This window comes from Streptomyces sp. NPDC090994, assembly GCF_044768905.1.
Taxonomy (GTDB): domain Bacteria; phylum Actinomycetota; class Actinomycetes; order Streptomycetales; family Streptomycetaceae; genus Streptomyces.
In genome coordinates this window covers 22,947-250,578 of sequence record NZ_JBIVWS010000009.1, presented here as the reverse complement: position 1 = coordinate 250,578, position 227,632 = coordinate 22,947, and the positions used below count along the sequence as shown (strand labels likewise).

The 227,632-nt window shown below is 72.9% G+C and carries 209 protein-coding genes, 7 tRNA genes, 1 pseudogene and 1 riboswitch; of the genes and pseudogenes, 161 read left to right on the top strand and 56 right to left on the bottom strand.

The features are described from left to right. Positions 1-85: 85 nt before the first annotated feature. From ACIQR3_RS21115 to ACIQR3_RS21105, 3 genes are all read left to right on the top strand, one after another. Positions 86-1,174, top strand: coding sequence for a glycine betaine/L-proline ABC transporter ATP-binding protein (locus tag ACIQR3_RS21115; protein WP_403541008.1), 1,089 nt, complete (start codon positions 86-88; stop codon positions 1,172-1,174). Beyond that, positions 1,167-3,782 carry an ABC transporter permease/substrate binding protein gene (locus ACIQR3_RS21110; RefSeq protein WP_403541007.1) on the top strand — a complete coding sequence of 872 codons (2,616 nt, stop codon included), beginning with the start codon at positions 1,167-1,169 and terminating at the stop codon, positions 3,780-3,782. Before ACIQR3_RS21115 ends, ACIQR3_RS21110 begins: the two co-directional genes overlap by 8 nt. Before the next feature lie 408 nt (positions 3,783-4,190). Beyond that, a complete protein-coding gene (locus ACIQR3_RS21105) occupies positions 4,191-4,760 on the top strand; it encodes a helix-turn-helix domain-containing protein (protein ID WP_215170784.1) in 570 nt (189 codons plus the stop codon). 34 nt (positions 4,761-4,794) lie between these two features. On the opposite strand, the gene ACIQR3_RS21100 is transcribed toward ACIQR3_RS21105, so the two are convergent. Both ACIQR3_RS21100 and ACIQR3_RS21095 read right to left on the bottom strand, forming a co-directional pair. Continuing rightward, positions 4,795-5,757 carry a C4-dicarboxylate ABC transporter gene (locus ACIQR3_RS21100; RefSeq protein WP_403541065.1) on the bottom strand — a complete coding sequence of 321 codons (963 nt, stop codon included), beginning with the start codon at positions 5,755-5,757 and terminating at the stop codon, positions 4,795-4,797. Continuing rightward, entirely contained in the window at positions 5,758-5,910 is a 153-nt protein-coding gene (locus ACIQR3_RS21095; protein ID WP_403541004.1) for a hypothetical protein, read from the bottom strand. Between the two features lie 70 nt (positions 5,911-5,980). Here ACIQR3_RS21095 and ACIQR3_RS21090 point away from each other — a divergent pair, with 70 nt between their 5' ends. After that, a complete protein-coding gene (locus ACIQR3_RS21090) occupies positions 5,981-6,925 on the top strand; it encodes a LysR family transcriptional regulator (RefSeq protein ID WP_403541002.1) in 945 nt (314 codons plus the stop codon). Between the two features lie 607 nt (positions 6,926-7,532). On the opposite strand, the gene ACIQR3_RS21085 is transcribed toward ACIQR3_RS21090, so the two are convergent. Both ACIQR3_RS21085 and ACIQR3_RS21080 read right to left on the bottom strand, forming a co-directional pair. Further along, positions 7,533-8,282 carry a gamma-glutamyl-gamma-aminobutyrate hydrolase family protein gene (locus ACIQR3_RS21085; protein WP_403541000.1) on the bottom strand — a complete coding sequence of 250 codons (750 nt, stop codon included), beginning with the start codon at positions 8,280-8,282 and terminating at the stop codon, positions 7,533-7,535. A gap of 53 nt (positions 8,283-8,335) precedes the next feature. Beyond that, positions 8,336-9,085, bottom strand: coding sequence for a FadR/GntR family transcriptional regulator (locus tag ACIQR3_RS21080; RefSeq protein WP_403540999.1), 750 nt, complete (start codon positions 9,083-9,085; stop codon positions 8,336-8,338). 83 nt (positions 9,086-9,168) lie between these two features. Here ACIQR3_RS21080 and ACIQR3_RS21075 point away from each other — a divergent pair, with 83 nt between their 5' ends. Genes ACIQR3_RS21075 through ACIQR3_RS21065 form a run of 3 tightly spaced genes read left to right on the top strand, consistent with a single transcriptional unit; the run spans position 9,169 to position 12,719 of the window. After that, positions 9,169-10,530: a glutamine synthetase family protein gene (locus tag ACIQR3_RS21075; RefSeq protein WP_403540997.1), complete on the top strand. Its 1,362-nt coding sequence runs from the start codon at positions 9,169-9,171 to the stop codon at positions 10,528-10,530. Between the two features lie 7 nt (positions 10,531-10,537). Continuing rightward, positions 10,538-11,929: an aldehyde dehydrogenase family protein gene (locus ACIQR3_RS21070; protein ID WP_403540996.1), complete on the top strand. Its 1,392-nt coding sequence runs from the start codon at positions 10,538-10,540 to the stop codon at positions 11,927-11,929. A gap of 7 nt (positions 11,930-11,936) precedes the next feature. Next, positions 11,937-12,719 carry a 3-oxoacyl-ACP reductase gene (locus ACIQR3_RS21065; protein WP_403540994.1) on the top strand — a complete coding sequence of 261 codons (783 nt, stop codon included), beginning with the start codon at positions 11,937-11,939 and terminating at the stop codon, positions 12,717-12,719. A 1-nt stretch (position 12,720) separates the two neighbouring features. Here ACIQR3_RS21065 and ACIQR3_RS21060 read toward each other — a convergent pair whose 3' ends face one another. Beyond that, positions 12,721-13,923, bottom strand: a complete 1,203-nt coding sequence (locus ACIQR3_RS21060; RefSeq protein WP_403540991.1) for an amino acid deaminase/aldolase — start codon at positions 13,921-13,923, stop codon at positions 12,721-12,723. Between the two features lie 704 nt (positions 13,924-14,627). On the opposite strand from ACIQR3_RS21060, the gene ACIQR3_RS21055 reads away from it, so the two are divergent. Both ACIQR3_RS21055 and mycP read left to right on the top strand, forming a co-directional pair. Then, the gene (locus ACIQR3_RS21055) at positions 14,628-16,055 is read left to right on the top strand and encodes a hypothetical protein (RefSeq protein WP_403540989.1); all 1,428 of its coding nucleotides are present in this window, start codon (positions 14,628-14,630) and stop codon (positions 16,053-16,055) included. 11 nt (positions 16,056-16,066) lie between these two features. Continuing rightward, positions 16,067-17,239, top strand: coding sequence for a type VII secretion-associated serine protease mycosin (gene mycP, locus ACIQR3_RS21050; RefSeq protein WP_403541063.1), 1,173 nt, complete (start codon positions 16,067-16,069; stop codon positions 17,237-17,239). On the opposite strand, the gene ACIQR3_RS21045 is transcribed toward mycP, so the two are convergent. Further along, a complete protein-coding gene (locus ACIQR3_RS21045; protein ID WP_403540987.1) occupies positions 17,224-18,183 on the bottom strand; it encodes a serine hydrolase in 960 nt (319 codons plus the stop codon). The genes mycP and ACIQR3_RS21045 overlap by 16 nt on opposite strands. A 128-nt stretch (positions 18,184-18,311) precedes the next feature. Between ACIQR3_RS21045 and ACIQR3_RS21040 the strand changes: the two genes are divergently transcribed. Further along, positions 18,312-19,106: an SseB family protein gene (locus ACIQR3_RS21040; protein ID WP_403540984.1), complete on the top strand. Its 795-nt coding sequence runs from the start codon at positions 18,312-18,314 to the stop codon at positions 19,104-19,106. Here the strand turns inward: ACIQR3_RS21040 and ACIQR3_RS21035 are convergent. Beyond that, positions 19,097-19,462 (bottom strand): DUF1844 domain-containing protein, encoded by a 366-nt coding sequence (locus ACIQR3_RS21035; protein WP_403540983.1) that lies wholly within the window; start codon positions 19,460-19,462, stop codon positions 19,097-19,099. The genes ACIQR3_RS21040 and ACIQR3_RS21035 overlap by 10 nt on opposite strands. A 385-nt stretch (positions 19,463-19,847) precedes the next feature. Between ACIQR3_RS21035 and infC the strand changes: the two genes are divergently transcribed. From infC to ACIQR3_RS20985, 10 genes are all read left to right on the top strand, one after another. Further along, positions 19,848-20,501, top strand: a complete 654-nt coding sequence (infC, locus tag ACIQR3_RS21030) for a translation initiation factor IF-3 (RefSeq protein WP_215169806.1) — start codon at positions 19,848-19,850, stop codon at positions 20,499-20,501. Between the two features lie 110 nt (positions 20,502-20,611). Beyond that, complete coding sequence (gene rpmI, locus ACIQR3_RS21025; RefSeq protein WP_003977225.1) at positions 20,612-20,806, top strand: 50S ribosomal protein L35; 195 nt, start codon at positions 20,612-20,614, stop codon at positions 20,804-20,806. Positions 20,807-20,903: 97 nt separating this feature from the next. Further along, positions 20,904-21,287 (top strand): 50S ribosomal protein L20, encoded by a 384-nt coding sequence (gene rplT, locus ACIQR3_RS21020; protein WP_006141703.1) that lies wholly within the window; start codon positions 20,904-20,906, stop codon positions 21,285-21,287. Positions 21,288-21,429: 142 nt separating this feature from the next. After that, the gene (locus ACIQR3_RS21015; protein ID WP_403540982.1) at positions 21,430-22,275 is read left to right on the top strand and encodes a TrmH family RNA methyltransferase; all 846 of its coding nucleotides are present in this window, start codon (positions 21,430-21,432) and stop codon (positions 22,273-22,275) included. A 50-nt stretch (positions 22,276-22,325) separates the two neighbouring features. Then, entirely contained in the window at positions 22,326-23,486 is a 1,161-nt protein-coding gene (locus ACIQR3_RS21010; protein WP_403540980.1) for an ATP-binding protein, read from the top strand. Between the two features lie 138 nt (positions 23,487-23,624). Then, entirely contained in the window at positions 23,625-24,746 is a 1,122-nt protein-coding gene (gene pheS / locus ACIQR3_RS21005; protein WP_403540977.1) for a phenylalanine--tRNA ligase subunit alpha, read from the top strand. Next, the gene (gene pheT / locus ACIQR3_RS21000; protein ID WP_403540975.1) at positions 24,746-27,259 is read left to right on the top strand and encodes a phenylalanine--tRNA ligase subunit beta; all 2,514 of its coding nucleotides are present in this window, start codon (positions 24,746-24,748) and stop codon (positions 27,257-27,259) included. The genes pheS and pheT overlap by 1 nt, the downstream gene beginning before the upstream one ends. Before the next feature lie 255 nt (positions 27,260-27,514). Further along, entirely contained in the window at positions 27,515-28,561 is a 1,047-nt protein-coding gene (locus tag ACIQR3_RS20995; RefSeq protein WP_403540974.1) for a PP2C family protein-serine/threonine phosphatase, read from the top strand. 251 nt (positions 28,562-28,812) lie between these two features. Next, a complete protein-coding gene (locus tag ACIQR3_RS20990) occupies positions 28,813-30,153 on the top strand; it encodes a transcriptional regulator (protein WP_403540972.1) in 1,341 nt (446 codons plus the stop codon). Positions 30,154-30,285: 132 nt separating this feature from the next. Beyond that, positions 30,286-30,831 carry an NUDIX domain-containing protein gene (locus ACIQR3_RS20985; protein ID WP_403540971.1) on the top strand — a complete coding sequence of 182 codons (546 nt, stop codon included), beginning with the start codon at positions 30,286-30,288 and terminating at the stop codon, positions 30,829-30,831. A 29-nt stretch (positions 30,832-30,860) separates the two neighbouring features. On the opposite strand, the gene ACIQR3_RS20980 is transcribed toward ACIQR3_RS20985, so the two are convergent. Both ACIQR3_RS20980 and ACIQR3_RS20975 read right to left on the bottom strand, forming a co-directional pair. After that, positions 30,861-31,118 (bottom strand): hypothetical protein, encoded by a 258-nt coding sequence (locus tag ACIQR3_RS20980; RefSeq protein WP_403540969.1) that lies wholly within the window; start codon positions 31,116-31,118, stop codon positions 30,861-30,863. 206 nt (positions 31,119-31,324) lie between these two features. Continuing rightward, positions 31,325-32,197 (bottom strand): 3-hydroxybutyryl-CoA dehydrogenase, encoded by an 873-nt coding sequence (locus tag ACIQR3_RS20975; RefSeq protein WP_215169740.1) that lies wholly within the window; start codon positions 32,195-32,197, stop codon positions 31,325-31,327. Between the two features lie 170 nt (positions 32,198-32,367). Here ACIQR3_RS20975 and ACIQR3_RS20970 point away from each other — a divergent pair, with 170 nt between their 5' ends. Further along, positions 32,368-33,648 carry a glycoside hydrolase family 10 protein gene (locus ACIQR3_RS20970; RefSeq protein WP_403540966.1) on the top strand — a complete coding sequence of 427 codons (1,281 nt, stop codon included), beginning with the start codon at positions 32,368-32,370 and terminating at the stop codon, positions 33,646-33,648. A gap of 6 nt (positions 33,649-33,654) precedes the next feature. Here the strand turns inward: ACIQR3_RS20970 and ACIQR3_RS20965 are convergent, their stop codons facing one another. Then, entirely contained in the window at positions 33,655-33,849 is a 195-nt protein-coding gene (locus tag ACIQR3_RS20965; RefSeq protein WP_215169742.1) for a DUF1918 domain-containing protein, read from the bottom strand. 79 nt (positions 33,850-33,928) lie between these two features. Further along, positions 33,929-34,849: a DMT family transporter gene (locus tag ACIQR3_RS20960; RefSeq protein WP_403540963.1), complete on the bottom strand. Its 921-nt coding sequence runs from the start codon at positions 34,847-34,849 to the stop codon at positions 33,929-33,931. Between ACIQR3_RS20960 and ACIQR3_RS20955 the strand changes: the two genes are divergently transcribed. The 3 genes from ACIQR3_RS20955 to ACIQR3_RS20945 all read left to right on the top strand — a co-directional run bounded on the left by ACIQR3_RS20955 (position 34,848) and on the right by ACIQR3_RS20945 (position 37,448). After that, entirely contained in the window at positions 34,848-36,320 is a 1,473-nt protein-coding gene (locus ACIQR3_RS20955) for a PLP-dependent aminotransferase family protein (protein ID WP_403540960.1), read from the top strand. The genes ACIQR3_RS20960 and ACIQR3_RS20955 overlap by 2 nt on opposite strands. 40 nt (positions 36,321-36,360) lie before the next feature. Further along, on the top strand, positions 36,361-36,801 hold the full coding sequence (locus tag ACIQR3_RS20950; protein ID WP_403540959.1) for a GNAT family N-acetyltransferase: 441 nt from the start codon (positions 36,361-36,363) through the stop codon (positions 36,799-36,801). Between the two features lie 71 nt (positions 36,802-36,872). Further along, positions 36,873-37,448, top strand: coding sequence for a histidine phosphatase family protein (locus ACIQR3_RS20945; RefSeq protein WP_403540956.1), 576 nt, complete (start codon positions 36,873-36,875; stop codon positions 37,446-37,448). On the opposite strand, the gene ACIQR3_RS20940 is transcribed toward ACIQR3_RS20945, so the two are convergent. Continuing rightward, entirely contained in the window at positions 37,445-37,894 is a 450-nt protein-coding gene (locus tag ACIQR3_RS20940) for a DUF6314 family protein (protein ID WP_403540955.1), read from the bottom strand. The genes ACIQR3_RS20945 and ACIQR3_RS20940 overlap by 4 nt on opposite strands. A 167-nt stretch (positions 37,895-38,061) precedes the next feature. On the opposite strand from ACIQR3_RS20940, the gene ACIQR3_RS20935 reads away from it, so the two are divergent. The 7 genes from ACIQR3_RS20935 (at position 38,062) to ACIQR3_RS20905 (ending at position 45,904) form a co-directional block, all read left to right on the top strand. Beyond that, the gene (locus ACIQR3_RS20935; RefSeq protein WP_403540952.1) at positions 38,062-40,545 is read left to right on the top strand and encodes an alpha-L-arabinofuranosidase C-terminal domain-containing protein; all 2,484 of its coding nucleotides are present in this window, start codon (positions 38,062-38,064) and stop codon (positions 40,543-40,545) included. 57 nt (positions 40,546-40,602) lie between these two features. Then, on the top strand, positions 40,603-40,914 hold the full coding sequence (locus tag ACIQR3_RS20930; RefSeq protein WP_403540949.1) for a hypothetical protein: 312 nt from the start codon (positions 40,603-40,605) through the stop codon (positions 40,912-40,914). A 61-nt stretch (positions 40,915-40,975) separates the two neighbouring features. After that, positions 40,976-42,004 (top strand): N-acetyl-gamma-glutamyl-phosphate reductase, encoded by a 1,029-nt coding sequence (gene argC / locus ACIQR3_RS20925; protein WP_403540947.1) that lies wholly within the window; start codon positions 40,976-40,978, stop codon positions 42,002-42,004. A gap of 88 nt (positions 42,005-42,092) precedes the next feature. Next, entirely contained in the window at positions 42,093-43,247 is a 1,155-nt protein-coding gene (gene argJ, locus ACIQR3_RS20920) for a bifunctional glutamate N-acetyltransferase/amino-acid acetyltransferase ArgJ (protein WP_403540944.1), read from the top strand. Then, positions 43,244-44,155 carry an acetylglutamate kinase gene (argB, locus tag ACIQR3_RS20915; protein WP_403540941.1) on the top strand — a complete coding sequence of 304 codons (912 nt, stop codon included), beginning with the start codon at positions 43,244-43,246 and terminating at the stop codon, positions 44,153-44,155. The genes argJ and argB overlap by 4 nt, the downstream gene beginning before the upstream one ends. Next, positions 44,152-45,351: an acetylornithine transaminase gene (locus ACIQR3_RS20910; protein WP_403540939.1), complete on the top strand. Its 1,200-nt coding sequence runs from the start codon at positions 44,152-44,154 to the stop codon at positions 45,349-45,351. Before argB ends, ACIQR3_RS20910 begins: the two co-directional genes overlap by 4 nt. 7 nt (positions 45,352-45,358) lie before the next feature. After that, complete coding sequence (locus tag ACIQR3_RS20905; protein ID WP_189418791.1) at positions 45,359-45,904, top strand: arginine repressor; 546 nt, start codon at positions 45,359-45,361, stop codon at positions 45,902-45,904. A gap of 27 nt (positions 45,905-45,931) precedes the next feature. On the opposite strand, the gene ACIQR3_RS20900 is transcribed toward ACIQR3_RS20905, so the two are convergent. The 5 genes from ACIQR3_RS20900 to ACIQR3_RS20880 are packed head-to-tail and all read right to left on the bottom strand — an operon-like array spanning position 45,932 to position 49,979. Continuing rightward, positions 45,932-46,669, bottom strand: a complete 738-nt coding sequence (locus ACIQR3_RS20900) for an FAD:protein FMN transferase (RefSeq protein ID WP_403541061.1) — start codon at positions 46,667-46,669, stop codon at positions 45,932-45,934. Between the two features lie 31 nt (positions 46,670-46,700). Continuing rightward, positions 46,701-47,219: an FMN-binding protein gene (locus tag ACIQR3_RS20895; protein WP_403540936.1), complete on the bottom strand. Its 519-nt coding sequence runs from the start codon at positions 47,217-47,219 to the stop codon at positions 46,701-46,703. Positions 47,220-47,252: 33 nt separating this feature from the next. Beyond that, positions 47,253-48,635 (bottom strand): ferric reductase-like transmembrane domain-containing protein, encoded by a 1,383-nt coding sequence (locus ACIQR3_RS20890; RefSeq protein WP_403540934.1) that lies wholly within the window; start codon positions 48,633-48,635, stop codon positions 47,253-47,255. Between the two features lie 60 nt (positions 48,636-48,695). Further along, complete coding sequence (locus ACIQR3_RS20885) at positions 48,696-49,388, bottom strand: L,D-transpeptidase (protein ID WP_403540931.1); 693 nt, start codon at positions 49,386-49,388, stop codon at positions 48,696-48,698. A 3-nt stretch (positions 49,389-49,391) separates the two neighbouring features. Beyond that, positions 49,392-49,979, bottom strand: a complete 588-nt coding sequence (locus tag ACIQR3_RS20880; protein WP_403540930.1) for a pyridoxamine 5'-phosphate oxidase family protein — start codon at positions 49,977-49,979, stop codon at positions 49,392-49,394. Between the two features lie 214 nt (positions 49,980-50,193). On the opposite strand from ACIQR3_RS20880, the gene argH reads away from it, so the two are divergent. The 4 genes from argH to ACIQR3_RS20860 all read left to right on the top strand — a co-directional run bounded on the left by argH (position 50,194) and on the right by ACIQR3_RS20860 (position 55,022). Beyond that, a complete protein-coding gene (gene argH, locus ACIQR3_RS20875) occupies positions 50,194-51,621 on the top strand; it encodes an argininosuccinate lyase (RefSeq protein ID WP_403540927.1) in 1,428 nt (475 codons plus the stop codon). Between the two features lie 123 nt (positions 51,622-51,744). Continuing rightward, positions 51,745-52,698: an aldo/keto reductase gene (locus ACIQR3_RS20870; protein WP_403540925.1), complete on the top strand. Its 954-nt coding sequence runs from the start codon at positions 51,745-51,747 to the stop codon at positions 52,696-52,698. Positions 52,699-52,791: 93 nt separating this feature from the next. Beyond that, a complete protein-coding gene (locus ACIQR3_RS20865; protein WP_403540923.1) occupies positions 52,792-53,343 on the top strand; it encodes a TetR/AcrR family transcriptional regulator in 552 nt (183 codons plus the stop codon). After that, on the top strand, positions 53,340-55,022 hold the full coding sequence (locus ACIQR3_RS20860; protein ID WP_403540922.1) for an MFS transporter: 1,683 nt from the start codon (positions 53,340-53,342) through the stop codon (positions 55,020-55,022). Before ACIQR3_RS20865 ends, ACIQR3_RS20860 begins: the two co-directional genes overlap by 4 nt. A gap of 108 nt (positions 55,023-55,130) precedes the next feature. Here the strand turns inward: ACIQR3_RS20860 and ACIQR3_RS20855 are convergent, their stop codons facing one another. Beyond that, entirely contained in the window at positions 55,131-55,763 is a 633-nt protein-coding gene (locus tag ACIQR3_RS20855; protein ID WP_403541059.1) for a lysophospholipid acyltransferase family protein, read from the bottom strand. Positions 55,764-56,257: 494 nt separating this feature from the next. Here ACIQR3_RS20855 and ACIQR3_RS20850 point away from each other — a divergent pair, with 494 nt between their 5' ends. From ACIQR3_RS20850 to ACIQR3_RS20840, 3 genes are all read left to right on the top strand, one after another. Then, positions 56,258-57,427, top strand: coding sequence for a glycerophosphodiester phosphodiesterase (locus ACIQR3_RS20850; protein WP_403540920.1), 1,170 nt, complete (start codon positions 56,258-56,260; stop codon positions 57,425-57,427). Positions 57,428-57,515: 88 nt separating this feature from the next. Beyond that, complete coding sequence (locus ACIQR3_RS20845) at positions 57,516-58,010, top strand: RNA polymerase sigma factor (protein ID WP_403540919.1); 495 nt, start codon at positions 57,516-57,518, stop codon at positions 58,008-58,010. Positions 58,011-58,067: 57 nt separating this feature from the next. Further along, positions 58,068-58,565 carry a GNAT family N-acetyltransferase gene (locus ACIQR3_RS20840; RefSeq protein WP_403540916.1) on the top strand — a complete coding sequence of 166 codons (498 nt, stop codon included), beginning with the start codon at positions 58,068-58,070 and terminating at the stop codon, positions 58,563-58,565. 25 nt (positions 58,566-58,590) lie between these two features. Here ACIQR3_RS20840 and ACIQR3_RS20835 read toward each other — a convergent pair whose 3' ends face one another. Together ACIQR3_RS20835 and ACIQR3_RS20830 are read right to left on the bottom strand one after the other, a co-directional pair. Further along, positions 58,591-59,007, bottom strand: a complete 417-nt coding sequence (locus tag ACIQR3_RS20835; protein ID WP_215169787.1) for a hypothetical protein — start codon at positions 59,005-59,007, stop codon at positions 58,591-58,593. A gap of 1 nt (position 59,008) precedes the next feature. Then, positions 59,009-59,368, bottom strand: a complete 360-nt coding sequence (locus ACIQR3_RS20830; RefSeq protein WP_403540914.1) for a hypothetical protein — start codon at positions 59,366-59,368, stop codon at positions 59,009-59,011. A gap of 70 nt (positions 59,369-59,438) precedes the next feature. On the opposite strand from ACIQR3_RS20830, the gene ACIQR3_RS20825 reads away from it, so the two are divergent. The 9 genes from ACIQR3_RS20825 to ACIQR3_RS20785 all read left to right on the top strand — a co-directional run bounded on the left by ACIQR3_RS20825 (position 59,439) and on the right by ACIQR3_RS20785 (position 71,882). Beyond that, positions 59,439-60,089, top strand: a complete 651-nt coding sequence (locus ACIQR3_RS20825; protein WP_403540911.1) for an HAD family hydrolase — start codon at positions 59,439-59,441, stop codon at positions 60,087-60,089. Between the two features lie 322 nt (positions 60,090-60,411). Then, positions 60,412-61,500: a methionine ABC transporter ATP-binding protein gene (locus ACIQR3_RS20820; RefSeq protein ID WP_403541057.1), complete on the top strand. Its 1,089-nt coding sequence runs from the start codon at positions 60,412-60,414 to the stop codon at positions 61,498-61,500. Beyond that, entirely contained in the window at positions 61,497-62,234 is a 738-nt protein-coding gene (locus tag ACIQR3_RS20815) for a methionine ABC transporter permease (RefSeq protein WP_403540908.1), read from the top strand. The genes ACIQR3_RS20820 and ACIQR3_RS20815 overlap by 4 nt, the downstream gene beginning before the upstream one ends. 69 nt (positions 62,235-62,303) lie before the next feature. Then, on the top strand, positions 62,304-63,131 hold the full coding sequence (locus ACIQR3_RS20810; RefSeq protein ID WP_403540905.1) for a MetQ/NlpA family ABC transporter substrate-binding protein: 828 nt from the start codon (positions 62,304-62,306) through the stop codon (positions 63,129-63,131). Positions 63,132-63,285: 154 nt separating this feature from the next. Continuing rightward, positions 63,286-63,924, top strand: coding sequence for a GNAT family N-acetyltransferase (locus tag ACIQR3_RS20805; RefSeq protein WP_403540903.1), 639 nt, complete (start codon positions 63,286-63,288; stop codon positions 63,922-63,924). A gap of 86 nt (positions 63,925-64,010) precedes the next feature. Continuing rightward, a complete protein-coding gene (gene cbiE, locus ACIQR3_RS20800; RefSeq protein ID WP_403540900.1) occupies positions 64,011-65,231 on the top strand; it encodes a precorrin-6y C5,15-methyltransferase (decarboxylating) subunit CbiE in 1,221 nt (406 codons plus the stop codon). A 345-nt stretch (positions 65,232-65,576) separates the two neighbouring features. Continuing rightward, positions 65,577-69,665 (top strand): nicotinate-nucleotide--dimethylbenzimidazole phosphoribosyltransferase, encoded by a 4,089-nt coding sequence (gene cobT / locus ACIQR3_RS20795; RefSeq protein ID WP_403540897.1) that lies wholly within the window; start codon positions 65,577-65,579, stop codon positions 69,663-69,665. A gap of 170 nt (positions 69,666-69,835) precedes the next feature. Beyond that, positions 69,836-71,068, top strand: coding sequence for a uroporphyrinogen-III C-methyltransferase (gene cobA / locus ACIQR3_RS20790; RefSeq protein WP_403540896.1), 1,233 nt, complete (start codon positions 69,836-69,838; stop codon positions 71,066-71,068). Position 71,069: 1 nt separating this feature from the next. After that, positions 71,070-71,882 carry a TrmH family RNA methyltransferase gene (locus ACIQR3_RS20785; protein WP_403540892.1) on the top strand — a complete coding sequence of 271 codons (813 nt, stop codon included), beginning with the start codon at positions 71,070-71,072 and terminating at the stop codon, positions 71,880-71,882. Between the two features lie 5 nt (positions 71,883-71,887). Here ACIQR3_RS20785 and ACIQR3_RS20780 read toward each other — a convergent pair whose 3' ends face one another. After that, complete coding sequence (locus ACIQR3_RS20780) at positions 71,888-73,408, bottom strand: serine/threonine-protein kinase (RefSeq protein WP_403541056.1); 1,521 nt, start codon at positions 73,406-73,408, stop codon at positions 71,888-71,890. Between the two features lie 197 nt (positions 73,409-73,605). Between ACIQR3_RS20780 and ACIQR3_RS20775 the strand changes: the two genes are divergently transcribed. The 4 genes from ACIQR3_RS20775 to ACIQR3_RS20760 all read left to right on the top strand — a co-directional run bounded on the left by ACIQR3_RS20775 (position 73,606) and on the right by ACIQR3_RS20760 (position 75,928). Next, positions 73,606-73,854 (top strand): hypothetical protein, encoded by a 249-nt coding sequence (locus ACIQR3_RS20775; protein ID WP_215168669.1) that lies wholly within the window; start codon positions 73,606-73,608, stop codon positions 73,852-73,854. 237 nt (positions 73,855-74,091) lie between these two features. Further along, entirely contained in the window at positions 74,092-74,301 is a 210-nt protein-coding gene (locus tag ACIQR3_RS20770; protein WP_403540890.1) for a hypothetical protein, read from the top strand. A gap of 327 nt (positions 74,302-74,628) precedes the next feature. Further along, complete coding sequence (locus ACIQR3_RS20765) at positions 74,629-75,561, top strand: phosphotransferase (protein WP_403540888.1); 933 nt, start codon at positions 74,629-74,631, stop codon at positions 75,559-75,561. 100 nt (positions 75,562-75,661) lie between these two features. Continuing rightward, on the top strand, positions 75,662-75,928 hold the full coding sequence (locus ACIQR3_RS20760) for a zf-TFIIB domain-containing protein (RefSeq protein WP_403540886.1): 267 nt from the start codon (positions 75,662-75,664) through the stop codon (positions 75,926-75,928). A gap of 66 nt (positions 75,929-75,994) precedes the next feature. Here ACIQR3_RS20760 and ACIQR3_RS20755 read toward each other — a convergent pair. The 5 genes from ACIQR3_RS20755 to ACIQR3_RS20735 all read right to left on the bottom strand — a co-directional run bounded on the left by ACIQR3_RS20755 (position 75,995) and on the right by ACIQR3_RS20735 (position 76,455). After that, positions 75,995-76,069: transfer RNA gene (locus tag ACIQR3_RS20755), tRNA-Val, on the bottom strand. A gap of 21 nt (positions 76,070-76,090) precedes the next feature. Beyond that, positions 76,091-76,162, bottom strand: a tRNA-Val gene (locus ACIQR3_RS20750). A 35-nt stretch (positions 76,163-76,197) separates the two neighbouring features. Continuing rightward, positions 76,198-76,269, bottom strand: a tRNA-Val gene (locus ACIQR3_RS20745). A 1-nt stretch (position 76,270) separates the two neighbouring features. Beyond that, a tRNA-Cys gene (locus ACIQR3_RS20740) sits at positions 76,271-76,344 on the bottom strand. A gap of 38 nt (positions 76,345-76,382) precedes the next feature. Further along, positions 76,383-76,455 (bottom strand) — tRNA-Gly (locus tag ACIQR3_RS20735). 178 nt (positions 76,456-76,633) lie between these two features. Here ACIQR3_RS20735 and ACIQR3_RS20730 point away from each other — a divergent pair. From ACIQR3_RS20730 to ACIQR3_RS20720, 3 genes are all read left to right on the top strand, one after another. Then, positions 76,634-77,680, top strand: a complete 1,047-nt coding sequence (locus ACIQR3_RS20730; RefSeq protein ID WP_403540884.1) for a chorismate-binding protein — start codon at positions 76,634-76,636, stop codon at positions 77,678-77,680. After that, entirely contained in the window at positions 77,677-78,498 is an 822-nt protein-coding gene (locus tag ACIQR3_RS20725; protein ID WP_403540883.1) for an aminotransferase class IV, read from the top strand. The genes ACIQR3_RS20730 and ACIQR3_RS20725 overlap by 4 nt, the downstream gene beginning before the upstream one ends. Positions 78,499-78,562: 64 nt before the next feature. After that, a complete protein-coding gene (locus ACIQR3_RS20720) occupies positions 78,563-79,387 on the top strand; it encodes a GNAT family N-acetyltransferase (RefSeq protein WP_403540881.1) in 825 nt (274 codons plus the stop codon). Between the two features lie 29 nt (positions 79,388-79,416). On the opposite strand, the gene ACIQR3_RS20715 is transcribed toward ACIQR3_RS20720, so the two are convergent. Further along, complete coding sequence (locus tag ACIQR3_RS20715; protein ID WP_403540879.1) at positions 79,417-79,941, bottom strand: DsbA family protein; 525 nt, start codon at positions 79,939-79,941, stop codon at positions 79,417-79,419. A 210-nt stretch (positions 79,942-80,151) separates the two neighbouring features. Here ACIQR3_RS20715 and ACIQR3_RS20710 point away from each other — a divergent pair, with 210 nt between their 5' ends. Beyond that, positions 80,152-80,610: a hypothetical protein gene (locus ACIQR3_RS20710; protein ID WP_403540878.1), complete on the top strand. Its 459-nt coding sequence runs from the start codon at positions 80,152-80,154 to the stop codon at positions 80,608-80,610. Between the two features lie 170 nt (positions 80,611-80,780). After that, positions 80,781-80,993, top strand: coding sequence for a hypothetical protein (locus ACIQR3_RS20705; RefSeq protein ID WP_403541070.1), 213 nt, complete (start codon positions 80,781-80,783; stop codon positions 80,991-80,993). A 96-nt stretch (positions 80,994-81,089) separates the two neighbouring features. On the opposite strand, the gene ACIQR3_RS20700 is transcribed toward ACIQR3_RS20705, so the two are convergent. Beyond that, a complete protein-coding gene (locus ACIQR3_RS20700; protein ID WP_403540876.1) occupies positions 81,090-81,650 on the bottom strand; it encodes a CGNR zinc finger domain-containing protein in 561 nt (186 codons plus the stop codon). Between the two features lie 335 nt (positions 81,651-81,985). Beyond that, complete coding sequence (locus ACIQR3_RS20695; protein ID WP_004002642.1) at positions 81,986-82,399, bottom strand: SsgA family sporulation/cell division regulator; 414 nt, start codon at positions 82,397-82,399, stop codon at positions 81,986-81,988. Between the two features lie 191 nt (positions 82,400-82,590). Here ACIQR3_RS20695 and ACIQR3_RS20690 point away from each other — a divergent pair, with 191 nt between their 5' ends. The 9 genes from ACIQR3_RS20690 (at position 82,591) to ACIQR3_RS20650 (ending at position 90,730) form a co-directional block, all read left to right on the top strand. Continuing rightward, complete coding sequence (locus ACIQR3_RS20690; RefSeq protein WP_403540873.1) at positions 82,591-83,043, top strand: TIGR02611 family protein; 453 nt, start codon at positions 82,591-82,593, stop codon at positions 83,041-83,043. 107 nt (positions 83,044-83,150) lie between these two features. Continuing rightward, positions 83,151-83,222, top strand: a tRNA-Val gene (locus ACIQR3_RS20685). Positions 83,223-83,566: 344 nt separating this feature from the next. Next, positions 83,567-84,868 carry an ABC transporter substrate-binding protein gene (locus tag ACIQR3_RS20680; protein WP_403540870.1) on the top strand — a complete coding sequence of 434 codons (1,302 nt, stop codon included), beginning with the start codon at positions 83,567-83,569 and terminating at the stop codon, positions 84,866-84,868. A gap of 14 nt (positions 84,869-84,882) precedes the next feature. Then, a complete protein-coding gene (locus ACIQR3_RS20675) occupies positions 84,883-85,839 on the top strand; it encodes a carbohydrate ABC transporter permease (RefSeq protein WP_403540867.1) in 957 nt (318 codons plus the stop codon). Then, positions 85,836-86,708, top strand: coding sequence for a carbohydrate ABC transporter permease (locus ACIQR3_RS20670; RefSeq protein WP_403540864.1), 873 nt, complete (start codon positions 85,836-85,838; stop codon positions 86,706-86,708). The genes ACIQR3_RS20675 and ACIQR3_RS20670 overlap by 4 nt, the downstream gene beginning before the upstream one ends. Positions 86,709-86,718: 10 nt before the next feature. Continuing rightward, a complete protein-coding gene (locus ACIQR3_RS20665; RefSeq protein ID WP_403540862.1) occupies positions 86,719-87,312 on the top strand; it encodes a hypothetical protein in 594 nt (197 codons plus the stop codon). Positions 87,313-87,408: 96 nt separating this feature from the next. Continuing rightward, positions 87,409-90,144 carry a Tat pathway signal sequence domain protein gene (locus tag ACIQR3_RS20660; protein ID WP_403540859.1) on the top strand — a complete coding sequence of 912 codons (2,736 nt, stop codon included), beginning with the start codon at positions 87,409-87,411 and terminating at the stop codon, positions 90,142-90,144. A 28-nt stretch (positions 90,145-90,172) separates the two neighbouring features. After that, on the top strand, positions 90,173-90,619 hold the full coding sequence (locus ACIQR3_RS20655) for an SRPBCC family protein (protein ID WP_403540856.1): 447 nt from the start codon (positions 90,173-90,175) through the stop codon (positions 90,617-90,619). A 39-nt stretch (positions 90,620-90,658) separates the two neighbouring features. Beyond that, positions 90,659-90,730, top strand: a tRNA-Val gene (locus ACIQR3_RS20650). Positions 90,731-90,794: 64 nt separating this feature from the next. Here ACIQR3_RS20650 and ACIQR3_RS20645 read toward each other — a convergent pair. Next, positions 90,795-91,520 (bottom strand): 3'-5' exonuclease, encoded by a 726-nt coding sequence (locus ACIQR3_RS20645; RefSeq protein WP_403540853.1) that lies wholly within the window; start codon positions 91,518-91,520, stop codon positions 90,795-90,797. Between the two features lie 170 nt (positions 91,521-91,690). Between ACIQR3_RS20645 and ACIQR3_RS20640 the strand changes: the two genes are divergently transcribed. The 4 genes from ACIQR3_RS20640 (at position 91,691) to ACIQR3_RS20625 (ending at position 96,191) form a co-directional block, all read left to right on the top strand. Then, positions 91,691-92,257, top strand: coding sequence for a DUF4365 domain-containing protein (locus ACIQR3_RS20640; protein ID WP_403540850.1), 567 nt, complete (start codon positions 91,691-91,693; stop codon positions 92,255-92,257). Next, positions 92,254-93,471: a hypothetical protein gene (locus tag ACIQR3_RS20635; RefSeq protein ID WP_403540847.1), complete on the top strand. Its 1,218-nt coding sequence runs from the start codon at positions 92,254-92,256 to the stop codon at positions 93,469-93,471. The genes ACIQR3_RS20640 and ACIQR3_RS20635 overlap by 4 nt, the downstream gene beginning before the upstream one ends. A gap of 102 nt (positions 93,472-93,573) precedes the next feature. Next, positions 93,574-95,553: a threonine--tRNA ligase gene (gene thrS / locus ACIQR3_RS20630; protein ID WP_403540844.1), complete on the top strand. Its 1,980-nt coding sequence runs from the start codon at positions 93,574-93,576 to the stop codon at positions 95,551-95,553. Positions 95,554-95,642: 89 nt separating this feature from the next. Next, the gene (locus ACIQR3_RS20625; RefSeq protein ID WP_215168648.1) at positions 95,643-96,191 is read left to right on the top strand and encodes an HIT domain-containing protein; all 549 of its coding nucleotides are present in this window, start codon (positions 95,643-95,645) and stop codon (positions 96,189-96,191) included. Between the two features lie 3 nt (positions 96,192-96,194). Here ACIQR3_RS20625 and ACIQR3_RS20620 read toward each other — a convergent pair whose 3' ends face one another. Together ACIQR3_RS20620 and ACIQR3_RS20615 are read right to left on the bottom strand one after the other, a co-directional pair. Then, positions 96,195-97,853: a hypothetical protein gene (locus ACIQR3_RS20620; protein ID WP_215168673.1), complete on the bottom strand. Its 1,659-nt coding sequence runs from the start codon at positions 97,851-97,853 to the stop codon at positions 96,195-96,197. Positions 97,854-98,039: 186 nt separating this feature from the next. Continuing rightward, positions 98,040-100,247 carry an elongation factor G-like protein EF-G2 gene (locus ACIQR3_RS20615; protein ID WP_403540841.1) on the bottom strand — a complete coding sequence of 736 codons (2,208 nt, stop codon included), beginning with the start codon at positions 100,245-100,247 and terminating at the stop codon, positions 98,040-98,042. Positions 100,248-100,451: 204 nt separating this feature from the next. Here ACIQR3_RS20615 and pgsA point away from each other — a divergent pair, with 204 nt between their 5' ends. The 15 genes from pgsA to relA all read left to right on the top strand — a co-directional run bounded on the left by pgsA (position 100,452) and on the right by relA (position 115,759). Then, positions 100,452-101,180: a phosphatidylinositol phosphate synthase gene (pgsA, locus tag ACIQR3_RS20610; protein WP_403541052.1), complete on the top strand. Its 729-nt coding sequence runs from the start codon at positions 100,452-100,454 to the stop codon at positions 101,178-101,180. Next, positions 101,177-102,085 (top strand): phosphatidylinositol mannoside acyltransferase, encoded by a 909-nt coding sequence (locus tag ACIQR3_RS20605; protein ID WP_403540838.1) that lies wholly within the window; start codon positions 101,177-101,179, stop codon positions 102,083-102,085. Before pgsA ends, ACIQR3_RS20605 begins: the two co-directional genes overlap by 4 nt. Further along, positions 102,082-103,245: a glycosyltransferase family 4 protein gene (locus ACIQR3_RS20600; protein WP_403540836.1), complete on the top strand. Its 1,164-nt coding sequence runs from the start codon at positions 102,082-102,084 to the stop codon at positions 103,243-103,245. Before ACIQR3_RS20605 ends, ACIQR3_RS20600 begins: the two co-directional genes overlap by 4 nt. Positions 103,246-103,329: 84 nt before the next feature. Continuing rightward, entirely contained in the window at positions 103,330-103,872 is a 543-nt protein-coding gene (locus ACIQR3_RS20595; RefSeq protein ID WP_215168644.1) for a hypothetical protein, read from the top strand. A 113-nt stretch (positions 103,873-103,985) separates the two neighbouring features. Then, positions 103,986-104,897: a pyridoxal 5'-phosphate synthase lyase subunit PdxS gene (gene pdxS, locus ACIQR3_RS20590; RefSeq protein WP_403540833.1), complete on the top strand. Its 912-nt coding sequence runs from the start codon at positions 103,986-103,988 to the stop codon at positions 104,895-104,897. A 5-nt stretch (positions 104,898-104,902) separates the two neighbouring features. Further along, positions 104,903-105,511 (top strand): pyridoxal 5'-phosphate synthase glutaminase subunit PdxT, encoded by a 609-nt coding sequence (pdxT, locus tag ACIQR3_RS20585; protein WP_403540830.1) that lies wholly within the window; start codon positions 104,903-104,905, stop codon positions 105,509-105,511. Positions 105,512-105,560: 49 nt separating this feature from the next. After that, entirely contained in the window at positions 105,561-106,313 is a 753-nt protein-coding gene (locus ACIQR3_RS20580; protein WP_215168641.1) for a YebC/PmpR family DNA-binding transcriptional regulator, read from the top strand. A 108-nt stretch (positions 106,314-106,421) separates the two neighbouring features. Beyond that, positions 106,422-106,961 carry a crossover junction endodeoxyribonuclease RuvC gene (gene ruvC / locus ACIQR3_RS20575; protein ID WP_403540827.1) on the top strand — a complete coding sequence of 180 codons (540 nt, stop codon included), beginning with the start codon at positions 106,422-106,424 and terminating at the stop codon, positions 106,959-106,961. Beyond that, a complete protein-coding gene (ruvA, locus tag ACIQR3_RS20570; RefSeq protein WP_403540825.1) occupies positions 106,958-107,563 on the top strand; it encodes a Holliday junction branch migration protein RuvA in 606 nt (201 codons plus the stop codon). The genes ruvC and ruvA overlap by 4 nt, the downstream gene beginning before the upstream one ends. A gap of 71 nt (positions 107,564-107,634) precedes the next feature. Continuing rightward, on the top strand, positions 107,635-108,717 hold the full coding sequence (ruvB, locus tag ACIQR3_RS20565; protein ID WP_403540822.1) for a Holliday junction branch migration DNA helicase RuvB: 1,083 nt from the start codon (positions 107,635-107,637) through the stop codon (positions 108,715-108,717). Positions 108,718-108,947: 230 nt separating this feature from the next. After that, positions 108,948-109,436 (top strand): preprotein translocase subunit YajC, encoded by a 489-nt coding sequence (gene yajC / locus ACIQR3_RS20560; RefSeq protein ID WP_403540820.1) that lies wholly within the window; start codon positions 108,948-108,950, stop codon positions 109,434-109,436. A gap of 129 nt (positions 109,437-109,565) precedes the next feature. After that, positions 109,566-111,362 carry a protein translocase subunit SecD gene (gene secD, locus ACIQR3_RS20555; protein WP_403540817.1) on the top strand — a complete coding sequence of 599 codons (1,797 nt, stop codon included), beginning with the start codon at positions 109,566-109,568 and terminating at the stop codon, positions 111,360-111,362. A gap of 3 nt (positions 111,363-111,365) precedes the next feature. Then, positions 111,366-112,490, top strand: coding sequence for a protein translocase subunit SecF (secF, locus tag ACIQR3_RS20550; protein WP_403540814.1), 1,125 nt, complete (start codon positions 111,366-111,368; stop codon positions 112,488-112,490). Beyond that, positions 112,487-113,029, top strand: a complete 543-nt coding sequence (locus ACIQR3_RS20545) for an adenine phosphoribosyltransferase (protein WP_403540812.1) — start codon at positions 112,487-112,489, stop codon at positions 113,027-113,029. The genes secF and ACIQR3_RS20545 overlap by 4 nt, the downstream gene beginning before the upstream one ends. Positions 113,030-113,221: 192 nt before the next feature. After that, positions 113,222-115,759: a GTP pyrophosphokinase gene (relA, locus tag ACIQR3_RS20540; protein WP_403540810.1), complete on the top strand. Its 2,538-nt coding sequence runs from the start codon at positions 113,222-113,224 to the stop codon at positions 115,757-115,759. A gap of 116 nt (positions 115,760-115,875) precedes the next feature. Here relA and ACIQR3_RS20535 read toward each other — a convergent pair whose 3' ends face one another. Further along, positions 115,876-117,105: a DUF349 domain-containing protein gene (locus ACIQR3_RS20535; protein WP_403540807.1), complete on the bottom strand. Its 1,230-nt coding sequence runs from the start codon at positions 117,103-117,105 to the stop codon at positions 115,876-115,878. Positions 117,106-117,240: 135 nt separating this feature from the next. Then, entirely contained in the window at positions 117,241-118,059 is an 819-nt protein-coding gene (locus tag ACIQR3_RS20530) for a peptidylprolyl isomerase (protein ID WP_403540804.1), read from the bottom strand. Between the two features lie 180 nt (positions 118,060-118,239). Between ACIQR3_RS20530 and ACIQR3_RS20525 the strand changes: the two genes are divergently transcribed. The 5 genes from ACIQR3_RS20525 (at position 118,240) to rpsD (ending at position 123,705) form a co-directional block, all read left to right on the top strand. Beyond that, positions 118,240-118,947 carry an MBL fold metallo-hydrolase gene (locus ACIQR3_RS20525; RefSeq protein ID WP_403540801.1) on the top strand — a complete coding sequence of 236 codons (708 nt, stop codon included), beginning with the start codon at positions 118,240-118,242 and terminating at the stop codon, positions 118,945-118,947. Between the two features lie 13 nt (positions 118,948-118,960). Continuing rightward, positions 118,961-120,223: a histidine--tRNA ligase gene (hisS, locus tag ACIQR3_RS20520; RefSeq protein ID WP_403540798.1), complete on the top strand. Its 1,263-nt coding sequence runs from the start codon at positions 118,961-118,963 to the stop codon at positions 120,221-120,223. Positions 120,224-120,686: 463 nt separating this feature from the next. Continuing rightward, on the top strand, positions 120,687-121,349 hold the full coding sequence (locus ACIQR3_RS20515) for a vitamin K epoxide reductase family protein (protein WP_403540795.1): 663 nt from the start codon (positions 120,687-120,689) through the stop codon (positions 121,347-121,349). 94 nt (positions 121,350-121,443) lie between these two features. Further along, positions 121,444-122,799: a replication-associated recombination protein A gene (locus tag ACIQR3_RS20510; RefSeq protein ID WP_403540792.1), complete on the top strand. Its 1,356-nt coding sequence runs from the start codon at positions 121,444-121,446 to the stop codon at positions 122,797-122,799. A gap of 291 nt (positions 122,800-123,090) precedes the next feature. Next, positions 123,091-123,705, top strand: a complete 615-nt coding sequence (gene rpsD, locus ACIQR3_RS20505; RefSeq protein ID WP_215168626.1) for a 30S ribosomal protein S4 — start codon at positions 123,091-123,093, stop codon at positions 123,703-123,705. On the opposite strand, the pseudogene ACIQR3_RS20500 reads toward rpsD, so the two are convergent. Then, positions 123,693-125,898: pseudogene (locus ACIQR3_RS20500) on the bottom strand (ATP-binding protein). The gene rpsD and the pseudogene ACIQR3_RS20500 sit on opposite strands and share 13 nt — an antisense overlap. A 201-nt stretch (positions 125,899-126,099) precedes the next feature. On the opposite strand from ACIQR3_RS20500, the gene ACIQR3_RS20495 reads away from it, so the two are divergent. The 13 genes from ACIQR3_RS20495 (at position 126,100) to nusB (ending at position 139,160) form a co-directional block, all read left to right on the top strand. Continuing rightward, positions 126,100-126,543, top strand: a complete 444-nt coding sequence (locus tag ACIQR3_RS20495) for a DUF948 domain-containing protein (RefSeq protein ID WP_215168624.1) — start codon at positions 126,100-126,102, stop codon at positions 126,541-126,543. 7 nt (positions 126,544-126,550) lie between these two features. Next, positions 126,551-126,913, top strand: a complete 363-nt coding sequence (locus ACIQR3_RS20490) for a hypothetical protein (protein ID WP_403540788.1) — start codon at positions 126,551-126,553, stop codon at positions 126,911-126,913. Beyond that, on the top strand, positions 126,913-129,585 hold the full coding sequence (gene alaS, locus ACIQR3_RS20485) for an alanine--tRNA ligase (RefSeq protein ID WP_403540785.1): 2,673 nt from the start codon (positions 126,913-126,915) through the stop codon (positions 129,583-129,585). The genes ACIQR3_RS20490 and alaS overlap by 1 nt, the downstream gene beginning before the upstream one ends. After that, positions 129,585-130,049: a Holliday junction resolvase RuvX gene (ruvX, locus tag ACIQR3_RS20480; protein WP_403540782.1), complete on the top strand. Its 465-nt coding sequence runs from the start codon at positions 129,585-129,587 to the stop codon at positions 130,047-130,049. The genes alaS and ruvX overlap by 1 nt, the downstream gene beginning before the upstream one ends. Positions 130,050-130,172: 123 nt before the next feature. Next, positions 130,173-131,915: an endolytic transglycosylase MltG gene (mltG, locus tag ACIQR3_RS20475; protein WP_403540779.1), complete on the top strand. Its 1,743-nt coding sequence runs from the start codon at positions 130,173-130,175 to the stop codon at positions 131,913-131,915. After that, complete coding sequence (locus ACIQR3_RS20470; RefSeq protein WP_403540777.1) at positions 131,896-132,735, top strand: shikimate dehydrogenase; 840 nt, start codon at positions 131,896-131,898, stop codon at positions 132,733-132,735. The genes mltG and ACIQR3_RS20470 overlap by 20 nt, the downstream gene beginning before the upstream one ends. A gap of 142 nt (positions 132,736-132,877) precedes the next feature. After that, positions 132,878-134,062 (top strand): chorismate synthase, encoded by a 1,185-nt coding sequence (aroC, locus tag ACIQR3_RS20465; RefSeq protein ID WP_403540774.1) that lies wholly within the window; start codon positions 132,878-132,880, stop codon positions 134,060-134,062. After that, positions 134,059-134,574 (top strand): shikimate kinase, encoded by a 516-nt coding sequence (locus tag ACIQR3_RS20460; RefSeq protein WP_215167932.1) that lies wholly within the window; start codon positions 134,059-134,061, stop codon positions 134,572-134,574. The genes aroC and ACIQR3_RS20460 overlap by 4 nt, the downstream gene beginning before the upstream one ends. Then, positions 134,571-135,665 carry a 3-dehydroquinate synthase gene (gene aroB / locus ACIQR3_RS20455; RefSeq protein ID WP_403540771.1) on the top strand — a complete coding sequence of 365 codons (1,095 nt, stop codon included), beginning with the start codon at positions 134,571-134,573 and terminating at the stop codon, positions 135,663-135,665. Before ACIQR3_RS20460 ends, aroB begins: the two co-directional genes overlap by 4 nt. 244 nt (positions 135,666-135,909) lie before the next feature. Further along, on the top strand, positions 135,910-136,800 hold the full coding sequence (locus tag ACIQR3_RS20450; RefSeq protein WP_403540768.1) for a Pro-rich N-terminal domain-containing protein: 891 nt from the start codon (positions 135,910-135,912) through the stop codon (positions 136,798-136,800). A 190-nt stretch (positions 136,801-136,990) separates the two neighbouring features. After that, positions 136,991-138,097 (top strand): aminopeptidase P family protein, encoded by a 1,107-nt coding sequence (locus ACIQR3_RS20445; protein ID WP_403540767.1) that lies wholly within the window; start codon positions 136,991-136,993, stop codon positions 138,095-138,097. A gap of 65 nt (positions 138,098-138,162) precedes the next feature. Continuing rightward, positions 138,163-138,729, top strand: a complete 567-nt coding sequence (gene efp, locus ACIQR3_RS20440; protein ID WP_215167936.1) for an elongation factor P — start codon at positions 138,163-138,165, stop codon at positions 138,727-138,729. Between the two features lie 2 nt (positions 138,730-138,731). Continuing rightward, the gene (gene nusB, locus ACIQR3_RS20435) at positions 138,732-139,160 is read left to right on the top strand and encodes a transcription antitermination factor NusB (RefSeq protein WP_215167937.1); all 429 of its coding nucleotides are present in this window, start codon (positions 138,732-138,734) and stop codon (positions 139,158-139,160) included. Between the two features lie 196 nt (positions 139,161-139,356). On the opposite strand, the gene bldD is transcribed toward nusB, so the two are convergent. Continuing rightward, positions 139,357-139,860 carry a transcriptional regulator BldD gene (gene bldD / locus ACIQR3_RS20430; RefSeq protein WP_190206437.1) on the bottom strand — a complete coding sequence of 168 codons (504 nt, stop codon included), beginning with the start codon at positions 139,858-139,860 and terminating at the stop codon, positions 139,357-139,359. A gap of 308 nt (positions 139,861-140,168) precedes the next feature. Between bldD and pyrR the strand changes: the two genes are divergently transcribed. From pyrR to ACIQR3_RS20360, 14 genes are all read left to right on the top strand, one after another. Beyond that, positions 140,169-140,744, top strand: coding sequence for a bifunctional pyr operon transcriptional regulator/uracil phosphoribosyltransferase PyrR (gene pyrR / locus ACIQR3_RS20425; protein ID WP_403540763.1), 576 nt, complete (start codon positions 140,169-140,171; stop codon positions 140,742-140,744). 90 nt (positions 140,745-140,834) lie between these two features. Further along, positions 140,835-141,806, top strand: a complete 972-nt coding sequence (locus ACIQR3_RS20420; RefSeq protein ID WP_403540761.1) for an aspartate carbamoyltransferase catalytic subunit — start codon at positions 140,835-140,837, stop codon at positions 141,804-141,806. A gap of 5 nt (positions 141,807-141,811) precedes the next feature. After that, positions 141,812-143,098 (top strand): dihydroorotase, encoded by a 1,287-nt coding sequence (locus ACIQR3_RS20415; protein WP_403540759.1) that lies wholly within the window; start codon positions 141,812-141,814, stop codon positions 143,096-143,098. Then, on the top strand, positions 143,095-143,670 hold the full coding sequence (locus tag ACIQR3_RS20410; RefSeq protein WP_403540757.1) for a hypothetical protein: 576 nt from the start codon (positions 143,095-143,097) through the stop codon (positions 143,668-143,670). Before ACIQR3_RS20415 ends, ACIQR3_RS20410 begins: the two co-directional genes overlap by 4 nt. After that, on the top strand, positions 143,667-144,809 hold the full coding sequence (gene carA, locus ACIQR3_RS20405; protein WP_403540755.1) for a glutamine-hydrolyzing carbamoyl-phosphate synthase small subunit: 1,143 nt from the start codon (positions 143,667-143,669) through the stop codon (positions 144,807-144,809). Before ACIQR3_RS20410 ends, carA begins: the two co-directional genes overlap by 4 nt. Beyond that, positions 144,802-148,110 (top strand): carbamoyl-phosphate synthase large subunit, encoded by a 3,309-nt coding sequence (gene carB / locus ACIQR3_RS20400; RefSeq protein WP_403540752.1) that lies wholly within the window; start codon positions 144,802-144,804, stop codon positions 148,108-148,110. The genes carA and carB overlap by 8 nt, the downstream gene beginning before the upstream one ends. Positions 148,111-148,181: 71 nt before the next feature. Further along, positions 148,182-149,288, top strand: coding sequence for a quinone-dependent dihydroorotate dehydrogenase (locus tag ACIQR3_RS20395; protein WP_403540749.1), 1,107 nt, complete (start codon positions 148,182-148,184; stop codon positions 149,286-149,288). After that, positions 149,285-150,124, top strand: a complete 840-nt coding sequence (pyrF, locus tag ACIQR3_RS20390) for an orotidine-5'-phosphate decarboxylase (protein WP_403540747.1) — start codon at positions 149,285-149,287, stop codon at positions 150,122-150,124. Before ACIQR3_RS20395 ends, pyrF begins: the two co-directional genes overlap by 4 nt. Before the next feature lie 285 nt (positions 150,125-150,409). Beyond that, positions 150,410-150,733 carry an integration host factor gene (locus tag ACIQR3_RS20385; RefSeq protein WP_190206445.1) on the top strand — a complete coding sequence of 108 codons (324 nt, stop codon included), beginning with the start codon at positions 150,410-150,412 and terminating at the stop codon, positions 150,731-150,733. A 37-nt stretch (positions 150,734-150,770) separates the two neighbouring features. After that, positions 150,771-151,364, top strand: a complete 594-nt coding sequence (gmk, locus tag ACIQR3_RS20380; protein ID WP_403540745.1) for a guanylate kinase — start codon at positions 150,771-150,773, stop codon at positions 151,362-151,364. Between the two features lie 62 nt (positions 151,365-151,426). Further along, positions 151,427-151,699, top strand: a complete 273-nt coding sequence (rpoZ, locus tag ACIQR3_RS20375; RefSeq protein WP_003988945.1) for a DNA-directed RNA polymerase subunit omega — start codon at positions 151,427-151,429, stop codon at positions 151,697-151,699. 107 nt (positions 151,700-151,806) lie between these two features. Further along, on the top strand, positions 151,807-153,009 hold the full coding sequence (gene coaBC / locus ACIQR3_RS20370; RefSeq protein ID WP_403541050.1) for a bifunctional phosphopantothenoylcysteine decarboxylase/phosphopantothenate--cysteine ligase CoaBC: 1,203 nt from the start codon (positions 151,807-151,809) through the stop codon (positions 153,007-153,009). 240 nt (positions 153,010-153,249) lie between these two features. Continuing rightward, positions 153,250-154,458: a methionine adenosyltransferase gene (gene metK / locus ACIQR3_RS20365; protein ID WP_403540742.1), complete on the top strand. Its 1,209-nt coding sequence runs from the start codon at positions 153,250-153,252 to the stop codon at positions 154,456-154,458. Between the two features lie 150 nt (positions 154,459-154,608). Further along, positions 154,609-156,768 (top strand): primosomal protein N', encoded by a 2,160-nt coding sequence (locus ACIQR3_RS20360; protein WP_403540741.1) that lies wholly within the window; start codon positions 154,609-154,611, stop codon positions 156,766-156,768. A gap of 83 nt (positions 156,769-156,851) precedes the next feature. Here ACIQR3_RS20360 and ACIQR3_RS20355 read toward each other — a convergent pair whose 3' ends face one another. Beyond that, a complete protein-coding gene (locus tag ACIQR3_RS20355) occupies positions 156,852-157,397 on the bottom strand; it encodes a hypothetical protein (RefSeq protein ID WP_403540738.1) in 546 nt (181 codons plus the stop codon). Between the two features lie 314 nt (positions 157,398-157,711). Here ACIQR3_RS20355 and fmt point away from each other — a divergent pair, with 314 nt between their 5' ends. The 7 genes from fmt (at position 157,712) to ACIQR3_RS20320 (ending at position 164,973) form a co-directional block, all read left to right on the top strand. Beyond that, positions 157,712-158,644: a methionyl-tRNA formyltransferase gene (gene fmt, locus ACIQR3_RS20350; RefSeq protein WP_403540736.1), complete on the top strand. Its 933-nt coding sequence runs from the start codon at positions 157,712-157,714 to the stop codon at positions 158,642-158,644. 79 nt (positions 158,645-158,723) lie between these two features. Further along, complete coding sequence (locus ACIQR3_RS20345) at positions 158,724-160,142, top strand: RsmB/NOP family class I SAM-dependent RNA methyltransferase (RefSeq protein ID WP_403540733.1); 1,419 nt, start codon at positions 158,724-158,726, stop codon at positions 160,140-160,142. Between the two features lie 415 nt (positions 160,143-160,557). Then, positions 160,558-161,244, top strand: a complete 687-nt coding sequence (rpe, locus tag ACIQR3_RS20340; RefSeq protein ID WP_403540731.1) for a ribulose-phosphate 3-epimerase — start codon at positions 160,558-160,560, stop codon at positions 161,242-161,244. Positions 161,245-161,389: 145 nt separating this feature from the next. Next, the gene (locus tag ACIQR3_RS20335; RefSeq protein ID WP_215167954.1) at positions 161,390-162,433 is read left to right on the top strand and encodes a sugar-binding transcriptional regulator; all 1,044 of its coding nucleotides are present in this window, start codon (positions 161,390-161,392) and stop codon (positions 162,431-162,433) included. 28 nt (positions 162,434-162,461) lie between these two features. Then, positions 162,462-162,818 (top strand): barstar family protein, encoded by a 357-nt coding sequence (locus ACIQR3_RS20330; RefSeq protein WP_403540729.1) that lies wholly within the window; start codon positions 162,462-162,464, stop codon positions 162,816-162,818. Between the two features lie 239 nt (positions 162,819-163,057). Continuing rightward, the gene (locus ACIQR3_RS20325; protein ID WP_403541048.1) at positions 163,058-164,500 is read left to right on the top strand and encodes a GuaB1 family IMP dehydrogenase-related protein; all 1,443 of its coding nucleotides are present in this window, start codon (positions 163,058-163,060) and stop codon (positions 164,498-164,500) included. Between the two features lie 20 nt (positions 164,501-164,520). Further along, positions 164,521-164,973 (top strand): Lrp/AsnC family transcriptional regulator, encoded by a 453-nt coding sequence (locus tag ACIQR3_RS20320; protein WP_215167956.1) that lies wholly within the window; start codon positions 164,521-164,523, stop codon positions 164,971-164,973. On the opposite strand, the gene secD (ACIQR3_RS20315) is transcribed toward ACIQR3_RS20320, so the two are convergent. From secD (ACIQR3_RS20315) to ACIQR3_RS20300, 4 genes are all read right to left on the bottom strand, one after another. Further along, entirely contained in the window at positions 164,962-167,322 is a 2,361-nt protein-coding gene (gene secD, locus ACIQR3_RS20315) for a protein translocase subunit SecD (protein WP_403540727.1), read from the bottom strand. The two genes, ACIQR3_RS20320 and secD (ACIQR3_RS20315), sit on opposite strands and share 12 nt — an antisense overlap. Positions 167,323-167,400: 78 nt before the next feature. Further along, complete coding sequence (locus ACIQR3_RS20310) at positions 167,401-167,919, bottom strand: hypothetical protein (RefSeq protein ID WP_403540724.1); 519 nt, start codon at positions 167,917-167,919, stop codon at positions 167,401-167,403. 47 nt (positions 167,920-167,966) lie between these two features. Continuing rightward, positions 167,967-168,677 carry a response regulator gene (locus tag ACIQR3_RS20305; RefSeq protein WP_403540723.1) on the bottom strand — a complete coding sequence of 237 codons (711 nt, stop codon included), beginning with the start codon at positions 168,675-168,677 and terminating at the stop codon, positions 167,967-167,969. A gap of 2 nt (positions 168,678-168,679) precedes the next feature. Then, positions 168,680-169,672 (bottom strand): sensor histidine kinase, encoded by a 993-nt coding sequence (locus tag ACIQR3_RS20300; protein WP_403541046.1) that lies wholly within the window; start codon positions 169,670-169,672, stop codon positions 168,680-168,682. A 295-nt stretch (positions 169,673-169,967) separates the two neighbouring features. On the opposite strand from ACIQR3_RS20300, the gene ACIQR3_RS20295 reads away from it, so the two are divergent. The 6 genes from ACIQR3_RS20295 to ACIQR3_RS20270 all read left to right on the top strand — a co-directional run bounded on the left by ACIQR3_RS20295 (position 169,968) and on the right by ACIQR3_RS20270 (position 175,713). Further along, positions 169,968-170,297: a TraR/DksA family transcriptional regulator gene (locus tag ACIQR3_RS20295; protein ID WP_403540720.1), complete on the top strand. Its 330-nt coding sequence runs from the start codon at positions 169,968-169,970 to the stop codon at positions 170,295-170,297. Positions 170,298-170,369: 72 nt separating this feature from the next. After that, positions 170,370-170,684, top strand: a complete 315-nt coding sequence (locus tag ACIQR3_RS20290; RefSeq protein ID WP_403540718.1) for a TraR/DksA family transcriptional regulator — start codon at positions 170,370-170,372, stop codon at positions 170,682-170,684. Continuing rightward, a complete protein-coding gene (locus ACIQR3_RS20285) occupies positions 170,681-171,526 on the top strand; it encodes a rod shape-determining protein (protein WP_403540716.1) in 846 nt (281 codons plus the stop codon). The genes ACIQR3_RS20290 and ACIQR3_RS20285 overlap by 4 nt, the downstream gene beginning before the upstream one ends. A 227-nt stretch (positions 171,527-171,753) precedes the next feature. After that, positions 171,754-173,004 (top strand): MFS transporter, encoded by a 1,251-nt coding sequence (locus tag ACIQR3_RS20280; protein WP_403540714.1) that lies wholly within the window; start codon positions 171,754-171,756, stop codon positions 173,002-173,004. Positions 173,005-173,127: 123 nt separating this feature from the next. Further along, entirely contained in the window at positions 173,128-173,916 is a 789-nt protein-coding gene (locus ACIQR3_RS20275) for a carbon-nitrogen hydrolase family protein (RefSeq protein ID WP_403540713.1), read from the top strand. A gap of 99 nt (positions 173,917-174,015) precedes the next feature. Next, a complete protein-coding gene (locus ACIQR3_RS20270; RefSeq protein ID WP_403540711.1) occupies positions 174,016-175,713 on the top strand; it encodes a flavin monoamine oxidase family protein in 1,698 nt (565 codons plus the stop codon). Between the two features lie 12 nt (positions 175,714-175,725). Here ACIQR3_RS20270 and ACIQR3_RS20265 read toward each other — a convergent pair whose 3' ends face one another. Continuing rightward, a complete protein-coding gene (locus tag ACIQR3_RS20265) occupies positions 175,726-176,421 on the bottom strand; it encodes a DUF5995 family protein (protein WP_215167964.1) in 696 nt (231 codons plus the stop codon). Between the two features lie 174 nt (positions 176,422-176,595). Here ACIQR3_RS20265 and ACIQR3_RS20260 point away from each other — a divergent pair, with 174 nt between their 5' ends. From ACIQR3_RS20260 to ACIQR3_RS20235, 6 genes are all read left to right on the top strand, one after another. Then, a complete protein-coding gene (locus tag ACIQR3_RS20260) occupies positions 176,596-177,747 on the top strand; it encodes a glycoside hydrolase family 6 protein (protein ID WP_403541043.1) in 1,152 nt (383 codons plus the stop codon). Positions 177,748-177,947: 200 nt separating this feature from the next. Then, a complete protein-coding gene (locus tag ACIQR3_RS20255) occupies positions 177,948-179,348 on the top strand; it encodes a uracil-xanthine permease family protein (RefSeq protein ID WP_403540709.1) in 1,401 nt (466 codons plus the stop codon). Between the two features lie 323 nt (positions 179,349-179,671). Beyond that, positions 179,672-181,279: an alpha/beta hydrolase gene (locus ACIQR3_RS20250; protein ID WP_403540707.1), complete on the top strand. Its 1,608-nt coding sequence runs from the start codon at positions 179,672-179,674 to the stop codon at positions 181,277-181,279. Between the two features lie 163 nt (positions 181,280-181,442). Continuing rightward, entirely contained in the window at positions 181,443-182,369 is a 927-nt protein-coding gene (locus tag ACIQR3_RS20245; protein ID WP_403540706.1) for an MBL fold metallo-hydrolase, read from the top strand. Positions 182,370-182,484: 115 nt separating this feature from the next. Further along, entirely contained in the window at positions 182,485-183,426 is a 942-nt protein-coding gene (locus ACIQR3_RS20240) for an AraC family transcriptional regulator (protein WP_403540703.1), read from the top strand. A 142-nt stretch (positions 183,427-183,568) separates the two neighbouring features. Next, positions 183,569-184,033 carry an acyl-CoA thioesterase gene (locus ACIQR3_RS20235; RefSeq protein WP_403540700.1) on the top strand — a complete coding sequence of 155 codons (465 nt, stop codon included), beginning with the start codon at positions 183,569-183,571 and terminating at the stop codon, positions 184,031-184,033. On the opposite strand, the gene ACIQR3_RS20230 is transcribed toward ACIQR3_RS20235, so the two are convergent. Further along, positions 183,993-185,204: an MFS transporter gene (locus tag ACIQR3_RS20230; RefSeq protein WP_403540698.1), complete on the bottom strand. Its 1,212-nt coding sequence runs from the start codon at positions 185,202-185,204 to the stop codon at positions 183,993-183,995. The two genes, ACIQR3_RS20235 and ACIQR3_RS20230, sit on opposite strands and share 41 nt — an antisense overlap. A gap of 168 nt (positions 185,205-185,372) precedes the next feature. Here ACIQR3_RS20230 and ACIQR3_RS20225 point away from each other — a divergent pair, with 168 nt between their 5' ends. Next, entirely contained in the window at positions 185,373-186,695 is a 1,323-nt protein-coding gene (locus ACIQR3_RS20225) for an ROK family transcriptional regulator (RefSeq protein WP_403540696.1), read from the top strand. Positions 186,696-186,842: 147 nt separating this feature from the next. Here the strand turns inward: ACIQR3_RS20225 and ACIQR3_RS20220 are convergent, their stop codons facing one another. Next, complete coding sequence (locus ACIQR3_RS20220; RefSeq protein WP_403540694.1) at positions 186,843-187,280, bottom strand: hypothetical protein; 438 nt, start codon at positions 187,278-187,280, stop codon at positions 186,843-186,845. A 281-nt stretch (positions 187,281-187,561) separates the two neighbouring features. Beyond that, positions 187,562-187,692: riboswitch (FMN riboswitch) on the top strand. A 157-nt stretch (positions 187,693-187,849) separates the two neighbouring features. On the opposite strand from ACIQR3_RS20220, the gene ACIQR3_RS20215 reads away from it, so the two are divergent. The 9 genes from ACIQR3_RS20215 (at position 187,850) to ACIQR3_RS20175 (ending at position 195,492) form a co-directional block, all read left to right on the top strand. Further along, positions 187,850-188,452 (top strand): riboflavin synthase, encoded by a 603-nt coding sequence (locus ACIQR3_RS20215; protein WP_403540691.1) that lies wholly within the window; start codon positions 187,850-187,852, stop codon positions 188,450-188,452. Further along, positions 188,449-189,093, top strand: a complete 645-nt coding sequence (locus ACIQR3_RS20210; RefSeq protein ID WP_403540688.1) for a nicotinamide riboside transporter PnuC — start codon at positions 188,449-188,451, stop codon at positions 189,091-189,093. The genes ACIQR3_RS20215 and ACIQR3_RS20210 overlap by 4 nt, the downstream gene beginning before the upstream one ends. Then, on the top strand, positions 189,090-190,379 hold the full coding sequence (locus ACIQR3_RS20205) for a bifunctional 3,4-dihydroxy-2-butanone-4-phosphate synthase/GTP cyclohydrolase II (RefSeq protein ID WP_403540685.1): 1,290 nt from the start codon (positions 189,090-189,092) through the stop codon (positions 190,377-190,379). The genes ACIQR3_RS20210 and ACIQR3_RS20205 overlap by 4 nt, the downstream gene beginning before the upstream one ends. 62 nt (positions 190,380-190,441) lie before the next feature. Beyond that, the gene (gene ribH / locus ACIQR3_RS20200; protein ID WP_403540682.1) at positions 190,442-190,948 is read left to right on the top strand and encodes a 6,7-dimethyl-8-ribityllumazine synthase; all 507 of its coding nucleotides are present in this window, start codon (positions 190,442-190,444) and stop codon (positions 190,946-190,948) included. Between the two features lie 13 nt (positions 190,949-190,961). Next, complete coding sequence (locus tag ACIQR3_RS20195) at positions 190,962-191,234, top strand: phosphoribosyl-ATP diphosphatase (RefSeq protein WP_004990764.1); 273 nt, start codon at positions 190,962-190,964, stop codon at positions 191,232-191,234. A gap of 41 nt (positions 191,235-191,275) precedes the next feature. After that, a complete protein-coding gene (gene hisG, locus ACIQR3_RS20190) occupies positions 191,276-192,133 on the top strand; it encodes an ATP phosphoribosyltransferase (RefSeq protein WP_403540679.1) in 858 nt (285 codons plus the stop codon). Between the two features lie 19 nt (positions 192,134-192,152). Beyond that, positions 192,153-192,635 carry a PH domain-containing protein gene (locus ACIQR3_RS20185; RefSeq protein ID WP_403540677.1) on the top strand — a complete coding sequence of 161 codons (483 nt, stop codon included), beginning with the start codon at positions 192,153-192,155 and terminating at the stop codon, positions 192,633-192,635. A 269-nt stretch (positions 192,636-192,904) separates the two neighbouring features. Continuing rightward, entirely contained in the window at positions 192,905-194,305 is a 1,401-nt protein-coding gene (locus ACIQR3_RS20180; RefSeq protein WP_403540675.1) for a hemolysin family protein, read from the top strand. Continuing rightward, positions 194,302-195,492, top strand: coding sequence for a hemolysin family protein (locus ACIQR3_RS20175; RefSeq protein ID WP_403540672.1), 1,191 nt, complete (start codon positions 194,302-194,304; stop codon positions 195,490-195,492). The genes ACIQR3_RS20180 and ACIQR3_RS20175 overlap by 4 nt, the downstream gene beginning before the upstream one ends. 10 nt (positions 195,493-195,502) lie before the next feature. On the opposite strand, the gene ACIQR3_RS20170 is transcribed toward ACIQR3_RS20175, so the two are convergent. Together ACIQR3_RS20170 and ACIQR3_RS20165 are read right to left on the bottom strand one after the other, a co-directional pair. After that, complete coding sequence (locus tag ACIQR3_RS20170; RefSeq protein ID WP_403540670.1) at positions 195,503-197,374, bottom strand: AAA family ATPase; 1,872 nt, start codon at positions 197,372-197,374, stop codon at positions 195,503-195,505. Between the two features lie 457 nt (positions 197,375-197,831). Next, positions 197,832-198,482, bottom strand: a complete 651-nt coding sequence (locus tag ACIQR3_RS20165; RefSeq protein WP_403540667.1) for a uridine kinase — start codon at positions 198,480-198,482, stop codon at positions 197,832-197,834. A 166-nt stretch (positions 198,483-198,648) separates the two neighbouring features. On the opposite strand from ACIQR3_RS20165, the gene ACIQR3_RS20160 reads away from it, so the two are divergent. From ACIQR3_RS20160 to ACIQR3_RS20150, 3 genes are all read left to right on the top strand, one after another. After that, complete coding sequence (locus ACIQR3_RS20160) at positions 198,649-200,028, top strand: peptidase C39 family protein (protein ID WP_403540665.1); 1,380 nt, start codon at positions 198,649-198,651, stop codon at positions 200,026-200,028. A 141-nt stretch (positions 200,029-200,169) separates the two neighbouring features. Then, the gene (locus ACIQR3_RS20155; RefSeq protein ID WP_215167983.1) at positions 200,170-200,310 is read left to right on the top strand and encodes an SCO1431 family membrane protein; all 141 of its coding nucleotides are present in this window, start codon (positions 200,170-200,172) and stop codon (positions 200,308-200,310) included. 64 nt (positions 200,311-200,374) lie between these two features. Then, the gene (locus tag ACIQR3_RS20150) at positions 200,375-201,097 is read left to right on the top strand and encodes a TetR/AcrR family transcriptional regulator (protein ID WP_403540661.1); all 723 of its coding nucleotides are present in this window, start codon (positions 200,375-200,377) and stop codon (positions 201,095-201,097) included. 10 nt (positions 201,098-201,107) lie between these two features. On the opposite strand, the gene ACIQR3_RS20145 is transcribed toward ACIQR3_RS20150, so the two are convergent. After that, a complete protein-coding gene (locus ACIQR3_RS20145; RefSeq protein WP_403540660.1) occupies positions 201,108-202,337 on the bottom strand; it encodes a glycoside hydrolase family 18 protein in 1,230 nt (409 codons plus the stop codon). 351 nt (positions 202,338-202,688) lie between these two features. Between ACIQR3_RS20145 and ACIQR3_RS20140 the strand changes: the two genes are divergently transcribed. Beyond that, positions 202,689-203,861 (top strand): acyl-CoA dehydrogenase family protein, encoded by a 1,173-nt coding sequence (locus ACIQR3_RS20140; RefSeq protein WP_403540658.1) that lies wholly within the window; start codon positions 202,689-202,691, stop codon positions 203,859-203,861. A gap of 358 nt (positions 203,862-204,219) precedes the next feature. Here ACIQR3_RS20140 and ACIQR3_RS20135 read toward each other — a convergent pair whose 3' ends face one another. Beyond that, entirely contained in the window at positions 204,220-204,657 is a 438-nt protein-coding gene (locus ACIQR3_RS20135; protein WP_403540656.1) for a hypothetical protein, read from the bottom strand. A 225-nt stretch (positions 204,658-204,882) separates the two neighbouring features. On the opposite strand from ACIQR3_RS20135, the gene ACIQR3_RS20130 reads away from it, so the two are divergent. From ACIQR3_RS20130 to fxsA, 4 genes are all read left to right on the top strand, one after another. Continuing rightward, entirely contained in the window at positions 204,883-205,323 is a 441-nt protein-coding gene (locus ACIQR3_RS20130) for an Lrp/AsnC family transcriptional regulator (RefSeq protein ID WP_004002750.1), read from the top strand. A gap of 47 nt (positions 205,324-205,370) precedes the next feature. Further along, positions 205,371-206,975: an amidohydrolase gene (locus tag ACIQR3_RS20125; protein WP_403540653.1), complete on the top strand. Its 1,605-nt coding sequence runs from the start codon at positions 205,371-205,373 to the stop codon at positions 206,973-206,975. 599 nt (positions 206,976-207,574) lie between these two features. After that, positions 207,575-208,432 carry a polyprenol monophosphomannose synthase gene (locus tag ACIQR3_RS20120; RefSeq protein ID WP_403540652.1) on the top strand — a complete coding sequence of 286 codons (858 nt, stop codon included), beginning with the start codon at positions 207,575-207,577 and terminating at the stop codon, positions 208,430-208,432. Between the two features lie 46 nt (positions 208,433-208,478). Next, positions 208,479-209,057 carry an FxsA family membrane protein gene (fxsA, locus tag ACIQR3_RS20115; RefSeq protein ID WP_403540650.1) on the top strand — a complete coding sequence of 193 codons (579 nt, stop codon included), beginning with the start codon at positions 208,479-208,481 and terminating at the stop codon, positions 209,055-209,057. Between the two features lie 151 nt (positions 209,058-209,208). On the opposite strand, the gene ACIQR3_RS20110 is transcribed toward fxsA, so the two are convergent. From ACIQR3_RS20110 to ACIQR3_RS20095, 4 genes are all read right to left on the bottom strand, one after another. Then, the gene (locus ACIQR3_RS20110; protein WP_003977404.1) at positions 209,209-209,583 is read right to left on the bottom strand and encodes an RNA polymerase-binding protein RbpA; all 375 of its coding nucleotides are present in this window, start codon (positions 209,581-209,583) and stop codon (positions 209,209-209,211) included. A 280-nt stretch (positions 209,584-209,863) separates the two neighbouring features. Beyond that, positions 209,864-211,210 carry an MFS transporter gene (locus tag ACIQR3_RS20105; protein WP_403540648.1) on the bottom strand — a complete coding sequence of 449 codons (1,347 nt, stop codon included), beginning with the start codon at positions 211,208-211,210 and terminating at the stop codon, positions 209,864-209,866. Positions 211,211-211,261: 51 nt separating this feature from the next. After that, positions 211,262-212,029, bottom strand: coding sequence for a glycerophosphodiester phosphodiesterase (locus tag ACIQR3_RS20100; RefSeq protein WP_403540645.1), 768 nt, complete (start codon positions 212,027-212,029; stop codon positions 211,262-211,264). Further along, on the bottom strand, positions 212,026-212,691 hold the full coding sequence (locus ACIQR3_RS20095) for a YitT family protein (protein WP_403540642.1): 666 nt from the start codon (positions 212,689-212,691) through the stop codon (positions 212,026-212,028). Before ACIQR3_RS20095 ends, ACIQR3_RS20100 begins: the two co-directional genes overlap by 4 nt. A gap of 101 nt (positions 212,692-212,792) precedes the next feature. Here ACIQR3_RS20095 and ACIQR3_RS20090 point away from each other — a divergent pair, with 101 nt between their 5' ends. After that, positions 212,793-214,292 carry a PLP-dependent aminotransferase family protein gene (locus ACIQR3_RS20090; protein WP_403540640.1) on the top strand — a complete coding sequence of 500 codons (1,500 nt, stop codon included), beginning with the start codon at positions 212,793-212,795 and terminating at the stop codon, positions 214,290-214,292. A 107-nt stretch (positions 214,293-214,399) separates the two neighbouring features. On the opposite strand, the gene ACIQR3_RS20085 is transcribed toward ACIQR3_RS20090, so the two are convergent. Both ACIQR3_RS20085 and ACIQR3_RS20080 read right to left on the bottom strand, forming a co-directional pair. Beyond that, complete coding sequence (locus ACIQR3_RS20085; protein ID WP_403540638.1) at positions 214,400-216,160, bottom strand: hypothetical protein; 1,761 nt, start codon at positions 216,158-216,160, stop codon at positions 214,400-214,402. A gap of 37 nt (positions 216,161-216,197) precedes the next feature. Continuing rightward, positions 216,198-216,392: a hypothetical protein gene (locus ACIQR3_RS20080; RefSeq protein ID WP_403540636.1), complete on the bottom strand. Its 195-nt coding sequence runs from the start codon at positions 216,390-216,392 to the stop codon at positions 216,198-216,200. A 278-nt stretch (positions 216,393-216,670) separates the two neighbouring features. Here ACIQR3_RS20080 and ACIQR3_RS20075 point away from each other — a divergent pair, with 278 nt between their 5' ends. The 5 genes from ACIQR3_RS20075 (at position 216,671) to ACIQR3_RS20055 (ending at position 222,287) form a co-directional block, all read left to right on the top strand. Beyond that, complete coding sequence (locus ACIQR3_RS20075; protein WP_403540633.1) at positions 216,671-217,063, top strand: ankyrin repeat domain-containing protein; 393 nt, start codon at positions 216,671-216,673, stop codon at positions 217,061-217,063. A 298-nt stretch (positions 217,064-217,361) separates the two neighbouring features. Beyond that, positions 217,362-218,780: a HEAT repeat domain-containing protein gene (locus ACIQR3_RS20070; RefSeq protein WP_403540631.1), complete on the top strand. Its 1,419-nt coding sequence runs from the start codon at positions 217,362-217,364 to the stop codon at positions 218,778-218,780. A gap of 362 nt (positions 218,781-219,142) precedes the next feature. Further along, positions 219,143-220,273, top strand: coding sequence for a glycosyltransferase family 4 protein (locus ACIQR3_RS20065; RefSeq protein WP_403540628.1), 1,131 nt, complete (start codon positions 219,143-219,145; stop codon positions 220,271-220,273). Next, on the top strand, positions 220,270-221,433 hold the full coding sequence (locus ACIQR3_RS20060) for a glycosyltransferase (RefSeq protein WP_403540625.1): 1,164 nt from the start codon (positions 220,270-220,272) through the stop codon (positions 221,431-221,433). Before ACIQR3_RS20065 ends, ACIQR3_RS20060 begins: the two co-directional genes overlap by 4 nt. Further along, complete coding sequence (locus tag ACIQR3_RS20055) at positions 221,430-222,287, top strand: SGNH/GDSL hydrolase family protein (protein ID WP_403540622.1); 858 nt, start codon at positions 221,430-221,432, stop codon at positions 222,285-222,287. Before ACIQR3_RS20060 ends, ACIQR3_RS20055 begins: the two co-directional genes overlap by 4 nt. 220 nt (positions 222,288-222,507) lie before the next feature. Here the strand turns inward: ACIQR3_RS20055 and ACIQR3_RS20050 are convergent, their stop codons facing one another. Both ACIQR3_RS20050 and ACIQR3_RS20045 read right to left on the bottom strand, forming a co-directional pair. Beyond that, positions 222,508-223,341, bottom strand: coding sequence for a putative hydro-lyase (locus ACIQR3_RS20050; protein WP_403540619.1), 834 nt, complete (start codon positions 223,339-223,341; stop codon positions 222,508-222,510). Then, positions 223,338-224,660, bottom strand: coding sequence for an MFS transporter (locus ACIQR3_RS20045; RefSeq protein WP_403540616.1), 1,323 nt, complete (start codon positions 224,658-224,660; stop codon positions 223,338-223,340). Before ACIQR3_RS20045 ends, ACIQR3_RS20050 begins: the two co-directional genes overlap by 4 nt. Before the next feature lie 128 nt (positions 224,661-224,788). Between ACIQR3_RS20045 and ACIQR3_RS20040 the strand changes: the two genes are divergently transcribed. Then, the gene (locus ACIQR3_RS20040) at positions 224,789-225,484 is read left to right on the top strand and encodes a GntR family transcriptional regulator (RefSeq protein ID WP_403540614.1); all 696 of its coding nucleotides are present in this window, start codon (positions 224,789-224,791) and stop codon (positions 225,482-225,484) included. Between the two features lie 178 nt (positions 225,485-225,662). Continuing rightward, entirely contained in the window at positions 225,663-227,192 is a 1,530-nt protein-coding gene (locus tag ACIQR3_RS20035) for a hypothetical protein (RefSeq protein WP_403540612.1), read from the top strand. Positions 227,193-227,632: the final 440 nt, after the last annotated feature.

Here is a 227,632-nt window from a genome sequence, read left to right as displayed (position 1 = left end):
GCGCAGCCGAACCCAAGCTGGTTGAAAAAAGCAACTGTTAGCCAGTCTTCGGATTCCGTCCCTGTCCCCGAGGCAAGAGGTAAGCGTGTCAGCCAGGCTTGAGGCCGAGCACCTTTACAAGGTGTTCGGCAGAAAACCCGACCAGGCAGTCGAACGACTGCGCCAGGGAGCGGAACGGGAGGAACTGCGCGCCGACGGCACCACGGCAGCCGTCATCGACGCGTCCTTCACCGTCGAACCGGGCGAGATCTTCGTCGTCATGGGCCTGTCCGGGTCCGGCAAGTCCACGCTGCTGCGCATGCTCAACGGTCTGCTGGAGCCGACCGGCGGACACGTCCGCTTCGGCGGCGACGACCTGACGGAGCTGGGCGACAAGAGGCTGCGCGAGGTCCGCTCCAAGAAGATCAGCATGGTCTTCCAGCACTTCGCGCTCTTCCCGCACCGCAGTGTCCGCGACAACGCCGCCTACGGTCTGGAAGTGCAGGGCGTGCCCCGCGCCGAGCGCGAACGCCGCGCCGACGAGGCGCTCGCCCTGTGCGGCCTGGCCGGCTGGGAGAAGTCCTGGCCCGACGAGCTGTCCGGCGGTATGCAGCAGCGCGTGGGCCTGGCCCGCGCGCTCGCCACCGACGCCGACCTGCTGCTGATGGACGAGTCCTTCAGCGCCCTGGACCCGCTGATCCGGCGCGACATGCAGGACCAGCTCCTCGAACTCCAGAAGACGCTGAAGAAGACCATCGTCTTCATCACCCACGACCTCAACGAGGCCATGCGCCTGGGCGACCGCATCGCCGTGATGCGCGACGGCCGCATCGTGCAGATCGGCACCGCGCAGGACATCCTCATCCGCCCCGCCAACGACTACGTCGCCTCCTTCACCCAGGACGTCGACCGTTCCCGGGTGCTCACCGCCGGCGCGGTCATGGAGACGGAGACGCGCGGCGACGAGGCCGACTGCGGCTGCGAGACCGCCACGCCCGACACGCCGTTCACCGACCTGTGCGCGATCAGCGCGCGGGTGCCGCACCCGGTGGCCGTGCTGAACGGCGACGGAGTGCTCGTCGGCGTCGTGCCGCGGCAGCGCCTCATCGGCTTCCTCGGGGACGAGGAGGCCGACCCCGGGGTCTGCGACTCCCCGCGGGACAAGGGCGGCGAGAAGGTGATGGCCAGTGCCTAGGATCCCGCTCGGTACCTGGGTCAACGACGCGGTCGACTGGCTGCTCGACCACGTGGCCTGGCTCTTCGACTTCTTCAAGACCGTCTTCACCGGCACCTACGACGGCATCGACGCTGTTCTCCAGGCGCCCGAGCCGCTGCTGCTCGCCGGAATCTTCGCGGTGATCGCGTTCTGGCTGCGCGGCACGCTCGCCGGTGTCCTCACGTTCGTCGGGTTCGCGTTCATCGACTCCCTCGAACTGTGGGAGAACGCGATGATCACCCTGTCGCTGGTGCTCGTCGCCACCATCATCGCGCTGGTCGTCGCCGTGCCCGTGGGCATCTGGGCGGCCCGCTCGGACCGGGTCAGCGCGGTCGTGCGGCCGGTCCTCGACTTCATGCAGACGCTGCCCGCGATGATCTACCTCATCCCGGCGATCCTGTTCTTCGGCACCGGCGCCTCCGCGGGCATCGTCGCCACCCTGATCTTCGCGCTCGCCCCCGGCGTGCGCATGACCGAGCTGGGCATCCGGCAGGTCGACAAGGAACTGGTCGAGGCGGCCGAGGCGTTCGGCACCACCCCCCGCAACACCCTGCTGCGCGTCCAGCTCCCCCTCGCCCTGCCGACGGTGATGGCGGGCGTCAACCAGGTCATCATGCTGGGGCTGTCGATGGCCGCGATCGCCGGCATGGTCGGCACCGGCGGCCTCGGCGGCGACGTCAACGAGGCCATCGGCCAGCTCAACGTCGGCCTCGGCTCCGAGGCCGGGGTCGCCATCGTGATCCTGGCGATCTACCTCGACCGCATGACCAGCGCCCTGGGCACCCAGGTCTCCCCGCTGGGCCGGCGCGCCGCCGCCCGGGCCCGCGCGCTGCACGGCCTGAAGATCTGGTCCTACCGGCCCCGCCCGCAGGTCGCCGTCGTCGGCGTCGTGATCCTGGCCCTGGTGGCCGGCGGCATGGGCATGTTCGGCGGCTCCGGCGACTCCGAGGCCGTGGCGGACGGCAAGAACGTCGGCCAGGGCAAGAAGGTCACCCTCGGCTACGTCCCCTGGGACGAGGGCGTCGCCTCCACCTTCCTGTGGAAGGAGATCCTGGAGGAGCGCGGCTACCAGGTGGAGGCCCAGCAGTTCGACGCCGGGCCGCTCTACACCTCCCTCGCGCAGGGCGACATCGACATCGTCACCAACGCCTGGCTGCCGACCACCCACGCGCAGTACTGGAAGAAGTACGGCAGCAAGCTCGACGACCTCGGCGCCTGGTACGACAAGACGTCGCTGGAGCTGACCGTCCCGGCGTACATGGAGGACATCGACACCCTCGCCGACCTCAAGGGCAAGGGCGACCTCTTCGGCGGAGAGATCACCGGCATCGAGTCCAGCGCCGGTGAGACGGCCATGCTGAAGAGCACGGTCCTCAAGGCGTACGGCCTGGACAAGGAGTACAAGGTCGTCGACAGCTCCACCCCGGCGATGCTGGCCGAGCTGAAGCGGGCCATCAGCAAGAAGGAGCCGATCGTGGTTCCGCTGTGGTCGCCGCACTGGGCGTACAACGACTACGACCTCAAGAAGCTGAAGGACCCGAAGGGCGCCTGGGGCCAGGGCGACGGCGTGCACACGCTCTCCCGCAAGGGCTTCGCCGGCGACGACCCGACGGTCGCCGGGTGGCTGAAGGACTTCAAGCTGACGGAGGACCAGCTCACCAGCCTCGAAGCCGAGATCAACAAGTCCGGCAAGGGCAAGCAGCAGGACGCCGTGAAGACCTGGCTGAAGGACAACCCCGGCCTGGTCGACGAGCTGGCCCCGGTCGCGTCCGGCGCCGGCTCCACCCCGGCGGAGGCCGAGCGCGCGCTGGACGTGGCCTGGTTCCCGTGGGAGGAGGACGTGGCCATCACGTACCTCTGGAAGAACGTCCTGGAGAAGCGCGGGTACCAGATCAACACCAAGCAGATGGACGTCGGCCCGGTCTACACCGGTCTGGCCTCCGGTGACCTGGACCTCAACTTCGACGCGTGGCTGCCGCACGCCCAGGCCAACTTCTGGGAGAAGAGCAAGGACGACCTCACCGACCTGGGCACCTGGTACGAACCGACCTCGCTGGAGGTCGCGGTGCCCAGTTACGTGAAGGACGTCGAGTCCATGGCGGACCTCAAGGGCAAGGCCGACCTCTTCGACGGGAAGATCATCGGCATCGAGCCGGGCACCGGTGAGATGAACCTGCTCAAGAACGACGTCCTGCCCGGCTACGGACTGGACGACGAGTACGAGGTCGTCGACGGCTCCACCCCGGCGATGCTGGCCGAGCTGAAGCGGGCCATCGCGAAGGAGGAGCCCGTCGCGGTCGTCCTGTGGTCGCCGCACTGGGCGTACAGCGACTACGAGCTGACCAAGCTCAAGGACCCGAAGAAGCTCTGGGGCGAGAACAACACGATCCACACGATCGCCAGCAAGGAGTTCCCCGAGCAGTACCCGCAGCTCACGGAGTGGATCAAGAACTTCAGGATGAGCGAGGACGAGCTCGGCAGCCTGGAGAGCGAGATCAAGGACCGGGGCCAGGGCCACGAGGAGGAAGCGGTGGCCGCCTGGATCAAGGAGAACCCCGAGGTCGCGGAGCGGATGACCGCCGCGTAACCGCCACCGCGACCGCCACCGGAAGGGGCGGGCCGCCCACGCGCCGACCGGCGCGGGCGGCCCGCCCCTTCCGGCCGTCCCGGACCCCGGGGCGGTGACACGGTAAGGATTCGGACAACCACGGAGAGCTGCACGACCGCCCGAGCCGCACCCCCGGCCGGGTCCGGGGCGGGGGATACGGGGCGGAACCCCGCCGGCAGGACGGGGAGAGCGGCGCGTACCGGGGACCCGGTTCCTGGCGCGAACCGATGGGTCCCTGCCACCCGGACGTGACATCGATGTGACGGCCGCATGAAACGGTTTGCCGAACATGCGTAGGGTGCAGAGAACTCATCAAAGGGACCGCGCCCGGGAAACGGCACCGGGGCGGCACGATGGACGCGACGGGTGAAGGAGGGAGCCGGAGCGATGGGCGACCACAAAGAGCAGCCCCTTCGGGTGGGCGCGGCCGTCCGGCGGCGGCGCCGCGCGCTGGACCTCACTCTCGCCGTCGTGGCCGAGCGCAGCGGCCTGTCGGTGCCCTTCCTCAGCCAGATCGAGAACGACCGGGCCCGGCCCAGCACCGCCTCCCTGGAGAAGGTCGCCGACGCGCTGCGCACCACCGCCGTGGAACTGCTCGCCGCCGCCGACCCGGCGTGCAGCGTGGACGTGGTCCGGGCCGAGGACGGGGAGCCGGAGTCCGGGCCCCGGGTGCGCTCGCTGGTGCGCGGACACCACCAGATGCACGCCTCGGAGTTCACCGGCGACCACGACGCCGGCCGGGAACTGCAGTACCGCAACGACCAGTTGATGTACGTCGCCGAGGGCGCCGTCGAGATCGAGGCGGAGGGCCGCGCCTACCGGCTGGGCCGCGGCGACACGCTGTACCTCACCGGAGGGGTCCGGCACCGCTGGCGGGCCACGGTCCCCGACACCCGGCTGCTGGTCGTGGCGGTCGCGGAGCACATCGAGGCGGTACGGGGCCGGTCGCGCCGGTGAGCGGCCCGGCGCCCGTGGCGGTGCCGCGGTGGTGTCACCGGGGCGCCGCGAGCAGCCTGCCGCCGGCCGCCCCGCGCGCCGTCCCCACGGCCGCCACGGCCCAGGCGGCGACCAGGACCCCGTACAGGAGCAGGGCGAGACCCTCGTAGACGGCGAGACCGGTGTGCCGGGCAAGCGCCGTGGCGCCGGTGACGCAGGTGCCGACCGGGAAGGTGAACGACCACCACGTCATCGAGAACCGCAGGCCGTGCCGCCGGGCCCGGACCACGTGCGCCACGGCCAGGGCCAGCCACAGCAGGGCGAAGCCCATGACCGGGACGCCGTAGAGGACGGCCAGTGCGGTGAAGCCCTCGGCACAGGAGGCGGGGACGACGCCGGGGGCGACGTCCGCGAAGTTGCCGACGGCGGTGGTGGACTGGCCCAGCGGGCCCAGGACCAGGAACAGGGTCGGGGTCAGGGCGGGCGGCAGCGGGTCGCCGGTGAGCAGCCGGGCGAAAACCAGCGGCAGCGTCAGCAGGGTCGCGAGCAAGCTCGCCCCGAACAGCGCCAGACAGCCCAGGAGCAGGGTCTCGCGCGGCTGCCCGGCCGGCAGGTGCGCCACCAGCGCCGGCCCCAGCGCGGCCGACACCATCGGCGCGACCAGCGGCAGCAGCCACGCGGGGGCGGCCTGCCCCGGCGCGATCTCGTGGCGTACGGCCATCAGGTACGGGACGACGACGGCCGCCGCCAGCCCGACGGCCGTACCGGCGGTGAACAGCACGGCGTCCAGCGCCACCGCCGCCGGTACGCCGATCCAGTCCCGGCCGACGGTCAGCGCGCCGCCGCCCACCGACAGCAGCGCCATCGCCAGGCAGCCGTAGAACGGGGCCGCCGCCGGGTCGAGGAGGTGGGCGCGGGCCTGGTCGGAGTGGTGGCGCCAGTGCAGGGCCCGAGCGGCGAGCAGGGCCACCAGCAGGAACAGGGAGACCGCCCAGACGGCGGCGCAGGCGGCGCGCAGTCACGGCGGCTGCCGGGGGAGCCCGGCCCCGGCGGAGGCGACGACGGCGGTGCCCATGACGCAGGCGTACCAGTTGGGGCCGAGGTGGCGCAGGGCCGGGAGCCGGGGAGCGGGCGCGACGGGCCGGGGATGCGGGCGGACTGCGGTGACCATGTCCCCACGGTCGTGCCGCGGGACCGCGCTGACCAGGGAGCATGTTCCTATGAGGGCATAAGCTGGAGTTATGAGCGGTACGGAGAATCAGGGTTCCGGCGACGTGTCCGGGCCGACGCGCGCGGCGCTGCTGGCACACCGGGTGCCGGACCTGGGCGCCCTGGAACTGCTGCTGGCGGTGGCCCGGCTGGGCAGCCTCGGCGGGGCGGCGCGGGAGCTGGGCATCAGCCAGCCGGCGGCCAGCAGCCGCGTCCGGTCGATGGAGCGCCAGCTGGGCGTCGCCCTGGTGGACCGGTCGCCGCGCGGCTCCCGGCTCACCGACGCCGGCGCGCTGGTCACCGACTGGGCGCGGCGGATCGTGGAGGCGGCGGAGGCGTTCGACGCGGGGGCGCAGGCGCTGCGGGACCGGCGGGACTCGCGGCTGCGGGTGGCGGCGAGCATGACCATCGCGGAGTACCTGCTGCCCGGCTGGCTGGTCGCGCTGCGCGCGCAGCGCCCGGACACGGCGGTGTCGCTGCTCGCCGGGAACTCCTCGGTGGTGGCGCGGCGGCTGCTGGCCGGCGAGGTCGACCTGGGGTTCGTGGAGGGGGTGAGTGTCCCGGCCGGGCTGGACTCGGCGGTCATCGCCCACGACCGGCTGATCGTGGTCACCGCACCGGGGCACCCCTGGGCACGCCGCCGCCGTCCGCTGGCCGCCCGCGAGCTGGCCGTGACGCCGCTGATCCTGCGGGAGAAGGGGTCGGGTACCCGGCAGGTGCTGGACGCCGCGCTGGGCGGACTGGCCCCTCCGCTGATCGAGCTGTCGTCGACCACCGCGGTGAAGGCTGCCGCGGTCGGCGGCGCCGGTCCGGCGGTCCTCAGCGAACTGGCCCTGGGCGAGGAACTGGCGATGCGGCGCCTGGTCCGGGTCCCGGTCGAGGACGTCTCCCTCGCCCGCGACCTGCGGGCGGTGTGGCCGACGGGGCACCGGCCGACGGGGCCGGCCAGGCAGTTGCTGTCGTTGACGCGGGGGTGAGGGTGGGGGCGTGGCCGCGGCCACGTGCGCGGAGGCAGGGGCGGCGTTCCTGTACGCCGACGACGGTCCGGCCGACGGGCGTCTGGCGGTCGGGTGTTCAGCTGTCGGGTACTGGCCTCGGGTACTGGCCGTCGGGTACTGGCCTTGGGTACTGGCCGTCGGGAACTGGGCTGACTGGCATCGACGCCCGACGCCCGACGCCCGACGCCCGACGCCCGACGACGGACGCCCGACGACGGACGACCGACGACGGACGACCGACGACGGACGACGGACGCCCGACGACGGACGCCCGACGACGGACGCCCGACGACCGACGACGGACGACGGACGACCGACGACCGACGACGGACGACCGGCGACCGACGAGCGCATCGGCGTGATCGGCCCGTGCGCCGGGTCTGGGCGTCGGCCGGGGGCCCGTGAAGGCACCGGGCCGTGCGGCTGGGGGCGCCGAGCGCGGGTGGGTCGTGGCCTGCCGGCCGCGTGCTGTCGCCGGGTGGTGTCTGGGGCGTCACCGCCCGCTGGCGGTCCGCAGCTGCCGGATGGTCTCTGGCGCGTCACGGCCTGCCGGCCGCGCGCCGCGCCGGGCGCCCCCCCCGGCACCTCACCCCCCACCCACCGCCCCCGCCTGCCGGACGGCCTCCCGCCCGCCATCCCCCGCCCCCCGCTGCCCGGCGGCCTCCACCAGGGCCCGCATCACCCGTACGTCCTCGCCCATCTCCGGATGCCACTGCACCCCCAGCACCCACCCGTCGGCGGCGGGCAGCTCCACCGCCTCCACCGTGCCGTCGGCGGCGTGCGCCGACGGGATCAGGCCCGCGCCGAGCCGGTCCACCGCCTGGTGGTGGTACGTCGGCACGGACATCGTCTCCGGCACGATGCCGGCGTACCGCGTGCCGGGCACCGGTTCCACCGGGTGGCCGCCGAACACGCCCACCACCTCGGCGTGCCCGTCGAGGTGCTGGACGAGCGTGCCGCCGAGGGCCACGTTCAGCAGCTGCATGCCGCGGCAGATGCCCAGCAGCGGCAGGCGGGCGGCGAGGGCCGCCTCGATCAGGGCCAGCTCCCAGGCGTCCCGGGCCCGGGCGGGCGGGCCGGTGCGCGGCTGGCGCTCGGCGCCGTAGCGGACCGGCTCCACGTCCGGGCCGCCCGCGATCACCAGGCCGTCCAGCCGGGCCACGGCCGCCGCGGCATGCTCCGGCGCGTCCGGCGGCAGCATCGCCGCCAGGCCGCCCGCCCGCCGCACCAGCCGCGGATACCCGGCCGGCAGCAAGGCCGCCGCCATCTCCCACACTCCCCAGCGCACCTGCTGCTCCAGGTACGTGCTGACACCGATCAGCGGCCTGTCCGGCATCCGCCCTCCCGTCAATGGATCCGTATCGAACCTTTGCGCGACGCTCGCGGCGCTCACGCCAGGAACCCCCGCAGCAGCGCCGCCGTCCCCGCGCAGTGCTCCCGCATCACCGCCCGCGCCCCGTCCGCGTCCCCGTCCAGCACCGCCGTCACCAGCGCGGTGTGCTGCTGCTGCGAGTGCTCCAGGTTGCGCACCAGCAGCGGGATGCAGTCCAGCAGCCCGTTCACGCTCGCCCGCACCGCCGCGTACTGCCCGGCCAGCGACGGCGACCCGGACAGCTCGGCCAGGGTGAGGTGGAGCAGCGTGTCCACCCGGCGGTACTCGGCCAGCGGCGCGTCGTGCGTGCGGGCCAGCGCCGCCCGCAGCCGCTCCGCCCGCTCCCCGGCCAGCCCGTGCGCCGCGCACAGCCCGGCCGCGCCCACCTCCAGCACCTCCCGGAAGCGCAGCACGTCCTCGATGTCGACCTCGGCGACCCGGCGCCGCAGCTCGTCCTCGCCGCCGGTGTCCGGACGGGGCAGCACGAACGTCCCGCCGTACCGCCCCCGCCGCGCCTCCACCAGCCCCTGGTCGTGAAGGACCCGCAGCACCTCGCGCAGCGTCACCCGGCTGATCCCGAGCCGCTCCGCCAGCTCCCGCTCGGGCGGCAGCCGCCCGCCCGCCGGCACCAGCCCCAGCCGCACCACCTGGAGGATCTGCTCCAGCGCCTCCTCGAAGCCGTTGCCCGCGCGCACCGGCCGGAGCACCGCGGCCAGCCGGTCCGCCACCGCGCCCCCGGCGCCGGACCCGCTCCCCTCCTCCGGCATACGGCCGTGCCCCCTTCCCAACCAATGGTCCTGCGCAATACCTTATGGCTCCCGGCCCGACAAGGAAGTCCGAGGAGCCCTCCGTGGCAGACCGCACACCCCCGCTCGGTGTCGAGGAACTGCACGCCCTCGTCGCCGGCGGCGAGATCGACACTGTCGTCCTGGCCTTCCCGGACATGCAGGGACGGCTCCAGGGCAAGCGGTTCGCCGCCCGCTTCTTCCTCGACGAGGTACTGCGCCACGGCACCGAGGGCTGCACCTACCTCCTCGCCGTCGACGCCGAGATGAACACCGTCGACGGCTACGCCATGTCCTCCTGGGACCGCGGCTACGGCGACTTCGCCCTGCGCCCGGACCTGACCACCCTGCGCCGCATCCCCTGGCACCCCGGCACCGCGTTCGTCCACGCCGACCTCGCCTGGGAGGACGGCTCCCCGGTGGTGGCCGCCCCGCGCCAGATCCTGCGCCGCCAGCTCGCCCGCCTCGCCGAGCACGGCCTGACCGCCCAGGTCGGCACCGAGCTGGAGTTCATCGTCTTCAAGGACACCTACGAGGCGGCCTGGGACGCCAACTACCGCGGCCTCACCCCGGCCAACCAGTACAACGTCGACTACTCCGTCCTCGGCACCGGCCGCGTCGAGCCCCTGCTGCGCCGCATCCGCAACGAGATGGCCGGCGCCGGCCTCACCGTCGAGTCCGCCAAGGGCGAGTGCAACCCCGGCCAGCACGAGATCGCCTTCCGCTACGACGAGGCCCTGGTCACCTGCGACCAGCACGCCCTCTACAAGACCGGCGCCAAGGAGATCGCCGCCCAGGAGGGCGTCTCCCTCACCTTCATGGCCAAGTACGACGAGCGCGAGGGCAACTCCTGCCACATCCACCTCTCGCTCACCGGCGAGGACGGCACCAGCGCCATGCCGGGACCCGACGGCGGCATGTCCCCGCTCATGCGGCACTTCCTCGCCGGACAGCTGGCCGCCCTGCGCGACTTCTCCCTCCTCTACGCCCCCCACATCAACTCCTACAAGCGGTTCCAGCCCGGCTCCTTCGCCCCGACCGCCGTCGCCTGGGGCCACGACAACCGCACCTGCGCGCTGCGCGTGGTCGGCCACGGCCGCTCCCTGCGCTTCGAGAACCGCCTCCCCGGCGGCGACGTCAACCCCTACCTCGCCGTCGCCGGCATGGTCGCGGCCGGGCTGCACGGCGTGGAACGGGAACTGGAACTGCCCGACCCCTGCCCCGGCAACGCCTACACCGCGGGCTTCGCCCAGGTCCCGACCACCCTGCGCGAGGCCGCCGCCCTCTGGGAGGACAGCCCCCTCGCCCGCGCCGCCTTCGGCGACGAGGTCGTCGACCACTACCGCACCATGGCGCGCGTCGAACTGGACGCCTTCGACGCCGCGGTCACCGACTGGGAGCTGCGCCGCTCCTTCGAACGCATGTGAGGCCCCGTTGTCCGAGCTGTCCGAGCTGCCCGAGCTGTCCGGCGAACTGCGCGTACTCAACCCGGCGACCGAGGAGACCGTCGCCACCGTCCCCGCCGCCTCCGCCGCCGACGTCGACGCCGCCGTCGCCCGCGCCGTACGGGCCCAGGAACGCTGGGCCGCCCTCGCGCCCGGCGACCGCGCCCGGCTGCTGCGCCGGTTCGCCGTCACGGTCGACGAGCACCTGGAGGAACTGGCCCGCCTGGAGGTCCGCGAGGCCGGGCACACCCTCGGCAACGCCCGCTGGGAGGCGGGCAACGTCCGGGACCTGCTCGACTACGCGGCCGGGGGAGTGGAGCGGCTGACGGGGCGGCAGATCCCGGTGGCGGGCGGCCTCGACGTCACGATCCTCGAACCGCTCGGCGTGGTCGGCGTCATCGCCCCCTGGAACTTCCCGATGCCGATCGCCGCCTGGGGCACCGCCCCCGCCCTCGCCGCCGGCAACGCGGTCCTCCTCAAACCCGCCGAGACGACCCCGCTGACCGCCCTGCGCCTGGCCGGACTCGCCCTGGACGCCGGTCTCCCCGAGCACCTCTTCCAGGTCCTGCCCGGCCGCGGCCCGATCGCCGGACACGCCCTCGTCGAGCACCCGGACGTGGCGAAGATCGTCTTCACCGGGTCGACGGCCGTGGGCAAGGCGGTACTGGCCCGCAGCGCGGCCCGCCTCAAGCGCGTCACCCTCGAACTCGGCGGCAAGAGCCCCAACATCGTCTTCGCCGACGCCGACATCGAAGCGGCCGCCGCCGCGGCCCCGATGTCCTTCCTCGACAACGCCGGCCAGGACTGCTGCGCCCGCACCCGCATCCTCGTCCAGCGCCGGGTGTACGACCGCTTCCTGGACCTCCTCGCCCCCGCCGTCGAGTCGGTCGTCGTCGGCGACCCGGCCGACGAGCGCACCGCCATGGGCCCGCTGATCTCCGCGGCCCAGCTGGAGCGCGTCCGCTCCTACGTCCCCGAGGACGCCGACGGCATCCGCGGCAAGGCCCCCGACGGCCCCGGCTACTGGTACCCGCCCACCGTCCTCACCGGCGTCGACCCGCACGCCCGGGTGGCCGTCGAGGAGGTCTTCGGCCCCGTCGCCGTCGTCCTGCCCTTCGAGGACGAGGCCGAGGCCGTGGCGCTCGCCAACGACATCGACCACGGCCTGTCCGGCTCCGTCTGGACCCGTGACGTCGGCCGCGCCCTGCGCGTGTCGTCCGCCGTCCGCGCCGGGAACCTGTCCGTCAACTCGCACTCCAGCGTCCGCTACTGGACCCCGTTCGGCGGCTTCAAACAGTCCGGCATCGGCCGCGAGCTGGGCCCGGACGCGCTGACCGCCTTCACCGAGACCAAGAACGTCTTCCTCAGCACGGAGGCCTGAACCGACCATGACCGAGGACATCATCTGCCGCCGCCTGGCCGGCCGTACCGCCGTCGTCACCGGAGCCGGCAGCGGCATCGGCCTGGCCTCCGCCCGCCGGCTCGCCTCCGAAGGCGCCCACGTCGTCTGCGCCGACGTCGACGAGACCCGCGGCAAGGCGGCGGCCGAGGAGACCGGCGGCCTCTTCGTCCAAGCCGACGTCACCGACCCCGAGCAGGTCGAGGCGCTGTTCAAGGCGGCGTACGACACCTACGGCAGCGTCGACGTCGCCTTCAACAACGCCGGGATCTCACCGCCCGACGACGACTCCATCCTGGAGACCGGCCTGGAGGCGTGGAAGCGCGTCCAGGAGGTCAACCTCACCTCCGTCTACCTGTGCTGCAAGGCCGCCATCCCCCACATGCGACGCCAGGGCAAGGGCTCCATCATCAACACCGCGTCCTTCGTGGCCCGGATGGGCGCGGCCACCTCGCAGATCTCGTACACCGCCTCCAAGGGCGGGGTGCTGGCCATGTCCCGCGAGCTGGGCGTGCAGTTCGCGCGGGAGGGCATCCGGGTCAACGCGCTCTGCCCCGGCCCCGTCAACACCCCGCTGCTCCAGGAGCTGTTCGCCAAGGACCCCGAGCGGGCCGCGCGCCGTCTGGTGCACATCCCCGTCGGCCGGTTCGCCGAGGCCGAGGAGATCGCCGCCGCCGTGGCCTTCCTGGCCAGCGACGACTCCTCCTTCGTCAACGCCACCGACTTCCTGGTGGACGGCGGGATCTCGGGCGCGTACGTCACACCCCTCTAGGTCACAGGAAGGCGTGCCCCTCGCCCCGGTACGTCGGCACGGTCGCCGTGACCACGTCCCCCTCGACGAGGTGCAGCGCGTCGAACCGCTCGCACAGCTCCCCGGCCTTGGCGTGCCGGAACCACACCTTGTCGCCGATCAGCAGATCGTCGGCCGGGGAGCCGAGCAGCGGCGTCTGCACCTCACCGGCGCCCTCCTGGCCGTCGTAGCGCAGCCCCTCGGGCAGGTACGGCACCGGCAGCCGGTCGGCACCGGCCGCGCCGGAGGCCGGATAGCCGCCGCCGAGCACCGTCACCACGCCCACCCCGGGGCGCCGTACGACGGGCAGAGCGAACAGTGCCGCCGGACGGCCCTGGAACGAGGTGTAGTTGTCGAACAGGCGCGGTACGTACAGCCCCGACCCGGCGGCTATCTCGGTGACCGCGTCCTCCGCCGCCGTGTGCTGCACGCTGCCCGTGCCGCCGCCGTTGACGAACTCCAGGTCCGGCACGACGGCCCGCACCGCGCGCACCGCCTCGGCCCGCCGCTCGGCGAGTTCCCGGCGGGCGGCGGCCTGCATCAGCCGCACCGCCCGCGACCGCAGCGGACGCCCGGCGACCGCGTCCCCGACCCCGGCGACATGACCCTCGTACGCCATGATCCCCACGACCCGGAACCCGGGCCGCCGGGCCACCGCCCGCGCCAGATCGGCGAGCTGGGCGGGGGAGTGCAGCGGGGAGCGCCGGGCCCCGACCCGTACCTGCCCGCCGAACAGCCGCAGCGACGTGTCCAACTCCAGGCAGACCCGCACGACTTCCCGGCCGCCGTCGCGCGCCGCGTCGACGAGGTCCAGCTGCGCGGGGTCGTCGATCGTCACGGTCACCGTGGCGGCGAGCTTCGGATCGGCGGTCAACTCGGCATATCCGGCGCGGTCCGCCGACGGATAGGCGAGCAGCACGTCCTCGAAACCGGAGCGCGCCAGCCACAGCGACTCGGCCAGGGTGAAGGACATCACGCCCGCGAAACCGTCCCGGGCCAGGACGCGTTCGAGCAGCGCGCGGCAGCGTACGGACTTGCTGGCGACCCGGACCGGCTTCCCGCCGGCCCGGCGCAGCAGGTCGTCCGCGTTGGCGTCGAACGCCTCCAGGTCGACGATCGCCACCGGGGCGTCGAGCTGGGCGGTGGCCCGGTCGTAGCGGGCCCGGTCGGCGGGGCGAGCGGTCATGGAGGCAGCCTGCCAGACCGGATTACCGCAGGGTAGGGGGACGTTCCGGGCCAATGCCGCGGGCGCGTGTACTGGTTCCCCGCGGTAGGGGGTCACGCCGTAGAGTGACGCGCACGCACGTCGGAGGCGTTCGGGCACGGTCCGGCGCCGACGCCGGGATGGTGTCCCGGCCGTGCGGGTAAGTGCCCGGGGCGGACCTGACCGCGCCGGGCCGGGCAGCAGGACACGGCCCGCCGACGAGGACGGCACGGGCACGAGGAAACGGGGGGTGCATGAGCACGGAAGCGCGACGTGCCTCCGTCCCCCCGCCCCCACCCCACCCACCTGCCCCGCCACACCCTCCCGTCCCGACGGGACAGCCGGGCGCGCGTACGACGGGAGACCCGGACCTGCGTACGACGGGTCGGCCGGACCCCCGTACGGCGGGCCGACCGGACCCCCGTACGACCGACCGACCCGGTCCCCTCCCGCCCACCGCGTCCCCGACCAGCACCAGCACCAGCACCAGTACCGGAACCGTGCCGCCCCATCCCCCCACCCCACCGCACCCCGGTTCACCGGCACACCAGGCCGGCCCCGCGCCCGCGCCGCGGTCCCGGCCGGGACAGCCGAGCACCCCCGCGGACGCCGGGTCCCCGGGCGGTCCCGGCCGCGCCGGAGGCGTACCGCCGCGCCCGCACGCGTCGGCGGCGGACGAACGCGGCGTGCCGCGGGACGGCCGCGCGGCGGGCTCCGCGGACCGGCGTGCCGACGGCGAGGCCGCCGGGACGCCCCGCCCTGCCGCCGGACCGGACGCCCAGCCCTCCGCCGCCCGCCCCGGCCCCGCCGCGCCGCCCCCGCCGCCGCCCTCCGCCCGCTTCCCGGACACGCCGCCGACGGTGGGCCGCGACCCGCGCGGCACCGACGCCACGGCACGGCCCCGGGACGCCCGCCCCGCCCAGCCGCCGGCCGAGGGCTCCCACGCACAGCGGCCTCGGCCGTCCTCGGCCGGGACACCTCCGCGTACGGCCCAGCCCCTCCCCGCCGAGGTCCCCCCGCCCCCCGCCGGCCCGCCCCCGCGCCCGGCCGCCCCGGCCGAGGTCCCCGCGGAAACGACCCGGCGCCTGCGCCCCGTCCCGCCGGACCCGGCCCCGGCCGCCGGCCCGGACTCCACGCGACGCGCCCCCGGCCCGGCCGCCCCCGCCGAAGGAGCCGCCGAGACGACCCGCCGCCTGCGCCCCGTCCCCCCGGCCCCCGGCCGTTTCGCCCCCGCCCCCGCGCCCACCCCCGCCCCGGCCTGGAGCGCCACCGCCCCCGGCGGAACCCCGCGGCCCTTCGTGACGCTCGGCGAACCCGAGGGGTACGACGACGAGCGCGCCCGGCCCCGTCCGCTCGGGCGCCGGCCGCGTTCCCAGATCGTCGCCGCGGCCGTCTGTCTCGTCCTCGGCGCGGGCCTGCTCACCGGTGCCGTCACCGGCAGCTGGCTCGCGGACGACTCCGGGGACGGCGGCCGCCAGAACGCCTACGACGCCGCCGGCGACCTGTGGCACAACGCGCCGGTCGACGACCTCTTCCCGCCCACCGTGCGGGGCCAGGGCGCCGGTCCCGGCGGCGCCGACCGCACCTGGACCCGCGTCGCCGTCGCCCCCGACAGCGGCTGCGCGCACGCCTTCGACCCCCTCCTGCGCAAGGCGCTCGCCCCGGTCGGCTGCGCCCGCCTGCTGCGCGCCACCTACACCGACGCCACCCGCAGCCACGTCACCACCGTCGGGCTCCTCTTCACCAAGGGCGACGCCGCCGCGATGACCTCGCTGGCGGCCCGGTTCGAGGAAGAGGGCCTGGACCGCCGTACCGACCTGATGCCCCTGCCGTACGCCGCGAAGAACACCGTCGCCGCCGGCTTCGGCGCGGCCCAGCGGGCCTCCTGGACGGTCTCCGTCCTCACCGACGCCCCGGTCGTCGTCTACGCCGTCTCCGGCTGGGCCGACGGCCGCGAGGCCGACGACCCGCAGCCCGCCGAGGCGGCCATGGAGACCGGCGCCACCAGCGCCCCGGCGCAGGCGGGCCTCGGCCACGAGGCGCGGGGCCTCGCCGACCGCGTCGAACGCCGCCTGCGCAAGAACGTCGGACCGGCCACGGAGCAGCCCTCGTGACGCACGCCGTGATGAACGCCCGCCGCCGCACCGCCGCCCTCGGCGTCCTCCTCGCGGCCTCCCTGGCCCTGGTGCCCTCCACCGCCGCCCACGCCGACGGCATACGGGCCAAGCAGTGGTCCCTGGACGCCCTGCACCTCGACGAGGTGTGGCGCACCACCAAGGGCGCCGGCGTCACCGTCGCCGTCCTGGACACCGGCGTCGAGGCCGACCACCCCGACCTGGTCGGCAACGTCCTGACCGGCGCGGACCTGGTCGGCTTCGGGGCCGAGGACGGCGACCGCGCCTGGGCCCGGCACGGCACCGCCATGGCCGGGATCATCGCCGGGCACGGACACGGCACCGGCAACGGGGACGGCGTCATGGGCGTCGCCCCCGAGGCCAAGGTGCTGCCCGTCCGCGTCATCCTGGAGGACGGCGACCCGGCCCGCGCCAAGGCCCGCAAGTCCCGCGGCGGCGCCCTCGCCGAGGGCATCCGCTGGGCCGCCGACCACGGCGCCGACGTCATCAACCTCTCCCTCGGCGACGACTCCTCCTCCGCCCACCCGGAACCCGCCGAGGACGAGGCCATCCAGTACGCCCTGAAGAAGAACGTCGTCGTCGTCGCCTCGGCCGGCAACGGCGGCGAGAAGGGCGACCACATCTCCTACCCGGCCGCCTACCCCGGCGTGATCGCCGCGACCGCCGTCGACCGCTACGGCACCCGCGCCTCCTTCTCCACCCGCCGCTGGTACGCCACGGTCGCCGCCCCCGGCGTCGACGTGATCATCGCCGACCCCGACCACCAGTACTACGAGGGCTGGGGCACCAGCGCCGCCGCCGCCTTCGTCTCCGGCTCCGTCGCCCTGATCCGGGCCGCCCACCCCGGCCTGAGTCCGGCACAGATCAAGAGCCTCCTGGAGGACACCGCCGACAACGCCCCCGCCGACGGCCGCGACGACTCCCGCGGCTACGGCTTCATCGACCCGGCCGCCGCGATCGAGGCGGCCGGCCGGCTGAAGTCCCGGAGCCCGGCACCGGCGGCGTACGGCGAGAAGTACTTCGGTGACGGCCCCGACGACGAGACCTCACCCGGCTCCACCTCCGCCTGGGTGGCCCCCCTCGCGGGCGGCGCCGGCGGGGTGCTGCTGGTCGCGGCGGTGGTGCTGTGGCGGGGCCGCCGCACCCGCTACGACGACTTCTGAGCGAGCTCCGGTCCGGCGGAGGCGGTCGCGCCGTCCGCACCGCACACCGACACCGCCGCCTTCGCCGCCGCCTCGACCAGCGAGATCCCCGCCGCCTTGGTGGTGTTGCCCTGCGACAGCGCGGCCACCAGGAGTTCACGGCCGTCGACCGTCACCCGCCCGATGCTGTTGATCACCCACAGCCCCGTCGTGCTCCGCGGCAGCCAGCCGTTCTTCAGCGCCGCCGACGAGCCCGCCGCCGACACCCCCCAGTCCTGGTCGTCGGCTATCCGTTCCATCAGCCCCTGGAGGTACGTCCGGGACGCCGGCGTCAGGACCGAGTCACTTCCGAACACCTGCTGAAGCAGGACCAGTTGGTCCGCCGCCGTGGTCGTGGTCAGCCCCCACAGGTCGCCGTCGCCGCCCTCGGTCCCGGTGAGCCCGAAGCGCTCGTTCGCGGCGTCCAGCCCGTCCGCCCCGCCGATCGCGCGCCACAGCGCCGTCGCGGACGCGTTGTCGCTGTTCTCGATCATCGCGGTGGCGTACGTACGCTCCGCCGAGGTCAGCGAACGCCCCGCGTCCTGGGCCTGGAGCAGCAGCGTCGCCAGGATGTCGACCTTGACGATGCTCGCGGTGTCGAAGGTGCCGTCGCCGTACGCGGCGCTCTCGCCGGTCTCCGGGTCCAGCACCGCCACCGACATGAGCGTGCCGTCCGCCACCGACACCGCCGTCATGGCCTGTGCCAGCAGCGCGTCCCGGTCCACGGCGGGTTCCGCCGAAGGTTCCACCGATGCCTCCCCGTCCCCGTTCCCGTTCCCGTCCGCCGGTGCCGACGCCGACGCGGGCGACGATACGGCGGCCGTGCTCGCGTGCGCGCGCAGGTACACCGTCCCCGCCGTCGTACCGCCGCCGACGACGGCACAGGCGAGGGCCGCGTACAGCAGCCTGGATCTGAAGGAGGCCATGCCCGCGATGGTCGCGGCGGCGCCTGAGCGTCCCGTATGACGCGCGTTAAATGCGGGTCAGGGATTCCTGAGAAGTCCGTGAGGGGTGTGACGAGCGCGTTTCACGGCCCCCGATAGGGTCGGGGACCGTGGCGAACAAGAACATTCCCGACCCCGGCTACTCCGACGACGACGGCTCCGCCGACCCCCGGCTGAGCGCGGCGCTCGCCGCCTGGGCCGAGGACCGCACCGCCCTCGCACCGGTCCTGGCGGCGCTCAAGGGCGCCCGGCTGCTGGTCCCCGTCGTGGCGGTCCTCGGGGAGGTCGAGGAGGACGGTCAAGAAGGGGGCGAAGGTCCTTGGAAGGGCGGTGGCGGTCGACGGGTGGGCGGGCTGCGCCGCGAGAAGACCAGCGACATGGCCGTACCGACGCTGAAGGCCGGCGGCCGGACCGCGCTGCCCGCGTTCACCTCCACCGACTCGCTCGCCCGCTGGGACCCGGCGGCCCGCCCCGTCGCCGTTCCCCTGCACCAGGCGCTCCAGGCCGCCGCGCACGAGAAGGCGGACACCGTCGTGCTGGACCTGGCCGGACCGGTGCCGTTCGAGCTGACCGGCCCGGCGCTGCTGGCCCTCGCGGAGGGACGTACGACCACGGACCCGCTGGCCGACCCCGCGGTCGTGGCAGCGGTGCGTGGCGCCGTGGCCGCCGTGGACGCGGTGGAACGGGCCTACCTCGGACCCGGGCAGGGTGACGGCACGCTCGCTCTGGTCCTCCACCCCGGCATGCCGAACGACGTCAGCGTCCACGCGGTCGCCCGGCGGCTGGCCGCCGACGAGACACTGCGGGCCCGCCTGGTGCGCGGCCTCGACCTGGCACTGCTGCCGGCCGGGGCGACGCCGCCGGGCGAGCCCTTGTACGTCCGTACGGCGACGGGTCAGCCGTAGACCGCTCCCGTGTACTTCTCGCCCGGCCCCTGGCCCGGGTCGTCCGGCACGAGCGACGCCTCGCGGAACGCCAGCTGGAGCGACTTCAGGCCGTCGCGCAGCGGGGCGGCGTGGAAGGAGCTGATCTCCGTCGCGCTCGCGTCCAGCAGACCGGCCAGCGCGTGCACCAGCTTGCGGGCCTCGTCCAGGTCCTTGTGCGCGTCGCCGTCCTCCGTCAGCCCGAGCTTCACGGCCGCGGCGCTCATCAGGTTGACGGCGACCGTGACGATCACCTCGACCGCCGGGACCTCGGCGATGTCGCGGGTCATGGCGTCGAAGTCGGGATGGGCCGGGGACTCGGCGGGGGTCTCACTCATGCCGGACACGATAGGCGCAGGACGGGAGGGGACCCCACCCGGTCTCGGTTGGCACGTTCCGAGCGGGAGCTGCTAACCTTGTGTAACGACCGGTCGGACACGTATGCCTCACGGCGACGCGACCGACCTCAAGTGGAGGCCATTCGAACTCCCACCTGACCGTCCCCCGGGACGGCGGGTCACCGGTCAGGCGGTCCCGTCCACGACGGGGACCAGCCCGAAAGCGCGCCCCGCGATCATCGCGACGGTGCTCCGGTAGCAGTTCGAGGAGCCCCGCCTGTGATCGTCCGGGGCATTTTTCATGCGTCGGCGCGGTTAGGTCTATCGAAACAGACGTAACGCGGCTGTCCGCCAGACGGTCGCGTGGTGCTACCGAGGAGGATCCATCAGCGCCGAGCCCCGCATCAACGACCGGATTCGCGTTCCCGAGGTGCGACTTGTCGGTCCCAGCGGCGAGCAGGTCGGGATTGTCCCGCTTGCCAAGGCCCTGGAGCTTGCGCAGGAGTACGACCTCGACCTCGTCGAGGTCGCGGCGAACGCCCGTCCGCCCGTGTGCAAGCTCATGGACTACGGGAAGTTCAAGTACGAGTCGGCCATGAAGGCCCGTGAGGCGCGCAAGAACCAGGCGCACACGGTCATCAAGGAGATGAAGCTCCGGCCGAAGATCGACCCGCACGACTATGACACCAAGAAGGGTCACGTCGTCCGGTTCCTCAAGCAGGGCGACAAGGTCAAGATCACGATCATGTTCCGCGGTCGCGAGCAGTCCCGGCCCGAGCTGGGCTACCGGCTGCTGCAGCGCCTCGCGGAGGACGTGGCCGACCTCGGGTTCGTGGAGTCGAACCCGAAGCAGGACGGCCGCAACATGATCATGGTCCTCGGTCCGCACAAGAAGAAGACCGAGGCGATGGCCGAGGCCCGCCAGGCGCAGGAAGCCCGCAAGGCCGAAGCGAAGGCCAACCCCGGCCGTTCGATGAACGCCGCGGACCCCGACGCCGCCAACGCCGAGGCCCAGGCCGAGGCATCCGCCGAGGCGTGACCTCCCGGGACGCGAGTCCCAGGACGTAACCGATACACGAGCGACGCTCCACCGTGCCCGGTTTCCACGACCGGGCATCGGAGCGCCACCCACGAGGAGAGAACGGCGCTATGCCGAAGAACAAGTCGCACAGCGGTGCCAGCAAGCGCTTCAAGATCACCGGCTCCGGCAAGGTGCTCCGCGAGCGCGCCGGCAAGCGCCACCTGCTCGAGCACAAGTCGTCCCGCGTGACGCGTCGCCTCACCGGCAACGCCGAGATGGCCCCGGGCGACGCCGCGAAGATCAAGAAGCTTCTCGGCAAGTGACGTACGGGCGCCACTGAGCGCCGTACGGCAGGACCGGGACCCAATCGATACCGGGCCGTGTGCGGATCACCGCGGCCCCGCTACAAGGAGTTAAAAAGTGGCACGCGTCAAGCGGGCAGTCAACGCCCACAAGAAGCGCCGGGCGATCCTCGAGCAGGCCTCCGGCTACCGCGGTCAGCGTTCGCGCCTGTACCGCAAGGCCAAGGAGCAGGTCACCCACTCGCTGGTCTACAACTACAACGACCGCAAGAAGCGCAAGGGTGACTTCCGCCAGCTGTGGATCCAGCGCATCAACGCCGCTGCCCGCGCCAACGGCATCACGTACAACCGCTTCATCCAGGGTCTGAAGGCCGCCAACGTCGAGGTGGACCGCAAGATCCTCGCCGAGCTGGCCGTCAACGACGCGAACGCGTTCGCCGCGCTCGTCGAGGTCGCCCAGAAGGCGCTGCCGAGCGACGTCAACGCGCCGAAGGCCGCGTGACGCCGCGCCGGCTTTAGGCCGACGTGACTGCAGGGGCCCGCAGGCTTCGGTCTGCGGGTCCTGTTGTGTGTCGTCTGCGGGTTCGCTGTGGCTGGTCGCGCAGTTCCCCGCGCCCGTAGGGCACTCCCGTGAAGGAAGTCGAATGGTTGCCCCTCCTGAGCTGATCTCGCCCCGCTCGTCCCGCGTCTCGGCCGCGCGGCGGCTCGCCAAGCGGAACTTCCGGAGCAAGGAGCGGCTGTTCCTCGCCGAGGGGCCGCAGGCCGTGCGGGAGGCGGCGGGGTACGGGGAGACACTCACGGAGCTGTTCGCGACCGTCGAGGCCGCCGAGCGGTACGCCGACATCGTCGGGGAGGCCCGCGCCGCCGGGGCCCGCGTCCACCTCGCCGACGAGCAGGTGATCGGCGACATCTCCACCACCGTCACCCCGCAGGGGCTGGTCGGGGTCTGCCGGTTTGTGGACACCCCGTTCGAGAAGATCCTCGCCGCCCGCCCCAAGCTGGTCGCCGTGCTCGCCCACGTCCGCGACCCCGGCAACGCCGGCACCGTACTGCGCTGCGCGGACGCCGCCGGCGCCGAGGCCGTCGTCCTCACCGACGCCTCCGTCGACCTGTACAACCCCAAGGCCGTACGGGCCTCCGTCGGCTCCCTGTTCCACCTGCCGGTCGCCGTCGGCGTCCCCGTCGAGCACGCCGTCGCCGGGCTGCGCGAGACCGGAGTGCGGGTGCTCGCCGCCGACGGGGCGGGCGAGGACGACCTCGACGCCGAGCTGGACGCCGGCACCATGGGCGGGCCCACCGCCTGGGTGTTCGGCAACGAGGCGTGGGGGCTCCCGGAGGAGACCCGCGCCCTCACGGACGCCGTCGTGCGCGTCCCCATCCACGGAAAGGCCGAGAGCCTGAACCTCGCCACCGCCGCCGCCGTATGTCTCTACGCGTCGGCGCGTGCACAGCGCGCCGCCGGAGGGTGCCGCTCCGTCACCGAGAGCTAGTAGGGTGACCAACTCGGGACCCCGGCGTGGCGGAGAGGTGGGGTACGGGGATGGTCGGCACGAGCAGCGCACCGGAAGCACATCGGGCCGGGCGCCCGCCCGCGCCCCGGCCCGGTGAACCCGCCGGCATCGACCCCGGCCTCGACACCGGCATCGACCCCGACGAACTGCCCGACGGCCTCGTCGTCGCCGACGAGCACGGACGGGTGATCCGCTTCAACGCCGCCGCCGAGCGCGTCACCGCCCGCCGCGCCGCCGAGGCACTCGGCGAGAGCCTGGAGAAGGCCCTCCCCTTGGAGGACCTCGAAGGCCGCCGCTGGTGGCAGCTGACCGACCCCTACGGCGGCCTCGCCATCCGCAACCGCCAGCCCGAGCGCAACCTGCTGCTGCCCGGCGGCCGGGAGGTCCTGGTCGCCGCCCGGTACGTGCGCACCCGCCCCACCGGCCCCGTCCGCCGCGTCGTCGTCACCCTGCGCGACACCGAGGCCCGCCGCCGCACCGAGCGCAGCCACGCCGAGCTGATCGCCACCGTCGCCCACGAACTGCGCTCCCCGCTCACGTCGGTGAAGGGCTTCACGGCCACGCTGCTCGCCAAGTGGGAGCGGTTCACCGACGACCAGAAACGGCTGATGCTGGAGACCGTCGACGCCGACGCCGACCGCGTCACCCGGCTCATCGCCGAACTGCTCGACATTTCCCGCATCGACTCCGGCCGCCTGGAGCTGCGCCGCCAGCCCGTCGACATCGGCGCCGCCGTCGGCCGCCACATCCAGGCGTACGTCGCCGCCGGCCAGAGCGCCGACCGGTTCCTGCTCCGGCTCGCGCAGCCGCTGCCCGACCTGTGGGCCGACCCCGACAAGGTCGACCAGGTGCTCAGCAACCTCATCGAAAATGCCGTGCGCCACGGCGACGGAACCGTCACCATCGACATCGCGCCCGCGCCGTCCCCCCGCGAAGGGGAGTACGCCGAGCACACAGCCACGTCGGTCACGGTGAGCGACGAGGGACCCGGCATCCCGGAGGAGTCCATGAACCGCGTCTTCACCCGCTTCTGGCGGGGCAGCAAGCGCGGTGGCACCGGCCTCGGGCTCTACATCGTCAAGGGCATCGTGGAGGCCCACGGCGGCACCATCACCGTCGGCCGGGGGCCGCGGGGCGGCGCCGAGTTCCGATTTACGTTGCCCGTGAGCGCTCCGGCCTACCTGGCCTGAGCAGCCCGCGGGCGCCATCGCCCATCCCCACCCCGTTAGACTCGGCCTTTGGCACCTTTGCGTCCCCGGTCAAGGGACGACACGTCCCCCGAGTCGGGACGGGGACCATCCGCCAGCGAATCGGAAGCACGGGAAGAGATGTCGGCACCGAATAAGTCGTACGACCCTGTCGAGGTCGAGGCGTTGAAACCGGAAGAGATCGAGCGCATGCGGGACGAGGCGCTCGCCGCCTTCGCCGCCGCGGACTCCCTCGACGCGCTCCAGGAGGCGAAGGTCGCCCACACCGGCGGCGCCTCGCCGCTGGCGCTGGCCAACCGGGAGATCGGCGCCCTGCCTCCGCACGCCAAGGCCGAGGCCGGCAAGCGCGTCGGCCAGGCCCGCGGTGCCGTGAACAAGGGCCTCGCCGCCCGTCAGGCGGAGCTGGAGGCCGAGCGCGACGCCCGGGTGCTGGTCGAGGAGGCGGTCGACGTCACGCTGCCGTACGACCGCGTACCGGCCGGCGCCCGTCACCCGCTCACCACGCTCTCCGAGCGCATCGAGGACATCTTCGTCGCCATGGGCTACGAGGTCGCCGAGGGACCCGAGGCCGAGGCCGAGTGGTTCAACTTCGACGCCCTCAACATCGGCCCGGACCACCCGGCCCGCGGCGAGGCCGACACCTTCTTCGTGCAGGGCCCGCAGGGCGGCACCGAGTCCGGCGTCGTGCTGCGCACCCACACCTCCCCCGTGCAGGTCCGCTCCCTGCTCGGCCGCGGCACCCCGGTCTACGTGATCTGCCCCGGCCGCGTGTACCGCACCGACGAGCTGGACGCCACCCACACCCCGGTCTTCCACCAGGTCGAGCTGCTCGCCGTCGACGAGGGCCTGACCATGGCGGACCTCAAGGGCACCCTCGACCACATGGTGCAGTCGCTGTTCGGCGCGGAGATGAAGACCCGGCTGCGGCCCAACTTCTTCCCCTTCACCGAGCCGTCCGCCGAGATGGACATGGTCTGCTACGTCTGCAAGGGCGAGTCCGTCGGCAACCCCGACCGCCCCTGCCGCACCTGCTCCAGCGAGGGCTGGATCGAGCTGGGCGGCTGCGGCATGGTCAACCCCCGGGTGCTGACCGCCTGCGGCGTGGACCCGGAGAAGTACAGCGGCTTCGCCTTCGGGTTCGGTATCGAGCGCCTGGCGATGTTCCGCCACAACGTCGAAGACATGCGAGACATGGTCGAGGGTGACGTCCGGTTCACCCGGCCGTTCGGGATGGAGATCTGATGCGGGTCCCGCTTTCCTGGCTGCGGGAGTACGTCGACCTGCCGGCCACCGAGACCGGCCGCGACGTGCAGGCCAAGCTGATTTCGGTCGGCCTGGAGGTCGAGACCGTCGAGCACCTCGGCGCCGACCTCAAGGGCCCGCTGGTGGTCGGCCAGGTGCTGACCATCGAGGAGCTGGAGGGCTTCAAGAAGCCGATCCGCTTCTGCACCGTCGACGTCGGGCAGGCCAACGGCACCGGTGAGCCCCAGGAGATCGTCTGCGGCGCCCGGAACTTCGCCGTCGGCGACAAGGTCGTCGTGGTCCTCCCCGGCGCCACCCTGCCCGGCGGCTTCTCGATCGCCGCCCGCAAGACCTACGGCAAGGTCTCGCACGGCATGATCTGCTCCGGCGACGAGCTGGGCATGGGCGACGACGGCAGCCACGGCATCATCGTGCTGCCGCCGGAGACCGAGGTCGGCCGCGACGCCATCGAGCTGCTGGAACTGGTCGACGAGGTCCTCGACATCGCCGTCACCGCCAACCGCGGCGACTGCCTGTCCATCCGCGGCGTCGCCCGCGAGGCCGCCATCGCCTACGGCCTGCCGCTGCGCGACCCGGCCCTGCTCGACGTACCCGGGCCGAACGCCTACGGCTACCCGGTGAAGATCGCCGACCCCACCGGCTGCGACCGCTTCACCGCCCGCACGGTCACCGGCCTCAGCCCCGAGGCGCGCTCTCCGATCTGGCTCCAGCGCCGGCTCCAGAAGGTCGGCATGCGCCCGATCTCGCTCGCCGTCGACGTCACCAACTACGTGATGATGGAGCTGGGCCAGCCCCTGCACGCCTACGACCGGTCCCTGGTGCAGGGCACCATCGGCGTGCGCCGGGCCGTGGCGGGCGAGAAGATCGTCACCCTCGACGGCACCGAGCGCGTCCTGCACGCCGAGGACCTGGTCATCACCGACGACCGCGGTCCGATCGGCCTCGCGGGTGTCATGGGCGGCGCCGACACGGAGATCGCCGACCACGACGCCGACTCGAACGCGACGAGCGACGTGGTCATCGAGGCCGCCCACTTCGACGCGGTGGCCATCGCGCGCACCGCCCGCCGCCACAAGCTCTCCTCCGAGGCGTCCCGCCGCTTCGAGCGCGGCGTCGACCCGCAGGCCGCCGCCGCTGCCGCGCAGCGCACCGTCGACCTGCTGGTGCTGCTCGCGGGCGGCACCGCCGAGGCCGGCGTCACCGAGATCAGCGCCCCGCACGCGCCGCGCACCATCACCGTCCCGGCCGACCACCCCGACAAGGTCGCGGGCGTGACCTACGGCCGCGAGACCGTCGTACGCCGCCTCCAGGAGGTCGGCTGCGACGTGTACGGACAGGACGAGCTGCTGGTCACCGTGCCGTCCTGGCGGCCCGACCTCACCGACCCCAACGACCTGGCCGAAGAGGTCATCCGGCTGGAGGGCTACGAGAACCTGCCCGCCACGCTGCCCAAGCCGCCCGCCGGGCGCGGCCTGACCCCCCGGCAGCGGCTGCACCGCCGCGTCGGCCGGGCGCTGGCCGGCGCCGGCTACATCGAGGCGCTCAGCTACCCGTTCGTCAGCGAGAAGGTCTTCGACCAGCTCGGACTGGACGCCGACGACCCGGCCCGCCGGGTCGTGAAGCTGGTCAACCCGCTCAGCGACGAGGAGCCCGCGCTGCGGACCTCGCTGCTGCCGGGCCTGCTCGGCGCACTGCGCCGCAACGACGGCCGGGGCACGCACGACCTCGCGCTGTACGAGACCGGCCTGGTCTTCCAGCCGCGCCAGGAGCAGCGGACCGCCGCCGCCCTGCCCGTCGACCGGCGGCCCTCCGACGAGGACCTCGCCGCGCTGAACGCCGCGCTGCCCGACCAGCCGCGGCACGTCGCCGTCGTGCTCGCCGGCGCCCGTGAGCAGGCCGGCTGGTGGGGCGCGGGCCGCCCGGCCGAGTGGGCCGACGCCGTCGAGGCCGCCCGGACCGTCGCCCGGGAGGCGGGCGCCGAGCTGATCGTCCGCAAGGGGCAGTACGGGCCGTGGCACCCGGGCCGCTGCGCCGAACTGGCGGTGCGCCTGGACGGCACCGAGCGGGTCATCGGCCACGCGGGCGAGCTGCACCCGCGGGTGGTGAAGACGCTCGGGCTGCCCGCGCGCACCTGCGCGATGGAGCTGGACCTCGACGCCCTGCAGCGCGCCGGGGACGACACACCGCAGGCGCCGGGCATCTCCACGTTCCCGGTGGCCACGCAGGACGTCGCCCTCGTCGTCGACACGGCGGTCCCGGCCACCGAGGTCGAGGCGGCACTGCGCGAGGGCGCGGGTGAACTGCTGGAGTCCATCCGGCTGTTCGACGTGTACGACAACGCCGAGCAGCTCGGCGAGGGACGGCGGTCGCTGGCGTACGCGCTGCGCTTCCGCGCGGCGGACCGGACGCTGACGGTCGACGAGGCGTCGGCGGCCAGGGACGCGGCGGTCGCCCTCGCCGGGGAGCGGACCGGGGCGGTGCTGCGCGGCTAGTCGCCGTGGCGGGACCGGCAGCCGGACAGGACAGCCGGGCCGGGCCGGGCACGCGCCCGGTCCGGCTTGTCGCGCGTTTCCCGCGTTGTTCTCCGCGTTGTTCCCCGCCCTCTGACCGGGGCAATTTCAGCCTCGTCACTCATATGGGTGATGAACCCGGATGATATGGCCCTTCTCGGCCATGTCGTCGACAGAATCGGACCGGTCCTTCGGGGCCGGTCCGCGCTGTCTGGGCCTGACTGGGGGACCCACGGCATGATCTGCATCCGGACCTTGACCGGTCCGTCCGCCCGCCCGCGCCGAAGCCCGTTACGCCGGGTGCTCGCGCTGGGGCTGCCCACCGCGTGGGGCGCCACCGCCATCACGTACAAGCTGGCCTGCCCGCTCGCCCAACAGGACGGGCTCGGCGCCCGGCTCGTCTCCAGCGCCGTCTTCTTCGCCGTCGGCACCGGGCTCGTCCTGCACGTCCGGCGGACCCTGCTGCGCGAGCTGCGGCAGGCCCGCCGGATCGCGGGCGTCGCCCAGAGCGCGCTGCTGCGCCCGCTGCCCCCGAGCGTCGGCGGGCTGAACGTCGCCGCCGCCCAGCTCTCCGCCGACCCCGGCGCCGTGATCGGCGGTGACCTGTACGAGGTGGTCGGCACCGAGCACGGGGTCCGAATGGTGATGGGCGACGCCCGGGGACACGGCCTCGCCGCCGTCGGGACGGCCGCCGCCGTCCTCGGCAGCTTCCGCGAGGCGGTGCACGACGGGGACGACCTCGGCGACGTCCTGCGCCGCCTGGACCGTGCCCTCGCCCGGCACGTGCGCGAGCGGTCCCGCGACGGCACGGCGGGCGAGGAGTTCGTCACCGTGCTGCTGCTGGAGATCGGGTCCGACGGCGAGGTGCGGACGCTGAACTGCGGGCACCCCTGGCCCTGCCTGATCACCGGCACCGAGATCGAGCCGCTCGCCCGGACCGACCCCTTGCCGCCGCTCGGTCTCTTCCCGCTCCCCGACGACCTGCCGGCCGACCGGCACGGACGGCTGCTGCCGGGCCAGGCGCTGCTGCTCCACACGGACGGTGCCGAGGACGCCCGGGACGGCCGCGGCCGGTTCTTCCCTCTGCGGCAGATCCTGGCCGACGCGGTGCGCGAGCAGCCGCTGTGCCCCCGGGCCGTACTGCACCGGGTCCTCACCGCGCTGCTGCGCCACACCCACAACAGCCCGCCCGACGACGTCGCCCTGCTGATGCTGCACCGCGACGGCACCCGCGCCCTCGACGACAGGTCCCTGGCCGGCCATGGCGCCGACTCGCTCTCCTGAGCCGGCGCCCGCCGCCCGCCCCGCCACGGAATGTCGGGCAGACGGCCGGGCGGGCGGCACGGCAACGGGCCACCGCACTGTACGAGGGGGAGCCGGCGGCCCGACCGGCCTCTGTTACGAGGTGTTCCAGTCAAGCGGGCGAGAACTCTCCGCGACAGCGCGCACACGGTGCGGATTCGCGTACTCGGTTCACACCCCGTGTGAAGACAGACCCACTACTCTCTACGGCACCGAGCCACCGGGGGCCCGACATGCAGCCCAACACTCTGCTCGACGCGATCCTGGACGAGGCGGGCATCTCGCACGCCGGTCTGGCCGCACACGTCAACCAGGCGGGACGAGGCCGCGGACTCGCCCTGCGGTACGAACACACCGCCGTGGCCCGGTGGCTGAAGGGACAGCGCCCGCGCGGCCAGGTGCCCGACCTGATCTGCGAGGTGCTCGCGGCCCGGCTGCGGCGCCCCGTCACCCTCGACGACATCGGCCTCGGCGTGCCCGGCGAGCCGGCCGCCCCGCACACCGGCTCGCTGTCCGGGTTCGTCGAGCGCGCCACCGCGCTGTGGCGCTCGGACCAGCAGCAGCGCCCGCACATCCTCGGCGCGCCCGCGCTCACCGGCACCCCCGCCGTGATGCCCGTGTGGGAGTGGGAGAACCCGCCCGAGGACGTGGACGTCTCCCGCGGCGGCCGGCACCCGGTGACCTCGGCCGACCTGGACATGCTGCGCTCGGCCCGGGCCCACTACGAGCAGATGTACCGCAAGGCCGGCGGGGTGGCGACCCGCGCCCGGATCGTCGGCTTCCTCAACGCCGAGGCCGCCCCGCTGCTGCGTGGCAGCTACACCGACGCCACCGGCCGCCAGCTGCACCGCGCCACCGGCGGCCTGGTCGCGGTGGCCGGCATCTGCGCCTACGACTCCGACGCGCACGGCCTGGCCCAGCGCTACTTCCACCAGGCCCTCAGACTCGCCAAGGCCAGCGGCGACCGGGGCCTGGGTGCGTACATCATCGCGCTCCTCGTCAACCAGGCGCTGTACCTGCGGGAGTACCGCCAGGCCGTCGCCTTCGCCGAGGCCGCGCTGCGCACCGCGGGGCGGCACATCACCCCGGCGCTCGCCTCCGACCTCTACGCGATGCAGGCCAAGGCCTACGCCCACCTCGGCGACGGCACCAGCGCCCTGTCCTGCATCCGGCGGGCCGAGCAGGCAGCCGACCGCATCCGGCGCGGGCGCGAGCCCGACGAGACCGGGTATGTGCAGCCGGGGCTGGTCAACGTGCAGGTGGCCGAGGCGCTTCTCAGCCTCGGCGAGGTCGCCGCGGCCGCCGAGCACGCCGCGGCGGCCGTCGACACCCCGGCGCACGACCGGGGCCGGGTGCACCGGCTGGCGATGCTCAGCACGATCGAGCTGCGGCAGGGCAACGCCGACAAGGCCGTGGTGACCGCCGTGCAGATGACCGAACAGGCCCGGGGGATGGAGTCCCAGCGGCTGCGCGACCGTCTCCGCGCGGTGCGCGAGCACCTGGTGCGCAGCGGTGGCGCGGGCACCGCCGAGGCCGCCGAACTCATCGACGGAGCACTGCGCGTACCGCTGTGATCCCGGTGCCCCGGGTGCCCCCAGGAACGGCACCGAGTGCCCGCGATCGCCCCGCGCACGGCGGGCGTGCGCCTCCTGTGGCACAGAGTCGGCTGCCATATTGCCACCTACTCAACGAAAGGTGGCATAACCGTGCAGTGGACGAAACGGAACGAGCAGGTTGTGTACTCAAATCGCTGGTTCAGCGTCAACCTCGCGGACGTCGAGCTGCCGGACGGCCGGCATCTCGACCACTTCCTCATACGGATGCGTCCGGTCGCCGTGGCCACGGTGGTCAACGAGGCCAACGAGGTGCTGCTGCTGTGGCGGCACCGCTTCATCACCGACAGCTGGGGCTGGGAGCTGGCGGCCGGTGTCGTCGAGGACGGCGAGGACCTCGCGGCCGCGGCGGCCCGGGAACTGGAGGAGGAGACGGGGTGGCGGCCGGGCCCCCTGCGGCACCTGATGAGCGTGGAGCCGTCCAACGGCCTCACCGACGCCCGGCACCACATCTACTGGGCCGACGAGGGCGAGTACGTCGGGCACCCCGTGGACGACTTCGAGTCCGACCGCCGGGAGTGGGTGCCCCTCAAGCTGGTTCCCGACATGGTCGTGCGCGGGGAGGTGCCGGCCGCCAACATGGCCGCCGCGTTACTGCTGCTGCACCACCTCAGGCTCGGGCAGGACGCCATGCCCTGACCCGCCCGGCGGCGCCGGTCCGCGGACCGTCAGCGGCCGAACGCCTGCCAGACGGCCACGACGAGCGCGCCCACGGCCGTGATCGCCGCGATCGAGGGCAGTGGCCAGCGGGCGTGCTCCAGGGTGGTGAGGCGGGTGCTCAGTTCGTCCACCGTCTTGGCGGTCTCCTCGGTGCGGTGGTTGAGCAGCGTCAGTCCGCCCTCGACGCGGGCGTAGGCGACGTCGAGCCGGCGCCGCAGGTCGGCCAGTTCTCCGTTCACGACGGGCTGCTCGGAATCGGCGGTCACGAAACCGCTCCTTTCCGTGATCGGACGAGCGCGCACGCATCCCTTGCGTGCGCGTGAAGAGTCAACCGTCCGGCGGAGCGCGCGGGGAGAGTGTGCGCGGGGCATATGCGAGCCCGGCGCGCACACGGTGTGTGAAAGCCGTGGGCCCGGCACCCTTGCCGGGTGCCGGGCCCACTCGGAGCGAGTGCTCCGTCAGCCGTACGAGGTCAGCTGTACGAGTAGAACCCCGAGCCGCTCTTGCGGCCCAGCCGCCCCGCGTCGACCATCCGCTGGAGCAGCGGCGGAGCGGCGTACAGCGGCTCCTTGTACTCGTCGTACATCGACGAGGCCACCGAGGCGACGGTGTCCAGGCCGATCAGGTCGGACAGCTTCAGCGGGCCCATCGGGTGGGCGCAGCCCAGCTCCATGCCGTTGTCGATGTCCTCGCGGCTGGCGATGCCCGACTCGAACATCCGGATCGCGGAGAGCAGGTACGGGATCAGCAGCGCGTTGACCACGAAGCCGGAGCGGTCCTGGGCCCGGATCGCGTGCTTGCCGAGCACCTTCTCGGTGAACAGCTGGGCCCGGCTGAGCGTGCCCTCGGAGGTGGTCAGCGCCGGGATCAGCTCGACGAGCTGCTGCACCGGGGCCGGGTTGAAGAAGTGGATGCCGATCACGTGGTCGGGCCGCGAGGTGGCGACCGCGAGGCGGACCAGCGGGATCGAGGAGGTGTTGGAGGCGAGGATCGCGTCCGGGCGGGTGACGACCTGGTCGAGGACCTGGAAGATCTCCGTCTTGACCTGCTCGTTCTCGACGACGGCCTCGATCACCAGGTCACGGTCGGCGAACTCGCCGAGGTCGGTGGTGAAGCCGAGCCGGGCCTGCGTGGCCTCCCGCTCCTCCTCGGTGATCTTCCCGCGCTCGGCGGCCTTGGCCAGCGAGTTGAACAGCCGGGTACGGCCTATCTCCAGGGCCTCTCCGGTGGTCTCGGCGACCATCACCTCCAGACCGGCACGGGCACACACCTCGGCGATGCCCGCACCCATCTGACCGCAGCCGACCACGCCGACGCGCGCGATATCTCCCGAGAAGACGGTCACATCGTCCCTTTCGCTGTCCTACGGCACCGGCAGCGCGCCGGGGGTCCCGGCGTCTGCTCCGATCGTGCACGTTACCCTCGCCGTGACGTCGATCGGTCCTCCGGGTCGGGCATGCTGTGCCCCTGGGACGATCCGTGACCGAGCGGATCCGGAGCGTTTTGGGGTCTTTCATGAGTCTTCCCGTGCGCCGGCTGTCACGCCGGGCGTTCGCGGTGGCGGCGGTGTCCGCACTCACGATGGCGCCGCGTGCCTCGTCGGCACCGGGCAGCCGGGGCACCGGCACGGCCGAGGGGACCGCCGGAGCCGGCGGCGGGGCCGCCGGCACGACCGCGATGCGGGGCATGTGGCTGGCCACCGTCGCCAACCGGGACTGGCCGTCCCGGCCGGGGCTGTCCGGCGCCGAGCAGCGCGAGGACCTGGTCGAGTACCTCGACACCGCGGTGAAGTACGGCCTGAACACGGTCTTCTTCCAGGTGCGGCCCGCCGCCGACGCACTGTGGCCCTCCGCATACGAGCCGTGGTCGGAGTGCCTGACCGGCGTCCAGGGCCGCGACCCCGGCTGGGACCCGCTGGGTACGGCCGTGGCCGAGGCGCACGCGCGCGGCCTGGAACTGCACGCCTGGTTCAACCCCTACCGGGTCGCCAACCACACCGACCGGTCCAGGCTGGCCGCCTCCCACCCCGCCCGCAAGCACCCCGGCTGGGTCGTGCCGTACGGCGGGAAGCTGTACTACAACCCGGGGCTGCCCGAGGTCCGCGCCTTCGTGCAGGACGCGATGTTCGACGCGGTGGGCAAGTACGACGTGGACGGCGTCCACTTCGACGACTACTTCTACCCGTACCCGGTGGCCGGGCAGAGCTTCGGCGACGCCAAGACCTACGCCGCCTTCGGCGGGGGCTTCGCGTCGAAGGCCGCGTGGCGGCGGGACAACATCGACCGGCTGGTGCGGGAGACGGCGGCCCGGGTCGAGAAGGTCCGCCCCGCCGCCCGGTTCGGCATCAGCCCCTTCGGCGTGTGGCGCAACTCCACCACCGACCCCCGCGGCTCGCGCACCCAGGGCGGCGTCCAGACCTACGACGACCTGTACGCGGACACCCGCACATGGGTCCGGGAGGGCTGGATCGACTACATCGTGCCGCAGCTGTACTGGCACATCGGCATGGCCGCCGCCGACTACGCCGAGCTGCTGTCCTGGTGGTCCGCGACGGCCGCGGGCAGCCGCACCGAGCTGTACATCGGCGAGGCGCTCTACAAGGCCGGCGACACGGCGCAGCCCGCGGCCTGGCAGAAGCCGGGCGAACTGTCCCGGCACCTGACACTGGGCAAGGACCACCCGCAGGTGCGCGGGCACGTCTTCTTCGGCGCACGGGACGTGGCCGCCGATCCCATCGGGGCGATGTCGCGGGTGGCCGCCGACCACTACGGGAAGCCGGCGCGCACCACCCGCTGACCGCTCCTACAGCTGGGTCTCCCGGTGCCGGATCTCGGTGTCCGGGCCGGGTGAGCACACGGCCTCGTGCCCGTCCTCGAAACGGACGCGGTACGGGGGAGTGCCCGCCCGGCCCAGCACCTCGACGATCTCGGCCTTCTTGTCCTGCTGTCCGACCACCCTGCCGTGCTGGACAAGCTGGTCACCGACGTTCGCACGCATGGGCGCGGCCTCCTCACCGTCGCGGGGCAGCGGTCCGTGCTGTCGAGTCTACGGCGATGCGCTCCAGGTGGAGACCCGGTCAGCCGCGCGCCCGCTGGGTGACGGCGATGCACACCAGTACCGCCACGGCCGTGACCGGCGCGGCCACCGGCAGGTGCTCGCCCAGCAGCAGCACCGACCACACCAGGGTCAGCAGCGGCTGCGCCAGCTGCAACTGGCTGGCCTTGGGGATGCCGATGGCGGCCATGCCCCGGTACCAGACGACCAGTCCGAGGAACTGCGAGCCCACCGCGACCCACAGCAGCCCGGTCACGCTGTGCGCGGTCAGCTCGACGGGCTCCAGGGACAGCGCCACCGCCGCCGCGGGCACCGTCAGCGGCAGGCACAGCACCAGCGCCCAGCCGATCACCTGCCAGCCCGGCATGACCCGGGCCAGCCGGCCGCCCTCGGTGTACCCGGCCGCGCACACCAGCAGGGCCGCGAACAGATACGCGTCGGCCGCCGTCAGCGCCCCGCCGCTCTGCTGCACGGTGAAGGCGACCACGGCCGCCGCGCCCACCAGCGCCGCCACCCAGAACGTGCGCGAGGGGCGGGTCCCCATGCGCAGGGCGGACAGCAGGGCGGTGGTCAGCGGCAGCAGGCCGACCACCACGGCGGCGTGCGCGGTGGTCGAGGTCCGCAGCGCGAGCGTGGTCAGGAGCGGGAAGCCGAGGACCACGCCCGCGCCGACGACCGCCAGCCCCGCCCAGTGCCGCCGCTCCGGCAGCGGTACGCGCAGCCCCAGCAGACAGCTCCCCGCGATCGCGGCGGCGAGGACGCTGCGCACGGCGACCAGGGACCAGGTACCGAACCCCTCCAGGCCCCAGGCGGTGGCGGGGAAGGTGAGGGAGAAGGCGACGACGCCGAGCGCGGCCTGAAGGGTGCCCGCCGCCGTGGAGACCTTGGCCGGGTCCCCGACCGCTATCGCCGCCGTACCGGTAGCGCTACTCTGTGCTCTCATGCAAGAGCGTAGCAGTGTGGACGAGCTGGCGAATCTGCTGCGGCAGGAGCTGAACCGCTACTCGCCTGGTGGAAAGCTGCCGTCGAGCCGGGCCCTGGTCGAACGGTTCCGGGTGAGCCCGGTGACCGTCTCGCGGGCCCTGGCTCGGCTGGCCGCCGAGGGGCTGGTGGTCACCCGGCCCGGGGCCGGCGCCTTCCGCGCCGAGCGGCACGCCTCGGCCCCGTCCGCCGGGGACACCTCCTGGCAGGAGGTCGCGCTCAGCGCGGACGGCGCCACCGACCTCGTACCGCGCTCGGTGGACGCCTCGGGGGTCCTCGCGTCGCTGGCCGCGCCGCCGCCGGGCGTCATCGAGTTCAACGGCGGCTATCTGCACCCCTCGCTCCAGCCGGAACGGGCGCTGGCCGCCGCCCTGTCCCGGGCCGGCCGGCGGCCCGGCGCGTGGGGCCGGCCGCCGATGGAGGGGCTGTGGGAGCTGCGCGAGTGGTTCGCGCGCGCCATCGGCGGTCCCGGCGGAACCGTCACGGCAGCCGAGGTACTGGTCACCGCCGGCGGCCAGTCCGGGCTGACCACGGCGTTGCGCGCGCTCGCCCCGCCCGGGGCGCCGGTCCTCGTCGAGTCGCCGACCTACCCCGGCATGCTGGCCATCGCCCGCTCCTCGGGACTGCGCCCGGTCCCGGTCCCGGTGGACGCCGACGGGGTCCGCCCGGCCCTGCTCGCCGACGCCTTCCGGGCCAGCGGCGCCCGCGTCTTCGTCTGCCAGCCCCTGTTCCAGAACCCGACCGGCGCGGTGCTCTCCGCCGACCGGCGCGGCGAGGTGCTGCGCATCGCCCGCGAGGCGGGCGCCTTCGTCATCGAGGACGACTTCGTACGGCGGCTGGTGCACGAGGACGCCGGGCCGCTGCCGCCGCCGCTGGCCGCCGACGACCCGGACGGCGTGGTCGTCCACGTCTGCTCGCTGACCAAGGCGGCCTCGCCCAGCTTCCGGGTGAGCGCGCTGGCCGCGCGCGGCCCGGTGCTCCAGCGGCTGCTGGCCATCCAGGTCGTCGACGCCTTCTTCGTGCCGCGCCCGCTCCAGGAGGCCGCCCTCGAACTCGTCGGTTCACCCGCCTGGCCACGCCATCTGCGGGCGGTGTCGGCGCAGTTGCGCACCCGCCGGGACACCATGACCTCCGCGCTGCGGCTGCGCCTGCCCGAACTCGCCCTCCCGCACGTCCCGTCCGGCGGCTACCACCTCTGGCTGCGGCTGCCCGACGGCACCTCGGAGGCCGCGCTGACCGCCGCCGCCCTGCGCGCGGGCGTCGCGCTCACCCCCGGCCGCCCGTACTTCAGCGCCGAGCCGCCCGCCGGGCACCTGCGGCTGAGCTTCGCCGCGGTGGCGGGCGCGGGGGAGATCACCGAGGGGGTACGGCGGCTGCGGGCGGCTCTGGACGAGGTGCCCGGCGGATCACCGGACGCCGTGCCCGGCCGATAACCCCTCGACGTCCGGTCCCCTGGCCTGCGAGCCTCCCCGCATGACCGGCACCCCGCCCCTCCCCGAGGGCTACGAGATCTCCACCGACCCCGCCCGCCTCGACACCGGCCGCGTGCACCGCTGGCTGTCCACCGACGCGTACTGGGCGACCGGACGCCCCCGCGACAAGCACGACCGGGCGGTCGCCGGATCGCTCAACTTCGGCGTCTACGACGCGATGTCCGGCGAGCAGGTGGCGTACGCCCGGGTGGTCACCGACCGGGCGACCTTCGCGTACCTGTGCGACGTGTACGTCGACCCGTCGGTACGCGGCAAGGGGATCGGTACGGCGATGGCGGCGGCCGTGCGCGAGCACCTTCGGCCGTACGGGCTGCGGCGGATCGTCCTCGCCACACGGGACGCGCACGGCGTGTACGCGCGCCTCGGGTTCACGCCGCTGGACAGGCCCGAGGAGTGGATGCTGTTCGCCTTCGGCCGGTGAGCACCGGTCACCTTCGGTGAGCCGAGGTGACACCTCTTGACCCGGGTACGGCCCGGGCCGACGATCGGCGCATGTCGCTTCGCGTCACGTTCGTCGCGGCCGCCCGCGGCTCACCCCTGCGCGCGGAGCGGTTCGAGGACGACCGGCCGCTGGACCGGGAGGGCTGGGAGCAGGTCCAGCGCGCCGCCCCCGGTCTGCTGCCGCTCGCGGCGGCCGACCTGCGCTACTGCTCCCCGACGCCCCGCAGCCGGGCCACCGGCGACGGACTCGGCTACACCCCGCTCGTCCAACTCGCCCTGCGCGACTGCGACATGGGCCGCTGGCGCGGGCTGACCCCGGGCGAGGCGATGGCCCGGGAACCGCAGGCGGTGGACGCCTGGCTCACCGACGCCCGGGCCACCCCGCACGGCGGGGAGTCACTGCTCGGCTTCATCGGCCGCGTCGGCGGCTGGCTCGACACCCGGCCCGCCCAGGACGGCGACCGCGTCGTCGCGGTGGCCGAGCCCTCCGTGATCCGCGCCGCCCTGGTGTACGCCCTGGGCGCACCGCCGGCGACGTACTGGAACATCGACGTCCACCCCCTGGCGACGGCCACGCTCACCGGGGGCGCGGGGCGGTGGGTGGTGCGGTTCGAGGCCGGGCCCTAGGGGGCTTCGCGCACGTACTCCGTCGTCAGGAGCAGGTCCTTGGCCGGGCCCGCCACCCGCCACACCGTGCGCCAGTGGTCCCGGTCCCGGACGGTGAACTCGCCGCGGTACAGGTCGGCCGCGCAGGGATGGTCGGCCACGTGCCGGCCCGTGGCCAGGTCCAGGTCGTGGAAGGGGCGGCCGTCGGCGAAGCGGACGTCCGCCGTGCCGGGCGCGGAGCCCGGCAGGAAGCGCAGCGTCCGCTCGGCCGGCCGGGTCACGCCCTGCCAGGTGAACGCCCCCGACTCCAGGTGCAGCAGGCCGCCGCCGTCCTCCAGTGGCCGGAACGCCGTCGTGCCCTCGAACCGCCCCTCGTCGCCGCCCGCGAGATCCCGCACCGACCGCTCCACCCGCCAGCTTCCGGCCAGGTGGGCCAGTACATCGGGTACCGGCCAGAACTCGTCCACCGAAATCTTCCTCCGTCCCGCCCGTCGTTGCGCGACCGTCCCGCCCGTCGCTGCGCGACCCATTGACGCTGCCCGGTCACCTCCCTATCTTGCCGTTCGAAGTGCTGATCAACATCCGATATTTCGAACAAGGCTGGATCCGGTCCAGCCAGAGCCGCGGAGTATCCATGTCACGCAGGCACCGCAGCCGTCTCAGACTCGGTCTGACCACGACGGCCCTCCTGACCGCCACCGCCTTGATCCCCGTCCCCGCGCACGCCGAGGCGGTCACCGACTACGCGATCACCGTCGACCCGGCCGCCGCGGGCGCGGCCATCGACGACACGATGTACGGCGTCTTCTTCGAGGACATCAACCGCGCGGCCGACGGCGGCCTCTACGCCGAGCTGGTGCAGAACCGATCCTTCGAGTACTCCACCGCCGACAACACCGCGTACACCCCGCTCACCTCCTGGACGGCCGACGGCACCGCCGAGGTCGTGGACGACGCCGGGCGGCTCAACGAGCGCAACCGCAACTACCTGAAGCTGGGCGCCGGTTCGTCCGTCAGCAACGCCGGTTACAACACCGGCATCCGCGTCGAGCGGGGCAAGAAGTACGACTTCTCGGTGTGGGCCCGCGCCGAGTCCGGCACCACCCTCACCGTCGGTCTCGAGGACGCGGCGGGCACCCTCGCCGGCGCCCGCCAGGTCGCCGCGCGGGGCGGCTGGCGCAAGTACACCGCGACCTTCACCGCGACCCGCACCAGCAACCGGGGCCGGCTGGCCGTCGCGACCACCTCCGCCGCCGCCCTCGACATGGTGTCCCTCTTCCCCCGTGACACCTACAAGCGGCAGGACAACGGCCTGCGCAAGGACCTCGCCGAGAAGATCGAGGCCCTGAACCCCGGCTTCGTGCGCTTCCCCGGCGGCTGCCTGGTCAACACCGGCTCGATGGAGGACTACAGCGAGGCGAGCGGCTACCAGCGCAAGCGCGCCTACCAGTGGAAGGACACCGTCGGCCCGGTCGAGGAGCGCGCCACCAACGCCAACTTCTGGGGCTACAACCAGAGTTACGGCCTCGGCTACTACGAGTACTTCCGCTTCGCCGAGGACATCGGCGCCATGCCGCTGCCCGTCGTCCCCGCGCTGGTGACCGGCTGCGGCCAGAACCAGGCCACCGACGACGAGGCGCTGCTGAAGCGGCACATCCAGGACACCCTGGACCTCATCGAGTTCGCCAACGGCCCGGCGACCTCGGAATGGGGCAAGGTCCGCGCCGAGATGGGCCACCCCAGGCCCTTCGGCCTCACCCACCTCGCGGTCGGCAACGAGGAGAACCTGCCCGAACGGTTCTTCGCCAACTTCCAGCGGTTCCGCGCCGCCGTCGAGGCGGAGTACCCGGACATCACCGTCATCTCCAACTCCGGCCCGGACGACTCCGGCACCACCTTCGACACCGCCTGGAAACTCAACCGCGAGGCCGGCGTCGACATGGTCGACGAGCACTACTACAACAGCCCGCGGTGGTTCCTCCAGAACAACGACCGCTACGACAGCTACGACAGGAACGGCCCCGCCGTCTTCCTCGGCGAGTACGCCTCCCAGGGCAACGCCTGGAAGAACGCCCTGTCCGAGGCGGCCTACATGACCGGCCTGGAGCGCAACGCGGACATCGTGAAACTCGCCTCCTACGCCCCGCTGCTCGCCAACGAGGACTACGTGCAGTGGAGCCCGGACATGATCTGGTTCAACAACCGGGCCTCCTGGAACTCGGCGAACTACGAGGTCCAGAAGCTCTTCATGAACAACACCGGCGACCGTGTCGTCCCCTCGACGGCCACCACGACCCCGGACGTCAGCGGTCCGATCACCGGCGCCGTCGGCCTGTCGACGTGGGCGACCAGCGCCGCCTACGACGACGTGCGGGTGACGTCGGCCGACGGGACGGAACTGCTGAGCGACGACTTCTCGGGCGACGCGTCCCGGTGGACCCAGGGCGGCACCGGAAGCTGGAGCGTCCAGGACGGGCAGTACGTCCAGAGCGACGAGGCCGCCGAGAACACCCTGGTCACGGCGGGCGACCCGGCCTGGCAGAACTACGACCTGCAGGTGAAGGCCACCAAGAAGTCCGGCAAGGAGGGCTTCCTCGTCGCCTTCGGCGTCAAGGACACCGGGAACTACTACTGGTGGAACCTGGGCGGCTGGAACAACACCCAGTCCGCCGTCGAGCAGGCCGTCGACGGCGGCAAGTCCACGCTGCTGTCCAAGGCGGGATCGGTCGAGACGGGCCGTGCGTACGACATCGGCATCAAGGTCCGGGGCCGGCAGGTGACCCTCTACCTCGACGGCCAGGAGTGGGGCTCCTTCACCGACGACAAGCCGGCCGAGCCGTTCCGGCAGATCGTCACCGAGGACGAGCGGACCGGCGACCTGATCGTCAAGGTCGTCAACGCCCAGGACGCGGCGGCCCGCACGGCGGTCGACCTCGGCGGCGCGAAGGTCGCCTCCCGGGCCCGGGTCACCACGCTGGCCGCCGACCAGGACGCGGTGAACACCGAGACGGACACTCCGGTCACGCCGGTGACGTCGACCTTCTCGGGGGTGGCGGCGGAGTTCACGTACACCTTCCCGGCGAACTCGGTCACCTTCCTGAGGATCAAGCAGCGGTGATCAAGCAGCGGTGATCAGGCAGCGGTCATGATCATGCCGGGCTAGGCTCCCTGGCCCATGAGTGTCATACGGCTGTGGAGACGGGTGCGACGGGCCGACCGGCCGGTCGCACCCGTCGTCGGCGCGGCGAACGTCCTGCTGAGCTCCCTGCTCTTCCTGCTGGCCATCGGCGTGCTCACCGAGCCCGCCACCGGTGAGCAGGAGAACGCCGCCGAAGGGCTCGCCCTGCGGATCTTCTGCTGCTGGCTGCTGGGCGGGCTGGTGCTGTTCGCGGTGCTGGGCATGGCCCGGACCCTGCTCGGGCACCTCGTCACCCTCCTCCTCCCGCCCCTGCTGATGACCGTGGCCCTGCTGGCCCTGGGATCCTGAGGGCACATTGCATAAACGTGCATGGAAACGTATAGTCATGCCATCAGGAGGAGGGTAATCCATGGTGGTACGTGCGGCGGTGGCCGGAGCGAGCGGATACGCGGGCGGAGAGCTGCTGCGTCTGCTCCTGGCCCATCCCCAGATCGAGATCGGCGCCCTGACCGGCAACTCCAACGCCGGGCAGCGCCTCGGCGCGCTCCAGCCGCACCTGCTGCCGCTGGCCGACCGCGTCCTGGAGCCGACCGCTCCCGAGACCCTCGCCGGGCACGACGTCGTCTTCCTCGCGCTGCCGCACGGCCAGTCCGCCGCCGTCGCCGAGCAGCTCGGCCCCGACGTGCTCGTCGTGGACATGGGCGCCGACTTCCGGCTGGCGGACGCCGGTGACTGGGAGGCGTACTACGGGTCCCCGCACGCCGGGACCTGGCCCTACGGCCTGCCCGAGCTGCCGGGTGCCCGCGCCCGGCTCACCGGGTCCAAGCGCGTCGCGGTCCCCGGCTGCTACCCGACCGCCGTCTCCCTGGCGCTGTTCCCGGCGTACACGGCCCAGCTCGCCGAGCCGGAGGCCGTGATCGTCGCCTCCTCCGGCACCTCCGGCGCGGGCAAGGCGCCCAAGCCGCACCTGCTGGGCAGCGAGGTCATGGGGTCGATGTCCCCGTACGGCGTCGGCGGCGTCCACCGCCACACGCCCGAGATGATCCAGAACCTCTCCGCCGCGGCCGGCGAGCGGGTCTCCGTCTCCTTCACGCCGACGCTGGCGCCGATGCCGCGCGGCATCCTCGCCACGTGCAGTGCGAAGGCCCGCCCCGGCACCACGGCCGAGTCCGTCCGCGCCGCCTACCAGAAGGCGTACGCCGACGAGCCCTTCGTCCACCTGCTGCCCGAGGGTCAGTGGCCCGCGACCGCGTCCGTCCACGGTTCCAACGCCGTTCAGGTCCAGGTCGCGTACGACGCCGCCGCGGGCCGCATCATCGCCATCAGCGCCATCGACAACCTGGCCAAGGGCACCGCGGGCGGTGCCGTCCAGAGCATGAACCTCGCCCTGGGTCTCGACGAGACCACGGGACTGACGACGATCGGAGTCGCGCCGTGAGCGACGCACGTGCAGCCGCCGGGCCGCAGACGACGACGAAGGCCGCACCTCTGCGCTGCACGGGCGGAGAAGCGAACAAGGAGATGCAGTGAGTGTGACGGCAGCCAAGGGATTCACGGCGGCGGGCATCGCCGCCGGGATCAAGGAGAACGGCAACCCCGACCTGGCCCTCGTGGTCAACACCGGCCCCCGCCGCGCCGCCGCGGGCGTCTTCACCTCCAACCGCGTCAAGGCCGCGCCGGTCCTCTGGTCCGAGCAGGTGCTCAAGGGCGGGCAGGTGAGCGCCGTCGTCCTCAACTCCGGCGGCGCCAACGCCTGCACCGGCCCCAAGGGGTTCCAGGACACCCACGCCACCGCCGAGAAGGTGGCCGAGGTCCTCGGGGACACCGGCGCGGGCGAGGTGGCCGTCTGCTCGACCGGCCTGATCGGCGTCCTGCTCCCCATGGACAAGCTGCTCCCCGGCGTCGAGACCGCGGCGGCCAAGCTGTCCGAGCACGGCGGTGAGAAGGCCGCCATCGCCATCAAGACCACCGACACCGTCCACAAGACGTCGGTCGTGACGCGCGACGGCTGGACCGTCGGTGGCATGGCCAAGGGCGCCGGCATGCTCGCCCCGGGCCTGGCCACCATGCTCGTCGTCCTCACCACCGACGCCGACCTGGAGGCCGAGGCCCTGGACCGGGCGCTGCGCGCCGCCACCAAGGTCACCTTCGACCGGGTCGACTCCGACGGCTGCATGTCCACCAACGACACCGTGCTGCTGCTCGCCTCCGGCGCCTCCGGCGTCACCCCCGAGTACGCCGCGTTCGCCGAGGCCGTACGCACCGTCTGCGACGACCTCGGGCAGCAGCTCATCCGGGACGCCGAGGGCGCCAGCAAGGACATCAAGGTCGAGGTCGTGAACGCCGCGACCGAGGACGACGCCGTCGAGGTGGGCCGCTCCATCGCCCGCAACAACCTCCTCAAGTGCGCCATCCACGGCGAGGACCCCAACTGGGGCCGCGTCCTGTCCGCCATCGGCACCACCAAGGCCGCCTTCGAGCCCGACGCGCTGAACGTCGCCATCAACGGCGTGTGGGTGTGCAAGAACGGCGGCGTCGGCGAGGACCGCGACAAGGTCGACATGCGCTACCGCGAGGTCCACATCGTCGCCGACCTCGCGGCCGGCGACGCCACGGCCACCATCTGGACCAACGACCTCACCGCCGACTACGTCCACGAGAACAGCGCGTACTCCTCATGAGCAGCCCCACGCGGAAGCACACCGCGCTCCCCAAGGCCCGGATCCTCGTCGAGGCGCTGCCCTGGCTGGTGCGGCACGCCGGCAAGACGGTCGTCATCAAGTTCGGCGGCAACGCCATGGTGAACGAGGAGCTGAAGTCGGCCTTCGCGCAGGACGTCGTCTTCCTGCGGCACGCCGGCCTCAGGCCCGTCGTCGTGCACGGCGGCGGCCCGCAGATCAGCGCCGCCCTCGACCGGCACGGCATCGTCAGCGAGTTCAAGGCGGGGCTCAGGGTCACCACCGAGGACGCCATGGACGTCGTACGGATGGTGCTGGCCGGGCAGGTGCAGCGCGAGCTGGTCGGGCTGCTCAACCGGCACGGCCCGCTCGCCGTCGGCATCACCGGCGAGGACGCGCACACCATGACCGCCACCAAGCACCAGCCCCGGATCGACGGCGAGCTGATCGACATCGGGCGGGTCGGTGAGATCACCGAGATCGACACCGGCGCGATCGAGGCGCTGCTCGCCGACGGCCGCATCCCGGTCGTCTCGTCGATCGCCCGTTCCCAGGACGATCACCATGTCTACAACGTCAATGCTGATACGGCGGCTGCGGCACTCGCTGCGGCGCTGGGTGCCGAGACCCTCATGGTCCTCACCGACGTCGAGGGCCTCTACGAGGACTGGCCGAACAGCGACGAGGTGATCAGCCGCCTGACCGCCACCCAGCTGGAGAAACTGCTGCCCGAGCTGTCCAGCGGCATGGTGCCGAAGATGGAGGGCTGCCTGCACGCCGTACGCAACGGCGTCACCACCGCCCGCGTCATCGACGGCCGGGTCCAGCACTCGATCCTGCTGGAGATCTTCACCGACGAGGGCATCGGCACGATGGTCGTGCCGGACGAGACCGAGGGGGACCAGTCGTGACCGCCAACCAGGAGCTGACCGCGCGGTGGCAGGGCGCGCTCATGAACAACTACGGCACCCCGCGGCTGCCCCTGGTGCGCGGTGCCGGCGAGCGGGTGTGGGACGCCGACGGCAAGGAGTACCTGGACTTCGTCGGCGGCATCGCGGTCAACGCGCTCGGCCACGCCCACCCGGCGGTCGTCGAGGCCGTCAGCACGCAGATCGCGTCGCTGGGCCACGTCTCCAACCTGTTCATGGCCGAGCCCCCGGTCGCGCTCGCCGAGCGGCTGCTCCAGCGCTTCGGCCGGGACGGCAAGGTCTACTTCTGCAACTCCGGCGCGGAGGCCAACGAGGGCGCCTTCAAGATCGGCCGGCTGACCGGGCGGCCGCACATGGTCGCCACCGAGGGCGGCTTCCACGGCCGCACCATGGGCGCGCTGGCCCTCACCGGCCAGCCCGGCAAGCAGGGGCCGTTCCTGCCGCTGCCGGGTGACGTCACGCACGTCCCGTACGGCGACGCGCAGGCGCTGGCCGCGGCGGTCACCGAGGACACCGCCCTGGTGATCATCGAGCCGGTCCAGGGCGAGAACGGCGTGGTCGTGCCGCCCGCCGGCTATCTGAAGGCGGCCCGCGCGATCACCGCCGCCACGGGCGCGCTGCTGGTCCTGGACGAGGTGCAGACCGGCGTCGGCCGCACCGGGCACTGGTTCGAGTACCAGGCCCACGAGGGCGTCCTGCCCGACGTCGTCACCCTCGCCAAGGGCCTCGGCGGCGGGCTGCCGCTGGGCGCGACGGTCGCCTTCGGGCGGGCCGCGGAGCTGCTCCAGCCCGGCCAGCACGGGACGACCTTCGGCGGCAACCCGGTCGCCTGCGCCGCCGGACTCGCCGTCCTGGACACCATCGCGGACGAGGGGCTGCTGGAGAACGTCAAGCGGCAGGGCGAGCGGCTGCGCGAAGGCATCGAGGCGCTCGGCCACCCGCTGGTCGACCGCGTCCGGGGCGCGGGCCTGCTGCTGGGTATCGTGCTCACCGAGCCGCTCGCGCCGCAGGCGCAGCAGACGGCTCAGGACGCCGGAATCCTGGTGAACGCGCCCGCACCCGATGTCGTACGGCTGATGCCGCCGCTGAACCTCGGCGACGACGCGGTGGACGCGTTCCTCGGGGCGCTGCCCGGCATCCTGGACGCGGCAGGCGGGGACACACGATCCGGAGAATGAGACGACGATGAGCCAGGCGCAGGACCACGAGAGCGCGGGGGCCGCGGGGCCCGCCGTGCCGCAGACCCGCACCGCCCGCCACCGCCGGATCGTGGACATCCTCAACCGGCAGCCGGTGCGGTCGCAGAGCCAGCTCGCGAAGCTGCTCGCCGACGACGGGCTGACCGTCACCCAGGCGACGCTCTCCCGGGACCTGGACGAGCTGAACGCGGTCAAGATCCGCAACACCGACGGCGACCTGATCTACGCGGTGCCCAGCGAGGGCGGGTTCCGCACGCCCCGGGCGCCGCTGGGCGGGTCGGCGAAGGAGGAGCGGATGCGGCGGCTCTCCGCGGAGCTGCTGATCTCCGCGGAGGCGTCCGCCAACCTCGTGGTCCTGCGCACCCCTCCGGGGGCGGCGCAGTTCCTCGCCTCGGCCATCGACCAGGCGGAACTGCACGACATCCTCGGGACGATCGCCGGGGACGACACGGTGATGCTGATCAGCCGGAACCCTACGGGTGGTCAGGCGCTGGCGGATCATCTGCTGCGGTTGGCTCAGAACGGGCATTGAGGGTTCGTAGTCGCCACGTACCTCCGCTCACCCGAGTCGCGAGGCGAGGCCGTCGGTGCATCTCACCTCGTCGCCCGCCGTGATGAGGAGGGCCTCCACGCCGTCCAACGACTCCAGCCACCGCAGCCCCTCCCTCGACCCCATCGCGAAGGCCGCCGTCGCCCAGCAGTCCGCCCAGGTCAGGCTGTCGGCCACCACCGTGACCGAGACCAGGTCGGTGACGGCCGAGCGGCCCGTGCGAGGGTCGACGACATGCGCGCCGCGCTCGGCGGAGCCGGAGGTGGCGACGGCCAGCTCCCTCGCCCCGGCGGCGGACAGGACGGCCGCCAGCGCCCCCGGACGCAGCGGATCCGACACGCCGACCCGCCACGGCCGGCCGGCCCCCGGCACGCCGAGCACCTGCACGTCCCCGCCCCCGTTGACGCTGACGCCGTCCGGCCCGGCCGCCGCGATCCGCCGCGCGGCCCGCTCCACCGCCCAGCCCTTCACGATCCCGGTGGGGTCGAGCCGGCCCTCGTACGACGTGCTGAACCAGCCCTCGCTCACCCGTTCCGCCTCGGCGGCCAGCTCCAGCACCCGGGCGACCTCGGGTGCGCACTCCCCGGTGGTCAGCTCGCCCCGGGCCAGCCGGGAGATCTGGCTGTCGCCGCGGTAGGTGCTGAACACCTCGTCGGCCCGGTGCAGTCCGGCGACCGCCTCCCGGAGGGCCGCCCGTACGGCGGCCGGTTCCCCGCCGCGGACGTCGAAGGAGAAGACGGTGCCCATCGCCTCCTCCACATGACGCACCCCGGCGGGCTCAGCCACCGGCCTTGTCCAGGGCGGACTGGAGGGACTGCTTGTATCCAGCGCTGGTGTACGTCGCTCCCGAGACGGTGTCGATGTCGGCGGTCCCGGTGGTGAGGGCGGCCCGGTTGAGCCGGGGGACGGCGTCGGCGGTGACTTGGCTGCTGCGTCCGCCTTCGGGGGCCTGGACGGCTTCGGCCTCGGTGATCTTGCCGTCGGTGAGGGTCAGGCGGACCTGGACGGGGCCGTACTGGGTGCGGACCGCGTCGCCGAGGACCGTGCCGGCGGTGGTGTCCTGGCCGCTGCCCTGCGCCGACTCCTGCGCCGACTCTTGCGCTGATCCCTGTGCTGATCCCTGTGCCGACTCCTGTGCCGACCCCTGCGCCGACCCCTGTGCTGCGCCCTGCGGTGACTGCGCGGCGGCGGGGGCGCCCGGGTCGGACGCCGGTTTCAGCGACAGCAGCAGCACGACGCCGGTCACCGTCGCGGCGCCCGCGAGCACGGCACGCCGTACGGGGTGGATCTTCCTCATCTCCCGTGTTCTCCCTCAGCTGATGACGTGTGCTCACATCTCGAACGACTCGTGGTGGATACGGCGGGCCGGGACCCCGGCGCCGCGCAGGGCCTCGTAGACCGACCGCGCGAAACCGGGCGGCCCGCACAGGAAGACGTCGTGACGGTCCACGTCCGGGATCTTGCGGGCCAGCGACTCCGCCGAGATGTCGGGACGCGCCCCGTCCGGGCTGTTGACCGCGTACATCAGGCGGGCGCCGCGCGCGTCGGCGATCGCGGCCAGTTCGTCCCACAGCGCGAGGTCCTGGGTGCTGTTGGCCCGGTAGAGCAGCGTGATGTCACCGGACGCGCCGGGCAGCGTCTCGAACAGCGCCCGCATCGGCGTGATCCCGACCCCGCCCGCCACCAGCAGCACCTTGCCGCGGCTGCGGCGCTGCGCGGTCAGCGCCCCGTAGGGGCCCTCCGCCCACACCCGGGTGCCCGGCGTCAGCTCCCGCAGCCGGGCGCTGTGGTCGCCGATCGCCTTCACCGTGATCCGCAGCCGCTCCGGCCGGGGCGCCGCCGACAGCGAGTACGGGTGGGAGCTGAACCGCATGCCGGGCGCCATGAAGCGCCACCGGAAGAACTGCCCGGCCTCCGCCCCCATCCGGTGCAGTTTCCGCCCGCCGATCAGCACCGACACGATGCCGGGCGTCTCCTCGACGACCGCCTCGACCCGCATCCGGTGCCGCAGGTTCAGCCGCAGCGGCGTGACGATCCGGTACCAGACCACCAGCGCCGTCACCGACCCGTACAGGGCGTACCAGGCGGTCCGCGCGACGGGCTCCACGACGAAGTCGTTCCCGGCGGTCAGCTGGTGCCAGAAGGTCAGGAACACCGCCGCGTACGTCAGCAGATGGACGTGGTACCAGAAGTCGTACGGGATGCGGCGGCGCACCGGGCCGGCCGAGAGGAGGCCGATCAGCAGGAGCAGACCGGTGCCGACCGTGGCCTTGCCGAGGTCCGGGAGGCCGGTCACCGACTCCACCGTCTGCGCGACCAGGCCGCCGAGGCCCCGGCCGGACTGGAGGGCGTACCCCCACATGATCAGGAAGACGTGGGCCAGGACCAGGCAGAGCGTGTAGCGGCCGGTCATGGCGTGCCAGCGGGCCACCCGGTCCGAGCCGACCCGCCGCTCCAGGGCGGGCACCCGGGCCATCTGGAGGACGACCAGCGCCATCAGGTAGCCGGCGAGCAGCCCGGTGATGCGGCCCGCGCCCAGGATCCGGGCGGTGTCGTCGGAGATGGCGGGCGTGTTGCGCCACCACAGCCACAACACGCCCGCCGCGCCCGCCCACACGGCGAGCAGCAGGGGGACGGCCGGGGAACGGCGCGGACGGATGCGGCGCATCGTCTGGCGGCGGGCGGCACGTCCGCCGGCGAGCGTGGTGGTCACGGTTCCTCCGTGGGGGACAAGACCCTTGGCCCACAGGTACGTGCCGTGCCCGCCGAGTGTTCAGTACCGGGTGAGCGCCGTCTCCCCGCCCGAGGTGCCGATCGCGATGTGCGGCCGGGCCGCCGGGTCCGCCCAGCGGAGGATCTCCCGCATGGCACGGGCCGGCACCGACACGCACCCGGCCGTCGCCCCCTCCCCGTTCACGTGCAGGAAGATGCCCGCGCCGCGCCCCCGTACCGGACGGTGGTAGTTGAAGCCGATGACCAGGGCGTGCGCGTACTGCGTCCCGTACGTGATCAGGTGCTCGGCCTCGGTGGCGGCGCAGTCGGCGGGGCGGGGCTCGGTCCAGCGGTTGTAGGAGCGGGAGCCGTTGTCCTGGCACCACCAGGAGTCCTGGCGCACGGGACGGTAGCGGTACGCCGTCCCGTGCGGCGCCGGTTCGATGCCGAAGGCGTAGGGGAGGCCGTACAGGCCGGTCGGGGTGGTGTTCGTGCCCTGTTTCCGGGTCGTCCCCTCGGTCAGCCCGCCGGCCCCGAACCGGGCGGGCGCCGAGCCGGCCCGCACCCAGCGGCCGCGCTCGCGGTCCCACCAGGTCACGGTGCCGGTGGTCGAGGCGGTGTCCGGGGCGACGGCGGTGATCAGCTGGGTGCCGCCGCCGGTGGCCGCCATCCGCGCGGGCAGCGGCTCCGGGGGAGCGGAGAAGGCCGGGAGCAGGAAGGACGCGAGGGCGAGGGCGACGACACCGGGGCGCATGGCTCAGACCGTAGAGGGCGGCAACGGCAACGGCAGCCCGGGAAGTCCGTCCAGGCTGGTCGCGATGTGCTCCTTCCTGGTGAAGTAGGCGTCGAGCGAGGCGTCGTCCTCGCGGGCGAACCGCTTGGCGTGCAGATCGCGGTCCCGCTCGTACGCCATGAAGGGCACGGCGTACCCGCAGGTGTCCCGGATCAGTCCGGCCGTCACGACGATCACGGCGCGCAGGCCGTGCGCGGTGGGGTCGATGTCCGGGAAGCGGGCGAGCAGGCCGGGGAAGCGGGGGTCGTCGCGGAAGACCGGCTCGCCGCGGCCGTGCACCCGGACGATGTTCGGCGGGCCCTGGAAGGCGCACCACATCAGGGTGATCCGCCCGTTCTCGCGCAGGTGGGCGATGGTCTCGGCGTTGGAGCCGGCGAAGTCGAGGTAGGCCACGGTGTGCTCGTCGAGCACCGCGAAGGAGCCCGTGAGTCCCTTGGGGGAGAGGTTGACCGTGCCCTCGGCGCCGAGCGGGGCGGTGGCGGTGAAGAAGACGGGCTGGGACTCGATGAAGGTGCGGAGTCTGCCGTCTATGCGCTCATAAGTCTTTCCCATGTCTAACGATTATGGGTGTCCGCGCGCCCCCTGTCCGGGGGTTCGCGCAGGTACCGGCGGCCGTCCCGGCCGGCGCGGAACGGGACGGCCCCGGCGCCCGGAGATACGCGGGCGCCTCCGCGTGTGTTCACGCGCCCACCGGAAATTGACGAATCATGCATTGCTCTGCATACTCATGCAGAACAGCGACCGAGCAGCCCGAGGAGCGACGCAAGTGAGCAGCAACAGCGGTGACGTACGGCTCTGGGGCGGCCGTTTCGCCGACGGTCCCGCCGAGGCCCTGGCGAAGCTGTCCGCGTCCGTCCACTTCGACTGGCGGCTCGCGCCCTACGACATCGCCGGTTCGCGTGCCCACGCGCGCGTGCTGCACAAGGCGGGACTGCTCACCGAGGACGAGCTGACCCGCATGATCGCCGGGCTCGACCGGCTCGAAGCCGACGTGGCCGCCGGGGATTTCGTGGGCACCGTCGCCGACGAGGACGTGCACACCGCCCTGGAACGGGGCCTGCTGGAGCGGCTCGGCCCCGACCTCGGCGGCAAGCTGCGCGCCGGCCGGTCCCGCAACGACCAGGTGGCGACGCTCTTCCGGATGTACCTGCGCGACCACGCCCGGACGATCGGCGGTCTGATCGCCGACCTCCAGGACGCGCTGATCGGCCTCGCCGAGGCCCACCCGGACACGGCGATGCCCGGCCGCACCCACCTCCAGCACGCCCAGCCGGTGCTCTTCGCCCACCACGTCCTCGCCCACGTCCAGGCGCTGTCCCGGGACGCCGAGCGGCTGCGCCAGTGGGACGAGCGCACAGCCGTGTCCCCGTACGGTTCCGGCGCGCTGGCCGGTTCCTCCCTGGGCCTGGACCCGGAGGCGGTCGCGAAGGACCTCGGCTTCGAGCACGGCAGCGCCGCCAACTCCATCGACGGCACGGCCTCCCGGGACTTCGTCGCCGAGTTCGCCTTCATCACCGCGATGATCGGGGTCGACGTCTCCCGGATCGCCGAGGAGATCATCATCTGGAACACGAAGGAGTTCTCCTTCGTGACCCTGCACGACGCGTTCTCCACCGGCTCGTCGATCATGCCGCAGAAGAAGAACCCGGACATCGCGGAGCTGGCCCGCGGCAAGTCCGGCCGCCTCATCGGCAACCTGACCGGCCTGATGGCCACCCTCAAGGCCCTCCCGCTCGCGTACAACCGCGACCTCCAGGAGGACAAGGAGCCGGTCTTCGACTCCATCGACCAGCTGGAGATCCTGCTCCCCGCCTTCACCGGCATGATGGCCACCCTCACCGTGCACCGCGAGCGGATGGCGGAGCTGGCGCCGGCCGGCTTCTCCCTCGCCACCGACATCGCCGAGTGGCTGGTCCGCCAGGGCGTGCCGTTCCGCGTCGCGCACGAGGTCGCGGGCGAGTGCGTCAAGGCCGCCGAGTCCGAGGGCAAGGAACTGGACGAGCTGACCGACGAGCAGTTCGCCAAGATCTCCGCCCACCTCACCCCCGAGGTCCGCTCCGTCCTCAACGTCCAGGGAGCGCTGGCCTCCCGCGACGGCAGGGGCGGCACGGCCCCGAGCGCGGTCGCCGTCCAGCTGGCGGAGGTGAAGGAGGACGTGGAGCGGCAGCACATGTGGGCGCGGGCCAGGCGTTGAGGGGCGCGGGGCCGTAGCGATCCGCGGCTGCGCCGTACACCTGTCGAACCGGGCTCCGAGACGAAGGTCATCGCGGGTTACGTTGGTCGAAAACGCCTCTGAGGCCGACCGAACGGACCCACGATGCCCCTCTCCCTCCCCAGGAAAAGCCTCGGCTTCGGCCTGGCCGCGGTAGCCCGCCCCGGCTACATCACCCTCGGCCGCGACCGGGACCTCGGAGAGAACCGCAGCGTCGAAACGCTGCGCGCCCGCACCCACGCACTCCTCGACACCGCGTACGCGAGCGGTGTCCGCTACTTCGACGCCGCCCGCTCCTACGGCCGCGCCGAGGAGTTCCTGGCCGGCTGGCTGGCCGCCCGGCCGGAGATCGACGACGTGACCGTCGGCAGCAAGTGGGGGTACACCTACACTGCCGGCTGGTCGACCGACGCCGAGAAGCACGAGGTCAAGGACCACACGCTCGCCACGTACGAACGTCAGCGCGCCGAGACCGACGCCCTGCTCGGCGACCGGCTCGACCTCTACCAGATCCACTCGGTGACCCCCGACAGCCCGGCCCTCACCGACAAGGACCTGCACGCCCGGCTCGCCGAGGCCGCCGCCGACGGCGTCACCGTCGGCTTCTCCACCAGCGGCCCCGCCCAGGCCGACGCCATCCGCGCCGCGCTCGCCGTGACCGTCGACGGCGCCCCCCTCTTCCGTACCGTTCAGTCGACGTACAACGCGCTGGAGACCTCCGCGGGGCCGGCCCTCGCCGAGGCGCACGACGCCGGGCTCTCCGTGATCGTCAAGGAGGGCATGGCCAACGGCAGGCTCGCCGCCCCGCACGCGCCGGACGCGCTGCGAGCCGTCGCCGAGGAGACCGGCCTCGGCTGCGACGCGGTCGCCCTCGCACTGGTCCTGCGGCAGCCCTGGGCGGACGTCGTCCTCTCCGGCGCCGCGACCGTCGCCCAGCTCGGCTCCAACCTGGCCGCCGCGACGGCCGTCCTCGACGACGACCAGGCGGCCCGCCTGGCCGCGCTCGCCGAGGACCCGCGCGCCTACTGGGAGCGACGCGGGCAGCTGCCCTGGCACTGAGGCCCGCACCGCGCGACCCACGGCCCGAACGTGGCGTGGGTCGCGCACACCCGCCATGAGACATTGATGTCTCATTCGGGTTATGGTTGTCTCATGACTGTGGATCGTGACCATGTGCTGCGCGCCGCCGCGGCGCTGCTGACCCGGAAGTCCACCGCGACCATGGACGAGGTCGCCCGAGCGGCCGGGATCAGCCGGGCCACGCTGCACCGCCAGTTCGCCGGACGGGACGCCCTGGTGCGGGCGCTGGAGGCGCTGGGCATCGCCGAGTGCGAGGCGGCCCTGGACGCCGCGCGCCTCGACGAGGGCCCGGCCGCCGACGCCGTACGCCGCACGGTCGGCGCGCTGGAACCCTCCGCCGCCCTGCTCGCCTTCCTCTACAGCGAGAACCAGCTCTTCGAGGGCGACCAGGTCGACGAGGGCTGGACCCGGCTCGACAGGCGGCTCACCGCGCTGTTCCGGCGGGGCCAGGAGAGCGGCGAGTTCCGCATCGACCTGCCCGCGGTCTGGCTGACCGAGGCGCTCTACGGCCTGCTGGCCTCCGGCGCCTGGGCGGTGCTGGACGGCCGCGTGGCGCGCAACGACTACACCCACCTGGTCGTCGAGCTGCTGCTCGGCGGCGCGCTCAGGAGGGAGGGAGCATGACCAGCACCCTGCGACCGGCCGGTCCGGACGGAGCGGTGACCCGCCCCGGCCGCTGGCTGGCGCTCGCCGTCCTCGTCCTGGCCGTGCTGCTGGTGGCCGTCGACGCGACCGTCCTGGGTCTCGCCACCCCCTACATCAGCGAGGACCTCGCGCCCTCCGGCACCCAGCTGCTGTGGATCGGCGACGTCTACTCGTTCGTCATCGCCGGTCTGCTCGTCACCATGGGCAGCCTGGGCGACCGCGTCGGCCGCAAGCGGATCCTGCTCGCCGGCGCCACGGCGTTCGGCGCGATGTCCGTGCTCAACGCCTACGCGCACACCCCCGAGGTGATGATCCTCGCGCGGGCGCTGCTCGGCGTCGCGGGCGCCACCCTGATGCCCGCCACCCTGGCCCTGATCCGCAACCTCTTCCCCGACCCGCGCGAGCGCAGCCTCGCCGTCGGCATCTGGGGCGCCGCCGCCTCCGCCGGCGCGGCGGTCGGCCCGATGCTGGGCGGGTTCCTGCTCGAACACTTCTGGTGGGGCTCGGTCTTCCTGATCAACCTGCCCGTGATGGCCGTCCTGGTCGTCGTCGGCGTCAAGCTGCTGCCGGAGTCCAGGAACCCGGCCCCCGGCCCGTTCGACCCGCTCAGCGTCGTCCTGTCGCTGGTCGGCATGGTCGGTGCGGTGTACGCGGTCAAGGAGGCCGCCGCGCACGGGTTCGCGTGGGGCACGCTCGCGGCCGGCCTGCTGGGCGCCGCCGCGCTGTACGGGTTCGTCCGGCGCCAGCTCACCCTGCCGGTGCCGCTGCTCGACATGCGGCTGTTCCGCAGCCGGGGCTTCAGCGGGGCGGTGCTGGCCGACCTGCTGACCGTCCTGGGACTGTCGGGGCTGGTGTTCTTCCTCTCCCAGTACCTGCAACTGGTGCAGGGCAGGCGGCCGTTCGAGGCCGGGCTGGCCGAACTGCCCGCCGCGCTCGGTGCGGTGGCGGCCGGTCTGGTCGCCGGCCGCGCGGCCCGGCGCTTCTCGGTACGGGCCGTGGTCGCGGGCGGCCTGGCCGCCGTCGGCCTCGCGCTCGCCGCGCTCACCGTCATCGGCCGGGGCACCGGCTATCCGCTGCTCGGCGCGGCCCTGCTGGTGGTCGGCCTCGGCGCCGGGTTCGCGTTCACCGTCACCGCCGACGTGATCCTCTCCAGCGTGCCGCGCGACCAGGCGAGCACCGCCTCCGCGGTCTCCGAGACGGCGTACGAACTCGGCGCCGCGCTCGGCATCGCCCTGCTCGGCTCCATCGTGACCGGCGTCTACCGGGACTTCACCGGCCCGGCCGGCACGCCGCCCGAGGCGCGCGAGTCCCTGGGCGGCGCCGTGGAGTCCGCCGCCCGCCTGCCCGCCGACACGGGCGCGGCCCTGCTGGACGCCGCCCGGCAGTCCTTCGTCGACGGACTGGCGCTCGCCGCGGGCATCGGCGCGGCCGTCCTGCTCGCCGCTGCGGTGGCGGCCTGGTTCCTGCTGCGCGGGCAGGCGCTGGAGGGCGGCGCCGGGAAGGAGCGGGACCAAGGCCTGGAAGCCGGTGCGGGGAACGAGCGGGACCAGGGCCTGGAAACCGGTGCGGGGAACGAGCGGGACCAGGGCCTGGAAGCCGGCGCGGGGAAGAAGCGGGACCCGTCACCGCCGGCCGCCGGGCGCGCGCAGGCGCCGTAGCCCGCCGGGGCGCACCGGGTACGCCGACGGCGGGCCGTCCGCGGAACGGCCCGCCGTCGTCGAAGCACCGTCGGGACAGGGAGCCGGACTCCCGGCCCGCGGGGCGGCCTACGCGGCCTTCCTGGCCTTCGTCGCGTACACGTCCACGTACTCCTGCCCGGACAGCCGCATGACCTCGGTCATCACCGAGTCCGTCACCGCCCGCAGCACATAACGGTCCCGGTCCATCCCCTCGTACCGCGAGAACTCCAGCGGCTCGCCGAACCGGACGGTGACCCGGCCGGGACGGGGCAGGCCCCGGCCCCCCGGCTGGAGCTTGTCCGTGCCGATCATCGCGAACGGCACGACCGGCGCGCCGGTCATCAGCGTCAGCCGGGCGCAGCCGGTGCGGCCCCGGTACAGGCGGCCGTCGGGGGAGCGGGTGCCCTCCGGGTAGATGCCGAAGATCCGGCCCTCCTCCAGCACCCGGCGCCCGGTCATCAGCGCCGCCACACCGCCGCTCGCGCCGTCCCGGTCGACCGGGATCATGCCGACGCCGGTGAAGAACCAGGCCATCAGCCGGCCCTTGAGGCCCTTGCCGGTGACGTACTCGTCCTTGCCGATGAAGAAGACCTGCCGCTTGGTGACGATCGGCAGGACGATGGAGTCGATGAACGTGAGGTGGTTGCCGGCCAGGATCACCGGGCCGTCGCCCGGGATGTTCTCCGCACCTTCCACCTGTGGGCGGAACATCAGGCGCATGATCGGACCGAGCACTGCCTTGATGAGCGCGAAGCGGGACAACGGACCCTCCGGTGTCGGTGTGACGTGGGACGTCGGGGCATGCGGTATCAGTCTGTGCAGGTGAGGACATTACTCGCGGCCCCCGGGGTCGCGCACGTCGGGCCACCAGGGTCTTACGTGTCGGTGACACGCGTTCACCTGGTGGGGCGCGGCGTCACCCGCCGGAAACCCGGCCGGAACGAATGTGACGTTGTTCGCACCCGCCGAGCGGGGGCCCGGGCGCCGTCCTCACCGTGTGCCACCGGCCGGGTACCCGCTCCGCCCGCCGGGAAGCCGGCGGAACGTCAACCGTCCAGTCCGTCCAGTCCGTCCAGGCCCTCCCGCCCCTCTCCTCCCATACGACATCCCGTGTCGCCCCCGCGTTCGACGCGAGGTCTCCCTCCGGACACGTACGCGCCCCTACGATCGGCCCGCATCCGACCAGGCGACGGCCAGACGAACAAGGGGCGCTCATGGGAACGCAGGAGTCGAACGAGCACGGCGGCGGCACCGGACGGCGGGCCCTCCTCGGCGCCGCGGTGCTCGGCGCGGGCGGGGCGGCCCTGGGCCTGTCCGGCACGGCGAGAGCCGCCGGGGCCGGCCGCGGGAACGGCGGCGGCGTGCGGAGCCTGCCCGTGCCGACCATCGTCGGACACCGCGGGGCCAGCGGAAACCGGCCCGAGCACACGCTGGGCTCCTACCAACTCGCCCTCGACATGGGCGCCGACATCGTCGAGGCCGGCGACCTGGTGCCCACCAAGGACGGCCACCTCGTCTGCCGGCACGAACCGGAGATCGGCGGGACCACGGACGTCGCCGACCACCCCGAGTTCGCCGGCCGCAGGACCACCAAGGTCCTCGACGGCGTCTCCACCACCGGCTGGTTCACCGAGGACTTCACCCTCGCCGAGCTGAAGACGCTGCGCGCCACCGAGCGCATCCCGGCCAACCGCCCGCACAACACCCTCTACGACGGCCGCTGGGAGATCCCCACCTTCGAGGAGGTGCTGCGCTGGCAGGACGAGCAGACCCGCAGGACGGGGAAGCAGGTCTGGATCTACCCCGAGCTGAAGCACCCCACCTACTTCCGGGGGCTCGGCCTGCCCACCGAGGAGCGCCTCGCCAAGCTGCTGCGCAGGTACGGCAAGGACAAGAAGAACTCCCCGGTCATCGTCCAGTCCTTCGAGCCCACCAGCATCCAGCGGATGAACAAGCTGGTCGGCAACCCGCTCGCCGTGCTGCTCTCCGGCGCCGGCTCGCGCCCCTGGGACTTCGTCGCGACCGGCGACCCCCGCACCACGGACGACCTGATCACGCCCGAGGGACTCAAGGAGATCGCCTCCTACGCCCAGGGCATCGGCCCCACCCTCGACCTGATCATCCCGCGCGACTCGGCCGGCCGGCTCACCGCGCCGACCACCCTCGTCCGCGACGCCCACCGGGCGGGCCTGATCCTGCACCCGTACACGATGCGCAACGAGAACCCCTTCCTCCCCGCCGACTTCCGCAAGGGCACCGACGCCGACGCCTACGGCGACGCATTCGGCGCCTTCCAGGCGTACTTCGCCACCGGCATCGACGGCGTCTTCACCGACAACCCGGACACCGGCCTGCTGGCCCGCGAGGACTTCCTCGACAGCTGAGGCGTCAACACGTAGCGGGAACACCCCGGTTGGGGTGAAAACCCGCCGCCCGGGCAACCACGCCCGGGCGGCGGTCGTATCTCCGCATATGACGCACGACCTGCTCACCCTCCTGGGCCCGCTGCTCACCGCCGAGGCCACCGCCGAGGCATATGCGTCCGGAGTCGAGCCCGGGGACCTGGAGCAGGCCGTCTGGCTGCGCCTCCTGGAGCGGCTGGACGCCGACGACCCGCCCGCGGACCCGCACCGCTGGCTGCGCGGCGCCGTGCGCACCGAGGCCCGCCGCACCCGCCGTACCGCCCGCGCCGAGCGCCCGTACGGCACCGAGCCGGCCGACGTCGCCGACCGCGGCCCGGAGCAGCTCGCCCTCGTCGCCGCCCGCCACCGGGCCCTGCGCGACGCGGTGCACCGGCTGCCCGGCCGCTGCCCCCGGCTGATGTTGGCGCTGCTGTCGCCGGAGGACCTGACCTACCGCGAGATCGCGGGGGAGTTGGGTATCTCACAGGGCAGTCTTGGACCGGAACGTTCCCGATGTCTGGGATGTCTGCGCCGATTGCTGACGCCGGAGGTTGCGGGTGACTGACGACGGGGATAGGAGTGAGGAACAACAGGCGATCAGGTGAGCGGGAGGCATGCGCACATGGGCATGAGCGTGACCATCTCGGCGGCGACCGAGCAGGATGCCGAGCAGATCTTCCGGCTGCAGTACCTCTGCTTCCAGAGCGAGGCGGCGTTGTACGGCAACTACCGCATCGACCCGCTCGTCCAGACCCTCGACTCCGTCCGCGCGGAGGTCGCTAAGGACTGCGTCTTCGTGGCGCGGCTCGGCGACGAGGTGGTCGGCTCGGTGCGCGGCCGGGAGACCGACGACGGTTCCGCGGCCATCGGCAAACTCTGCGTCCACCCCCGTCTCCAGGGACACGGCATCGGCGCCCGCCTGCTGAAGGCGGCCGAGGCGGCCCTCGCCGAGGAGCACGGCGCCACCCGCTTCCGCCTGCACACCGGCCACCGCAGCGAGAGCAACCTGCGGCTGTACCGGCGGGTCGGCTACGAGACGGTGGGCACCGCGCGGGGCGCGGACGGCGTCCCGATGATCATCCTGGAGAAGCAGTCCGGGGCGTACGCGACCACGGCGTGAGCGTCGCGCCGGGCGCCCCGCGGGCTTACGCGGTGCGCGCCCGGCGCAGCCAGTACAGGGCGGACAGCGGCAGCAGCACCGGGATGAAGACGTACCCCATCCCGTAGTCCGACCACACCGTCGAGTCCGGGAAGGCGGACGGCTCCACCAGCGTCCAGGTGCCCACGATCAGCACCCCCGCCAGCTCGGCGGCGCAGCAGATCCGTGCCGCCCGGCGGGCCGTCTCCCCGCCGCGCACCAGGGTGTAGGTGATGAAGCCGTAGACCACGCCGGCCACCGCGGACAGCGTGTACGCGAGCGGCGCCCGGTCGAACTCGGTGGCGATCTGGTAGACGGAGCGCGACACCGCGCCGACCACCATCACGCCGTACAGCCACACCAGCAGGATGCCGGGCCCGCCGATCAGCCGTGTCCGCTCCGGCTCGCTCTCGGCCGTCACCATCTCAGCCTCCCCAGATGTCATAGAGCCGCACCTGAAGGACGGCGAGGACGATTCCGCCGGCGGCCACCGTCACCGAGCCCCAGCGGGTCCGCTCGGCCAGGGACATGAACCCCGCCGCCGGGACGCACGCGAAGGCGCCGACCAGATAGGCCACGAAGATCACCGTGCCCTGCTCCGGCTCCTCGCCCCGCGCCAGCTGGACGATCCCGATCACCAGCTGCACCAGCGCCAGCACGGTCACCACGGCCATGCCGATGAAGTGCCAGTCCTTCGTCGGCTGGTCACGGTAGGCGGCCCAGCCGCACCAGGCGGCGAGCAGCAGCGCGGCGACGGCGGTCACCAGCGTCAGGACGTCAAGCATGCCAGTGACCTTATTACGGCCGAAACGGCCCGATGCGGCCGACCCCGGCGGGCACCGTAGGGTCGACGGCATGAAGATCCGCGCGCAGGCCCTGCTGTTCGACAACGACGGAACCCTCGTCTCCTCCCTGGAGTCCGTGCACCGCTGCTGGACCCGGTGGGCCCAGGAGTACGGGATCACCGCCGAGGAGTTCGGGAGGGTCGAGCTGCACGGCCGTACCGCCGCCGAGGTCGCCGCCGACCTGCTGCCCGCCGACGTCGTGCCCGGGGCCGTCGCGCGGATCGAGGACCTGGAGGTGGAGGACGTGCCCGGCGGGGGCGTGCGCCTGCTCCCCGGCACGCTCGACCTCCTCGGCGCGCTGCCGGCCGACCGCTGGGCCGTCGTCACCTCCGCCACCCGGCGCCTCGCCGAGGCCAGGCTGGCGGCCGTCGGCATCCTGCCCAAGACCCTGATAGCCGCCGACGACATCACGCGCGGCAAGCCCGACCCCGAGCCCTACCTGCTCGGCGCCCGCGCCCTCGGCGTCGACCCGGCCGCCTGCGTCGTCTTCGAGGACGCCCCCGCCGGACTCCGCTCGGGCCGCGCCGCCGGCATGGCGACCGTGGCGTTGGCCACAACCCACCGGGCCGGCGAGCTGGACGCCGACCTGGTCGTCGAGGATCTGTCGGCCCTGTCCGTACTGGTCACCGACGGGGGCGTGGAGATCTCCGTACGGACCTGACGCGCGGCACCCGGGTCCACCGCCGTATCGCCGCCGTCCACTATGCGGACAGAGGTCTCCTGGTCGAACGTATACGTCTGCTTTACTACTCGCATGACCACGACGAGCGACCGCACTCCTGCGACCGAGGCGACCATGACGCCCGGTGCTCGTTGTACGGGTCGAATGCGCGCCTGCTAGAGGGCCCCCGCACCACCGAGCCTCGCGCCCCGAAGCGAGAGCCGGCTCAGGTCCGCCCCGGCGGCCGAGCCCCGGCCGCGCGCACATGTCTCCTGTCGGTTCCACCGCCACCGCGAGAACCGTGCCGCGTCCTTCGAACCGCATGCACCCGTGCCCGGGCCCACCCGCGCCCGCGCACTCGACAGTGACGGAAACCCACGTGATCACCACCTCCGGCCTGACAAAGGTCTACCGCTCACGCGGTCGTGAGGTCACCGCCCTCGACGGCGTCGATCTGCATGTCCGCGAAGGCGAGGTCTACGGCGTCATCGGCCAGTCCGGCGCCGGAAAGTCCTCGCTGATCCGCTGCGTCAACCTGCTGGAGCGTCCCACCTCCGGCACGGTCACCGTCGCCGGACAGGACCTCACCGCCCTGGCCGGCCGCGGGCCCCGGGCCGGCCGGGAACTGCGGCGGGCGCGCAGCCGTATCGGCATGGTCTTCCAGCACTTCAACCTGCTCTCCACCCGGACCGTGCAGGACAACGTCGAACTGCCGCTGGAGATCCTCGGCAAGTCGGGGAAAGAACGTTCCGCCAAGGCGCTGGAACTGCTCGACCTGGTCGGCCTCGCCGACAAGGCGAAGTCCTACCCCGCCCAGCTCTCCGGCGGCCAGAAGCAGCGCGTCGGCATCGCCCGCGCCCTGGCCGGCGACCCCAAGGTGCTCCTCTCCGACGAGGCGACCAGCGCCCTCGACCCCGAGACCACCCGCTCCATCCTCCAGCTGCTGCGCGACCTGAACCAGCAGCTCGGCCTGACCGTGCTGCTCATCACGCACGAGATGGACGTCGTCAAGAGCGTCTGCGACTCGGCCGCCCTGATGGAGGCGGGCCGGATCGTCGAGTCCGGCACCGTGAGCGAACTGCTCGCCACCCCGGACTCCGAGCTGGCCGCCGCGCTCTTCCCGGTGACCGGCGAGCGCACCGGCCAGGACCGCACCGTCGTCGACGTCACCTTCCACGGCGAGGCCGCCACCCAGCCGGTCATCTCCCAGCTCTCCCGCACCTACAACATCGACATATCGATCCTGGGCGCCGCCATCGACACCGTCGGCGGCCTCCAGGTCGGCCGGATGCGCATCGAACTGCCCGGCCGCTACGAGGACAACGTCGTGCCCGTCGGCTTCCTGCGCGAACAGGGCCTCCAGATCGACGTGGTGGACGGCTCCGAACCGGTGAAGGAAGGTGCGCGATGACCTGGTCCGAGATGCAGCCCCTGCTGGAGCAGGCGTGTCGGGAGACGCTGGTCATGGTCGGCTGGTCGACCCTGATCGCGGTCGTCGCCGGCCTGCCGATCGGCGTCCTGCTGGTCCTCACCGACCGGGGCGGCCTGCTCCAGAGCACCCCGGTGAACAAGGTCCTCGGGCAGATCGTGAACATCGCCCGCTCGATGCCGTTCATCATCCTCATGGTCGCCCTGATGAGCTTCACCCGCTGGATCACCGGGACCACCATCGGCTCCACCGCCGCGATCGTGCCGCTGGCCATCGGCGGCATCCCGTTCTTCGCGCGGCTGGTCGAGACGGCGGTCCGTGAGGTCGACGGCGGACTGGTCGAGGCCGTGCAGGCGATGGGTGGCAACACCTGGACCGTCGTCCGCAAGGTCCTGGTCCCCGAGGCCCTGCCCTCCCTCATCGCCTCCACCACGACCACGGTCATCGCCCTCATCGGCTACTCCGCCATGGCCGGCACCGTCGGCGGCGGCGGCCTCGGCGACCTCGCCGTCCGCTACGGCTACCAGCGCTTCGAGACCGGCCTGATGTGGATCACCGTGGCCGTCCTCGCCGTCGCCATCTCCGTCATCCAGTTCGCCGGCGACTACGCCGCCCGAGCCCTGCACCGGCGCGGCGCCCGCTCCGGCCCCGGCCCGAAGCTGAGGCTGCTGAAGGCGAAGGAGCCCGCGGCGGCCGACATCAGCAAGGTCGCCTGACCCGGGCGCCCCGTCCCCCAGAACGCCCCTCACCCGGGGCAGCTCCACCCTGAAGGAAAGGCACTTTTCGTGCGTAACACCGCCAAGTTCACCACCGCCGTCCTCGCCGCCGGAGCCCTCACCCTCGGGCTCACCGCCTGCGGTTCGGGCAGCGACTCCGCCTCCGACACCTCCGGCCCGCTGGTCGTCGCCGCGACGCCCGTGCCGCACGCCGAGATCCTGAACTACGTCAAGGACAACCTGGCGAAGAAGGCCGGCCTCGACCTGGAGGTCAAGGAGTTCACCGACTACGTCACGCCGAACACGGCGACCGAGGACGGCTCGGTGGGCGCCAACTACTTCCAGACCGAGCCGTACCTGGAAGACTTCAACAAGAAGAACGGCACCCACCTGAAGTCCGTCGCCTCCGTCCACCTGGAGCCGCTCGGCCTGTACTCGAACAAGGCCGACAAGGCGAGCGACCTCAAGAACGGCGCCACCATCGCCGTCCCCAACGACACCGTCACCGAGGCCCGCGCCCTGAAGCTGCTGGCCGACAACGGGCTGCTCACCCTCAAGGACGGCGTCGGCACCTCGGCCACCACCGCCGACATCACCGAGAACCCCAAGAACCTCAAGTTCAAGGAGCTGGAGGCGGCCCAGACCCCGCGCTCCCTGAACGACGTGGACGCCGCCGTCATCAACGGCAACTACGCGCTGGAGGCCGACCTCAAGCCGTCCGAGGACGCGCTGGTCCTGGAGTCGGCCGAGAACAACCCGAACGTCAACCTCCTGGTGGTCAAGGAGGGCAACGAGGACGACCCGCGGGTCGAGAAGCTCGCCAAGCTCCTCACCTCCGACGAGGTCAAGAAGTTCATCGACGAGAACTACTCCGGTTCCGTCATCGCTTCCTTCTGATCCCGCCGGCACCCGCACCACGGGGTCCGCTCCCGCCCGGAGCAGACCCCGTGGTGCGGTTCCGTGGCCGCATGCTGCATGCTGGGCAGTTCAGTGAGGCCCCTCACGGTGAGGCCCCGACGGTTTCGACGGTTCGAAGGTTACGGAGCGGCGCATGACGAGCAGCACCTTCCCCAACATCTCCATCAGCACGGAGCGGTTGGTGCTGCGTCCCCTCGACGAGGACGACGTCCCCGCCCTCGCCGCCATGATGAACGACGAACAGGTCGGCGCCTGGACCGACGTCCCGCAGCCCTTCAGCGAGGCGGGCGCCCGCACCTGGATCACCGAGCACGCCCCCGCCGAACGCGCGGCCGGCCGCGGCCTCGACCTCGCCGTCACCGAGTTCCTCACCCAGCGCCTGGTCGGCATCGTCCAGCTCACCAAGACCAACTGGCACGTACGCTCCACCGAGCTGTCGTACATCGTCGCCCCCTGGGCGCGCGGCGAGGGCTACGCCTCCGAGGCCGCGCTCGCCACCGCCCAGTGGCTCTTCGGCGACCAGAAACTCGAGCGCATCGAACTGCGCACCGCCGCCGACAACACCGCCTCCCAGCAGGTCGCCCAGAAGATCGGCTGCATCAGCGAGGGCGTCCTGCGCAACGCCTGCATAGCCCACGTCCGGGCCGAGGACGGCACCTGGTCCGACGTACGCACCGACTTCATCGTGTGGAGCCTGCTTCCCGAGGACCTCGACGGCGCGGCCGAGCACCTGGCCGACACCGGCTTCACCACCTTCACCGACTGGAGCTGACCCGCTCCGTCGGCGGGTACGCTCACTGAGCTCCCTCAGGGGCCATCCCTCTACCACGACCTGCGAAAACCTGGAGACTGACGACGATGGCCGACCGCGTCACGGTGATCGGCTGGGACGGCTCGCCGCTGACCGCCGCGGCACGCTCCGCCCTCGGCGCCGCCACCCTGGTGGCCGGTGCCGGACACCATCTGGCGCTGCCCGAAGTACCCCCCGCCGCCGAGCGCGTCCGCCTCGGCAGCGTCGCCCTCGCCGCCCGCCGCATCGCCGCCCACCGGGGCACGGCGGTCGTGCTCGCCGACGGCGACCCCGGCTTCTTCGGCGTCGTACGCACCCTGCGGGCACCCGAGTTCGGCCTGGAGGTCGAGGTCGTCCCCGCGGTCTCCTCCGTCGCCGCCGCCTTCGCCCGCGCCGGGATGCCCTGGGACGACGCCCAGGTGGTCGTCGCCCACCCCCGCACCCTGCGGCGCGCGGTCAACGTCTGCCGGGCCCACACCAAGGTCGCCGTCCTCACCTCCCCGGGCGCCGGACCCGCCGAACTCGGCCTGCTGCTGGAGGGCGTGCACCGCACCTTCGTCATCTGCGAGGAACTCGGCACCACCCGCGAACGGGTCGCCGTCGTCACCTCCGACAAGGCCGCCGACCACACCTGGCGGGACCCCAACGTCGTCATCGTCATCGGCGGTTCGCCCGGCACGGCGGACGGCACCGGCTGGATCGCCGGCCGCGACCCGGCCACCGGCCCGCGCGGCTGGTCCCTGCCCGGCGAGGCGTACGGCGGCGGACTCGGCGAGGGCGAGACGGACCTGCTGCGCGCCGCCCAGCTCGCCCGCCTCGGTCCCCGGCCCGGCGACCTCGTGTGGGACATCGGCTGCGGCAGCGGCGCCTTCGCCACCGAGGCCGCCCGCGGCGGCGCCGCGGTCATCGCCGTCGACCGCGACCTGGCCGCCTGCGCCCGCACCGACGCCACCGCCCGCCGCTTCGGCGTCCAGCTCCAGATCATCCGGGGCACCGCCCCGCACGTACTGGAGAACCTGCCCGAACCGGACGTCGTCCGCGTCGGCGGCGGGGGAGTGGCCGTGGTCTCCGCGGTCGCCGACCGCCGCCCGCAGCGCATCGTGGCCCACGCAGCCACCCGCGACGAGGCCGAACTCGTCGGCCGGGACCTCACCGAGCACGGCTTCCGCGTCGAGTGCGCCCTGCTCCAGTCCGTCGGACTCGACACCCGCGCCTGGACGGAGACCGAGCGGAGCGTCGCGTTCCTGCTCAGCGGCGTCCTGCCGGAGCGGGAGGACCGCGCCCCGTGATCCGGTTGTCGTACCGCGCGCGGTAGGCTGGCCGATCGTTGTACCGCTCTCGGGCACCCGGCGCTTCGTCGGTCAATGTCCGGAAAACCCGACCGTTTTGGGCGGGGTGTGGTACGGCGAAACCTGAGGGCGCGCAACGTGGCGCAGTCCACAGCGGCCCGTCGCGGATCAAGCTGTCGTGGCGGGCGAACGACCGCGAGAATGCCACTCAATGGCTTTGTCGCCTTTTCCGGCGGGTCGTTCGTGCCGCTGGGCACGCACGCTCGTTCTTCACTACGGAGCGGTCGGTGCGCCGTTCCGGGTGAGCTGGTCGTAGGAGCACTAACCGATGGGCGAGGGGTACGCATGACCGACACCGGCCAGATCCCGGGCGAGGGGCTGCCGGAGAACGCAGGCATGGTGGAGCAGCCGGGCGTTGCCGCGCCGGGTGCGTACACCTACCTCTCCGAGACCACCGCCGAGGACGAGGACCTGTTGCTGCTGCCCGGTGCCCAGAGCGCCTGGGGCAACGAGGTCGCGCCGCCCGCCCCGGAGCCCGTCGTCGAGGCCGTCCACGAGCCCGAGCCGCACGAGACGTCCGGCCGCGACAGCGGCGCGTTCGACCTCGGCGCGGTCCGCTCGCCGGGCCCGGCCCCGGTCGCCCCGCGCCGGCCGCTGCACCTCGGCCCGCCGATCCCCGACGCCTCGGCGAGCCCGGTCCGTTCCCTCGCCGACCGCGGCCCGGCCACCGCGCCGAACAGACCCGCCGTTCCCCCGGCCACCGGCCCCGAGTACCTCGACCCGTCGCAGACGGCGGCGCCCCAGCCCCGAGTGGGCGCCGTCGCGGGGGCCGCCGAAACGGTTGCTCCGGCACCGGGTCCGGCGGGTCCGGCTGGTCCGGCGGGCGTGGCCCAGGCCGTCGTGGCCCGGGTGGCGACCCAGCCGGAGCGCTCCGCGGAGCAGCCGGAGGACGCGACGCAGGCCAGTACGGAGGTCGGTACGGAGGCCGGCGTGGTCTCCGCCGAGGCCGACGCGCAGGAGAGCGCGGGCCCGGCCTCAGAGGTGCAGGACTCGCAGGCTCCGGAGCCCGTGACCGCGCTCACGGAGACGCCCGGCGCCCCGGCTCCGGAGGCACCCGAGGGCGCCGCCGAGCCTTCGGGGGCGGACGCGCCTGGTTCCGCGGAGGCGGAGGCGTCGGAGGTGCCGGAGGCGTCGGAGGTGCCCGGTCCTGTCGAGGGCCGGGCGGCTGAGGCGACCGGTGCTGCGGAGGGGCAGGGGCCCGAGGCTCCTGACTCCGCGGCGGGGCCGTTGGCCGAGGTGCCCGGTTCCGTGGACGAGCAGGTGCCCGCGGTCCCCGGCCCGGTGGTGGGCGACGGCTCTGACGTGCCTGGTCCGGTGGTGGGCGAGGGCTCTGACGTGGCTGGTCCGGTGGCGGGCCAGGGTTCCGACGTGCCTGGTCCGGTGGCGGGCCAGGGTTCCGATGTGCCCGGTCCGGCGGTGCAGACGCAGGCGCCGGAGGCCGCTGCGGCGCCGGTGGCCCAGGAGGTCCGGACGCCGGACGAGCCGGAGGCGAGCGGCACCGACGCGGACCAGGCCCCCGGGGCCGAACCCGGTGCTGCCCCCGAGGCCGTAACTGCCCCTGAGCCCGGGGCTGCCTTCGAGCCCGGTGCTGCCCCCGAACCCGTGGCCGTACCCGAGCCCGAGCCCGCACCGGCCCCTGCGACCGAGCCCGGCCCCGAGGCGACCCCTGCCCCCGAGGCCGTAGCGGTCCCCGAGGCGACCCCTGCCCCCGAGGCCGTAGCCGCCCCGGCCCCCCCGCTGCCCGACACCCCCGCACCCCAGGCCCCCCAAGCCCCCCCGACCCCCGAGGCACCGTCCGCCGCCGCCCCCGCCACCCCGGAGGCGCCCCCCGTCCCCGGGGAACCCGTGGAGCCCGCCCCGGAGCAGACGGCCGCCGCCGTCCCCCTCGCACCGGACGCGCAGCCCCAGCCCACTCCGCAGGACCCCGCACAGCAGTGGCCCACCCCGGAGCAGACCCCCACGACGGCCACGGACGGCCCCACACCGCCCCCCGCCCCCGCCCCCGCCGAGCCCCAGCCCCACCCCGCGCCCGCACCGGCCACCCCGGAGCAGCCCGCCCCGGCCGCGGCCACCCCCCCGCACCCCCCTGCCCCGCAGCCGTGGCCGCACCCGGAGACCACCCCGGACCCGCAGCAGCCTGCCGCCGTCCAGCCGGCCCCCGAGGCGTCCGTCGCCCCCGAAGCACCCGTCGCAGAACCCGTACCGTCCGCACCGCCCGTACCACCCGCCCAGGCCCCGCAGCCCCCGGCTCCGGTCCCGGGCCCCCAGTTCGTCCAGGAGCAGCACACAGTGGAGGGCGCCCCCCAGTCCGCCCCGGAGCAGGAACCGGTGGCCACGGCCCCGCAGCCCGCCCAGGGACCCCAGTCGGCCGTGCCCGGACCCGAGGCGCCCCCCGCCGGCCCGACGCCCGCCACGGAGACGGGGCAGGAAGCCGACGGCCAGGTCCCGGCGGACCCGGCCCCCGACGCCGACCCCGCCGTCATGGTGCCCGCCCCCCGCGAGGCCGGCCCGGCGCAGGCCGCGCCCCACCCCGTACAGCACGCGGACGACCTGGACACCCGGGCCGCCGAACAAGAAGACCAGGAAGACGCACAGGCAGTGAGCACGGCCCCCGTGGCAGAAGCGGCACGACAGCCCACCGGACCGGCCGCACCCGCCTACGACGACGCCGAGCGCGAGGCCGTGCTGAAGGTCATGCGCGAACGCCGGGACATCCGCAACGGCTTCCGCAGCGACCCCATCCCGCACGAGGTGCTGCTCCGCGTCCTGGAGGCGGCCCACACCGCCCCGTCCGTCGGCCACTCGCAGCCCTGGGACTTCGTCGTCATCCGCTCCGCCGAGACCCGGCGCGCGATGCACGAACTGGCGATGCGCCAGCGCGAGGCGTACGCCAAGTCGCTGCCCAAGGGCCGCGCGAAGCAGTTCAAGGAGCTGAAGGTCGAGGCCATCCTCGACACCCCGGTCAACGTCGTCGTCACCGCCGACTCGACGCGCGGCGGCCGCCACACCCTCGGCCGCCACACCCAGCCGCAGATGGCGCCGTACTCCTCCGCGCTCGCCGTCGAGAACTTCTGGCTCGCCGCCCGCGCCGAGGGCCTCGGCGTCGGCTGGGTCAGCTTCTTCGACGAGCGCGAGATGGTCCGCGCCCTCGGCCTGCCCGAGCACCTCGACGTCGTCGCCTACCTGTGCGTCGGTTACGTCGACGAGTTCCCGGACGAGCCCGAGCTGATGCAGGCCGGCTGGTCCAAGCGCCGCCCGCTGTCCTGGGTCGTGCACGAGGAGACGTACGGCCGTCGCGCCCTGCCCGGCGAGGAGCCGCACGACCTGCTCGCCGAGACCGTCGCCCAGATCCGCCCGCTGGACGCGAAGGCGCTCGGCGAGGCGTGGGAGCGGCAGAAGCGGATGACCAAGCCGGCCGGCGCGCTCGGCATGCTGGAGATCATCTCCGCGCAGCTCTCCGGTCTGTCCCGGCAGTGCCCGCCGCCGATCCCGGAGCCCGCCGCCGTCGCGGTCTTCGCCGGCGACCACGGGGTGCACGCCCAGGGCGTCACCCCCTGGCCGCAGGAGGTCACCGCCCAGATGGTGGCCAACTTCCTCGGCGGGGGAGCGGTCTGCAACGCCTTCGCCACCCAGGTCGGCGCCGAGGTGTGCGTCGTGGACGTCGGTGTCGCCGCCGACCTGCCCGCCACCCCCGGCCTGCTGCCCCGCAAGATCCGGCCCGGTACGTCCGACATGACCACCGGCCCCGCGATGACCCGCGAGGAGGCCAAGCAGGCCATCGAGGTGGGCATCGAGACCGCCCGCGACCTGGTCGCCGCCGGCAACAAGGCGCTGCTCACCGGTGAGATGGGCATCGCCAACACCACCGCGTCCGCCGCGCTGATCTCCGTCTTCACCGGCGCCGACCCGGCCGAGGTCACCGGCCGCGGCACCGGCATCAACGACGAGACCCTCGCCCGCAAGACCGAGGTGGTCCGCCGCGCCCTGGAGGTCCACCAGCCCGACCCGGCCGACCCGATCGGCGTGCTCGCGGCGGTCGGCGGCCTGGAGCACGCCGCCATGGTCGGCCTGCTGCTCGGCGGCGCCTCGCTGCGTACGCCGGTCATCCTGGACGGCGTCAGCGCCGGCGCCGCGGCCCTCGTCGCCCGCGCCATCGCCCCCGAGGTACTGGCCGCCTGCATCGCCGGCCACCGCAGCGCCGAGCCCGGCCACGTCGCCGCGCTCAACAAGCTGGGCCTGCGCCCCCTGGTCGACCTCGACCTCCGCCTCGGTGAGGGCACCGGCGCGCTGCTGGCCCTGCCGATGGTGCAGAGCACGGCCCGCGCCATGCACGAGGTCGCGACGTTCGACTCGGCGGGCGTCACCGAGAAGTAGCCCGGCGCACGGACGGGGTGGCGGCGGTCACTCGCCGCCACCCCGGCCGACTGCGTAAAATCGCACGTCAGGGCAGCTCCAGCGCCGCAGCGCCCACCGCACGCACCCTCCTGCCAGGACCTCCGCCAGGTCCGGGCCAGGACCCCGCCCGGACGAGGAGCCGCACCCTCATGGCCGAACACCCCGCCTACCCCGTAGGCCTCCGCCTGACCGGCCGCCGCGTGGTCGTCCTCGGCGGCGGTCAGGTCGCCCAGCGCCGCCTCCCGGCCCTCGTCGCGGCGGGCGCGGACGTCCTGCTCGTCTCCCCGGAGGCCACCCCGTCGGTCGAGGCGATGGCGGACACCGGCGAGATCACCTGGGCGCGGCGCCCGTACGCGGACGGCGACCTCGCCGACGCCTGGTACGCGCTGATCGCCACCAGCGACCCGGAGGCCAACGCCGCCGCCTCCGCCGAGGCCGAACGGCACCGCGTCTGGTGCGTCCGCTCCGACGACGCCGACCGGGCCACCGCCTGGACCCCGGCCACCGGCCACAGCGAGGGCGTGACGGTCGCCGTCCTCACCACCAGCGCCCAGGGCCGCGACCCCCGCCGCACCGCCGCCATCCGCGACGCTGTCGTCGAGGGACTGCGCGACGGCACCCTGGTCGCCCCGCACCACCGCACCCGCACCCCGGGCGTCGCCCTGGTCGGCGGCGGCCCCGGCGACCCCGACCTGATCACCGTCCGGGGGCGCCGCCTGCTCGCCGAGGCCGACGTCGTCATCGCCGACCGCCTCGGCCCCCGCGACCTGCTCGCCGAGCTGCCGCCGCACGTCGAGGTGATCGACGCGGCGAAGATCCCGTACGGCCGGTTCATGGCCCAGGAGGCCATCAACAACGCCCTGATCGACCACGCCAAGCAGGGCAAGGCCGTCGTCCGCCTCAAGGGCGGCGACCCGTACGTCTTCGGCCGGGGCATGGAGGAGCTCCAGGCGCTCGCCGAGGCCGGCATCCCGTGCACCGTCGTCCCCGGCATCTCCAGCTCCGTCTCCGTGCCGGGCGCGGCCGGCATCCCGGTCACCCACCGCGGCGTCGCCCACGAGTTCACCGTGGTCAGCGGCCACGTGGCCCCCGACGACGAGCGCTCGCTGGTCGACTGGCCGTCCCTGGCCAAGCTCACCGGCACCCTCGTCGTCCTCATGGGCGTCGACAAGATCGGGAAGATCGCCGAGACCCTCGTCGCGCACGGCAAGTCCCCCGACACCCCGGTGGCCCTCGTCCAGGAGGGCACCACCGCGGCCCAGCGCCGGGTCGACGCCACCCTCGCGACCGTCGCGGAGACGGTCGTCGCCGAGGAGGTCCGCCCGCCCGCGGTCATCGTCATCGGCCCGGTCGTCGGCGTCGGCCCGCACGAAAGGGCGTGACGTGGCCGAACCCGTCCTCGTCACCGACCCCGACGACCCCCGCCTGCACGACTACACCGACCTGACCGACGTCGCCCTGCGCCGCCGCCGCGAACCTGCCGAGGGCCTGTTCATCGCCGAGGGCGAGAAGGTCATCCGGCGGGCTGCCGACGCCGGGTACGAGATGCGGTCCATGCTCCTGTCGGAGAAGTGGGTCGACGTCATGCGCGACGTCATCGAGGAGGCCACCGCCCCGGTCTACGTGGTCTCCCCGGCCGTCGCCGAACAGGTCACCGGCTACCACGTGCACCGCGGCGCCCTCGCCTCGATGGCCCGCAGACCGCTGCCCGACCCCGCCGACCTGCTGCCCGGCGCCCGCCGCGTCGCCGTCTTCGAGGACATCGTCGACCACGCCAACGTGGGCGCCGCCTTCCGCAACGCCGCCGCCCTCGGCGTCGACGCGGTCCTGCTCACCCCGCGCTGTGCCGACCCGCTCTACCGCAGGTCCGTCAAGGTCTCGATGGGCAACGTCTTCCAGGTCCCGTGGACCCGCCTGGACTCCTGGCCGCACGACATCCAGGCCCTGCGCTCCGCCGGGTTCACCGTCGCCGCGTTCTGCCTGAGCGACCGCGCCATCACCCTCGACGACCTCGCCGCCCGCGACCACGACCGGCTCGCCCTGCTCTTCGGCACCGAGGGCGACGGCCTCACCCCCGGGGCCCTCGCCGCCGCCGACGAACACGTCCGCATCCCGATGGACGCCGGCGTCGACTCCCTCAACGTGGCGGCCGCCTCGGCCGTGGCCTTCTACGCCACCCGACCGCGCCCGGCTTGATCGTCCTACGCCACCGGACCGCGCCCGCCCTGATCCGGTACGTCCGTCTCCACCTGCTGCGCCCGTACGCCGCCGCCGTGCCGGTCGTCGCCGAGTCCGCGCGACGGCCCCTGGCAGCCCTGCGCCGCCGCGATGGCCAGCGCGACCAGCAGCGTCACCACGACGAACACGAACAGCCGCTGGCGCAGCAGCCGGGGGTTGGCGGGCCGCAGCCCGGTCCCCGTGGTGCGCGGCCCGTTCCGGCCGGTCCCGCTGCGCGGCGCGGAACGGCTACCGTCGCCGTTGCCGGGCCGGGTGTTGCGGGAGGCCGGCGTGGGCCGCGCACCCGACCGGGAACCCGTACCGCCACCCGCCCGTGAGCCCGTACCGCCACCCGACCGGGGAGCCGGCGTGCCGCCCCGCACGGGCGTGCCCCCGCGCGACGGACCGCCGTCCCGGGCCGAACCGCCGCGTGCCGGCGTCACCCCCCGCCCCGCCCCGGAGCCACGCGCCCCGCCAGACCCACGGGTACCGCCCGCGCCACGGGACCCGACCGTGTTCCGCGCCCCGCCGCCCGTGCCCCGGGGCGCGGGGGTGCCCGAGGGGCCCGGCCCCTGCGGACGCCGCCGCTCACGCTCCGGGTAGGTGTCGGCGAGCTGACCGGTGGGCCGGTCCGCCTCTCCCGCGCGCGGAGCGGGCGGCCGTACGTCCGCCAGCCCCTGGGCCTCGCGGGCGGCGATCTCCTTGAGCCGCAGCGACAGTTGCAGCGTGCTGGGCCGCTCCTCGGGGTCCTTCGCCAGACAGGCCCGCACCAGCGGGGCCAGCGCGTCCGGCACCCCGTGCAGCTGCGCCTCCTCGTGCACCACGCGGTACAGCATCACTTCCGAACTGCCGTGCCCGAAGGGCGAGTCGCCCATCGAGGCGTAGGCGAGGGTCGCGCCGAGGGAGAACACGTCCGTCGCCGGGGTGACCGCCGCGCCGCGCACCTGCTCGGGGGCGAGGAACCCGGGGGAGCCGACCGCCGTGCCGACGTGCGTGAGCGTGGAGGCACCCGTCGCCCAGGCGATGCCGAAGTCGATGATCCGGGGGCCCTTGGGGGAGAGCAGGATGTTGGAGGGCTTCAGGTCCCGGTGCACGACCCCCGCCTCGTGCACCGCGACCAGCCCTTCGGAGAGCGCGGCCCCCACGGCGGCGACATCGGCCGCGCCGAGCGGCCCCTCGTCGGCGACCTTGTCGTGCAGCGACGGGCCGGGCACGTACTGCGTGGCGAACCACGGCCGGTCCGCGTCCAGGTCGGCGGCGACCAGCCGCGCGGTGCACCCGCCCCTGATCCGCCGGGCCGCCGAGACCTCACGGGCGAACCGCGAACGGAACTCCTGGTCCTCCGCCAGATCCGGCCGGATGACCTTCAGCGCGACCCGCTGCCCCTTCTTGTCGGAGCCCAGGTAGACCACGCCCATTCCACCCGCGCCGAGCCGCCTGTGAAGCCTGAACGAGCCGACGACGCGCGGGTCCTCGCGCCTCAGGCGCATCATCGCCATGTTCATCCCCGCTGCCCGGTCCCTGTGACGAGCCACAGCTTACGTTTCCACGGCCGCCCGCGCGCAGAGGCCGCGCCCTCTCGGGCCGATCGATTGTCAGTGCCGGGTGGGAGAATCGAAGGGTGGTCAGGAAAGGGGCGAACTGGCCGGATTCGGTGCCGGCCGGGGTCCCAACAGGCCGCAGGGGAAGGGGGATTGACTCCATGAAAGGTGATCGTGTGGAGATAGTCGTGGACGCGGGCGACACGACACGGACGTACGAGGTGGTGGCGAGCCGGGCGGGGCGCCGGGTGGAGACGGCGGTGCGCCGAGGGGTGGTGGAGGTGAGCGAAGTCACGCGCAACGGCTCGGTGGTGCGCACGGCACGGTTCATGGCCAACCGGGTGCTGGCCCTGGTCGAACAGCCGGTGCCCCGGGAGGACAGCTCGGAGAAAGCGGGACAGACCGGATGAGGGGCCGTGCGCCCCCTCGGGGATGACCCCGAGACCCCGGCCGTCGTCTCCACCCACGGGAGTACGCCCCAGGTGGGGGCTCATCCTCCGGGAGGCCCGGCAATCGGTACGAGGGCATGACGCCCGCCGGGGGCCGGACGCCTAGATTTGAGGTCAAGCGGCGGGTGCAGCACTCGTCCCCCGAGGTCAGACGCCCGCCGCTGCCAGGCAACAACGGAACAGGTCAGGAGAGGGACCATGGCCCAGACGGCACCGCGGACGCTGGTCCGCACGCTGGAGCGCGGGGCGTACGCCGCCCCGTTCCGCGCCCGTCGCCAGGGCCGTCGCCACCCACTGGTGGCGACGCTCATGGCCCTTCCCCTGGCGGCCCTGCTCCTCCTTGTCTTCGACGGGTGGGAGACGGTGGCCACACAGGCGTCGTCCGTGGGTGTGATGCTGGGGCGCTGAGCGGCGACCCCAGGCCCGGAAGAGCGGTCCGGGCGGGGACATCCATCCATGAAACCCCGTGGGGACGGGGGTGCGGCGGACGGCACAGATGCCGGCGCAGCTGGGGAGCTGCGCCGGCATTGCCCTGCCCGCGAGCCTCGGTCAGGACCGGAACAGGACGGGTACAGCGCACCGTCGGCCCCTCCCGCACCTCAGGCGCACCTCAGGCGAGTGTCCCAAGGCCGGAGCCGCCCCCCCGGCCGGACCCACCCCGTACGCACCCCGTGACGACGGCGTGGCGCCTACCGCGGCCGTCCCGCTCCAGACCCACCCCCGTACGCTCACCCCGTGACGACGGCCCCCCTGCTCCCCGCCCTGACCGCCCGCGTCCGGGCCACGGCCCATTCCCGCACCCCGGCCTGCCGCTCCTGCGGCGCCGCCACGCTGGCCGACCGGCCGGACGGGACCGTCGTCCGGCACGGGGACGTCGTCGCCAAGGCGCACGCCCCGGACACCGACCCCGGGGCGCTGGCCCACCGCCTCGCCCTCGCCGCCCGCCTCCCCGGCATCCTCCTGCCCCCGCTCGCCCAGGACCCCGCCGACCTGTACGGACGACTGGTGACCTGCTGGCCGTACGGCACCCCCGTGGACCCGGAAGACCCCGACGCCGCCCCCTGGGAGGCGGCCGGCACGCTCCTCGCCCGCCTCCACCGTGCCCCCGCCCCCGCCGCCCTCCCGCTGATGCGCGGTCCGGCCAGGACCGCCGCCGCCCTCGCCCGGCTGCGGGAGACCGCGCCCCACCACCCCGGCACCGCCCCCGTCCTGCGCGCCTGGACCGCGCTGCCCGCCTGGGCGCGCGGCGCGGGCCCCATGCCGGACACCGGCACCCCGTGCCACGGTGACTTCCACCTCGGCCAGCTCGTCCGGCACCCCGCGCCCGACGGCCCGTGGCTGCTGATAGACGTCGACGACCTCGGCCGGGGCGTACCGTCCTGGGACCTGGCCCGCCCGGCCGCCTGGTACGCCTGCGGGGTGCTGACGTCCGACGAGTGGAGCCGCTTCCTGGCCGCCTACCGCGCCGCCGGCGGCCCGGCCGTCCCGCCGGACGGCGACCCCTGGCCGGCCCTGGACGTCCCGGCCCGCGCCCTCACCGCCCAGACCGCCGCCCGCGCCCTGGCCAAGGCGGCCCTGGCGGACCGGCCGCTGGACGACGTGGAACGGGCCCTGGTGGACGCCTGCGCGCGCATGGCCTCCGTTCCCGCGCGCGTCCCCGGGAGTTGACGGACAGCCACGCCGAGTAGGGTGCAACCGACCGCAGCCGGACAGTGTCTGTCCTGGCGAAACACGAAGCAGGACCTACCGGCGAGGAGTTGAGCCGACCATGCAGTGTCCGAAGTGCCACGCACCGATGCACACGTACAACCGCAACGGCGTCCAGATCGAGCAGTGCAGCGGCTGCCGCGGGATCTTTCTCGACTACGGCGAACTGGAGTCGCTGACCCGCCTGGAGGCCCAGTGGTCCCAGCCGGCCCCGCAGGCCTACCCCGCCGCCCCGGCCCCCGCCTGGGGCGCCCCGCACGGCGGCCACGGCCACCACCACGGCCACCACCGCAACAAGGGCTTCGGCCACATGCTGTTCTCCAGCTGACAGTCGGCTGCCGGCTGTCAGCGGACGACGGAACCCCCGGCCGTGGAGACGGCCGGGGGTTCCGGGTGGTGGACGATACTGGGATTGAACCAGTGACCTCTTCCGTGTCAGGGAAGCGCTCTCCCGCTGAGCTAATCGTCCGGGAGTACTGCGAGTACTGCGTGCGCGATACTGGGATTGAACCAGTGACCTCTTCCGTGTCAGGGAAGCGCTCTCCCGCTGAGCTAATCGCGCGGGGATCCTCGCGGATCAAGGTCCTTGCGGACCAGTGGACGATACTGGGATTGAACCAGTGACCTCTTCCGTGTCAGGGAAGCGCTCTCCCGCTGAGCTAATCGTCCTTGGAGGTGGAGACGGGATTTGAACCCGTGTAGACGGCTTTGCAGGCCGTTGCCTCGCCTCTCGGCCACTCCACCAGGAGTGTAGGGGATCTTGTGGAACCCCTGTTCCTGCGAGCGGACGACGAGGCTCGAACTCGCGACCTCAACCTTGGCAAGGTTGCGCTCTACCAACTGAGCTACGTCCGCCTGTCGTTTCGGTCGGCTTGCGCGTCCCGGCGACGTGATGAACTCTAGCGGATTCCGGAGCCAGTACAAAAACGCGTTTGCGCAGCGTGCTGCGCTGCCCCCGCTCGCTTGCCTGGTCAGGGTGGGCGGAAGGACACGTTCGGGTCACCTCGCGGTCACCCCGCCTAGACTCGGCCATGTGTCCGATCTTCCGCCCCTGGCCCGGTTCGGCGACCGGATCGCCACCGGTCTCCTCGACGTCACGACCGACCCCGCCGCACTCGGGTCCAGCGGGTTCTGGGCCGTCTGCGCGGACTTCGAGGGCCGCCTGACCTGCGCCCGTTTCGCGGACGTCCGCGAAACGCCGGTGCCCGCGCCCCGGCCGGGACAGTGGCGCGGACCGGCGGTCGGCGACTGGGCGTCCTCGCTGGATCACGACGCGTACACGAGCGCCGTACGACGCGTCCGCGCGCACATCGCGGCCGGCGAGGTCTACCAGGCCAACCTCTGCCGCGTCCTGTCCGCGCCCGTCCCGCCCGACGCCGACGTGGACGCCCTCACCGCGCTGCTGGCCCGCGGCAACCCGGCGCCGTACGCGGGAACCCTCCGGCTTCCCGGGCACGGGGTGGAGGTGGCCACCGCCTCTCCCGAACTGTTCCTGCGCCGCGCGGGACGGACGGTGGAGTCGGGACCGATCAAGGGCACCGGCCGCACCGAGGCGGACCTGCTGGAGAAGGACCACGCCGAGAACGTGATGATCGTGGACCTGGTCCGCAACGACCTCGGGCGGGTCTGCGCGCCGGGCACCGTGACCGTGCCCGACCTGTGCGCGGTGGAGAAGCACCCGGGGCTGGTGCACCTCGTGTCGACCGTACGGGGCGAACTGCGGGCCGGTGCCGGCTGGCCCGAGCTGCTCACCGCCACCTTCCCGCCCGGCTCGGTCACCGGCGCGCCCAAGGCGAGCGCCCTCAGGATCATCGAGGCGCTGGAGACCGCGCCCCGCGGCCCGTACTGCGGGGGCGTCGGCTGGGTCGACGCCGACCGGGGCACCGGCGAGCTGGCCGTCGGCATCCGCACCTTCTGGATCGACCGGGCCGAGGGTCTGCTGAAGTTCGGCACCGGAGCCGGGATCACCTGGGGCTCGGACCCGGAGCGGGAGTGGCGGGAGACCGAGCTGAAGGCGTCCCGGCTGCTCGCGATAGCGTCGGGGAGGTACGAAGCGATCGGGGAGGGGCCGGGAACATGAAGATCTGGCTGGACGGCGGGCTGCGGGACGCGGAGTCCGCCCGGGTCTCCGCCTTCGACCACGGACTGACCGTGGGCGACGGCGTCTTCGAGACCGTGAAGGCGGTGGACGGGCGCCCCTTCGCACTGACCCGGCACCTCGACCGGCTGGCCCGCTCGGCGAGGGGCCTGGGCCTGCCGGAGCCCGACCTCGACGAGGTGCGCCGCGCCTGCGCCGCCGTACTGGAGGCCAACCCCATGCCGCTCGGCCGGCTGCGGATCACCTGCACCGGCGGGCACGGCCCGCTCGGCTCCGACCGCGGCGAGCACGGCCCCACTCTGCTGGTCGCCCTCGGCGCCACCGCCCGCCGCCCCGACTCCACGGCCGTGATCACCGTCCCCTGGACCCGCAACGAGCGCGGCGCGCTCACCGGCCTGAAGACCACCTCGTACGCCGAGAACGTCGTCGCCCTCGCCCGCGCCCGCGAACGGGGCGCCTCCGAGGCGCTGTTCGCCAACACGGTGGGGCGGCTGTGCGAGGGCACCGGGTCGAACGTCTTCGTCGTCCTCGACGGCGAGATCCACACCCCGCCGGTCGCCTCCGGCTGTCTCGCGGGCATCACCCGCGCCCTGGCCGTCGAGTGGACCGGCGCCGTGGAGTCGGACCTTCCGCTGGACGTCCTGGACCGCGCCGACGAGATCTTCCTGACCTCCACGCTGCGCGACGTCCAGGCCGTGCACCGGGTCGACGGCCGGGAACTGCCGGGCGCCCCGGGGCCGGTGACGGCCAAGGCGATGCGGATCTTCGCGGAACGGTCCGGCGCCGACCTCGACCCCTGACCGGCACGGACCGACCGTCAAAACCGGCTGCTCCCGGGCGGTCGCGCGGGGTAGAACACCCCTGATGACCACCACCCTGCGGCCGACCGAGCCGCTTCAGCGCGCCGCCGACGGAACGCGTTCACGCCACTACCAGGTGTGCGTGAACAGCCGCCCCGTCGGCGCGGTCCACCTCGGCACCTCTCCCGCCTTCGGCGACGCGGTCGCCGTCATCCACGACCTGCGCGTCGACGAGGCCGACCGCCGGCGCGGCCGGGCCACGGTGGCCGCGCTCGCGGCGGAGGAGGTGGCGCGCGGCTGGGGCTGCGGGCAGCTCACCGTCACCGTCCCCGCGGACGCCGGGGCGGCCCTGCGGCTCGTCGAGTCGCTCGGCTACCTGCCGCGCAACCGCGGCATGGAGAAGCGGCTCGGGGACACCCCGCCCGCCCTGCCGGCGGGCAGCCGTCCGCGGCCGATGACCCGGGCGGAGTTCGACGCCTGGTGGGCGCACGAGTCCGAGCAGTACGCGCGCACCTGGATCGAGCGGGGCATACCCGAGGACGTGGCGTACGCCAGGTCCCGGCACGACCACGAGACGCTGCTGCCGCGGGGGCCCGAGACCGAGGACATGCTCTTCAGCGTGCTGGAACACGAGGGCGAGCCGGTCGGCACGCTGTGGCTGGCGCTGCGCCCCGAGTCCGGGTACGTCTACGACGTCGAGGCCGACGCCGCCCACCGGGGCCGGGGGCACGGCCGGTCGCTGCTGCTCCTCGCGGAGACGCAGACGATCGCCGCCGGACGCCGGCTGCTCGGCCTCAACGTGTTCGCCGGCAACACCCCGGCCGAACGGCTGTACGAGTCGCTCGGCTACGAGACGACCCGGTACACCTTCTACAAGCCGCTGCTGTAGGCGCGGGGCGAGGGGCGAGGGGACCGGCGTCAGCCCCGGTCCCCGCCCAGCAGCCGGTCCGCGATCTCCTCGATACGGGCGCGGAGCCCCTCCTGGCTCTTGCCGCCGTCGAGCCGCTCGCCGCCGATGACGTACGTCGGGGTCCCGGTCACGCCGATCGCCTTGCCCTCGGCCTGGTCGGCGTCGACGACCAGGATGTGCCGGCCGTCGATCAGGGCGGTGTCGAACTCCTCGGCGTCCAGGCCGAGTTCCCGGGCCACGTCGACCAGGAGGTCCTCCCCCCGGCGGTCCAGCTCCGCCAGCCGGCCGAGCACCGCTTCGACGTACGCCCAGCCCTGCCCCTGCACGGCGGCCTCCTCGGCGGCCTGCGCGGCGGCGAAGGCGTGCTTGTGCTTCTCCAGCGGGAAGTGCCGCAGCCGCAGCTCCAGGCGGTCCCCGTAGCGGGCGCGCAGGGCGTGCAGATCGTCCAGGGAGGTCCGGCAGTCCGGGCACTGGAGCTCGCACCAGACGTCGAGGACGGGAGTGGCGGGGCCGGTGGGGGAGGAGTCGCTCATGCGACCAGTGTCCCAGCCCCTGCTCCCGACCTCCTCGTCCCGTCCGCACCGGCGAGTACCGGGCCCTGGGACCTGAGGAGGAGGCGCCCCCGAGGCGACCCGGAGATGTCCCTGATGTCGGGCCGGGGCATGGCCGCACCGGGTGGGGACGGTGCAGGATGGAAGGGACGAACGTGGCTGCCCGACGGCGCCCCAGCCCTGGAGGACCGGATGATTGCCGAGACCGTCTGTTCCGCCGTGTCCGCGGCCGGCCTGGGCATCGCGGCGATCACCGCGTACCGCAGGCGCTTCCTGGCGGCGGTGCGCATCGCCGCCTACTCGCTGATACCCGTCGGCCTGGTGATGACCGGCGTCGTCGAGTGGCTCGCCGACACCGCCTTCAGCCCGATGGCCTGGGCGGGCTTCGCCGTGCTGGGCGTGGCGTGGCTGCTGTTCATGGTCACGCGCGCCGTGGAGCGGCGCCGCGGCGGCACCCGCTCCACCCGCAAGGAGCGCAAGGAGGCCGCGCGGGCGGCCGCCCGGCAGGACGCCGTGGCCCCGGGAGCCTCGGCGCCCTCACTGGGCGCCGGGTCCGCCCCGCGTCCGGCGCCGGCCCGCCCCGCGGGCAAGCCCCGCTCGGAGGACGACTTCAGCGACATCGAGGCCATCCTGAAGAAGCACGGCATCTGAGGCCGCCCGTCCGCCGTCGGGGTTCACCGCCTCGCTCGCCGCTCGCCGCTCGTTCCACCGAAACGGCCCCGTTTCACTGAAACGACACAGTGAGCTGGTGAAACGTCCGGAAATGATCACAACTCGAAGCGAAGATCATGTATTCCGGCGAACACAGGTGCCTTGCTGGCGTGTTGATCGCGTCGGGCTCCGAACTGCGCCATCATCGCCGCGAGATGCTGGACACGACACAGCTGGACACCACAGAGAGCGATACCGCCTCCCGGCCTCAAGAGCCACGCGGATGCCTCTTCGCCCTTTCCCAGCCACCGCTGATGATCTTCCTTGCGGTGATCGGGTTCCTGCTGCTCATGGCTTCGCTGCACGACCTGCTGTTGCTGTGAGCCGTACCCGCGTTCCCCGGCGCCACCCGCCGGGGGGCGCGTCGGGACCGTGTCCGGGGGAGGCATTCGGGCCGCCTGGGCGGCCCCCGGGCCCGCTCAGCCCGCCGCTTCCTTGCGCCGCGCCCGGTAGGCCGCCACGTGCAGCCGGTTGCCGCAGGTCCGGCTGTCGCAGTACCGCCGTGAGCGGTTGCGCGACAGGTCGACGAAGGCACGCCGGCAGTCGGGCGCCTCGCAGCGCCGCAGCCGCTCCCGCTCCCCGGCGACCACGAAGAAGGCCAGGGCCATCCCGCAGTCGGCCGCCAGGTGATCGGCGACAGAGGCACCGGGAGCGAAGTAGTGGACGTGCCAGTCGTAGCCGTCGTGGTCGGTGAGCCGGGGGGTGGTGCCCGCGGCGGCGACCAGTTCGTTGATCAGGCCGGCGGTGGCGCGGGTGTCGGTGGCCGCGAAGACGGAGGCGAACCGGCCGCGCACCTTGCGCACCGCCGAGAGATCGAACTCCGAGAGCACGCCGACATCACTGACCTCGTGGTTCCGTACGAAATCGGTGAGGGCGGCGACATCCGGCAGCCCGTCCGGCGACGACTCGTCCTCCGGTGCGGTGTTCACCAGATCCACCACGGTGTCGAGCGCGCACCGGGTGTCGTGGGTGATCAGCACGTTTCGCTCCCTGGCCTGGGGACGGGCGGGCGCCCGCGGATGCTGGCCGATGGTAGTGGCATCCGCGGCCGGCCGTACGGCCCCGATGCCGTCCGTCGTGCCCGCTCCGTGCCCGCCCGCTCCGCGGCCGCCCGTTCCGTGCACGTCTGTGCCGTGCCCGCCGTCCTGGTGCCCGTACAACGGTGGGGGATCGGCCGTGGTTCCCGCCCGTAAACGCACACCGGCGCCGCCCCGCGGTGGTCCGCGGCGGCGACGCCGGTGTGTGCCGTATGCGGCTGTCCCGGCCCGGTCCGTCACCCCGAGTCGACGGCGCCGGGCGGTTCGGGGGTCTCGCCCTAGCTTTCCGCCAGGATGTGCGAGAGTTCCTGATCGAGGTCGAAGTGCCGGTGTTCCGTGCCGGGCGGCACGGCGGCGTCTGTGCGCTTCAGGAAGGACTCCAGAGCCCGCGCCGGGGCTTCGAGCAGGGCCTCGCCCTCCGGAGAGCTCAGGGCGATGCACACGACGCCCTGACCGTGACTGCGCGACGGCCAGACACGGACGTCGCCGGTGCCGGTGGGGCGGTGCAGCCCCTCGGCGAGGAGATCACGGGCGAACACCCACTCGACGGTCTCCTCGGCTCCGGTGTGGAAGGTGGCGTGCACGGCGTAGGGATCGGCCGTGTCGTACCGCAGGCCTGCGGGGACAGGCAGGGAGGACTCGCTCGACACAACGAGGCGCAGGTGCAGCTCGCAGCTGACCGTGGTGTTCATAAGCGCCAGGGCCTTTCGCTCAGTGTGCGCTCGGGGATTCGCACGTCGGCGAAATCGACATGCCACCTACGGTGCCGTTGTAAACCCCTCTGAGTGTTTTGCGTGCCTTTACGTACCCCTTCCGGCCGAGGAATCGCGGGCGAGCTGCGTCCATTCCGGTGACTCGTTTCGCTCCGGTAGGGTTTGGCCGTATGAACACGGGGCGTAGTGAGCCGGTCGAGGTGGCCGTGATGGCGGACGGGACGAAGGCGGACAAGGCGGCGGACGAGCGGGGCCTCGGGTCGCGGGCGCCCGAATTCGTCAAGGCACGCCGCGTGCTGCACATGAGCTGGCAGGTCGGGGTCTTCGTCGTCGGTCTCGCGGTCGTGGTGGCCGGCATCGTCATGCTGCCGCTGCCCGGACCCGGCTGGGTGGTGATCTTCGGCGGCATGGCGATCTGGGCCACCGAGTTCGTCTGGGCCCAGCTGGTGCTGCGCTGGACCAAGCGGAAAGTGACCGAGGCGACGCAGCGGGCCCTCGACCCCAAGGTGCGGCGGCGCAACATCATTCTCACGGTGATCGGCCTGCTGGTCATCGGCGCGATCGCCGGCTTCTACCTGTGGAAGTTCGGCCTGGTGATGCCGTGGAAGATCGAGGACCAGTGAGCTGAGTCGGGCGGGGCCCCGGGGGCGCCCCGGGGTCTCCGCGCGAGCGAGTGGCTGGTCACGGTCACGGGCACCCCCTGACATGCGGTAATGTTCTTCCCGCACCCGGGCGATTAGCTCAGTGGGAGAGCGCTTCGTTCACACCGAAGAGGTCACTGGTTCGAACCCAGTATCGCCCACCGGGATCATCAGGCGGCCCGGCTCACGATCGTGAGCCGGGCCGCCTTGTCGTTGTGGCGGCCACGCAACGGCTTGGCCGGCCTTCATCCAACCGTGACCTTGCCGCGCGGCCGGCCGGTCCGGTCCGGCGCCGTTCGGTCCGTCGACCGCACGACGCGGACCTGGGTTTTCTCGGCCGACGCGCGCCGTCGCGGCGGCGGCCGGGGTGTCGCGGCCCGGCCGCCGCCGCACATCAATTCCTGTCCGAATCATTGACGCGCCCCTGGGGCCTCCGTACCTTGTGCCAGCAAGCGCTTACTTGAAACGATTCATGGGGCGAACGCAACGTCGCGGGGAGGCTCATATGCAGCAGGGCGGGAATGTCGAGGGGCGGGTCGGAAGGCGAACGGTCCTCAAGGCGACGGGGGCCTCGCTGGCCGTCGCGGGGCTGGCCGCGACGGCCACCGCGTGCGGGGGCGGCAGCGGCTCGGGCGATGGCACGGTGACGATCCGTTATGCCTGGTGGGGCGGCGAGCCGCGGGCCATCGCCATCAAGAAGACGATCGCCCTCTTCGAGAAGAAGTACCCGAAGATCAAGATCAAGCCGGAATTCACGGACTACGAGGCGTTCTGGGAGAAGTTCCAGACGCAGGCCTCCGGCGGAAATCCGCCGGACGTTTTCCAGAATTCCGTCACCTTCCTGCGCAAGTACGACAAGCGCGGTGTCCTGATGGACCTCAAGACACAGGCCGACGCGGGAAATCTCAGCCTGGAGAACTTCCGCAACAATGTCCTGACCGTCGGTCAGGTCGACGACAAGCAGGTCGGCATACCCGTCGGCGCCAACACCATGGCCCTCGTCATCGACCTCAAGGCCTTCAAGAAGGCGGGCCTGGAGCCGAAGCTGGGCTGGACCTGGGACGAGTACTTCGACGCGCTCCAGACGATCCAGGACAAGCTGAAGATCGCCGGAGACACCGGCTACTTCAGCATCATGTACCTCTACGACCTGTATCTGCGCCAGAACGGCAAGGCCTTCTACACCGACACCGGCCTCGGCTTCACCGAGGACGACCTGACGCAGTGGTGGGAGGACGGCTACAAGCGCGTACGGTCCGGGCTCGTCGCCGACCCGAAGAAGATCGAGCAGGTCAAGCCCAAGTCGGGCCTGTCGGCGGGGCTCGCCGCGGGCGAGTTCACCTGGGACAACTTCTCCATCCGCTACGAGGGCGAGGGCGAGTCGGACTACGGGCTCGCGCCGATCCCGACCACGAACGGCAAGGACACCGGCCAGTACCTCGGTTCGCTGATGCTCAGCGCCTTCAGCGGCACCGAGCACCCCGAGGAAGTCGCCCAGTTCATCGACTTCATGGTCCACGACCCCGAGGTCGGCAAGATCATGGGCTACGACCGCGGCATCCTCGCCACCAGCGAGCAGTACGAGGCGTTCACCCCCACCGACGACAACAACAAGGGCGTCAAGGCGTACGAGGAGGAGGTCGCCGCCGCCGGGCTGCTCGGGAAGATCACCCCGCACCCGTCCGGCTCCGACGTCATCGAGGCGGCGTTCCTGCGCATCGGCGGTGAGGTCGCCCAGGGCAAGGCCAAGCCGGCCGACGCCGCCAAGACGCTGTTCAACGAGGCCAAGGCCGCTTTCGCGGGCTGAGGGGACGTACGACCATGACGCTCGTCAAGGAAGCGCCCGCACCCCCGGCCGGGAAGCGGTCCGCCGCTCCCGCGGCCGGGCGGCGCGGGCGGCGCCGCGAGAACCTCGCCGGCTACCTCTTCATGTCGCCGTGGCTCGCCGGGTTCGTGCTGCTCACGGCGGGGCCGATGATCGCGTCGCTGTACTACGCGTTCACCAGCTACAACCTGTTCACGCCGCCGCAGTGGGTGGGGCTGGACAACTTCACCACGATGTTCCAGGACCCGCGCTGGCAGAAGTCGGTCGAGGTCACCCTGAAGTACGTCGTCGTGGCCACCCCGCTGAAGCTGCTGCTGGCGCTCGGCGTCGCGATGCTGCTCGCGCAGCAGCGGCGCGGACAGGGGCTGTACCGGGCCGCGTTCTACATGCCCTCGCTCATCGGCGCCAGTGTCTCGGTGGGCTTCGTGTGGCGGGCGCTGTTCTCGGACGACGCGATCGTGGACCGCGGCCAGAAGATCTTCGGTCTGGACGTCGGGGGCTGGATCGGCAACCCCGACTACGTCCTCTACGCCCTGGTGGCGCTGAGCATCTGGCAGTTCGGCGCGCCGATGGTCATCTTCCTGGCCGGCCTCAAGCAGGTCCCACGGGAGCTGTACGAGGCGGCCGAGGTGGACGGGGCCGGGCCGCTGCGGCGGTTCTGGAACATCACGCTGCCGATGATCTCCCCGGTGCTGTTCTTCAACGTACTGCTGGAGTCCATCCACGCGTTCCAGGTGTTCGGTTCCGCCTACGTCGTCTCCGACACCCGGTGCGGACCGGCCGACGCCACCCTCGTCTACACCTGCTACCTCTACCAGAAGGGCTTCAAGGAGGCCCAGATGGGCTTCGCCTCCGCGATGGCCTGGACCCTGGTGGTCGCGGTGGCGCTGGTGACGGCGGTGCTGTTCTGGTCGCAGAAGAAGTGGGTGCACTACGAGGAGGCCGCCAAGTGACCACCGCCACCACCCCCGCCGCGCGCACCGCGGGCGACCGGCGGCGCACCGGATCGATCGCCTGGCACGTGGGCGCGCTCGTCGTCCTCGCGGTCGTCCTGTACCCCGTGATCTGGGTCGTCGGCGCGGCGTTCAAGCCGAGCAAGGACATCATCGCCAGCCTCGACCTGCTGCCCACCGAGCCGGTCTGGGCCAACTTCTCCGGGCTCGCCGACGGCATCTCCGGCATCTCCATCAGCAGCTTCTTCGTCAACTCGCTGACGTACGCGGTGCTCGCCGTGGTCGGTGTGGTGCTGTCCAGCTCGCTGACGGCCTACGCCTTCACCAAGATTCGGTTCGCCGGGCGGAACCTGCTGTTCACGCTGATGATCGGCACGCTGCTGCTGCCGTACCACGTGCTGCTCATCCCGCAGTACGTGATGTTCCGCAAGCTTGAACTCGTCGACACCCTGGTGCCGCTGGTGGCCGGCAAGTTCCTGGCCGTGGAGGCGTTCTTCGTCTTCCTGATGGTGCAGTTCATGCGCGGGCTGCCGCGCGAGCTGGACGAGGCCGCCAAGCTCGACGGCTGCGGGCACCTGAGGACCTACTGGTCCGTCGTGCTGCCGCTGTGCCGCCCCGCCCTCATCACCAGCGCCATCTTCACCTTCATCAACGCCTGGAACGACTTCATGGGGCCGTTGATCTACCTCAACACCCCGTCCAAGTACACCGTCTCGCTCGGCCTGATGATGTTCCGCGACCAGGAGGGCATCTCCAACTACGGCAGCATGATCGCGATGTCGCTGGTCGCGCTGGTCCCGGTCGTCGCGTTCTTCATGGCCTTCCAGCGCTATCTCATCGACGGCATGGCGACCTCCGGACTGAAGTGAGGCGGCCGGTATGGCTGGGACACGTGTGAAGGCGCGCAAGGAGCCGGTGTTCGGCGGCGAACGCTTCGCCGTCTTCGCCGAGTGCATGCTCACCGGGGTGTGGATCGCCGTGGCCTGTCTCGGCGTCGTCACCTACCCCGCGGCCTTCGCCGCGGGCGCCCGGCACCTGCGCCGCCGGACCGCCCACGAGGGCGGCGGCCGACGCGAGTTCACCGCCGACTTCCGGGCGGCCGTGCGCCGCGGGTGGGCCGTCGGGCTCGCCGGGTGGGCGGCGGCGGGCGCGGTCTGGGTGGACGTCCAGGCCGCGCGGGCCGGGCTGCCCGGCGGTCCGTTCGCCGGGGCGGTCGGTCTGCTCGCGCTGGTCGCCCTGGTGGTGGCGGTGCTGCGCGCGGCGGCGGTGTGGACGCCCGGCGCGTCCTGGCGCGCGCTGCTCGCCGCCGCGGGGCGCCGGACCCTGCGCGACCCCGCCGGCTCCCTGCTGATCGTCTGCGGACTGGCGGTCGTCGCCGGTTCCACGCTGGTCGTCGCGCCGCTGGCAATCCCGGTCCTCGGGGCCGTCGCGGCGGCGGCCGTCGCCGTGGAGCGGCGGTACGGCCGCGACTGAACCCCCCCTGGGGAGCGGCGCCCCGCGCGCCGCGCCTCCATCTGTCATGCCCTTGACATACCTGTGCACCCGCAAGGAAGGAAAGGCTGATCCCTGATGGCTTCCATCCCCCGCAGATCCCTCCTCAAGGCCGCCGCCGTCGCCGGAGCCGCCGCCCAGTTCAGCTGGGCCCTGGGCACCCGCGAGGCCCAGGCCGCGCCCGCCGCCGACACCGCCGACGACGCCCCCGTCACCCTCGACTGGCTGGAGGACGGCGGCCTGGGCGCCGCCCCCGGCTCCACCGTCGGCGTCCCCTGGCCCAAGGGCACCCACCAGCCGGACCAGACCTTCGCCGTCACCGACGCCGACGGCAAGGCCGTACCCACCCAGTCCTGGCCCTTGGCGTACTGGCCGGACGGCTCCCTGAAGTGGACGGCGCACGCGGTCGGTTCGGGCTCCGGCAAGCTCACCCTCACCACCGGCACCCCGGCCGCCCCCGAGAAGAAGGTCACTGTCACCCGGCGCGGCGGAGGGATCGACATATCGACCGGCGTCATCACCGCGCGGATCGGCACCGACGGCGCCACCCTCGTCAAGTCCGTCACCCGCGGCTCCACCGAGATAGCCAAGAACGGCCGCCTCGTCCTGCTGCGCCAGCCCGAGATCGAGGACGGCGACCAGGGCACGGTCAAGTACGAGCGCTTCGACGGCGCGATCTCGGACGTGGAGGTCGAGCAGGAGGGCCCGGTCCGCGCCGTCGTCCGGATCGACGGCAAGCACCGCAAGGGCGGCCGCAGCTGGCTCCCCTTCTCCCTCCGCCTCTACTTCTACGCGGGCGCCGACTCCTTCCGCATGGTGCACACCATCACCTTCGACGGCACCCAGGAGCCCGGAAAGGCGTCCGGCGACTTCATCCGGGGCCTCGGAGTCCGCTTCACCGTGCCGATGCGCGACGCCGCCTACGACCGCCACATCCGCATCGGCGGCGAGGGCACCGGCCTGCTGCGCGAGGCCGTCAAGGGCATCACCGGACTGCGCCGCGACCCGGGGGCCGCCGTCCAGGCCGCGCAGTACGCGGGGGAGAAGCTGCCCGACCCGGCCACCTGGGACCAGCGGGTCACCACCCGCCTCCAGTACATCCCCGAGTGGGGCGACTACACCCTCTCCCAGCTGTCCGCCGACGGCTTCACCCTGCGCAAGCGCACCAAGAAGGGCCACGGCTGGATCGGCGCCGGCGGCGGACGACGCGCCTCCGGATTCGGCTACGTCGGCGGGGTGAGCGGCGGGCTCTCCTTCGGCCTGCGCGACTTCTGGGAGAAGTACCCCGCCCAGCTCGACATCCGCGACGCCCAGACCGACGAGGCCGAGGTCACCCTCTGGCTCTGGTCACCCGAGGCCCAGCCCATGGACCTGCGCTTCTACCACGACGGCATGGGCCAGGACACCTACGCCGAGCAGCTCGAAGGCCTCAACATCACCTACGAGGACTACGAGCCCGAGTTCGGCACCCCCTACGGCATCGCCCGCACCTCGGAACTCCTCTTCTGGGCCAACGCCGCCACCCCCACCCCCGAGACGCTCGCCGAGCAGGTCGAGGCCGTCCGCGTGCTGCCGCAGCTCGCCGCCCCGCCGGCCCAGCTCATCAAGGCGGGCGTCTTCGGCAAGGGCCTGTACGCCGAGCCCGACCGCTCGACCCCGGCCAAGGCCAAGATCGAGGACCACCTCGACTTCCTCTTCACCTACTACAAGGACCAGGTGGAGCAGCGCCGCTGGTACGGCTTCTGGGACTACGGCGACATCATGCACACGTACGACACCGTCCGGCACCAGTGGCGGTACGACGTCGGCGGCTACGCCTGGGACAACTCCGAACTCTCACCCGACCTGTGGCTCTGGTACGCGTACCTCCGAAGCGGCCGGGCCGACATCTTCCGCTTCGCCGAGGCGATGACCCGGCACACCGGCGAGGTCGACGTCTACCACCTGGGCAAGTGGGCGGGCCTCGGCACCCGGCACGGCGTCCAGCACTACGCCGACAGCGCCAAGCAGCAGCGCATCGCCAACACCACCTACCGCCGCTTCTACTACTTCCTCACCGCCGACGAACGCGTCGGCGACCTCATGCACGCCAACGTCGACTCCGACGAGACGTTCCTCGTCCTCGACCCCAACCGCAAGGTCCGCACCGACCCCTACACCCCCGACCGGCACGCCCTGTCGATCGGCTTCGGCACCGACTGGAGCGGCCTGGTGTCGGCCTGGCTGACCGAGTGGGAACGCAAGGGCCCCAAGTGGGAGAAGGCCAAGGCCCGGGTGCTGTCCACCATGAAGGGCATCGCCGCCCAGCCCAACGGCTTCGTCCAGGGCAGCGGCCTGTACGACCTCGACACCGGCGAGTTCGCCGTGGCCGAGCAGCCGGTGGTCGGCGTCTCGCACCTGTCCGCCGTCTTCGGCCTCAACGAACTGTGCGCGGAACTCATCGACCTGGTCGACATACCGGAGTTCAACGAGGCGTACTACGACTACTGCCGCTACTTCAACGCCTCCAAGACCGAACAGGCCGCCCGCTACGGCTCCCACTTCGGCTCCCTGATCCTCTTCCAGGGCCACTCCCGCCTCGACGCCTACGCCGCCGTACAGACCGGGGACGAAAAGCTCGCCACGCGCGCGTGGGAGAAGTTCTACAACTCCGACGGCTACAAGGAATCGTCCCCCTGGACGACGGAGAAGATCAGCGGCCCGACGGCACTGGTGCCCGGCAGCGAGGCGGCCTGGGTCGCCACCAACGACACCGCCCTCTACGGCCTCGCCGCCATCGAGAACCTCGCCCTGCTGGGCGACCGGATGCCGTAACCCGCTGCCGCGCGGGCAGGCTGCGGACGTGGACTGGAACCATTACCGCTTCCGCAGCCTGTGGGCGCTGCCCGCGTCCGCCCCGGCCGTCTACCGCGCCCTGGAGCGGATCGAGGACTACCCCCGCTGGTGGCCGCAGGTCCGCGAGGTCACCCGCCTCGACGCCGACAGCGGCACCCTCCGCGTCCGCTCGCTCCTCCCGTACGACCTCACCCAGGTCCTGCGGGAGGGGCGGCGCGACCCGGAGGCCGGCGTGCTGGAGGTCTCACTCTCCGGCGACATCGAGGGCTGGGCGCGCTGGACGGTCACCCCTGACGGGACCGGCACCCTCGTCCGCTACGACCAGGAGGTCGACGTCCGCAAGCCGCTGCTGCGCCGGCTCGCCGTCCCCGGGCGGGCCTTCTTCCGCGCCAACCACACGCTGATGATGCGGGCCGGGCGGCGCGGCCTGGCCGCCCACCTGGCAGCGGTTTGAAGGAAGCGTGCCGGGACCTGTATTGTTCAGTGCGTTCCCGGGCGATTAGCTCAGTGGGAGAGCGCTTCGTTCACACCGAAGAGGTCACTGGTTCGAACCCAGTATCGCCCACCGGGAAGACCGGCCCGCCACACGGCGGGCCGGTTTTTTGCTGCCCGTACCCGTACCCGTGCCCTCAGGCCGCCGCCGGCAGGTCCGGGCGCAGCGGCCACGCCGGGTCCACCTCCTCCTCCGTGCCACTGGCCGCGAACCACGCCTGCAGCCCCCGGGCCTGTGCCGCGTGCCACACCGCCTGCAAGGTGTGCAGCTCGGCGGGGGAGAGGCGCTCCAGCCGCCCCGCGAACCGGCGCCCCACCGCCCGTACCACCTCCAGCGCCGCCTGCGCGTCGGCCGCCGCGTCGTGCGCCCCCTCCAGCGGGACGCCGTAGTGCGCGCACAGGTCGGTCAGGGTCCGGCGGCCCTTGCGGTAGCGGTCCAGGTGTTTGTCGAGCACCCGCGGATCGAGGACGTGCAGCGGCGTCCGCTCCAGCCAGCGCCCCAGCGAGGAGGCGCGATGGCGCCGCAACTCCCGGTCGAGCAGCGTCAGGTCGAACGGCGCGTTCATCACCACGAGCGGCCGCCCCGTCCGGGCCTGCTCCGCCAGCGCCTCCGCCACCTCGTACATCACCGGCGCCGGCCAGCGGCCGTTGCGCCGCAGATGCTCCTCCGTCAGCCCGTGCACCGCGGTCGCCGCCTCGGGCACCGCGACGCCCGGGTTGACCAGCCAGCGGCTGACCCGCGGCCGGAGGCCCGGGGCGTCCTGGACGACGACGGCGGCCGACACGATCCGGTCGGTCTCGACGTCGACACCCGTGGTCTCCGTGTCGAACGCGGCCAGGGGTCCTTCGTACCAGCACGTCATACCACCACAACCCCTCGATCACCGTCGGCAGTTGACATTCCGTCCGCTGCCCGCTCGGGTGATACCCGGGCTGTTTGCGCCGTACGCCGGAAGGAGACAACAGGAGTGTGGGTCCTCGCAGTTCAGCGACCCGCGGCGCGAACACATCAGTTCTGGAAGGCTGCCCGCCCATGGCCGTAGCGCAGCCCGAACGGGGCGGGCTGCTGCCCGAGCGCACGGCGCCCGTCCGCGGGTCCCTCGCCGTCACCGCCTGCATGGAGACACTCCAGGTCGGCTATCTGCACGCGGTCGCCGCGGCGGCCGGCTGCTCACTGTCCCAGCCGTTCCCCGACAACGGCATCGACTGGCACGTCAGCCACAGCGCGCCCGGGCACACCGTCGACGACGAGGTCGCCATCAAGGTGCAGCTCAAGGCGACGTACCAGATCCCGCCGGACCCGCCGGGCCGCTCCTTCTCCTTCACGCTCGACAACGCGCACCTGGCGAAGCTCGCCCGCACCCCGGTCTCGGTCCACAAGATCCTGGTCGTGATGATCGTCCCCCGCTCCCGGGACCAGTGGCTGCGGGCCGGGCACGACCGCCTCGATCTCAGGCACTGCTGCTACTGGATCAACCTGGCCGGGCATCCCGTCACCGGCCGGCACCGCACCACCGTGCGAGTGCCGACCGCGCGCGTCTTCGACGACCGGGCGCTGTGCGAGATCATGACGCGGGTCGGGACGGGAGGGAAACCATGACGGACCGCCCCGCCGGCCGGCCGCCCCGGCCGGTACGCCCGCACCCCGCCGGTTCCTGGGACAGCCCGCCGCCCGCCCCGGCCGACGTCGACCCGGCCGTACTCGCCGCCCTGCTGCGCCGGCACGGCTGGCAGCGCCGCGGCGGCGCCCCCGGACGCTACGGCCGCTGGACCCCGCCAGGGCCGGCCGGCGCCGCCACCAGCCTGCTGGTGCCCGAGAGCCGGGCCTTCCCCGACAGCGACGACCTGCTGGCCGAGGCCCTGCTGGCCCTCGCCCGCGCGGGCACCCCGTCCGCCCGCGAGGTGCTGCTCGGCCTCGCCGTGCCCAGCGACGAGATCCACTGGTGGCGGCAGGCACCGGCCGGCCCCGGCGAGGCCACCGCGTGGACCGCGGCGGAACAGCTGCGCACCGCCGCCCGCCGCATGCTGCTCGCCGGGGCGCTCGCCACGCGCGCGCGGGCCGGCTACTACGGCGCCCGGCACCGCCGCGCCGCAGCCGGGGCCCTGGCCGACGTCCTGGTCGGCCCCGCCCCGGGCGGCCACCGCCTCACCGCGCACCTGCCCGTCGCCACCGGCCGCCCCCTCGCCCTCCGCCTCCACCAGGCCCTCCACGCGGCCCGCGAGGCCGTCGACTACCAGCGGGCCACCGGCGGCCTGGACGCCTTCGACACCGCTGTCGAGGCCGGCGTCAGCCATGAACTCACCGAGGCGCTGGTCGCCCTCGTCCAGGGCACCGAGGGCGCCCGGATCGCCGTCGACTGGGCCCCCGCCGCCGCAGCCCCCGAGGGCCGTGCCGCCCCCGCCGAGCCCGTCGAGTTCTCGCCCGGCGACCTGCCCGTCCTGCGCGAGGCCGGCGCCCGCTACCTGCGTGCCGAACCCTCCGTACCGGTGCGCCTGACCGGCACCGTCGTCCGGATGCGCAGGTCCGGACCGCGCGGCGCGGGCACCGTACGGCTGCGGGTGCTGTCCGGCGCCGACGTCCCGCACGTCCGGGTCGCCCTCGACGAGGACGCGTACCGCATCGCCGGCCACGCCCACCTCGTCGGACTGCCGGTGCGGGTGGACGGCCGGCTGGAGAGCCGGGGCGGTTTCCGACGGCTCAGCGGCGCGGGCGGGGTGGTGCCCGTGCAGGTGGACGACGCCGACCGGGACCGGATGCTCAAGGCGCTCCAGGAGGACCTCGACTTCTTCGAGGAGGCCTGCGCCGGGGAGTGAGCCGGGTATCTGTTTCGCGGTCGGCCGGGCCGGGTCGGTACGATCGCCCTCATGCGTGCGCTCCGGTATGGCGCCGCGACCCACTTCAGTCAGGAGAGACCGGTGTCAGACGTCCGTGTGATCATCCAACGCGATTCCGAGCGGGAAGAACGCGTGGTGACGACGGGCACCACCGCCGCCGACCTCTTCCCCGGCGAGCGCACGGTCGTCGCCGCCCGCGTGGACGGCGAGCTGAAGGACCTCGCGTACGAGCTGCGGGACGGCGAGACCGTCGAGGGCGTCGAGATCTCCTCCGAGGACGGCCTGAACATCCTGCGCCACTCCACCGCGCACGTCATGGCGCAGGCGGTGCAGGAGCTGTTCCCCGAGGCGAAGCTGGGCATCGGCCCGCCCATCCGGGACGGCTTCTACTACGACTTCGACGTCAAGGAGCCCTTCACCCCGGAGGACCTCAAGCGCGTCGAGAAGAAGATGCAGGAGATCCAGAAGCGGGGCCAGCGCTTCTCCCGCCGCGTCACCAGCGACGACGCCGCCCGCGAGGAGCTGGCCGACGAGCCGTACAAGCTGGAGCTGATCGGCCTCAAGGGCAACGCCGCGCAGGCCGCCGACGGCGCCGACGCGGAGGTGGGCGGCGGTGAGCTGACCATCTACGACAACCTCGACGCCAAGACCGGCGAGCTGTGCTGGAAGGACCTGTGCCGCGGCCCGCACCTGCCGACCACCCGGAACATCCCGGCGTTCAAGCTGATGCGCTCCGCCGCCGCCTACTGGCGCGGCAGCGAGAAGAACCCGCAGCTCCAGCGGATCTACGGCACCGCCTGGCCGTCCAAGGACGAACTCAAGGCCCACCTGGACTTCCTCGCCGAGGCCGAGAAGCGCGACCACCGCAAGCTCGGCGCCGAGCTGGACCTGTTCTCCTTCCCCGACGAGCTGGGCCCCGGCCTCGCGGTCTTCCACCCCAAGGGCGGTGTGATCCGCAAGGTCATGGAGGACTACTCGCGCCGCCGGCACGAGGTCTCCGGGTACGAGTTCGTGAACACTCCGCACATCTCGAAGGAGCACCTCTTCGAGATCTCCGGGCACCTGCCGCACTACGCGGACGGCATGTTCCCGCCCATCCAGTTCGACGAGCAGAACTACCGCCTCAAGGCGATGAACTGCCCGATGCACAACCTGATCTTCAAGTCGCGCGGCCGTTCCTACCGCGAACTGCCCCTGCGCCTCTTCGAGTTCGGGACCGTGTACCGGTACGAGAAGTCGGGCGTCGTGCACGGCCTGACCCGCTCGCGCGGCTTCACCCAGGACGACTCGCACATCTACTGCACCAAGGAGCAGATGCCCCAGGAGCTGGACACGCTCCTGACCTTCGTGCTCGACCTGCTGCGGGACTACGGCCTGACCGAGTTCGAGCTGGAGCTGTCCACCCGCGACGACTCCGACAAGTTCATCGGCTCGGACGAGGAGTGGGCGGAGGCGACCGAGGCGCTGCGCCAGGCCGCCGAGAAGCAGAACCTCCCGCTCGTTCCCGACCCGGGCGGCGCCGCGTACTACGGGCCGAAGATCTCCGTGCAGGTCAAGGACGCGATCGGCCGCTCCTGGCAGATGTCCACCCTCCAGGTCGACTTCAACCAGCCCAAGCGGTTCGGCCTGGAGTACACCGCCGCGGACGGCTCCCGCCAGCAGCCGGTCATGCTGCACCGCGCGCTGTTCGGCTCCATCGAGCGGTTCTTCGGCGTCCTGCTTGAGCACTACGCCGGCGCCTTCCCGGCCTGGCTGGCCCCCGTCCAGGCGCTGGGCATCCCGATCGGCGACGCGCACGTGCCCTACCTCCAGGAGTTCGCGGAGCAGGCGCGGGCGGCGGGGCTGCGGGTGGAGGTGGACGCGTCCTCCGACCGGATGCAGAAGAAGATCCGCAACGCCCAGAAGCAGAAGGTGCCGTTCATGGTCATCGCGGGCGACGAGGACATGGCGGCCGGCGCCGTCTCCTTCCGCTACCGCGACGGCTCCCAGGAGAACGGCATCCCCGTCGAGGACGCCATCGCGAAGATCGCCAAGGTCGTCGAGGAGCGCGCGCAGGTCTGACCGGCCGACCGCCGACCGGCTCACGGCGAGGCCCCCGGGCAACCGGGGGCCTTTCCCGTCGCCCCGGGCGGACGCCATATGCTGCACGCATGACGAGTGAGCCGGAGCAGCAGTTGGGAGTGGGGACGCAGGACGCGTTCCAGCGCCTGTGGACGCCCCACCGGATGGCCTACATCCAGGGCGAGAACAAGCCGAGCGGCCCGGGCGCCGACGACGGCTGTCCCTTCTGCTCGATCCCGGCCAAATCGGACGAGGACGGCCTCGTCGTCCGGCGCGGTGAGCTGGTCTACGCGGTGCTCAACCTCTACCCCTACACCGGCGGCCACCTCATGGCCGTGCCCTACCGGCACGTCGCCGACTACACCGAGCTGACCGGCGAGGAGACCGCCGAGCTGGCCGAGCTGACCAAGCAGGCGATGACGGCCCTGCGCACCGCCTCCGGCGCCCACGGCTTCAACATCGGCATGAACCAGGGCTCGGTGGCCGGCGCGGGCATCGCCGCCCACCTCCACCAGCACGTCGTGCCCCGCTGGGGCGGCGACACCAACTTCATGCCGGTGGTCGGCCACACCAAGGTGCTGCCGCAGCTCCTCGGGGACACCCGCAAGATGCTGGCGGAGGCGTGGCCCACGGCCTGACGGCTACGCGTTGTACGTGTCGGCCTTCCCCGGCGTCGGGTCCTGCACCGCGCCGCTGAGGAACGCCGACCGCGCGCCGAACTTCTCGGTGTTCACGCCGTTCTCCTCCAGCACCTTGATCGCCGCCCGGTGCACCACCCGCAGCACCGGCGTCGCCGCCCGCAGCGCGTCGTCGGCCATGAAGCGGTGCCGCCAGGGCTGGTCGGCCCAGGCGTGCCGCAGGCCGAACGGCTCGGGCAGCGAGATCGTGCCGCCCAGCCAGTTCAGCGCCGGCGTGTAGAAGGTCAACGGGGCGCGGACGGCCAGCCGTACCACTTCCTGGGTGTTGACCAGCGGGAGCATCACCTTGCGGGTCTCCCACGGCTTGAACGACTTGGTGACCGTCTTGGAGGGGGCCGAGGGCCCGCCCATGAACAGGCCGTTCACCGGGCCCAGGGCGTGGCCGGTGACCTCGATCCGCAGCGTCGAGTGCAGCACCGTCACCGTGATCATCATGGTGATGATCAGCTGCCCGTCCCACAGGGTCCACTGCACGCCCAGGTAGTGCCGGTCGCCGGCGCCGAACTGCTGGTTGTTGCAGATCTCCTGGATGGCGTGCGGCTTGACCTGGTACGCCTCGACGTCCGCGCCCTCCGGACGGGACACCGCCCCCGCGCCCTCCGCGATCGGCGTGACGATCCAGTGCCGGACCGACGGCTTGGTGAAGCCGTTGGTGTTCAGCGGGCCGCGCTCCAGCTGGCTGAGCTGGTCGTGGATGGACCGTATGACGTCCCAGCTGCGGAACGGGTGGATCTCCCGGGACGGGTCCGCCGGGACCAGCTCCTCGGCCAGCTGCCAGCTGCCCCAGCGGGTGCCCATGCCGAGGATGCCCTTGGGGCCGGCGTAGAAGACCGAGTTGGACTGCTGCTCGGCGCCCAGCCTGGCCAGCGACTGGCGCAGCTGCTCGGCGGCGGTCTCATTGGGGTTGCTGGGCACCGCCTCCGGAATCTTGGCGGCGACGCTGGCGCCCTTGACCAGGCTGCCCCAGCGCTCCCTGAGGTCCTTCGCCGTGTTCTCGCAGACCCGCTTGGCCCAGAACCAGCCGACCACCGGCATCACGGCCGCCAGCCGCCCGTACCAGCCCCAGAAACCGCCGAACGGCATCTTGAGGACGAAGAGCACGGCCAGCGCGCCCACCGCGACGAGCACGGCGGTGCCGAGGGCGCCGGCCTGCTTGTTCTCCGACTTGGCGACCGTGCTGCGGATCTGGAAGACGAGCAGCCAGACCAGCAGCCCGGGCAGGAAGAGCAGCCCGCACACCGCCATGACGGCGGTCAGCTTCCGGTCGCGCTCCTTGCGGATGCGGTTGGCCGCCAGACAGTGCTCGACGACGACCTGCGGCTCGGTGCCGAAGGACTGGATGAGGGGCTTGCGCCCGCTGCCCAGCATGCGGCCGACCACCGCTTGGGCGAACGCCTCGCCCAGGTTGGGCTTGAAGATCGTGGCCCAGGAACGGCCCGCGTTGACGGCCGTCTGGTGCCACTCGTTGTCGGCCTTCTTGATGTCCTCCACAGGGCTGTCCCGGTAGGCCGCCGACGCCAGCGCCAGCGTGGCCGTCTGGCTCGCGTCTCCCGCCCGGGGCACCTGAGGCCCGAAGAAGTCCGCGTAACCGCCGTCGGTCATTCCCGCCCCCAGATCGAAGCCGCTCTCGCTCAAGCGGCTTTCCCGACTTCCGTGCTCCGCACACCTGTTGATCAGGTCATCAGCGTATCTCCCGGCGCGGGTGCCCGTCGGCGGACGGTGCGAGCCGCCCGCCGACCTGGAGCGCGGCACGGGGCGCACGGACCGCCGGAGTGCGCCCGGCGCCGGTCAGCCGCCGCCGCGCGCCGCTTCCCCGACCCGCGCCGCGACCTGCGGCGGCATCGGCTCGTGCCGTGCGTAGCGGCGGTCGAAACGGGCCGTGCCGTGGGAGAGGGAGCGCAGGTCCACCGCGTACCGGCCGATCTCGATCTCCGGCACCTCGGCGCGGACCAGGGTGCGTCCGCCCGCCGTCTGCTCGGTGCCGAGCACCCGGCCGCGCCGCCCGGACAGGTCGCTCATCACCGCGCCCACGTAGTCGTCGCCGACCAGCACACCGACCTCGGCCACCGGTTCCAGCAGATGGATCTTCGCGTCGGCGGCGGCCTCCCGCAGCGCCAGCGCGCCGGCCGTCTGGAAGGCGGCGTCGGAGGAGTCCACCGAGTGCGCCTTGCCGTCCACCAGCGTGATCCGCACGTCGATCAGCGGATGGCCCGCGGCGACGCCCTTGGCGGCCTGCGCGCGCACGCCCTTCTCGACGGAGGGCACGAACTGCCGGGGGACCGCGCCGCCGACCACCTTGTCGACGAACTCGATGCCCGAGCCGCCCGGCAGCGGCTCGACCTCGATCTCGCAGATGGCGTACTGCCCGTGCCCGCCGGACTGCTTGACGTGCCGGCCGCGCCCGGCCGCCTTCGCGCCGAACGTCTCCCGCAGCGCCACCAGGTGCGGTACGACGTCGACCTGGACGCCGTACCGGCCGCGCAGCCGCTCCAGGGCGACGTCCGCGTGCGCCTCGCCCAGGCACCACAGGACCACCTGGTGGGTGTCCTGGTTCTGCTCCAGGCGCATCGTCGGGTCCTCGGCGACCAGGCGGGCCAGCCCCTGGGAGAGCTTGTCCTCGTCGGCTTTGCTGTGCGCCTGGATGGCGAGCGGCAGCAGCGGGTCGGGCATCTGCCACGGCTCCATCAGCAGCGGGTCGTCCTTCGCGGACAGCGTGTCGCCGGTCTCCGCGCGGGCCAGCTTCGCCACGCACGCCAGATCGCCCGCGATGACGTGGGAGACCGGACGCTGCTGCTTGCCGAAGGGGGTCGACAGGGCGCCGACGCGCTCGTCGGCTTCGTGGAGGGCGCGGCCCTCGTGCCCGCGGTCGGCCAGCCCGTGCCCGGAGACGTGCACCGTCTGGTCGGCGCGCAGGGTGCCGGAGAACACCCTGACCAGGGAGATCCGGCCGACGTACGGGTCGGAGGACGTCTTGACGACCTCCGCGACCAGTGACTCGCCGGGATCGCACGGCCGCAGCGCGCGGGGCCGGCCGTCGGGGGTGGTCACCCGGGGTGCCTCGCGCTCCAGCGGCGTCGGGAAGCCGCGGGTGATCAGCTCCAGCAGTTCCACCGTGCCCAGGCCCTGCCGGGCGCCCTCGGCGGCGGGGGCGGCGGCCAGCACGGGGAAGAACACCCCGCGCGCCACGGCCCGCTCCAGGTCCTGGACGAGCGTCTTGACGTCGACCGGTTCGCCGCCCAGGTAGCGGTCCATGAGGGTCTCGTCCTCGCTCTCCGCGATGACCCCCTCGATCAGCCGGTCGCGGGCCTCCTCGATCAGCGGCAGTTCGTCCTCGCCCGGCTCGGACTCCTTGCGCTCGCCGGTCGAGTAGTCGAACAGCTTCTGCGTCAGCAGACCGATCAGACCGGTTACGGGCGCGTGGCCGTCGGGGTGCCGCGGGCCGTGCAGCGGCAGGTAGAGCGGCAGTACGGCGTCGGGGTCGTCGGCCCCGAACGCCTCGGCGCAGCTCCGGGTCGTCTCCTCGAAGCCGGCCCGCGCGGCCTCCAGGTGCGTGATCACGAGGGCGCGCGGCATGCCGACGGCCGCGCACTCCTCCCACACCATGCGCGTCGAGCCGTCCACGCCGTCCGCGGCCGAGACGACGAAGAGGGCCGCGTCCGCCGCCCGCAGACCGGCCCGCAGCTCACCGACGAAGTCGGCGTACCCCGGGGTGTCGAGAAGGTTGATCTTGATGCCGTCCCAGGTGACGGGGACGAGCGAGAGCTGTACGGAGCGCTGCTGCCGGTGCTCGATCTCGTCGTAGTCGGAGACACAGCCGCCGTCCTCCACGCGGCCCGCCCGGTTCAGCGCCCCCGCGGTCAGCGCGAGGGCCTCCACCAGAGTCGTCTTGCCCGATCCGGAGTGGCCGACCAGCACCACATTCCGTACGGACGCGGGATGGTCGGCCGCCTGTGCCCTGCCGGCGGCTCCGGGATGTGTGTGTGCCTTGTCGCCCATAACCCTGCCTCCCGTGCACGGTGAGGTCACTGTGGGCGCGGACACGCGTCGGCCGCGTGCGAGCGGCTCCGGCGACGCCCGCGGTCCTTCGAGCTTTCCACTCCCGTCACGCCGCGTCCATACGAAGGACCCGGCCCCGTCGCGCGTCCGGCCCGGACGGCGGTCCGGGTGCCCGTCCGTCGCCCACGCGCGCGCGTGGCTACGATGGGCCAGCCGGCGGCCAGCAGGGGCCGCGCGGCGACACCGACCGTCGGGAAGGCCATGCTGAACAAGTACGCGCGTGCATTCTTCACGCGTGTCCTCACACCGTTCGCCGCGTTTCTCATCCGCCGGGGGGTCAGCCCGGACACGGTCACGCTCATCGGGACCGCGGGTGTGGTCGCGGGAGCGCTGGTCTTCTACCCCAGGGGCGAGTTCTTCTGGGGCACGGTGGTGATCACCCTCTTCGTCTTCTCCGACCTGGTCGACGGGAACATGGCCCGCCAGCTCGGCCGCTCCAGCCGCTGGGGCGCCTTCCTGGACTCGACTCTCGACCGGGTCGCCGACGGGGCGATCTTCGGCGGCTTCGCGCTCTGGTACGCGGGCAGCGGCGGCGACAACGTGCTCTGCGCCGTCTCGATCTTCTGCCTGGCCAGCGGCCAGGTGGTGTCGTACACCAAGGCGCGCGGCGAGTCGATCGGCCTGCCGGTCGCCGTCAACGGACTGGTGGAGCGCGCCGAGCGGCTCGTCATCTCCCTGGTCGCGGCCGGCTTCGCGGGCCTGCACGCGTTCGGCGTGCCCGGCATCCAGTACCTGCTGCCGGTCGCGCTGTGGATCGTCGCCGTCGGCAGCCTCGTCACGCTGGTCCAGCGGGTCGTCACGGTCCGCCGGGAGTCCGCCGAGGCGGAGGCCGCGGCCGCGCGCGAGGCGCGGGGGAGCGAGGCGGCCAAGTGAGCGCCCAGGAGCGGCTGACCGACGCGCTGTACGGCGCCGGCTGGAGCACCGTGAAGAAGCTCCCCGAGCCCGTCGCGGCACGGCTCGGCCGCACCGTCGCGGACCTCACCTGGAAGCGGCGCGGCCAGGGCGTCCTGCGGCTGGAGCGCAACTACGCGCGCGTGGTGCCCGGCGCGAGCCCCGAACGGCTCGCGGCGCTCTCCCGCGCGGGCATGCGCTCGTACCTGCGGTACTGGATGGAGTCCTTCCGGCTGCCCGCCTGGAGCCGCGATCGGATCGCGGCCGGCGTCACCGTCAAGGACCTGCACCACCTGACCGAGGCCATGGACGCGGGCAAGGGCGCGGTCGTCGCCCTGCCGCACCTGGCCAACTGGGACCTGGCCGGCGCCTGGCTCACCACCGAGCTGGGCATTCCCTTCACCACGGTCGCCGAGCGCCTGAAGCCGGAGACCCTCTACGACCGCTTCGTCGCCTACCGCGAGGGCCTCGGCATGGAGGTCCTGCCGCACACCGGCGGCGCGGCGTTCGGCACGCTGGCCCGGCGGCTGCGGGCCGGCGGCCTGGTCTGCCTGGTCGCCGACCGCGACCTGTCCGCCTCCGGCGTCGAGGTCGAGTTCTTCGGCGAGCCGGCCCGGATGCCGGGCGGCCCGGCGCTGCTCGCCCAGCAGACCGGCGCGGCCCTGCTGCCCGTGACCCTCTGGTACGACGACTCGCCCGTGATGCGGGGCCGGGTCCATCCGCCCGTCGGGGTACCCGAGTCAGGCAACCGGCGCGAGAAGGCGTCCGTCATGACACAGGCGCTGGCCGACGCCTTCGCCACGGGGATCGCCGAGCATCCGGAGGACTGGCACATGCTGCAGCGCTTGTGGCTCGCCGACCTGGGGCCCGCCAAGGGGACCTCATGAGGATCGGCATCGTCTGCCCGTACTCCTGGGACGTGCCGGGCGGCGTCCAGTTCCACATCCGCGACCTCGCCGAGTACTTCATCCGGCTCGGCCACGAGGTGTCCGTCCTGGCCCCGGCCGACGACGACACCCCGCTGCCGCCGTACGTGGTCTCCGCGGGCCGCGCGGTGCCGGTGCCGTACAACGGCTCGGTGGCCCGGCTGAACTTCGGGTTCCTGAGCGCCGCGCGGGTACGGCGCTGGCTGCACGACGGCGCGTTCGACGTCATCCACATCCACGAGCCGACCTCGCCGTCGCTGGGCCTGCTGGCCTGCTGGGCGGCGCAGGGCCCGATCGTGGCCACGTTCCACACGTCCAACCCGCGCTCCCGCGCGATGATCGCCGCGTACTCCATCCTCCAGGCGGCCCTGGAGAAGATCAGCGCCCGGATCGCGGTGAGCGAGTACGCCCGCCGCACCCTCGTCGAGCACCTGGGCGGCGACGCGGTCGTCATCCCCAACGGCGTCGACGTCGACTTCTTCGCCAAGGCCGAGCCCCGGCCCGAGTGGCAGGGCGGCACCATCGGCTTCATCGGCCGCATCGACGAGCCCCGCAAGGGCCTGCCGGTGCTGATGAAGGCCCTGCCGAAGATCCTCGCCGCCCGTCCGGGGACCCGGCTGCTGATCGCCGGCCGCGGCGACGAGGAGGAGGCGGTCGCCTCCCTGCCCGCCGGGCTGCGCGACCGGGTGGAGTTCCTCGGCATGGTCAGCGACGAGGACAAGGCCCGCTTCCTGCGCAGCGTCGACCTGTACGTGGCTCCCAACACCGGCGGCGAGAGCTTCGGGATCATCCTGGTCGAGGCGATGTCCGCGGGCGCTCCCGTGCTCGCCTCCGACCTCGACGCCTTCGCCCAGGTCCTGGACCGGGGCGCGGCCGGTGAGCTGTTCCCCAACGAGGACGCCGAGGCGCTGGCCGCCACGGCCGTACGGCTCCTGGAGGACCCGGCGCGGCTGGCGGAACTGCGGGAGCGGGGCAGCGCGCACGTGCGGCGCTTCGACTGGTCGACGGTCGGCGCGGACATCATGTCCGTCTACGAGACGGTGACGGCGGGCGCGGCGGCGGTGGCGGCGGACGAGCGGGCGACGGGGCTGCGGGCGCGGTTCGGGCTCGCCCGGGACTGACTGGCGGGCCGGCAGCGGCAGCCCGGCCGGCGTTCCAGGACGAGGCCGTCCGGGCCGGTACGGCGCCAGGTAAGTTAGCGCAGCGTGACCGCAACCCTGATCTGGATCGCCGTGGCCCTCGTGGCGATCGGCCTCTACCTGAGCTGGACGGCGGGCCGCCTCGACCGCCTGCACGCCCGGATCGACGCCGCCCGCGCCGCGCTCGACGCCCAGTTGCTGCGCCGGGCCTCCGTCGCCCAGGAACTGGCCACCGCCGGTGTCCTGGACCCGGCCGCCTCGATCGTCCTGTACGAGGCCGCGCACGCGGCCCGGCAGAGCGAGGAGGAGCAGCGGGAGGTCGCCGAGAGCGAGCTGAGCCAGGCGCTGCGGGCGGTGTTCGGGGACGCGCACCAGGTGGCGGCCCTGCGCGAGGCGCCCGGCGGCGAGGAGGCGGCCGGTGAGCTGACCGAGGCGGTGCGCCGCGTCCCCATGGCCCGCCGCTTCCACAACGACGCCGTGGGCGCCGCCCGGCGGCTGCGCGAGCACCGCAAGGTCCGCTGGTTCCGGCTGGCCGGCCACGCGCCGTTCCCGCTGGCCTTCGAGATGGACGACGAGCCGCCGACCGCCCTGGTCGACCGGGCGGCCTGACCGGAATCGCCGGAAAACGATCCACCGTCTTCCCATTGGCCCTTGCTGTGGCCTGCTCCGTTCACGTTTCCTCAGTGCTGCAGAAACCCTTCATCTCTTCAGCGAGGTCTTCCGTGTCCAGCACCCACTCCGAGAACCAGGCTCCCGAGACCGGCACCGCGCGCGTGAAGCGCGGCATGGCCGAGCAGCTCAAGGGCGGCGTGATCATGGACGTCGTCACCCCGGAGCAGGCGAAGATCGCCGAGGACGCGGGTGCCGTCGCGGTCATGGCCCTGGAGCGCGTCCCGGCCGACATCCGCAAGGACGGCGGCGTGGCCCGGATGTCCGACCCGGACATGATCGAGGGCATCATCGGCGCGGTCTCCATCCCCGTGATGGCCAAGTCCCGCATCGGCCACTTCGTCGAGGCCCAGGTCCTGCAGTCCCTCGGCGTCGACTACATCGACGAGTCCGAGGTCCTCACCCCGGCCGACGAGGTCAACCACTCCGACAAGTGGGCGTTCACCACCCCCTTCGTCTGCGGCGCCACCAACCTCGGCGAGGCGCTGCGCCGGATCGCCGAGGGCGCCGCGATGATCCGCTCCAAGGGCGAGGCCGGCACCGGCAACGTCGTCGAGGCGGTGCGCCACCTGCGTCAGATCAAGAACGAGATCGCCCGGCTGCGCGGCTGTGACAACCACGAGCTGTACGCCGCCGCCAAGGAGCTGCGCGCCCCCTACGAGCTGGTCAAGGAGGTCGCCGAGCTGGGCAAGCTCCCGGTGGTGCTGTTCTCCGCCGGCGGTGTGGCCACCCCGGCCGACGCCGCCCTGATGCGCCAGCTCGGCGCCGAGGGCGTCTTCGTCGGCTCCGGCATCTTCAAGTCCGGCGACCCGGCCAAGCGCGCCGCCGCCATCGTCAAGGCGACCACCTTCTACGACGACCCCAAGGTCATCGCGGACGCGTCCCGCGACCTCGGCGAGGCCATGGTCGGCATCAACTGCGACACCCTCCCCGAGGCCGAGCGGTACGCCAACCGCGGCTGGTGAGCACCGTGAGCGAGACACCTGTCATCGGCGTCCTGGCCCTCCAGGGCGACGTACGGGAGCACCTCGCCGCCCTGGCCGCGGCCGGCGCGGAGGCCAGGCCCGTGCGGCGCCCCGACGAACTCGCCGAGGTCGACGGCCTGGTCCTGCCCGGCGGCGAGTCCACCACCATCTCCAAACTGGCCGTCCTCTTCGGGGTGATGGAACCCCTGCGCGCGCGCGTGCGCGGCGGCCTGCCCGTCTACGGAACCTGCGCCGGCCTGATCCTGCTCGCCGACAAGATCCTCGACCCGCGCTCCGGCCAGGAGACCATCGGCGGCATCGACATGATCGTGCGCCGCAACGCCTTCGGCCGGCAGAACGAGTCCTTCGAGGCGGCGGTCGACATCCGCGGCGTGGACGGCGATCCTGTGGAGGGCGTCTTCATCCGCGCGCCCTGGGTGGAGTCCGTCGGCGCGGCGGCCGAGGTGCTGGCCGAGCACGACGGCCACATCGTCGCGGTCCGCCAGGGCAACGCGCTGGCCACCTCGTTCCACCCGGAGCTGACCGGCGACCACCGCGTGCACCGCCTGTTCACCGACATGGTGCGCGCCCGGGGCGCGGTGGATGCCTTGTAGGATCTCTGGGGTTCGTTCAGTAGATGGGTTACGCGAAGGAGACAGGCAGATGTCCGGCCACTCTAAATGGGCCACGACGAAGCACAAGAAGGCCGTCATCGATGCCAAGCGTGGCAAGCTCTTCGCGAAGCTGATCAAGAACATCGAGGTCGCGGCCCGCATGGGCGGTGCCGACGTCGACGGCAACCCGACGCTGTACGACGCCATCCAGAAGGCGAAGAAGCAGTCGGTCCCGAACAAGAACATCGACTCCGCGGTCAAGCGCGGCGCCGGTCTCGAAGCCGGTGGCGCCGACTACGAGACGATCATGTACGAGGGCTACGGGCCGAACGGCGTCGCGGTGCTCATCGAGTGCCTGACCGACAACCGCAACCGCGCCGCCTCCGACGTGCGCGTCGCCATGACCCGCAACGGCGGCAACATGGCCGACCCGGGTTCGGTGTCGTACCTGTTCAACCGCAAGGGCGTCGTGATCGTCCCCAAGGGCGAGCTGACCGAGGACGACGTCCTCGGCGCCGTCCTGGACGCGGGCGCCGAGGAGGTCAACGACCTCGGCGAGACCTTCGAGGTGATCAGCGAGGCCACCGACCTGGTCGCGGTCCGCACCGCCCTCCAGGACGCCGGCATCGACTACGAGTCGGCGGACGCCAACTTCGTCCCGACCATGCAGGTCGAGCTGGACGAGGAGGGCGCGCGCAAGATCTTCAAGCTGATCGACGCCCTGGAGGACAGCGACGACGTGCAGAACGTCTTCGCCAACTTCGACGTCAGCGACGAGGTCATGGAGAAGGTCGACGCGTAACGCGCGTACGGGCTTGAGCGGGCCGGCGGGACACACCCCGTCGGCCCGTCGCTCTGTCAGTGGCACCCGATAGCCTGCACAAACAGGTGATCGAGGGGAGGGAGCGGCGTGCGCGTACTGGGAGTCGACCCGGGACTGACCCGCTGCGGGGTCGGCGTGGTCGAGGGAGTCGCGGGCCGCCCGCTGACCATGATCGGTGTCGGGGTCGTGCGCACCCCGGCCGACGCCGACCTCGGCCACCGCCTCGTCGCCGTCGAGCAGGGCATCGAGCAGTGGCTCGACGAGCACCGCCCGGAGTACGTCGCGGTGGAGCGCGTCTTCAGCCAGCACAACGTGCGCACGGTGATGGGCACCGCCCAGGCCAGCGCCGTCGCCATCCTGTGCGCCTCCCGGCGCGGCATCCCCGTCGCCCTGCACACCCCCAGCGAGGTCAAGGCCGCCGTCACCGGCTCGGGACGCGCCGACAAGGCGCAGGTCGGCGCCATGGTGACCCGGCTGCTGCGGCTCGCCGCCCCGCCCAGGCCGGCCGACGCCGCCGACGCCCTCGCCCTCGCCATCTGCCACATCTGGCGCGCTCCCGCGCAGAACCGGCTCCAGCAGGCCGTCGCCCTGCACACCCGCTCCGTACCGAAAGGCCGCCCCGCATGATCGCCTTCGTCAGCGGCACGGTCGCCGCCCTCGCCCCCGACGCCGCGGTGGTCGAGGTCGGCGGCGTAGGCATGGCCGTCCAGTGCACGCCGAACACGCTCTCCACGCTGCGTGTCGGCCAGTCCGCCAAACTCGCCACCTCCCTGGTGGTCCGCGAGGACTCCCTCACCCTGTACGGCTTCGCCGACGACGACGAGCGCCAGGTCTTCGAACTGCTCCAGACCGCCAGCGGCGTCGGCCCCCGCCTCGCCCAGGCCATGCTGGCCGTGCACAGTCCGGACGCCCTGCGCAGAGCCGTCTCCACCGGCGACGAGAAGGCGCTGACCGCCGTCCCCGGCATCGGCAAGAAAGGCGCCCAGAAGCTGCTGCTGGAGCTGAAGGACCGCCTCGGCGAGCCGGTCGGCGCCCCCGCCGTCGGCGCCCCGGTCTCCACCGGCTGGCGCGACCAGCTGCACGCCGCCCTCATCGGGCTCGGGTACGCCACCCGCGAGGCCGACGAGGCCGTGACCGCCGTCGCCCCCCAGGCGGCAGCGGCGGGCGGTACGCCCCAGGTGGGCGCGTTGCTCAAGGCGGCCCTGCAGACGCTGAACCGCGCCCGATAGCCGCCCGGACAGCCGCCCCGCCGGCTGCCCCCCGCCGTAGCGACCGTAGCGAGAACCGAGGCAGACCACACATGAACTGGGACGACGACACCGCCGCCGGCGACACCGGCGCCGCCGCCGAGCGGCTGGTGGGCCCGGCCGCCGACCGCGAGGACCAGGCCGTCGAGGCCGCCCTGCGCCCCAAGGACCTGGACGAGTTCATCGGCCAGGAGAAGGTCCGCGAGCAGCTCGACCTCGTCCTGCGCGCCGCCCGCGCGCGCGGAGCCACCGCCGACCACGTGCTCCTCTCCGGCGCCCCGGGCCTCGGCAAGACCACCCTGTCGATGATCATCGCGGCCGAGATGGAGGCCCCGATCCGGATCACCTCCGGACCCGCCATCCAGCACGCGGGCGACCTCGCCGCGATCCTCTCCTCCCTCCAGGAGGGCGAGGTCCTCTTCCTCGACGAGATCCACCGCATGTCCCGGCCCGCCGAGGAGATGCTCTACATGGCGATGGAGGACTTCCGCGTCGACGTCATCGTCGGCAAGGGCCCCGGCGCCACCGCCATCCCCCTGGAGCTGCCCCCCTTCACCCTGGTCGGCGCCACCACCCGGGCCGGCCTGCTGCCGCCCCCGCTGCGCGACCGCTTCGGCTTCACCGCCCACATGGAGTTCTACGAGCCGGCCGAACTGCGGCGCGTGATCCACCGCTCGGCCGGCCTCCTCGACGTCGAGATCGACACCGACGGCGCCGCCGAGATCGCCGGCCGCTCCCGCGGCACCCCCCGCATCGCCAACCGCCTGCTGCGCCGGGTCCGCGACTACGCCCAGGTCAAGGCCGACGGTGTGATCACCCGTGACATCGCGGCGGCGGCCCTGGCGGTCTACGAGGTCGACGCCCGTGGCCTGGACCGCCTCGACCGGGCCGTCCTGGAGGCCCTGCTGAAGCTGTTCGGCGGCGGTCCGGTCGGGCTGTCGACGCTGGCGGTGGCGGTGGGGGAGGAGCGCGAGACGGTCGAGGAGGTCGCCGAGCCGTTCCTGGTCCGCGAGGGCCTGCTCGCCCGTACGCCGCGTGGCCGGATCGGCACCCCCGCCGCCTGGGCGCACCTCGGCCTCACCCCGCCCCGCCCGGCGGCCGCGGGAAACGGACAAGGCGACCTGTTCGGGGCATGAGAGGGCTCCGGCGGGTGTCCGGGAGGGGCCCGGGAGAGGAGTGAGAGAAGCGTGAGGGAGCCGTGACGGCGAGGGCATTGGCCCGAGAGGGAACCCCGGTGCCATCCTGTGCGTTGTTCCCTGCGCGCGGACTCGCTTAGACTCCGCCGATGCCGCCCTTGTCGGCTGCGTACGACACCCCCAACCATCAGGCCGCTCACAGCGCGGTCGTGTGAAGGAAGTACCGACCCGTGAGTCTCATGACCCTCCTCCCGTTCATCGTGCTCATCGGGGCCATGTTCCTGATGACCCGGTCGGCGAAGAAGAAGCAGCAGCAGGCCGCCGACATGCGGAACCAGATGCAGCCCGGCTCCGGTGTCCGCACCATCGGGGGCATGTACGGCACGGTCAAGGAGGTCAGCGAGGACACGGTCCTCCTCGACGCCGGTCCGGGCGTCGAACTGCTCTTCGCGAAGAACGCCATCGGTGCCGTCCTGAGCGACGACGAGTACAACCGCATCGTCCACGGCATCGAGCACGACCTGAAGTCCGACGAGGACCTCGTCCCGGACGACGCCTCCTCCCTCACCGGGGCCGACGACTCCGCCGCCGCCTCCGACGCCCCCGACGACAAGGTCGAGCTGGGCAAGAAGGACGAGCCCGCCGCGGACGCCGCGCCCGCCGAGGCGGCGACGGACGAGCCGCTGAAGAAGTCCGAGGGCGACTCCGAGGCGAAGTAACCGTGCCCCGGGGCGCGCGGGCCGTGCCCGCGTGCCCTTGGACATGCGCGGTTCCCGCGGGATCCCGACACCATGTCATGGCCGTCGGCGCACCGACGCGCGAGGCGGCCCGAGAGGGAGTACGAGAAGGTGGCAGCACCTAAAAAGGGCCGGAACGCGAGCGCCCAGAGCAAGCCGGGGCGCTCGCTGGCCCTGATCCTGATCGCCATCGTGGCGCTCACCGGAGGGATGTTCGCCTCCGGGCACACCACTCCGCGTCTCGGTATCGACCTGGCCGGCGGCACGAGCATCACGCTCCGGGCCGAATCGGAGCCCGGCCAGGAATCCGCGATCAACAAGACCAACATGGACACCGCGGTCGAGATCATGGAACGCCGTGTCAATGGTCTGGGTGTCTCCGAGGCCGAGGTACAGACCCAGGGCGACCGGAACATCATCGTCAACATTCCCAAGGGGACGAACTCCGAGGACGCCCGGAAGCAGGTCGGTACCACCGCCAAGCTCTACTTCCGCCCGGTCCTCGCCACCGAGGTCTCCGGCGTGGCCGCCACGGCCAGCCCCTCGGCGAGCGCCTCCGGCAGCGCCTCCGCGTCGCCCGACGCCTCCGAGAGCACCTCGGAGAAGGCCACCGACGGCGACGAGAGCGCCTCGCCCTCCGACAGCGCCTCGGCGTCCGCCACCTCCCAGGGCCGCGCCCTCACCGACGCCCTGAAGGCCGACGCCACCCCGTCGACGACCGACTCCGCGAGCGCCGCCGCCTCCGACTCCGCGTCCCCGAGCGCCTCCGCGTCGGCGTCCGCCTCCGCGGACGACAGCGCGCTGCAGGCCGCGTACACCAAGCTCGACTGCACCGACGAGGCGCAGCGCGCCAAGGCCGGCGACGGCGCCAAGGACGACGAGTCCATGGTGGCCTGCGGCCAGAACGCGCAGGGCCAGTGGCAGAAGTACATCCTCGGCCCCGCCGAGGTCGACGGCACGGACGTCGACAAGGCCTCGGCCGTCTTCAACACGCAGACCGCCGCCGGCTGGACGGTCACGATGGACTTCACCGACGGCGGCGCCAAGAAGTTCGCGAGCATCACCGGCAAGCTGGCGCAGAACCAGTCGCCGCAGAACCAGTTCGCGATCGTCCTGGACAACGAGGTCGTCTCCGACCCGTACGTCAGCCAGGCGCTGACCGGTGGCAACGCCGAGATCTCCGGCAGCTTCACGCAGGAGGAGGCGCAGAACCTCGCCAACATGCTCTCCTACGGCGCCCTCCCGCTGAGCTTCAAGGAGGACAGCGTCACCACCGTCACCGCCGCGCTCGGCGGTGACCAGCTGGAGGCCGGCCTGATCGCCGGCGCCATCGGCCTCGCCCTGGTCGTGCTCTACCTGCTCTTCTACTACCGGGGCCTGTCGTTCATCGCCCTGCTCTCGCTGCTGGTCTCCGCGATCCTGACGTACGTCATCATGTCGCTGCTCGGCCCGACCATCGGCTTCGCGCTGAACCTGCCGGCCGTCTGCGGCGCCATCGTCGCCATCGGCATCACGGCGGACTCGTTCATCGTCTACTTCGAACGGGTCCGGGACGAGATCCGCGAGGGCCGCTCGCTGCGCCCCGCGGTCGAGCGCGGCTGGCCGCGCGCCCGGCGCACCATCCTGGTCTCCGACTTCGTGTCGTTCCTCGCCGCCGCGGTCCTCTTCATCGTCTCCGTCGGCAAGGTCCAGGGCTTCGCGTTCACGCTGGGTCTGACCACCCTGCTCGACGTGGTGGTCGTGTTCCTCTTCACCAAGCCGCTGCTGACGCTCATGGCCCGCCGCACGTTCTTCGCGAGCGGCCACAAGTGGTCCGGGCTCGACCCGAAGAGCCTCGGCGCCAAGCCGCCGATCCGCCGCACGCGCCACCCCCGTCCCGCCGGCCCTGTCGACCCGAAGGAGGCGTGAGCGATGTCGAAACTCGGCGAGCTCGGCGCCAAGCTGCACCACGGCGAGGTCGGCTACGACTTCGTCAAGAACCGCAAGCTCTGGTACGGCATCTCGATCCTGATCACCATCACGGCCATCGTCGGCCTGGCGGTGCGCGGCCTGCACATGGGCATCGAGTTCCAGGGCGGCGCGGTCTTCACCACACCGAAGAACACCAGCGTCTCGGTCTCCCAGGCCGAGGAGCACGCGGAGACGGCCTCCGGCCACGACGCGATCGTCCAGAAGCTCGGCGACGGCAGCCTGCGCATCCAGATCGCCGGCATCGACACCGGCACGTCGGACCAGATCAAGAAGGAACTCTCCGAGGACCTGAAGGTCGACGCCGAGCAGATCAACGCCGAACTGGTCGGCCCCAGCTGGGGTGACCAGATCGCCAACAAGGCGTGGCAGGGCCTGGGGATCTTCCTGGTCCTGGTGGTGATCTACCTGGCGATCGCCTTCGAGTGGCGGATGGCGCTCGCCGCCTTCGTCGCCCTGATCCACGACATCACCATCACCGTCGGCATCTACGCCCTCGTCGGCTTCGAGGTCACGCCGGGCACGGTGATCGGTCTGCTGACCATCCTCGGCTACTCGCTGTACGACACGGTGGTCGTCTTCGACAGTCTCAAGGAACAGACGAGGGACATCACCAAGCAGAACCGCTGGACCTACGCGGAGATCGCCAACCGGTCGATCAACAGCACCCTGGTCCGCTCCGTCAACACCACGGTGGTGGCGCTGCTGCCGGTGGCGGGCCTGCTCTTCATCGGCGGCGGCGTGCTCGGCGCCGGCATGCTCAACGACATCTCGCTGTCGCTGTTCGTCGGCCTCGCGGCCGGCGCGTACTCCTCGATCTTCATCGCCACGCCGCTCGTCGCCGACCTCAAGGAGCGCGAGCCGCAGATGAAGGCGCTCAAGAAGCGCGTCCTGGCCAAGCGCGCCCAGGCCGCCTCGAAGGGCGAGTCCGTCGAGGAGACCGACGCCCACGCGGACGGGCCGTACGACGACGACCCCGAGGACGCCGCCCCCGCCGTCGTCGGCCCCCGCAACCAGCCCGCGTCCCGCACCCGGGGCCGCGGTCGACCCTCCGGGAAGCGCCGATGACCGACATCCAGGAGCTGCTGCTCAGCCGCATCCGGGACGTGGCGGACTACCCGGAGCCGGGCGTGGTGTTCAAGGACATCACCCCGCTGCTCGCCGACCCGGAGGCGTTCGGCGCCCTCACCGACGCCCTGGCCGCCATCGCCAAGGACACCGGCGCCACCAAGGTCGTCGGTCTGGAGGCCCGGGGCTTCATCCTCGGCGCCCCTGTCGCCGTCCGCGCCGGCCTCGGCTTCATCCCCGTACGCAAGGCCGGCAAGCTCCCCGGAGCCACCCTCGGCCAGGCGTACGACCTGGAGTACGGCTCGGCCGAGATCGAGATCCACGCCGAGGACCTCGGCCCCGACGACCGCGTCCTGGTCGTCGACGACGTCCTGGCCACCGGCGGCACCGCACAGGCGTCGCTCCAGCTGATCCGGCGGGCCGGCGCGCGCACCGCGGGTGTGGCCGTCCTGATGGAGCTGGGCTTCCTGGACGGGCGTGCCCGTCTGGAGCCGGAGCTGGACGGCGCCCCGCTGCACGCGCTGCTCACCGTCGGATAACCCCGGCGCGGCCGCCAGGACACCGGCCGGACAGGGCAGAGGGCGGGCCCGGAGGAATCCGGCGCCCGCCCCACGCGTTCCTCCCGTAGACGGGCCTCACAGCGGCCTGCGGGTCATCCCGGGACCCGGGATGGCTACCATGGGGTTTCCGGAGCCTGACCGGGGGACCCGGATCGCGCACGAGGAGTCCTCTTGCCAGACGAGGCCCAGCCACTGACAGCCGCCAAGCCCGAGTCCGCCTCGGCGCCCGCGGCCAAGCCCGCGCCCAGCACCCCGCACGCGAAGAACGACAGCCGCGGGACGCTCCAGCACACCCAGTCCGCGCCCGTCGACAAGACCGCGGACCAGCAGGCACGCCCCAAGCCGGTCCCACCCGAGCGCCCGCAGAACGCGCCCGTGGTGCGCGCCCCCGCGGGCCAGCCCGCCCGCAGCGGCTCCTCCAACCGCGTCCGCGCCCGTCTGGCCCGCCTCGGCGTCCAGCGCGCCAACCCGTACAATCCGGTCCTGGAGCCGCTGCTGCGCATAGTCCGCGGCAACGATCCCAAGATCGAAACGGCGACTTTGCGCCAGATCGAGCGCGCCTACCAGGTCGCCGAGCGCTGGCACCGCGGCCAGAAGCGCAAGAGCGGCGACCCGTACATCACGCACCCGCTCGCCGTCACCACCATCCTCGCCGAGCTGGGCATGGACCCGGCCACCCTTATGGCGGGGCTGCTGCACGACACCGTCGAGGACACCGAGTACGGCCTCGACGACCTGCGCCGCGACTTCGGCGACGTCGTCGCCCTCCTCGTCGACGGCGTCACCAAGCTGGACAAGGTCAAGTTCGGCGAGGCCGCACAGGCCGAGACCGTGCGCAAGATGGTCGTCGCCATGGCCAAGGACCCCCGCGTCCTGGTCATCAAGCTCGCCGACCGGCTGCACAACATGCGCACCATGCGCTACCTCAAGCGCGAGAAGCAGGAGAAGAAGGCGCGCGAGACCCTGGAGATCTACGCGCCGCTCGCCCACCGCCTGGGCATGAACACCATCAAGTGGGAGCTGGAGGACCTCGCCTTCGCGATCCTCTACCCCAAGATGTACGACGAGATCGTCCGGCTGGTCGCCGAGCGCGCCCCCAAGCGCGACGAGTACCTCGCCGTCGTCACCGACGAGGTCCAGCAGGACCTGCGCGCCGCCCGCATCAAGGCGACCGTCACCGGCCGCCCCAAGCACTACTACAGCGTCTACCAGAAGATGATCGTCCGCGGCCGGGACTTCGCGGAGATCTACGACCTGGTGGGCATCCGCGTCCTGGTGGACACCGTCCGCGACTGCTACGCGGCGCTGGGCACGGTCCACGCCCGCTGGAACCCGGTTCCGGGGCGGTTCAAGGACTACATCGCGATGCCCAAGTTCAACATGTACCAGTCGCTGCACACGACGGTCATCGGGCCCAGCGGCAAGCCGGTCGAACTCCAGATCCGTACGTTCGACATGCACCGCCGCGCCGAGTACGGCATCGCCGCGCACTGGAAGTACAAGCAGGAGGCCGTCGCCGGCGCCTCCAAGGTGCGCTCCGACGCCCCCCGCACCACCGGCAAGGACGACCACCTCAACGACATGGCGTGGCTGCGCCAGCTGCTCGACTGGCAGAAGGAGACCGAGGACCCCGGCGAGTTCCTGGAGTCCCTGCGCTTCGACCTGTCCCGCAACGAGGTCTTCGTCTTCACCCCCAAGGGCGACGTCATAGCGCTCCCGGCCGGTGCCACCCCCGTCGACTTCTCCTACGCCGTCCACACCGAGGTCGGCCACCGCACCATAGGAGCACGGGTCAACGGGCGCCTCGTCCCGCTGGAGTCCACCCTGGACAACGGCGACCTGGTGGAGGTCTTCACCTCCAAGGCACCCGGCGCCGGACCGTCCCGCGACTGGCTGGGCTTCGTCAAGTCACCGCGGGCCCGCAACAAGATCCGCGCCTGGTTCTCCAAGGAGCGCCGGGACGAGGCGATCGAGCAGGGCAAGGACGCCATCGTCCGCGCCATGCGCAAGCAGAACCTCCCCATCCAGCGCATCCTGACCGGCGACTCCCTGGTCACGCTCGCGCACGAGATGCGCTACTCCGACATCTCCGCGCTGTACGCGGCGATCGGCGAGGGCCATGTCTCCGCGCAGAACATCGTGCAGAAGCTCGTCCAGGCCCTCGGCGGCGAGGAGGCGGCCAGCGAGGAGATCGACGAAGCGGTGCCGCCGTCGCGGGGCCGTGGCCGCAAGCGGCGCAGCAACGCCGATCCGGGCGTGGTGGTCAAGGGCGTCGACGACGTCTGGGTCAAGCTCGCCCGATGTTGCACGCCCGTCCCCGGCGATCCGATCATCGGCTTCGTCACCCGCGGCAGCGGCGTCTCCGTGCACCGCAGCGACTGCGTCAACGTGGACTCGCTCTCCCGCGAGCCCGAGCGCATCCTGGAGGTCGAGTGGGCGCCCACCCAGTCCTCGGTCTTCCTGGTCGCCATCCAGGTCGAGGCGCTCGACCGCTCCCGGCTGCTGTCCGACGTCACCCGCGTCCTGTCCGACCAGCACGTCAACATCCTCTCCGCCGCCGTCCAGACCTCCCGCGACCGCGTCGCCACCTCCCGCTTCACCTTCGAGATGGGCGACCCGAAGCACCTCGGGCACGTCCTGAAGGCCGTACGGGGCGTCGAGGGCGTCTACGACGTGTACCGGGTGACCTCGGCGCGCAGGCCGTCGTAAGCACCGCCAGGACACACGGACAAACGGACACGCGGACACACGGACACACGGAGACACGGACACACGAAAGGGGCTCCCGTACGGCGCGTACGGGAGCCCCTTTCGGGGTACGGCGGTCAGCCGCCGAACTCCTGCAGACCCTTCAGCGCCTGGTCCAGCAGCGCCTGGCGGCCCTCCAGCTCACGCTGGAGCTTGTCCGCGCGGGCGTTGTTGCCCTGTGCGCGGGCCTGCTCGATCTGCTGGTGGAGCTTGTCCACGGCGGCCTGGAGCTGGCCGGTCAGCCCCTCGGCACGCGCGCGTGCCTCCGGGTTGGTACGGCGCCACTCGGACTCCTCGGCCTCCTGGAGCGCCCGCTCGACCGCGTGCATCCGGCCCTCGACCTTCGGCCGGGCGTCGCGCGGAACGTGCCCGATGGCCTCCCAGCGCTCGTTGACCGCGCGGAACGCGGCGCGGGCCGCCTTCAGATCCGTGATCGGCAGGAGCTTCTCGGCCTCCTCGGCCAGCTCCTCCTTGAGCTTGAGGTTCTCGGACTGCTCCGCGTCCCGCTCGGCGAAGACCGAGCTGCGCGCGGCGAAGAAGACGTCCTGGGCACCGCGGAAGCGGTTCCACAGCTCGTCCTCGTGCTCGCGCTGGGCGCGGCCCGCCGCCTTCCACTCGGCCATCAGCTCGCGGTAGCGGGCGGCCGTCGGACCCCAGTCCGTCGAACCCGACAGCGCCTCGGCCTCGCCGACCAGCCGCTCCTTGATCCGGCGGGCCTCCTCGCGCTGCGCGTCGAGCTGCGCGAAGTGCTGCTTGCGCCGCTTGGAGAACGCCGACCGGGCGTGCGAGAAGCGGTGCCACAGCTCGTCGTCGGACTTGCGGTCCAGCCGGGGCAGCCCCTTCCAGGTGTCCACCAGCGCCCGCAGCCGCTCACCGGCGGCCCGCCACTGGTCGGACTGGGCGAGCTGCTCGGCCTCGGCGACCAGCTCCTCCTTGGCCCGGCGAGCCTCGTCGGACTGCTTGGCCCGCTGCGCCTTGCGCTCCTCGCGCCGCTTGTCCACCAGCCCCACGAGCTGGTCCAGCCGCTTCCTGAGCGCGTCCAGGTCGCCCACCGCGTGGTGCGCGTCGACCTGCTCGCGCAGGTGCTGGATCGCGGCCTGGGCGTCCTTCGACGACAGGTCGGTGGTCCGCACCCGCTTCTCGAGGAGGCCGATCTCGACCACCAGGCCCTCGTACTTGCGCTCGAAGTAGGCCAGCGCCTCATCGGGCGAGCCGGCCTGCCAGGAACCGACCACCTGCTCGCCGTCGGCCGTACGCACGTACACGGTCCCCGTCTCGTCGACGCGGCCCCACGGGTCGCTGCTCACAGCGCCTCCTCCACATGATGCCTGCGGAGGGCTTTCCCACCCCCGGGCATCGTCCACAGTTTCGTCACCGCCAACATAGGCGACCGGCGGGGGGCCTGTCCGCATCCCGCACGACCGAAATTCCGCAGTTGACAGTCAGGATTTCGCGACGGTCGCCTTGTCGATCACGACCGTCGCGTTCGGTGCTCCGTCACCGGCGCCGGTGCTCTCGCCCGCGGCGGCGATCTTCTTGAGCACCTTCATGCCGGCGTCCGAGATCGTGCCGAACGGTGTGTAGCTGGGCGGCAGCTCACTGTCCTGGTACACCAGGAAGAACTGGCTGCCGCCGGAGTCCGCCTGACCGGTGTTGGCCATCGCCACCGTGCCCGCCGGGTAGATGTTGTCCTTCAGGCTCTTGTCCTTCAGGTTCTCGTCCGGGATCGTGTAGCCGGGACCGCCGGTGCCCTGCCCGGTCGGGTCGCCGCACTGGAGCACGTAGATGCCGCTGGTGGTGAGCCGGTGGCACGTGGAGTGGTCGAAGAAGCCCTTGCCGGCCAGGAAGTTGAACGAGTTCACCGTGTGCGGCGCCGCCGACGTCTTCAGGGCGATGTCTATCTCGCCGCACGTCGTGTCCAGCGTCATCGTGTAGTCCGCCGACTTGTCGATGGACATCGCCGGCTCCTTCTTCCAGGTCTTCGTCGAAGCCTTGCCCGCCGCCGCCTTGTCGCACGGGTCGGGAGCCTCGGACGCCGACGCGCTGGGCGACGCCTCGGCGCTCGCGTTCTCCTTGTCGTCGTCGCCCTTGAGCGTGCCGGTCGTGTACAGCGCGAGGCTGCCCACCAGCACCACGCCGAGCACCGACGCGATCACCGAGTTCCGCACCCGCGCCTTGCGTCGCGCGGCGGTGCGCCGCTGCTGCTGCCGCAAGAACTTCTCCCGGGCGAGCTGACGCCGCCGCTGTTCCTGGCTGACCACCGGGTTGTCTCCTATGCGTCTTCGTGTGCCGACCGGTACGCGTGCGGGCCCGTGGGCCGACCGCCTGCGCTAGCCCCGTACCGTATATGGGTTCGCTGAGGAATCGGCACCGCCGGTAGGCTCTGACCACGGGCGCAGCCCGCTCACAAGCCACCCGTATCGACACAACGAAGGACGATCGTGCTCATTGCCGGGTTCCCCGCCGGGGCCTGGGGGACGAACTGCTACCTCGTCGCCCCGGCCGCCGGTGAGGAGTGCGTGATCATCGACCCCGGCCACCAGGCCGCCCAGGGAGTCGAGGAGGCGCTGAAGAAGCACCGGCTCAAGCCGGTCGCCGTCGTCCTCACGCACGGCCACATCGACCACGTGGCGTCGGTCGTCCCGGTGTGCGGAGCGAACGACGTACCCGCGTGGATCCACCCGGCGGACCGCTACATGATGAGCGACCCCGAGAAGGGCCTCGGCCGGTCCATCGGGATGCCGCTGATGGGCGAGCTGAGCGTGGGGGAGCCGGACGACGTACGGGAGCTGGCCGACGGCGCGAAGCTGGAGCTGGCGGGGCTGGAGCTGACCGTGGCGCACGCGCCGGGCCATACCAAGGGGTCGGTGACCTTCGGCCTGCCCGAGGCGGCGGACATCCCGCCGGTGCTGTTCTCGGGCGACCTGCTGTTCGCCGGCTCCGTCGGACGCACCGACCTGCCCGGCGGCTCCATGGACGACATGGTCGAGTCCCTGACCCGCGTGGTCCTGCCGCTCGACGACACGACCGTGGTGCTGTCCGGACACGGCCCCCAGACGACCATCGGCCAGGAGCGCGCCGCCAACCCGTATCTGCGGCAGGCGGCTTCCGGCCAGGAAGCCCCCGGGGCTTCCCGACGAGGAATGTGACGAGAGACCTTCCGTGAGCACCTTCAAGGCCCCCAAGGGCACGTACGACCTGCTGCCGCCCGACTCCGCGAAGTACCTGGCCGTCCGCGAGGCGATCGCGGCCCCGCTGCGCGACTCCGGCTACGGCTACATCGAGACGCCCGGCTTCGAGAGCGTCGAGCTGTTCGCGCGCGGTGTCGGCGAGTCCACCGACATCGTCACCAAGGAGATGTACGCCTTCGAGACCAAGGGCGGTGACCGGCTCGCCCTGCGCCCCGAGGGCACGGCCTCCGTGCTGCGCGCGACGCTGGAGGCCAGCCTGCACAAGACGGGCAACCTCCCCGTCAAGCTCTGGTACTCCGGCTCCTACTACCGCTACGAGCGCCCCCAGAAGGGCCGTTACCGCCACTTCTCGCAGGTCGGCGCCGAGGCGATCGGCGCGGAGGACCCGGCGCTCGACGCCGAGCTGATCATCCTGGCCGACCAGGCGTACCGCTCGCTGGGCCTGCGGAACTTCCGGATCCTGCTCAACTCCCTGGGCGACAAGGAGTGCCGGCCCGTCTACCGGGCCGCCCTCCAGGAGTTCCTGCGCGGCCTGGACCTGGACGAGGACACCCTGCGCCGCGCCGACATCAACCCGCTGCGCGTCCTGGACGACAAGCGCGAGTCGGTGCAGAAGCAGCTCGGGGACGCGCCGCTGCTGCGCGACTACCTCTGCGACGCCTGCAAGGCGTACCACGAGGAGGTCCGCGAGCTGATCACGGCGGCGGGCGTCGTCTTCGAGGACGACCCGAAGCTGGTGCGCGGCCTGGACTACTACACGCGCACCACGTTCGAGTTCGTCCACGACGGGCTCGGCTCCCAGTCCGCGGTGGGCGGCGGCGGCCGTTACGACGGCCTCTCCGAGATGATCGGCGGCCCCGCGCTGCCGTCCGTCGGCTGGGCCCTCGGCGTCGACCGCACGGTCCTCGCCCTGGCGGCCGAGGGCGTCGAGCTGGACCTCCCCGCCACCACCTCCGTCTTCGCCGTACCGCTCGGCGAGGAGGCCCGCCGCGTCCTGTTCGCCAAGGTCACCGAGTTGCGCAAGAACGGCGTCGCCGCCGACTTCGCCTACGGCGGCAAGGGCCTCAAGGGCGCCATGAAGAACGCCAACCGCAGTGGCGCCCGCTACACGATCGTGGCCGGCGAACGCGACCTCGCCGAGGGCGTCGTCCAGCTCAAGGACATGGAGTCCGGCGAGCAGACCGCGATCGGCGTCAACGAGATCGTGGCGGAGCTGGAGTCCCGGCTCGGCTGAGCCCGCCCCTCGCCCGGTGCGGCACGGTCACTGCTCCAGCAGCCCGTGCCGCACGGCGCCGGTGCCGGCCGCCGTGCGGTCGTCGACGCGCATCGCGCGCGGGGTTGCCGTCGAGGTCCGTCAACCCCGCGGGCGCCGATTCGTCCTGCCGGACGAACCCGATCCGAGAGCGCCACACGCGCGTGCCGCGCGCCGGGTCCGCGCCCGGCATCCGGACCTCGCCGCCGTCCCCGGGCACGGTTGCCCTGGAGGATCCCCGCCACAGTGCGTGCCCGCGCCGTCGGGCCCGAGCACGGCCGGTTCGTTCGCCTGTGCGCTCGTGGTTCACGCGTTGTCCGGAACCACGCCCCCGGGGAGGACCGAGCGTCCTTCCTTATGTCCACCGAACGGTGGACACGCGCGTGCGTGCGGCACAATGACCGTGCCCGAAGAAGATGAGACCTCAAGTGACGGAATCGGCGTGATGAGCAAGACGACAGTCAGAGACGTCTCCACGGACCCCGAGCCCGCGTCCGGAGCCGGTGCCGTCGCGCCGGGTGCGGCGGGCGGCAGCCGCGCGTTCGCCGTGATGCTGGTGATCACCGGCGCCGCCGGACTGCTCGCCGCGTGGGTCATCACGATCGACAAGTTCAAGCTGCTCGAAGCCAAGGTCGCCGGCACCACCTTCGTCCCCGGGTGCAGCCTGAACCCCGTCGTCTCCTGCGGCAGCGTCATGGAGAGCGACCAGGCGTCCGTCTTCGGCTTCCCCAACCCGATGCTCGGCCTGGTCTGCTACGGCATCGTGATCTGCGTCGGCATGAGCCTGCTCGCGCGGGCCCGCTTCCCGCGCTGGTACTGGCTCACCTTCAACGCGGGCACGCTCTTCGGCGTGGGCTTCTGCACCTGGCTGCAGTTCCAGTCCCTGTACCGGATCAACGCGCTGTGCCTGTGGTGCTCGCTGGCCTGGGTCGCCACGATCGTCATGTTCTGGTACGTGACCTCGTTCAACGTGCGCAAGGGCTTCCTGCCCGCGCCGAACTGGCTGCGCGGCTTCTTCGGCGAGTTCACCTGGGTGCTGCCGGTCCTGCACATCGGCATCATCGGCATGCTGATCCTGACCCGCTGGTGGGACTTCTGGACCAGCTGACCCGCACCGCCCCCCCGGGCGTCGCCGACCGGACCCACGGGCCCGGCCGACGGCGCCCGTCGCGTTGTCAGTGCGGTCCTTTAGGGTTTCGAGCGTGGAGCCCGATCTGTTCACCGCCGCCGCAGAAGAACGCCAGGAGAAGGACCCCTCCGGCAGCCCCCTGGCCGTCCGGATGCGCCCGCGCACCCTCGACGAGGTCGTGGGCCAACAGCACCTGCTGAAGCCCGGCTCCCCGCTGCGCCGCCTGGTGGGCGAGGGCGCCGCCGGCCCCGCCGGCCCCTCCTCGGTGATCCTCTGGGGCCCGCCCGGCACCGGCAAGACGACCCTGGCGTACGTCGTCTCCAAGGCCACCAACAAGCGGTTCGTGGAACTGTCGGCGATCACCGCGGGCGTCAAGGAGGTCCGCGCGGTCATCGACGGCGCCCGCCGCGCGGTCGGCGGGTACGGCAAGGAGACCGTCCTCTTCCTCGACGAGATCCACCGCTTCAGCAAGGCTCAGCAGGACTCCCTGCTGCCCGCCGTCGAGAACCGCTGGGTGACGCTGATCGCCGCGACCACCGAGAACCCGTACTTCTCGGTGATCTCCCCCCTGCTCTCCCGCTCCCTCCTGCTGACCCTCGAACCCCTCACCGACGACGACGTCCGCGGCCTGCTCCGCCGCGCCCTCACCGACGACCGGGGCCTCAAGGGCGCCGTCACCCTCCCCGAGGACACCGAGGACCACCTGCTGCGCATCGCCGGCGGCGACGCCCGCCGCGCCCTGACCGCCCTGGAGGCCGCCGCCGGGGCCGCGCTCGACAAGGGCGAGCCGGAGATCACCCTGGCCACGCTGGAGGAGACCGTCGACCGGGCGGCGGTCACGTACGACCGCGACGGCGACCAGCACTACGACGTCGCCAGCGCCCTGATCAAGTCCATCCGCGGCTCCGACGTCGACGCCGCCCTGCACTACCTGGCCCGCATGATCGAGGCCGGCGAGGACCCCCGCTTCATCGCCCGCCGCCTGATGATCTCCGCCAGCGAGGACATCGGCCTCGCCGACCCGAACGCGCTGCCGATCGCGGTCGCCGCCGCCCAGGCCGTCGCCATGATCGGCTTCCCCGAGGCCGCCCTCACCCTCAGTCACGCCACCATCGCCCTCGCCCTGGCACCCAAGTCCAACGCCGCGACCACCGCCATCGGCGCCGCCCTGGACGACGTACGCAAGGGGCACGCCGGGACCGTCCCGGCCCATCTGCGCGACAGCCACTACCAGGGCGCGGGCAAGCTCGGCCACGGGCAGGGGTACGTCTACCCGCACGACCTGCCGGAGGGCATCGCCGCCCAGCAGTACGCCCCCGACGCCCTGAAGGACCGCGAGTACTACACCCCGACCCGGCACGGCGGGGAGGCGCGGTACGCGGACGCCGTGGAGTGGACCAGGAAGCACCTCGGTCGAAAGAGGCCCTGAGCACCCTGTAAACTCGATCGGAGTGCCGAGTCCCGTGCCGTCAGAGCGGGACAACCGGCCGGAACCCCAGCGGGTTCCAGGAGCGTCGCGCACCGTCGAAGGTGTCGCGGGCAGCCCACCACCCCTCGTCGCAGGACGGGACCGGTCGGTGGGCCACTCGCGTGCTGCACGTATGTGCCCAGACCAGGGAGCGGCTGCCCGACAGGTCCCACGCGGACCCGGCGGGTTTCCCCGGCTGCGGATGCGACCTCCCTCAACCCTGGCAAGCCGAACACTAGGAAATGAGAGACAGTGGCGAACCAGTCCCGCCCCAAGGTCAAGAAGTCGCGTGCCCTCGGCATCGCGCTGACGCCGAAGGCCGTCAAGTACTTCGAGGCCCGCCCCTACCCGCCGGGTGAGCACGGCCGCGGCCGCAAGCAGAACTCGGACTACAAGGTCCGTCTGCTGGAGAAGCAGCGTCTGCGTGCCCAGTACGACGTGTCCGAGCGTCAGCTCGTCCGCGCCTACGAGCGTGCCTCCAAGGTCCAGGGCAAGACCGGTGAGGCCCTGATCGTGGAGCTGGAGCGCCGCCTCGACGCGCTGGTCCTGCGCTCGGGCATCGCCCGCACGATCTACCAGGCCCGCCAGATGGTCGTCCACGGCCACATCGCGGTCAACGGCCAGAAGGTCGACAAGCCGTCCTTCCGCGTCCGCCCCGACGACGTCGTGCAGGTCCGCGACCGCTCCAAGGAGAAGACGCTGTTCCAGGTCGCGCGTGAGGGTGGCTTCGCCCCCGACGGCGAGACCCCGCGTTACCTCCAGGTGAACCTCAAGGCCCTGGCGTTCCGCCTGGACCGCGAGCCGAACCGCAAGGAGATCCCGGTGATCTGCGACGAGCAGCTCGTCGTCGAGTACTACGCCCGCTGATCCCAGCCGGCCGCGGTACCCGGGCCCGCCGTCTCCCCGCCCCGTGGGCGGGCGGGGCGGCGGGCCTCGTCATGTCCCCGGCGTCCTCGTCGGCCGCGCGGGACGACGCGGCCCCGGCAGCGCCGCCGGCCCCTCGGACCGCCGCAGCGCCCGGGCCACCGCCTCCTCCCGGCCCAGCCGCGCCCCCCGCCGCAGGCACTCCTCGTACGCCCCGTCGCCCAGCCGGTCGCGGGCCGCCGCCTCGCACAGCTCGCGCGGCGCGTTGTAGTGCGCCGAGCCGAACAGTTGCAGCCCCACCGCGGGCCACATCCGCCCCGCCGCCCCCTGGAGCACCGCCGCCTCCGCCGCGTCGCCCTCCGTCACCGTGACCAGGGCCAGCAGTTCCAGCGACAGCACCGCACCCAGCAGGTCACGGAAGCCGTGGGCGTCGCCCAGGCAGACGGTCAGCAGCCGCCGGGCCCTGCCCGGATCACCGTCGCTCCAGGCCGCGTACGCCAGCACGTACAGCGCGTAGGCGCGGGCCCAGCGCTCGCCGTGGTCGTCGCACACCCGGCGCACGTCCTCGCACAGCCGCACCGCCTCCGCCAGATCACCCTGGAAGGCCCGCGTCATCGCCAGCTCCACCTGGGCCATCAGCACATTGCTGTTCAGCTCGCCGGTCTCCCGGTACCGCGCCAGCGCGGAGCGCAGCAGCGTCTCGGCGCCCGCCACGTCATCGGTGATCAGCGCCAGACAGCCCGAGCGGTGCACCGCGTACGCCAGCGCCGTCGGATTGCCGGCCCGCTCCGCCTCCCGGTGGCACTCCTCGAGCGTCGCCCGCGCGCACACCGTGTCGCCCTGCAGGACCGCCACGTACGCCAGCACCCACAGCGCCTTGAGCCGGGACTGCTCGTGCGCGGTCCGCTCCGCGTCCAGCCGCACCACCTGCTCCAGCCAGTGCCGCCCCTCCGCCAGCCGCCCGCAGCCCGCCCAGTGGAACCACAGGGAGCCCGCCAGGTACTGGCCCAGGTGCGCCCCGCACGGATCGGACAGGCAGTGGTCCAGGGCGACGCGCAGATTCGGCAGCTCGGCCTCGACGCGCGCGGCGACCTCCGACTGGCGCGGCGAGAACCACTCCAGCTCGCACCAGGTCGCCAGGCCCACGTACCAGTCGCGGTGCCGCCGCCGCAGCCGCGGAGCGTCCCCCGTCGCCGCCAGCCACTCGGCGCCGTACGCCCGCACCGTGCCGAGCATCCGGTAGCGCGCCCCGGCCGGTGTCTCCTCGCGGGTCAGCACGGACTGGGCGAGCAGCGCGGAGAGCACGTCCAGCACGTCGTCGGCGGGCAGGCCGTCACCGCCGCACACGTACTCCACGGCCTCCAGGTCGAACCGTCCCGCGAACACCGAAAGACGCGCCCACAGCAGCCGCTCCCCGGGCGTGCACAGCTCATGGCTCCAGCCGATCGCCGTGCGCAGCGCCCGGTGCCGGGGCAGCGCCGTCCGGTTCTCCCCGGCCAGCAGCCGGAACCGGTCGTCCAGCCGGCCGAGCACCTGCTCCGGCGTCAGCACGCCCAGCCGTCCCGCGGCCAGCTCGATCGCCAGCGGGATGCCGTCCAGCCGCCGGCACAGCTCCCGCACCTCGGCGCCGTCCCCGCCCCCGATCTCCACCCCGTGCTGGGCGGCGCGCACCGTCAGCAGGGCCACCGCCTCCTCCCCGCTCAGCGGCGCCAGCGGGAACAGCCGCTCGCCGGAGACGGCCAGCGGCCGGCGCCCCACCGCCAGCACCCGCAGCCCGGGAGCCCGGCCCAGCAGCTCCGTCACCAGCCGGGCACACGCGTCCACCAGGTGCTCGAATCCGTCGAGCAGCAGCAGGACCTCGCGGTCGGCGAGGTGGGCGAGCAGGGTCTCGCGGGGCGTCCGGGTGGTGTGGTCGGTCAGGCCGAGCGCCTCCACCACCGCGTAGTCCACGAACTCCGGGTCGCGCACGGGAGCCAGCTCCACCCGCCAGACCCCGTCCCGCGGAGCCGACCGCGCGGCGGCCCGCTCCGCCAGCCGCGACTTGCCGACCCCGCCCACCCCGGTGACCGTCACCAGCCGCGCGCCGCGCAGCGCGTCGTCCAGCTCGGAGAGTTCCGCCGCGCGTCCGACGAAGGCGTCCAGTTCCAGCGGCAGATTCCCGGCCGGGAACGTTTCGTCATGCCGTTGATCACGCATAGGGAACGCAGCGTACTGAAGCGTGCGCGGTGCGTACAAACGTCTCGCACACCCGCGCCGCACGCGGACGGTAATCCGGTACGGACCTCCACCCCCGGCGCGATAGGCTCGGTGCACGACTTTCCGTGTTCTCGATGGTCTCGACGGTCATGACGGACGTGAAGTCGACGTAGCGAAGTTCTGGCACGTTTCAGGGAGCGGGTGCACACAGTGTCCGGTGGCGAGGTGGCCGGGATCCTGGTGGCCGTGTTCTGGGCGATCCTGGTCTCCTTCCTCGCCGTCGCACTGGTGAGGCTGGCGCAGACGCTCAAGGCGACCACCAAGCTCGTGGCGGACGTGACCGACCAGGCCGTCCCGCTGCTGGCCGACGCCTCCACGGCGGTGCGCTCGGCGCAGACCCAGATCGAACGGGTCGACGCGATCGCCTCCGACGTCCAGGAGGTCACCTCCAACGCCTCGGCGCTCTCCACCACCGTCGCCTCCACCTTCGGCGGCCCCCTGGTCAAGGTCGCGGCCTTCGGCTACGGCGTGCGCCGGGCGATGGGCGGCCGCAAGGAGGACGTGCCGGCCAAGACAGCCAGGCGCACCGTCGTGGTGGGCCGTACCGTCCCGGCGACGCGGCGGGCCAAGCGGAAGAAGGACTGACCCAGCGATGTTCCGCCGTACGTTCTGGTTCACCACCGGCGTCGCCGCCGGAGTGTGGGCCACCACCAAGGTCAACCGGAAGCTGAAGCAGCTCACCCCCGAGAACCTCGCCGTGACCGCGGCGAACAAGGCGATCGAGGCCGGCGGCCGGCTCAGGGACCGCGCCGTGGACTTCGCGCTCGACGTCCGCGACAACATGGCCCAGCGGGAGGCCGAACTGGGCGACGCCCTCGGTCTCGACGCCCCCGCCGACCGGGAGCTCCCGGCACCCCGGCGGTACGCCGCCATCGAGAACCGCAACGACCCGATGCCCACTTCGAAGTACATCGACAGGACGACGTACTCGTACAACCGGAATGAGGACCACTGATGGAGTCGGCCGAGATCCGCCGCCGCTGGCTGAGCTTCTTCGAGGAGCGCGGGCACACCGTCGTCCCGTCGGCGTCGCTCATCGCGGACGACCCGACTCTGCTGCTGGTCCCGGCCGGCATGGTGCCCTTCAAGCCGTACTTCCTCGGTGAGGTCAAGCCGCCCTTCGACCGCGCCACCAGCGTGCAGAAGTGCGTGCGCACCCCGGACATCGAAGAGGTCGGCAAGACCACCCGGCACGGCACGTTCTTCCAGATGTGCGGCAACTTCTCCTTCGGCGACTACTTCAAGGAAGGCGCCATCACGTACGCCTGGGAGCTGCTCACCAGCCCCCAGGACAAGGGCGGCTACGGCCTCGACCCCGAGCGCCTGTGGATCACCGTCTACCAGGACGACGACGAGGCCGAGCGCATCTGGCACGACGTGGTCGGTGTCCCCTCCGAGCGCATCCAGCGCCTCGGCAAGAAGGACAACTACTGGTCGATGGGCGTGCCCGGCCCCTGCGGCCCCTGCTCCGAGATCAACTACGACCGCGGCCCCGAGTTCGGCGTCGAGGGCGGCCCGGCCGTCAACGACGAGCGGTACGTGGAGATCTGGAACCTCGTCTTCATGCAGTACGAGCGGGGCGAGGGCATCTCCAAGGAGGACTTCGAGATCCTCGGGGAGCTGCCGAGCAAGAACATCGACACCGGGCTCGGCCTGGAGCGGCTCGCCATGATTCTGCAGGGCGTGCAGAACATGTACGAGATCGACACCTCCATGGCCGTCATCCAGAAGGCCACCGACCTGACCGGTGTCTCCTACGGCGACGCCCACGACTCGGACGTCTCCCTGCGCGTGGTCACCGACCACATGCGCACCTCCGTGATGCTCATCGGTGACGGCGTCACGCCGGGCAACGAGGGCCGCGGTTACGTGCTGCGCCGCATCATGCGCCGAGCCATCCGCAACATGCGCCTGCTCGGCGCCACCGGTCCGGTCGTCAAGGACCTGATCGACACGGTGATCGAGATGATGGGGCAGCAGTACCCCGAGCTGATCACCGACCGCGAGCGGATCGAGAAGGTCGCCGTCGCCGAGGAGAACGCCTTCCTCAAGACGCTGAAGGCCGGCACCAACATCCTCGACACCGCCGTCGCCGACACCAAGGCCGCCGGCGGCTCGGTCCTCTCCGGCGACAAGGCGTTCCTGCTCCACGACACCTGGGGCTTCCCGATCGACCTCACCCTGGAGATGGCCGCCGAGCAGGGCCTGTCCGTGGACGAGGACGGCTTCCGGCGCCTGATGAAGGAGCAGCGGGAGCGCGCCAAGGCCGACGCCCAGGCCAAGAAGACCGGCCACGCCGACCTCGGCGCCTACCGCGAGATCGCCGACCGCGCCGGACAGACCGACTTCATCGGCTACACCGACACCGAGGGCGAGTCCACCGTCGTCGGCATCCTGGTCGACGGCGTCTCCTCGCCGGCCGCCACCGAGGGCGACGAGGTCGAGATCGTCCTCGACCGCACCCCCTTCTACGCCGAGGGCGGCGGCCAGATCGGCGACACCGGCCGGATCAGGACCGACTCCGGTGCCGTCATCGAGGTGCGCGACTGCCAGAAGCCGGTCCCGGGCGTCTACGTCCACAAGGGCGTCGTCCAGGTCGGTGAGATCACCGTCGGCGCCAAGGCCCACGCCGCCATCGACGACCGGCGCCGCAAGGCCATCGCCCGCGCCCACTCGGCCACCCACCTCACCCACCAGGCCCTGCGCGACGCGCTGGGCCCGACGGCCGCCCAGGCCGGTTCCGAGAACCAGCCCGGCCGCTTCCGCTTCGACTTCGGTTCCCCGTCCGCCGTGCCGACGGCCGTGATGACCGACGTCGAGCAGAAGATCAACGAGGTGCTCGCCCGCGACCTGGACGTGCGGGCCGACGTCATGGGCATCGACGAGGCCAAGAAGCAGGGCGCCATCGCCGAGTTCGGCGAGAAGTACGGCGAGCGGGTGCGCGTCGTCACCATCGGCGACTTCTCCAAGGAGCTGTGCGGCGGTACCCACGTGCACAACACCGCCCAGCTCGGCCTGGTGAAGCTGCTGGGCGAGTCGTCCATCGGCTCCGGCGTGCGCCGTATCGAGGCCCTGGTGGGCGTCGACGCCTACAACTTCCTCGCCCGTGAGCACACGGTCGTCGCCCAGCTCCAGGAGCTGATCAAGGGCCGTCCGGAGGAGCTCCCGGAGAAGGTCTCCGCCATGCTCGGCAAGCTGAAGGACGCCGAGAAGGAGATCGAGAAGTTCCGCGCCGAGAAGGTCCTCCAGGCCGCGGCGGGTCTCGCCGAGTCCGCCAAGGACGTACGGGGCGTCGCCCTGGTCACCGGCCAGGTCCCGGACGGCACCACCGCCGACGACCTGCGCAAGCTGGTCCTCGACGTGCGCGGCCGCATCCAGGGCGGCCGGGCCGCCGTGGTCGCCCTGTTCACGACGGTGAACGGCAAGCCCCTCACCGTCATCGCCACCAACGACGCCGCCCGCGACCGCGGCCTCAAGGCCGGTGACCTGGTGCGCACCGCCGCCAAGACCCTCGGCGGCGGCGGTGGCGGCAAGCCGGACGTCGCCCAGGGCGGCGGCCAGAACCCGGCCGCCATCGGTGACGCCGTGGCCGCCGTGGAGCGCCTGGTCGCGGAGACGGCCAAGTAATGCGCAGAGGACGTCGGCTCGCCATCGACGTCGGGGACGCCCGGATCGGGGTCGCCTCGTGCGACCCCGACGGGATCCTCGCCACCCCCGTCGAGACGGTCCCGGGCCGGGACCTCCCGGCGGCCCACCGCCGTCTGCGCGCGCTGGTCGAGGAGTACGAGCCGATCGAGGTCGTCGCCGGCCTGCCCCGCTCCCTCAAGGGGGGCGAGGGCCCGGCGGCGGCCAAGGTCCGCCGGTTCGCCCAGGAACTGGCCCAGGGCATCGCCCCCGTCCCGGTCCGGCTCCTCGACGAGCGGATGACGACCGTGACGGCGAGCCAGGGCCTGCGCGCGTCCGGGGTGAATTCCAAGAAGGGCCGTTCGGTCATCGACCAGGCCGCCGCTGTGATCATCCTTCAGCAGGCGCTTGAATCCGAACGGGTGTCAGGTAATCCTCCTGGCGAGGGCGTCGAAGTGGTCATCTGATCGCTGTACGGTAACGTTCCGCGCGATGCGGCGGTCTTCGAACAGCCTCCGCACAGAGAGAGGCGGAACGGTAAGTGGTCCGTGAAAGCCGCGTGACCGCCGCCTCGCGGCTCTAGGGGATCCATGACTGAGTATGGCCGGGGCCAGGGCTCCGAACCGTGGCACCCGGAGGACCCGTTGTACGGGGACGGCGGGTGGGGAGGGCAGCAGGCCCACGCGGGACAGCAGCCCTTCGACGGCGGCCAGTCGCAGCACCGACCGCAGCATCAGCAGCACGGTGACTGGGGCGACGGCGGAGGCCAGGCCGGGTACGGCCAGGCCCAGCAGCAGTACCCGCACGGCGGACAGCAGTACGACGGGCAGCAGTACGACGGCGGGCAGGGTCAGCAGCAGTACGACCAGCAGCAGTACGACCCGCAGTACGGCGGACAGCAGTACCCGGCGCAGCAGCACCAGGACCAGCAGCAGTACGGCGGCGAGGGCTGGGGCACCGGACAGCAGCAGCCCGTGTACCCGGCCGATCCCGCCGACCCGTACGCCCAGCAGGCGGCCGCCTCCTACGGCGCGGAGCAGCCCGACCACTACGGCACCCCGGAGGCGTATCCGCCCCCCGAGCCGCCGAACCGGCGGCGCACCGAGCCGGAGCCGGAGAAGACCGACTGGGACCCGGGGCCCGACCAGGGGGAACACGCCTTCTTCGCGGGCGGCGACGGGGACGACGCCGACGGGGCCGACGACGACGCTCCCGGCCGCGGTGACCGCAGGAACCGCGGGGGCAAGCCGAAGAAGCGGCGGAACGGTTGTGCGTGCCTCGTGGTCTGCCTGGTGCTGGGCGGCGGTGTGGCGGGAGTCGGCTATTTCGGCTACCAGTTCTACCAGGATCGTTTCGGCGCGGCCCCGGACTACGCCGGCGACGGCAACGGCACCCAGGTGACCATCACCGTCCCCAAGGGGGCGGGCGGCTCGGCCATCGGCCAGGAGCTGAAGCGCAAGGGCGTGGTCAAGAGCGTCGACGCGTTCGTCGCGGCGCTGCAGAGCAACCCGAACGCCAAGGGCATCCAGGACGGCGTCTACACGCTGCAGAAGGAGATGTCCGCCGAGAGCGCCGTGAAGCTGATGCTCAGCCCCGAGAGCCGCAACACGCTGATCATCGCCGAGGGCAAGCGCAGCGCCGCCGTCTACGAGCTCATCGACGAACGCCTCGAGGTCGACAAGGGCACCACCGCCAAGGTGGCCAAGTCCGAGTGGAAGGACCTCGGCCTGCCCGACTGGGCGATGAACCACGCCGACGTCAAAGACCCGCTGGAGGGCTTCCTCTACCCGTCCAGCTACTCCGTGGCCAAGGGGCAGAAGCCCGAGGCGGTGCTCAAGGAGATGGTGGCGCGGGCCACCGACAAGTACGAGGAGCTCGGCTTCGAGAAGAAGTCGAAGGAACTGGGGCTCGACGGGCCCTGGCAGCTCGTGACGGTCGCCAGCCTGGTGCAGGCCGAGGGCAAGACCCACGAGGACTTCCGCAAGATGGCCGAGGTCATCTACAACCGCCTCAAGCCCGACAACTACGAGACCAACCAGAAGCTCCAGTTCGACTCGACCTTCAACTACCTGATGGGTCAGAGCGAGATCCACATCAGCGAGTCCGAGATCAACAGCAACCCGGACCCGTACAACACCTACTACCACAAGGGTCTGCCGCCCGGTCCCATCGGCAATCCGGGCGCCGAGGCGCTGGAGGCCGCGCTCAAACCCACGGACGACGGCTGGATCTACTTCGTCGCCACCGATGGCGTGAGCAACACGGAGTTCGCCAAGACCAACGCCGAGTTCGAGAAACTGAAGGACAAGTTCAATGCCAGTACCGGCGACTGACGGCCGCCGGGCCGCCGTCCTCGGCTCCCCGATCGCCCACTCCCTCTCCCCGGTGCTGCACCGCGCCGCGTACGCCGCGCTGGGCCTGGAGGGATGGACGTACGACCTTTTCGAGGTGGACGAGGCGGCCCTGCCGGGGTTCGTCGAGAAGCTGGGGCCCGAGTGGGCCGGGCTGTCGCTGACCATGCCGCTGAAGCGGGCCGTGATCCCGCTGCTCGACGAGGTCAGCGACACGGCGGCCTCCGTGGACGCGGTGAACACCGTCGTCCTCACCGAGGACGGCCGCCGCACCGGCGACAACACCGACATCCCCGGCATGGTCGCCGCCCTGCGCGAGCACGGCGTCGAGAAGGTGGAGTCCGCGGCGATCCTGGGCGCCGGCGCCACCGCCTCCTCCGCGCTGGCCGCGCTGGCCCGTATCTGCGCCGGCGAGGTCGCCGTCTACGTGCGCAGCGAGGCCCGGGCCGCCGAGATGCGCGAGTGGGCCGAGCGGCTCGACGTCGACGTGCGCGTCGTGGACTGGTCGCGGGCCGAGGAGGCACTGCGCGCCCCGCTGGTCGTCGCCACCACCCCGGCCGGCACCACCGACGCGCTGGCCGCCGCCGTGCCGGAGATGCCCACGACCCTGTTCGACGTGCTCTACGAGCCCTGGCCCACCGCGCTGGCCGCCCGCTGGTCGGCCCACGGCGGCGCCGTCGTCAGCGGCCTCGACCTGCTGGTGCACCAGGCGGTGCTGCAGGTGGAGCAGATGACGGGGCGCGGACCGGCACCGCTGGCCGCCATGCGCACCGCGGGCGAGCGGGCGCTGGCGGAGCGTTAGGCGTCCGCGGACGGTCCGCTGTCCGGTTGGTGGACCGCCGCCCAGGTCACATCGGGGGACATGGGAGGATTGGGAGCGGCGGATCAGGGCCGCGCACCCGGTCGCGCCGTGATGGACAGGGCGCGAACACCGAGGAGCACTGTTGAGCAGGTTGCGCTGGCTGACCGCGGGGGAGTCGCACGGCCCCGCACTCGTCGCGACGCTGGAGGGCCTTCCCGCCGGCGTGCCGATCACCACGGAGATGGTGGCGGACCACCTGGCGCGGCGGCGGCTCGGCTACGGGCGCGGCGCTCGGATGAAATTCGAGCGGGACGAGGTCACCTTCCTCGGCGGTGTCCGGCACGGCCTGACCCTGGGCTCCCCGGTCGCGATCATGGTGGGCAACACCGAGTGGCCCAAGTGGGAGCAGGTCATGGCCGGCGACCCGGTCGACCCGGAGGTCCTCGCCGGGCTCGCCCGCAACGCCCCGCTCACCCGGCCGAGGCCCGGCCACGCCGACCTCGCGGGCATGCAGAAGTACGGCTTCGACGAGGCCCGGCCGATCCTGGAGCGTGCCTCCGCGCGGGAGACCGCCGCACGCGTCGCGCTCGGCGCGGTGGCGCGGTCGTACCTGAAGGAGACGGCCGGCATCGAGATCGTCAGCCATGTCGTCGAGCTGGCCGCCGCCAAGGCGCCCTACGGCGTGCTGCCGACCCCGGCCGACGTGGAGAAGCTGGACGCCGACCCGGTGCGCTGCCTGGACGCGGACGCCTCCAAGGCGATGGTCGAGGAGATCGACCAGGCCCACAAGGACGGCGACACCCTGGGCGGTGTCGTGGAGGTGCTGGCGTACGGGGTTCCGGTCGGCCTCGGCTCGCACGTGCACTGGGACCGGCGGCTGGACGCCCGGCTCGCCGCCGCGCTCATGGGCATCCAGGCGATCAAGGGCGTCGAGGTCGGGGACGGCTTCGACCTGGCCCGCGTGCCGGGCTCCAAGGCGCACGACGAGATCCTCACCACCCCCGAGGGCATCAAGCGGGCGTCGGGCCGCTCCGGCGGCACCGAGGGCGGGCTGACCACGGGCGAGCTGCTGCGGGTGCGGGCGGCGATGAAGCCGATCGCGACCGTGCCGCGCGCCCTGAAGACCGTGGACGTCGCCACCGGCGAGGAAGCCGCCGCCCACCACCAGCGCTCCGACGTCTGTGCCGTCCCGGCGGCCGGCATCGTCGCCGAGGCCATGGTCGCGCTGGTGCTGGCGGACGCGGTGGCGGAGAAGTTCGGCGGCGACAGCGTGCCCGAGACCCGGCGCAACGTCACCTCGTTCCTCGACGCCCTGGCCATCCGATGAGCGCACCGCTGCTCGTCCTGGTCGGCCCGATGGGGGTCGGCAAGTCCACCGTCGGCGCACTGCTCGCCGAGCGGCTCGGGACCGGCTACCGGGACACCGACGAGGACATCGTGGCCGCCGAGGGCCGCGCCATCGCCGAGATCTTCGTGGACGAGGGCGAGGCCGCCTTCCGGGCCATCGAGAAGGCGGCCGTGCGACGGGCGCTCGCCGAGCACGACGGCGTCCTGGCCCTGGGCGGCGGCGCGATCCTGGACGAGGAGACGCGCGCGCTGCTCGCCGGACACCGGGTGGTCTACCTCTCGATGGACGTCGAGGAAGCGGTCAAGCGCACCGGCCTCAACGCGGCCCGTCCCCTGCTCGCGGTCAACCCGCGCAAGCAGTGGCGCGAGCTGATGGAGGCCAGACGGCACCTGTACGAGAGCGTCGCCGTGGCCGCCGTACCGACCGACGGCCGCACCCCCGAAGAGGTCGCCGAAGCCGCCCTGGACGCACTGGAGTTGAAGGAAGCATGAGCAGCGAGGCAGTCACCCGCGTCCAGGTCGGCGCCACCGCGGGCAGCGAGGCGTACGAGGTCCTGGTGGGCCGGCAGCTCCTGGACGAGCTGCCCGGCCTGGTCGGGCCCAAGGCCAAGCGGGTCGCCGTCATCCACCCCGAGGCGCTCGCCGAGACGGGCGACGCGCTGCGCGCCGACCTCGCCGGGCAGGGCTACGACGCGATCGCCATCCAGGTGCCCAACGCGGAGGAGGCCAAGACCGCCGAGGTCGCCGCCTACTGCTGGAAGGCGCTCGGCCAGTCCGGGTTCACCCGCACCGACGTCATCGTCGGCGTGGGCGGCGGCGCCACCACGGACGTGGCCGGGTTCGTCGCCGCGACCTGGCTGCGCGGCGTGCGCTGGATCGCCGTACCGACCACCGTGCTGGCCATGGTCGACGCGGCCGTCGGCGGCAAGACCGGCATCAACACCGCCGAGGGCAAGAACCTCGTCGGCGCCTTCCACCCGCCCGCCGGGGTCCTCTGCGACCTCGCCGCGCTGGACTCCCTCCCGGTCAACGACTACGTCTCCGGGCTCGCCGAGATCATCAAGGCCGGGTTCATCGCCGACCCGGCGATCCTCGACCTGATCGAGTCCGACCCCGAGGCCGCCCGCACCCCGGCAGGACCGCACACCGCCGAGCTGATCGAGCGGGCCATCCGGGTCAAGGCCGAGGTCGTCTCCTCCGACCTGAAGGAAGCCGGCCGGCGGGAGATCCTCAACTACGGCCACACCCTCGGCCACGCCATCGAGAAGAACGAGCGCTACAAGTGGCGGCACGGCGCCGCCGTCGCGGTCGGCATGCACTTCGCCGCCGAACTGGGCCGCCTCGCGGGCCGCCTGGACGACGCCACCGCCGACCGCCACCGCAGCATCCTCGAAGCGGTGGGGCTGCCGCTGCACTACCGGTACGACCAGTGGCCCAAGCTGGTGGAGAACATGAAGCTCGACAAGAAGTCCCGCGGCGACCTGCTGCGCTTCATCGTCCTGGACGGCCTGGCCAAGCCCACCGTCCTGGAGGGCCCCGACCCCGCCGTCCTCCTCGCCGCCTACGGCGAAGTGGGGCAGTAGGTACCACCGCGCACCATCCGCCCGATCCGCCCCGCGCGCCGGGCACTTGGGGCCGCCTCCGGCCGTTCACCAAACGACGGCCGGGGGCGGTACCGTTCTGCGACAGAGGCGGGGCCGGCCCCGCTGTCAGCGCCCATCGCCCGCGGTGAGTGAGCCGAAGGGGGCGCGCCGGTGCCGACCTCCGGCACCGGCCGCAGCGCCCCGGCGGCGGACCGAGCCCAAGAACGAGACGGAGTGGCACCGGATGCAGCACGCAGTGGGTTCTCCGCTGCCGCCGCCCCACCAGCCGGGGCACGGACCGGCCACCGGCTGGTCACCGGCCGCACACCACCCGGAACCGCCTCCGGGAGTACACCGGGCGTCCGCCCCCGTGCCACCGCCCCCGGCACCGGGCTACCCGGGCCCGCCCCCGGCGACCCCGCCGGTCCCGCCGCACGCGCCGCCACCCCCGCACGCGCCCACCGCGCAGCACACCCCGCCCCCGCCGGAGCCCACCGGGCACGTCCCGCTGCCCCCCGGCCCGCCCGTGGCCGCGCCCAGCGTGCCGCCCGTCCCGGCGGCCGCCTCCGACCCGGCGACCACCGTCCTCGCCGTACTGCTGATCGGCCCGGCCGGAGCCGGCAAGACCAGCGTCGCCAAGTACTGGGCGGACCACCGCCGGGTGCCCACCGCCCACATCAGCCTCGACGACGTGCGTGAGTGGGTCCGCTCGGGCTTCGCCGACCCGCAGTCCGGGTGGAACGAGCACTCCGAGGCGCAGTACCGCCTGGCCCGCCGCACCTGCGGCTTCGCCGCGCGCAACTTCCTGGCCAACGGCATCTCCTGCATCCTCGACGACGCCGTCTTCCCCGACCGCCCGGTCGTCGGCCTCGGCGGCTGGAAACGGCACGTCGGGCCCGGCCTGCTCCCCGTCGTCCTGCTGCCCGGCCTGGACGTCGTCCTGGAGCGCAATGCCGAGCGGGCGGGCAACCGCCGCCTCACCGACGAGGAGGTCGCCCGCATCCACGGCCGGATGGCCGGCTGGTACGGCTCCGGTCTGCCGATCATCGACAACTCCCAGATCGACGTCCCCGAGACGGCCCGCGTCCTGGACGACGTACTGACCCGCTCGATGGCGAGCCCGCCGAGCTGGTGACGCGGGGGACTGGAGCGACCTGAGGGGCGCGGGGCCGTATCACTGCGGGACTCCGCCGTGGGCGCACCCGGCCCCCACCGGCCGGCACACCACACCCGTCCGTCCCCTCTCACTGAGCGGCGGGCGCCCCCACCGCCCACTCGGCCTCTCCTGAGCGGCGCCCCCCGAGCGAAGCTCTTACGCTCGGCTCATGTCAGAGGTGTACGCGGCCCGCCGGACGCGCCTACGTGAACGCTGCAATGCGGGCGGCAGCGCGGCGGCGCTGGTCTCCCGGCCCGCCAACGTGCGCTATCTCGCCGGTGCCGCCCCGCGCGGTGCCGTCCTGCTGCTGGGTGCCACCGAGGACCTGCTGCTGTGCGGCGAGCCCCCGGACGACCGTCCCACCGACGGGCGGCCCGACGAGACCCTGCGGCTGAGGGTCCTGCCCGGTCTCGGCGCCGACCCCGCCGTCGCCGCGGGCGGCCTCGCCGTGACCCAGGGTGCCGACTCCCTCGCGGTGGAGGAGCACCACCTCACCGTGGCCCGGCACCGCGCGATCGGCTCCGTCGCTTCCCGGCTCCGCCTGGCCGATCTGGGCCAGGCCGTCGAACAGCTGAGGGTGGTCAAGGACGAGGAGGAGATCTCCTGCCTGCGCATCGGCGCGGAGATCGCCGACCAGGCCCTCGGCGAGCTGCTGGAATCGATCCTGGTCGGCCGTACCGAGCGGCACCTCGCCCTGGAACTGGAGCGCCGCCTCGTCGACCACGGCGCCGACGGCCCGGCCTTCCCCACCTCGGTGGGGACCGGCCCGAACTCCGGGCGCCCCGGTCACCGGCCCACCGACCGGCGGGTGGAGGAGGGCGACTTCCTCTCCGTCTGCCTCGGCGCCACCTACCGCGGCTACCGCTGCGAGATCGGCCGTACGTTCGTCATCGGCACCTCGCCGGCCGACTGGCAGATCGAGCTGTACGACCTCGTCTTCGCCGCGCAACGGGCCGGCCGTGAGGCCCTGGTGCCCGGCGCCGCCCACCGTGACGTGGACCGCGCGGCCCGCCAGGTACTGGACTCCGCGGGGTACACCGAGAACCTTCCCGTGCGCACCGGCCACGGCGTCGGACTCGAAATCGACGAGGACCCTCAATTGACCCCGGCGGCCATGGGTAAACTGGACGCTTGTGTGCCGGTCACCGTCGAACCGGGGGTCCACCTCCCCGGCCGGGGCGGTGTCCGGATCGATGACACGCTCGTCGTACGCCCCGAGGCGGACGGCGGACCCGAGCTACTCACCATCACGACCAAGGAGCTGCTCGCGCTCTAGCCTCGCGCTGTGCGCTTGCCCCGGGGTCGTCCACGTCACAGTCCAGTCCAGGAGATTCCGCAACCGTGGCTTCCACGAACGACCTCAAGAACGGCCTGGTGCTCAAGCTCGAAGGCGGCCAGCTCTGGTCCGTCGTCGAGTTCCAGCACGTCAAGCCCGGCAAGGGCCCGGCCTTCGTGCGCACCAAGCTCAAGAACGTGCTTTCCGGCAAGGTCGTCGACAAGACCTTCAACGCCGGTGTCAAGGTCGAGACGGCCACTGTCGACAAGCGCGACATGCAGTTCTCGTACATGGACGGCGACTACTTCGTCTTCATGGACATGGAGACCTACGACCAGCTCCACATCGACCGCAAGGTCGTCGGCGACGCCGCCAACTTCCTCATCGAGGGCTTCGAGGCCACCGTCGCCCAGCACGAGGGCGAGGTGCTCTTCGTCGAGCTGCCCGCCGCCGTCGAGCTGACCGTCCAGGAGACCGAGCCCGGCGTCCAGGGCGACCGCTCCACCGGCGGCACCAAGCCCGCCACCCTGGAGACCGGCCACCAGATCCAGGTCCCGCTCTTCATCACCACCGGTGAGAAGATCAAGGTCGACACCCGCAGCAGCGACTACCTCGGCCGGGTGAACAGCTAACCGTGGCCGCCCGCAACACGGCCCGCAAGCGCGCCTTCCAGATCCTCTTCGAGGGCGACCAGCGCGGCGCCGACGTCCTGACCGTCCTCGCGGACTGGGTACGGCACTCCCGGTCCGACACCCGGCAGCCGCCGGTGAGCGAGTACACGATGGAGCTGGTCGAGGGGTACGCGGAGCACGCGACGCGTATCGACGAGCTGATCGCCCAGTACGCGGTGGGCTGGACGCTCGACCGCATGCCGGTCGTCGACCGCAACATCCTGCGCCTCGGCGCGTACGAGCTGATCTGGGTCGACGGGACGCCGGACGCCGTCGTGCTCGACGAGGCGGTGCAGCTGGCGAAGGAGTTCTCGACCGACGAGTCGCCGTCGTTCGTCAACGGGCTGCTGGGCCGGCTCAAGGAGCTGAAGCCGACGCTGCGGCGGGCTTGACCGGCGAGGGGCGCCGCGGGGCTGCGGCATTCGAGTGACGTGCGGGCAGCACGTGGTTGCCCGCGCCGTTCCCCGCGCCCCTGGGGGAGCTGCCCTCACCGGGCTGGACAAGTAGCCCCGCACATGCCGCCGGGGTGGCCGGAACCGACTGGTTCCGGCCACCCCGGCGGCACGTTTCTGCTGGTACGGGCGGTGCTCAGACCTCCTCGTGGGACGCCACCGCGCGGCGTGCGTCCGCGTCCAGGACGCCCCAGCTGATCAGCTGCTCGGTGAGGACCGAGGGCGACTGGTCGTAGATCACGGCGAGTGTGCGCAGGTCGTCCTGGCGGATCGAGAGCACCTTGCCGTTGTAGTCACCGCGCTGGGACTGGATCGTCGCCGCGTAGCGCTGGAGAGGACCCGCCTTCTCGGCCGGCACCGTGGCCAGCCGCTCCAGGTCCAGGACCAGCTTCGGCGGCGGCTCGGCGGCACCGCCGGGCGTGGTGCCCGGAAGCAGCTCCTGCACCGGAACGCCGTAGAAGTCCGCCAGCTCGGCGAGGCGCTGCACGGTCACGGCACGGTCGCCGCGCTCGTACGAACCGACCACGACGGCCTTCCAGCGGCCCTGGGACTTCTCCTCGACACCGTGGAGGGAAAGGCCCTGCTGGGTGCGGATGGCGCGGAGCTTGGCCCCGAGCTGTTTGGCGTATTCGCTGGACATATGGCTCCCCGGACACTGTGTCGACGCGACGGGCTCGGTTTCCTGCCGCGCGGCTGGTAACTCACTGTGAGGTTACGCAGCGTTACTCTGCCGCGTCAAGCCGAACGGTCCGCCCCGACTCTTCCGGGCCGATGGCGACACGTTAGGCCATCCGAGTGACTGACGTACTCCGATGGGGTGGCAGAGGTGCGATCGGGGTGGCGATGGGGTGCGGTGAGGGTGCCAGTCGGCACCTGCTACCGTGGATGGCGCAAATCCGACGTCCTTTAAGGTCCGTCCCGTGAGGCGGAGAAGGAGGTCCGTTTCCCATGGACAAGCAGGACACCCAGCCCGGTTCACCGTCCGACGCGCGGCCCGTGCTGGAAGGCCCCGACATCGCGCGGGTGCTGACCCGTATCGCCCACGAGATCGTCGAACGCGCCAAGGGCGCCGACGACGTGGTGCTCCTCGGCATCCCGACCCGGGGCGTCTTCCTCGCCCGCCGACTCGCCGCCAAGCTGGAGCAGATCACCGAGCGCAAGGTCCCCTGCGGCTCGCTCGACATCACGATGTACCGCGACGACCTGCGCATGCACCCGCCGCGTGCGCTGGCCCGCACGGAGATCCCGGGTGACGGTCTCGACGGCCGCCTCGTCGTCCTCGTCGACGACGTCCTCTTCTCCGGCCGCACCATCCGCGCCGCCCTCGACGCCCTGAACGACATCGGCCGGCCCCGCGCGGTCCAGCTTGCCGTCCTCGTCGACCGCGGCCACCGCGAACTCCCGATCCGCGCCGACTACGTCGGCAAGAACCTCCCCACGTCGCTGCGGGAGACGGTCAAGGTCCTGCTCGCCGAGGAGGACGGTCGCGACACCGTGCTGCTCGGCGCCAAGACCGGCCAGTAGCACCTCGGGCGCCGGGCCGCTTCGGCGTGCCCACGCATGCGCCGAGCTGCCCGAAACCTCCCGAATGAACTGCCTTACGGAGCCTGACAGATGCAGCGTCATCTCATCTCGGCCGCCGACCTCACCCGCGACGACGCCGTCCTGATCCTCGACACCGCCGAGGAGATGGCCCGGGTCGCCGACCGGCCGATCAAGAAACTGCCCACCCTGCGCGGCCGTACCGTCGTCAACCTCTTCTTCGAGGACTCCACCCGGACCCGGATCTCCTTCGAGGCGGCCGAGAAGCGGCTGTCCGCGGACGTCATCAACTTCACCGCCAAGGGCTCCAGCGTCTCCAAGGGCGAGTCCCTGAAGGACACCGCCCAGACCCTGGAGGCCATGGGCGTCGACGCGGTCGTCATCCGGCACGGCGCCTCCGGAGCCCCGTACCGGCTGGCCACCTCCGGCTGGATCGACGCCCATGTGATCAACGCCGGGGACGGCACCCACCAGCACCCCACCCAGGCCCTGCTGGACGCGTTCACCATGCGCCGCCGGCTGGTCGGCCGGGACGCCGGGCTCGGCAAGGACCTCGACGGGCGGCGCGTCACCCTCGTCGGCGACGTCCTGCACAGCCGCGTCGCCCGCTCCAACGTCGACCTGCTGCACACCCTCGGCGCCCAGGTCACCCTGGTCGCCCCGCCCACCCTGCTGCCGGTCGGCGTCGACACCTGGCCCTGCGAGGTCTCCTACGACCTCGACTCCACGCTCACCGAGTCCGACGCCGTGATGATGCTGCGCGTGCAGCGCGAGCGGATGAACGCCGCGTTCTTCCCGACCGAGCGCGAGTACTCCCGCCGCTACGGCCTCGACGGCGACCGCATGGCGAAGATGCCCGGGCACGCCATCGTGATGCACCCCGGGCCGATGGTCCGCGGCATGGAGATCACCGCCGAGGTCGCCGACTCCGACCGCTGCACCGTCGTCGAGCAGGTCGCCAACGGCGTCTCCATCCGCATGGCCGTGCTGTACCTGCTGCTCGGCGGCAACGAGCCCGCCCAGACCCGCACTGAGGAGAAGTAAGACCCATGAGCAAGATCCTGATCCGTGGTGCGAAGGTGCTCGGCGGCGAGCAGCGGGACGTACTGATCGACGGCGAGACCATCGAGGCGGTCGGCCAGGACCTGGCCGCCGACGGCGCCGAGGTCGTCGAGGCGGCCGGGAAGGTGCTGCTGCCCGGCCTGGTCGACCTCCACACCCACCTGCGCGAGCCCGGCCGTGAGGACTCCGAGACGGTCCTGACCGGCACCCGCGCGGCGGCGTCCGGCGGCTACACCACGGTGTTCGCCATGGCCAACACCTTCCCGGTCGCCGACACGGCGGGCGTGGTCGAGCAGGTCTGGCGGCTCGGCACCGAGTCCGGCTACTGCGACGTACGGCCCATCGGCGCCGTCACCGTCGGCCTGGAGGGCGAGAAGCTCGCCGAACTGGGCGCCATGCACGAGTCCGCGGCCGGCGTCACCGTCTTCTCCGACGACGGCAAGTGCGTCCACGACGCGGTGATCATGCGGCGCGCCCTGGAGTACGTGAAGGCGTTCGACGGCGTCGTCGCCCAGCACGCCCAGGAGCCGCGCCTCACCGAGGGCGCCCAGATGAACGAGGGCGTCGTCTCCGCCGAACTGGGGCTCGGCGGCTGGCCCGCGGTGGCCGAAGAATCGATCATCGCCCGGGATGTCCTGCTCGCCGAGCACGTCGGCTCCCGCGTCCACATCTGCCACCTGTCGACCGCCGGGTCCGTCGAGATCGTCCGCTGGGCCAAGTCCCGGGGCATCCAGGTCACCGCCGAGGTCACCCCGCACCACCTGCTCCTCACCGACGAACTGGTCCGGTCCTACAACCCGGTCTACAAGGTGAACCCGCCGCTGCGCACCGAGCGTGACGTCATGGCGCTGCGCGAGGCGCTGGCGGACGGCACGATCGACATCGTCGCCACCGACCACGCCCCGCACCCGCACGAGGACAAGGACTGCGAGTGGGCCGCCGCCGCCATGGGCATGGTCGGCCTGGAGACCGCGTTGTCAGTGGTCCAGGAGACCATGGTGGACACGGGTCTGCTGGACTGGGCCGGCGTCGCCGACCGGATGTCCGTCAAGCCCGCGCAGATCGGACAGGCAGCCGGCCAGGGCCGTCCCGTCTCGGCAGGTGAGCCCGCCAACCTCACCCTCGTCGACACGGAATACCGTGGCCGGGTGGACCCCGCGGGCTTCGCCTCGCGCAGCCGCAACACCCCCTACGAGGGGCGCGAGCTGCCGGGCCGTGTGACGCACACGTGGCTGCGGGGCAAGGCCACGCTCGTCGACGGGAAGCTCACGTGACACCTGTAATCCTGCTGGCCGCCGAGAAGCAATCGGCGGAAGTGACCGACTGGGCCGCCCGCATCGGCTGGGTCGTCGGCCTCGCCCTGTTCGTCGCGCTCGTCTACTGGCTGATGCGCGAGGGCTGGAAGTGGCGCGGCACCCTCCAGGGGGACCTGCCGGAACTTCCCACCGCGCCGGAATCTCCGGGTAAGGCGAGACTGGCTGTGCTGTCGATGAGTGGCCGCTACCACGGCTCCACCACCGCCGGTCAGTGGCTGGACCGCATCGTCGCCCGCGGCCTGGGCACCCGTAGCCGGGCCGAGCTGACGCTGACGGACGCGGGAGTCGACGTCGTACGCCCCGGCGCCACCGACTTCTTCGTCCCGGCCGCCGCCCTGCGCGGGGCCCGGCTCGACAAGGGCATCGCAGGCAAGGTCCTCACCGAGGGCGGACTGCTGGTCCTGACCTGGGAACACGGCGGCAAACTGATCGACTCCGGCTTCCGCTCCGACCACGCGGCCGAGCACAACGAGTGGGTCGACACCCTGAACGAAATGATCAACAAGAGGGAAACGGAAGGCGCGCGATGACGACCTCCACAAGGGGAGCCGGCAAGACTCCCGCAGTACTCGTCCTGGAGGACGGCCGGGTCTTCCGCGGCCGCGCCTACGGGGCCGTGGGGGAGACCTTCGGCGAGGCCGTCTTCTCCACCGGCATGACCGGCTACCAGGAGACCCTGACCGACCCGTCGTACGCCCGGCAGATCGTGGTGGCGACCGCCCCGCAGATCGGCAACACCGGCTGGAACGACGAGGACGACGAGTCCCGGCGCATCTGGGTCTCCGGCTACGTCGTGCGCGACCCCGCGCGCGTGCCGTCCAACTGGCGCTCCCGGCGCTCCCTGGACGACGAGCTGACCCGCCAGGGGATCGTCGGCATCTCCGGCATCGACACCCGCGCCCTCACCCGCCACCTGCGCGAGCGCGGCTCCATGCGGGCCGGTGTCTTCTCCGGCGACGCCCTCGCCGACGACGCCGCGCTCCTCGCGCGCGTGCGGGAGCAGCCGCACATGAAGGGCGCCAGCCTCTTCGAGGAGGTCGCCACCCAGGAGGCGTACGTCGTCCCCGCGATCGGCGAGAAGAAGTTCACCGTCGCCGCGATCGACCTCGGCATCAAGGGCATGACCCCGCACCGCATGGCCGAGCGCGGCATCGAGGTGCACGTCCTGCCCGCCACCGCGACCGTCGAGGACATCTACGCCGCCGGGCCGGACGGCGTGTTCTTCTCCAACGGCCCCGGTGACCCCGCCGCCGCCGACCACCCGGTCGCCCTCATGCGGGCGGTCCTGGAGCGCGGCACTCCGCTGTTCGGCATCTGCTTCGGCAACCAGATCCTGGGCCGGGCGCTCGGTTTCGGCACCTTCAAGCTGAAGTACGGCCACCGCGGCATCAACCAGCCGGTGCAGGACCGTACGACCGGCAAGGTCGAGGTCACCGCGCACAACCACGGCTTCGCCGTCGACGCCCCGCTCGACAAGGTCTCCGACACCCCCTTCGGCCGCGCCGAGGTCTCCCACGTGTGTCTCAACGACAACGTGGTGGAGGGGCTCCAGCTCCTCGACCGGCCGGCCTTCAGCGTCCAGTACCACCCGGAAGCGGCCGCGGGTCCCCACGACGCCGCCTACCTGTTCGACCGCTTCGTTTCTCTGATGGAGGGCCAGCGTGCCTAAGCGCTCCGATATCCAGTCCGTCCTGGTCATCGGCTCCGGCCCGATCGTCATCGGCCAGGCCGCCGAGTTCGACTACTCCGGCACCCAGGCGTGCCGCGTGCTCAAGGCCGAGGGCCTGCGGGTCATCCTCGTGAACTCCAACCCCGCGACGATCATGACCGACCCGGAGATCGCCGACGCCACCTACGTCGAGCCGATCACCCCCGAGTTCGTCGAGAAGATCATCGCCAAGGAGCGCCCCGACGCCCTGCTGCCCACCCTGGGCGGCCAGACGGCCCTGAACACCGCGATCTCCATGCACGAGCAGGGCGTGCTGGAGAAGTACGGCGTCGAGCTGATCGGCGCCAACGTCGAGGCGATCCACAAGGGCGAGGACCGCGACCTGTTCAAGGGCGTCGTCGAGGAGGTCCGCAAGAAGACCGGCCACGGCGAGTCCGCCCGCTCCTACATCTGCCACTCCATGGACGACGTCCTCAAGGGCGTCGAGGCGCTCGGCGGCTACCCGGTCGTCGTCCGCCCCTCCTTCACCATGGGCGGCGCCGGCTCCGGCTTCGCCCACGACGAGGAGGAGCTGCGCCGCATCGCGGGCCAGGGCCTCACGCTCTCCCCGACCACCGAGGTGCTCCTGGAGGAGTCCATCCTCGGCTGGAAGGAGTACGAGCTGGAGCTGATGCGCGACAAGCACGACAACGTCGTGGTCGTCTGCTCCATCGAGAACTTCGACCCCATGGGCGTGCACACCGGCGACTCGATCACCGTCGCGCCCGCCATGACGCTCACCGACCGCGAGTACCAGGTGCTGCGCGACGTCGGCATCGCGATCATCCGCGAGGTCGGCGTCGACACCGGCGGCTGCAACATCCAGTTCGCGGTCAACCCCGAGGACGGCCGGGTCATCGTCATCGAGATGAACCCGCGTGTGTCGCGCTCCTCCGCGCTCGCCTCCAAGGCGACCGGCTTCCCGATCGCCAAGATCGCCGCCAAGCTGGCCGTCGGCTACACGCTGGACGAGATCCCCAACGACATCACGCGGGAGACCCCGGCCTCCTTCGAGCCGACCCTCGACTACGTGGTCGTCAAGGCGCCCCGGTTCGCCTTCGAGAAGTTCCCGAGCGCCGACTCGACGCTGACCACGACCATGAAGTCGGTCGGCGAGGCCATGGCCATCGGCCGGAACTTCCCCGAGGCGTTCCAGAAGGCGCTGCGCTCCCTGGAGAAGAAGGGCAGCCAGTTCACCTTCGTCGGCGACCCCGGCGACAAGCAGCAGCTCCTGGAGGCGTCGGTCCGGCCCACCGACGGCCGGATCAACACCGTCATGCAGGCCATCCGCGCGGGCGCCACCCCCGAGGAGATCTTCGACTACACGAAGATCGACCCCTGGTTCGTCGACCAGCTCTTCCTCATCAAGGAGACCGCCGACGAGATCGCCGCCGCCCCCGGGCTGACCGCCGACCTGTTCGCCGAGGCGAAGCGGCACGGCTTCTCCGACCAGCAGATCGCCGAGATCCGCGGCCTGCGCGAGGACGTCGTCCGCGAGGTGCGGCACGCGCTCGGCGTCCGCCCGGTCTACAAGACGGTCGACACCTGCGCCGCCGAGTTCGCCGCGAAGACGCCGTACTTCTACTCCTCCTACGACGAGGAGACCGAGGTCGCGCCGCGCGAGAAGCCGGCCGTCATCATCCTGGGCTCCGGCCCGAACCGCATCGGCCAGGGCATCGAGTTCGACTACTCCTGCGTCCACGCCTCCTTCGCGCTGAGCGACGCCGGGTACGAGACCGTGATGGTCAACTGCAACCCGGAGACCGTCTCCACCGACTACGACACCTCCGACCGGCTCTACTTCGAGCCGCTCACCCTGGAGGACGTCCTGGAGATCGTCCACGCCGAGCAGCAGGCCGGACCGGTCGCCGGCGTCGTCGTCCAGCTCGGCGGCCAGACCCCGCTGGGCCTGTCGCAGGCGCTCAAGGACAACGGCGTACCGATCGTCGGCACCCCGCCCGAGGCGATCCACGCCGCCGAGGACCGCGGCGCCTTCGGCCGGGTCCTCGCCGAGGCGGGCCTGCCCGCCCCCAAGCACGGCACCGCCACCACCTTCGCCGGCGCCAAGGCCATCGCCGACGAGATCGGCTACCCGGTCCTGGTCCGCCCCTCCTACGTCCTCGGCGGACGCGGCATGGAGATCGTCTACGACGAGACCCGCCTGGAGTCCTACATCGCCGAGTCGACCGAGATCAGCCCGTCCCGTCCGGTCCTGGTCGACCGGTTCCTGGACGACGCGATCGAAATCGACGTCGACGCGCTGTACGACGGCGAGGAGCTGTACCTCGGCGGCGTCATGGAGCACATCGAGGAAGCCGGCATCCACTCCGGCGACTCGGCGTGCGCCCTGCCCCCGATCACGCTCGGCGGCTTCGACATCAAGCGGCTGCGCGCCTCCACCGAGGCCATCGCCGCGGGCGTCGGCGTACGCGGCCTGATCAACATCCAGTTCGCGCTGGCCGGGGACATCCTCTACGTCCTGGAGGCCAACCCGCGCGCCTCGCGCACCGTGCCCTTCACCTCCAAGGCGACCGCGGTGCCGCTGGCCAAGGCCGCCGCCCGCATCTCGCTCGGCGCGACCATCGCCGAGCTGCGCGCCGAGGGCCTGCTCCCGGCCACCGGCGACGGCGGCGAGCTGCCGCTGGACGCGCCGATCTCCGTCAAGGAGGCCGTGATGCCGTGGTCCCGCTTCCGCGACATCCACGGCCGCGGCGTCGACACCGTCCTCGGCCCGGAGATGCGCTCCACCGGCGAGGTCATGGGCATCGACTCCGTCTTCGGCACCGCGTACGCCAAGTCGCAGGCCGGCGCCTACGGCCCGCTGCCCACCAAGGGCCGCGCCTTCATCTCGGTCGCCAACCGCGACAAGCGCTCGATGATCTTCCCCGCCCGCGAGCTGGTCGCCCACGGCTTCGAACTGATGGCCACCTCCGGCACCGCGGAGGTCCTGCGCCGCAACGGCATCAACGCCACCGTCGTGCGCAAGCAGTCCGAGGGCACCGGCCCCAACGGCGAGAAGACCATCGTCCAGCTCATCCACGACGGCGAGGTCGACCTCATCGTCAACACCCCGTACGGCACCGGCGGCCGCCTCGACGGCTACGACATCCGTACGGCGGCGGTGGCGCGGTCCGTGCCCTGCCTGACGACCGTCCAGGCGCTCGCCGCCGCGGTCCAGGGCATCGACGCCCTCAACCACGGCGACGTGGGCGTCCGATCGCTCCAGGAACACGCGGAATTCCTGACCGCGGCCCGCGACTAGCAGCCCCGAGGGGGACACCGGAAACGGTGTCCCCCTCTTCATGAGGCTCTTCACGAGGACACCACACCACCATGTACCAGACCTTCTTCTCCCTCGTCTTCAAACGGATGGACGCCGAGCGCGCCCACCACCTCGCCTTCCGCTGGATCCGGCTGGCCGCCCGCGTCCCCGTCCTGCGCACCTTCGTCGCCGCCGTGCTCGCGCCCCGCTACAAGGAGCTGCGCACCGAGGCCCTGGGCCTGCGCATGCACGGCCCCTTCGGCCTCGCCGCCGGCTTCGACAAGAACGCCGTCGCGATCGACGGCATGGCGATGCTCGGCTTCGACCACGTCGAGATCGGCACCGTCACCGGCGAGCCGCAGCCCGGCAACCCGAAGAAGCGGCTGTTCCGCCTCGTCCCCGACCGGGCGCTGATCAACCGCATGGGCTTCAACAACGACGGCTCCCGCGTCGTCGCCGCCCGCCTGGCCACCCGTGAGCCCGTCTTCCGGACCGTGGTCGGCGTCAACATCGGCAAGACCAAGGTCGTCCCCGAGGGGGAGGCCGCCGGCGACTACGTGAAGTCCGCCGAGCGCCTCGCGCCGTACGCCGACTACCTGGTCGTCAACGTGTCGTCGCCCAACACGCCCGGCCTGCGCGACCTCCAGGCGACCGAGGCGCTGCGTCCCCTGCTGACCGCCGTCCGCGAGGCCGCCGACCGGGTGGTCACCACCCGCCGGGTGCCGCTTCTGGTGAAGATCGCGCCCGACCTCGCCGACGAGGACGTCGACGCGGTGGCCGACCTCGCCGTGGAACTGGGCCTGGACGGCATCATCGCCACCAACACCACCATCGCCCGCGAGGGCCTCGGCCTGACCTCCCCGCTCTCCGTCGTCAAGGAGACCGGCGGCCTGTCCGGCGCCCCGCTCAAGGCACGCTCCCTCCAGGTGCTGCGGCGGCTGTACGCGCGCGTGGGCGACCGGATCACCCTGGTCGGGGTCGGCGGCGTCGAGACCGCCGAGGACGCCTGGGAGCGCATCCTGGCCGGTGCCACGCTGGTCCAGGGGTACAGCGCCTTCATCTACCAGGGCCCGTTCTGGAGCCGGGCGATCCACAAGGGACTCGCCGCGCGCCTGCGCCAGAGCCCCTACGCCACCCTCGCCGACGCGGTCGGCGCCGATGTGAGGAAGAAGCCATGACCGAGCCCTTCGGTACGCGTCTGCGGCGGGCCATGGACGAACGAGGCCCGCTCTGCGTGGGCATCGACCCGCACGCCTCCCTGCTCGCCGAGTGGGGCCTGGACGACGACGTCGCCGGTCTGGAGCGGTTCAGCCGCACGGTGGTGGAGGCGGTGGCCGGCCGGGTCGCCGTCCTCAAGCCGCAGAGCGCCTTCTTCGAGCGGTTCGGCTCCCGCGGTGTCGCCGTCCTGGAGAAGTCCGTCGAGGAGGCCCGGGCGGCCGGCGCGCTGGTCGTCATGGACGCCAAGCGCGGCGACATCGGCTCCACCATGGCCGCGTACGCCGAGTCCTTCCTGCACCGGGACGCCCCGCTGTTCTCGGACGCGCTGACGGTCTCGCCGTACCTCGGCTACGGCTCGCTGAAGCCGGCCGTCGACATGGCGCGCGAGCACGGAGCGGGCCTGTTCGTGCTGGCGCTGACCTCCAACCCGGAGGGCGCCGAGGTCCAGCACGCGGTACGGGGCGACGGACGGAGCGTCGGCGCGACGGTGCTGGCCCACCTCGCGGCCGAGAACGCGGGGGAGGAGCACCTCGGCTCCTTCGGCGCGGTGGTCGGCGCCACGCTCGGCGACCTCTCCTCGTACGACCTGGACGTCAACGGTCCGCTGCTCGCGCCCGGCATCGGCGCCCAGGGGGCCACGCCGGCCGATCTCCCCGGGGTCTTCGGGGCGGCGGTGCGCAATGTGGTGCCGAACGTCAGCCGGGGTGTCCTTCGTCACGGTCCGGACATCAGTGCGCTGCGCGCGTCCGCGGACCGGTTCGCCGAGGAGATCCGGGCCGCGGTGGCCGCGGTGTGACTCTCGCCGCATTCCCGGTGCTCACCGAGCGGTCCCGTCGGACGGGGTCCGGGACCGCTTGAGCCTGGATACATCCTCAAATCCGAGGCAGTATGTGGTAAATGTCCGTCCTCGCAGAGGCTGACCAGGACTTTTCCGCTGTTCTCGCTGACTCTTGCGGCCTTGACCGCTAGTCTCCGGGAAGAGTCAACGGGCAAGCGTGTTGCTCGTAGCTCCCCTGGTGTGGGGCGACTAGGTTCCTCACCGGTCCGTATCCGACAGTTCGACATCCGAGGTGACGTAGGCGTGGCTCTTCCGCCCCTTACCCCTGAACAGCGCGCAGCCGCGCTCGAAAAGGCCGCCGCGGCTCGCCGGGAGCGGGCCGAGGTCAAGAATCGACTCAAGCACTCCGGCGCCTCCCTGCACGAGGTCATCAAGCAGGGCCAGGAGAACGACGTCATCGGCAAGATGAAGGTCTCCGCCCTCCTCGAGTCCCTGCCGGGCGTGGGCAAGGTCCGCGCCAAGCAGATCATGGAGCGACTGGGCATCTCCGAGAGCCGTCGCGTGCGTGGCCTCGGCTCCAACCAGATCGCCTCCCTGGAGCGCGAGTTCGGCAGCACCGGCAACTGAGTCCGGACCACCCCGGTATTGCTGGAATAATCGCCGCATGGCTGCAACACCCCGGGGGACGACCCCCGTACCCCCGGAATCACGTCCGCGGCTGACCGTGCTCTCCGGCCCCTCGGGGGTCGGCAAGAGCACGGTCGTCGCTCATCTGCGCAAGGAACACCCCGAGGTCTGGCTCTCGGTGTCGGCGACGACCCGCCGGCCGCGCCCCGGCGAGCAGCACGGCGTCCACTACTTCTTCGTCACCGACGAGGAGATGGACAAGCTGATCGCCAACGGCGAGCTGCTGGAGTGGGCCGAGTTCGCGGGCAACCGCTACGGCACGCCGCGCGCGGCCGTGCTGGAGCGGCTGGAGGCCGGGGAACCGGTCCTGCTGGAGATCGACCTCCAGGGCGCCCGGCAGGTGCGCGAGTCCATGCCGGAGGCCCAGCTGGTGTTCCTCGCCCCGCCCTCCTGGGAGGAGCTGGTGCGCCGGCTCACCGGCCGGGGCACCGAGCCGCCCGAGGTGATCGAACGCCGTCTCGCGGCGGCCAGGATCGAGCTGGCGGCCGAGCCGGAGTTCGACAGCACCCTGGTCAACACCTCCGTCGAGGACGTGGCACGCGAGCTGCTAGCCTTGACGAACGTCGTGTGATGGTCACTGGTCAGCCTGCGATCATCCCGGCTTCATCTTTCCCATCCATCGGAAGGTAGAGCGTGTCCTCTTCCATCTCCGCGCCCGAGGGCATCATCAACCCGCCGATCGACGAGCTCCTCGAGGCCACGGACTCGAAGTACAGCCTCGTGATCTACGCGGCCAAGCGGGCCCGCCAGATCAACGCGTACTACTCGCAGCTCGGCGAGGGCCTCCTGGAGTACGTCGGTCCCCTCGTCGACACGCACGTGCACGAGAAGCCGCTCTCGATCGCGCTGCGCGAGATCAACGCGGGGCTGCTGACGTCCGAGGCCGTCGAGGGCCCGGCGCAGTAACCGTTTCTCCTCCACCACAGGCCCGGCGGCGCGACCGCCGGGCCTGTGGTGTGTGATGGGGACACACGTAGGGGACATACGTTCTTCGAGGTCGGTCGGGAGAGATGGTGGACAAGCCCAAGGTCGTGCTCGGGGTCAGCGGCGGCATCGCCGCGTACAAGGCCTGTGAGCTGCTGCGCAGGTTCACGGAGTCGGGACACGACGTCCGGGTCGTCCCCACCGCCTCCGCGCTGCACTTCGTCGGCGCCGCCACCTGGTCCGCCCTGTCCGGCCACCCGGTCTCCACCGAGGTGTGGGACGACGTCCACGAGGTGCCGCACGTCCGCATCGGCCAGCACGCCGACCTCGTCGTGGTCGCCCCGGCCACCGCGGACCTGCTCGCCAAGGCCGCCCACGGCCTCGCCGACGACCTCCTCACCAACACGCTGCTCACCGCCCGCTGCCCGGTCGTCTTCGCCCCCGCCATGCACACCGAGATGTGGGAGCACCCGGCCACCCAGGAGAACGTGGCGACGCTGCGCCGCCGCGGCGCCGTCGTCATCGACCCCGCCGTCGGCCGCCTCACCGGCGTCGACACCGGCAAGGGCCGGTTCCCCGACCCGGCCGAGATCTTCGAGGCGTGCCGCCGCGTACTCGCCCGGGGCGTGAGCACGCCGGACCTCACCGGCCGGCACGTCGTCGTCAGCGCCGGCGGCACCCGAGAGCCCCTCGACCCGGTCCGCTTCCTCGGCAACCGCTCCTCCGGGAAGCAGGGCTACGCCCTCGCGCGCACCGCCGCCGCCCGGGGCGCCCGGGTGACGCTGATCTCGGCCAACGCCGCGCTGCCCGACCCGGCCGGCGTGGACGTGGTCCCCGTCGGGACGGCCGTGGAACTGCGCGAGGCGGTGCTGGCCGCCCTGCCGGACGCCGACGCGGTGGTGATGGCGGCGGCGGTCGCGGACTTCCGCCCGGCGGCCTACGCGACCGGGAAGATCAAGAAGCGGGACGGTCAGGAACCCGAACCCCTCACCCTGGTGCGCAATCCGGACATCCTCGCGGAGATCTCCGCCGGCCGGACCCGCCCCGGACAGGTGATCGTCGGCTTCGCGGCCGAGACGGACGACGTCCTGGCCAACGGGCGCGCCAAGCTGCAGCGCAAGGGGTGCGACCTGCTGGTGGTGAACGAGGTGGGGGAGCGCAAGACGTTCGGCGCCGAGGAGAACGAGGCCGTGGTGCTCGGCTCCGACGGCACCGAGACCCCCGTACCGCACGGGCCGAAGGAAGCCCTGGCCGACACCGTGTGGGACCTGGTGGCCGGGCGGCTCGCATGACCGTCCCGTCCGCCTCCCGGCCCACTCGCACCTCGTACATTCGTCCGTGGCGGCCCTGGCCAAGGGTGCAGCTCATTGGGCACAATGCGGGTGCCGCAGGTCACAGCCTTCTTGAGAGTCGAGACGGGTGGGCCCGCGACCGAGTGCGACCGATAAACTGTTCACGGACGTCGCCGGGTGCAGCTCCCCGTGCCGTCCGACCATGATCAGCCAGCAGCCGCTGCAACCCCAGGGAGCGTTGTGTCCCGTCGCCTGTTCACCTCGGAGTCCGTGACCGAGGGCCACCCCGACAAGATCGCTGACCAGATCAGCGACACCATTCTCGACGCGCTCCTGCGCGAGGACCCGACCTCCCGGGTCGCCGTCGAAACCCTGATCACCACCGGCCTGGTGCACGTGGCCGGCGAGGTCACCACCAAGGCCTACGCCGACATCGCCACCCTGGTGCGCGGCAAGATTCTGGAGATCGGCTACGACTCCTCCAAGAAGGGCTTCGACGGGGCCTCCTGCGGCGTCTCGGTGTCGATCGGGGCCCAGTCGCCCGACATCGCGCAGGGTGTCGACACCGCTTATGAGAACCGCGTCGAGGGCGACGAGGACGAGCTGGACCGGCAGGGCGCCGGCGACCAGGGCCTGATGTTCGGCTACGCCTCCGACGAGACGCCGACGCTGATGCCGCTGCCGATCTTCCTGGCCCACCGGCTGTCCAAGCGCCTCTCCGACGTCCGCAAGAACGGCACGATCCCCTACCTGCGCCCCGACGGCAAGACGCAGGTCACCATCGAGTACGACGGCGACAAGGCCGTCCGCCTCGACACGGTCGTGGTCTCCTCCCAGCACGCCTCCGACATCGACCTGGAGTCGCTGCTCGCCCCCGACATCCGCGAGTTCGTCGTGGAGCCGGAGCTGAAGGCCCTGCTCGACGACGGCATCAAGCTCGACACCGAGAACTACCGCCTGCTGGTGAACCCCACCGGCCGCTTCGAGATCGGCGGCCCGATGGGCGACGCCGGCCTGACCGGCCGCAAGATCATCATCGACACCTACGGCGGCATGGCCCGCCACGGCGGCGGCGCCTTCTCCGGCAAGGACCCGTCCAAGGTCGACCGCTCCGCCGCGTACGCGATGCGCTGGGTCGCCAAGAACGTCGTCGCCGCGGGCCTCGCCTCCCGCTGCGAGGTCCAGGTCGCCTACGCCATCGGCAAGGCCGAGCCGGTCGGCCTGTTCGTGGAGACCTTCGGCACCGCCAAGGTCGACCACGAGAAGATCGAGAAGGCGATCGACGAGGTCTTCGACCTCCGCCCGGCCGCCATCATCCGCGACCTCGACCTGCTCCGCCCGATCTACTCGCAGACCGCGGCGTACGGTCACTTCGGCCGCGAGCTGGACGACTTCACGTGGGAGCGCACGGACCGCGTCGAGGCGCTGCGCGAGGCCACGGGCCTGTAGGCCCACGGCGGTCTCATCACGTCGCGCACGAGGCCCGGCGGTCCCTTCGGGACGCCGGGCCTCGGTGTGTCCCGGACCGTCCAGGACTGGTGACCGGGACTGGTGACCGGTCGCCGTCGGCTGTCAGTGGGCTTTGGTAAGAATGCAGGTGTGAGCAGCGAGAACGAGCAGACGGGCGGCGGCGCGCAGGGTGCGCCGCCCGAGCAGCTCGCGCTCATCCGGGAGAGCGTGCGCAAGGCCGCCGTGCCCCGGGCCAAGCCGCGGACCTGGCGCGGGGCGGCGCTCGCCCCGAAGCTGCCGGTCGCGCGGGTGCTGGTCGACAAGGGTGTGCTCCACCTCGACCGCTACTTCGACTACGCCGTGCCCGAGGAGCTGGACGCCGACGCGCAGCCGGGCGTGCGGGTGCGGGTACGGTTCGGGGCCGGGCGGGGGCGGGTCAGGGACGGGCGGCGCGAGGGCGGCGGGCTCATCGACGGCTTCCTCGTCGAGCGGCGGGCCGAGTCCGACTACTCCGGGCCGCTGGCCGCGCTGGCCCAGGTGGTCTCGCCCGAGCCGGTGCTCGGGGAGGAACTGCTCGGGCTCGCGCGCGCCGTCGCCGACCGGTACGCGGGCAGCCTCGCCGATGTGCTCCAGCTCGCCGTGCCGCCGCGCAACGCGCGGGCCGAGCGGCGGGCCTCGCCCGACCCGCTGCCCCCGCCGCCCGCGCCGGCGCCGGGTTCCTGGGAGCGGTACGCGCACGGGCCGGCCTTCCTGGCCGCACTGGCCTCGGGCGGCACACCGCGCGCCGTGTGGAACGCGCTGCCGGGTCCCGGGTGGGCCGAGGAGCTGGCGCGGGCGGTGGCGGCGGCCCTGGCCTCCGGGCGGGGGGCGCTCGTCGTGCTGCCGGACGGGCGGGCGGTCGCCCGACTCGACGCCGCGCTGACCGGCGTCCTGGGGGAGGGCCGGCACGCGGTCCTCACCGCCGACGCCGGGCCCGAGAAGCGGTACGGGCAGTGGCTGGCGGTGCGGCGGGGTTCCGTACGGGCCGTGATCGGGACCCGCGCGGCCATGTTCGCCCCGGTGCGGGAGCTGGGGCTGGTCGCCCTGTGGGACGACGGCGACGACAGTCACAGCGAGCAGCACGCCCCGCAGCCGCACGCGCGGGAGGTGCTGCTGCTGCGGGCGGCCCAGGACGGGTGCGCCTTCCTGCTGGGCGGCTGGAGCTGCACCGTGGAGGCCGCCCAGCTCGTGGAGAGCGGCTGGGCGAGGCCGCTGGTCGCCGGCCGGGAACAGCTGCGGGCCGCCGCTCCGCTGGTGCGGACCGTCGGCGACCAGGACCTGGCCCGGGACGAGGCCGCCCGGGCCGCCCGGCTGCCGACCCTCGCCTGGCAGGCCGTCCGGGACGGGTTGCGGCACGGGCCGGTACTGGTGCAGGTGCCCCGGCGCGGTTACGTACCGCGGATGGCGTGTGCCGTCTGCCGGGCGCCGGCGCGGTGCCGGCACTGTTCCGGGCCGCTGGAGGGGCAGGAGGCCGGGGCGGCGTCGCGCTGCGGGTGGTGCGGACGGGAGGAGGCCGGGTGGCACTGCCCGGAGTGCGGGTCGTTCCGGCTGCGCGCCCAGGTGGTGGGGGCGCGGCGCACCGCCGAGGAGCTGGGGCGGGCCTTTCCCGCCGTACCGGTGCGCACCTCCGGGCGGGAGCATGTGCTGGACACCGTGCCCGGGGCGCCCGCGCTCGTCGTCAGCACGCCGGGGGCCGAACCCGTCGCCGAGGGCGGGTACGCGGCGGCGCTGCTGCTCGACGGCTGGGCCATGCTCGGCCGTCCCGACCTGCGGGCCGGTGAGGACGCGCTGCGGCGCTGGATCGCGGCCGCCGCGCTGGTCCGGCCGCAGTCGGCGGGCGGCACCGTGGTCGTCGTCGCCGAGCCGACACTCAGGCCGGTGCAGGCGCTGGTGCGGTGGGACCCCGTCGGCCACGCCGTGCGGGAGCTGGCGGAGCGGGCCGAGCTGGGCTTTCCTCCGGTGTCGCGGATGGCCGCCGTCTCCGGGCCGGCGGAGGCGGTGGCGGAGTTTCTCGGTGCGGTGGAACTGCCGGGCGAGGCGGAGGTGCTGGGCCCCGTTCCGCTGCCGGTCACCGCCGTGGGCCGGGCGCGGCGGCCGGGGGCGCCGCCGCCCGGGGAGCAGTGGGAACGGGCCCTGGTGCGCGTGCCGCCGGGGCGCGGGGCGGCGCTGACCTCGGCGTTGAAGGCCGCGCAGGCCGCGCGGCTGGCGCGCGGGGGTGGCAGCGGCGCGGCGCGGGTATGGGTGCGGGTCGATCCGCCCGACATCGGGTGAGGGGGCGTGGAGCGCCGGGTGGAGACACACCGCTGCCCTCCCGGAAGGAGACGGGAGGGCAGAGAGCGGGGGAGGCGCGCCGGTCAGCCGTTGCGCGGGCCGGGGAACGCGGTGGGCCTGGGGTCCTCGCGCAGCACGGGGCTGCCCGCCGTCGGCTGGGTCGGCATGGCGCGGGCGGCGGGGACCGTGGGGACGGGGGAGATGCCCGCGCCCACGTTGACCGTGCGGGCGCCCGGGGCCTCCGGGGTGTGCTCGGGTTGCGCCGGGGCGGGCTGGGCGGTGGGGCGGCGGGCGCCGTACCGGCGGTGCACCGCCTGCTTGGTGACCCCGAGAGCGGAGCCCACCGCGTCCCACGAGAAGCCGAGCGAGCGGTCGAAGTCCACGGCGGCCGTGACCAGGGTCTCGACGCTGTCCCGCAGCTCCTGGGCGAGACGGACCGTCGGCGCGGGGGCGCGCCCGTAGACGACGAAGCCCGTGGAGGGGCCGGAGCGGCGCGGGCGGTAGACGTTGCCCAGCTGGGCGGTGAGCGTGCGCAGCGCGTCCACCTGCCGGCGGACCCGCTCGATGTCCCGCACCAGCAGGTGCAGGCTGGCCCGAGCCTGGGCGTCGTGAGTTGCGTGGTCGGCCATGAACAAGCCTCTCGAACCGGCGTTGAAAGGGAGCGGGCCGCGCGGGCGACCCGTGTGGTCAACTCTTTCTTGACCAACGCGGGATCGCTCCGTGGGTCACGGGGTGGGGCGTGGGGGGTTGGTGTGCGCGCCCCCTCGGCCTGCGGCCTTCGGGGGCTTTCTCTCTCCCGCACACCACCGTTTCCGGTCGGACAACGGACAAGAGGTGAGCGTCGCTGGCGGGGGCTGGGCGCCGTCGGCGGCCCGCGGTGGTCCGCCTCGTAGACTGGTGCGCTGCTTGCCGACCGTTCCCGCCCGAGAGGCCCGTCCCACTCATGAAGCTGGTCTTCGCCGGTACCCCCGAGGTCGCCGTCCCCGCCCTGGACGCCCTGATCGCCTCCGAGCGGCACCAGGTGGCCGCCGTCGTCACGCGGCCCGACGCGCCGGCCGGGCGCGGGCGCCGGCTGGTCGCCTCGCCCGTGGCCGAGCGGGCCGAGGAGGCCGGGATCGAGGTGCTCAAGCCCGCCAAGCCGCGCGACCCGGAGTTCCTGGAGCGGCTGCGGGAGGTCGGGCCCGACTGCTGCCCCGTCGTCGCCTACGGTGCCCTGCTGCCCCGGGTCGCGCTCGACGTCCCCGTCCACGGCTGGGTCAACCTGCACTTCTCGCTGCTGCCCGCCTGGCGGGGCGCCGCCCCGGTGCAGCATGCCGTGATGGCCGGCGACGAGATCACCGGCGCCTCCACCTTCCTCATCGAGGAGGGCCTGGACTCCGGGCCGGTCTACGGAACGCTCACCGAGACCGTCCGGCCCACCGACACCAGCGGCGACCTGCTGACCCGGCTCGCCCTCGCGGGCGCCGGCCTGCTCGCCGCGACCATGGACGGCATCGAGGACGGCACCCTGAAGGCCGTACCGCAGCCCGCGGAGGGGGTCAGCCTGGCTCCGAAGATCACCGTCGAGGACGCCCGGGTCGACTGGACCGCCCCGGCGCTGCGCGTGGACCGGGTGGTACGCGGCTGCACCCCGGCACCCGGTGCCTGGACCACCTTCCGCGGCGAGCGGCTCAAGCTGGTGCAGGCGGTGCCCGTGGCCGACCGGACGGATCTCGCCCCGGGCCGGCTCGGCGTCGGCAAGAACAACGTGTACGTCGGCACCGGCTCGTACGCCGTCGAGCTGCTGTGGGTGCAGGCGCAGGGCAAGAAGCCGATGCGGGCGGCGGACTGGGCGCGCGGGGTGCGGATCGCCGACGGGGAGCGGCTGGGCGGCTGAGCCGACCTCGGCAGGGGGCAGTGACCGGACCGACGTAGGCTGACGGGTGCACCCCTTCCCACACCCGGAGCACCTTTTCGTGAGCGATCAGCCTCGTCGTCCCCGCAAGCCCGGCAAGCCCTACCGGCGGCCCCAGAAGGACCCCGTCCGCATCCTCGCCTTCGAGGCGCTGCGAGCCGTGGACGAGCGGGACGCCTACGCCAACCTGGTGCTGCCGCCGCTGCTGCGCACAGCGCGGGAGAACAGCGACTTCGACGCGCGGGACGCGGCGCTCGCCACCGAGCTGGTGTACGGGACGCTGCGGCGGCAGGGGACGTACGACGCGATCATCGCCGAGTGCGTCGACCGGCCGCTGCGCGAGGTCGATCCGCCGGTCCTGGACGTGCTGAGCCTGGGAGTGCACCAGTTGCTGGGGACGCGGATCCCCAGTCATGCGGCCGTGTCCGCCACCGTGGAGCTGGCGCGGGTCGTGCTCGGGGACGGGCGGGCCAAGTTCGTCAACGCCGTGCTGCGGAAGGTCGCGCGGGACGATCTGGAGAGGTGGATCGGGAAGGTCGCGCCGCCCTACGACGACGATCCCGAGGACCACCTCGCCGTCGTGCACTCGCATCCGCGGTGGGTCGTCTCCGCGCTGTGGGACTCGCTCGGCGGCTCCCGGGCCGGCATCGAGGAACTGCTGGCCGCCGACAACGAGCGGCCCGAGGTGACGCTGGTCGCCCGCCCCGGCCGGGCCACGACGGAGGAACTGCTCGGCGAGGAGGCGGCCGTGGCGGGGCGCTGGTCGCCGTATGCCGTGCGGCTGACCGAGGGCGGGGAGCCCGGGGCCGTCGAGGCCGTGCGGGAGGGCCGGGCCGGGGTGCAGGACGAGGGCAGCCAGCTCGTCGCGCTCGCCGTCGCGAACGCGCCGCTCGACGGGCCCGACCGGCGCTGGCTGGACGGGTGCGCCGGGCCCGGCGGCAAGGCCGCGCTGCTCGCCGCGCTCGCCGCCGAGCGGGGGGCCTTCCTGCTGGCCTCGGAGAAGCAGCCGCACCGCGCCGGGCTGGTGGCCAGGGCGCTGGCCGGCAATCCGGGGCCGTACCAGGTGATCGCCGCCGACGGCACCCGGCCCGGGTGGCGGCCCGGCACCTTCGACCGGGTGCTCGTCGACGTCCCGTGCACCGGGCTGGGCGCCCTGCGGCGCCGGCCCGAGGCGCGCTGGCGGCGCCGGCCCGAGGACCTGGACGGGTTCGCGCCGCTCCAGCGCGGGCTGCTGCGCAACGCCCTGGACGCGGTGCGGGTCGGCGGGATCGTCGGGTACGCGACCTGCTCACCGCACCTGGCGGAGACCCGGGCCGTCGTCGCCGACGTGCTCAAGCAGGTCCCCGGCGCGGAACTGGTCGACGCCCGGCCGCTGCTGCCCGGCGTGCCGGAGCTGGGCGAGGGGCCGGACGTGCAGCTGTGGCCGCATCTGCACGGGACCGATGCCATGTATCTGGCGCTCATTCGCCGGACCGGCTGAGCCCCGGGCGACGGCGGGGTCGCCCTCGGTGCCCGCCCGGTCAGGTCATGTGCGGCGTACGGTCGTCGTGCGTTCGCTCGTGCACATGTTCGCGTGTTCGCGTGCCTTCGTCGTGCGACCGTCGTACGGGCGGGGCTGGTCACGTCGACCGTTGCCGGGACCGGTCCGAGGGCCTGACGGTGTGACGGCTTCGGCCACCGAGGGTCGTCCGGAAGGCCCCGCCGGCCCGGCCGCCGGCGCCTCGGGGCGGCCGGTGAGCTGCCGCGCGCACGGCGCAGGCCCGGGCACCGGCTGCCCGATGTCCGTGTCCCCGTGCGCCGTGTACCGGACGCCCGCCGCACACCCGGAGAGCGCCGGGACGGGTCAGGTCCGTACCGGAGAGACCCGGCGGGGCCGGGCATGGCAGGCTTGGACCATGGCCGTGCAGATCAACCCCAGCATCCTGTCCGCCGACTTCTCCCGCCTCGCGGACGAGGCGAAGGCGGTGCAGGGAGCCGACTGGCTCCACGTCGACGTCATGGACAACCATTTCGTCCCCAACCTCACGCTCGGTGTGCCGGTCGTGGAGTCCCTCGCCCGCGCGACGGACACCCCGCTGGACTGCCACCTGATGATCGAGGCGCCCGACCGGTGGGCGCCCCAGTACGTCGAGGCGGGGGCCGGTTCCGTCACCTTCCACGCCGAGGCCGCCGCCGCCCCGGTACGCCTCGCCCGCGAGATCCGGGCCAAGGGCGCCCGCGCCTCCATGGCGCTCAAGCCGGCGACGCCCGTCGAGCCGTACGAGGACCTGCTCCCCGAGCTGGACATGCTGCTGATCATGACGGTGGAGCCGGGGTTCGGGGGACAGGCGTTCCTCGACATCATGCTGCCGAAGATCCGGCGGACCCGGGAGCTGATCGCCAAGCACGGCCTGGAGCTGTGGCTGCAGGTGGACGGCGGGGTCTCCGCCTCGACCATCGAGCGGTGCGCGGAGGCGGGCGCCGACGTCTTCGTCGCGGGCTCGGCCGTGTACGGTGCGTCGGACCCGGCCGAGGCGGTGCGTGCCCTGCGCGGGCAGGCGGAGTCGGCGACCGCCGCCGCGTCCTGGGCGTGCGCTCACTGAGAAACGCCGGAGAACGACCAAGAGTGACGGCGGACGACGACCGGTGACCGCTGACGACGACTACTGAAGAACGAGAACGTGAACGGCTCCCGTCAGGGCTGATCGAGTGCGCCGCATCTGCGAGGATGAACGGCGAATCCAGAGTGTGAACAGCAGTGAGGAGAGCGCCGTGTCGGGTATGTCGGCGGGCCGCGCAGCCATGCGGATGGGACCCGCTGAGCTGGTCCAGGCGGCGGCCATGGCCCGCCGTTTCTACCTTGAGGGCAAGTCCAAGATCCAGATCGCGGAGGAGTTCGGCGTCAGCCGCTTCAAGGTGGCCCGGGTCCTGGAGACCGCCCTGGAACGGGACCTCGTACGCATCGAGATCAGGGTGCCGGCCGAGCTGGACGCCGAGCGCTCCGACGCGCTCCGCGCCCGCTACGGCCTGCGCAACGCGGTCGTCGTGGAGTCCCCGGCGGACGCCGAGGAGACCCCCGACCCCGAGAACCTGGGGGAGGTCGCCGCCGACCTGCTCGGCGAGCTGGTCGACGAGGGCGACGTACTGGGCCTGGCCTGGGGCCGTTCCACCATCCACATGGCGGCGGCGCTGGACCGGCTGCCGCCGTGCACGGTGGTGCAGCTGACCGGCGTGTACGACGCCGGGACCGCCGAGCGCGGCTCGGTGGAGGCCGTGCGCCGCGCCGCCCAGGTCTCCGGCGGCGACGCCCACCCGATCTACGCGCCGATGCTGCTGCCGGACGCGGCGACCGCCGAGGCGCTGCGCCACCAGACCGGCATCGCGCGGGCCTTCGAGTACTTCGACAAGGTCACCGTCGCCTGTGTCTCCATCGGCTCCTGGGAGCCCGGCATCTCCACGGTGCACGACATGCTCAGCGACGAGGAGCGCGGCCACTACGCCTCGCTCGGCGTCGCGGCCGAGATGTCCGCGCACCTCTTCGACGCCGAGGGGCGCCGGGTCGGCCGGGACCTGGGGGAGCGGTGCATCACGGTCAAGGCCGACCAGCTCCGCCGTATCCCCGAGGTGGTGGCGATCGCCGGCGGGCAGCGCAAGGCGGCGGCCATCGACGCGGTGCTGCGCTCGGGCCTGGTCACCAGCCTGGTGACGGACACCTCCGCCGCGGACTACCTGATGGCGGCGGGACCGGCCCCCAAGGCCGCGCTCAACCGGGCCGACCCGGACGGCATGTGACGAAGCATCAGGGATCGAGGGAGTGCGCATGACGGAGGGCGGCAGCGGGGCGACGCGGGACCCGGCGGGCCGGATCGTGGTCACGCTGGACCTGGCCGGGGTCACCGACAAGGCCGGCCTGATGGACCGCTGCGCCCGGTCGCTCGGCCTGCCCGAGTGGTTCGGCCGCAACTGGGACGCCCTCGCCGACTCCCTGGCCGACCCCTCCGTCTGGCCCGAGGACGCCGGGGAGCGGGGGCTGCTCCTCGTCGTGGAGAACTGGCGGGAGTACGCCGAGGCGCGGCCCGAGGAGTGGCAGATCGCCGAGGAGGTGTTCGCCGAGGCCACCGACCGCGGCCCCGGCCTCTTCGTCACCCTGGGTCCCGGAGGACCTGCGGCTCCCTGAGGGCCTGCGGCTTCCTGGGGGCCAGCGGCTTCCTGGGGGTTCGCGGCTCCCGGCGGGCCCGCGGCTCCCGGTGGCTTCCGCCCCCGGGTTTCGGAGGTTCCTCCCAACGGTCCTGCGGACAGCCTGGACGTTCTGCCCGGGGCGGGACACGCGTTCGGCATGGGAGAATGAAGTACGTGCTCTTTCCCCCTGGCTGACCTGTCCGGGGGCCACCTCTGATCGACTGGGATGTGCAGCACGTGCGTTTCCTCAACGACATCCAGCCCTCGTACGACCTGACGTACGACGACGTCTTCATGGTGCCGAGCCGCTCGGCCGTCGGCTCGCGGCAGGGCGTGGACCTCCGCTCCCCGGACGGCACGGGCACCACCATCCCGCTGGTCGTCGCCAACATGACCGCCATCGCGGGGCGCCGCATGGCCGAGACGGTGGCCCGGCGCGGCGGCCTCGTGGTCATCCCGCAGGACATCCCGATCGAGGTCGTCACCGACGTCGTCACCTGGGTCAAGAGCCGGCACCACGTCCTGGACACCCCGATCGTGCTGGCCCCGCACCAGACGGTCGCCGACGCGCTCTCCCTGCTGCCCAAGCGGGCGCACGACGCCGGGGTCGTCGTCGACGAGGACGGCAGGCCCGTCGGCGTGGTCACCGACAGCGACCTGAGCGGGGTGGACCGCTTCACCCAGCTCGAAGAGGTCATGTCCAAGGACCTGCTGCTGCTGGACGCGGCCATGGACCCGCGCGAGGCGTTCAACACCCTCGACGCCGCCAACCGGCGCTTCGCCCCGGCCGTCGGCGCGGACGGCAAGCTGGCCGGCATCCTCACCCGCAAGGGCGCCCTGCGCGCCACGCTCTACACCCCGGCCCTCGACGCGGACGGCAAGCTGCGCGTCGCCGCCGCCGTCGGCATCAACGGCGACGTGGCGGGCAAGGCCCAGCAGCTCCTCGACGCCGGCGTGGACACCCTCGTCATCGACACCGCCCACGGCCACCAGGAGTCGATGATCAGCGCCGTCAAGCTGGTCCGCGACCTGGACCCGAAGGTGCCGATCGTCGCGGGCAACATCGTCTCCGCCGAAGGCGTGCGCGACCTGATCGAGGCCGGCGCGGACATCATCAAGGTCGGTGTCGGCCCCGGCGCCATGTGCACCACGCGCATGATGACCGGCGTCGGCCGCCCGCAGTTCTCCGCGGTCCTGGAGTGCGCCGCCGAGGCGAAGAAGTACGGCAAGCACGTGTGGGCCGACGGCGGCGTCCGGCACCCCCGTGACGTGGCGATGGCGCTCGCCGCCGGCGCGTCCAACGTGATGATCGGGTCCTGGTTCGCGGGCACCTACGAGTCCCCGGGCGACCTCCAGCACGACGCGAACGGCCGGGCCTACAAGGAGTCCTTCGGCATGGCCTCCGCCCGCGCGGTGCGCAACCGCACCTCGGAGGAGTCGGCGTACGACCGGGCCCGCAAGGGGCTGTTCGAGGAGGGCATCTCGACCTCCCGGATGTTCCTCGACCCCGCCCGCCCCGGAGTCGAGGACCTCATCGACTCGATCATCGCGGGCGTCCGCTCCTCCTGCACCTACGCCGGTGCCGGCTCCCTGGAGGAGTTCGCGGAGCGGGCCGTCGTCGGCGTCCAGAGCGCGGCCGGCTACGCCGAGGGCAAGCCGCTGCACGCGAGCTGGAGCTGAGCGGTCGGGTACGTGGTCCAGTGCTGAACGATCTCGACGAACGCATCGTGCACGCCCTCGCCGAGGACGCCCGCCGCTCCTACGCGGACATCGGGCAGTCGGTCGGGCTGTCCGCGCCCGCCGTGAAGCGGCGCGTGGACCGGCTGCGCGCCACCGGCGCCATCACCGGGTTCACCGTGCGGGTCGATCCCGCCGCCCTCGGCTGGGAGACCGAGGGCTTCGTCGAGATCCACTGCCGCCGCAACACCTCGCCGGAGACCATCCGGCGAGGTCTGGAGCGCTACCAGGAGGTCGTCGCCGCGTCCACGGTCACCGGGGACGCGGACGCGGTCGCGCAGGTGTTCGCCTCCGACATGCGGCACTTCGAACGGGTGCTGGAACGGATCGCCGGTGAGCCCTTCGTGGAGCGCACCAAGTCCGTCCTGGTGCTGTCGCCGCTGCTGCGGCGCTTCTCGTCGGGCTCACCGGCCTGAACCACCGGTCGGGCCGCCTCCGCGCGGGCTCGTCCCGCCTCCGCGCGGGCTCGTCGCGAGGGTGAGCGGGGCCGCGGTGAAGACGGACGACCAGGTGCCCACCGCCAGACCGATGAGCAGGGCGAGGGCGAAGTCAGTGAGGGCGCCGTCGGCGAGGACGGCGAGGGCGGTGATGACGAGGGCCGCGCCCATGCCGGTGTTGACGGTGCGGGGCAGGGTCTGCAGGATCGCCCGGTTCGTCAGCAGCGGCAGCGGGGTGCGGTCGCGGGCGAGGAGTTCGCGGACGCGGTCGAAGAGGACGACGGAGTCGTTCACGGAGTAGCCCACGACCGTGAGCAGGGCGGCCAGGAAGACCCCGTCGACCGGTTTGCCGAGCCAGGCGAACACCCCGGCCAGGATCAGCACGTCGTGGGCGAGCGCGCCGACGGCCGCGACGGCGAACCGCCGGCGGAACCGGACCGTGAGATACAGCAGTTGGGCGCCGAGCGCGAGGCAGAGGGCGATCAGGGCGTTGCGGCGCAGTTCGTCGCCCAGGCTGGGGCCGATCCGCTCGTCGCGGACCTTCTCCGCCGTGCCGCCGAGCCGCCCGACGGTCTCGGTGAGGGTGGCCGTCTCGGCGGCGCTCAACTGCTCGGCGCGGACCGTGAGCCGCCGGTCGCCGGAGGACTGGACGAGCGTACGGGGAAAACCGGCGTCGGCGAGTGCGGTGCGGGCCCGGTCGGGGTCGACGGGGGCGCTGGTGGAGTACTCGACGAGCCGGCCGCCGGTGAACTCGATGCCCAGGTCCAGGCCGCGGACCAGGATGCCCGAGGCGCTGAGCACCAGAACGGCGGCGGAGGCGGCCAGCCAGCGGCGCGGATGCCGCATCAGTTGCGGGTCGCGGCGCAGCAGCCGGTCGCGGACCCAGCCGGTGCTCGCGATCCCGGTGATACGGGGGCGGCGGCGCACGGCGGGGCGGCCCACCGCGTACTCCGCGAGCACCCGGGTGATCAGCAGGGCGCTGATCATGGAGGCGAGGACGCCGATGCCCAGGGTGACGCCGAAGCCGCGCACCGGGCCGGATGCGAAGAGGAACAGCAGGGCCGCGGCGATCAGCGTGGTGATGTTGGAGTCGGCGATGGCGCTGAGCGCCCCGCGGAACCCGGCCCTGAGCGCCGAGCGGGTACTCGGGCGTCCGGCGGCGGCGTGGGTTTCGCGGGCGCGTTCGAAGACCAGGACGTTGGCGTCCACGGCCATGCCGATGGCGAGGACGAACCCGGCGAGTCCGGGCAGGGTCAGGGTCGCGCCGAGCGCGGCCAGCGCGGCGTAGGAGATCAGGCCGTAGCAGGCCAGGGCCGCGATCGCGAGCAGGCCCAGGAGCCGGTAGACGGCGATCACGAACAGCGCGGTCAGGGCGGTGCCGATGACGGCGGCCCGCGCCGCGGCGCTGAGGGCCGCGTCGCCGAGGGTGGCACCGACGGTGCGCTGCTCGATCGTCTCGACCGGTACGGGGAGGGCGCCGCCGGAGATGAGCAGGGACAGTTCGCGGGCCTCGGCGTCGTCGAAGGAGCCGGTGATCTGGGTGGAGCCGCCCGGGATGCCGGTCCCGCAGGCCACGCTCGGGTCGACCTGCGGGGAGGAGATGACCGCGTCGTCGAGGACGATGGCGACCCGGCGTTCGGCGGCGCCCGCCGGGTGGCAGGCGGCCTCGGCGGTGAGGCGGGTCCAGCGGTCGCGGCCGGTGTCGGAGAAGTCGACGGTGACGTGCCAGCCGGCACCGCTCTGCTGGTCGAACCGGGCGGCGGCGCCCTTGACGTCCTCTCCGGTCAGAGCGGCGTCGGCGAGGCGCAGGGGGCGGCCGGACTCGTCGGGGAGGGTGCGCGAGGTCTCTGCGGCTTCTGCGGCATCTGAGGCGCCTGAGGCACCTGAGGCATCTGAGGCTTCTGCGGCATCTGAGGCGCCTGAGGCACCTGAGGCATCTGAGGTGTCGGCCTCGCCGAGGACGGGATGGACGGTGAGCTGTGCGGTGCGGCCCAGTACGTCGGCGGCCTTCTCCGGGTCCTGTACGCCGGGCAGTTCGACGAGGATGCGGTTCTCGCCGGAGCGGACGAGGGTGGGTTCGGTGACGCCGAGCGCGTCGATCCGGCCGCGCAGCACCTCCAGGGTGCGGTCGGTGGCCTCAGGGCCGGCGTCGGTGGCGGGGGTGGGGCGGGTCTCCAGCACGATCTGGGTGCCGCCGCGCAGGTCGAGACCCAGGAGGACCGGTGCGGTCAGGGCGATGGCCAGGGATACGGCGATCACGGCCAGGGCGAGCAGTGCGCGGGTGCGGGTGCTTGTTTTTCGGCGTGATGAATGGTTCCGGCGTTTCAACGCGAGCCTCCGGCAGGCATGCCGCGGCGGCCGCGAGCGCGACCGCGACGGAAGAAGGAAGGGTGGGGCGGTGAGGTGTCAGGTGCCGGAAGCGGTGGGAGGGGCACGGACGCGGTCGTGGGCCGGGCGGCCGGGGGAGAGGGGAGGACACGCTGAGGGTGCCGGTATGTGCGGGCGGGCGGCGGCCGGGGCGACGGGGCCGCGCGGGCCGGCGGTGTGGTGGTCCGGCGGGGACGGGCGCTCGGCCGGGTGGGGGTGCCGGGTCCTGAGCTGGGGGACGCAGCCGACGGCACAGGGGTCGTCGGCGCGGGGGGCGTCGTCCGCACGCTCGGGGTCGGATGTGGTGGATGTGATGGATGTGGTGGGTGTGGCGGCGGTGTCCGGGGGCCGGCCAGGGCCGACGGACGTACGTTCGGCCGTCGCGGCCGGGCCGGGCAGCGCGCCGGCGCCCGGGCCGGCGTACGCGGGGAGCGTCGGTGTCAGCAGGACGGCGAGGAGCGCGAGGAGCGCGAGGAGCGCGAGGAGTGCGTGGAGCGCGGGAAACGTCGCCGCGAGCCGGTGCGCGGCGGTCGGGACGGCGCCGGGCGTCGGGCGCACGCGCCGTCCCTTTCCGGGGTGATCGGACACGGGATGCCGAGTGGGCGTCAGGGCTCGATGAGCCCGGCGCGGATGGCGTACCGGGTCAGCTCCAGGCGGTCGCGCAGGCCGAGCTTGTGCAGCAGGTTGGCCCGGTGGCGGTGCACCGTCTTGACGCTGATGAACAGGATCTCGGCGATGTCCTTCGAGGAGTGGCCTTCGGCGACCAGTTTGAGGATCTCCTCCTCGCGCGGGGTGAGGAGCCGGTCGGGGTTCTCCTCGCCGTGCCGGACCCGGTCCAGGTAGTTGCGGATCAGGGCGGTGACCGCCCCCGGGTAGAGGAACGGCTCGTTGCGCATCGCGGCCCGGCAGGCGGCGACCAGATCGCGGTCGGCGACGGACTTCAGCACGTAGCCGCAGGCACCGGCCTTCAGCGCCTGGAACAGGTACTGCTCGTTGTCGTGCATGGTGAGCATCAGGATGCGCAGGCCCGGCTTGAGCGCGGCCAGTTCCCGGGTGGCCTGAAGGCCCGTCAGCCGGGGCATGGCGATGTCCAGGACGGCCAGGTCGACGTCCGTGCCCCGGGCCGCCTCGACGGCCTCGGCGCCGTCCCCGGCCTCGGCGACGACCCGTAGGTCCGCTTCCCGTTCCAGGATCAGGCGTACGCCGCGGCGTACGAGGGCGTGGTCGTCGGCGAGCAGGATGCGGATCGGCGTCGCCGGGGCCGCGAACGGCGCCGGGGCCGGGGTGGGTTCAGGGGGCTGGGCCGGATCGGACATGGTCAGGACTTCCTGGGGACGGGGGTGATGAGACGGATCCGGGTGCCGGAACCGGAAGTGGAGGTCAGGTTCAGGGTGGCCCCGGCGAGCAGGGCCCGTTCGCGCATGCCGCGGATGCCGGCGCCCTCGCGGGCGGCCTCGATGCCGCGCCCGTCGTCGGCGATCTCCAGCACCACCGCCTGGCCGGCGCGGCGCAGCCCCACCTCGACGCGCCGCGCGTCGGCGTGCCGGGCCGCGTTGGTCAGGCTCTCCTGCGCGACCCGGTACAGCACCAGCTCGGTCTCCTGGTCCAGGGCGGGCAGGTCGGTGTCGAAGCGGCGTGCCACGTACAGCCCGGTGTGGACGGCGAAGTCCTCCGTGAGCGAGGTGAGCGCGCTGACCAGCCCCAGGTCCTCCAGCACACCCGGGCGCAGGCGGCGTACCAGACGGCGGACCTCGTCCAGGCTGTCGCGGGTGATCTCCTGGGCCTGCCGCAGTTCCTCGCGCAGCGGCTCGTCGGCGTCATCCGCGGCACGCCCCAGCACCAGCAGGATCGCGGTCATGCTCTGCCCGACCTCGTCGTGCAGTTCCTGGGCGATACGGCGGCGTTCCGCCTCCTGGGCGAGCAGCACCCGCGCGCTGGAGGTGGCCCGTTCGTGCTCCAGGCGGTCGAGCATGGCGTTGAACGTGCGGATCAGCTCGGTCACCTCGCCCCCGCGACCACCGCCGGGGCCGTCACCACCGGGGCCACGGCCCCCGCCGGGCACGGGCAGCCGCTGCCCGGGGCGGAGCAGATCCACCGTGGCCATCAGCTTCGTCAGCCGGCCCAGCGGGGCCAGTCCCCAGCGCAGCAGGGCGGCGTTGGCGACCAGCATGACGGCGAGACCGCCCACCAGGATGACCGCCTCGGTCAGCAGCACCGGCACCGAGACCGTCACCGGCGCCCACAGCAGCAGTGCCGTCGCGGTGCCCAGCACCAGGGCGTTGAGCCCGAAGATCCGCCAGAACAGCGACACCGGGAAGTACTCCTCGTTCCGTACCGCCCCCAGGTGGGCGCCACAGCCTGCGATCACGATCGATTCCGGCTCACTCTGCCTTGCTTCCTGCGCGCGGTCGATGGGTCTTGACCCCCATATCCGAGGCCTCGGGCACCCATCCGCCGTCGCCACATGGTTACCGCGCTCCGCAGTGAATGGGGACCGCGCCCGATGGGTTTCCGCCGCGAGGACGAGCAGAGTCGAGGACGAGCAGAGCCGAAGGCGACCGGGCGGCGGCAGCCGTGCCCGGTGCCCCTTGGAAAGGACCCCTCCCGTGCCTCCCGATACCTCCCGGACCGACCCCCGCGCCGGACGGCTGACCGCCGACGACGCGCGCCGACGCCTCGAACACGCCCGCAGCAGCCGGGTGGCCCAGCTCCGGGCCCTCGACGAGAGCGGGGGCACCGCGGCGGACCACCTGCACGCCACGCAGGCCGAGGCGATCGGCAAGGTCCTCAAGGAGATCGACGAGGCGTTCGCCCGTGTCGACGACGGTTCCTACGGCACCTGCCTTGGCTGCGCCAAGCCGGTCCCCGTGGAGCGTCTGGAGATCCTGCCCTACACCCGGTACTGCGTCGGCTGCCAGAGCCGTGCCACCGCGTGAATCCGGTCCGTCTTCCTCTCCCGCTCCCGCCTCGCACGAAGGCAGGGAGGTACGAAGTGGTGAAGTGGTGAAGTGGTGAACCACCAGACCATCGGCGACGGCGCCCTGCACCTGTCGCCGGAGGACCTCGCCGAGCTGCGGCGGAACCTGTGCGAACAACGGGACCCGGCCCGGCGCCCCGCGGCCCCGGGCCGGGCCCCCGTCCCACTCTCCGCCTCCACCCGCATGGTCCTCGCCGACGTCCGGGCGGCGCTCCAGCGGATCGACGAGGGCCGCTACGGCATCTGCCACCTGTGCCGGCGGCCCGTCGGCCGGGACCGCCTGATGGTCGTGGAGCAGGCCCGCTACTGCGCGCGGTGCCGGCACGTACGGGAGCCCGGGCGATGACCGTCGTACGCCGCCCCCGCACCGGCCCCGGGGCCCGGCACCGGCCCTGGCCGCTGTGCCGGCGCTGCTGCGGCCTCGCCCTCGACCTGGGCAGCGCCCGTACCCGCGCCTGGATCTCCGGCCGCGGCGCGCTCCTCGACGTGCCCACCGTCACCTTCCCCGGCGCCGGGGCCCACCACCCGGTCCAGCGCGGCGCGATCGTCGACGTCCCCGGGACGGCCCGCATGCTCGACCGGCTGCTCGGCCACCGGCTGCCCCGGCTCACCCGCCCCCTGGTGGTGGTCACCACGCCCGTGCTGGACGGCCCCGTCTACCGGGAACGCGCCCGCGCCGCCGTGCGGGTGCTGCGTCCGAGTGCGGTGCTGACCGTCCCCTCCGCCCGTGCCGTCGCCCTGGCCGCGGCGGCCGACCTCGCCCGCCCGCTGCTCGTGGTGGACATCGGCGCGCACCTCACCGAGGTCGTCCTCCTCTCCGACGGTGCCGTCTTCGACGCCCGCCGCACCGCCCTGGGCACCGTCGATCTGGCCGACGCCGACGCGGGCACGGACGCCTCGGCGGAGATCGGCGAGGCCGTCGCGACCATGGTCACCTCGATGCTCCGGCAGGACCGTACGTTCCTCACCGCCGACGCCCTCAGCCGCGGTGCCCTCCTGGCCGGCGGCGGCGCCCTGCGCCCCGACCTCACCCGGCGGCTCATCGACCGGCTGAGGGCACCGCTGCGGGTGGTTCCCGCGCCGCACACCGCCGCCGTCCGCGGCGCCGCCAGGATCCTGCGGGCCGCGCACGGCCACCCGTCGGCGGGCGGCGAGCCGCCCCCGGGCTTCGGCCCGCTTTCCGGCTGAGCCCTCGGTACGCCCCGCCGCCGCGTGCCCCGCTGAACCCCGGCCCCGTCCCCCGCGACCGCCACTGTCCGTGCCGCGGGTGTCCGTGCCGCGGGTGTCCGTGCCGCGGGGCAGGCGACTACCCTCGTTGCCATGACCCGCCGACATTGATCCACCGCCCGTGCCTCCCGCGGACCGCCCCGGACGCCGTACCTCCGACGTCCGCAGCGGCTCCCCGGGAAGGCCTCATGACACCTCCACCCGCGCGCGTGCCCGCCCCCGGCGGTGTGCGGCGCCTCTCGACCGTCCTCTGCGCCTACGCGTTCTGCGACGACTTCGTCCTCCTCTACCCGGTGTACGCGCTGCTCTTCAGCGACGCCGGACTCTCCCTCGGGCAGATCTCCTCCCTCTTCGTCCTGTGGTCGGTCACCGGCGTGGTCCTGGAGGTGCCCTCCGGCGCCTGGGCGGACGCCGTCTCGCGGCGCCGGCTGCTGCGGCTCGGTCCGCTGCTCACGGCCGCCGGCTTCGCCCTGTGGGTGCTCGTGCCCTCGTACCCGGCCTTCGCGCTCGGCTTCGTGCTGTGGGGCGCCGGGGGAGCGCTCGGCTCCGGTGCCCTGGAGGCACTGGCCCACGACGAACTGGAGCGGCTCGGCGCGGCCGACCGTTACGCCCGGGTCATGGGCCGGGTCCGCGCGGTGGGCCCGGCGGCCACCGCCGCCTCGATGGGCCTCGCCGGGCCGGTCCTCGCCTGGGGCGGGTACCACGCCGTCGGCGCGGCCGGCGTCCTCGCCTGTCTGCTGGCGTCGGCCACGGCGGCCCGGCTCCCCGAACACCACGCACCGTCCGCCCGGGACACGGGCGCGGGCTGGACGGCGACCCTGCGCGCCGGGCTCGCCGGGGCCCGCGCCGACCGGTCCGTGCGCGGCGCGCTGCTGCTGGTCCCGGCCGTCACCGCGGTGTGGGGAGCGCTGGACGAGTACACGCCGCTGCTGGTCCGCGACACCGGCGTGGCCGAGGCGACCGTCCCCTGGCTGCTGCTGGTGGTCTGGTCCGGCGCCATGGCCGGCGGCCTGCTGGCGGGCGTCGGCGAACGCCGCCTCGGCACTACCGGGCTCGCCGCGCTGCTCACCGGCGCCGCCGGCGCGCTGGCCCTGGGCGCGCTGACCGGCGGCCCGGCCGGGATCGTCCTGATCGGCCTGGCCTTCGGCGGCTTCCAACTGGCCACCGTGCTCGCCGACGCCCGCCTCCAGCGCCGTATCGACGCGACCGGCCGGGCGACCCTGACCTCGGTCGCGGGGCTCGGCACGGAGCTGGGCACCGTCGCGGTGTACGGCGCCTACGCGGCCACCGCGTCGGCGGCCGGCCACGACGGCGCCTTCGCCTGGGCGGCGGTGCCGTACCTGCTGACGGCGGGAGTGCTGGCGGCCACGGTCCGGCGGAGGCGATGGCCGCCCCGGGAAAGGAGGCGCGCAACGAATCACCGTGAACCGGCCCTGTGACGCAACGAACCGCTCACCCGCGCGCAACGCCTGCTCCTTGTCCCGGCGGGAGCGGCGACCGTAGCGTCTTCCTGGCTCCCGCCTCCCCCTCCGTCACCCCTCCGTCCCCGGTGAGGAACACCCATGCGCACCGCCCTGCTCCAGAGCTCCGGCCGCCCCGGCTCCGTCGCCGAGAACCTCGGGGTCCTCGACGAGGCCGCGGGCCGGGCAGCCGCCGCGGGCGCCGGGCTGCTGGTGGCGCCGGAGCTGTTCCTGACCGGGTACGCCATCGGCGACGAGGTGGCCCGGCTGGCCGAGCCCGCCGACGGCGACGCGGCCGACGCGATCGCCCGGACGGCCACCCGGCACGGCCTCGCCGTCGCCTACGGCTACCCCGAACGGGACGGCGACCGCGTCTTCAACTCCGCCCAGCTGATCTCCGCCGACGGCACCCGGCTCGCCGGCTACCGCAAGACGCACCTCTTCGGCCGCTACGAGCGCGACCACTTCAGCCCCGGCGACCGGACCGTCGTCCAGGCCGAGCTGGACGGTCTGACCGTCGGCCTGATGATCTGCTACGACGTCGAGTTCCCGGAGAACGTCCGCGCCCACGCCCTGGCCGGCACCGACCTGCTCCTGGTGCCGACCGCGCAGATGCACCCGTTCCAGTTCGTCGCCGAGTCCGTGGTCCCGGTGCGCGCCTTCGAGAACCAGATGTACGTCGCGTACGTCAACCGGGCCGGCGCGGAGGGCGAGTTCGACTTCGTCGGCCTGTCCGTCCTGGCCGGCCCGGACGGCACCGCCCGCGCCCGCGCGGGCCGCGCCGAGGAACTGGTCCTCGCCGACGCGGACCCGGCCCTCCTCGCCGCCTCCCGCGCGGCCAACCCGTACCTGACCGACCGCCGCCCCGGCCTGTACGGCTCCCTCGCCTGACACCCGGTACTCCCCGGTACACCCTGGTAGTACCGGCATCCGTCCGCCCCGTACCTCCCCCGCACTTCCCGGCACGTCCGCACAAGGAGTCCGCACCCCATGACGTCCACGGTGCCCAACGCCGTCGAGCACACCGACGGGCAGCAGCCGCCGATCACCATGTTCGGCCCGGACTTCCCGTACGCCTACGACGACTTCCTCGCCCACCCGGCCGGGCTCGGCCAGATACCCGCGACCGAGCACGGCACCGAGGTCGCCGTCATCGGCGGCGGACTGTCCGGCGTCATCACGGCGTACGAACTGATGAAGATGGGCCTCAAGCCGGTCGTGTACGAGGCCGACCGGATCGGCGGGCGCCTGCGCACCGTCGGCTTCGACGGCTGCGACCCGGAGCTGCGGGCCGAGATGGGCGCCATGCGCTTCCCGCCGTCCTCCACCGCCCTGCGGCACTACATCGACCTGGTCGGCCTGGAGACCCGGCCCTTCCCCAACCCGCTCGCCGAGGCCACGCCCTCCACCGTCGTCGACCTCAAGGGCGAGACCCACTACGCCGAGACCCTCGCCGACCTGCCCCGGGTCTACCGGGACGTCGCCGACGCCTGGGCCCGCTGCCTCGAAGAGGGCGCCGACTTCTCCGCCATGAACCGCGCCCTGCGCGAGCGGGACGTGCCGCGCATCCGGGAGATCTGGTCCCGGCTGGTCGAGAAGCTCGACAACCAGACCTTCTACGGCTTCCTCTGCGACTCCGAGGCGTTCCGGTCCTTCCGGCACCGTGAGATCTTCGGCCAGGTCGGCTTCGGCACCGGCGGCTGGGACACCGACTTCCCCAACTCCATCCTGGAGATCCTCCGCGTCGTCTACACCGAGGCCGACGACCACCACCGCGGCATCGTCGGCGGCTCGCAGCAACTGCCGCTGCGGCTGTGGGAGCGGGCGCCGGAGAAGACCGTCCACTGGCCGCACGGCACCTCGCTGCGGTCCCTGCACGCCGACGGCTCGCCCCGCCCCGCCGTGACCCGCCTCGACCGCACCGCCGGCGACCGCGTCACCGTCACCGACGCCGCCGGTGACATCCGCACCTACCGGGCGGCCGTCTTCACCGCCCAGTCCTGGATGCTGCTGTCGAAGATCGCTTGCGACGACGCGCTCTTCCCCATCGACCACTGGACCGCCATCGAGCGCACCCACTACATGGAGTCCAGCAAGCTGTTCGTGCCGGTCGACCGGCCGTTCTGGCTGGACAAGGACGAGGAGACCGGCCGGGACGTCATGTCGATGACGCTCACCGACCGCATGACGCGCGGCACGTACCTCCTCGACGACGGCCCCGACCGGCCGGCCGTCATCTGCCTCTCGTACACGTGGTGCGACGACAGCCTGAAGTGGCTGCCGCTGTCCGCGCACGAGCGGATGGAGGTCATGCTGAAATCGCTCGGCGAGATCTACCCGAAGGTCGACATCAGGAAGCACGTCATCGGCAACCCGGTGACCGTCTCCTGGGAGAACGAGCCGTACTTCATGGGCGCCTTCAAGGCCAACCTGCCCGGCCACTACCGCTACCAGCGGCGCCTGTTCACGCACTTCATGCAGGACCGGCTCCCCGCGGACAAGCGGGGCGTCTTCCTCGCCGGCGACGACATCTCCTGGACGGCGGGCTGGGCCGAGGGCGCCGTCCAGACCGCGCTGAACGCGGTCTGGGGCGTCATGCGCCACTTCGGCGGGACGACCGACCCCGGCAACCCCGGGCCCGGTGACGTCTACGACGCCATCGCTCCCGTGGAACTCCCGGAGGACTGACTGACACGGAAGTCAGCCCGGCAGTGGTGTGAGCAGCATGCGGCCCGCGAAGCCGACCGCCTCGTCGAGCCGTTCGGTGATCTCCCCGACCAGGTCGGGCAGCCGGCGCATCGTCCACAGGGTGCGGGCGGCGACCCAGGCGGCGTCGCGGGCCCGCTCCAGGCACCAGGAGTTGAGCAGATGGGTCAGCGGGTCGGCGATCTGGAGGAGATCGGGACCCGGCATCAGATCTTCGCGGACGCGCTCCTCCAGCGACACGAGGATCTCGCCCACCCGGTCGAACTCATCCTCCAGGTCCCCGGGTTCGCAGTCGAGCGTACGACAGGTGTCCACGACGGCGAGCGCCAGGTCGTGCCCGATGTGCGCGTTGATGCCCGCGAGCGCGAACTGCGGCGGACGTACCTGGGGATGACGGCGGAACTGGAACAGGGGCCGCCAGCAGGCAGGCGGCCGGCGCCCGACCTCCACCGCGTCGACGGCGCCGAGGTAACGCTCGGCGAACCGTACGTCCAGCGTGCTCGCGGCCAGGGCGTCCGGGAACCGGCCGGTGTCGATGTCCCGGTCCACGGCTTCGGTTACGGTCAGATAGACCCGGTTGAAGACCGCCACCCCGTCCCGGGCTGGCAGCGTCGCGTCAAGAGCGCGCATCCGGGCGAGGACGGTGTCCATCGAGTCGATGGCCGTGGAGACGTGTCGACAGTGCGCCATGGGGGCAGAGTCGCAGCTTCAGGGGGACGGAAGGAACGGCGGGCCCGTCGCTTCCCCGGAACGGGGTAACGCGCCCGCCGCGTGGGGGAGGGGATCCGTATCGTGTCCGGCCTTCGTACCAGGCGGCTGGCCGCGCGCAGGGCCGCGCGCCGGCGTGCCGCCCGCCGCGGCCTCATGGTCGCCGTGGCCGCCGTCGTCACCGTGACCGGCACGGTCGCCGGGACCCTGTCCGCGCTGGAGGACGCCGACACCGGCGGCGGCCGTGCGGACGAGGCCCGGCCGTCGGTGACCCGGTCGTTCCGGCCCGTCCACGAGCACGTCCCGCAGTCGCCGTCGCCCTCAGCGCCGGCCTCGCGCTCCGCGTCCGCGTCGTCCGCGCCGCGGACGGGCCCGGCACCCGCGCCCGCGCCGACGAAGACCGCCGGGGAGCCGCGTACGGCCGCCCCGGCCGCCCGGCTCTACCGCCACCCCGACTCCCAGGTGCTCGACTGGGTGACCGCCCACCCCGACGACCCGCGGCACGCGGTCATCGCCGACCGGATCGCCGGCCGGCCCGCCGCCGTCTGGTTCGCCGACTTCACGCCGGAGACCATCACCGCCCGGGTCCGCGCCGTCACCTCGGGCGGAGCGGCCCAGGGCCGGGTCCCGGTCCTCGTGCCGTACGCGGTCCCCGACCGCGACTGCGGCGGCCACTCCGAGGGCGGGGCACCCGACCTCGCGGCCTACGACGACTGGATCGACCGCTTCGCCGCCGGACTGGGCAGGGAGGAGGTCATCGTGATCCTGGAGCCCGACTCGGTCGCCCAGGCCGGCTGCCTGTCCGCCGCCGACCGCGCCGACCGCTTCGCCTCCCTCGCCCGCGCCGGCCGCGTCCTCAAGGAGGCCGGCCCCCGGACCCGGGTCTACTACGACGCCGGTCACTCCGGCTGGCACGCGCCCGGCAAGCAGGCCGGCTGGCTCCGGCAGGCGGGCGCCGCCTCGGCCGCCTCCTCCGACGGCGTCTTCAGCAACGTCTCCAACTTCCACACCACCGCCGACGAGACCGCCTACGACCGCGCGGTGCTGGACGCCCTCGGCGGACCGGCGCACCTGGGCGCCGTCGTCGACACCAGCCGCAACGGCAACGGCGCCCCGGCCGACGGCGCCTGGTGCGACCCGGCCGGGCGCCGGATCGGCCGCGCCCCGACGCTGGCCACCGGCGAGGACCGGATCGACGCCTACCTGTGGGTCAAGCTGCCGGGGGAGTCGGACGGCTGCAAGGGCAGCCCCGGCACGTTCAGCCCCTCCTACGCCTACGACCTGGCGCGCGGCGACTCCTCCTCGTAGCCCCCGTCGAGCAGCGGCTCCCGCGTCGTGCGCCGGGCGACACGTACCATCTCTGAGGCGTGAACCAGCAGATCCTCCGAAGAGAGGGGCCAGGTCACGCGGACAGTGATCCGAGCGCTCTCCGCTCTCGGGTCGATGTGAACGATTGGCCGCTCATCTTGTACTTTTCCGTTCGGTAAGTACAGAACGGAGAGTAACGAATGTCCGGTTTCGGATGGAAGCTGCACGGAGACGGCAGGACCCTGGCACCAGGTGAGGTCGTCCGGCCGAACGAGCGGCTCACCTGGACCCGGACGATCGGGCTGGGCGCGCAGCACGTCGTCTCGATGATCGGCGCGTGTTTCGTCGCCCCGGTGCTCATGGGTCTCGACCCGAGCCTCGGCCTGATGGCCTCGGGTGTCGCGACCCTGTTGTTCCTCGTCCTGACGCGCGGGCGGGTCCCCAGCTACCTGGGCTCGTCGCTCTCCTTCGTCGGTGTCGCCGCCGTCATCGGCAGCCAGGGCGGCGGTCCGGCGGAACTCACCGGCGCCTTGTTCGTCGTGGGGCTCGCCCTGGCCGTGGTCGGTCTCGTGGTCCAGCGTCTGGGCGCCAAGGTCATCCACGCGGTGCTGCCGCCGGCGGTGACGGGCGCCGTCGTCATGCTGATCGGCTTCAACCTGGCCCCGGTGGCCGCCTCCAGCTACTGGCCGCAGGACCAGTGGACGGCGCTCGCCACGATGCTCTTCACGGGCCTCGCCCTGGTCGTCCTGCGCGGCTTCTGGTCCCGCATCGCCATCTTCCTCGGCCTGGTCTTCGGCTACCTGCTCTCCTGGATCCTCGACCTCACCCTGGGCAAGATCCACTCCATCGACGGCAGCGGCAAGGTGGTGGACCACTGGCGCCTGGACCTGACGGCGGTCAAGGAGGCCGCCTGGGTCGGCTTCCCCGACACGCACGCGCCCTCGTTCAGCGCGTCGGCGATCGTCGTGGCCCTCCCGGTGCTGATCGCCCTGGTCGCCGAGAACGCGGGCCACGTCAAGGCGGTCGGCGAGATGACCGGCGACCCCCTCGACGACAAGCTCGGCACCGCCATCGCGGCGGACGGCGCGGCCACCATGGTCTCCACGGTCGCCGGCGGCCCCGCCACCACCACGTACGCCGAGAACATCGGCGTCATGGCCGCCACGCGCGTGTACTCGACCGCCGCCTACATGTGCGCCGCGATCGTCGCCCTGTTCTTCGGCCTGTGCCCGAAGTTCGGCGCGTTCGTCGCCGCGATCCCGGGCGGAGTGCTGGGCGGCATCACCGTCATCCTCTACGGCATGATCGGCCTGCTCGGCGCCCAGATCTGGGTGCGCAACAAGGTCGACTTCGGCCAGCCGCTCAACCTGATCCCGGCCGCCGCCGGCGTCATCGTCGGTATCGGCGGCGTGACGCTGGAGTTCACCGACAACTTCGAACTCAACGGCATCGCCCTCGGCACCCTCGTGGTGCTGACCGGCTACCACGCGCTGCGCTGGCTCTCGAAGGCCGCGGGCACCTCGCGGGGCGGGCTCCTGGACGCCGGGACGACCAGCTACGACGACACCGACACGGACCGGGGAAGCGGGCAGACCCGCTGACGGAACGGGCGCATCGGGCGTGAGCGGGGCTGTCCAGCCGCGGTTCGCGCCCGTTGTCGTCTCCGCGGGCGGGGCGGTCGGGTGCGTGTTGAAGGCCGGGAGCACCTGGGCGGGCCGGCGGCACCGGCTCGTTCCCGCCCACAGCTCATCCGATACGCCCCTGGGCGGCCGCTCCGTTCTCGGGACCACCCCAGGGTCCCCCGAGCGAGCTACCCGCCTGTCCTCTCCGGGGTGACGCGCGCCTCCGGTGGTCTCTTGTTGACTCGAACCGTCAACACGACGGCCGGACAAGGCCGACCAGCCCAGTAGCCGAGGACAACACCATGACCACGACACGCAGTTCCGCGCAGCGCGGTTTCCCCAAAGGCCGCCGCATCGCCGCAACCCTGCTGGTCTCCACGCTGGCGGGAACCGCACTGGTCGCGTGCGGCGCGGACGCCAAGGGCTCGCAACCGGCCAAGGCCTCCGGCAGGAGCCTCGACGGGACCGCGGGCGACGCCGAGATCACCTGGGGCGAGTGCCCGGCCCTGGCCGAGGGACGGACCCGTGACCCCCGCCTGGCCTGTGGAACGTTGACGGTGCCGCTCGACTACCAGAACCCGGGCGGCGAGAAGATCGACCTGGCGGTCTCCCGGCTGTCCACCGCAAAACCCGGGAAGCGGCGTGGCGTTCTGCTGCTGAACCCCGGCGGGCCGGCCCTGGGCGGTCTCGACATGCCCGGAACCATGGCGTCCGCACTGCCGAAGTCCGTGCTGAACCGTTACGACCTGATCGGCTTCGACCCGCGCGGTGTCGAACACAGCACCCCGCAGAGTTGCGGTCTGCGGGACCCCGGCGTGGCCGGGCTCTTCCCCTATCCCGCCGCGGACGGCTCGATCACCAAGAACGTGGCGCTCGCCAAAGCCGCCGCCGAGCAGTGCGCCGACACGGTGGGCGAGAACCTGCGGTACTACAGCACCGCCAACACCGCCCGCGACATGGACCGCGTCCGCCAGGCGCTCGGTGAGAAGAAGATCTCCTACTGGGGCCAGTCCTACGGCACCTACCTCGGCGCCGTCTACCGCTCCCTCTTCCAGGACCGCACCGACCGGATGGTCCTGGAAGGCAACGTCGACCCCACCAAGGTATGGGCCGACCTGGTGGCGGACACCTGGGGCAAGGGCATGGCCGACCGGTTCCCCGATGCCGCCCGCGTCGCCGCCGCCCAGGCGAGCACCCTCGAGCTGGGCACGAACGTCGAGCAGGTGACCCGCACCTACCTCGCCCTCGCCGACCGGCTCGACCGCACTCCCGCGGCGATTCCCGGCACATCGGTGTCGCTGGACGGGGCGCTGCTGCGGAACATGACCTACGCCCTGCTTCTGCACAACGACAACCTTCCCGCGCTCACCCAGTTCTGGAAGGCCGCCGACAACCTGTCCGACGGCAGCACCACGGCCGCTGACCTCGCGGTTCTCAAGGAGGTGTTCGCCGACACACCGCTGTCCCCGGGCGTCCCCGCGGACAACCAGGCCACCATGTTCATGGCTCTCACCTGCGGCGACGCCGAGTGGCCGCGCGACATCGACGGCTACGCCGCCCGCACCGCCGCCGACCGGGAGAAGTGGCCGCTCACCGCGGGCATGCCCGCCAACATCTGGGCATGCGCCTACTGGGACAAGCCGGCTGAGCCGACTGTCAAGGTGGCGAAGGGCGGCCCGCGCAACACCCTGATCCTGCAGAACCGCCGGGACAACGCCACCCCGTGGGAAGGCGCCGTCGGACTGCACAAGTCCCTCGGCGCCGGCTCTGCCCTCGTAGGCGTCGACAACGGCGGGCACTACGTCTACGGCGAAGGCTCCGCCTGCGCCGACAAGGCCACCCTCGGCTTCCTGGCCACCGGCCACCTGCCGGACAAGGACGTCTACTGCACCGACGTCACCCAGAAGTGACCCGCCGGAAGGCGGTGCCTCCCTGCCCGGCCCGCCGACGCCGCACCGGCCGCCCCCGATGACCTCCCCAGCCTGGAAACAGCAGGTACATGAGACGCTCGGTTATTTTCCTGAGCAACCCGAGCATTGAGACGATCGTTCCAGCCTTCTTAAGGTCTGGCGCATGACGGACAACGACAACCGCGTGCAAACCATGATGCTGGGCGATCTCGAGATCATCCGGGTGGTCGAGTGGCACGAACCGTTCCTGCCCGCCTCCGTGTTCCTGCCCGAGGTCGGCGCCGGCACATGGACCGGGAACAAGGACTGGCTGGCACCGGACCACTTCGAGCCGGACAGCGGCAGGACGGTGGTCGCACTGCAGTCGTGGGTTCTGCGCAGCGGCGGGCGGACCGTACTGATCGACACCGGGGCGGGCAGTGATCGCGAGCGGCCGGGCATGGCGCCGTACTTCCACCGGCGCCCGAGCGATTTCCTCGACGTGCTGGAGAGCGCCGGTGTACGCCCGGGAGATGTCGATGTCGTCGTCAACACGCACCTTCACGTCGATCACGTGGGCTGGAACACCACCGACGTGGGTGGACAGTGGGTGCCCACCTTCCCCAACGCCCAGTACCTCATTCCGGGCGCCGACGATGCCTACTACGGTCCGGACAACACGCGGAGGCAGGAACTGCCGGAAGTCGACCGCATGATCTACGACGACAGCATCGCGCCCGTCCACCAAGCCGGACAGGCCGTTCTGTGGGACGGCCTGCACCACATCGACGCACATCTCACTCTGGAGTCCGCGCCGGGCCACACTCCCGGCGCGTCCGTGGTGCGACTCGCCTCCGGTACCGACCGGGCGGTCTTCGCCGGAGACATTCTGCACAGCCCGGTGCAGATCCTCGACCCCTGCTGCAACAGCGGCTCTTGCCTCGACCCGGCGCGGGCGGTGGCCAGCCGCCGCAGGATCCTCGAACGGGCCGCCGACGAACGGGAGCTGCTCATCCCCGCGCACTTCGGCGGCGCGGGAGCCCTTGAGGTCCGTCGAGAGGGCGGCGGGTTCGCCCTCGGCCCATGGGCCGCGTTCGACCAGACGAAGTAGAGCGTCCATGAGGGTTCGCGCAACAGCCGACGGGCCGTCGCAGCGGCCGCCGTCCCAGGGCACCCCGGGCTCTGTACCCGCGCGATGGCGCGCACACGCCACCTATCCTCTCCCGGTGGATGTGGTGAGCGACGCGATCTCCGCGGTGCGTCTCGGGCACCCCTCGTTCCGCCGGGTGGGGATGCGGGGCAGCTGGTGCGTGCGGCTGGACCCGTACCACGGCGCGGGTGTGGGCGTCGTGATGAAGGGCGGCTGCTGGCTGCTGCCCGACGACGGCACCCCCGTACACCTCGGTGTCGGTGACGCGGTGATGCTGCCCCACGGTACGGGCTACCTGATCACCGACTCTCCCGTCGACCCGGTGGCCGCGGCGCGGAAGGCGGTGCCGCTGGAGCAGTGGCTGGCGGAGACGGATTGGCCGGTCCGGCCCGACGACGACACGGAGTTGCTCTGCGGAAGCTACCGCCTGGACAACAGCAGCCGGCATCCGCTCATGGAGGAACTCCCGCAGGTCGTCCGCCTTGTCAATCGAATGGGCAGCCACCTCGAACTACGCGCCGCGATCGACCTCCTCGCCGGCGAGCTGGATCAGACACGGCCCGGCTCCAGCGTCGCCCTCCCGGGCCTGCTCGACCTGCTCTTCGTCTACATGATCCGCTCCTGGATGGCCGAGGACACCGACGGAGCATGGCCCCGGGCGCTGAGCGACCCGGTGACGGCCACCGCCCTGCGCGCGTTGCACGCGGAGCCCGCCGCGCCGTGGACCAATGAGAGCCTGGCGGCGACGGCGCGAGTCTCCCGCCCCACCCTGGCACGCCGGTTCACCACCCTGGTCGGCAGGCCTCCGATGGCCTACCTCACCTGGTGGCGCCTGACCCTCGCCGCCACCCTCCTCCGGGACACCTCGGAAACCGTGTCGGCCATCGCGGACCGCGTCGGTTACGGCACTCCGTACGCACTGTCGCACGCCTTCGAGCGGCAATTCGGTACCACGCCGGGACGGTACCGGGCCACGACGGCGAATCGCTCGCCGACCACCGACGGCAGCGCCGGCTGACCGCGCCTCCCGGTGAGCGGGAACGCCGCGCGGTGCACAGGCGGCCGCCGGCGGTTCGCCCGGTGAGCGCCTGCTTAGGATGAGCAGGGCCGCTGGTGGTTGACGGCGGCGATCATCCCGTACGTCCCCAGGAGCACCACCCATGACCGCCGAAGCCCCGGCCGCGCCCATACCCGCCCTCTCGTACGGCCGGCTCGTCCCCGTCACCGTCCACTTCGACGACCTCGACGCCCTCGGCCTGCTGCACAACGCCCGCTACCCGGTGCTGGTCGAGCGGGCCTGGGGCGAGCTGTGGGAGGGGCACGGCTACCGGTACGCGGGTGACTGGGCGGCGGCCGGCGACGCCTGCAACGCGGTGAAGGAACTGCGGATCACCTACGAGGCGCCGGTCACCCGGCCCGGCGGGTACGCCGTCCACCTGTGGCTGGAGCGGCTGGGCCGGACCGGGCTGACGTACGGCTTCCGGTTCTGCTCGGCGGACGGGGCCACCACCTACGCCCACGGCACCCGGGTCCTGGTCCGGCTGGACGCGGCGACGATGCGGCCGGCGCCGTGGAGCGAGGAGTTCAGGGCCGTCGGCCGGGAACTGCTGCGTCCGGCGGACTGACCTGCACCGGGGTGCGGTCCCCGGCGCGCAGCACTCCCGCGAACGCCACCAGGCCGCAGGCCAGCACGGTCACCAGCCCGAACGACACCACCAGGCTGGTGGCCTCGGCCAGCCCGCCGATCGCGCTGGGCGCGATCAGCCCGGAGGTGTACGTGATGGTGGCGACGCCCGCGATGGCGAGGGACGGGTTGCTGCCGCTGCGGCCCGCCGCCGCGAAGCAGAGCGGGACGACCACGGCGATGCCCAGGCCCAGCAGCGCGAAGCCGGTCATCGCCACCGCCGGGTGGCCGCCGACGACCACGAGCAGGCCGCCGAGCGCGGCCAGCACGCCGCTCACCCGGACCGAGCGCACCGCGCCGAACCGGTCCACGATCCGGTCACCGGCGAACCGCGACAGGGCCATGGTCAGCGTGAACCCGGTGGTGCACGCCGCCGCGAGCCCCGCCGAGGTGTCCAGCTGGTCCCGCAGGTAGACCGCCGACCAGTCCAGGCTCGCGCCCTCCGCGAAGACCGCGCAGAACCCGACCGCGCCGATCAGCACCGCCGACCTGGGCGGCAGCGCGAACCTCGGCGGGGCCTCCTCGCCCTCGGCGGGCTGGAGATCCAGCACCCAGGAGCACATGACCAGGCCGAGCACCGTCAGGACGGCGGCGGCCAGCAGATGGTGCAGCCGGGCGTCCGCGCCGAGGTGGGCGGCGAGCGTGCCGCCCGCCGAACCGATCAGGGCGCCCGCGCTCCACATGCCGTGCAGCCCCGACATGATCGACTTGTCGAGACGGTTCTCGACCTCGACGCCGAGCGCGTTCATCGCGACGTCGGACATGCCCGAGGTGGCCCCGTAGACGAACAGGGCGAGGCAGAGGGTGGCGAGGTTCGGGGCCAGCGAGGGCAGGGTCAGGGACAGCGTCCACAGGGCCAGCAGGCCGCGCAGGGCGGTGCGGGCGCCGAAGCGGTGGCTGATCCGGCCGGCCAGTGGCATGGCGAGGGAGGCGCCGAGCGCGGGGAAGGCCAGGGCCAGGCCCAGCTGGCCCGCGCTGACCCCGGCGTGGTCCTGGATCCAGGGCACCCGGGTCGCGAACGAGCCGGTGACGGAGCCGTGCACGGCGAAGACGGCCGCCACGGCGTAGCGGGCGCGCCGCACCTCACGCAGTTGGTAGACCACCGCACTCATTCTCGGGCCCCTCCGTCGTCTCCGCTCCCCGCACCGGGTGTGCGGCGGCGAGCGTGCGCGGCCGTGCCACGGGCCGACCGCGGGGCGTAAACTATCAGGAAGGTTGCCTTATAGATAGTGGGTATCCTCCGCGGGCCGTTCCGCCCGTCCATCTGGAAGGATCCCGGCATGCCCGCCACTCCGAGCACCGCCCGGGCCATCAACGACCGGCTCGCCCTCAGCCTGTTCCAGCGGGAGGGCCCGTTGACGGCCGCGCAGCTCAAGCAGTTCACCGGCCTGTCCCGGCCGTCCGTGGCCGACCTCGTCGAACGGCTCACCGCGGCCGGCCTGATCGAGGTGGTCGGCGAGGCGGGGGAGCAGCGCCGCGGCCCCAACGCCAAGCTGTACGGGATCGTCGCCGGGCTGGCCCACCTGGCCGCCCTCGACGTGCGCACGGAGGGCGTCTCCGTGCTCGTCTCCGACCTGGTCGGCGGCGTGCTGGCCGAGGCGTCCGGGCCGATCCGCGACGACGCCGGGACCGGACCGGCGGTGGAACAGGCGGTCGCGCTGGTGGAGCAGGCCGCCAAGGAGGCCGGGGCGGACCGGCTGCACACGGTGGGCATCGGCGCCCCCGGCCTGATCGACCCGGCCAGCGGCGATCTGCGCGACTCCGGCGGGCTGCCCGCCTGGCACCGCCGCCTGATGGCCGCCGTGCAGGAGCGGTTCCCGGAGTCCCGGGTCAGCGTCGAGAACGAGACCAACCTCGCCGCCCTGGCCGAACAGCGCGACGGCGCCGCCCGGGACCGGGACACGTTCGTACTGCTCTGGCTGGACCTCGGCATCGGCGCCGCGCTCGTCCTGGACGGGACGCTGCGGCGGGGCGCCTCCGGGGGCGCCGGCGAGGTCGGCTTCCTGCCGGTGCCGGGCACGACCGGCCTGCCGTCGGCCACCGACTGCGACGGCGGCTTCCACTCCCTGGCCTCGGCGTCGGCGATCGTCGCCCTCGCGGCGGAGCACGGGCTGACGCTGCCGCACGGCGACCGGGCGGCACCCTCCGACCCGACGCACGCGCCTGACCTGGTCCGTGCCGCGACGCACGCGTCTGACCTGGTCCGTGCCGCGACGCATGCCCCCGATTCGGTCCGTGCCGCGATGCATGGCCCCGATCCGGTCCGTGCCGCGACGTACGCCCCCGCCTTGGTCCGCGCCGCGGCGCACGGCACGGACCCGGCCGCCGGGCGCTTCCTCGACGCCCTCGCCGACCGTGTCGCCCTCGGCGTCGCCGCCGTGGTCTCCGTCCTCGACCCCGGCTGCGTGGTGCTGGCCGGGGAGGTCGGCCGCGCGGGCGGCGACGTGCTGGCCGGCCGCGTCCACCGCGCCCTGGCCCGCATGTCCCCGCTGCCCACGGAGGTACGGGCCGGTCTGCTGGGCGGCGAGGCCGTGCTGCGCGGGGCGCTGCTGACGGCTCGCGACCGCGCGCAGGACGAACTGTTCACACCGCCGGGGAGCTGAACCGCCCCGCACCACCGGGCAGCCGCCCCGCACCCCCGCCCCGCTGCCCGGCACCGCCGCCCCGCACCACCGGACAGCCACCCCCAACAGCCGGCCCGTACCCCCACCCCGCACCCCCGAACAGCCGCCCCGCACCAGACCGAACCGTCAGCCGGCCTCCGCGCCCCCGCGCGACGCCGCCAGCCACAGCAGTACCGTCGGCAGCACCACCGCCGTGCCCAGCAGCGCCATGAACCCCGCGCCGCTCGCCGCCGACAGGGGCGCCAGATGCCCGGCGTGGAAGACCAGATGCGGTACCGAGGAGGCCAGATAGGCCACCAGCGCGGTCAGGACCAGCCGCCGCTCCATCGTCGCCACCGCCGCGCACAGCACCACGGCGAGCGCGAGACCGGCCCCGCCGAAGTCCCGCAGCAGATGCTCGTTGTAGGGCGGCAGATGCGACACCCAGGGCCACTTCCAGAACAGCTCCGGCAGCAGCAGCACCCACAGGCCGAGCACCAGTTGGGTGCCGGCGAGCACCCCGAGCCCCGCCCGCACCAGCCCGTCACGCCGGTCACGCCCGTCACGTCCGATCGTCCACCGCACGGCGGTAAGCCTTCCCCGCCGTCGGCCGCGTTCACCGCGGACGGGGTGGCCCGGCGGCGGGCAAGGGCCGTCGTCACCGCCGCCGGACCGGTCACAAGGGGGAGGTCGCGCAGACACTAGAGAGGACTAGACCACAGCGTCAATAGGTACGTTCCTGTGGGTACGTTCCTGTCGCGGGCGAGGAGGCGAGGAGGCGAGAAGGCGGGAAGGTGTGAGTCACCCCACAGCCCCCGCCCGTCTGGGTGACGATCAGACGTGGCACACTGGCTCTGTACCAGAAGCAGCGCACTCCGGGGTCGGTGAAAGTCCGAACCGGCGGTTACAGTCCGCGACCCGGTCGCCTCCAGCGGCCGGTTGACCAGGTGAAATTCCTGGACCGACGGTTAAAGTCCGGATGGGAGGCAGTGCGCGGCGGACGAGCCCATGTGCGCGTCGCCGGCTGTTTCGGACCCGTCCCCGAGGGACAGGTCCGACCGACGAACGCCGTACCGGTGTCGTCGTCCGTACGTCCTGTCGGCTGTCGACAGATGCCCCGGAGTCCGTGCCCAAGAGGCAGGAGGACCCGGGAAGTGTTCACCGGAATCGTCGAAGAGCTGGGCGAGATCACCGCCGTCGAGACCCTCGGCGACGCCTGTCGCTTCCGACTGCGCGGCCCCGTCGTCACCGAGGGCGCGCGGCACGGGGACTCCATCGCCGTCAACGGCGTCTGCCTCACGGTCGTCGACCACGAGGGCGACGAGTTCACCGCCGACGTGATGGCCGAGACCCTGAGCCGCTCCAGCCTCGGCGCCCTCGCCGTCGGCTCCCGCGTCAACCTGGAGCGCCCCACCGCGGTCGGCGCCCGCCTCGGCGGCCACATCGTGCAGGGCCACGTCGACGGCACCGGCGAGATCATCGAACGCGAGCCCTCCGAGCACTGGGAGATCGTCAAGATCTCCCTCCCCGCCCAGCTCGCCCGTTACGTCGTCGAGAAGGGCTCCATCACCGTCGACGGCATCAGCCTCACCGTCGTGGAGGCCGGCCCCGACTTCTTCACCGTCAGCCTCATCCCGACCACCCTCGCCCTGACCACGCTCGGCGTGAAGCAGCCCGGCGACCCGGTCAACCTCGAAGTGGATGTCATCGCCAAGTACGTCGAGCGGCTGCTCACCGGTCAGGGGGAGACCAAGTGAACTGGCTCAACTCCGAGGCGTTCGTCCTGTTCGACCAGCACATCAAGTGGTCGGACATGATCGGCAACGTGATCGGTCTGCTCGGTCTCGCCCTCGGCTGGCGGCGCTCCCTGTGGACCTGGCCGGTGCAGTTCCTCTCCGGACTCATCCTCTTCGCCGCCTTCGCCACCGCTCACCTCTCCGGCAGCGCCGGCAAGCAGATCGTCGTCATGGTGGTCGCCGCGTACGGCTACTGGCAGTGGAACCGGGGCCGCCGGCAGGCGCAGGACGGCAGCGTCGCCGTCCGGTTCGCCACCTGGCGCGAGCGCGCCGCCCTGCTCGGCGCCGCCGCCGTCGGCACCCTCGCCGTCGGCGGCCTGTTCACCGCCTACCCGAGCCTGTCCTGGGACCCCTGGCCGGACGCCTACGTCTTCGTCGGCACCGTCGTCGCCATGTACGCCCAGGCGCGCGGCATGGTCGAGTTCTGGTTCGCCTGGCTCCTGGTCGACCTCGTCGGCGTCCCGCTGAACTTCGCCAACGGCTTCGCCTTCTCCGGCTTCGTCTACGTCATCTACGGCGCGCTCGTCCTGTGGGGCCTGCGCGACTGGTGGCTGCGCTCCCGCAGGGGTCCGCGGCCCGTCATGGAAGGAGCGCCCGCATGAGCGCGGCACCTATCCTCTACAGCGCCGACGGTCCCGAGGACCTGATCCTCGACCCCGTCGCACAGGCCGTCGCCGACATCGCCGCCGGCCGCCCGGTCGTGGTCGTCGACGACGCCGACCGGGAGAACGAGGGCGACCTCGTCATCGCCGCCGAGAAGGCGACCGAAGAGGTCGTCGCCTTCATGATGAGCGAGTGCCGCGGCCTGATCTGCGCCCCCATGGAGGGCGACGAACTGGACCGGCTCCGCCTCCCCCAGATGGTCGAGGACAACACCGAGTCGATGAAGACCGCGTTCACGGTCTCCGTGGACGCCACCGCCGCGCACGGCGTCACCACCGGCATCTCCGCCGCCGACCGCGCCACCACGCTCCGCCTGCTGGCGAGCGGCACCGCCGAGCCCACCGACCTGGTCCGCCCCGGCCACGTCTTCCCGCTGCGCGCCCGCCCCGGCGGCGTCCTGGTCCGCGACGGCCACACCGAGGCCGCCGTCGACCTCGCCCGCCTGGCGGGCCTGCGCCCGGCCGGTGCCATCGTCGAGATCGCCGGCGAGGACGGCCGGATGCTCAGGCTGCCCGAGCTGATCCCGTTCGCCCGCAAGCACGGCCTGACGATCATCTCCATCGAGGACCTGATCGCCTACCGGCGCAGCGCCGAGCCCACCGTCCGCCGCGAGGCCGAGGTCCACCTGCCCACCGCCCACGGCACCTTCACCGCGTACGGCTACCGCTCCACCGTCGACGGCGTCGAGCACGTCGCCCTGGTCCACGGCGACCTCGGCGACGGCACCGACGTCCTCGTCCGCGTCCACTCCGAGTGCCTGACCGGCGACGTCTTCGGCTCCCAGCGCTGCGACTGCGGCCCCCAGCTGGACGCCTCGCTGGCCCGCATCCAGGCCGAGGGCCGGGGCGTGGTCGTCTACCTCCGGGGCCACGAGGGCCGCGGCATCGGCCTGATGTCCAAACTGCGCGCCTACGAGCTCCAGGAGCGCGGCCGGGACACCCTGGACGCCAACCTGGAACTCGGACTGCCCGCCGACGCCCGGGACTACGGCGCCGGCGCCCAGATCCTCAAGGACCTCGGCGTGCGCGGCGTCCGCCTGCTGACCAACAACCCCGACAAGAGCGACGCGCTGGTCCGGCACGGCCTCACCGTCACCGGTCGCGAACCGATGCCTGTCCAGGCGGGCGAGCACAACCTCCGCTACCTGCGCACCAAGCGGGACCGGATGGGACACGACCTGCCCTGGCTGGACACCACCACCGTGTCCACCTGCGGCAACCAGTGAGCACGACGAAGCACAGCAACAAAGCACAGCAACAAAGCACCACAGACACACCGAGGAGAGACGTGAGCGGCAAGGGCGCACCGGAACTGTCCGTACGCAATGTGGGTGACCTGCGGGTCGCCGTCATCGCGGCGCAGTGGCACGAGAAGGTGATGGACGGCCTGGTGGACGGCGCGCTGCGCGCCCTGCACGACCTGGGCATCAGCGAGCCGACCCTGCTCAGGGTCCCCGGCAGCTGGGAACTGCCGGTGGTCGCCAAGGGCCTCGCCGAGCGCGGCTACGACGCGATCGTCGCCCTCGGTGTCGTCATCCGCGGCGGCACCCCCCACTTCGAGTACGTCTGCCAGGGCGTCACCCAGGGCCTCACCCAGGTCTCCGTCGACACCGGCGTCCCCGTCGGCTTCGGCGTCCTGACCTGCGACACCGAGGAACAGGCCCTGGACCGCGCCGGCATCGAGGGCTCCAGCGAGGACAAGGGCCACGAGGCGGTGACGGCGGCGGTGGCGACGGCGGCGACGCTGCGCTCGGTATCCGAACCCTGGCGCCAGGGCGGCCCGCACAACCCGTAGAGTGGACGCCACCATGTCCAAGAAGACGTTCGAGGAGCTGTTCACCGAGCTCCAGCACAAGGCCGCCCACGGCGACCCCGCCACCTCCCGCACCGCCGAGCTGGTCGACAAGGGCGTCCATGCCATCGGCAAGAAGGTCGTCGAGGAGGCCGCCGAGGTCTGGATGGCCGCCGAGTACGAGGGCAAGGAAGCGGCCGCCGAGGAGATCTCCCAGCTGCTGTACCACGTCCAGGTGATGATGGTCGCCCGCGGCATCTCCCTGGACGACGTCTACGCCCACCTGTGAACCGACCCACCACCCCCCGTTGAGCAAAGGAAGCCGACCTCATGCTGCGCATCGCCGTCCCCAACAAGGGTTCCCTCTCCGGCCCTGCGGCGGACATGCTCCATGAGGCCGGCTACCGGCAGCGCCGCGAGTCCAAGGAACTGCGCATCGTCGACCCGGGCAACGAGGTCGAGTTCTTCTACCTCCGCCCCCGCGACATCGCGATCTACGTCTCCTCCGGCCGGCTCGACATCGGCATCACCGGCCGCGACCTGCTGGTCGACTCCGGCGCCGACGCCGAGGAGATCCTCCCCCTCGGCTTCGCCCGCTCCACCTTCCGCTACGCCGGCAAGCCGGGCGCGGCGACCGGCGTCGAGGACCTCAAGGGCAAGACGATCGCCACCTCCTACGAGGGCATCGTCGCCCGGCACCTCGCCGACAGCGGCGTCGACGCCTCCGTCGTCCACCTCGACGGCGCCGTCGAGACCGCCATCGAGCTGGGCGTCGCCGAGGTCATCGCGGACGTCGTCGAGACCGGCACCTCGCTGCGCAACGCCGGTCTGGAGGTCTTCGGCGAGCCGATCATGAAGTCCGAGGCGGTCGTCATCCGGCGCACCGGTGACACCGCCGACGAGACGGCGGACGCCAAGGCCCAGCAGTTCCTGCGCCGCCTCCAGGGCGTCCTGGTGGCCCGGACGTACGTGATGATGGACTACGACTGCCGGGTCGAGCAGCTGGAGAAGGCAGTCGCGCTCACCCCCGGCCTGGAGTCCCCGACCATCTCCCCGCTGCACAACGAGGGCTGGGTCGCCGTCCGCGCGATGGTCCCCGCCCGGGACGCCCAGCGGATCATGGACGACCTGTACGAGATCGGCGCCCGCGCCATCCTCACCACGGCCATCCACGCCTGCCGCCTCTGACCACCTCCGGAGCGATCTCATGGCGGACGCCACCCCCGGGCGGACCACCGGCGGGCAGCCGGAGCTGCCCGCCCTGCCCGTCACCTTCCGGCCGGGCCGCACCCGCGCCGTCCTGCTCGCCGCCGCCGTCGTGCTGTTCGTGGTCCTCACGACCGTCGCGATGCTGCTCAAGGGCCTCGGTCCGGGCGAGCGCGCCAGCTTCGTGCTGACCGCGCTGCTCCTGGACGCCGTGCTGCTGATCCTCGCCCGGCCCAAGGCCGTCGCCGAGGAGTCCGGCGTCACCGTCGTCAACCTCACCCGCCGGCGCCGGCTGGACTGGGCGGAGATCGTCCGGGTCAACCTCCGTTCCGGCGACCCCTGGGTCTTCCTCGACCTGAGCGACGGCACCAGCCTGCCCGTGCTCGGCATCCAGCCCGGCATCGCCAAGCAGCGGGCCGTCGCCGACGCCCGCACCCTGCGGGCGCTCGCCGAGGCCCGCTCGGCCGGCCACCCGGGGGCGTGAGCCACCCGCTCCCGGGCGCCCCCGAGGTGCGCTCCGGAGCGTCCCGGGGGCGGATCGGGGACCGATCGGGGTCGTCCACCCTGCCGCACCCACCCCGTTCGTGATTAATCTGGAGGGCGGCGGCGCGACAGGAGCGCCTCCGTCCCTGTCGCTCCGCCCGGTGCACAGGGGTTCCTGCTACCCGAGGAGTGACTCCCTCCGGCGATGGACGGATCGTCCTGCAGTACCTGCGCCGCCCCCGGTCGTGACACGACACAGGCGGCGGCATCATGACCATCCCCCTGCTGCTCCTGGCAGCCGCTCTCCTGCTGATCCTCGCCAACGGATTCTTCGTGGCGGCCGAGTTCGGCCTGGTGACCGTCGAGCGCGCGGACGCCGAACGGGCCGCCGCCGACGGTGACCGGCGGGCCCACCGCGTCGTCGAGTCCCTGAAGGAGCTGTCCTTCCAGCTCTCCGGAACGCAGCTCGGCATCACCATCACCTCCCTCGTCGTCGGCATGCTCGCCGAACCGGCGCTCGCCCAGCTGCTGGACGGCCCGTTCACCGCCCTCGGCATACCCGGGGGCGCGGTGCCCGGCGTGGCCGTCGTGGTCGGCATGCTGCTCGCCTCGGCCGTACAGATGGTGATCGGTGAGCTGGTGCCCAAGAACTGGGCGGTGTCCCGGCCGTTGCAGGTCGCCCGCTTCGTGGCCGGCCCGCAGCACGCCTTCGCCCGGCTGTTCCGCCCGGTGATCGCCGCGCTGAACACCGTCGCCAACCGGCTCGTGCGCACCCTCGGCGTCGAACCGGCCGAGGAACTGGCCTCCGCCCGCACCCCCGGCGAACTGGTATCCCTGGCCCGCCACTCGGCCCGGGCCGGCGCCCTGGAACAGGACACCGCCGACCTGTTCGTGCGGACCCTGTCCCTGGGCGAGCTGACCGCCCAGCACGTCATGACCCCGCGCGTGAAGGTCAGCGCCCTGCACTCCTCGGCCACCGCCGAGGACGTGGTCAACCTGACCCGCGCCACCGGGCTGTCCCGCTTCCCCGTCTACCGCCGGCGGATCGACGAGGTCGTCGGCATGGTCCACCTCAAGGACGCCCTCGCGGTGCGGGCCCACGAACGGCTGCGCACCCCCGTCGCGAGCATCGCCCGCCCGGCGCTGCTGGTCCCCGAGACCCTGCCGGTGCGGCCACTGCTGGCCCGGCTGCGCAGCGAGCAGCCCATCGCGGTCGTCGTCGACGAGTACGGCGGCACGGCCGGCGTCGTCACCCTGGAGGACATCGTCGAGGAGATCGTCGGCGAGGTCCGCGACGAGCACGACGGGCAGGACCTGCCCGAACTCGCCGCGGCCCCGCCCGAGGACGGCCGGCCCGCCTGGGACGCCGACGGCAGCTGCCGCGTCGACGTCCTGCGCCGCATCGGCCTGGAAGTGCCCGAGGGGCCGTACGAGACCGTCGCCGGCCTCGTCGCGGACCTGCTCGGCCGCATCCCCGCCGTCGGCGACCGGGCGGAACTGCCCGGCTGGCGGCTGTCCGTGCGCCGGGTCGGGCACTACCGCGCCGAGCGGGTACGGCTCGTCCGCACGGCACCCGCCGCCGTACCGGCCGCGGAGTCAGCGGAGTCAGCGGAGCCGGTGGAGTCAGCGGAGCCGGTGGAGCCAGTGGAGACCGCGGAGGCCGTCCGATGAGCGTCCTCCAACTCCTGCTCGCCGCGCTGCTGGTGCTCGCCAACGGCTTCTTCGTGGGCGCCGAGTTCGCGCTGGTCTCGGTGCGCCGCAGCCAGATCGAACCGCTCGGCACCGCCCGCGCCCGCCAGGTGCTGCACGGCCTGGAGCACCTGCCGCAGATGATGGCCGCCGCCCAGTTCGGCATCACCGTCTGCTCGCTCACCCTCGGCGCCGTCGCCGAACCGACCGTCGCCCACCTGCTGGAGCCGGTCTTCACCTGGATCCACCTCCCGCACGGCGTGATCCACCCGCTCGGGTACGTCATCGCGCTGGCCCTCGTGGTCTTCTGCCACCTGGTCATCGGTGAGATGGTCCCGAAGAACCTGGCGATGGCCGCCCCCGAGAAGGCCGCGCTGTGGCTCAGCCCCGGCCTGGTCGCCTTCGCCCGCCTCTGCCGGCCGGTCACGGCCGCCCTCGGCGCCTGCGCCCAGGGCATCCTCAGGCTGTTCCGGGTCGAGCCCAAGGACGAGGTCGAGGCCGTCTTCACCAGCGAGCAGCTCAACCGGCTGGTCGAGGACGCGGGACAGGCCGGTCTCCTCGACCCCGAGGAGCAGGAGCGCCTGGAGGACGCCCTGGAGCTGGGCTCCCGCCCGGTGACGGACGTGCTCCTCAAGGGCGAGTCCTGGGTGACGGTCAGCCCGTCGGTCACCCCGGGCCGGATCGTCGAGCTGACCGCGCGCACCGGGTACTCCCGCTTCCCGGTCGCTGCCGAGAACGGCGCCTTCATGGGCTATCTGCACGTCAAGGACGTCCTGGACCTGGAGGACTCCGACCGGGCCGTGCCCCAGCAGGTCTGGCGCCCGATGACCACCCTGCGCCCCGAACTGCCGCTCGACGACGCGCTCACCGTGATGCGCCGGGCGGCCACCCACCTCGCCCAGGTGGTCGACACGGGGGGCCGGGTGCTCGGCCTGGTCGCCCTTGAGGACGTACTGGAGCTGCTGGTCGGCGAGGTGCGGGACCCGGCGCACCGGGAGACGACCGAGAAGGCCCAGACGGCCCAGACGGCCCAGACGGTCGAGACGGCCCAGACGGTCGAGGCGGCCCAGACGGCCGAGGCGGTCGATACGACCGAGGCGGTCGATACGACCGAGGCGACGGTGGCCGAGCCGCGCACCAGCGGGTCCCCCGAGGAGGTGCTCGCTTGAGTCATGCGCGTCACAGCGCCGACGGGTCCTGCGGCCCGCGCCCGGAGAGCACCTCCCCGTACGCCTGCATCAGATCCGGCAGCCGCAGCGTCGCCAGGTCCTCGCGGGTGAGCGCGCCGGGATAGGCGGACAGCCGCAGATCCCGGTACGCGCAGCTCTTCTCGTACAGCGTCCGCAGGAACCGCCCGTTGCCCAGCTCGTCGATCCACCCCTGCTCGACGACGTGCCCGGCGATCGAGCGCAGCTCGTCCAGGGCCTCCTCGTCCCACAGGTCGCCGTTCTCGGCGGCCAGCACCTCGCCGATCGCGGTCAGCTCGGAGGGGCGGTACGACGGGAAGTCCACGCGGGTGGTGAACCGGGAGGAGAGCCCCGGGTTGGCGGCGAGCAGTCGGTCCATGCCCTCCGGGTAGCCGGCCAGGATCACCACGAGGTGGTCGCGGTTGTCCTCGGCCCGCTTCAGCAGCACCTGGAGGGCCTCGTCGCCGTACGCGTCCCCCTTGCCGTAGCCGGAGTTGGACAGCGCGTACGCCTCGTCGACGAAGAGGACGCCGCCGAGCGCGGAGTCGATCAGCTCGTTGGCCTTCACGGCGGTCTGCCCGAGGTACTCGCCGACCAGGTCGGCCCGCTGCGCCTCCACCAGGTGGTCGCCGCCGAGCAGTCCGAGGGCGTAGAAGACGCGGCCCAGGATGCGGGCCACGGTGGTCTTGCCGGTGCCGGAGGGGCCGGAGAAGACGAAGTGCCGTTTCGGCGGCTGGACCGGGAGCCCCTGCCCGGCCCGCAGCCGTGCCATGTTCAGCTGTGCCGACAACGCCTTGACCTGCCGCTTCACGGGTTCCAGGCCGACCATCCGCTCCAGCTCGGCGAGCGCCTGCTCCAGTAAACGCGGATCGGTGGGACCGGTGGGCAGGGACGGGTCGGGCGCCGCGGTCTTGCGCCGTACCGAGGGGTCGGCCGCCGCGGGCGGGGCAGCGGCGGGCGGTCCGAAGGCGGACAGTCTCAGATCCCGTTCCTCGGTGCCGAACAGCGGGTCGAGGCTGTCGGGGCCCTCGATGCCGTCCACCGAGTCCTGCCCGGCGCCGGACAGGGTCAGCGCCGCCATGTCCCCGGTGTCCTCGTACTCGTCGCCCTCGGCGATCGCCGCCAGTCGCGCCGAGGTGTCCATGAACCCGGGGTCGACCCGGTGCACCGCCCGGTACAGCGGCAGGGCGGCGGCGCTGCGGCCGGTGCCCTCGCGGGACCGGGCCAGCCAGTAGCGCAGCTCCTTGCGCTGCGGCTGCTCGCTGCGGCACCGCATCAGCGCCCCGGCCAGCAGCGGTTCGGCCTGCCCGTACATCTCCAGGCGGACCCGGGCCATGCCGCCGAACAGGCCCGCCTCGATGCCCAGCAGCGGGTCGCCGAGCAGCGGATCGGTGTGCCGGACGAGCTGCTCCCAGTCCTTGACGAGATAGGCCCGGCAGGCGTGCAGGAAACGGACGTGCTGGTCGGTGTCGACCGGCGGCAGCCCGGCCAGCGCCCGGTCCAGCTCCGGTACGTGGCGGCCGTCCAGCCAGTGCGAGGCGTGCGCGAGCAGCAGGTCGCGCGGGCTCTCCAGTACGGGCTGCACCCACCAGCCCAGCCAGTACCAGGAGTTGAGCGTGCGGCCGTGGCGGGCGCGCTGCTCGCCGAAGCGGTCCCGGTGCCGGAACATCCTGAGCAGCGCGGCCGTCGTGTCGACGCGCAGCGCGTGCAGTCCGAGCCATCCGTCGGCCATGCCCGGATCGATCCGCACCGCGGTCCGGAACTCCTCCTCCGCCTGCGGATAGGCGCCCATCGTGTAGGCGTCCACGCCTCGCAGCCAGGCGAGGTCGGCCGGGGCCGGCGGGCCCTGCGTGCCGAAGTCCATCACGTCCCCCACAAACCGTGCCCCCGTCGGTATGCCACCGGGCCGTGGCCCGCCTTGCTCCGACCGCTGAACCGCTGTGCCCCGGAACGGAGTTGCCAGGTGCCCGGGGCAGTCGTCCGCAGGCCGCACCGAGGGCATCGTACCCGCGGGGGTCTTCCCTCCGAAGAGGGCCGTGACATGCGGTTGCGCGGGGTGGGAGCAGGCGGGGCGCAGGGGAGCGCGGTAACCGAGGGTAAGCGGGCGGCGTCGCCGGGCACTCAGAAAAGGGGTGATGTGGACAGAACGAAGCCCCCGATCACGGGGGAACAACCGGGGGCTTCGTGTCCGTCGGCAACCTCGAAAGGCCGCACATTGAGAACGTAAGACCTGTACGGCCCTTGGGTCAAGCCGAGTTGGGGCATCCCGGGAACTTGCCTGGAAGGCGTCTTCACGAGTTCCACACAATGATGGCGACCGGTCACTCGGCGTGAGGGTCCGGCCCCTGCGGCCCCGTCCCGGCAGGCCCGGCGAGCACCTCGTACCCCTCTTGCTCCTTCTGTCTCGAAAGCACCAGGAGGTCGGCATGGGGGCGCGAAGGGTCACGGAGGAAGTGCTCGCGCTCGGCCGGGACCCAGCCGTCCCAGAACTCCCGCTGTTCCTCGCCGTCGCGGGCCCGCCCCCGCGCCCACGCCTCCTCGGGCGGCAGCTCCAGCCACAGCAGCGCGGCCAGCCAGGGGCGCAGCGCCCGCCGGCCCGAGCCCACCCCTTCCAGCAGGACCACCGGGGCCGGCGGCAGCGCGCGGGGCGGGTTGAAGCGCCGGGTGCGCCAGTCGTAGGGGGCGTAGCGGGCGGTCCTGCCCCGGCTGAGCGGCTCGATCACCTGGTCGAGGAGCCGGCCGGTCCAGTCGAACAGTTCCTCGTGGCTGGCGATGTCGTCGAGGTGCAGCACCGGCGCGCCGCCCAGGGCCCGCGCCAGCCGCCCGGCGAACGTGGACTTCCCGGAGCCCGCGTGTCCGTCGACACCGATCAGACGGACCGGGCCGCAGGACGGGGGCAGCCGGCGGAGGCGGGAGGCTAGTGCGTGGATGACGGGTCCCGGGGGAGTGGGCGGCGGTCGGTCGCGCAGCACTCTAACCGCCGCCGTCCCGCACCCCCTGGGGCGCCTGTGGCGAAGGGCGGTACGCACGGGCGTGGCGTGCGCGAAACGCTGGCAGTGGCGGGCGGCGGCGGGCCATAGTGGGCGCACAACCGTGCAAGGACCTGCCCCGACTCGGACACCTGGGGGTCTTCCGCCCATGAGCAGAGCCGAACAGCCGTCCCGCAGAAGCGTCCTGGCCGTCGCGGTCGCCGCCGCGGTGACGGGCACCGCCACCACCTCGGCAGCGGCGGTCCCGGCCCCCGCCGCCCCCGCGGCCGACGCGGACACCGGTGCGGCCGACACCGCCCGCCGCGTCGACCACCGGTCCTGGACGACGTACCGCGACTGGCGCGACGGAACCGCCCGGGGTACCCGTGCCGTCGCGGGCGACCGCCCCGGCCTCGTGCTCGGCAGCCCCGCCGGGACCGTGTCCTACACCGATCCGCACACCGGCCGGAGTGCCGACTGGGAGTACGCGACCTGGACCTCGCCCGTCCACCGGCTCGCCGTGCCCGCGACCGAGGCCGTCGTCTCCTGGAACGCCCGCACCCCGGACGGCACCTGGCTCCAGGCCGAACTGAAGGGCACCTACTCCGACGGCACGGCCACCCCCTGGTACGTGATGGGCCGCTGGGCCGCGGGCGACCAGGACATCCGGCGCACCTCGGTGGACGGCCAGAGCGACGGCAGGAGCAGCATCTGGACGGACACCTTCGCCGTCGACGACGCCTCGACGGGCCTGCGCCTGGCCTCCTGCCGGCTCCGCCTGACGCTGTACCGCCGGCCCGGCACGCGCACCACCCCCACCGTCCTGCGGCTCGACGCGATGGGCTCGGACATCCCCGACCGCTTCACCGTCCCCGCCTCCGCACCGGGCCTCGCCCGGGAACTGGCCGTCCCGCGCTACTCGCAGGAGATCCACAAAGGGCAGTACCCCGAGTACGACAACGGCGGCGAGGCCTGGTGCAGCCCCACCTCCTCCCAGATGGTCATCGAGTACTGGGGCGGCCGGCTCACCGAGGAGCAACTGGCCTGGGTCGACCCCTCGTACGCCGACCCCCAGGTGTGCCACGCGGCCCGCCACACCTTCGACCACCAGTACGCCGGCTGCGGCAACTGGCCGTTCAACGCCGCCTACGCGGCCACCTTCGACGGCCTCCAGGGCGTGGTCACCCGCCTCGGTTCGCTCACCGACCTGGAGCAGCTGATCGCGGCCGGCATCCCGGTCATCACGTCCCAGTCGTTCCTGGCCGAGGAGCTGACCGGCGCCGGCTACGGCACCGCCGGGCACCTGATGACGGTGATCGGCTTCACCGCCGACGGCGACGTGATCGCCAACGACCCCGCCTCCGCCGGCAACGAGGAGGTGCGGCGCGTCTACCGGCGGCGCGAGTGGGAGAACATCTGGCTCAGGACCAAGCGGTACAACGCCTCCGGCAACGTCGCCTCGGGCACCGGCGGCGTCTGCTACCTGTTCTTCCCGGCCCGCCCGACCCCGCGCCAGCGCGCGGCGCTCGCGGCGGTGGGCGTGCGCTGAGACCGCCCGCGACGCTCCCCGGCCGCGTGGGCCGGGGGCAGCCCTGTGACGGACATCTCTGCCGCGACGGCGCTTTTCGGTGGCAAGGTGGACGGATCGGTGGGGGGAGCCATCCGGTACGTCCGACCTCTGCGAGAAGCCATGACCGCACACAGCGCCACTGCCACCCGCGTCCGCACCGGCGGCCCCCGGGAAGACGGCCCCCAGATCCTTGAGCACGTCATGGGCTGGACCCTCGTCGTGGTCGTCGCCATGCTCGTGGTCCAGCTCGGCCTGCTGTGACCTGACCCACGTCCCGGCTGCCATACTGCCAAGGTCCGCAGCCCGCAGCAGACCAGGGTCGATCTTGGATACCAGCCAGCAGAGCGCCGAACCGCCCACCACGGCTCCGCGAGCCGGACACGCCCCGCCCAGGGCCCGCGGCACCGAGCGCTCGCTGGCCCGCCGCGGCGAACTCATCGCCATCGGCCGCAGCCTGTTCGCCGACACCCCCTACGACGCGCTCTCGATGGACGACATCGCCCGCGAGGCCCGCGTCGCCAAAGGGCTGATCTACTACTACTTCCGCTCCAAGCGCGGCTACTACCTGGCGATCGTCCAGGACTCGGTGGCCGACCTGGTGGCCTTCGCGGCCGGCGGCCTCGACCTCGCGCCGGTGGACCGGGTGCACCGCACCGTCGACGGCTATCTGCGCTACGCCGAGCACAACCAGGCCGCGTACCGCACCATCGTCTGCGGCGGCGTCGGCTTCGACGCCGAGGTGCACGCCGTCCGGGACCAGGTGCGCGAGGCGATCGTCACCACCCTCGCCGAGGGCGCCTACGGCCGCGCCGACATCTCGCCGCCGGCCCGCATGGGCCTGCTCGCCTGGGTGTGCGGGGTGGAGGGCGCGACCCTGGACTGGATCGGCCGCCCCGAACTGTCCCGCGAGACCATGTGCGCCCTGCTGGTGAAGACTCTCGGCGGCACCCTGCGCGCCATCGAGGAAGTGGACCCGGCCCATCCGGCACCGGAGCCCGCCCGCCGCGACGCACCGGAGCCCGCCCGCCGAGACGGACGGGCTCCGTGAGGTACGGGGGTCAGCTGATCGCCTTGATCAGCTCACCGTCCGCCGTGTCACCGCTCAGCTCCCAGAAGAACGTGCCGCCCAGACCCTCCTGGTCCTTGTACGTCATCTTGCCCGCGACGGTCGCCGGGGTGTCGTAGCTCCACCAGTCGGCACCGCACTTGGCGTACGCCGTGCCGCCCACGGTGCCGGTCGCCGGGCACTTCTCCCTCAGCACCTTGTAGTCCTCGATGCCCTGCTCGTACGTCCCCGCCGCCGGGCCGGTCGCGCTGCCGCCCGGAGCCTCCTGGGTGACGCCGGTCCAGCCGCGTCCGTAGAAGCCGATGCCGAGCAGCAGCTTGTCGGACGGGATGCCGAGGCCCTTGAGCTTCGCGATCGTCGCCGAGGTGTGGAAGTCCGCCTTCGGGATGCCGTCGTAGGAGGTCAGCGGCGAGTGCGGGGCGGTCGGCCCGGTGGCGTCCCAGGCGCCGAAGAAGTCGTACGTCATCGGGTTGTACCAGTCGACGTACTGCGCCGCGCCCGCGTAGTCGGTGGCGTCGATCCGGCCGCCGGAGGTCGCGTCGGCGGTGATCGCCGCGGTGACCAGGTAGTCGCCGCCGAACTTGGCGCGCAGCGCGGCCATCAGCTCCCCGAACGCCTCCCGGCCGCTGGTGTCACAGGTCAGGCCGCAGGCGTTGGGGTACTCCCAGTCGATGTCGATGCCGTCGAAGACACCGGCCCACTTCGCGTTCTCGACCAGGTCGTAGCAGGACTGGGCGAACGCGGCCGGGTCCTTCGCCGCCTCGGCGAAGCCGCCGGACCAGGTCCAGCCGCCGAAGGACCACAGGACCTTGAGGTCCGGGTGCTTCTGCTTCAGTTTCAGCAACTGGTTGAAGTTCCCCTTCAGCGGCTGGTCCCAGGTGTCGGCGACCCCGTCGACCGACTCGTCCGCCGTGTACGCCCGGTCGGTTGCCGCGTAGGAGTCGCCCAGGGCGCACTCGCCGCCGGTGACGTTGCCGAAGGCGTAGTTGATGTGGGTGAGCTTCTCGGCCGAGCCGGAGGTCTCGATGTTCTTGACGTAGTACTCGCGGTCGTAGGTGCCCCATTCGGTGAAGTAGCCGACGGCCTTGGAGCCGGCGGCGGCCCGCTCGGCCGTGGGGGCGGCGCTCGCGGTGCCCGCGCCAGCCAGCAGCCCGGCGCCGAGCGCGGCGGTGCAGAGCGCGGAGACGACTCTCCTCAGGCGGGGGTGGTTCGGGAAGTGCATCGGGGTGGCTCCTCGTGGGGGGAAGAGGGGAACGCGCCGATTGGCATGAACGCGGTAACGCGTCGGGCGGTCACCGTAGGAGGACTAGACCAGTCGGGTCAATGGTTCGGACCATTTTCGAACGGACGCGTTCCGTTTGCGGTCCCCGCAAGGCGGCCTCAGCATTTCTTGAAGTGAGCGGTCGTTAACTGGTGACTGACTGCCGCGGATCGGGCATACTCACCGCACAGTCGCTGGTCAGCGGCTTCCGAGACCCGGAAGTGCGCGCTCTGGCCACGGCCGACCGACCCGGCGAGCCGCCCACCCACGGCGCCGCCCGCCGGTGCGCCCCACAGGGAGGAGAGCGTCGCCATGCACGACCGCGCCCCGCAGCCGGTGGAACGTCACCTGCCCACGGACGAGGCCCGGGACCTGATCTCGCTCGTCCGCGACATCGCCCAGCGCGAGATCGCGCCGAAGGCGGCCGAGGAGGAGGACGCCGGACGCTTCCCGCGCGAGGTCTTCACCCTGCTCTCCGCCTCCGGCCTGCTCGGCCTGCCGTACGCCGCCGAACACGGCGGCGGCGACCAGCCGTACGAGGTCTACCTCCAGGTCCTGGAGGAACTCGCCGCCGCCCGGCTCACCGTCGGCCTCGGCGTCAGCGTCCACACCCTCGCCTGCTACGCGCTGGCCGCCCACGGCACCAAGGAGCAGCGCGTCGAGCACCTGCCCGCGATGCTCGGCGGCGGCCTGCTCGGCGCCTACTGCCTCTCCGAGCCGTCCGCCGGCTCGGACGCCGCCTCGCTGCGCACCCGCGCCGTGCGCGACGGCGACGACTGGCTGATCACCGGCACCAAGGCGTGGATCACCCACGGCGGTGCCGCCGACTTCTGCACCGTCATGGCGCGCACGGGGGAGGAGGGCCCGCGCGGCATCACCGCCTTCCTGGTTCCCGGGGACGCCGAGGGGCTGAGCGCGGCGGTGCCCGAGAGGAAGATGGGGCTCAAGGGCTCGCCCACCGCGCAGGTCCACTTCGACGGCGTACGCGTGCCGGACGCGCGGCGGATCGGGGAGCCGGGCCAGGGCTTCTCGATCGCCCTGTCCGCGCTCGACTCGGGGCGCCTCGGCATCGCCGCCTGCGCGATCGGGGTGGCACAGGCGGCGCTCGACGAGGCCGTGCGCTACGCCACCGAGCGCCGGCAGTTCGGCAGGCCGATCGCCGACTTCCAGGGGCTGCGCTTCATGCTCGCCGACATGGCGACCCAGATCGAGGCCGGCCGCGCCCTGTACCTGGCGGCGGCCCGGCTGCGCGACGCGGGACGGCCGTTCGCCCGGCAGTCGGCGATGGCCAAGCTGCACTGCACCGACACGGCGATGCGGGTGACCACCGACGCCGTGCAGATCCTCGGCGGCTACGGCTACACCGCGGACTTCCCGGCCGAGCGGTACATGCGGGAGGCGAAGGTCCTGCAGATCGTCGAGGGCACCAATCAGATCCAGCGGATGGTCATCGCCCGCCATCTCGCGGGGCCGGAGGAGCGCTGAGATCGCCGGGTCCGCCCGGGGGCGCCGCGAGCTCGGCCCACTCGGGGTCGTGGCGCCCGGGCAGGGTGCGGCCGCGGTCGGCCCAGGCCCGCATCAGCTCGCGGTAGATCGGCGGGTCCGGGGGCTGGGGCGCCGGCGGCAGCACTCCGGCGGGCACCGGGACGAACACGCGCCGCCGGCGCCCGGTCGCCGTGAACGTGGGGGTCATACCAGGGCAACGTACGAAACCCCGGACAGGTCACCGGCGCGTGGAATCGCGTGTGAGTTCACCGGGGTCCGGGCGTGCGCCCCCGGTGACGGTTCCGCGGCCCTCCGGCTGGCCGGGTGGAGGACCGGCCGGCCGAGGGCCGCGCGCGGCTCAGGCGGCCTGGCGCCGCATCACCGGCACGCGCATCGGGCGCGAACCCGGGCCGCCGACGTGCGAGAAGGGCTGCATCCGCCAGTCCAGGCCCTGAGGCAGCGTCAACAGCAGGGCGGTGTCCTGCTCCTGGGGCCGGAAGGACTCGTCCGCGGGGCGGGCGTCGGTCGCCCGGCGGCCGGTGCCGGCGCAGACCGTGAGCCCGAACGGGTTCCACGGCGAGGCGCACAGCGCGTGCTCCGGCAGGACCTCCTCGTCCGCCAGCAGGGCGATGGGCTGCGCGCAGTCCGGGCAGATCACCCGGTACATCTCGAAGGTGTCGTAGGCGTCGAGTTCGTCCTCGTCGTAGGCGTCGGGTTCGACACCCTCCGGCATGGGCTCGACGGCCGGCTGCTGCCGCTTGGGCGTGGTACGACCAGGGCGCTGAAGACTCTGCATGGGATTCTCCCCCTCGGGCTGGGCCGTGAAGGCGCTGCGGCCTCGACCACAGCAAGCACTTCCCGTCACCCATCGGCGGTAATCACGAGAACATCACGGAGACTGTTCGAGACCTGTGGCGTTCGTCACATGCCGCCCGCAGGTGCCCTGTGCCTCCGGGCACCGGTCGGGGTCCAGGACATTCAAGTGTCCGAGGAGGTCAAGCGCACTGTAGGTTCTTGCGCCATGGAGGAGCTGGACCGACAGATCGTGCAGCTGCTCGTCAAGGACGGGCGGATGAGCTACACCGACCTGGGCAAGGCCACGGGCCTGTCCACGTCGGCCGTGCACCAGCGGGTGCGGCGGCTGGAGCAGCGTGGCGTCATCCGCGGGTACGCCGCGGTCGTCGACCCGGAGGCCGTCGGGCTGCCGATGACCGCTTTCATCTCGGTGAAGCCGTTCGACCCCAGCGCCCCCGACGACATCGCCGACCGGCTGGCCGGTGTCCCCGAGATCGAGGCGTGCCACAGCGTGGCCGGCGACGAGAACTACATCCTCAAGGTGCGCGTCGCCACCCCCCACGAGCTGGAGGAACTCCTCGCTCGCCTGCGCTCCCTGGCCGGGGTGTCCACGCGCACGACGGTGGTGCTGTCCACCCCGTACGAGGCGCGGCCGCCCCGGATCTGACGGACCTGTGTGCGGGGTGACCCCGGCGAGGGGCGAGACTGGTGTCCATGAGTGAGTCCAGTGCCCCGACCGAGACCGTCCTGCTGCGCCGCGGCGAGGTCCACAGTCCCGCCGACCCCTTCGCCACCGCCATGGTCGTCGAACGCGGCCAGGTCGCCTGGGTCGGCTCCGAGGGGGCCGCGGACGCCTTCGCCGACGGCGTGGACGAGATCGTCGACCTGGACGGCGCGCTGGTCACCCCGGCGTTCACCGACGCACATGTGCACACGACCACCACCGGCCTCGCCCTGACCGGCCTCGACCTGTCCGACGCGCCGTCCCTGCCGGCGGCCCTCGCCCGGGTACGGGAGTTCGCCGCCGCCCGCCCCGGCGACCGCGTCCTGCTCGGCCACGGCTGGGACTCGGCCGCCTGGCCCGAGGGCCGCCCGCCGACCCGCGCCGAACTGGACGAGGCCACCGGCGGCCGTGCCCTCTACCTCAGCCGCATCGACGTCCACTCGGCCGTCGTCACCACCGCCCTGCTCGACCTGACGCCGGGCGCCCCCGGCCGGGCGGACGCCCCCCTGACCGGCGACGCCCACCACGCCGTACGCGCCACGGCCCTCGGTGCCGTGACCCCGGCCCAGCGCGCCGACGCCCAGCGCGCCGCCCTCGCCCATGCCGCCTCGCTCGGCATCGGAACCGTTCACGAATGCGCAGGCCCGGAGATCTCCTCCGAGGACGACCTGACCGGCCTGCTGCGGCTGGCGGCCGAGGGGGACGGCCCCCGGGTGGTCGGCTACTGGGCCGAACAGGACGTCGACAAGGCGAGGGAGCTGGGCGCGTCCGGTGCCGCGGGCGACCTCTTCGTCGACGGCTCCCTCGGCTCCCACACCGCCTGCCTGCACCACCCCTACGCCGACGCCGACCACACCGGCCTCGCCCACCTCGACGCCGACGCGGTCGCCTCGCACGTCGTGGCCTGCACCGAGGCCGGGATCCAGGCGGGCTTCCACGCCATCGGCGACGCCGCCGTCACCGTGGTCGTCGAGGGCGTGCGCGCCGCCGCCGAGAAGCTCGGCCTCGCCCGCGTCCGCGCCGCCCGCCACCGCATCGAGCACGCCGAGATGCTCACCCCCGAGACCATCGCCGCCTTCGCCGAACTCGGTCTGACCGCCTCCGTGCAGCCCGCCTTCGACGCGCTGTGGGGCGGCGCGGACGGCATGTACGCCCGCCGCCTGGGCGCCGACCGGGCCCGCACCCTGAACCCCTTCGCGGCCCTGCTGCGCGTCGGCGTCCCGCTCGCCTTCGGCTCCGACAGCCCCGTCACCCCCCTCGATCCCTGGGGCACCGTCCGCGCCGCCGCCTTCCACCGCACGCCGGAGCACCGGGTCTCGGTGCGTGCCGCGTTCACCGCGCACACGCGCGGCGGCTGGCGGGCGGTCGGCCGGGACGACGCGGGCGTCCTGGTTCCCGGCGCGCCCGCCGACTACGCCGTCTGGCGCACCGGTGACCTGGTGGTCCAGGCCCCCGACGACCGGGTCGCCCGCTGGTCGACCGACCCGCGCTCCGGCACCCCCGGCCTGCCCGACCTCACCCCGGGCCGTGACCTGCCCGTCTGTCTGCGCACCGTCGTCGGCGGACGGACGGTCTTCGTACGGCCGGGCGAGTGATCCCCACCCCCGACGGGGCGACGATCTTTCCTCCGTCCCTGTGTCGCACCGCCCGGCCCGCCTCGCCGCTGACCAGGGCATTGATCTGATCACCGCAGGTCAAACGGCTGTTGACAGGCGACGGAGCCGGGCCGGTAGGTTCGGCGGAGTCCACCACCGGACGCCCGACCGGGGAACTACCGCGCACACGCCGCGGCGCCGCTGGGTCAGGGACGGTGTGCCGCACCGGCGCGCCGTCACTGTGAGCCAGGCCCAGCACTCGCGCCAGGCGAGGGAACGTTCCGGCCGGTCGGGAGGTGTGACCCGGGTGGGGCCCGGGCGCTCAGTAGACAACGGCTCTAGGTCGATCCGCAGCCAGCGGGTCCCGGGTCGGCCCGAAGGGCGCCGGGCCCCCATCCGCAGTCGAGTCCCACGGAGTACCGCCGGAGTACCGCGGAGTCCCACGGTGTCCGCGGACTTCCGCCCGCGGGTCCTGCCCCAAAAGACCGATTACTACCCAGGTCTTGTGGAAACGACACCACCATACGAACGTCCTGTCACGTCATCGCAGGCCCCGGCCACTATGGTGGTGCTCTGCGTACGGACTCGAAGGGGCAGCAGTGAACGACGGTGACGGGACGCGAGCGGCAGCGGGCCAGGAGAGAAGGTTCGGCCCCCTCGGCACGCCCCTGGTGATCATCCCGACCTACAACGAGTCGGAGAACATCAAGGCGATCGTCGCCCGCGTGCGCGAGGCGGTCCCCGAGGCGCACGTCCTGGTGGCCGACGACAACAGCCCCGACGGCACCGGCAAGCTCGCCGACGAACTCGCCGTCGCCGACGACCACGTACACGTCCTGCACCGCAAGGGCAAGGAAGGGCTCGGCGCCGCCTACCTCGCCGGGTTCCGCTGGGGCCTGGAGCGCGACTACGGCGTCCTGATCGAGATGGACGCCGACGGCTCCCACCAGCCCGAGGAACTGCCGAGGCTGCTGACCGCCCTGAAGGGGGCCGACCTGGTCCTCGGCTCCCGCTGGGTGCCGGGCGGCCGGGTGGTGAACTGGCCCAAGTCCCGCGAGGTCATCTCGCGCGGCGGCAGCCTCTACTCGCGCCTCGCGCTGGACCTGCCGCTGCGCGACATCACGGGCGGCTACCGGGCCTTCCGGCGGGAGACCCTGGAGGGCCTCGGCCTGGGGGACGTGTCCTCGCAGGGCTACTGCTTCCAGGTCGACCTGGCCCGCCGCGCGGTCAAGGCCGGCTACCACGTGGTCGAGGTGCCGATCACCTTCGTCGAGCGCGAGCTGGGCGACTCCAAGATGAGCAAGGACATCCTGGTCGAGGCGCTCTGGCGGGTCACCGCCTGGGGCGTCGGGGAGCGGGTCGGCAAGATCATGGACCGCGACAAGCCGGACCGCGACAAGCCGGACCGCGACAAGCCGGACCGCGCGCCGCACCGGCCGTCGTCCCGGACCCCGTGACCGGGCCCTTATCCCGCGCTGAGCCGGGCCCGGGCACACTGGAGACATGACGACTGGCGCGCACACCCCCAGCCACCCCGCCACCCGGCCCCGCCGCTCCCGCCTGCGCACGTTCCTGCCGCTGGGCGTCGCCGCCTGGCTGGTGCTGGAGATCTGGCTGCTGACGCTGGTCGCGGGGGCGTCGAACGGCCTGGTGGTCTTCCTGGTCCTGCTGGCCGGCATCGTCCTCGGCTCAGTGATCATCAAGCGGGCGGGACGCCGTGCCTTCCGCAGCCTCCAGGAGACGCTGCGCCAGCAGCAGGGCGGGACGACGCCGGCGGCCCGGCCCAACAGCGAGGGCAACGGCCTGATGATGCTGGGCGGCCTGCTCGTCATGATCCCCGGCCTGGTCTCCGACGCGGCCGGCCTGCTCCTGCTGCTGCCCCCGGTCCAGAAGGCGGTGAGCCGGTACGCGGAGCGGACCTTCGAGCGCCGTCTGCGCGCGGCGGGCCCCGGCACCCTGGGCGACGCCTTCCGCCAGGCCCGTATGCACCGCCCGGACGGCAAGGTCGTCCCGGGCGAGGTCGTACGGGACGACGAGCGAGGCCCCGCGGACCAGGACCCGCGCCCGCCCCTGACCCGCTGACGTCCGAGGGGCGGGGCGCCACCACCCGCCCCGTACCGCGAAGACTGCGGCGCCGTACGTCACAGCACAGACCGCGGGCGCCGTACGTCGAGACGTACGGCGCCCGCGGTCACTCACGTGCGCTGCATCGGGCCCTCAGGCCCCGCAGGGACTACGCACTCTTGCGGCTGTCCCGCGGATGCACCGCGATGTTCATCGCGCCGGAGCGCAGAACCGCCAGCCGCTCCTCGAGGACCTCTTCGAGTTCCTCGCGAGTGCGTCGTTCCATCAGCATGTCCCAGTGCGTACGCGCGGGCTTGGCCTTCTTCTCCTCAGGGCCGTCGCCGTCCACGAGGAGTGCCTGGGCCCCGCAGACCTTGCACTCCCACTCCGGCGGAATCTCCGCCTCGACCGAGAAGGGCATCTCGAACCGGTGCCCCTTCTCGCATGCGTACTCCACGGCCTGGCGCGGGGCCAGGTCGATGCCGCGGTCCGTCTCGTAGCTGGTCACCACGAGGCGCGTGCCGCGAAGAGCTCGCTCACTCATGAATCGTGCCTCCCGGGCTTGTCGCCCACAGGACAGGTGTCGCTGTCGTCGTCATCCGGTCAACGTCCGGTCGGCGGTAAAGATTCCCGTCCCGAGTCCCGTTCCGGGGCCATGTGTCGCCGTCGTGGCCGCAGCCTTTGTCAACCAGTGCAGTACCCACCGGCGTCCGGTATGTCACCTCTCCTCGGAGATGTCACCCGACGTTTCGGCATCTTTGACGCGCAGTAACGGTACGCCTGGCAGGCCAAAGGCGTACACTACCGCCCTTTCCCGCCAAGTGCTAAATCCTTTCGGGAACGGGATTGCCCGCGTCGCGGATCGCCCGCCCGACCGGCACCCGCGCCAGCAGCACGAAGCCGATGACGAAGAACGCCACCAGCGAGATGATCGCGTCCCGGTAGCTCCCGGTCAGCTGGTAGGTCAGCCCGAACAGCAGGGGCCCCAGCCAGCTCATGCCGCGGTCGCTGATCTCGTACGCGGAGAAGTACTCGGCCTCCTTGCCGGGCGGCACGAGGTGGGAGAAGAGCGAGCGGGACAGGGCCTGGCTGCCGCCGAGGACCAGGCCGATCCCGGCGGCCAGGGCGAAGAACCACACCGGTGCCCCGGCGGGCAGGAAGTACCCGGCCGCGAGGGTGACCGTCCAGGCCGCCAGCGAACCGAGGATCGTGCGCTTGGCGCCGTACCGCCGGGCCAGCCGGCCCAGCAGCAGTGCCCCCGCCACGGCCAGTACCTGGACGAGCAGGACGGCCACGATGAGCGTGGACTGGCCCAGTCCCAGCTCCTCGGAGCCGTAGACCGACGCCTGGGAGATCACCGTCTGGATGCCGTCGTTGTAGACCAGGTACGCCAGCAGGAAGGCCAGTGTCAGCGGGTGGCGGCGCATGCCGCGCACCGTGGCCGCCAGTTGCCGCAGGCCCGGCAGGGCCGCCTCCCGCGCGGGGGCCCGGCGGTCCCGCAGCCGGCGCAGCGGGATCAGCGCGAAGGCGCCCCACCACAGGCCCGCCGACGCCAGACAGATCCGGACCGCCGCGCTCTCCGTGAGCCCGAAGGAGTCGTGCGCGGTGTACAGCACCAGGTCGACGACCAGGACCAGTGCCCCGGCCGCGTAGCCGAAGGCCCAGCCGCGGGAGGAGACGGCGTCGCGTTCCTCGGGCGGCGCGATCTGCGGCAGGTAGGAGTTGTAGAGCATCGTCGCGACCGACTGGGCCGCGTTGGCGATCACCAGGAGCGCGCCGCCGAGCAGATAGCGGTCGCCGTCCAGGAAGAACATGCCGGCCGTGGCCGCCGCGCCGACGTACGCCGCCGCGCCCAGCAACGGCTTCTTGCGGCCCGTGCGGTCGGCGGCGGCACCCACCAGGGGCATCACCAGTACCGCCACGATCACCGACAGGGAGACCGCGTACGCGAAGAACGACCCGGCCCGCACGGGTATGCCCAGCGGATGGACGAATCCGTCCCCGTCCGCCGCCGCCTCGGCGACCGAGGTGAGATAGGGGCCCAGGAACACGGTGAGCACGCTCGTCGAATAGACCGAGCAGGCCCAGTCGTAGAAGTACCAGCCGCGCTGTTCGCGCCGGCGCCCGGCGGCCTCGTCGGCCGCCTGTGTCCGCACGGTGTCGGTGCCCACCCGTGCCCTCGCCTTCCCCGTGACGCGCGGTGCCCGGACCGGACGCGGGTCTCAGACCCAGACGCCGCGGTCCTCCATGACCTTGCGCAGTATGTCGATGTGATCGGTCATGATGCCATCCACGCCGAGGTCCAGGAGCCGGTGCATGCGCTCGGGTTCGTTCACCGTCCACACGTGCACCTGGAGCCCGCGCGCGTGGGCGGCGCGCACGAAGCGGTGGTCGGCCACCGGGATGCCCGACTGGGCCTCGGGCACCTGCGCGGCCACCGCCGGGCGGCGCGGCGCACCCGGCACGCCCCAGGAGCACAGCCGCAGCCCCAGCACGCCCCGGGTGCCGTACGAGGTGGCGAGGCGGGGGCCGGCCAGCCGCTGGGCGCGCGCCACGCGCGCCTCGGAGAACGAGCCGAGGCAGACCCGGTCCCAGGAGTTGGTGCGCCCTACGAGGTTCAGGAAGGGGAGCAGGGCCGGTTCGGCCTTGACGTCCACGTTCCAGCGGACTTCGGGGAAGGTTTCCAGCAGTTCCTCGAAGAGGGGGAGCGGTTCGCTGCCCGCCACGCGCGCGTGGCTCACCTCGGACCACGGCAGCCCGGCGATCCGGCCGGTGCCGTCGGTCACCCGGTCCAGCGTCGCGTCGTGGAAGGCGACCAGCTTGCCGTCCCGGGTGGCGTGCACGTCGGTCTCGATGTACCGGTAGCCCGTCTCGACCGCGCGCCGGAACTGGCGCAGCGTGTTCTCCAGGCCGTCGGCCGCGCCGCCCCGGTGGGCGAAGGCGATCGGACCGGGATGGTCGAGGTAGGGGTGGCGTATGGGGGTGGTCACCGACGCAGTATGGCCGCCCGGGGTTGACCGGTGGCAACCACCGTGCTGCCGCCGGATGCCGGGGGGACGGCGAACACGCGCAGGAACAGCTGGGCGAGCGGGCCGATCGTCACCGCGTACAGCAGGGTGCCGATCCCGACGGTGCCGCCGAGGGCGAAGCCCGTCACCACGACCGTGATCTCCACCGCCGTACGCACCAGGCGCACGGACAGGCCGGTGCGCCGGTTCAGGCCCGTCATCAGGCCGTCGCGCGGTCCGGGGCCGAACCGTGCCGCGAGGTACAGGCCGGTCGCCGCGCCGTTGAGGACGATCCCCGCGGCCAGGAACGCGATCCGCGCCGCCGTGGCATGGACGTCCGGGACCAGCGCCAGTGTCGCGTCCATCGCGGCCCCGATCACCAGGACGTTGGAGACGGTGCCCAGGCCCGGCCGCTGCCGCAGCGGTATCCACAGCAGGAGGACCGCCGCGCCGACGACGGTGAGGACCACGCCCATCGACAGGCTCGTGCGCTCCGCGAGGCCCTGGTGCAGCACGTTCCACGGTTCCAGACCGAGGCCCGAGCGGACCAGCAGCGCCGAGCTGGCCCCGTAGAGCAGCAGGCCGCCGTAGAGCTGGGTGAGCCGGCGGGTGAGGTGGCTCCGGGTGGACTGCCGTGCGGACATGCTGTGCCCCCTGGGGTGAAAACGTGGCTTGACCTGTGTCACCCTGTGGCCTGGAAGCAGAAGCCATCCAGGGCCAATTCGCGGAAGGTGGACTGATTCGCATGGGGCAGTGGACTTCGGCCGTGGGAGCCGCGCAGCTCGCGCGGCTGCTCGGCTCGCAGCAGGAGCGCCCGGCCGGACCCGGCACCCGCCGCCCGCCCGCCTACCGGGCGCTGGCCGACGGCGTCCGGCTGCTCGTGCTGGAAGGACGGGTACCGGTCGCCGCCCGGCTGCCCGCCGAGCGGGAACTCGCCCTCGCCCTGTCGGTCAGCCGCACCACGGTCGCCGCCGCCTACGAAGCCCTGCGCGCCGAGGGCTTCCTGGAGTCCCGGCGCGGCGCGGGCAGCTGGACCGCCGTCCCGCCCGGGAACCCGGTGCCGGCCCGGGGCCTGGAGCCGCTGCCGCCCGAGGCGCTCGGCTCGGTGATCGACCTGGGCTGCGCGGCCCTCCCGGCGCCCGAACCCTGGCTCACCCGCGCCGTCCAGGGCGCCTTGGAGGAACTGCCGCCGTACGCGCACACGCACGGCGACTACCCGGCCGGGCTGCCCGCGTTGCGCGCCACCCTCGCCGACCGCTACACCGCGCGGGGCATCCCGACCATGCCCGAGCAGATCATGGTGACCACCGGCGCGATGGGCGCGATGGACGCGATCTGCCACCTGTTCGGGGGCCGCGGCGAACGCATCGCCGTCGAGTCGCCCTCGTACGCCAACATCCTCCAGCTGATGCGGGAGGCGGGCGCGCGGCTGGTGCCCGTCGCCATGGCCGGCGGCCTCGACGGCTGGGACCTGGACCGGTGGCGCCAGGTGCTGCGGGAGGCCGCGCCCCGCCTCGCCTACGTCGTCGCCGACTTCCACAACCCGACCGGCGCGCTCGCCGGGGAGGACCAGCGGCGGCAGCTGGTGGAGGCGGCCCGGTCGGCGGGGACGGTGCTGGTGGCCGACGAGACCATGAGCGAGCTGCTGCTCGACGAGGACGTGGCGATGCCGCCCCCGGTGTGCGCCTTCGACCCGGCCGGTTCGACCGTGGTCACCGTCGGTTCGGCCAGCAAGGCGTTCTGGGCCGGGATGCGCATCGGCTGGGTGCGGGCGGCCCCCGACGTGATCCGCAGCCTCGTCGCCGCCCGCGCCTACGCCGACATGGGCACCCCCGTCCTCGAACAGCTGGCGGTGAACTGGCTGTTCGGCACCGGCGGCTGGGAACGGGCCGTCGAACTGCGCCGCGCGCAGGCGCGGGAGAACCGGGACGCGCTGGTCACGGCGGTACGGCGGGAGCTGCCCGCGTGGGAGTTCGAGGTGCCCGCGGGCGGGCTGACCCTGTGGGTGCGCACGGGCGGCCTGTCGGGGTCGCGGCTCGCCGAGGCGGGGGAGCGGGTCGGGGTCCGGGTGCCGTCCGGGCCGCGGTTCGGGGTCGACGGGGCCTTCGAGGGGTACGCGCGGCTGCCGTTCACGGTCGGTGGCGCGGTGGCCGACGAGGCGGCCTTGCGGCTGGCCGCGGCGGCGCGGCTGGTCGAGAGCGGGGGCGTCGGCGGGGCGGAGGCGCCCCGGACCTTCGTGGCGTGACGCGCGGCGCCCCCCCCAGTGGAGGGGGGCGACCGCGCGGGGACAGCCGGGAGGTACGGCTACGGCCACGGCCACGGCTACGGCCACGGCCACGGCTATGGCCGCGGCTACGGCTTGATGAGCGTGGGCACCGACTTCCTCCCCCGCCGCTTTCCTCGCCTCTTCGTCTCCTCCTCCGGACCGGCGAGGGTTGGGACCGGCCGCGCCGGGGCCGGGTCCGGCTCGGGGGCGTCTGCTTCCGGTTCGCCGGGTTCGCCGGGTTCAGCCGGTTCGGCCCGTTCGGCCGGCGGAGCCGGTTCCGCGGGTGCCTCCTTCTCGCTGCCCGGCACGTCGGGCACGTGCTCCCCGTCGGCCGGCGTGGTGCGCGGCGGGAGCAGGTCCAGGACCGCCTGCCGGTGGCTGTCGCTGGTGGCGTCGTCGTACGGGTCCGGGGTGGCCGGTACCTGAAGGCGCAGGACCGGGCCGGTGCCCAGCCGGGCGTAACCGCGGCCGGGCGGGACCTGGTCGACGGGCGTGGTCCCCGGGGGAGCGCCGAGCGCGGCCGTCAGCTCGTCGGAACCGGCCGCGCCGAGCACCACCCGCGCGCGCGTGTGCTGCCGTACGGCGTCGCCGAGCGTGTCGAGGGCGTCGAGCTGGTCGGCCACCACCACCGTCACGTGCGCGGCCCGGCCGTGCCGCAGCGGGACCTGGAGCAGGGCCTGCGGATCCTTGCGGCCGTCCACGCCGGCCAGGTGCGTGAAGGCGCTCGGCCGGTCCAGCAGGAGCCACAGCGGCCGCCGGGTGTCCTCGGGCGGCGGCTGCCCCTCCTGCCGGGCCTGGTTGACGGCGATCAGCCGGCGCTCCGTCTCCTGGGCGGCCCACTCCAGGCTGGTCAGCACCCCGGTGAGGCCGCACTCGACGGCCAGCACGCCGTCGCGCCCGGTCAGGCAGGCGTACTCGCCGGTGCCGCCGCCGTCGACGATCACCAGGTCGCCGCCGTGGTGCAGGGCCTGGAGGGCGACGGAGCGCAGCAGCGTGGAGGTGCCGGTGCCCGGCCGGCCGAGGACCAGCAGGTGCGGCTCGGTGGAGCGCACGCCGGTGCGCCAGACGACCGGCGGTACGTCGCGCCGCTCCTCGCCGTGGGTGAGCGGCAGGGTGCGCTGCACCCGGGTGGGGTCGGTGAAGCCGAGGACCGTCTCGCCGGGCGCGGTGACGAAGCGCTGGGCGGCGATGTCGGTGGGCAGCGGGGCGAGGACGGTGAGGGTGAGGTCGTTGGCCTCCTCGTCCCAGGTGAAGCGGTACTCGCGGCCCCGCCCGGCCTTCGCGGTGAGCAGGTGCTCGATCCGGGCGCGGGCGGCGGCCTCGCCGTCGGTGAAGTACGCCGGGTAGTGGACCACCAGGTGCGCGAGACGGCCGTCGTCGTCGAACTCGTAGGCCGGGAAGGCCTTCTCCCAGCCGCCGCCGTGCGTGTACAGGGGATCGGGGTCCTCGGCGAGCGAGAAATAGGGGACCAGGGCCTCGTAGAGCGAGGTCAGGCGCCGGGTCCGGGCGTCGTCGGTTTCCTCGGGCGGGGCCGGGGCGCGGTTCCTGCCCTGCCAGGCCGCCGCCGCCATCAGCGTGACGGCGGCGAGCAGCGGGCCGTACGGCATCAGGCCCACGACCAGGACGACCGAGGCCACCAGGAACAGCAGCGCGCCGCGCCGGTCCTTGGGGGTCTCGGTCCACCTGTGCCGCGCGGCCGCGACGAGCCGGCCGAAGCCGCGGGCGATCGTGATCAGCGGCTGGAGGACGTCGGTGGCGCTGTCGGCCGCCGTCCGGGCCAGCTCCCGGCTCCGGGCGAGCTGTGCGCCGCCGTTGCTCAGAATGCGGGGGAGGGGGCGCCGGGCCACTGCTGCCTCCTGGAGGTGCGGACGGGGGTACGGGCGGTCAGAACTTGAGTCCGCCGAGGAGGCCGGCCAGGCTCTCGCCACCCGCCTTGATGCTCGGGGCGACGGCGGTGCTCGACAGGTAGAAGCCGAACAGCATGGCCACCACGGCGTGCGACGCCTTCAGGCCGTCCTTGCGGAAGTAGATGAAGACGACGACGCCGAGCAGGATGACGCCTGAAATCGAGAGGATCATGTGAGTTCTCCTGGTTCGCGGGGACAGTCACCATGAGTACTTCCAGGATCACAGCATGTATCCATATGATTAAAGGTGCAAGTGGGTGAAAATCGGGCGTTTTGCCCCGCGTGGCGGAGCGCCTCTTGAGCCGGTCGAGCCGTGGTGATCTTTACCTCGGGTGCCCCCGGCCATGTGTCCCACGAGCCAGTACCCTGGCGATTCACTCGCACGGCCGCCCCGCTCGCGGCCGCGCGCCCATGGATGAGCGTCCGAGAGACGAGAGAGGTGGTCCGCCGATGACCGAAGCCCCTGACCCCGAGGTCGTCGAACTGGCGACCAAGATCTTCGATCTGGCCCGGCAAGGGCAGACCGAGCCGCTCGCGGCCTACGTCGACGCGGGCGTCCCGGCCGACCTCACCAACGACCGCGGCGACTCCCTGGTGATGCTCGCCGCCTACCACGGCCACGCCGGCACGGTGCGCGCACTGCTGGAGCGCGGCGCCGAGGCCGACCGGGTCAACGACCGGGGGCAGACCCCGCTCGCCGGGGCCGCCTTCAAGGGTGAGACCGAGGTCGTCAAGGCCCTTCTGGAGGCCGGCGCGGACCCCGCGGCGGGCACCCCCTCGGCCGTCGACACGGCCCGCATGTTCGACCGCGAGGAACTGCTGGAGCTCTTCGGCGCGCGGTGAGGCGGCACGGGGGCCCTACGGGGACCGGCCGTACGGGGGCCGTCGATATTTCGGTCGCGGCGGGACGAAGCGCGGGGTCATCATGACGACGTGGTTCACGGACGTGACGGCTGGGCAGGTGTTGCCGCACCGCGCGGACCGTGACCCGGTCCGCAAGGGCCACCGACGAGAGGCAGAGGAAAATGGTCTTCGGCAAGCAAGAGACGGCGGGCGCTCCGACGTGTTGTCGCGCGGTCAGGTGAACGCGTGCTCACCCGGTTGCGTCGACGCTTGATGTCTTGATGTGAGGCTGTTTCCCATGTTCGATCCGGTCATAGCGCCCAGCGGTACGCTGCTCGGCCTGCTCCAGCGGGGCCGCGGCGACGGCACGCTGCACGCGCTCACCGCGCCACGCGCCGAGGCGCTCGCGGCCCTGCACCACTGCGTGCTGCACGACCCGCGCCACGACTGGCAGGTGGAGAACCGCTCCCTCTACTACGCCCGCCTCTTCCTCGACCTCGACGGCGAGCTGGACGCCGTGGAGGCCCACCTCTTCGACACCGAGGACGTCCTCGACCCCGAGGAGTCGCGTACGGGGCTGGCCCTGGCGTTCCTCGGGCACCTCGCCTCCTACGGCCGGCGGGACGCGCTCGACCTGCTGCGCCGGTACGCCGCCCGCGGCACCAACTGGGCCTGGGCCCTGGACGAGCTGGCGCTGCGGGACGACGACGCGGGACTGCGCGCCCTCGCCGAGCCCGTGCTGGCGCGGTTCACCACCGATCCCGAGGGCGAGGCCGAGCTGGCCGCCGCCGTGCGGGACGCCTTCGAACCCAGGCCCTGGCGGCTGTGGGCCGAGGACAGCCGCGAAGCGATCGCCACGCGCGTGCGTGCCGCGCAGGAGGCCGGCTGCTTCGACCGCTGGCAGCGGCAGCTGCGGCCCACCGGGCCCCGCCCGGGCTGGAGCGTGGCCGCCGTCTTCGAGTGGGCCCAGCAGGGCCTGGAGCGGGGCACCGCACTTCATGTGCCGGCCGCCCGGTGCCTCACCGCCGTCGCCGGTCCCGAGGACCGGCCCGAGATCGTCGAGGCCGCCCGGTCCGGTGCCGAGGGCGCCCGCTGCACCGCGTTGCGCTATCTCGCGGACAGCGACGATCCCGGCGCCCTCGGCCTGATCGAACACGCCGTGGCCACCGGCACGGCGGGGGTGGTGGAGGCCGCCGTCGCCGCGTTCGAACGGATGAGTGCTCCCGCCGCCGTGGACCGGGCCCGCGGCTGGGCCCGCCGGCCCGACGCGCTGGGCGCCGCCGCCGGCCGGGTACTGGCCTGTCGCGGCGGCGCGGCCGACCGTGACCTGGTCCTGGCCGCGCTGCGCGAGGCGGTACGGGGCGAGGGTCCCGACGCGCCGACCCTGTGGACCCTCGTCGACGGCGCCGGGCGGCTCGGCATCGGCTGCGCCGCCCCCGTACTGCGGCACGTCTACCGGGAGACCGGCTCCTCCCACCTGCGCGGCCGGGCCGCCCGGGCACTGGCCGCCACCGACCCGTCCTTCCCGGCCGGGTTCGCCGTGGAGTGCCTGTGGGACTGCGAGGAGACCACCCGCGAACTCGCCGCCCGGCACGCCGAGACCGGTGACAACCGCGTCGTCGAACGGCTGCGCCGGCTCGCCGCCGACCCGGCCGAGGAGGCCGAGGTGCAGACCGCCGTACGGAGCCGGATCGGGCCGGACGCGTCCGCGGTGTGAGGTTGTGGCATGAGCTTCGTCCAGTGAGTTCCGTGAAGGGGCGCGAGGAGTCCCGTGAGGAGTCCCTCCAGGGCGCCGGGCGCCGGGCTCTCCGTACGCCGTGCGTGGGGCTGTCCGTACGCCGGGCTCTCCGTACGCCGGAGACGCCCGCGTGAACGGGGAGCGCGCTGTCGCGCACGGGGGCGCCCGGGGGTGACGGGACAAGCATGCGCGCACCGGGTGAACGAGGGGTGGCCCCCGGGTCAGGCGGGCGTGGACACGGTCTGACCTGCTCGGGCGGGCAGTCCAACGCTCACGGGCCGTTCCTCGGCCGGACAGATCCACGTTGACGCGACCACGTCCAGCCCGGCGACAACACGGGTATGCGTGTCGTCATCGTGACCGAGTCCTTCCCCCCCGATGTGAACGGCGTGGCTCACTGCGCGCTCCAGACCGCCCGACACCTCGTCGACAGCGGTCACGTTCCCCTCGTCGTCGCCCCCGCTCCGGCGCCCGGCACCCGGCCCGACCCCCTCGCGGTGCCGTGCCCGGTCGTCCACGTCCCCTCCCTTCCGCTCCCCGGCTACCCCCAGGTCCGCGTCGCCCTTCCCAGCCGACGCCTCGCCGCCGCGATCGCCGCGCACCGTGCCGACGTGGTCCACCTGGCCAGCCCCTTCGTCCTCGGCGTCCGCGGCATGGCCGCCGCCGCCCGGCTCGGCGTCCCCGCCGTGGCCGTCTACCAGACCGACCTCGCCGGATACGCCCGTACGTACATGGGGGCCGGCGAGGCGGCGGCCTGGCGGCGCATCCGCTCCGTACACTCCGCCGCCGACCTCACCCTCGCCCCCTCCAGCGCCGCCCTGCACGACCTCCGGGCGCACGGCGTGCCCCGGGTCCGGCTCTGGCCGCGCGGGGTGGACACCGCCCGCTTCCGTCCCGAACTGCGCGACGAGGCGCTGCGCCGCGAATTCGCGCCGAACGGCGAGCTGATCGTCGGCTACGTCGGCCGGCTCGCCCCCGAGAAGCAGGTCGAGCTGCTGTCCGGTGTCTGCGCACTGGACGGCGTACGCGTCGTGATCGTCGGTGACGGACCCAGCCGCACCGGCCTGGAGCAGGCCCTGCCCGGCGCCGTCTTCCTCGGCCGCCGCACCGGCGACGACCTGGCCCGGGTCTTCGCCTCCCTGGACGTCTTCGCCCACACCGGCCCCTTCGAGACCTTCTGCCAGACCGTGCAGGAGGCCATGGCCAGCGGGGTCCCCGTCGTCGCGCCCGCCGCGGGCGGCCCGCTGGACCTGGTGGACCACGGCTGCACCGGGCTGCTGGTGCCGCCCCGGGACGCGGACGCCGTACGCGACGCGGTGGCGGCGCTGGCCGCCGACCCGGCGCTGCGCGCCGCCTGCGGGAGCGCCGGACGGGCGGCCGTCGAAGGCCGCACCTGGGCGGCCGTCGGCGACCGGCTGATCGGCCACTACACGGACGTCCTCGCCGCACGGAAGGCGGTGCTGGCCGCATGAGCGCCCTCAGGATCGTCCGGCTCGCCAACTTCGTCGCCCCCGCCTCCGGCGGCCTGCGCACCGCCCTGCGCGAGCTGGGCAAGGGATACCTCGCCGCCGGACACGAGCCCGTCCTCGTCGTCCCCGGCGAGCGCGCGAGCGACCAGGAGACCGAGCAGGGACGGGTGATCACCGTGCCCGGCCCGCTGCTGCCCGGCACCGGCGGCTACCGCGTCCTCACCGACAGGCGGCGCGTCGCCGCCCTGCTGGAGGAACTCGCCCCCGACCGCCTGGAGGTCTCCGACCGCACCACACTGCGCTGGACCGGCAAGTGGGCCCGGCGGGCCCGGATCCCCGCCGTGATGGTCTCCCACGAGACCGCCGACGGCGTCCTGCGCACCTGGGGCCTGTCCGAGGGGGCGGCCCGCCGTGCCGCCGACGCGCTCAACACCCGTACGGCGCACACGTACGCGCGCGTGGTGTGCACCACCGAGTTCGCCGAACGGGAGTTCCTGCGGATCGGCGCCCGCAACGTCGTACGCGCCCCCCTGGGCGTCGATCTCGCCGCCCGGCACCCGGCGCTGCGCGACGCGCGGGTGCGGGCGCGGTACGCGCGCGAGGACGAGACGCTGCTCGTGATGTGCTCCCGGCTGTCCGTGGAGAAGCGGCCCGGGACGGCCCTGGACGCCCTGGAGGCGCTGCGCCGGCGCGACCGGCGGGCGGTCCTCGTGGTGGCCGGGGACGGCCCGCTGCGCGCCCGGCTCGAACAGCGGGCCCGCGAACGGCGGCTGCCCGTCGAGTTCCTCGGGCACGTGGGCGACCGCGGTCTGCTCGGCGCGCTCCAGGCCTCCGCCGACGTGTGCCTGGCGCCCGGACCCGCCGAGACGTTCGGGCTCGCCGCGCTGGAGGCGATGGCCTGCGGCACGCCCGTGGCGGTCAGCGCCTCGTCCGCGCTGCCCGAGGTGATCGGCTCCGCCGGGGCCGTCGCCGCCGACCACGGGGAGGCGTTCGCCGACGCCGTGGACCTGCTGGCCGGGCGCCCGGAGACGGAGCGGCGGGCGGCGGCACGCGCGCGTGCGGAGTGCTTCGGCTGGGACACGGCGGTCGCCGCGTTCCTCGCCGCGCACGACGCGACGGCGGTGGCGCCCTCCCGCCGGGGCGTGGCGGAGGGCGTGGCATGAGACGGCCGCGGTACGTGGCGCTCGGCGACTCGCTGACCGAGGGGGTGGGCGACCCGGTCGCGGGCGGCCGGCGCGGCTGGGCGGCGCTGCTCGCCGGGTCGCTCGCCGCGGAGGACGAGCGGCCGGTGGAGTTCCGCAACCTCGCGGTCAGCGGAGCGCAGACCCGGGACGTGCTGGAGGCGCAACTGCCCGCCGGGCTGGCGCTGCGGCCCGACCTCGTCTCCGTCGTGGTCGGCGTCAACGACACCCTGCGCCGCACCTTCGACATCCACGCCGTGGCCGCCCGGCTGGACGAGGTGTACGCGGCGTTCAGCGCCCAGGGGGCCGCCCTGCTGACGGCCTGTCTGCCCGACCCCGGCACCATGCTCGGGCTGCCGGGAGCGCTGGCCCGGCCGCTGGCCCGGCGGCAGCGAGCCGTCAACACGGTGGTCCACGCGCTGTCCGAGCGGTACGGCGCCCTGCACCTGCACGCGGGCGACGGCGACTGGGTCACCGACCGCGCGATGTGGAGCGCGGACCGGCTGCACCCCGGTGAGCGGGGGCACCGGCAACTGGCCGTGCGCGCCCACGCGCTGCTCGCCGCGCACGGGCTCGCCCGGGGGCCCGCGCCCTCGCCCGAGCCCGGGTCCCCGGCGCCCAGCCGGTCGGCGAGCCTGTGGTGGCTGGCCACCGCCGGCACCGGCTGGGTGGCCCGGCGCTCCACCGACCTGCTGCCGCAGCTGCTGACCCTGGCCGCCGACGAACTGCGCCACCGCGCGCGCGGGACGAGCGCCCGGCTCGACCTGCGCGCGTCCGCGGCGGTCTCGGCGGCCCTGGCGGCCCTGTCGGTCACCGACCGCAGGGAGGCCGCTTGAGGACACCGAGGGGTGGTGTGCCGCCAGTGGGGTGGTGTGCCTCCGGTGGGACGGCGGGGACGGCGCCGGTCGCCTTGGCCGATCCACCGGGTGCTCGCTTGTCGTGGGCGTCCCCCGGTGGTCAGTGCCGTGTGAAGGGCGTCCGCGACCGGCAGCGCCGTGGTCACACCACCCGGTACTGCTGCCGTGTGAAGGGCGTCCGCGACCGGCAGCGCCCTGGTCACACCACCCGGTACTGCTCGTCACGCGCGTCCGTGATGAACATCTGCCCGGGCGCGTGGGTGATCGCGAACGGCGGGCGCGAGGCCATGACCGCCGCCTGCGGGGTCACCCCGCACGCCCAGAACACCGGGATGTCGTCCGGCTCCCGGTCCACCGCGTCGCCGAAGTCGGGCCGGTCCAGGTCCTCGATGCCGAGCGCCGACGGGTCACCGCAGTGCACCGGGCCGCCGTGCACCGCAGGGAGCAGGCTGGTCTCCCGGATCGCCGCGGACAGGTACCGCGGCGGCACCGGACGCATGGACACCACCATCGGCCCGTGCAGCCGCCCGGCGGGCGCGCACTGCCGGCCGGTGACGTACATCGGCACGTTGCGGCCCTGCTCGACGTGGCGGATCGGGACGCCGGCCCGGGACAGCGCCGACTCGAAGGTGAAGCTGCATCCGATGAGGAACGAGACGAGGTCGTCCCGCCAGTGGGCGCGTACGTCGGCCGGCTCGTCCACCAGCTCGCCGTCCCGCCACACCCGGTAGCGCGGCAGGTCGGTGCGCAGGTCGGCGCCGTCGGCCAGCGAGGTCGTCCACCCGCCGGCGTCCGTCACGTCGAGCACCGGGCAGGGCTTCGGATTGCGGGTGCAGAACAACAGCATGTCGTAGGCCCAGTCGGCGGGTACGGAGATCAGGTTGGCCTGGGTGTGACCGGCCGCGACCCCCGCCGTGGCGCCGGTCAGCCCCTCCCGGAAGCGGGCCCGGGCCGTTTCCGGCCGCCACGCGTGCGCGTGCGCGTCGACGAGCGTGACCGCGCGGTCCTCCGTCACCTGGTGCGTGCTGTTCATGCCAGCTCCTTTCCGCGCGTCTCGGGCAGTCCGAGCAGCGCGATCGCCGCGACGCCGTAGCCGATCGCGCCGAAGACCAGCGCGCCGCCCACGCCCCAGCTGTCGGCCAGGAAGCCGACCGTCGTGGGGAAGACGGCGCCCACGGCCCGTCCGGTGTTGTAGGTGAACCCCTGCCCGGTGCCGCGCACCGCCGTCGGGTACAGCTCGGCCAGGTAGGAGCCGAAGCCGCTGAAGATCGCCGACATGCAGAAGCCGAGCGGGAAGCCGAGCACGAGCAGGAGGGTGTCCGCGCCGGCCGGGATGTTGGCGTACGCCAGGATGCACAGGGCCGACAGCAGGGCGAACAGCCAGATGTTGCGCCGGCGCCCCAGGCGGTCGGTGAGGTAACCCCCGGTCAGATAGCCGGTGAAGGCACCCGAGATCAGGAACGTCAGGTACCCGCCGGTGCCCACCACCGACAGGCCGCGCTCGTCCTTCAGGTACGTCGGCACCCAGGTGGCCAGCGTGTAGTAGCCGCCCTGGACACCGGTGGACAGCAGCGCGGCGAAGACCGTGGTCCGCAGCAGTCCGGGGGCGTCGCCCGCGCCCGGTGCGAAGATCGCCCGGAACGAGCCCTTGCCGGGGCTCCGTTCGCGCGCGGCGGCGGCCTCGGGGGCGTCGTGCACACTGCGGCGCACCCAGACCACGAGCAGCGCGGGCAGCGCGCCGGTCCAGAACATGATCCGCCAGGCCAGTGCCTCGTCGGCCACCGAGAACACGACCGTGTACACGATCGCGGCCAGCGCCCAGCCCACCGCCCAGGAACTCTGGATCGCGCCCAGGGTGCGCCCCCGGTGCTTGGCGCTCGCGTACTCGGCGACCAGGATCGCGCCGACCGCCCACTCACCGCCGAAACCGAGTCCCTGGAGCGCCCGGAAGACCAGCAGCGTCTCGTAGTTAGGCGCGAAACCGCACGCCACCGTGAACACGGCGTACGTGATCACCGTGAGCAGCAGCGCCCTGACCCGGCCGATCCGGTCCGCCAGTACGCCCGCGAGGGCGCCGCCGACCGCGGAGACGACCAGCGTGACGGTGGTGAACAGTCCCGTCTGGCCGCTGTCCAGGCCGAAGTACGCGGCCAGCGCGACCATGCTCAGCGGCAGCGTGAAGTAGTCGTAGGAGTCGAGGGCGTAGCCGCCGAACGCGCCGGCGAAGGCCCGGCGGCCCCGCGGGCCGAGGGCGCGCAGCCAGCCCAGGGCCCCGTCGTCGGCGCCGCGACCGTCGTGGTCGGGGCGCGGGACGACGGTGAGCGGGGCCTGCGGTGGAGGAGTCGTGCTCATGGGCACCTCGCAGAAGGAGGACGGAGGGTGCTTGCTGATGAGCTGATGTCCAGCACCGTAGGGGATTGTTCAACGATCCCTCAATACCCCTGTTGTTTCGTTCTTGTGTCTGAGGTTGAATTCCGGGCATGGCAGAGCAGCTGGCGCAACTCGCCGACGACCGCGCCCTCCTGGGGCGCACCAGTACCGCCGAGCGGGTCTCGGACATCCTCAGGAGCCGGATCGCCGACGGTTTCTTCCCACCCGGCACCCGGCTGTCCGAGGACAGCATCGGCGGCGCGCTCGGGATCTCCCGCAACACGCTGCGGGAGGCGTTCCGGCTGCTCACCCATGAACGCCTGCTGGTGCACGAGCTGAACCGGGGCGTCTTCGTCCGGGTCCTGACCGTCGACGACGTCGAGGACATCTACCGCACCCGCGCCCTCGTCGAGTGCGCCGTGGTCCGCGGGCTCGGCGAGCCGCCGTACCGGCTCGAAGGGCTGGCCGGGGCCGTCGAGGACGGGCGGCGGGCGGCCCGGGAAGGCGACTGGAAACGGGTGGGCACGGCCAACATCCACTTCCACCGGGAACTGGTCGCCCTGGCGGGCAGCGAGCGCACCGACGAGGTGATGCGCAGCGTCTTCGCTGAACTGCGGCTCGCCTTCCACGTGGTGGACGACCCGCGCCGCCTGCACGAGCCGTACATCGCGCGCAACCACGAGGTCCTCCAGGCCCTGGAGGCCGGCGACCGGGAGGCCGCCGAGCGGCTTCTCGCGGGGTACCTCGCGACCTCGCTGGAGCGGGTGCTGGAGGTCTACCGGCGACGCGTCGGCGAGGACGGCTGACCGGGGCGGCGGGGCGGGGGCTGCCGAGGGGGGAGGGCGGGGCACTGCTCCGCCGGGCGTGGGTCCGCCGGGCGCGGGTCCGCTGGGCGCGGGCGTGGGCGTGGGCGCGGGCCCGTCCGCCCGGGGACGTCTACGGTCGTTTGGGTCGTTGTCAGACCTAGGACCTAGTCTGTGCACCGTGACTTCGCCTGCATCGACGGACAGTGCTCCGCCCCAGCTCAGCGCGGCGCCGCGCCCCGCCATGGGCCCGGCCGCCGACGAGGGGCTGGCGCGGCGGCTGCGCGCCCTCGCCTGCACCGCCCCGCTGCACGACCTCGACGCGCGCAAGGCCAACCTCGCGGGCGAGTACTCGGTGTACGGCATGGCGGAGGTCGCCCTCGCCGCCATCGACCTGGTCACCCTGAACATGGACTTCGACACGGGCGCCGACCACGACCAGATAGTGGCCCGGCTCGTCCCGCGCGTTGCCGCCCAGGCCCCCCGCAGGCCCGCCGCCGAGCACGAGCGGGTGGCCCGCTGGGTCCTGGAGAACCTGATCAACGTCGGCAGCGTCGACCGCGGCTTCCGCGCGGTGTACGGCACGTTCGAGCCGGACGGCAGCTACGTGCGCCGCGACTACGACTTCAAGCTGATCGAGGAGGTCCCCGGCCCCGGCGGCACCGTCTATCTGCGCACCACCGACGAGGCGGTCAACGTCCTGGTCGGCGCCCTGGACACCGATGTCACCAGCGCCCAGATCGCCGCCGAGGTGAAGCTGGAGGTGCTGATCAGCCGCGGCCGGCTCGCCGACGCCCAGCTCGCCGCCGAGCAGGCCCGCTACCGCACCGTGCAGTACTCGGAGACCCTGCGCCGCGCCCTGGACGCCACCCGGCGCAACGTCCGCGCGGTGGACTGGCTGGAAGCCGTCCCCGACATGATCGCCGAGGCCCTCGACCACGTCGCCGACCGCTACCGCCACGAGAACGCGATCCTCACCAACATCCGCAAGGCCCGCGACGAGTCCGAGGAACCCGAGCACAAGCGCCGCGCCGCCGAGCTGGTCGACATCGTCAAGGACTGCATCCGCCGCCACACCCAGCTCCAGTCCCGGCTGCTGGAAGCGGGCCCGCTGTTCCGCGCCGAACAGGACCGGCAGGCCTTCGCCACCCCCCTCGCCTCCTCGGGCATCGACCTCTACGGCCACCTCGTCGCCCCCGTGCTGCCGCTGCCCGTGGAGCGGGCCCTGCGCGTCACCGACGCCTTCTTCGCCCGCGGCACCGGTCTGCGCACGCCCGTCTCGGTCCGGGTCGGCGACCTCGTCGACCTGCTGCTGACCCCGCCCGTCGAGCGTGAGCACCTGGGCGCCGAGATGCCCGAGCCCGACCTGATCGCCACCCCGGACGACAGCCGCTTCACCGAGGAGCAGCTGGCGGCGGCCAAGGAACTGCTCGACCTGCCGCACGACGCCCCGCGCCGGCTCTCCGGCCTGCTGGCCGAGGCCCGCCGCCGCGAGGGTTCCGACCTGGCGTACCTGGTCGCCCTGCTGGCGGTGCACGCCGCGAGCCCGCCGGTCGGCACCGCCTACCGGCAGGGCGAGGAGAAGCTGCTGTTCGCCGTGGACGACGGCACCGAGCTGGACGACCCCGAGTTCGGCGGCGCCGACCTCATCGTGGGCACGGCGCTGCTGGACGCGGCCGGCATGGCGGCGGACCGGACGGAGGCGGCGTGACCGGGGCCGGACGAGCGGGCGAGCGGGCGGCGGTGATCACCAGCCGCGACCGGCGCGCTGCCGTGCCGGGCGGGAGCGGTCCGTCCGTGGGGGAGGGGACGGCCGCCTGGCCCCGACGCGTGGCAGGCGCCTGCCGGGTGGCGGGGAGCCCCGGGTGCTGTGACCGGTGCGGCGGGAGCGGTCCGTCCGTGGGGGACGGGACGGCCGCCTGGCCCCGAGGCGTTGATTCCGCCCGCCGGGTGGCGAGGTGCCCCGGGCGCCGTGACAGGCGCGCTGCCGTGCCGGGCGGGAGCGGTCTGTCCGTGGGTGAGGGGACGGCCGCCTGGTCCCGACGCGTGGCAGGTGCCTGCCGGGTGGCGGGGAGCCCCGGGTGCTGTGACCGGTGCGGCGGGAGCGGTCCGTCCGTGGGGGACGGGACGGCCGCCTGGCCCCGAGGCGTT

Bases quoted from the DNA above. Each gene is read 5' to 3' on its own strand.
- ACIQR3_RS21105 (WP_215170784.1), top strand. From the start codon at position 4,191: ATGGGCGACCACAAAGAGCAGCCCCTTCGGGTGGGCGCGGCCGTCCGG.
- ACIQR3_RS21095 (WP_403541004.1), bottom strand. From the start codon at position 5,910: ATGGTCACCGCAGTCCGCCCGCATCCCCGGCCCGTCGCGCCCGCTCCC.
- ACIQR3_RS21090 (WP_403541002.1), top strand. From the start codon at position 5,981: ATGAGCGGTACGGAGAATCAGGGTTCCGGCGACGTGTCCGGGCCGACG.
- ACIQR3_RS21085 (WP_403541000.1), bottom strand. From the start codon at position 8,282: ATGCCGGACAGGCCGCTGATCGGTGTCAGCACGTACCTGGAGCAGCAG.
- ACIQR3_RS21080 (WP_403540999.1), bottom strand. From the start codon at position 9,085: ATGCCGGAGGAGGGGAGCGGGTCCGGCGCCGGGGGCGCGGTGGCGGAC.
- ACIQR3_RS21065 (WP_403540994.1), top strand. From the start codon at position 11,937: ATGACCGAGGACATCATCTGCCGCCGCCTGGCCGGCCGTACCGCCGTC.
- ACIQR3_RS21060 (WP_403540991.1), bottom strand. From the start codon at position 13,923: ATGACCGCTCGCCCCGCCGACCGGGCCCGCTACGACCGGGCCACCGCC.
- mycP (WP_403541063.1), top strand. From the start codon at position 16,067: ATGAACGCCCGCCGCCGCACCGCCGCCCTCGGCGTCCTCCTCGCGGCC.
- ACIQR3_RS21045 (WP_403540987.1), bottom strand. From the start codon at position 18,183: ATGGCCTCCTTCAGATCCAGGCTGCTGTACGCGGCCCTCGCCTGTGCC.
- ACIQR3_RS21035 (WP_403540983.1), bottom strand. From the start codon at position 19,462: ATGAGTGAGACCCCCGCCGAGTCCCCGGCCCATCCCGACTTCGACGCC.
- rpmI (WP_003977225.1), top strand. From the start codon at position 20,612: ATGCCGAAGAACAAGTCGCACAGCGGTGCCAGCAAGCGCTTCAAGATC.
- ACIQR3_RS21015 (WP_403540982.1), top strand. From the start codon at position 21,430: ATGGTTGCCCCTCCTGAGCTGATCTCGCCCCGCTCGTCCCGCGTCTCG.
- ACIQR3_RS21010 (WP_403540980.1), top strand. From the start codon at position 22,326: ATGGTCGGCACGAGCAGCGCACCGGAAGCACATCGGGCCGGGCGCCCG.
- pheS (WP_403540977.1), top strand. From the start codon at position 23,625: ATGTCGGCACCGAATAAGTCGTACGACCCTGTCGAGGTCGAGGCGTTG.
- pheT (WP_403540975.1), top strand. From the start codon at position 24,746: ATGCGGGTCCCGCTTTCCTGGCTGCGGGAGTACGTCGACCTGCCGGCC.
- ACIQR3_RS20995 (WP_403540974.1), top strand. From the start codon at position 27,515: ATGATCTGCATCCGGACCTTGACCGGTCCGTCCGCCCGCCCGCGCCGA.
- ACIQR3_RS20990 (WP_403540972.1), top strand. From the start codon at position 28,813: ATGCAGCCCAACACTCTGCTCGACGCGATCCTGGACGAGGCGGGCATC.
- ACIQR3_RS20970 (WP_403540966.1), top strand. From the start codon at position 32,368: ATGAGTCTTCCCGTGCGCCGGCTGTCACGCCGGGCGTTCGCGGTGGCG.
- ACIQR3_RS20965 (WP_215169742.1), bottom strand. From the start codon at position 33,849: ATGCGTGCGAACGTCGGTGACCAGCTTGTCCAGCACGGCAGGGTGGTC.
- ACIQR3_RS20955 (WP_403540960.1), top strand. From the start codon at position 34,848: ATGCAAGAGCGTAGCAGTGTGGACGAGCTGGCGAATCTGCTGCGGCAG.
- ACIQR3_RS20960 (WP_403540963.1), bottom strand. From the start codon at position 34,849: ATGAGAGCACAGAGTAGCGCTACCGGTACGGCGGCGATAGCGGTCGGG.
- ACIQR3_RS20950 (WP_403540959.1), top strand. From the start codon at position 36,361: ATGACCGGCACCCCGCCCCTCCCCGAGGGCTACGAGATCTCCACCGAC.
- ACIQR3_RS20945 (WP_403540956.1), top strand. From the start codon at position 36,873: ATGTCGCTTCGCGTCACGTTCGTCGCGGCCGCCCGCGGCTCACCCCTG.
- ACIQR3_RS20935 (WP_403540952.1), top strand. From the start codon at position 38,062: ATGTCACGCAGGCACCGCAGCCGTCTCAGACTCGGTCTGACCACGACG.
- ACIQR3_RS20930 (WP_403540949.1), top strand. From the start codon at position 40,603: ATGAGTGTCATACGGCTGTGGAGACGGGTGCGACGGGCCGACCGGCCG.
- argC (WP_403540947.1), top strand. From the start codon at position 40,976: ATGGTGGTACGTGCGGCGGTGGCCGGAGCGAGCGGATACGCGGGCGGA.
- argB (WP_403540941.1), top strand. From the start codon at position 43,244: ATGAGCAGCCCCACGCGGAAGCACACCGCGCTCCCCAAGGCCCGGATC.
- ACIQR3_RS20905 (WP_189418791.1), top strand. From the start codon at position 45,359: ATGAGCCAGGCGCAGGACCACGAGAGCGCGGGGGCCGCGGGGCCCGCC.
- ACIQR3_RS20900 (WP_403541061.1), bottom strand. From the start codon at position 46,669: ATGGGCACCGTCTTCTCCTTCGACGTCCGCGGCGGGGAACCGGCCGCC.
- ACIQR3_RS20895 (WP_403540936.1), bottom strand. From the start codon at position 47,219: ATGAGGAAGATCCACCCCGTACGGCGTGCCGTGCTCGCGGGCGCCGCG.
- ACIQR3_RS20885 (WP_403540931.1), bottom strand. From the start codon at position 49,388: ATGCGCCCCGGTGTCGTCGCCCTCGCCCTCGCGTCCTTCCTGCTCCCG.
- ACIQR3_RS20880 (WP_403540930.1), bottom strand. From the start codon at position 49,979: ATGGGAAAGACTTATGAGCGCATAGACGGCAGACTCCGCACCTTCATC.
- ACIQR3_RS20870 (WP_403540925.1), top strand. From the start codon at position 51,745: ATGCCCCTCTCCCTCCCCAGGAAAAGCCTCGGCTTCGGCCTGGCCGCG.
- ACIQR3_RS20865 (WP_403540923.1), top strand. From the start codon at position 52,792: ATGACTGTGGATCGTGACCATGTGCTGCGCGCCGCCGCGGCGCTGCTG.
- ACIQR3_RS20860 (WP_403540922.1), top strand. From the start codon at position 53,340: ATGACCAGCACCCTGCGACCGGCCGGTCCGGACGGAGCGGTGACCCGC.
- ACIQR3_RS20855 (WP_403541059.1), bottom strand. From the start codon at position 55,763: ATGCGCCTGATGTTCCGCCCACAGGTGGAAGGTGCGGAGAACATCCCG.
- ACIQR3_RS20850 (WP_403540920.1), top strand. From the start codon at position 56,258: ATGGGAACGCAGGAGTCGAACGAGCACGGCGGCGGCACCGGACGGCGG.
- ACIQR3_RS20845 (WP_403540919.1), top strand. From the start codon at position 57,516: ATGACGCACGACCTGCTCACCCTCCTGGGCCCGCTGCTCACCGCCGAG.
- ACIQR3_RS20840 (WP_403540916.1), top strand. From the start codon at position 58,068: ATGGGCATGAGCGTGACCATCTCGGCGGCGACCGAGCAGGATGCCGAG.
- ACIQR3_RS20835 (WP_215169787.1), bottom strand. From the start codon at position 59,007: ATGGTGACGGCCGAGAGCGAGCCGGAGCGGACACGGCTGATCGGCGGG.
- ACIQR3_RS20830 (WP_403540914.1), bottom strand. From the start codon at position 59,368: ATGCTTGACGTCCTGACGCTGGTGACCGCCGTCGCCGCGCTGCTGCTC.
- ACIQR3_RS20825 (WP_403540911.1), top strand. From the start codon at position 59,439: ATGAAGATCCGCGCGCAGGCCCTGCTGTTCGACAACGACGGAACCCTC.
- ACIQR3_RS20820 (WP_403541057.1), top strand. From the start codon at position 60,412: ATGCACCCGTGCCCGGGCCCACCCGCGCCCGCGCACTCGACAGTGACG.
- ACIQR3_RS20815 (WP_403540908.1), top strand. From the start codon at position 61,497: ATGACCTGGTCCGAGATGCAGCCCCTGCTGGAGCAGGCGTGTCGGGAG.
- ACIQR3_RS20805 (WP_403540903.1), top strand. From the start codon at position 63,286: ATGACGAGCAGCACCTTCCCCAACATCTCCATCAGCACGGAGCGGTTG.
- cbiE (WP_403540900.1), top strand. From the start codon at position 64,011: ATGGCCGACCGCGTCACGGTGATCGGCTGGGACGGCTCGCCGCTGACC.
- cobT (WP_403540897.1), top strand. From the start codon at position 65,577: ATGACCGACACCGGCCAGATCCCGGGCGAGGGGCTGCCGGAGAACGCA.
- cobA (WP_403540896.1), top strand. From the start codon at position 69,836: ATGGCCGAACACCCCGCCTACCCCGTAGGCCTCCGCCTGACCGGCCGC.
- ACIQR3_RS20780 (WP_403541056.1), bottom strand. From the start codon at position 73,408: ATGAACATGGCGATGATGCGCCTGAGGCGCGAGGACCCGCGCGTCGTC.
- ACIQR3_RS20775 (WP_215168669.1), top strand. From the start codon at position 73,606: ATGAAAGGTGATCGTGTGGAGATAGTCGTGGACGCGGGCGACACGACA.
- ACIQR3_RS20770 (WP_403540890.1), top strand. From the start codon at position 74,092: ATGGCCCAGACGGCACCGCGGACGCTGGTCCGCACGCTGGAGCGCGGG.
- ACIQR3_RS20760 (WP_403540886.1), top strand. From the start codon at position 75,662: ATGCAGTGTCCGAAGTGCCACGCACCGATGCACACGTACAACCGCAAC.
- ACIQR3_RS20725 (WP_403540883.1), top strand. From the start codon at position 77,677: ATGAAGATCTGGCTGGACGGCGGGCTGCGGGACGCGGAGTCCGCCCGG.
- ACIQR3_RS20720 (WP_403540881.1), top strand. From the start codon at position 78,563: ATGACCACCACCCTGCGGCCGACCGAGCCGCTTCAGCGCGCCGCCGAC.
- ACIQR3_RS20715 (WP_403540879.1), bottom strand. From the start codon at position 79,941: ATGAGCGACTCCTCCCCCACCGGCCCCGCCACTCCCGTCCTCGACGTC.
- ACIQR3_RS20710 (WP_403540878.1), top strand. From the start codon at position 80,152: ATGATTGCCGAGACCGTCTGTTCCGCCGTGTCCGCGGCCGGCCTGGGC.
- ACIQR3_RS20695 (WP_004002642.1), bottom strand. From the start codon at position 82,399: ATGAACACCACGGTCAGCTGCGAGCTGCACCTGCGCCTCGTTGTGTCG.
- ACIQR3_RS20690 (WP_403540873.1), top strand. From the start codon at position 82,591: ATGAACACGGGGCGTAGTGAGCCGGTCGAGGTGGCCGTGATGGCGGAC.
- ACIQR3_RS20680 (WP_403540870.1), top strand. From the start codon at position 83,567: ATGCAGCAGGGCGGGAATGTCGAGGGGCGGGTCGGAAGGCGAACGGTC.
- ACIQR3_RS20675 (WP_403540867.1), top strand. From the start codon at position 84,883: ATGACGCTCGTCAAGGAAGCGCCCGCACCCCCGGCCGGGAAGCGGTCC.
- ACIQR3_RS20665 (WP_403540862.1), top strand. From the start codon at position 86,719: ATGGCTGGGACACGTGTGAAGGCGCGCAAGGAGCCGGTGTTCGGCGGC.
- ACIQR3_RS20660 (WP_403540859.1), top strand. From the start codon at position 87,409: ATGGCTTCCATCCCCCGCAGATCCCTCCTCAAGGCCGCCGCCGTCGCC.
- ACIQR3_RS20645 (WP_403540853.1), bottom strand. From the start codon at position 91,520: ATGACGTGCTGGTACGAAGGACCCCTGGCCGCGTTCGACACGGAGACC.
- ACIQR3_RS20640 (WP_403540850.1), top strand. From the start codon at position 91,691: ATGGCCGTAGCGCAGCCCGAACGGGGCGGGCTGCTGCCCGAGCGCACG.
- ACIQR3_RS20635 (WP_403540847.1), top strand. From the start codon at position 92,254: ATGACGGACCGCCCCGCCGGCCGGCCGCCCCGGCCGGTACGCCCGCAC.
- ACIQR3_RS20625 (WP_215168648.1), top strand. From the start codon at position 95,643: ATGACGAGTGAGCCGGAGCAGCAGTTGGGAGTGGGGACGCAGGACGCG.
- ACIQR3_RS20620 (WP_215168673.1), bottom strand. From the start codon at position 97,853: ATGACCGACGGCGGTTACGCGGACTTCTTCGGGCCTCAGGTGCCCCGG.
- ACIQR3_RS20615 (WP_403540841.1), bottom strand. From the start codon at position 100,247: ATGGGCGACAAGGCACACACACATCCCGGAGCCGCCGGCAGGGCACAG.
- pgsA (WP_403541052.1), top strand. From the start codon at position 100,452: ATGGGCCAGCCGGCGGCCAGCAGGGGCCGCGCGGCGACACCGACCGTC.
- ACIQR3_RS20600 (WP_403540836.1), top strand. From the start codon at position 102,082: ATGAGGATCGGCATCGTCTGCCCGTACTCCTGGGACGTGCCGGGCGGC.
- ACIQR3_RS20580 (WP_215168641.1), top strand. From the start codon at position 105,561: ATGTCCGGCCACTCTAAATGGGCCACGACGAAGCACAAGAAGGCCGTC.
- ruvA (WP_403540825.1), top strand. From the start codon at position 106,958: ATGATCGCCTTCGTCAGCGGCACGGTCGCCGCCCTCGCCCCCGACGCC.
- ruvB (WP_403540822.1), top strand. From the start codon at position 107,635: ATGAACTGGGACGACGACACCGCCGCCGGCGACACCGGCGCCGCCGCC.
- secF (WP_403540814.1), top strand. From the start codon at position 111,366: ATGTCGAAACTCGGCGAGCTCGGCGCCAAGCTGCACCACGGCGAGGTC.
- ACIQR3_RS20545 (WP_403540812.1), top strand. From the start codon at position 112,487: ATGACCGACATCCAGGAGCTGCTGCTCAGCCGCATCCGGGACGTGGCG.
- ACIQR3_RS20515 (WP_403540795.1), top strand. From the start codon at position 120,687: ATGAGCAAGACGACAGTCAGAGACGTCTCCACGGACCCCGAGCCCGCG.
- ACIQR3_RS20490 (WP_403540788.1), top strand. From the start codon at position 126,551: ATGTTCCGCCGTACGTTCTGGTTCACCACCGGCGTCGCCGCCGGAGTG.
- alaS (WP_403540785.1), top strand. From the start codon at position 126,913: ATGGAGTCGGCCGAGATCCGCCGCCGCTGGCTGAGCTTCTTCGAGGAG.
- ruvX (WP_403540782.1), top strand. From the start codon at position 129,585: ATGCGCAGAGGACGTCGGCTCGCCATCGACGTCGGGGACGCCCGGATC.
- mltG (WP_403540779.1), top strand. From the start codon at position 130,173: ATGACTGAGTATGGCCGGGGCCAGGGCTCCGAACCGTGGCACCCGGAG.
- ACIQR3_RS20470 (WP_403540777.1), top strand. From the start codon at position 131,896: ATGCCAGTACCGGCGACTGACGGCCGCCGGGCCGCCGTCCTCGGCTCC.
- ACIQR3_RS20460 (WP_215167932.1), top strand. From the start codon at position 134,059: ATGAGCGCACCGCTGCTCGTCCTGGTCGGCCCGATGGGGGTCGGCAAG.
- aroB (WP_403540771.1), top strand. From the start codon at position 134,571: ATGAGCAGCGAGGCAGTCACCCGCGTCCAGGTCGGCGCCACCGCGGGC.
- ACIQR3_RS20450 (WP_403540768.1), top strand. From the start codon at position 135,910: ATGCAGCACGCAGTGGGTTCTCCGCTGCCGCCGCCCCACCAGCCGGGG.
- ACIQR3_RS20445 (WP_403540767.1), top strand. From the start codon at position 136,991: ATGTCAGAGGTGTACGCGGCCCGCCGGACGCGCCTACGTGAACGCTGC.
- bldD (WP_190206437.1), bottom strand. From the start codon at position 139,860: ATGTCCAGCGAATACGCCAAACAGCTCGGGGCCAAGCTCCGCGCCATC.
- pyrR (WP_403540763.1), top strand. From the start codon at position 140,169: ATGGACAAGCAGGACACCCAGCCCGGTTCACCGTCCGACGCGCGGCCC.
- ACIQR3_RS20420 (WP_403540761.1), top strand. From the start codon at position 140,835: ATGCAGCGTCATCTCATCTCGGCCGCCGACCTCACCCGCGACGACGCC.
- ACIQR3_RS20415 (WP_403540759.1), top strand. From the start codon at position 141,812: ATGAGCAAGATCCTGATCCGTGGTGCGAAGGTGCTCGGCGGCGAGCAG.
- carA (WP_403540755.1), top strand. From the start codon at position 143,667: ATGACGACCTCCACAAGGGGAGCCGGCAAGACTCCCGCAGTACTCGTC.
- ACIQR3_RS20395 (WP_403540749.1), top strand. From the start codon at position 148,182: ATGTACCAGACCTTCTTCTCCCTCGTCTTCAAACGGATGGACGCCGAG.
- pyrF (WP_403540747.1), top strand. From the start codon at position 149,285: ATGACCGAGCCCTTCGGTACGCGTCTGCGGCGGGCCATGGACGAACGA.
- gmk (WP_403540745.1), top strand. From the start codon at position 150,771: ATGGCTGCAACACCCCGGGGGACGACCCCCGTACCCCCGGAATCACGT.
- ACIQR3_RS20355 (WP_403540738.1), bottom strand. From the start codon at position 157,397: ATGGCCGACCACGCAACTCACGACGCCCAGGCTCGGGCCAGCCTGCAC.
- fmt (WP_403540736.1), top strand. From the start codon at position 157,712: ATGAAGCTGGTCTTCGCCGGTACCCCCGAGGTCGCCGTCCCCGCCCTG.
- rpe (WP_403540731.1), top strand. From the start codon at position 160,558: ATGGCCGTGCAGATCAACCCCAGCATCCTGTCCGCCGACTTCTCCCGC.
- ACIQR3_RS20330 (WP_403540729.1), top strand. From the start codon at position 162,462: ATGACGGAGGGCGGCAGCGGGGCGACGCGGGACCCGGCGGGCCGGATC.
- ACIQR3_RS20305 (WP_403540723.1), bottom strand. From the start codon at position 168,677: ATGTCCGATCCGGCCCAGCCCCCTGAACCCACCCCGGCCCCGGCGCCG.
- ACIQR3_RS20285 (WP_403540716.1), top strand. From the start codon at position 170,681: ATGACCGTCGTACGCCGCCCCCGCACCGGCCCCGGGGCCCGGCACCGG.
- ACIQR3_RS20280 (WP_403540714.1), top strand. From the start codon at position 171,754: ATGACACCTCCACCCGCGCGCGTGCCCGCCCCCGGCGGTGTGCGGCGC.
- ACIQR3_RS20275 (WP_403540713.1), top strand. From the start codon at position 173,128: ATGCGCACCGCCCTGCTCCAGAGCTCCGGCCGCCCCGGCTCCGTCGCC.
- ACIQR3_RS20270 (WP_403540711.1), top strand. From the start codon at position 174,016: ATGACGTCCACGGTGCCCAACGCCGTCGAGCACACCGACGGGCAGCAG.
- ACIQR3_RS20265 (WP_215167964.1), bottom strand. From the start codon at position 176,421: ATGGCGCACTGTCGACACGTCTCCACGGCCATCGACTCGATGGACACC.
- ACIQR3_RS20260 (WP_403541043.1), top strand. From the start codon at position 176,596: ATGGTCGCCGTGGCCGCCGTCGTCACCGTGACCGGCACGGTCGCCGGG.
- ACIQR3_RS20255 (WP_403540709.1), top strand. From the start codon at position 177,948: ATGTCCGGTTTCGGATGGAAGCTGCACGGAGACGGCAGGACCCTGGCA.
- ACIQR3_RS20250 (WP_403540707.1), top strand. From the start codon at position 179,672: ATGACCACGACACGCAGTTCCGCGCAGCGCGGTTTCCCCAAAGGCCGC.
- ACIQR3_RS20245 (WP_403540706.1), top strand. From the start codon at position 181,443: ATGACGGACAACGACAACCGCGTGCAAACCATGATGCTGGGCGATCTC.
- ACIQR3_RS20235 (WP_403540700.1), top strand. From the start codon at position 183,569: ATGACCGCCGAAGCCCCGGCCGCGCCCATACCCGCCCTCTCGTACGGC.
- ACIQR3_RS20230 (WP_403540698.1), bottom strand. From the start codon at position 185,204: ATGAGTGCGGTGGTCTACCAACTGCGTGAGGTGCGGCGCGCCCGCTAC.
- ACIQR3_RS20225 (WP_403540696.1), top strand. From the start codon at position 185,373: ATGCCCGCCACTCCGAGCACCGCCCGGGCCATCAACGACCGGCTCGCC.
- ACIQR3_RS20205 (WP_403540685.1), top strand. From the start codon at position 189,090: ATGAGCGCGGCACCTATCCTCTACAGCGCCGACGGTCCCGAGGACCTG.
- ACIQR3_RS20195 (WP_004990764.1), top strand. From the start codon at position 190,962: ATGTCCAAGAAGACGTTCGAGGAGCTGTTCACCGAGCTCCAGCACAAG.
- hisG (WP_403540679.1), top strand. From the start codon at position 191,276: ATGCTGCGCATCGCCGTCCCCAACAAGGGTTCCCTCTCCGGCCCTGCG.
- ACIQR3_RS20185 (WP_403540677.1), top strand. From the start codon at position 192,153: ATGGCGGACGCCACCCCCGGGCGGACCACCGGCGGGCAGCCGGAGCTG.
- ACIQR3_RS20180 (WP_403540675.1), top strand. From the start codon at position 192,905: ATGACCATCCCCCTGCTGCTCCTGGCAGCCGCTCTCCTGCTGATCCTC.
- ACIQR3_RS20175 (WP_403540672.1), top strand. From the start codon at position 194,302: ATGAGCGTCCTCCAACTCCTGCTCGCCGCGCTGCTGGTGCTCGCCAAC.
- ACIQR3_RS20170 (WP_403540670.1), bottom strand. From the start codon at position 197,374: ATGGACTTCGGCACGCAGGGCCCGCCGGCCCCGGCCGACCTCGCCTGG.
- ACIQR3_RS20160 (WP_403540665.1), top strand. From the start codon at position 198,649: ATGAGCAGAGCCGAACAGCCGTCCCGCAGAAGCGTCCTGGCCGTCGCG.
- ACIQR3_RS20155 (WP_215167983.1), top strand. From the start codon at position 200,170: ATGACCGCACACAGCGCCACTGCCACCCGCGTCCGCACCGGCGGCCCC.
- ACIQR3_RS20145 (WP_403540660.1), bottom strand. From the start codon at position 202,337: ATGCACTTCCCGAACCACCCCCGCCTGAGGAGAGTCGTCTCCGCGCTC.
- ACIQR3_RS20140 (WP_403540658.1), top strand. From the start codon at position 202,689: ATGCACGACCGCGCCCCGCAGCCGGTGGAACGTCACCTGCCCACGGAC.
- ACIQR3_RS20135 (WP_403540656.1), bottom strand. From the start codon at position 204,657: ATGCAGAGTCTTCAGCGCCCTGGTCGTACCACGCCCAAGCGGCAGCAG.
- ACIQR3_RS20130 (WP_004002750.1), top strand. From the start codon at position 204,883: ATGGAGGAGCTGGACCGACAGATCGTGCAGCTGCTCGTCAAGGACGGG.
- ACIQR3_RS20125 (WP_403540653.1), top strand. From the start codon at position 205,371: ATGAGTGAGTCCAGTGCCCCGACCGAGACCGTCCTGCTGCGCCGCGGC.
- fxsA (WP_403540650.1), top strand. From the start codon at position 208,479: ATGACGACTGGCGCGCACACCCCCAGCCACCCCGCCACCCGGCCCCGC.
- ACIQR3_RS20110 (WP_003977404.1), bottom strand. From the start codon at position 209,583: ATGAGTGAGCGAGCTCTTCGCGGCACGCGCCTCGTGGTGACCAGCTAC.
- ACIQR3_RS20095 (WP_403540642.1), bottom strand. From the start codon at position 212,691: ATGTCCGCACGGCAGTCCACCCGGAGCCACCTCACCCGCCGGCTCACC.
- ACIQR3_RS20090 (WP_403540640.1), top strand. From the start codon at position 212,793: ATGGGGCAGTGGACTTCGGCCGTGGGAGCCGCGCAGCTCGCGCGGCTG.
- ACIQR3_RS20080 (WP_403540636.1), bottom strand. From the start codon at position 216,392: ATGATCCTCTCGATTTCAGGCGTCATCCTGCTCGGCGTCGTCGTCTTC.
- ACIQR3_RS20075 (WP_403540633.1), top strand. From the start codon at position 216,671: ATGACCGAAGCCCCTGACCCCGAGGTCGTCGAACTGGCGACCAAGATC.
- ACIQR3_RS20070 (WP_403540631.1), top strand. From the start codon at position 217,362: ATGTTCGATCCGGTCATAGCGCCCAGCGGTACGCTGCTCGGCCTGCTC.
- ACIQR3_RS20065 (WP_403540628.1), top strand. From the start codon at position 219,143: ATGCGTGTCGTCATCGTGACCGAGTCCTTCCCCCCCGATGTGAACGGC.
- ACIQR3_RS20060 (WP_403540625.1), top strand. From the start codon at position 220,270: ATGAGCGCCCTCAGGATCGTCCGGCTCGCCAACTTCGTCGCCCCCGCC.
- ACIQR3_RS20055 (WP_403540622.1), top strand. From the start codon at position 221,430: ATGAGACGGCCGCGGTACGTGGCGCTCGGCGACTCGCTGACCGAGGGG.
- ACIQR3_RS20050 (WP_403540619.1), bottom strand. From the start codon at position 223,341: ATGAACAGCACGCACCAGGTGACGGAGGACCGCGCGGTCACGCTCGTC.
- ACIQR3_RS20045 (WP_403540616.1), bottom strand. From the start codon at position 224,660: ATGAGCACGACTCCTCCACCGCAGGCCCCGCTCACCGTCGTCCCGCGC.
- ACIQR3_RS20040 (WP_403540614.1), top strand. From the start codon at position 224,789: ATGGCAGAGCAGCTGGCGCAACTCGCCGACGACCGCGCCCTCCTGGGG.